Genomic DNA, 230,686 nt, shown 5'->3' with positions numbered 1-230,686 from the left:
ACAGCTCGGCGGCGATCTCGTAGCGGCCGGCCGCGGCTTCGATGCAGCCGAGGGTTTCCAGCGAGTCGAGCTGGCCGACGGTGTAGGTGATGTCGCGGGCAACCTCCAACGCGTCCAGCTCGAGCGAGCGGGCGCGATCGAGTTCGCCGGCCTGGTACGCCGAGATGCCGAGGTTCCCCTTGGCGATGACGTAACCGTGCCCGTCGTGGATGGCGTCCCAGCAGGCCAGCGCCTCTTCGAAGAGTTTCACCGCGTCGTCGGCGTGACCGATCATCCGCAGGCACAGGCCAAGGCAGTTGAGGCCGGCGCCGCGCAGTACCGGGAAATCCACCGTCCGGGTCCACACCTCCACCTCGTTGGCGCAGACAAGCGCTTGATAGACCTCGTCCAGCGCGAGATACGCCAGCGTCAGGCTTTGCAGCACCTGGATCGTGCCGCGGGCCTGGCCGGTACGCCGCATGATCGCGAGCGCCTGCAGGCCGAGTTCGCGAGCTTCGGCGAATCGGCCGAGCTTGCGGGTGACGATGGCCAGCGCGTTCAGGCCGGCGCCGTACTGCACCGAGTCGGCCGGAACGGCGGTGAGCGAGTCGCGCAGCCAGCCGGCCGCTTCCGCGAGCATGCCGCGATAACCCCAGTACCACGACAGCGGCGCGACGATCTCGTTGACCAGCGCGGGCTCGGCGCCGGTGGACAGACACCAATCGACCGCGCTGAGCAGGTTCGGTTCTTCGAGGTTGAGATGGCTGTACAAGTCTCGCTGCAGGTCATGGGTGAAATGCAGCCGCCCGTACTGTTCCCCGGCGGCCGCCACTTCGGTGCACCAGGCAACATGTCGCCGCCGGATGACATCCTCCTCGCCGACGGCCCGCAGCCGCTCGAGACCGTAATCGCGGATGCTCTGCAGTACGCCGTACCGCCCAGTGCTGTCGACGGTCAGCAGACTGCGATCCACCAGCTCGTTCAGCAGCCCGCCGACCTCTTCGACCGCCAGCCGATCGTCCGCGATGACCTTCTCGGCCGCCGCCAGCGTGCAGCCACCCGCGAACACCGACACCCGGCGCAACGCGATCCGGGCCTTGGGGGCCAGCAGTTCATGGCTCCAATCGAGTGCTGCCCGCAGACTGGAGTGTCGAGCACCGGAGTCCCGCAGACCGCGGATCAACAATCGCAGCCGATCGTCGATCCGGTCGGCCAACTGGTCGACCGACAGAATGCGAGTCAGCCCGGCGGCAAGCTCGATGGCGAGCGGGAACCGGTCGACGGCCGTGCAGATTGCGTCGACTCGTGAACTCGGCGGGAGCCCGCTGCGCGCGCAGAACAGTTCGACGGCGGCCTCGGCCGACAGCGGACCGACCCGGTGAACGTGTTCGCCGCCGATCCTCAGTGCTCGTTGCGAGGTGACCAGAACGGTCAGCCCGAGAGTGGCTGCCTGCAGGCCGTCGACGAGCACGGCGGTGTCCTCGATCAGGTGCTCGGCGTTGTCGACGACGAGCAACGCGCCAGGCAGTACTTCGATCGTGCTGGCGAGCGGATTGGGCCCGCCGCCGTCGGTACCGATCGCAGCGGCCAGCGCGGCCGGGAGATTGTCGCCGGGCTGGAGCGGGGCGAGATCGAGCCAGGCGACCGTCCGTCCTTCCCGGTGAGCGCTCTCTGCGATCTCGCGCGCCAGCCGGGTCTTGCCGACCCCCGGTCCGCCGCGCAGCGTGACCACCGACGGCCGGCTGACCAGGGCGCGCAGGCTGAGTTGCTCGTCCTGCCGGCCGACGAAACTCTTGGTCTGCGGTGGCAGCGAGGAGCGGATGGCCCGATCGGCCTGCTCGTGCAGCTTGGCCTCGAGCGCGAGCGTCTCCGGGCCGGGGTCGATCCCGAGTTGCTCGGCCAAGGTAGTGCGCAAGTGGGCCAGCCGGGCAGTTGCCTCGGCGCGCATCCCGCGGTTGGCGAGCGCCCGGGCGGACAAGCCGACCAGACGCTCGTGCAGCGGATGGAGGCTGACCAGGCGTTCGAGGTCCGGTCCGACATCCTTGCCCAAGGCAAGCCCTGCCTCGCCGTGGGCGATCTCGAGTTCCAGCTGGAGAGACTCCAGCCGGAGTTGTTCAGCGGCGACGAACGGGATCCCCCGCAGATCAGCCAGCGCCTCGCCCCGCCACTGTTCCAAGGCGACGGCGGCCGCGTCGAACACGGCTGCCTGGTCTCCGGCTCGACGAGCTGCGTCGATCGAGCCGACGGACTGCTCGACCAGGTCGAGGTCGACGGGTGCCGCGTCCAAGGAGAAGCCTGCCGGCGTACGCCGCAACGCCTGGCCGTCGTCGCCCAGGGCACCTCGAAGCCGCGAGGCCAGCACCCGCAACCGCGCGGTCGGCCGGGCGTTGCCGATGTCGCCCCACAGGTCGCGAATCAGGATCTCGTCGGCAACCGCCGCGCCCCGCCCCAACGCGAGCCGGACCGCCAGCGCCCGGGCCAGCGGTTGCTGAACTCTCAACAGTCCGGATCGCGTCGCGATCTCCACCGCCCCGAGCAGACGGACCCCCAGCAACGCTTCGCCGACCTGCTTCGTAGCCCTCACCCCCAGCAAGATCCTCCGACCCACTCAAATGTTGCCACGCTGCCCTTTAGGGAAGTTCGCAGGTTCCCTCCGTACGGCGCTGCAGCCCCTGCCCGAAGCGGCGCGGCGTCCCTAGCCTCGTGGCATGAGCGGCAATCTGGCCAAGGCGTACCTGGAACTGCACGAGGCGATGCCGAACAAGGGCGCCGGTGCGAGCCTCGGCGCGGCCAAGGGCCGGATCGCGTTCCAGTTCAATCCGAACGAGCTGACCGTCAAGAAGGCCGCGAAGTGGAACAGCGAGCCGGCCCGTGGGTCGAAGAAGGCCGCGCCGCCGGAGTTCCAGGGACCCGAGCCCGGCAAGCTCACGCTGGAGATGTTCTTCGACGCCACCGACACGATGGACGACAGCGTCGTGAAGGCGGTCAAGGCGCTGTTCGCGTGCTGCGTCCCCACCGATCAGAGCGTGGGCAAGAGCAAGCCGGTACCGCCGCTGGTGGTCTTCCACTGGGGTGCGCTCGACTTCTTCCCGAGTTTCATCACCTCCGTCAGCGCGAAGTACTCGCTGTTCACGCCGGAAGGTACGCCGGTCCGCGCGACCTGCACCGTCGACCTGCAGGAGATGCCGTCGCTGACGGCCAAGCAGAATCCGACGTCGGGCAGCCTGACCGCCCGGCGTACCCACGTGCTGCTCGAGGGCGAGACGCTCGCCGCGGTCGCCTACGCGGAGTACGGCGATCCGGCGATGTGGCGACCACTGGCCGAGGCCAACGACATCGACGACCCGCACCGCCTCACGCCGGGCCGGACGGTCCTGCTGCCGTCCGCCGAAGAACTGTTGGCCGGCTGAGATGGCCAACGCGAGCTTCTCCAGCACGCTGTCCGTCTCCGTCGACGGGGCAGCGCTTCCGGACGACCTGATCGCGCTGCTGGCCGGGGCCTGGGTGGACGACAACCTGCACCTGCCGGACCTGTTCAGCCTGCGTTTCCGCGATCCCGACCGGCTGGTGCTGGCGAAGTCCGGGATCACCATCGGCAGCAAGCTCAAGCTGTCCGTGCATGCCGCCCAGGAGAGCGCTCCCCAGGACCTGATGACCGGCGAGGTGACGGCTCTGGAGGTGGAGGTCGAGGGGACCGGCACCTTCACGATCGTCCGTGGGTACGACGCAGCGCACCGCCTGTTGCGTGGTACCCGGAGCGAGACCTACCAGCAGGTGACGTTCGACGACGTCGTCAAGAAGGTTGCCCAGCGCAATGGCCTGCCGCTCGGCCAGGTGGACTCGACCAACACCGTGCACGAGTTCCTCTGCCAGGCGAACCAGACCGACTGGGACTTTCTCCGCACGCTGGCCGATGCCGTCGGCTACCACCTCGGGGTCGAGGCCGGGAAGCTCCAGTTCACCAAGCCGACCAAGGCGGCCGGCGCTCCGGACGGTTCGGATGCGACCCAGGCGCAGGCGCTTGAGCTCGGTTCGGATCTGCTGCGGCTCCGGTCCGCGGTGACGGCGGCGGGTCAGGTGCCGTCGGTCGAAGTACGGGGCTGGGACGACACCCAGCAGCGGGCGGTGGTTGCGAAGGTGCCTGCGGCAACGACCAGCGCGCAGATCGGGTTGCGGCCGAGTGAGCTGGCCGACAAGTTCTCGGCGCCGCCGTGGGTCGTGACGCATGTGCCGCATCGGACCCAGGCGACGGCGGAGGCTGCGGCGAAGGCGTTGGCCGAGCGGGTCGCCGGTACGTTCGCCGAGCTCGAAGGGGTGTGCCGGGGCAACCCGCGGCTGCACGCCGGCGTACCGGTTGCTATCGGCAACCTTGGTGCTCCGTTCGACGGTAAGTACACGTTGAGTCGGGTGAGGCATGTGTTCGACGGCGACTACACGACGCACATCTCGGTCACCGGCCAGCAGGACCGGTCGATGCTCGGGCTGTCCGGATCCACCGGATCGCCTGCCAGGCAAGGGGTCGCGACGGCTGTCGTCACAGACGTGAACGACCCAAGGAAGACCGGGCAGGTGAAGGTCCAGCTGCCGTGGATGCGCGACGACTTCGGTACGTTCTGGGCGCGCGTCCTGCAAGCGGGCGCGGGTGCCGACCGTGGCTCGATGCTGCTGCCCGAGGTCGGTGACGAGGTACTGGTCGCCTTCGAGCAAGGCGACATCGGCGCGCCGTTCGTCCTCGGTGGCCTCTACAGCGCCAACCGCAAGCCGTACGCCGGTCAGGCCGCGAGCGTCGACAGCGGTACCGGCGCCGTCAACCGCCGCGCCTTCGTCGGCCGGACCGGGCACTCCCTCGAACTGCTCGAGAGCTCGCAGAAGAACGGGATCTGGCTGCACACCGGCGACGGCAAGCTCAGCGTCGCGATGGACGGTACGAACGCACCGGTGATCACCGTGCACAGCGACGGCAAGGTGGTCGTCGAGGCCAAGGACGGCGTCGACATCGACGCGGGCAGCGGCGGGGTCAGGATCACCGCCGGGCAGAAGATCGAGCTGACCGCGAAGACCGGCATCACGCTCGACGCCGGCACCGGCGACGTCCAGCTCAAGGGTGTCAACGTCGATCTGAAGGGCACCGCGCAGGCCACGGTGTCGGCCGCGAAGGTCAGCGTGGCGGGTCAGGCGAGTACCGAGATCAACGGCGGCGCGAGCCTCGCGATCCAGGCCGCCCTCGTGAAGATCAACTGAGGCGGGGGAGACAGGATGCCTGGACCAGCGGCCCGGGTCGGCGATGTGACGGCCCATGGTGGAGCACTCGGGCCACCCGGTGTACCGACCGTGCTGATCGGCGGGATGCCGGCGGCGACAGTCGGTACGCCGCACGTGTGCGCGATCCCGTTGCATCCGCCGTCGGCCGTGGTACCGCCGGGATCGATGACCGTGCTGATCGGTGGCCTGCCGGCCGCCCGGATGACGGACCTGACCGGGTGTGGGGCGCCGATCGCGATCGGTTGCATGACCGTCCTGATCGGCGGCTGACTGATGGCTGGAACTGAACGGAGGACGCGGTGAGTTCGGAGTTCGTCGGGGCCGGGTGGGCGTTTCCGTTGCGCACGGACGCGACCGGCCGGATCGCGCTGGTCCGGCAGGAACGCGAGATCGAGGAGAGCATCCGGCTCATCCTCGGCACGTCGCCGGGGGAGCGGCCGATGCGGCCGGAGTTCGGCTGCGGCATCCAGGAGCACATCTTCGCGCCGGCCGACGCGACCACGGCGGGCAAGATCATCGCCGACGTACGGATCGCGCTGGACCGCTGGGAGCCGCGGATCGACCTGCTCGACGTCCGGGTGCATTTCGACCGGATCGATGCGGGAGCGCTCTACATCGACCTGCACTACGCGATCAGCGGCAGCAACAGCCCGCGCAACCTGGTCTTCCCGTTCTACCTGATCCCCGAGCACGCCGAGCTGACGACCGGAGGAGCGGCATGACCCTGACCGCCCCGAACCTCGACGACCGCCGGTTCCAGCAACTGGTGGACGACGCCAAGCGGATGATCCAGCAGCGCTGTCCGGAGTGGACCGACCACAACGTCTCCGACCCGGGCGTCACGCTGGTCGAGGCGTTCGCGACGATGGTCGACCAGTTGATGTACCGGCTGAACCGGGTGCCTGAACGGCACTACCTGAAGTTCCTCGACCTGGTCGGGATCAAGCTCTTCGCGCCTGCGGCGGCCCGCGCCGACATCACCTTCTGGCTGTCGGCCGCGCAACCCGAGACGATCACCGTGCATGGCGGGACCGAGGTCGCGACGCTGCGCACCGAGCACGACGAGGCGACCGGCTTCAGCACTGTCGACGAGCTCGCGATCGTTGCCTGCTCACTGCTCAACGTTGCCACTAGCAACGGTAGTACGGCGGTTCTGGATCGGACCGTTGAGCTACAGGACGGCGTCGGCTTCGACTGCTTCGCCGCGCCGCCGGCCCCTGACAATGCCCTGTACGTCGGCCTGTCGGCAGCTGTCCCGTCCTGCGCAGTACTGCTCCGCGTCGACTGTGAGGTCGAAGGCATCGGCGTCGATCCGCTCGACCCGCCGCTGCGCTGGGAGGCGTGGAACGGTGAGGAGTGGATCGCGTGCGAGGTCGATCGCGACGGCACGGGTGGGCTCAACCGGCCGGGCGACATCGTGTTGCACGTCCCGGTCGGGCATGTGCAGTCGGTGCTTGCCCAGCAGCGAGCCGGCTGGCTGCGTTGCGTGCTGGTGGCGCCGGACACCGACCAGCCGTTCTACAGCGAGTCGCCGAAGATCCGTCATGTCGAGGCGTGCACGATCGGCGGTACGACGGTTGCTGAGCACGCCGAGCCGGTGCTGGCTGAGGAGTTGGGGCGTAGCGATGGGAGTGCGGGGCAGCGCTTCGAGTTGCAGCGGCGGCCGGTGACGCTGGCCCCGGAGCCAGAGGTGCTTCAGGTTGGTACGGACCTTGGCTGGGTCGAGTGGACCTTGGTGGACAGCTTCGCGGAGTCGATGGCGACCGACCAGCACTTTGCGTTGGACCGGCAGAACGGGCAGGTGTTGCTCGGGCCTGCTGTGCGTCAACCGGATGGGACTTTGCGGTCGTACGGGGCTGTGCCGCCGAAGGGGGCCGTACTGCGATTGGCCCGGTACCGCACCGGGGGCGGCGCCGCGGGCAATGTGGCTGCGCATGCGTTGCGGGTGTTGAAGACCTCGCTGCCGTTCGTCGGGGAGGTCGACAATCGGCGCGCGGCGACCGGGGGTGTGGACGGCGAGCAGGTGGCGGACGCGATGCTTCGAGGGCCGCTCTCTTTGCGTACTGCGTCGCGGGCCGTGACTGCTGAGGACTACGAGTTGCTGGCGCGGGAAGCCGCACCTTCGCTCGGGCGCGTGCACTGTGTGCCGGGGGACGAGAGCGAGCCGAATGTGGTGCGGCTTCTCGTCGTACCGAGGTTGTCGGTGGATCCGCAGGCGACCGTGGATTTCGGGGCGTTGCGGCCGTCGGACGAGGTGTTGCAGCGGTTGGCGGATCATCTCGAGCCGCGGCGGATGCTTGGGGCGCGGTTGGTGATCGAGCCGCCGTTCTATCGGGCGGTGACGGTGGTTGCGCGGTTGACGGCGGCTGCGGACGCGTCGGCGGAGCGGGTTCGGCCGGCCGCGCTGGAGGCGCTGTATCGGTTCATGCATCCGTTGCTGGGTGGGCCGCGCGGGGATGGGTGGCCGTTGGGACGGACTGTGCAGACGGGTGACATTCATGCTTGTCTGCAACGGGTCCGGGGGGTGGAGTCGGTCGAGGATGTGCGGCTTTATCTGGCTGATCCGGTGCTGGGGACGCGGAGCGATACGCCGGTCGATCGGGTCGAGTTGAGCCGGACCGAGCTGGTGTACTCGTTCGAGCACCAGATCATGGTGCGGAGGTAGAGATGCGTGGATTGATCGACGGGCTGGCGAATCCGCATCCGTTGCTGGAGATCTTGCCGGGGCTGTATGCCGAGGACGACTTGGCGGTGCGGCTGACCGGGGTGTTCGACGAGGCGCTGGCGCCGGTGGTGGCGACGCTGGACAACTTCGGCGCGTATCTCGATCCGGAGCTGGCGCCTGAGGACTTCGTGGAGTTGCTGGGTTCTTGGGTGGCGGCGTTCTCGGATCCGCGGATTCCGGTCGAGCGGCAACGGTTGCTGGTGGCGGCGACGACTGACCTGCACCGGAGTCGCGGGGCCGCGCATGCGTTGCGCGAGACGCTGCGGCTGGCGTGCGGGGTCGATGCCGAGATCACCGAGTCCGGCGGTACTGCGTGGTCCGCGCGAGCCGGCGCCGAGCCGCCTGGTGAGGCGCGGGCGCAACTCGTCGTACGGGTCCCTCTCGAAGCCGACGAAGCGGTAGTCCACCGAATCGTCGACGCATTACGGCCGGCGAACCTGCCGGCCCGGGTAGAAGTCCTGGAGGCCGACCGATGATCCTCTGCAACGACTGCGGCGAACAGAACCAGGAAGGCACAGTCTTCTGCGCCCGCTGCGGCGTCTTCCTCGAATGGGAAGGCGAACACGTCACCCCAGTCGCCGCGGCTGCCAAGCCTGCGGCCCTCGCCCCGCCACCTGTCGAGAACCCGCTACTTCCTCTTCCTGCACCCGATCCCGCCGCTTCGCGGCGGGATCGGGGAGGTGTGAGTGAGGCCGAGCCCCGAGAGGTTGGTGCAAGCGAGCCGGAGGCGGTGGTCTCGCGGCAGCCGCAGGCTGTCAGGCGGAAGATGGCTCGGCGGAGTAGGTCGCCGGTGATTGTGCCTACCGGGTCTCGGGTCTGTGGTGGGTGTGGGATGCCTAATGAGGCCAGTCGGCGGTTCTGTGCGAAGTGTGGGTTCAGTCTGATTGATGCTCAGGTGATCCGGAAGGCGCCTTGGTGGCGGCGGGTTACTGGGCGGGAAAGGGTCTATGCGGCTGGGACGAGGATTCGGCCGGGGACCGGGCGGCGGAAGTTTCGTGGGGCTACGCGGGTCGGGGTGGTACTGGCATTGCTTGCGGGTGGGGGTGTGCTGGCGGGGCCGCAGCGGGGGTTGGTGATGGACGGCGTGCATAAGGTGCAGGACCAGTTTGCTGAGCCGCTGCAGGTTCGGCCGATGGCTAGCAAGGCGAGTGGGGTTGCCGGGAAGCAGGAGGCTCAGCTCGCCTTCGACGGCGCCAGGAACACGTACTGGGGAGCGCCGCGCACCGGCAAGACCGCCAAGCCCGTCCCGTGGGTGACGGCCGGGTTCAGGTCGCCGATCAACCTGACCGCCTTCACCATCTACGCGGGCGTCGCGCCGGAGACACCGAAGTACGTCGCTGGCCCGCGGCCCGCCGAGATCGAGGTCACCGTGATCACCGGCGGCGAACCGGTCATCCAGCGCTTCACCTTGAAAGACGTACCGGCCAAGCAGGAGTTCAAGCTCAAGGTCGACGACGCCCGCGCCGTCCAGGTCGCTGTCGTCCGGACGATCGCCCCGACCCGCTCGACTCTCACCGCGATCGCCGAACTCGAGTTCTTCGCCCGCCGCTGAGGTACCCAGCACCAAGCGAGCCCCGGACCGACGCCGGTCCGGGGCTCGCAGTCTGTGCAGCAGTGGAACGCGGTACGCCGTACTGCTTGAGGCAGCAGTACGGCGTACCGCGGTCAGTTGGGCGCGGCGCTCGTCGGTGGAGTGGTCGGCGCCGGGGGCTTGTCGGTGAGGATGCCGCCGACCATCACCGCGTTCTCGCAGTCGGTCGCGCCCGGCGCCGGGCTGTCGCATTTGAGGCTGACGACGACCTTCTCGCCGGCCACCAGCACCGCGAGCGGCGAGATGTAGCGGTAGTCCTGGATGTTGCGGAAGTACTGCGGAGCGACCCCGCCGAGCGAGTTCTTGTCCTTGCGCAGGTCGAGCCAGCCGGTACTTCCCTGCGACTCGAAGTTGACGTCGGTGATCCGCAGCACCTTGTCCTTCGGCACCTCGAACGACTCCTCGACCGTCTTGCCCGGCTTCGCCTTCAACGGCCAGCGCTGCGAGAACGGCGTACCGACCATCGCGGCGGCCTGGGCGGCGAGCTCCTTCTCCCGGTCGGAGAGGTTCTTCTCCTGTTCGCTCTGCCCCTTCGCCGTGTTCTTGGCGGAGTTCTGAGCGGTGTTCGCGGCCTGCTGTGCCGCGCCGGCCTGCGTCTTGGCCTCGTCGACCTTCTGCTGCAGCTGCTTCAACGGTTTCTCGACCGCGTTCTCGGCGCTCGACTCGATCGCGGGCCGCAGGGCGACGAACCACAGCCCGACGAGCAGCGCGGCCGCGGCGAGTGCGCCGGCGATCGCTTTACCCGTCCAGGCAGGGAGGATCGGGTCCTGGACCATCATCCCGTCGACGCTGGTGAGAGCGGCCTTCGTCCCGTTCGGGCCGCCGGTGGTGACCTGGGTGACGACGACGCTGAACTGCCGCGTCTTCGACGTACCGCGCCAGATCCGGTCCAGCGGGCGGGCCTTGATCTTCGAGAACGCGGCCGTCCCCGGCGCGACCTCCACGGTGCTCGGCGAGAACCGGAACTCCATCACCGCGTCCGGGTCCTTGCCGGTCAGCTCGACGGTGACCGGACGGTTGCCGCGGTTGTCGACCGCGAGCGTGTGCCGCCCGATCCGGCTGCCGTGCGACGTCCGCGGAGTCAGCTCCGCAGTGATGTCGCTGAACGCCTGGACGTGCGCCACGGCCTCCGGTACGGCGGTGTCGGCCGGGTGCTCCTGCGGCTGGACCAGTACGCCGAACGCGACGTCGCCCGCCTCCACCACGGCCTCGCGCGGCACCGTGATGGTGATCGTCGCCGTACCCTCCGCGTCCGGGTAGAGGGAGAGCGTGGCGGGTTCGATCACGGCGTAGCCGGCCAGGTCCCCGACCGGGGTCAGGGTGTAGGCCTCCACGATCGACCCACGGTTGGCCACCTGGACCTGACACTGGGCCGGCGTACCGGGCACGATGACGAGTTCTTCGACATCCAGTCGCGCTGAAGTAGACACAGCATCAAGGATCGGGCGCTGTCCGTGATCGCACATCGAGCCGGAGTACAGCCGATCGGGCACCCCAGCTGCCCTTCAGTACCCGACCGTGAACCTGCTCTGCCGGTACCGCGGCCGCTCGACCTCGTCGACCAACGCCACGGCGAAGTCCTCCATCGAGAGGTGCGACGCCCCGTCGTCATCCACCAGCAACTCGTCGCGTCCCAGCCGATACTGCCCGGTCCGTACGCCGGGCTCAAGCATCGCCGGCGGACTCAGGTAGACCCAGTCGACGTCGTCGCTACCCCGAACCACCTCGAACTGCTCGTTGCAGGCCAGCGCGATCGGCCGGAACTCCGGCGGGAAGTCGGGGCCGTCGACAACGGTCGTCCCCGGGTCGCCCGGCAACGTCAGGCTTGCCGCACCCCCGACGACGGCCAACCGGACCGCAGTGCCGGCCAACCCGCCCACCAACCCCTTGGCGGCGATCGCCAACTCGTGTTCCCGGCCTGGGACGGGTCGGGTGGCACTGATCACGACATCCTGCCCCTGACTCAACCGGGCTACATCTGTCATGTCTGACGCATCCCCTTGCTCGAGCCGGAGGCTGCGGTCACGCGGCAGCGTCCTCAGGCGTTCCATGCTCCGGCCGACGGCTGTTACCTCGTGTCCCCGGGAGAGGGCTTCCTGTACTGCTCGGCTGCCTACTGCTCCGGTTGCTCCGAAGATGGTGATTCGCACGGTTGGTCCCTTTCAGTTGGGCGGTGATCAGGGCGGTCAGGACGATCAGGCCTCCTAGTAGTTGGAGGGGAGTCAGACGTTGGTCCACGACCAGCCAGCCGAGGGTGGTGGCGACCAGGGGGCTCAGCAGGCCCAGGAAGGTGACGTTGGTGGGGGAGAGGGCTCGGAGGCCCCGGAACCAGAGGGCGTAGGCGAGGGCCGAGCCGAAGAGAGCCAGGTAGGAGTAGCCGAGCAGGTTGGCTGCAGTGAAGGAGGTGGGGAACGCGCCTTCGACCAGCCAGGCAACCGGGAGCAGCAGGAGGCCGCCGGCTACCAGCTGCCAGCCGGTGGTGGCTAGTAGAGGTGCAGGGGAGACCCAACGCTTGCTGAGTACTACGCCAGTGGCCATCACTGCGGCCCCACCCAAGGCAGCGAGCACGCCCCAGGCGTCTAGGCGGGCGTCTGCGCGTAGTACCAGGAGACTCACGCCTGCTACTCCGGCTGTTGCCGTCAGGAGAGTCTTGCGGGTCAGGCGCTCGCCGAGCAGGCCAGTGGAGAGCAGCGCGACCAGTAGCGGCTGCAGCGCGCCAACGGTCGCCGCGACTCCACCGGGGAGCCGGTAGGCGCCGATGAAAAGCAGGGCGTTGAAGGCTCCGATGTTCAGTGCGCCGAGGACCAGTGCGCGCCACCACCAGATCCCTTGCGGCAGCCTTCGGGTGATCGCGACCAGCAGGAGCCCAGCCGGGAGTGCCCGGAGGAAGGCGGCGAGGAGCGGACGCTGCGGTGGCAGCAGTTCCGTTGTGACCAGGTACGTGGTTCCCCACAGCGCCGGCGCGATCGCCGTGGTGAGGATCAGGCTGACTCGATTGCTTAGCACTAAGACAATATATCTCACCGCTAAGCAACTTCGCCAGTGTTTTAGCTCACTGCTAAGAGATTTCCAGTACGCTGAACAGATGGCAGACCACGTCGACCAGGTGCTCGACCAGTGGCGCGAGCGGCGCCCGGATCTGGACGCGTCCCCGATGGCCGTGATGGGCCGGGTGAAGCGGCTGTCCCAGCTGATCGACGGCGAACTACGCCGCAACTTCGCCACCCACGACCTCGACCGGGCGTCCTTCGACGTGCTCGCCACCCTCCGCCGCAGCAACGCCGGGCACAGCCTCACCCCGGCCGGCCTGATGCGGTCCTCGATGGTCACCTCCGGCGCGATCACCCAGCGGCTCGACAAGCTGGAGGAGCGCGGCCTGGTCAAGCGCACCCCCAGCGAGACCGACGGCCGCGGCGTCCAGGTCGCCCTCACTCCGGCCGGACTCGAGCTGGTCGACAAAGTCCTGCCGACCCACATCGACACCGAGAACCGCCTGCTGGCCGGCCTGACCGCGGCCGAGCGCGAGACGCTCGCCGACACCCTGCGGAAGCTGCTCGAATCGCTCGGCGACACGACAGACTGAACCAATGGATGCCGAGAGCAACGATTCCCCGTACGCCGGAACGTTGCGCGCGGCTCTCGCCGACCTACTGGTCGAGCAGGGCGCGATCCACGACGAGCGGGTCGCGGCCGCGTTCCGGCTGGTCCCGCGGCACCTGTTCGTCCCCTTGGTGCCACTGGAGATCGCCTACACCGACGACGTCGTGCTGATGAAGCGCGACGAGACCGGTGTCGCCATCAGCTCGGTCTCCCAGCCGACCGTGGTCGCGCTGATGCTCGAGCAGGCCGACATCCGGCCCGGTCACCGGGTGCTCGAGATCGGCTCCGGCGGGTACAACGCGGCCCTGCTCGCCGAGCTCGTCGGGCCGACCGGTGAAGTCACCACGATCGACATCGACGAGGACGTGACCACCCGCGCGCGGGAGAGCCTGGACGCGGCCGGCTACCCGGACGTCCGGGTGCTGCGGACCGATGGCGAGTTCGGTGGACCGGAGAGCGCTCCCTATGACCGGATCATCGTCACCGTCACCGCGTGGGACATCGCGCCCGCCTGGGTGGAGCAGCTGGCGCCGGGCGGGCGGATCGTCGTACCGCTGAGGTTCCGGGCGCAGACGCGGTCGATCGCGTTCGATTTGCTTGAAGCCGGATCTCGATGGCGCAGTTTGGAGAGCCGGTCGATGATCATCTGCGGGTTCGTCAACATGCAGGGCGCGGGGGCGGCGTACGAGCGCTGGGTGCCGCTGCACGGCGAGTTGGTCAGCCTGAGCTTCGACGAGGACCAGGAGTCCGAGCCGGTGCCGCCCGAGTGGGTGCTGGACCAGCCGAAGGCGTCGGCGTGGTCGGGCGTACTGATGAACCGTGAGGAACCGCTCTCCGACCTCGACCTCTGGCTCGCGAGCACCCTCCCCGGGTACTGCGTCCTCAGCGCCGAGCCACGTGCCCTGAAGAAACACGTCGTCGCCCCGGTCCCACGCTGGGGAGCGTCTGCGATGGCCTCCAGCCACTCACTCGGCTACCTGACGTCGCGCCCCGCACCGGACACCGACTACGTAGAACTCGGCGCCCACGCCCACGGCCCGGCCGCGGAAGACTTCGCCCAGCTACTCGTCGACCAGATCCGTAGCTGGAACGAGCACCTCCGCGGCGGCAAGGGCCCGACCCTCCGAGTCGACCCGGCAAGCCCCCCACCCGACCGACTGCCGCCGGGCTTCCACCTCCGCAAGAAACACAACTACCTGACCCTCACCTGGCCGCCCGCCTAGCCTTACGTCCGAAGAAGTGGGGGCACGTGTCGCCCACTTCTTCGGACGTAAGGAATCAGTTGGGTGGGGTGGTGGGGCGGCCGGCGTTGCGGACGGTTTGCCAGAGCTCGTCCATGTCGGAGCGGTCGTCGGGTTCGGGCTTCTCGACCCAGCCGCTGGCCCAGACGTTCTCGTCCCGGTCCAGATCGAAGACCGACTCGGCGAACGCCGCCGAACCGACGTACCGGGTCTCTTCCTCGTCCCGCACCGGCCGATCGCTGTCCGAACCATCCGACGCGGCCGCGGCAGCCGGCTTGCCGGCCGGGGCGATCAGGCTGCGCGCGTACTTCTGTGCCTCGATGATGCCCAGATCCTGCTCGTCGCAGAGCAGCCGGATCGCCGGCACCTCGTTCCCCGACTTCATCAGCTCCCGCACCCGCCGCTCCAGCGGACTGCCCGGCGTCGGCACGGTCGCCTGCTGATGGGGCTGCTGGTAATAGGTCCGCGTCTCGCCCGGAGTGTGCAGCTGCCCGACGATCCGAGGGTCCTGGAAACCACCCGGCTGCGTGGTGAGCACGATCTGGCCGGGAGCCATCTGCTGCAGATACTCCTGCGGATTCAGCTGCTGCGCAGGCGCCGGCCACTGACCCGGCGCGGGCTGGTACTGACCGGGCGGAGCGTACTGAGCCGGCGGCGCGTACTGGGCCGGGGGAGCGCCTGGCGGGCGGCCGGCTTGCTGACCGGCTTGGAGCAACGACTGGAGCATGCCGGCGAGCTGGGCGCTGGTCTGGGCGCGGCCCGGTGGCTGGGCGGCCGGTAGCGGCTGACCCGACGCGGGCTGGGTGTACTGCCCTTGGACCACCGGTGGCTGGTTCGCCGCCTGCTGGGCCTGGATCTTCTCCATCAGCGCCTGGACGCGGGCGCTGGGCTGGCCGGACTTCTGCTGCTTCTTGGCCGCATTGCGCCCGAATCCGAAGATGATCATCAGGACCACGAAGATGATGAAGCCCGTCATCGGATGCCTCCAGGGCGCGGTCTGGGAACTGCGTGAAGGCCAGCGTAGAGCCCTCGGAGACCACGGGTCGGAACAACCCGGTGGTGACCGCTACAATCTTGCGTACCGCTGATCACTTCACATTGACATTTCAAAGGGGATTTCCCGCGTGGCATCGACGAACGACCTCAAGAACGGCATGGTGCTCAACCTGGATGGGCAGCTGTGGTCTGTCGTCTGGTTCCAGCACCACAAGCCCGGTAAGGGCGGCGCGGTGATGCGCACCAAGCTGAAGAACGTGCTGAGCGGCAAGGTCGTCGACAAGACCTTCAACGCCGACGTCAAGGTCGAGGTGGCCAACGTCGACAAGCGCGACATGACGTATCTGTACAACGACGGCGGCTCCTACGTCTTCATGGACAGCTCCACCTACGAGCAGGTCCACATCACCCCCGAGGTCGTCGGCGAGGCCTCGCACTTCCTGCTGGAGAACCAGGAGGCCATCGTCGCGGTGCACGAGGACCTCCCGCTGTACGTCGAGCTGCCGGCCTCGGTCGAGCTGACGGTGGAGTACACCGAGCCCGGCCTGCAGGGTGACCGCTCGACCGGTGGCACCAAGCCGGCCAAGCTGGAGACCGGCTACACGATCAACGTCCCGCTGTTCCTGACCACCGGTGAAAAGGTCAAGGTGGACACCCGGACCGGGGACTACCTCGGCCGCGTCACCTCCTGACACCCGAGAGTCTGGACAACAGAACATGTCTGCCCGTAGCAAGGCCCGCAAGCGCGCCCTCGACGTGCTCTACGAGTCGGAGGTCCGGGGGCTGCCCGTCGGCGGCACCCTGGCCGACCGGGTGGCTGACAACGACCCGCCGGTGAACGAGTTCACCGTGGCGCTGGTCGAAGGCGTCTCGGAGCACATCGAGGCGATCGACGAGCTGCTCAGCGCGCACTCGGTCGGCTGGACGCTGGACCGGATGCCGGCCGTCGACCGCAACATCCTGCGGATCGGCGCGTACGAACTGCTCTTCGACGAGCAGGTGCCGGACGTGGTGGCGGTCAGCGAGGCCGTCTCGATGGCCCGTGACCTGTCGACCGACGAGTCGCCGGCCTTCGTCAACGGGCTGCTGGCCCGGCTGTTGCAGCTCAAGCCCACGCTGGGCGTCTAGAAACACCTCTGCAGGGCCGTAGAAAGCACAACGGGCCCGGTACCGCCACGGTGCGGTGCCGGGCCTTCTCAGCGTCCCCGTTCGTCGGCTCGGGGGGAACGGCCCCGGCCTGGTGTAGCTACTCGTACTGAAAAAGCCTGTACTCCGGTACTACGTACTGCTGGTACTCGGTCGTGCAGTGGCCCGTCTCCGTGTGGAGAGGCGGGCAGGCGGCCGCGGGCAAGCTGCTACGAGCCCCGACCGTCTTGTCTCGCCGTCTACCGGACGCCGCTCAGGCGCCGGCTGCCTCGGACTCCTCGACGTCACCCTTCGCCTCCGGGTTCAGCACACCCCAGGAGATGAAACGCTCGGTCAGAGTCGTCGGCGACTCGTCGTAGATCACGGCGAGGGTGCGCATGTCGTCCTGACGGATCGACAGCACCTTGCCGTTGTAGTCCCCGCGCTGGGCCTGGATCGTGGCCGCGTACCGCGTGAGCGGACCGGCCTCGCTCGCGTCGAGGTGCTGCAGAGCCTCCAGATCCAGAATCAGCCGAGGCGGTGCAGCAGCCGCTGCGGCCGCGCTGGCGGATCCAGGAAGCAGCTCACGGATCGGCACGCCGTAGAAATCGGCGAGCTCCGCGAGCTTCTGGACGGTGACGGCCCGATCGCCACGCTCGTAAGAGCCGACGACGACCGCCTTCCAGCGACCCTTGGACTTCTCTTCCACGCCGTGCAGCGACAGACCTTGCTGCTGGCGGATGGCGCGCAACTTGCCGCCCAGTGTCTTCGCGTATTCGCTAGGCACGCTGGTTCTTCCCTCCGACTTTTGGTCGATTCTCGGGGCCCGGCTGTGAGGTCCACAGCTGGGCCATTTGATCAAACCCCCCACGGTTACACAGAGTAACAATATTCTGGTCGCGAGGCCAGCGTCAAGACGGCGTGTCACTTCCGATACCATGTCAAGTGGTCCGAACGTCCTTTAAAGACCCGTCCAGAGAGGCGGGAAAGGAGGAACGGTAGCGATGAGCCCTGCCTCGGTACCGCAGTCCGAGTCCGAAAGTGCACAAGTTTCTGCACCTCAGGACAAGGCTGTACCCCGCACAGTGCTGGATGCTTCCGATATTTCCCGGGCATTGACCCGGATCGCGCACGAGATCCTCGAGCGCAACAGGGGTGCCGACCCCGTCGTGCTGCTCGGCATTCCGACCCGCGGCGTGGGTCTGGCGACCCGCATCTCGGAGCGGATCGCGGCCGTCGAAGGGCGGAGCGTGCCGACGGGATCACTCGACGTGACGATGTACCGCGACGACATCGGCCTCAAACCGGCCCGCGCGCTCGAGCACACCGACATCCCGCCCGGCGGGATCGACGGCAAGGTCGTCGTACTGATCGACGACGTGCTGTTCTCCGGCCGCACCATCCGGGCCGCGCTGGACGCGATCGGCGACATCGGCCGGCCGAAGGCGGTCCAGCTGGCCGTCCTGGTCGACCGCGGCCATCGCGAGCTGCCGATCCGCGCTGACTACGTCGGCAAGAACCTGCCCACCTCGCTGGTCGAGCGGGTCACCGTCCACCTGACCGAGTACGACGGCACCGACGCCGTACTCATCGCCGACAAGACGCAGGCCGACAAGACGGGAGCGGTGGCGAAGTGAGGCATCTGCTGAGTGCTGGTGATCTGTCCAGCGATGAGGCCAACCTGATCCTCGACACCGCCGAGGAGATGCGGTCGCTGGCCGACCGGCCGATCAAGAAGCTGCCCGCCCTGCGCGGCCGCACGGTGGTGAACCTCTTCTTCGAGGACTCCACCCGGACCCGGATCTCGTTCGAGGCGGCCGCCAAGCGGCTGTCGGCCGATGTGATCAACTTCTCCGCCAAGGGCTCCAGCGTCAGCAAGGGCGAGAGCCTGAAGGACACCGCGCTGACCCTGCAGGCGATGGGCGCCGACGGCGTCGTCTGCCGGCACGGCTCGTCGGGCGCCCCGCACCTGCTGGCCACCTCGGGCTGGCTGAACGGCTCGGTGGTCAACGCCGGCGACGGCACCCACGAGCACCCGACCCAGGCCCTGCTGGACGCCTTCACGATGCGCCGCCACCTCGGCTCGCTCGACGGCCGCCGGATCACCATCGTCGGCGACGTCCTGCACAGCCGGGTCGCCCGGTCGAACGTGCTGCTGCTCTCGACGCTCGGCGCCGAGGTCACCGTGGTCGCGCCGCCGACGCTGCTCCCGGTCGACATGAGCACCTGGCCGTGCGCCACGTCGTACGACCTGGACGGCGCACTCGGCAAGAGCGACGCCGTGATGATGCTGCGCGTCCAGCGCGAGCGGATGGGCGACGCGTTCTTCCCCAGCGCCCGCGAGTACACCCGCCGGTACGGCCTGGACGTGCACCGGATGGCCCAGCTGCCCGACGAGGCGATCGTGCTGCACCCCGGCCCGATGAACCGCGGGATGGAGATCAGCGCCGAGGTCGCCGACTCGACCCGCTCGGTGATCGTCGAACAGGTCACGAACGGCGTGGCCGTCCGGATGGCCGTCCTTTATCTGCTGTTGTCAGGAAGCAACGAATCGTCAGAGGAGCAGACCGCATGACCGCGTACCTGATCACCGGAGCCAGCATCGTCGGCGGTGAGGTGGCGGATCTGCTGATCGACAACGGGGAGATCGTTGCTGTCGGCACCGGCCTCGAAGCGCCGGCCGAGGCCGAGACGATCGACGCCACCGGCCTGATCGCGCTCCCCGGTCTGGTCGACCTGCACACCCACCTGCGCGAGCCCGGCCGTGAGGACGCGGAGACGGTGCTCACCGGCACCCGGTCCGCGGCGCTCGGCGGCTTCACCGCCGTGTTCGCGATGGCCAACACCGATCCGGTCGCCGACACCGCCGGCGTCGTCGAGCAGGTCTGGCGCCTCGGCCGCGAAGCCGGGTACGCCGATGTCTACCCGATCGGCGCCGTCACGGTCGGCCGCCAGGGCACCCAACTGGCCGAGCTGGGCGCGATGGCCGACTCGGCCGCCCGCGTCCGGGTCTTCTCCGACGACGGCGACTGCGTCTGGGACGCGGCCCTGATGCGCCGCGCCCTCGAGTACGTGAAGGCTTTCGGCGGCACGATCGCCCAGCACGCGCAGGAGCCACGGCTGACCAAGGGCGCCCAGATGAACGAGGGCGCGCTGTCCGGCGTACTGGGTCTGACCGGCTGGCCGAGCGTGGCCGAGGAGTCGATCATCGCCCGCGACATCCTGCTCAACGCGCACGTCGGCTCGAAGCTGCACATCTGCCACCTGTCCACCAAGGGCTCGGTCGAGATCGTCCGGGCGGCCAAGCGGCGCGGCCTCGAGGTCACCGCCGAGGTGACGCCGCACCACCTGCTGCTCACCGAGGACCTGGCGGCGTCGTACAACCCGGTCTACAAGGTCAACCCGCCGCTGCGGACCAAGGCCGACGTCGAGGCGGTCCGCGAGGGCCTGGCCGACGGCACGATCGACATCGTCGCCACCGACCACGCGCCGCACCCGGTCGAGGACAAGGACTGCGAGTGGAGCGCGGCGGCGTTCGGTATGACCGGACTGGAGACCGCGCTGAGCGTCGTCCAGCACACGATGATCGACAGCAAGCTGCTCACCTGGGCCGACCTGGCCGACCGGATGAGCTACCGGCCGGCCGCGATCGGCCAGATCACCGAGCACGGGCAGCCGCTCGAGGTCGGCGCCCCCGCCAACCTCGTGCTGGTCGACCCGGCCGCGGAGCGGACCGTAGTACCGACCGAGACCGCGTCGCTGTCGCGGAACACGCCCTTCGCCGGGATGAAGCTGCCCGGCAAGGTGACTGCGACCTTCCTCAGAGGCGAGCCCACAGTGCTGGGCGGGAAGCTCACCAAGTGAAGACCGTTCTAGGCATCATCGGCACGCTGGCGATCATCGGCGTGGGCTGGTTCGGCATGTACCGCGGCTGGCGCAACCGCCGGCGGCGGCAGGCCGGCCTGGCCCCGCTGCCGGTCGTGCCGGACAGCAAGGTGAAGGGTGTCGAGGGCGTGTACGTCGCCACGACGACCGCCGGCGACTGGATGGACCGGATCGCCGTGCACGAACTCGGAGTCCGCAGTACCGCGGACCTGGCCGTCAGTGAGGCCGGCCTGATCTTCCACCGGCAGGGCGCGTCCGACGTGTTCATCCCGGTCGACCACCTGACCGGCGTCCGGACCGACCGCGGCATCGCGGGCAAGGTCACCGCCGAGGCCTCCGGGCTGGTCGTGGTCACCTGGACGCACGACGGCCACGAGCTCGACACCGGCTTCCGCCCCCGGCGCAAGGCCGACACCGCCCCGCTGACCGAATCCATCTCGACCCTGATCGGAGCCGAGTCATGAGCCAGGCTGCCACCCAGCCCACGCTGCACCAGGCGCAGCCCGCGCTGCTGGTCCTCGAGGACGGCCGCGCGTTCGCCGGCACGTCGTACGGGGCCACCGGCGAGACCTTCGGCGAGGCGGTGTTCACCACCGGGATGACCGGCTACCAGGAGACGCTGACCGACCCGTCGTACCACCGCCAGATCGTCACCCAGACCGCGCCGCACATCGGCAACACCGGCATCAACGACGAGGACGACGAGTCGCAGCGGATCTGGGTCGCCGGGTACGTCGTCCGCGACCCCGCCCGCGTCCCGTCCAACTGGCGCGCCACCCGCTCGCTCGACGACCAGCTCAAGGGCCAGGGCATCGTCGGCATCTCCGGCATCGACACCCGCGCCCTGACCCGCCACCTGCGCGAGCGCGGCGCGATGCGAGCCGGTATCTCCACCGAGATCCTGGACGCCGAGGTACTGCTGCAGAAGGTGCTCGAGCAGCCGCCGATGGCCGGTGCCGACCTGGCCGGTCAGGTGACCACCACCGAGGCGTACGTCGTACCGGCCGAAGGAACCCGCAGGTTCACCGTCGTCGCGCTCGACCTCGGGATCAAGTCGATGACGCCGAAGCGGATGGCCGAGCGCGGCATCGAGGTGCACGTGCTGCCGGCCGACGCGTCGCTCGAGGAGGTGCTGGCGGTCAACCCGGACGGCATCTTCATGAGCAACGGACCGGGCGACCCGGCGACCACCGAGCACCCGACCGAGCTGCTCAAGGAGCTGCTGCAGCGGGGCAAGCCGTACTTCGGGATTTGCTTCGGCAACCAGGTCTTCGGCCGGGCGCTCGGGCTGGGCACCTTCAAGCTCAAGTACGGGCACCGCGGCATCAACCAGCCGGTACTCGACCGGGCCACCGGCAAGGTCGAGATCACCGCGCAGAACCACGGCTTCGCGGTCGACGCGCCGCTCGACTCCACGGTCGAGACGCCGTACGGCACGGCCGAGGTCAGCCACGTCTCGCTCAACGACAACGTCGTCGAAGGGCTCAAGCTGACGGGCAAGGACGGGAAGCCACTGGCCTTCTCGGTCCAGTACCACCCGGAGGCGGCAGCAGGGCCGCATGACTCGGCCTACTTGTTCGATCGTTTTGTTGAGCTGATGGAGGGTCGTCGCTGATGCCACGCCGTACAGATATCGACTCGGTGCTGGTGATCGGCTCCGGCCCGATCGTGATCGGCCAGGCCTGCGAGTTCGACTACTCCGGGACCCAGGCCTGCCGGGTGCTGAAGGAGGAGGGCTTCCGGGTCATCCTGGTCAACTCCAACCCGGCCACGATCATGACGGATCCGGAGTTCGCCGACGCGACCTACGTCGAGCCGATCACGCCGGAGTTCGTCGAGAAGGTGATCGAGAAGGAGCGCCCGAACGTCCTGCTCGCCACCCTGGGCGGCCAGACCGCGCTGAACGCGGCCATCTCGCTGCACGAGAACGGGGTGCTGGACAAGTACGGCGTCGAGCTGATCGGCGCCTCCGTGGACGCGATCCAGCGCGGTGAGAACCGCGAGTCGTTCAAGCAGATCGTGGAGAAGCTGGGCGCCTCGACGGCGACCTCGCGGATCTGCCACTCGATCGACGACGTGCTCGGTGCCGCCGACGAGCTCGGCTACCCGCTGGTGGTCCGGCCGTCGTTCACGATGGGCGGCGTCGGTTCCGGGATGGCCTACGACGAGGCCGACCTGCGCCGGATCGCCGGCGCCGGCCTTTCCGCCAGCCCGACCACCGAGGTGCTGATCGAGGAGTCGATCGTCGGCTGGAAGGAGTACGAGCTGGAGGTGATGCGCGACAAGGCGGACAACGTCGTGATCATCTGCTCGATCGAGAACGTCGACCCGATGGGCGTGCACACCGGCGACTCGGTCACCGTCGCGCCGGCGATGACGCTGACCGATCGCGAGTACCAGACCATGCGGACCCTTGCCATCGGCATCATCCGCGAGGTCGGCGTCGACACCGGCGGCTGCAACATCCAGTTCGCGGTGAACCCGGCCGACGGCCGGCTGATCGTGATCGAGATGAACCCGCGGGTGTCCCGCTCGTCCGCGCTGGCCTCGAAGGCGACCGGCTTCCCGATCGCCAAGATCGCCGCCAAGGTCGCGATCGGCTACACCCTGGACGAGATCCCGAACGACATCACCAAGCAGACCCCGGCCAGCTTCGAGCCGACCCTGGACTACGTGGTCGTCAAGGTGCCGCGGTTCGCGTTCGAGAAGTTCCCGGCCGCGGACGCGACGCTGACCACGCACATGAAGAGCGTCGGCGAGGCGATGGCGATCGGGCGCAACTACACCGAGGCGCTGCAGAAGGCGCTGCGGTCGCTGGAGAAGCCCGAGGCCCGGTTCTCCTGGGCCGAGCCGCCGGCGTCCGAGCTGGAGCCGTTGCTGGAAGCAATCAAGACGCCGCACGACGGCCGGCTGCGCACGATCATGGACGCGATCCGGGCCGGCGCGACGCCGGAGCAGATCTTTGACGCGACCAAGATCGACCCGTGGTTCGTGGACCAGATGTACCTGATCCACGAGACCGCCGGCCAGGTCGCGGCTGCTCCGCGGCTGACGCCCGACATCATCAAGCTCGCCAAGCGGCACGGGTTCTCCGACCTGCAGCTGGCCGAGATCCGCGATCTGACCGAGGACGTCGTCCGCGGCGTCCGGCAGGCGCTCGGGATCCGGCCGGTCTACAAGACGGTCGACACCTGCGCGGCCGAGTTCGCGGCCGCCACGCCGTACCACTACTCGTCGTACGACGAGGAGAGCGAGGTCGCGCCGCGCGAGACGCCGGCCGTCCTCATCCTCGGCTCGGGGCCGAACCGGATCGGCCAGGGGATCGAGTTCGACTACTCCTGCGTGCACGCGTCGATGGCGCTGCGCGACGCCGGCTACTGCACGGTGATGGTCAACTGCAACCCCGAGACCGTCTCCACCGACTACGACACCTCCGACCGGCTGTACTTCGAGCCGCTCACCTGCGAGGACGTCCTGGAGATCGTGTACGCCGAGATGCAGGCCGGCCCGGTCGCCGGGGTCATCGTCCAGCTGGGTGGCCAGACGCCACTCGGCCTGGCCCAGCGGCTGAGCGACGCCGGCGTACCGATCGTCGGCACCTCGCCCGAGGCGATCCATCTGGCCGAGGAGCGCGGCGCGTTCGGCAAGGTGCTGTCCGACGCGAACCTGCCGGCGCCCAAGCACGGCACCGCGATGTCGTTCGGGGAAGCCCAGGAGATCGCCACCGAGATCGGCTTCCCGGTCCTGGTCCGGCCGTCGTACGTGCTCGGCGGCCGCGGCATGGAGATCGTGTACTCCGAGGCCGAGCTGACCGCCGCGCTCGAGCGGCTCAGTGGGGGAGCGCTGTCGGCCAACTGGGAGCACCCGGTACTGATCGACCGCTTCCTCGACGACGCGGTCGAGATCGACGTCGACGGGCTGTTCGACGGCGACGAGCTGTTCCTGGGCGGCGTGATGGAACACATCGAGGAGGCCGGGGTGCACTCGGGCGACTCGTCCTGCGCGCTGCCGCCGATCACGCTGGGCAGTGCGGACATCCAGAAGATCCGCGAGTCGACCGAGGCGATCGCCCGCGGCATCGGCGTACGGGGTCTGCTGAACATCCAGTTCGCGCTGGCCGGCGACGTGCTCTACGTGCTGGAGGCGAACCCGCGCGCGTCGCGGACGGTTCCGTTCGTGTCGAAGGCGACCGCGACGCCGCTGGCGAAGGCGGCCGCCCGGGTGATGCTCGGGGCAACAATCGCCGATCTGCGCGCCGAGGGCATGCTTCCGGCTGTGGGTGACGGTGGGACGCTGCCGGCGTCGACGCCGATCGCGGTGAAGGAAGCCGTGATGCCGTTCAACCGGTTCCGGACCATCGACGGCGCGTCCGTCGACACGGTGCTCGGGCCGGAGATGCGGTCGACCGGTGAGGTGATGGGGATCGACACCACCTTCGGTACTGCGTTCGCCAAGTCGCAGGCGGGTGCGTCGCAGCCGCTGCCGACGGCCGGCAAGGTGTTCGTGTCGGTCGCGAACCGGGACAAGCGGCACATGATCTTCCCGGTCAAGCGGCTGGCCGACCTCGGCTTCCAGATCTACGCCACCGAGGGCACCGCCGACGTACTGCGCCGCAACGGCGTCCAGGCCGTGACGGTCCGCAAGAGCAGCCAGGGTCCCGGCCCGAACGGTGAGCCGACGATCGTCCAGATGGTTCAGGACGGCGAGCTCAACCTGATCGTCAACACCCCGATCGGCATCACCAAGGACGGCTCCCCGCGCCTCGACGGCTACGAGATCCGCAGCGCCGCCGTCGCCCGCAACATCCCTTGCATCACCACGATCCAAGGGCTCGGGGCAGCGGTACAGGGCATCGAGGCACAGCAGGCAGGAGACATCGGCGTCCGCTCGCTGCAGGACTGGGCAAGCCGCATCCGCGGCGACCAGGAGGCGCCGGCTGGCGCCTCGCCAACGGGCCCGACGGGCTACGCCTCCGCGTCTTCCCTCGCCTCACCGCCGCAGGCGGCGAGTTGATGTACCGGCGGCTCGTCCGGCCTCTCCTCTACCGCTTGGGTAGGGGTGATGCCGAGGTTGCTCATGAGCAGACGCTTCACGGGATGCGGCGGTTGAGCCGCATCCCGGGGGCGGTGCCCGCACTCAACCGTTCGTACGGTGCTTTGCCGGCCGGCCTCGAGCGGACCGTCTTCGGCGTGCGCTTCCCCAGCCCAGTCGGGCTGGCGGCGGGGATGGACAAGAACGGGGTGGCGTTGCCTGCATGGCGCGCGCTCGGGTTCGGGTTCGTCGAGGTCGGGACGGTGACCGCGCAGCCGCAGCCGGGGAACGAGAAGCCCCGGCTGTTCCGGCTGGTCGAGAGCGAAGCGATCATCAACCGGATGGGCTTCAACAACGAGGGCTCCGAGCCACTCGCCCGCAGGCTGGCGGCGTACGGGGATCTCGGCTACCCACTCGGCATCAGCATCGGCAAGTCCAAGGTGACCCCACTGGAGGACGCGGTCGGCGACTACGTCACCTCACTCCAGCGCCTCTACCGGTACGGCGACTACTTCGCCGTCAACGTGAGCTCACCCAACACCCCCGGACTGCGCTCTCTCCAGGACTCCGGCCACCTCCGCGAACTGCTCACCGCCCTGCACACCGAGGCAAAGGCCCTGAGCACCGGCGGCCGCGACCCGAAGCCGATCCTGGTCAAGATCGCGCCCGACCTGACCGAGCAGGCGATCGACGAACTGCTGGGCGTCTGCACCGACGTCGGCGTCGCCGGCATCATCGCCACCAACACGACGATCGGCCGCGCCGGCCTCGCCCCCGCCGACGAGTGGCAGGCCGGGCAGACCGGCGGTCTCTCCGGCCGGCCCCTCACCGAGATCTCCGCCAAAACAGTCGCCCACATCAACGCCGAGACCGGGGGAGCCCTCCCCATCATCGGAGTAGGCGGCATCCTCGACCCCGACGATGCCGTCCGCCTCTTCGACGCGGGTGCCAGCCTGGTCCAGATCTACACCGGCCTGATCTACCGCGGCCCAGGCCTGGTACGCCGTACCAACCGCCGCCTTGCCCACAAGGGAACCGAATGAGAGAGCGAGAACGCCCCATGAGCAGCCAGCCCTTCGGAACCAGGTTGCGCGCGGCCATGAACGAACGCGGCCCGCTCTGCGTCGGCATCGACCCGCACTCGCACCTGCTCGACCAGTGGGGCCTGCCCGACACCGCCGAAGGCCTGGCCTCGTTCACCTACGGTGTCGTCGACGCGCTGGCCGACCGGGTCGCCGTCTTCAAGCCGCAGTCAGCGTTCTTCGAGCGGTTCGGCTCGGCCGGGATCTACGTGCTGGAGCAGGCGACCATCAAGCTCCGCGAGGCCGGCGCGCTGGTGATCATCGACGCCAAGCGCGGCGACATCGGCTCGACGATGGCCGGCTACGCAGCGGCGTACCTGGCAGAGAAGGGCCCGCTCGCCTGCGACGCGCTCACCGTCAGCCCGTACCTCGGCTTCGGCTCGCTGCAGCCGGCGATCGACGAGGCGCGCGAGGCCGGCGCTGGGCTGTTCGTGCTGGCGCTGACGTCCAACCCCGAGGGCCCGCAGTTCCAGTCAGCGCGCACGGTCGACGGACCGACCGTGGCCGGTGCCGTGCTCGACGGTCTGCGCGAGCTCAACGCCGACGCCGACGACCTGGGCTCGTTCGGCGCCGTCGTCGGCGCGACGATCAAGTCGACGGGGGAGGACCTCGACATCCGCGGCCCGCTGCTCGCCCCGGGGCTCGGCGCGCAGGGCGGGACGGCCGCGGGGCTGAAAGATGTCTTCGGTTCGGCGGTGCGCAACGTCGTACCGTCCAGCTCTCGTGAGATCCTCGGTGCCGGCCCGGACGCCGCTTCGCTGCGCGATGCCGCCGATCGCGCGAACGACGCGTTCCGGGCCGTGCTGGGTTACTGACACGTTGAACGAGAGTTGGGTCTGGAATGCGTAAGGGTGCTGCCCTGGTGGCGGTAGTGGTGTTGAGCGGCGCAACCTTGACGGCCTGTGCGGGTGGCGCCAACTACTGCAGCGAGCTGCAGAACTACGGCGAGGCGGTCAAGAACTTCAAGGATCTGAGCGATCCCGAGACCGTCGACAAGCTGAGCACCGAGGCGAAGAAGCTGTCGAAGTCGTCGCCGGCCGAGCTGAAGGACAGCTGGAAGGTGATGAGCCAGTACCTGGCCGACGTGAAGGACGCCGGCGGCGACAAGGCCAGGCTGGATCAGCTGGCCAAGGACAGCGGCCCGGAGCTGGTGACCGCCGGCGAGGCGATCGCGAAACAGGGCAAGGACACCTGCAACGTCACCATCTCGAGTTGAGGACGAACCAGCTGATGCGACGTATCGCCGTCACGACCGCAACGATCGCGATCGCGGCCACCGGGCTGACCGCCTGCACGGACGCGCAGGCCTACTGTGTCGACCTGGCGGGTTATGCAGCGTCGGCGACAAATGTCGATCCGGCCAAGCCGGCCGACTACGTGAAGATCCTCGACGACGCGAAGAAGCTCCGCGACAGCGCGCCGGACGAGGTCAAGGACGACTGGAAAGTGATCGTCGGCTTCGCCGAAAAAGCCCAGAAGGCCGGGAAGAACGAGGTCGAGCTGGCCCGGCTGGCCAAGCAGCTCGGGCCCGTGACGTCCGCCTACAAGGCGATCGCGACCCAGGCCAAGGACTCCTGCAAGGTCGACGTGCCCAAGCTCAACTGAGCCTGAGCAGTCCGTCGAGGAGCCGGGCCGCACACGGCCCGGAGTCGGCCGAAAGCGCACGGTCGGCTCGTATCCGAAACTGTCTTCCGGTGCTAGCCTCATCCTCGGGGGGACGACCGCGCTTCGAGCGGCGTCCTTAGGGTTGGATTCGCATCAGATGCCAGGGGGGCCTCGGTGTCAGTGTCAGGCTTGGTCAAGTCACGCGCCGTTCGGATCAGCGCCGCGCTCGCGGTAGTGGTTTCGGGCGGACTGTTCACGTTCACCACGCAGGCTCAGGCCGCGGGTGAAACTGTTGTGTCCCTGACGTTCAACGACGGGCTCATGTCGCAGTACCAGCACGCGCGGCCGGTACTGCTCGCCCACAACGTGCAAGGGACCTTCTATCTGTCCAGCAGAGTGGTGGAGGCGAACGCCCCGGGCTACATGGCCACCTGGCACGCCGACGCGCTCTACCGCGACGGCGACGAGATCGGTGGCGTGACGACGGACCACGTCGACCTCACCGATCCGGGCACCACACAGCAGTACAAGATCGACCAGGTCTGTGGCGACAAGCAACGACTCACCACCCTGGGGTACGACCCGCAGAGCTTCAGCTACCCGTTCGCCGCGGTGAACGCGAACGCGGAGAGCATCGTCCAGGGTTGTGGCTACCTGTCCGGCCGGACCGTCGGCGGCCTGGACGCGAACTCCGGCCCGTACGCCGAGCAGCTCCCGCCGGCTGATGCCTTCCGGCTCAGCACCGCCAACTTCGGCGGCGGTCAGCTCCAGCTCGCCGACCTGCAGAACGCGGTGAATGTTGCCGCTAGCAACGGTGGCGGCTGGCTGCCGATCGCGTTCAACAACGTCTGCGACTCGACCGCCTCGGACTACTCCAGCTGCATGGGCGGCTACCAGTCGCTCGACAAGGACGTGCTGTCGGCGTTCATCGACTGGCTGCAGAGCACCGACGCGCCGGCCGGTACGACGATCAAGCGGGTCCGCGACGTGATGGGTGCCGCCGCTCAGCCGCCGTTGCCGCCGCGGCCGACGGTGGTCTCGCTCACCTTCGACGACGGCGATCTCAGCCAGTACGGGACGCGGACGATGTTCGCGACCCACAACATGCACGGCACCTTCTACATCAACAGCGGTGCGGTGGACGCTGCAGAACCCGGCGCGATGACGTGGACCCAGATCCACGCGCTCCAGGCCGACGGACACGACATCGGCGGACACACGCTCGACCACGTCGACATGACCGCCGCGGACACCAGCTTCGACTACCGCTGGCACCAGGCCTGTGACGACCGGGCCCGGCTGCAGGCGCTGGGCTTCTCGCCGGCCAGCTTCGCCTACCCGTTCGCGGCCTTCAACGCGCAGGCCGTCAGCATCATCAAGGGCTGTGGCTACCAGTCCGGCCGCAGTGGCGGCAGCCTCCTGGTGGGTGGCCCGCTCTACAGCGAGTCGATCCCACCGTCCGAGCCCTTCAGCTTCAAGGCGCTCGGTACGACGTACGACGGTCCGATCACGCTGCAGTGGCTGCAGGACGCCGTCAACGGTCCGGCCGACCGGGCCGGCGGCTGGGTGCCGATGCTGTTCCACGACATCTGCTACGCGGGCAGCGCGAACTTCGACGCCTGCATGGCCGGCTACCGCCCGGTCTCCGACACGACGCTCAGCCAGTTCATGGACTGGTTGACCGCCAACGCGAGCCGCGGCATCTCGGTCAAGACCGTCGCCGACGTGATGGGTGGCGGGCAGACGATCCCGAACCCGATCGTCACCGCACCGACGGCCGGCCAGACGGTCAGTCCTGCCCCGACAGTGAGCGGCAGTGCGCAGGCGACCGGCGGCAACGTCACCGTCTCGGTCTACTCCGGCCCCTACAGCACCGGTACGCCCGTACTGACGGTCAACGTCGGCAACAACAGTGGTGCCTGGACAACGACGCTCCCCGGACCGCTTGCGAATGGCACCTACACCGTCCAGGCACAGCAGACCGGCAACGGCCTGACCGGCTTCAGCGCGCCGCGGACCTTCGTGGTCTCCGACACGGTCGACACGACGCCGCCGGCGATCGTGATCACCGCGCCGGTGAACAACTCGAGCGTCAATGTCACCACGCCCCGGATCAGCGGTACCGGCGGCACGGCGACGGGTGACGCGGCAACGACGACGCTGCGCATCTACAACGGCGCCACGGCGACCGGTACTCCGCGCCAGACGGTGAGTGCACCGATCACGGCCGGGGCGTGGGGAGTGACCCCTGCATCGCTTCCGCAGGGCATCTTCACGGCGCAGGCCACCCAGACCGACGCGGCCGGCAACGTCGGTACCAGCACGTCGACGTTCACGGTGGACACGACCAAGCCGGTGGTGCGGATCACCAGCCCGCTGAACAACGCCGCGATCACCGCCACGTCGTTCACGGCGTCCGGTACGACCGGGACACTCACCGGTGACAGCGCGACCGTCACTCTGAAGGTCTACGCGGGCAGCAACACGACCGGGGCGCTGGTCAAGACCCTGACCAGCACCGCGAGCGCAGGCGCCTGGTCAGCGGCCGTCACGGACCTGCCTGCCGGGCCGTACACGCTGAGCGCGTCCAGCACCGATGCGGCAGGCAACGTCGGCGTCAGCACCAACGTCGTCGTCCAGCTCCGCAGCGCCATGACGGTCACGTCGATCACCCCGAACGCCTTCGCCCAGGGGCTGACCGCACGGGCCGTCGCCATCAACGGCACCGGCTTCACCGCGGCGTCGGTACCGTCCTTCACCGGTGCCGGGGTGACGATGACGTCCTACGCGTTCGTCAGCGCGACCCGGATCAACGCCGTGATCGACACCGACGCGGCGGCGGCCGTTGGCAGGAGCAACGTCGTGGTCAGCCGGCCCGACACGTTCGCCGCGACCTGCACCAACTGCGTGACCGTGAACCTGGCCCCGAAGGTGACCGGCGCCTCGCCGAGCACGGTGTCCAGGGGACTGCTCAAGTCCTTCGCGATCAACGGCAGCGGGTTCACCTCGACCAGTCAGGTGACCTTCTCCGGCGGTTCGGGGATCAACGTGCTGCTGATCAGCCGCTCGGCGAACCAGATCAACATCACGACGTCCTCGATCACCGGCTCGGCGGGTGTCCGCAACATCACGGTGACGAACTCCGACGGCGGTACCTCGACCTGTGTGGGCTGCCTGACGATCACGTAGCGCGACAGCTCCACCCCGGTTCGGCGACGACGGTGTTCGGACTCAGGTCCGGATGCCGTCGTCGCGGCTTGGTGTGTTGTTTGCTGTCGGAGGGAGTGTTTGGCTAGGTTCACCTGCGAAGACACACAACGGGACAGGTGAGACGGTGCCACTTCCATCTTTGACCCCGGAGCAGCGCGCGGCTGCTCTGGACAAGGCTGCGGCCGCACGGCGCGAGCGTGCGGAGATCAAGAACCGGATCAGGCACTCGGGGGCGTCTCCTACGGAGGTGCTGCACGAGGGGCAGACCAACGACGTGATCGGCAAGATGCGGGTCAGCGCGCTGTTGCAGTGCGTGCCCGGCGTCGGCAAGGTGCGGGCCCAGCAGATCATGGAGCGGGCCGGCATCTCCGAGACCCGCCGGGTCCGCGGTCTGGGCACGAACCAGATCGCCGCGCTGATGCGCGAGTTCGCCGAGTGACGCCGATGATGCAGACTGAGCTGACCTCGACCGAGCTGACGTCGAGCGAGCTGGAGTCGAGTGAGCTGGAGACAGACGTGGCCACGGGGAACGGTTCCACCGACGGAGCCCGGGACGGCGCTCAGAGCGGCGTACAGGGCGCCCAGGACGTCGGCGGCGCCCGGCTGACCGTGCTGGCCGGCCCGACAGCTGTCGGCAAGGGCACGGTGGCAGCCGACATCCGGGAGCGCTTCCCGGAGATCTGGATCTCGGTCTCGGCGACCACCCGCAAGGCCCGGCCGGGCGAGGTGCACGGCGTGCACTACCTGTTCGTCTCCGACGAGGAGTTCGACCGGATGATCGCCGACGACGAGCTGCTCGAGTGGGCCGTGGTGCACAAGGCGGCCCGCTACGGGACGCCCCGGCAGCCGGTCCTGGACAAACTGGCCGAGGGCCGCCCGGCGCTGCTGGAGATCGATCTGCAGGGTGCCCGGCAGGTTCGCGAGACGATGCCGGAGGCGCATTTCGTCTTCCTGGCCCCGCCGAGCTGGGACGAACTGGTCCGCCGGCTGGTCGGCCGGGGGACCGAGACGGCGCAGGAGCGGGAGCGCCGCCTGGAGACCGCGACCCTCGAACTGGCCTCCGAGAAGGAGTTCGACGTGACGATCGTGAACGCGTCGGTTCGGGAAGCGGCCGATCAGTTGGTAAAGTTGATTCGATCACCCAACATCTCTGGAAAGAGCTGACATTTTGTCTGGCAACCAGCCCGTCGCCATCGGCATCACCTCCCCGCCGATCGACGACCTGCTCACCCACACCGACTCGAAGTACAAGCTGGTGCTGTACTCGGCCAAGCGGGCACGGCAGATCAACGCCTACTACTCCCAGCTCGGCGAAGGCCTGCTGGAGTACGTCGGACCGCTGGTCGAGACCCACGTCCAGGAGAAGCCGCTGTCGATCGCCATGCGCGAGATCAACGACGGCGTGCTGACCTGCACGGACATCGACCCCGAGGCCGAGGCGGAAGCCGCCGCTGCCGCCGCGGAGAAGTCCGAGTAATCACCCCTTTGAAATCGACACCGCGATGACGACCACAGGGCAGCGGCCGTCGGTGGTACTCGGCGTCGGTGGCGGGATCGCGGCGTACAAGGTCTGCGATCTGCTCCGCCGGCTGACCGAGTCCGGGCACAGTGTCCGGGTGGTGCCGACCGCGGCCGCCCTGGAGTTCGTCGGCGCCGCCACCTGGGCGGCGCTGTCGGGTCAGCCGGTGACGGCCGACCCGTTCGATGACGTTCACGAGGTCCCGCACGTCCGGATCGGCAAGGGCGCGGACCTCGTCGTCGTCGCGCCCGCGACCGCGAATCTGATCGCCAAGGCCGCCCATGGGCTGGCCGACGATCTGCTCACCAACACGCTCCTGACGGCCCGCTGCCCGATCCTGTTCGCGGCCGCGATGCACACCGAGATGTGGGAGCACCCGGCCACCCAGGCCAACGTCGCCACCCTGCGCTCGCGCGGTATCACCGTGCTGGACCCGGCCGTCGGCCGGCTGACCGGCGCCGATACCGGCCGTGGCCGGCTGCCCGAGCCGTCCGAGATCTTCGCCATCAGCCAGTTGATGCTGGCCGACGAGGCCGCGCGCGCTGCCGGCCAGTCGGTCGCCGATCTGACCGGCAAGCAGGTCCTGATCAGCGCCGGCGGCACCCGCGAGCACCTCGATCCAGTCCGGTACCTGGGCAACTCCTCGTCCGGCAAGCAGGGCTACGCGCTCGCCCGGATCGCGGCCGCCCGCGGTGCCAAGGTCACCCTGGTCGCCGCCAACTCCGAGCTGGCCGACCCGGCCGGCGTCGAGGTCATCCAGGTCACCAGCACCCGGGACCTGTACGACGAGATCACCGGCCGCGCCGGCGACGCCGACGCGATCGTGATGGCCGCCGCGCCGGCCGACTTCCGCCCGGCCGACGTCGCCGAGCACAAGATCAAGAAGACCGGTGACGGCTCGGTCCCGGCCGTCAGCCTGATCGAGAACCCGGACATCCTGGCCACCATCTCGCACGACCGCCGGCGCACCGACCAGGTGATCGTCGGATTCGCCGCCGAGACCGGGGACGCCGAGCACAGCGTGCTGGAGCTCGGCCGCGCCAAGCTGGAGCGCAAGGGCTGCGACCTGCTCGTCGTCAACGACGTCTCCGGCGGCAAGGTCTTCGGCAGCGACCTGAACGAGGCGGTCATCCTCGACCGCGACGGCGCCGCCCTGCCGGTCCCGTCGGGCAGCAAGGACGCCTTGGCCGGGGTCATCTGGAACCTCGTCGCCACTCACTGGCACTGACCTACTTAGGACAGAAGCTGACCGCTTCTCGTCCTAGCCTTCATGGCATGGAGCTGAGTTGGCAGGCGGTTGTTGCACGGCGTCTCGCTAGGCACTATCTGAGCGTGCCCGCGAAGGGTGGCCCGGCGGACGTAGTACGGGCGATGGCTGGGGCTCATGCGCAGGTGTTGGCGGCGGCTGAGATCTCTGTGGCGCTGCGGTTGGATGGTGGGACGCGCGAGGACGTTCAGCGGGCGCTGTGGGATGACCGGAGCCTGGTGAAGACGTTCGGACCGCGGGGGACCGTTCATCTGCTGCCGAGCGATGAGCTGGCCAGTTGGGTGAGTGCCCTCGCCGCTCTGCAGCCGCCGAAGTCGACGGCGCCGCTGGCGATGCGGATGACGCCGGAGCAGACCGCTGAGGTGATTGCGGCGATCGGGGACGCGCTGGCCGTTGACGAGTTGACTGTGGACGAGCTCAGCGATGAGGTCATCCGGCGGACCGGTCCATGGGCGGGGGATCTGGTGATGCCCGCGTTCCAGACGTTCTGGCCGCGGTGGCGGCAGGTGATCCCTGAGGCGGCCAACGCTGGGGTGCTTTGCTACGGGCCTAATCGCGGGCGCAACACGACGTACACGAATCCGCATCGGTTCGCGCCGTTCCAGCCGGTGAGTGCCGACAAGGCGCTCGGCGAGTTGTTGCGGCGGTTCCTCTGGTCCTACGGTCCGGCGACACCGCAGCACTTCGCTCGGTGGCTCAGCATCTCGCCGGTTGCCGCCGGCAAGGTGTTCACCGAGCGGGCGGACGAGTTGGAGGAGGTCGTGCTCGACGGTCAGCCTGCTTGGCTCGTGCGTGGTGACACCGACTTCAATAGCCCTGCGGCCCGTGGCATCCGGCTACTTCCGTACTTCGACGCCTACGGCGTTGGTAGCCATCCGCGCGAACTGCTCTTCCCCGGCAAGGCCTGGGATCGCGCTCTCGCCCGAGGCCAGGCCGGCAACTATCCGCTGCTGCTCGTCGACGGCATCGTCGCGGGTGTCTGGCACCAGCGCCGCAATGGCCGCAAACTCCACCTCACGGTCGAGCCCCTCCGTCCGCTCGAGCCGGCCCAGCTCCGCCGGCTCGACGAGGAGGCCGGCCGCCTCGGCACCATCGTCGGCGCCCAGCCGATGCTGACGATCGGCGAAGTCACGGTGGGCGCGCACGCCTGAGCCGGAATGGCTGTCGAGTAAGGCTCACCTTAGTTGCTATGGTTAGAAATACATCGCCTGATTTACGCGGGGATGTCCACGATGTGAGCGTAAGGTCTCATTAATCGGGCGATTCGCGGCCGCTTCCGGGTCCGCGGAACGATCTGCTGGCATACTTCCAGGGAACACCGCGTGAGGTGGTGTGCGGGCGGGGGACGATCTCCCTTGCCGGGTGGCAGACGAGGAAATCCAGGGAGAATCCGTGGCACGGCGCCTTTTCACGTCCGAGTCGGTGACTGAAGGTCACCCGGACAAGATCGCTGACCAGATCAGTGACTCGATTCTCGACGCACTGCTGGCCGAGGACCCGAAGAGCCGCGTCGCGGTGGAGACGCTGGTGACCACCGGGCTGGTGGTGGTGGCCGGCGAGGTCACGACGTCGGCGTACGTGGACATCCCCGGCATCGTCCGGAACCGGATCCTCGAGATCGGCTACGACTCCTCCCTGAAGGGCTTCGACGGCGCGTCCTGTGGCGTCACGGTCGCCATCGGCAGCCAGTCGCCGGACATCGCGCAGGGTGTCGACACGGCGTACGAGACGCGCTCGGACCTGTCCGAGGACGCGCTCGACCTGCAGGGCGCCGGCGACCAGGGGCTGATGTTCGGCTACGCGTCGAACGAGACGCCCGAGCTGATGCCGCTCCCGATCACCATCGCGCACCGGCTGTCCGCGCGGCTGTCCGAGGTCCGCAAGGACGGCACGATGGCGTACCTGCGGCCGGACGGCAAGACCCAGGTGACGATCGAGTACGACGGTGACAAGGCCGTCCGGGTGCACACCGTGGTGGTGTCCAGCCAGCACGCGGCCGACATCAGCCTGGACTCGATGCTGTCGCCGGACGTGAAGAAGCATGTCGTCGACCCGGTGCTCGAGCAGTTCGACATCGACTCGACCGACTACCGGCTGCTGGTCAACCCGACCGGCCGGTTCGAGATCGGCGGCCCGATGGGCGACGCCGGGCTGACCGGCCGCAAGATCATCATCGACACCTACGGCGGGATGGCCCGCCACGGTGGCGGCGCGTTCTCGGGCAAGGACCCGTCGAAGGTCGACCGCTCGGCGGCGTACGCGATGCGCTGGGTGGCGAAGAACATCGTCGCCGCCGGCCTGGCCGCGCGGGCCGAGTGCCAGGTCGCCTACGCGATCGGCAAGGCGGCGCCGGTCGGCTTCTACGTCGACACCTTCGGCACCGAGACGGTCCCGGTGGACAAGATCAGCGACGCGGTGCTCAAGGTCTTCGATCTGCGCCCGGCCGCGATCATCCGTGACCTCGACCTGCTCCGCCCGATCTACGCGCAGACGGCCCGCAACGGCCACTTCGGGCGTACCGGCGAAGCCTTCACCTGGGAGCGCACCGACCGCGTCGAAGCCCTGAAGGCAGCGGTCAACAAGTAGTCACCTCGCACACCAAGTAGTCACCTTGCACACGAAGTAGTCACCTCGCGCACCAAGCGGTCACCTTGAACACCAAACGGCGACCTTGAACAAGTTATTACCTGTTCAAGGTCGCCGTTCGGTGTTCAAGGTCGGCAGTTGTGGCGGGTTGTGCACAGGGGTGACGCGGGATGTCGGCCAGGCGGACTAGGCTTCGGCGGTGGCATCGAACGGGGACTCACCTGAGCAGCTGACGCTGCTTCGCGAGACCGTTCGGCGTTCGCGGACCAAGGAACCGGCCGGGATCACCACGTCGTTGCCGGTCGCCCGGATCGCGGTCGACATGCCGTTGCCGCATCTGGACCGGCCGTTCGACTACCTGGTTCCCGACGACCTCGCCGACGCTGCTCAGCCGGGTGCGCGGGTGAAGGTGCGGTTCGCGGGCAAGGACCTGGACGGGTTCGTGCTGGAGCGGCTCGAGTCGTCCGAGCACGAGGGCAAGCTGGCCCGGATCCGGAAGGTCGTCTCGCCGGAGCAGGTGCTCACCCCCGAGGTCGCCGATCTGTGTCGCGCAGTTGCCGACCGGTACGCCGGGGTGCTGGCGGACGTGACCCGCCTCGCGGTGCCGCCTCGCCATGCGAAGGTCGAGGCCGAGGTGCTGAAGTGCACCCAACCCGTCCGCCCGGTGACGTCCGGCTCGCGCTCGGAGTGGGCGCCGTACCCGCTGGCTTCGGGCTTCCTCGACGCGTTGACCCGGTCCGAAGGGCCGCGCGCGATCTGGACTGCTGTCGCCGGGGCTGATTGGGCGACCGCCTTTGCGCAGGCGGCGGCTGTCTGTGCCTCGTCAGGTCGTGGGGCGCTTCTGCTGGCGCCGGACGCCCGCGACCTCGAGCGACTGGAAGCCGCCTGTACTGCGGTGCTCGGCCCGGATGGGTTTGTCACGCTCTCTGCCGACCTCGGTCCGACCGCGCGGTACCGAGCGTTTCTTGCCGCGTTGCGCGGCGCGACCCGTGTAGTGATCGGCACGCGTGCTGCAGCCTTCGCGCCCGTTGCCGACCTGGGGCTCGTTGCGTTGTGGGACGACGGCGACGATTCGTACGCCGAACCGCGCGCGCCTTACCCGCATGCACGCGAGGTGTTGCTGCTGCGCGCGTACCGGCAGAAGTGTGCCGTGCTCCTTGGTGGGTTCGCGCGATCTGCCGAGGCTGCAGCGCTGATCGAGTCGGGCTGGGCTGTGGAGCTGATCGCCGACCGCAAGGTGGTCCGGGCCGCGGCGCCGTCCATCCACATTTCGGGCGAGTCCGACCACGACCTCAAGCGGGACCCGGCGGCCCGGGCAGCACGCCTTCCGCACCGGGCCTTCGAGATCGCGCGGGAAGGGTTGAAGACGGGGCCGGTGCTCGTCCAGGTCCCGCGAGCGGGATACCTGCCGAGCCTTGTCTGCCAGACGTGCCGGGCGCCGTCGCGCTGTTCCACTTGCGGCGGTTCGCTACGCCGTACCGGTGGATCGGGTCCGCCGAGCTGCAGCGTGTGCGGTCGTCCGGCGGCGGATCACCGCTGTCCCGAGTGCGGTGACACGCGGATGCGTGCCGCGATCGTCGGCGCCCGGCGTACTGCGGAGGAGCTGGGCCGGGCCTTCCCCGGAGTGCTCGTCCGGACGTCGGGTGGCGACAACATGCTCGACTCCGTCTCCGACGAGCCCGCCCTGATCGTCACCACCCCAGGCGCCGAGCCGGTCGCCGCGGGTGGCTACAGCGCGGCGTTGCTGCTCGACACGTGGCTGTTGCTGGCGCGACCAGATCTGCGTGCTCCTGAGGAGGCCGTACGGCGGTGGTTCAACGCGGCCGCATTGGTTCGGTCGGCGAGTGACGGCGGCATGGTGATCCTGGTGGGGGAGCCGTCGGCCGTGCCCCTGCAGGCGATCGTCCGCTGGAGCCCCGAGGGGTTCGCGCTGCGTGAGCTGGAGGAGCGCCGTACCGCGCGCCTGGCCCCAGCCGCCAAGCTGGCCGAGTTGACCGGACCGACGGATGCTGTCTCGGATCTCGTCGCCCGGGTGCAGCAGTTGGTGGACCCCCAAGCGGGCTTGGAGGTTCTCGGCCCGGTGGCGATCGACGACGAGACCTCGCGCGCTGTCGTCCGAACCCCACGAGCCTCCGGCCCACACCTGGCGCGGGCACTCAAGGAAGGCCAGGCAGCCCGAAGCACCAAGAAACTACTCGGCTCCGTCCGAGTCCAGGTCGACCCAGCAGCCTTCGGCTAGCAGCCACGGTCCGGCTCGGGCCAGCGGGTCCAGCCGGGTCAGCGGACGGACGGGTCAGCGGACAGCCGGGTCAGCGGACGGCCGGGGCTAGCCGGGTCAGCGGGCGCCCGGGCCAGCCGTACTAGCTGGGTCAGGCGGAGGCTAGGGCGGCGGGGCGGGAGGCGCTCAGCAGATGGTCGCCTAGGGAGGTGCGGTAGTAGAGGACTGCGCGGCCGTCGCGGCGGGAGTCGACTACGCCGGAGGCGCGGAGGATGCTCAGGTGGACGCTGAGGGTGGGGGCGGAGACGCCTAGCTGGTGGGCCAGGTGGGTGGTCGACATCGGTAGGTCGAGATGGCCGACGATGGCGGCTCTGGTTTTGCCGACCAGGTCGCCGAGGGGTGATTCGCTGGCGTCTTCCTGGTACTCCCATAGGCGGCCGAGGCCGCGGGGCGGGTAGGTGATGGTCGGCACGTGCGGCGCAGCGGTCACCGGGAGGGCGGCCGGCCAGGCGAAGACGCACGGTACGAGCAGCAGGCCCTGGCCGGGGAGTGGCTCGCCATCGCAGCAGTACGGGCGGTCGATCTCGATCCGGTCGCCGCGGAAGTTCACCGAGGGATGGAGATTGCGGAACACCCGCTCGACGCCACCGCTGGCCAGCTCCTCCAGCCGGAACGCGAGGTCGTCCTGCACCAGCGCCCGCATCCGCCGCCAGTCCGGCTCGATCGCGAGATGCCAGTACTCCTCGAGCGCCGACGTGATCCGGTCCAGCGCCTTGGCCGGCTTGGCGATCAGCTCCGGCAGCATCGGGTGCGGGGTGTCCTCGTGCAACTTCGTCAACTCGGCGACGACGAGCGGAAGGGGAGTGGCGGCGACCGCCGCGAGCCCTGACTCGAAGCTGGTCGACCGGCGCGGCGGGGCCGGCGTCATGAAGTCGGGGATGTAGCTGACCGGCGGAATGAGGGCCTTGAGCAACGACAGGTCGTACCCGGCCAGCACCGGCCGGACCTTGCGCAGCCACGGTCCGTGCACGCTGTTCGCCGTACTGTTGCTCAACGCCCGGATGCTCGTCACCGTCTCCCAGACCGGCGAGAACGCGAACCTGATCCGGCTCACGTCGTCGGTGCTGAGCCTGAGAGTGATCACTCCCGCACTCTAATCTCGGTGACCGCCGCGGTGAAAGGATTAGTCCTGGCCCTAATGTTCGACACTGCCGCCGGGCCCACCGAGAGTAGAGAACATGAACGACGCTCCGCGCCTGCCACGCGCTTTCTGGGCTCTGTGGGTCTGCCAGCTGGTCAACCGGCTCGGCAGTTTCGTGCAGCCCTTCCTGGTTCTGTACCTGACCCAGGACCGCCACCTCTCCGCCGGCACGGCGGGTGCGGTGGCGGCTGCGGTCGGTGCCGGATCCGTCGTCTCGCAGCTCGTCGGCGGCTGGCTCTCCGACCGATTCGGCCGCCGCCGCACGATGCTGATCGGCTTCTTCGGTACTGCGGCCGCGCTCATCCTGCTCGGCTCGGCGCGCTCGATGATGACGATCTGGGCGGCCGCCTTCGTGGTCGGCCTGATGGGAGACCTGTTCCGGCCGGCGGTTCAGGCGACCGTCGCCGACCTGTTGCAGCCAAGAGAGCGCGTCCGGGCGTACGGGCTGCTGTTCTGGGCGATCAACCTCGGCTTCTCGGTCTCGACGGTCAGCGCCGGCGTGCTCGCGAGCATCGGCTACAACTGGCTGTTCTGGATCAACGCCGGTACGTCGGTAGTCGCGGCGCTGGTGATCTGGCGGATGGTGCCGGAGACCCGGCCGGTCCTCGACGACGGCCCACGCCGTCCGTTGCTGCCGGTCGCGTTGCGGGACACCACCTTCCTGCTGATGATCCTGCTCCAGATCGGCTACGCGACGATCTACTTCCAGGGGTACTCGACGTTGCCGCTGGCGATGGCCGGGGACGGACTGCCGTCGTCGACGTACGGCCTGGTGATCGCGTTGAACGGTGTGGTGATCGTGCTGGTGCAGCCGTTCGTCAACCGTCGGCTGGCGGCGCTCGACCGGCCGAAGCTGCTGGCCGGCTCGATGCTGATCGTCGGGGCGGGCTTCGGGCTGGGCGCGATCGTGCACAGCTGGTGGGGGTACGGGCTGTCGGTGGTCGTGTGGACGATCGGGGAGATCGGGTTCGCGGCCGTGATCGGCGCGGTCTTCGCCGATCTCGCGCCGGTCGACCTGCGCGGCGGCTACATGGGGCTGGCCGGGAGCATGTCGTTCGGCCTGGGCAGTGTCATCGGTCCGTTGCTCGGTACGAACACCCTCGAACACGCAGGCCGGGTGACCGTCTGGGCCGGTTGCGCGGTGCTTGGCGGGATCCTGTTCGTCGGTCAGCTCGCGTTGGCGCCGGCTCTGCACGCGCGAGCAGCCGCGAACAACGCGGCCGAGGAAGGGCTCGTGCCCAGCGCCTAGCGCAGGCGGCGACCACGCGTTTCGTAGGGTGGCGGTATGAGTGAGCGGAGCATTGATGATGTGGTGTTCGATATCGGTGGGGTGTTGCTGGACTGGAACCCTGAGCACCTGTACCGCGAGCTGATCCCCGACGCCGGGCAGCGTGAGCACTTCCTGACCAAGGTCGCCACCCCCGAGTGGAACCTGCAGATGGACGCCGGCCGCAGCTGGGCCGAGGCGGTCGCCGAGCTGAGTTCGCTGCACCCGGAGCACGCGGAGTGGATCGAGGCGTACGACACCGGCTGGCTCAAGATGGTCGACGGCCTGATCGAGGACACCGCCGCCCTGCTCACCGAACTGCGGGCGCAGGGCATCCCGACGTACGCGCTGACGAACTTCTCGGCGGAGAAGTGGGAGATCGCCAAGCAGGCGTTCCCGATCCTGGCCGGCTTCACCGGTGAGGTCGTCTCGGGCACCGAGCAGACGATCAAGCCCGACGAGAAGATCTACCGCATCCTGCTCGAGCGCTACGACCTCGACCCGGCCCGCAGCTTCTACACCGACGACAAGGACTACAACATCGTCGCCGCCCGCGCGGTCGGCCTCGACGCCGAGGTCTTCACCGACGCCGCCACTCTCCGCCAACAGCTCAGAGAGCGCGGCCTGCCGGTCTAGGCGGTGGTCACCTGAAGAGCCTCGGTGTACTTCGAGCCCGCACCGAGGTGGGCGACCTCGAAGATGAGGTTGCCGTCCTGGCAGGTGGGCGGGGTGACGGCAGCGTCCGGGGGAGTGGCGTAGACGCGCTGCGGGCGGGCCAGCCCCGGCTGCCAGCGTTGCAGCTGGAAGCGCTCCACGCCCTCCGTGACCGTCCGTACCTCCCAGTGAATCCAGTTGCCACAAGCAACGATGGTGTCGGTGACGATCGGCCCGAGCGACCGGGCCGATCCGCCGGCCGTCTCCCGGACGTATGCGGTGCTCTGGTACTGATCCGGATCCGACGCGCCGATCTCCGACCAGACGGTTGCCCCGCGCAATGAAGCGCCGCTCCACTGGATGCAGTTCTTGGCCGCCACGACAGGTTTGGCCGTGCCACCGGCCAGCGGCGCAGTCAGCAGCCGCTTGCACCGCCGGGTCGTCTGCGGCGCGGTGATCTCGCTGAAGGTCACCGAGTCGGCCGACACGACCGGGTCCGCGACGTATCCCGGATCGGCCACGCAACTGACCGTGCGCGCCTTCAGTGACGCCAGCTCGGCGATCACCAGGCAGGACCTGCGCTTCGCGTCGGTACTGCTGTAGGCGAAGGTCCCACCGGCCGCCCCGATCTCCGGCTCGGAGATCCGGGGGAGCGCTTTGTGCGAGGCCAGATCGACGGACTTCCCAGTGCTCAGGTCGTACCGGTACGCCCGGATCTGCGGGTCCGGTCCGTCGTCGCGGATGTCCTCGATCAGCGCCCACCGGTCATCGATCACCACCGGCGACTGCGCGACGAAGCCAGTCGGCGGCACGTGCTTGACGACGATCCGCTTGCTCGCCCGGTCCGTCACGGTCGTGACGCCGGCGTCGTCGCTGCCGCGGGTGACCAGGTACTTCCGCTGCTGGGTGACAACATGCTGACCGTCGACAGGCTGCTGCAGAATCTTGGTCAATCGAGGTGGCCCGGCCGGCGTGGGCGGGATGCTCGGCGAGCTCGGCGTACTGTCCGGGCTCGACGGGGTCTGGGTGTTGCCCGGCGTACCGGTTGTGGTCGGGGGAGCGCTCTGCGGTTGGTCCGACGAGCAGGCGCTGACGAGCAGCGCCAGCCCGGCGAAGACCGCGACAGGGGCGAGTGTTCGACGCATCGCCTACAGGCCGATGTTCTGGAAGGTGTTGGCCAAGGTCGCGTTGAACATCGCCGAGGCGGGGATGTTCTTCGGCCCGTTGGTCGTATTGCCGCGGCTGTTGAAGCGGCGCTCGTTGAACACCTCGTAGATGGCGATCGTGCCCTTGTTGGCGTCGTAGCCGCGGCCGACCTGGTAGTGGCCGCTGTGGTTGAACGCCAGGTAGGGGAAGTACCGCTTCAGCAGCTGTACGTGCTCGATCACCGGCGCCGGCTTGGCGTCGCCGAGGTGGTTGCGGTGCACGTCGAAGAACTTCTGGGTGTTCCAGTGGCCGACGTTCTGGACGATGTACGTGCCCGCCGCGAGGTCCCAGTTCGTCTTCAGGTTGGTCTGCTTGACCATCGACGAGATCCCGGTGCCGGAGCTGGACGCGCCGAGGTCCTTGGCCCAGGACGACTGGGTGTCCTTCTGGTTGTCGTCGGCCCAGTCGATCGACTGGAAGGTCGCCGGGCCACACCAGTAGCCCTTGTCCTGCGAGGTGGCGTAGCCCTTCATGATGTACGACGAGGACGGCAGCTTCACCGGTACGGACACCGGCGGCTTCGGCTTCGGCTCACCGGGCGAACCGGGCGTCGTCGACACCGGCGGTGTCGGAGTCGGGGTAGGCGTCACGGTCGCCGCGGTCGTGGGGGCCGTGGTGTCATCCGTAGTACCGGCCGGTACGTCGAGTTCGCGCAGCGAGCGAGCCTTCGCGCGGCCTTCCCACGCCGCCTTCATCTCGTCGAGCTCCTCGTCCAGCCGGGCGTTGTCCGAGAGCGAGGACCGCTCGGTCACGAAATCGGCCGGCGACAACGCCCCGGTCGCGATGTCCTGCTCGGCGTCACCGTCCGCGCTCCGGCTGCCGATCGCGGGCTCGGGCGCGGAGGTCATCGCGCTGAGCTGCGCACCACTCGGCAGTTGGTCGACGAAGCCCAGTCCGAGGCAGTAGTTCTCGGTCTCGAGCTTGAAGCACCGCATCACCTGCTTGCTCCGGTCCGCGAGAGCGGTTGCCCGCAGCATCGACGACTCCGGCGCCGTGCGGATCACCTCCTGCACGACCTCGGTCCATGAGTTGGCCGTCGGCGGCTCGCTGACCGGGTCACCCGCCGGCCACCTGTCGTCCGGGGCGGTGGGAGCGGTCGGGTCGGGCTCAGGGTCGATCGTCGGAGTACTGGTCGGCTCCACGGTCGGAGTAGTCGTAGGGACCGTGGTCGGCGCCGCGCTGGGGCCGGTCGTGGGCGCTGCCATCCCTGAGTCCGGCTCGGCCGGCGTGTAGGCGGCGGCCAGTGGGGCTTGAGCTATCAGGGCGCCGAGCAGGATCAGTCCGGCTGCCCCCCGTGTGGCTGTGGGCATTGTGGTCTCCCGAGAGGCGTGTGACGGTTGTGACTGTAGGTACGCCTGAGACCACAGTACGTGCTTGTGGCAACAATGTGGAGGGGGGTGGTCGCTGTCAGCGACCGAGGGCGGCTTGCAGGGGGCAAGCGGGGCGACCACTAGACTTGTCCGGTCCCCCTTCGGTGAGTGCTGTGGAGTTTGCGTGTCGGTCCAACCCATCCGTCTGTTCGGCGATCCCGTCCTGATCACCAAGGCCGACCCTGTCGTCGACTTCGACGCAGAGCTGCGCCGGCTGGTCGCGGACCTGACCGACACCATGCAGGACGCTCCCGGCTCGGGCCTGGCCGCGCCGCAGATCGGCGTCGGTCTGCGCGTTTTCACGTACTTCGTCGAGGGCGAGCTCGGCCACCTGGTCAACCCGGAGCTGAGCCTGTCGGCCGAGGAGCAGTTCGGGCCCGAGGGCTGCCTGTCACTGCCCGGCCTGACCTTCGACTGCCGCCGCGCGATGGGCGTCGTCGCCCGAGGCTTCAACATGTACGGCGAGCCGGTGGTGATCGAGGGGTCCGACCTGCTCGCCCGCTGCATCCAGCACGAGACGGACCACCTGGACGGCGTACTGTTCGTCGACCGGCTGGACACGCTCACCCGGAAGGCCGCGATGAAGGCGATCCGCGAGGCCGAGTGGTCCGGGCTGTCCGGTCCGCCGCAGGTCAAGGTCTCCCCGCACCCCATGAACGGATTCGGCCTGTGAGAGTAGTTTTCGCCGGCACCCCCGAGGTGTCCGTCACCGCGCTCCGCGCGATCGTTGCCAGCAGCCACGAGCTGGTGGCCGTGGTCACCCGGCCGGACGCCACGGCGGGTCGAGGCCGCAAGCTGATCGCCTCGCCGGTCGCCCAGTACGCCGAGGAGCTCGGCATCGAGGTGCTCAAGCCGGTCAAGCCGAGCGACCCGGAGTTCCTCGCCAGGCTGGCCGAGATCGCGCCGGACTGCTGCCCGGTCGTCGCGTACGGCGGGTTGCTCCCGCAGGCCGCGCTCGACATCCCGCCGCACGGCTGGATCAACCTGCACTTCTCCGTACTACCGGCCTGGCGTGGCGCCGCGCCGGTGCAGCACTCGATCATCTCCGGCGACGACGTCACCGGCGCCAGCACCTTCCGGATCGTCAAGGCGCTCGACGCGGGGCCCGTGTACGGCGTACTGACTGAGCCGATCGGGCCGAAGGACACGTCCGGAGACCTGCTCGCCAGGCTTGCGGAGTCCGGCGCCAAGCTGCTCGTCGACACCCTCGACGGCATCGAGGCCGGCGCCCTGGTGGCCGTCGAGCAGCCGGCCGACGGCGTCACGCTGGCGCCGAAGATCAACGTCGAGGACGCCGAGCTGGACTTCACCGCGCCGGCGCAGCGCGTCGACCGGCTCGTGCGTGGGTGCAACCCGGCGCCGGGTGCGTGGACGACGTTCCGTGGCGAGCGGCTGAAGGTGCTCGACGTCGACCTGACCGCGGAAGACGACCTCAAGCCCGGCGAGCTGCGCGCGACCAAGTCGAGTGTCGAGGTCGGTACCGGCAGCAAGGTGCTGAAGCTCGCCACCGTCCAGCCGCAAGGCAAGAAGCCGATGGCCGCCGCCGACTGGGCCCGCGGCGTACGGATCACCGCCGAAGACCTCCTCGGTCCGGAATCGAAGGCAGAGTGAGCGACCGCAGTCCTCGCAACCGCGCACCGCAGCGCCGTCCCGACCGGGTCCGGCAGGTTGCCTACGAGGTGATCCGGCAGGTCACCTCGCAGGACGGCTATGCGAACCTCGCCCTCAACAAGGCCCTGCGCGACCAGAAGCTGAGCGGCCGCGACGCTGCCTTCTGCACGGAACTCGTGCACGGCACGCTGCGCTGGCAGGGCACGTATGACGCGATCCTCGCCGGCAACGTCTCCAGGCCACTCGCCGAGCTCGACCCCGAGCTGCTCGATCTGCTCCGCCTTGGCACGCACCAGCTGCTGCGGATGCGCGTCGACTCCTACGCAGCGGTCAACGAGATGGTCACCCTGACCCGCGCCGTGTCCGGCCAGAGTCGCAGTGGCTTGGTCAACGCGGTACTGCGCAAGGTCAGCCAGCGCACGTTCGACCAGTGGATCGTCGATGTCGCCCCACATTCCGACGACGACCTCTTCGGGTTCCTGTCGATCGCGAAGGCGCATCCCCGCTGGATCGTCGAGGCCTTCGCCGACGCGCTCCACACGGACGGCTATGAGCTGGACGAGCTGCTGGACGCCGACAACGAGCCACCACGGGTGACGCTGGTGGCACGGCCCGGCCTGGCCGAGGTGGACGACCTGATCGAGTCCGGAGCGACCAGAGCGCAGTACTCGCCCTATGCCGCCGTACTGCAAGGTGGAGGCGACCCCGGCAAGATCTCGGCCGTCTCTGCCGGGCGCGCTGGAGTGCAGGACGAAGGGTCGCAGTTGGTCGCCACTGCGCTCGCAATGGCGCCACTGGAGGGCAGGGATGCCAAGTGGCTCGACCTGTGCGCCGGACCGGGCGGTAAGGCCGCTTTGCTCGCGGCGATCGGTCGCCAGCGGGGCGCAGCGATCACAGCGGTAGAGCCGCTGCCGCACCGTGCGGAACTGGTTCGCTCCAACCTCCGTGCTGTGCCTGGAAACCACCAGGTGCTGGTCGGCGACGGCACCAAGCCGACCTGGCCGGAAGGCTCGTACGACCGGGTGCTGGCCGACGTGCCCTGCAGTGGGCTCGGTGCTCTGCGGCGACGCCCGGAGGCGCGCTGGCGTCGTACTCCGGAGGACGTGGCCGAGCTGCGTCCGCTGCAGGAGCAACTGCTCGACTCGGCGATCGCCTCTGTCCGCAAGGGCGGCGTGGTCGCGTATGTGACCTGCACCCCGCACCTGATGGAGACGCGGGAGGTTGTGGACGCAGTACTGGCGAAGCGCGGCGACGCCGTGCTGGAGGACGCCCGCGGGCTCCTGCCGGACGTACCGTCGCTGGGGGAGGGGCCGGACCTGCAGCTCTGGCCGCACATTCACGGCACCGACGCGATGTACCTGGCGCTCATCAGACGGACCTGATGTCAGGTGTGTGACGCCGAACGGTCATGATGGGGTAGTGACCGCAACCGAGATCCGCCCTGCCCGGAGTGTCCAGCAGCACCAGTTCATCGGGCTCACGGCGGCTTTCGGCATCGGGATGCTGTTCGCGATCCAGTCCCGGCTGAACGGCGAGCTCGGCCAGGTGCTCGGCGACGGCGTACCGGCCGCGCTGATCTCCTTCGGTAGCGGGCTCGTCGTCCTGCTGGCCGGCTGCGCGGTGATCCCGCCGATACGCCGGTCGGTGGGGAGGGTCTGGCGAACCATCAGGACGCCTGCTGATGGCGGCGGACTGCTCAGGTGGTGGCAGTGCATCGGTGGACTCGCCGGTGCGTTCCTGGTCGCCATCCAGTCGATCACGGTGTCGGTGATCGGCGTAGCAGTCTTCATAGTCGCCGTAGTGGCTGGGCAGGCCGTCAGTAGCTTGGTAGTGGACCGGCTGGGCTTCGGCCCGGCCGGACGCCAGGCCTATACGCCACTGCGGATAGTGGGTGCAGTGTTGGCGACGGCGGCCGTAGTACTGGCTGTGTCCGATCGGTTGCACCACCCGTCCGGTCTACTGCTCGCACTGCTCCCCGCACTGGGTGGGGTTTTCACTGCCGTGCAGCAAGCCATCAATGGCCGAGTGGCCCAAACTGCGTCCGGCGACGCCTCCGGAGCGATCGCGGCCGGGGTGATCAACTTCCTGGTCGGCTTCGCCGCGTTACTGGTCGTCTTCTTCGTCGACCTGCTGGTCCGCGGTACGCCGAACAGCCTGCCGTCCAACCCCTGGCTGTACCTCGGGGGCATGTGCGGCGTCATCTTCATCAGCGCGGCAGCCGCCGTCGTCCGGATCGTCGGCGTGTTCGTGCTCGGCCTCGGCACCATCGCCGGTCAGCTGATCGGCAGCCTCTTCATCGACCTGTTCGTGCCGGCCTCCGACCAGGAGGTCACCCTCCCCGTCGTCGCCGGAACCCTGCTCGCCCTCGTCGCGGTGATCGTCGCGGCCCTGCCCAACCTCAGGAAGAGCGCCTGATCAGCCGGACGTAGCCGTCGTAGGTGCGGCGGCCGACGACCTTCCAGAGCACCCGGACCGGTGCCGGGATCCGCTTCAGGAAGTCCCGCTCCTCCTCCGGCGAGCACTCCTCGAGGATCATGCCGAGGAACAGCAGCCGCTTGCGCTTGTCGTCGATCGACTTCGCGCCGCGCTCGCCCAGCCTGTTCCACTGCTCGGCGGTCAGGTACTGGCGGACCAGCGGCAGGATCTCCTGCTCCTCCTCGCCCATGTGCTCTTCGAGGATCACCGCTGCCTGCCTGACCGCGGTCGCGAGCGCGTCCCGATCGGCCTGGTTCGCCGTGGCCGCCCAGGCCGGGGCGAGCTTGTCGATCTGGTCGAGCGCGATGGACAGTGCGGCGTGCTGACCCTCCATCCGATGGATCAGGTCCGCCTCGAGCGACGCCTTCTCCAGCAGCGGCGGCCAGAGCAGGTCGTCCTCGCCCTCGTGGTGGTGATGCAGCGACGCCACGAGGTCGGTCAGGTGCTCGCCGACCAGCGCCGCGCGCTCGGTGTCGCCCACGGTCACGTGGCCGATCAGGTCGGGCAGTAGCCCGAACTCGCGCCGGAAGACGCGATGGACGATCACCATCTCGTGCGTGTCAGGTACTGCGGTCGTGCTCATGCTTTCCTCCCCGGTACGCCGGGCGCTCGCGCCGGAAGGTCTCCCCCCGACCGGCGCGGCCCAGCGTTTTCACGGTACCGGAGCGGGTTCCGGCTCAGCAGCGATTTTCGGCCGCTTGCGCGATCGGACCGTACTGACGACCCCTTGGGACACCGCGACCCCGGCCAGCACGATCACCGCGCCGACCGGCTGGTACCAGGTGAGGTGCTCGTCCAGCACGAGCACGCCGGCCACGATCGCGAAGATCGGCATGATGTACGTGACCATCGACGTCATACTCGCGCCGATCAGCCGGATCTGCCGCAGGTTCAGCACGAACGCTACTCCGCTGCCGAGCGCGCCGAGGGCGATCACGCTGCCGATCGCCTGGAGCGAGAGCGACGACGGCGCCGGCGGGGCGTGACCGGTCAGGATCGGGGCCGCGATCGCGAGCTGGACCGTCGAGCAGATCAGCAAAGTCGCCGACAGCGCGGTCCCGGACAGGTTGCTGCCGGCAATGAACCGCTTCTGGTACGGGATGGCGACGCCGTACGACACCGCGGCCGCCATGCAGAACAGCTGGCCGGTCAGGTCCGAGCCGCCGTGCAGCTGCCATGCGCCGAGCACCACCATCATGCCGGCGAAACCGATCAGCAGGCCGAGAACCCGTTGCAGCGTGAACCTCTCGGTCCGGAACACCCAGACGGCGATCGGCAGCACGACCAGCGGGGTGATCCCGTTCCAGATCCCCGCGAGCAACGACGGCACGCGCTGTTCGCCGTACCCGAACAAGGTCCAGGGAATGGCCGAGCCGATCGCCGCGGCGACGAAGTTGTGCGCCCAGACCCGCGGCGACCGGGGCAGCGCCTCACGCTTGACCGCCAGGATCGTGAGCAGCACCAGCGACCCGGCGATCACCCGCCCGAGCGCGAGGTACGCCGGATGCAGCTCGCGCACCCCGACCGAGATGAACAGGAAGCTGCAGCCCCAGATGGCGCCGAGCAACAACATGGTCGGCAACCAGGACCGGACGGGCGGCTTGTCAGGAGTCGAGAGGGTGCTCACTCCTGACATCCTGCATCATCCCACCGACAATTTCGCCTTCCTGCCCGCAATTGGGCAACCATGCGCAACCCCGCACAATCCGTCACCCTGCGGCCACCAGAGCCGAGCCCCGGCTGATAGGAGGCGACGACACTCGCCGGCCGGGTTTCGGTCGGTGGTTCGGGGCAGGATGGCGGCATGGCTTTCGATGTGGATGCTGTCCGCAAGCAGTTTCCGGCGTTGGGTGAGGGGGCCGCGCACTTCGACGGGCCCGGTGGGTCGCAGACGCCGCAGGTGGTGGCTGACGCGGTGGCGGCGACGATGGTGTCGGCGCTGGCCAACCGTGGGCAGGTGACTGCTGCCGAGCGCCGGGCTGACGCGATCGTGGTGGGCGCGCGGCAGGCGATGGCTGATCTGCTGGGGACCGATCCGGGCGGCATCGTCTTCGGCCGGAGCATGACGCAGCTGACCTACGACTTCGCGCGTACGCTCGCCAAGAACTGGGGGCCGGGGGACGAGGTGATCGTCACCCGCCTCGACCACGACGCGAACATCCGGCCGTGGGTGCAGGCGGCCGAGGCGGCCGGCGCGACGGTCAAGTGGCTCGAGTTCGATCCGGTGACCTCGGAGCTGGACGACATCGCGCCGCTGCTCTCGTCGCAGACCCGGCTGGCCGCGGTGACGGCGGCCTCCAACCTGATCGGCACCCGCCCGGACATCGAGGCGATCGCGACGCTCGTCCACGACGCCGGCGCGCTGGTGTACGTCGACGGCGTCCACCTGACCGCGCACTCGCCGATCGACGCGTCCTTCGCCGACTTCTACGCCTGTTCGCCGTACAAGTTCTTCGGCCCGCACTGCGGAGTGCTGTCGGCCGCGCCGGGCCTGCTCGAGGATCTCCACCCCGACAAGTTGCTGCCGGCAACTGACAACGTGCCGGAGCGGTTCGAGTTCGGCACCCTGCCGTACGAGTTGCTGGCCGGCACGACCGCCGCCGTCGACTTCATCGCGGGTCTCGGGGGAGTGGCGACCGGTGACCGCAGAGAGCGCTTACTGGGTTCGCTGGCCCTGGTGGAGGAACACGAGGACGCCCTGCGCGACGACCTCGAGAACCGGCTGACCGCGATCGACGGGATCACGTTCTACGGGCACGCGCAGCGGCGTACGCCGACGTTGTTGTTCTCCGTCGACGGCTGGGAGTCGCGTGCCGTCGCCGCCAAGCTGGCCGAGTCGGGCATCAATGCGCCGGCCGGATCCTTCTACGCGCTGGAGGCATCCCGCCGTCTCGGCCTCGGCGACACCGGCGCGGTCCGCGTCGGCCTGGCGCCGTACACGCATCAATCCGACGTTGACCGCCTGGTCGAAGCGATCGAAACCCTGGGGACCTGACATGCACCTCGCCCGCCGCCTGCTCCTCGCCGCACTCGCCCTCACCGCCATCGCAACCCCGGCATCCCTCGCCACCGCCGGCACGACAGGCGCCACCGGCACGACCGCGGCTTCTGATCCAGCGCGGGCCGAGCTGCGCGGAATCGTCGAGAACGTCGTCGGAGCAACCGGCAAGCGGTACGCCGCGAAGGACGATGCCGGCCACGTGATGGACACCGTCAAGATCATCCAGGACACCACCGGCGGCTACCTGGCCGTCTCGCACCACATGGCGAGCGACGGCCATTTCCGGGTCAACCTCGCCACCTCGACCGACCTCCTCACCTGGCACTGGGTCCGCGAACTCGCCGGCAGCAACACCGGCCCCGCTTCCCAACCGACCATCGCCCAGGCATCCAACGGCGGCTTCGTGATGGCGTGGGAGCAGGAGCAACCCGGCGGCGGCAACAACCACCTGGCCTTCCGGTACTTCGCCAACCGCGCCGACCTGCTGGCCGGCCGGGTGACCCGCTCCTTCGACGCGCCCCGCCGCCTCTCGACCTGCGCCGAGGGCACCCCGAACATCTACGGGATCACGCTCTCTCCGGACATCGACCACTCGACGATCGACCTCGGCGGCCACTACTGGTGGAACTGCGACCGCGACCGCCAGCAACGCGGCCGACTGACCAACTTCAACTCCTGGACGACGTCGGCCCAGCCGAACTTCGACAACGCGCTGCTGTACTGGAACGTCGGCGGCAACATCGGCGACCGCGACCAGGTCAGCTTCCGCGGCTACAGCTTCGGCCTGATCGAGGGCCAGTACACCAAGGGCGACTTCGGCTCCTGGCGCACCTTCGTCTACGACTACCAGACCGGCAACGCCGACCGTACGACGATCCGCACCGACGCCGGCAGCACCGCCTTCGCCAACCCGACCATCACCGCCCTCCGAGCCCCGAACGGCCAGCCGGCCCTGGTGATGACGCTCTTCATCCCGAGCGAAGGCGCCGGCGCCGGGGAGTCCGGCGAGCTGATCTATTACAAGACGTACTAAATCAACTCGATGGGGTAAATCTGGGTAAGCTCTTTCCCGTGAAAGAGCCGACCCAGGTCTTCATCCAGCCCACCCCCACGGACGACCTCCTCGCCGCGTCCCCAGCGGCTGGCCGCTGGGCGGTCGCTGGAGTAGAGGTCGCCTGGACGCCAGCTGGTTCGACTCCGCCCTCCACTGCCGCAGCCTCAGCCCTCCTCCCCGCCGCGCCCGCAGCCGCAGGCGGCGCGGTGCTGGTGACCGCCGCAGGCGGCATTTCGCGAGTAGCGCTGCGGTGGGATGAGCCGGTGTCGGCCGAGGCGCTCATCCTCGGGGATGCGTGGGAGCGGTCGTACGGGGATCTGCAGTGGCGCCACCTCCAGCCTGAGCGGTTCCTCCCCTGGTACTGGCTCGCTCATGATCAGAAGACCGGCAAGACCGAAGGCGCCGGCGTCGACGTGCACCCCGGCGCCTTCTGTTCCTGGACCGTCGACCAGACCGGCTTCACCCTCTGGCTCGACCTCCGCAACGGCGGCGGCCCGACCCACCTCGGCGGCCGCCAGCTGAAGGCAGCAACGGTCCGCCGCTTCGAAGACGCCGGTACGCCGTGGCGCACCCTCCATTCGGCCGTCGAAGCAATGAGTACGGCCATCACCCCACGAGACATCGGCCCCGTCGTCGGCGCCAACAACTGGTACTACGCCTACGGCGAAGGCTTCGACGAGAAGGCGGTACTGCAAGACGCCGCAACCGTCGTCGAACTGGCCGACGGCCACCCCGTCAAACCCTTCAGCGTCGTCGACGACGGCTGGAACCCCGGCGGCAACGGCTCGGGCGGCCCCTGGGAGAGCGGTATCTCCGGCCTCTTCGACGACCTGCCCCGAACAGCCCAAGCGATCAAAGACCTAGGCGCCCGGCCAGGCCTCTGGTTCCGCCCACTCCTCTCCCGTGAAGACGGTCCGTGGCGTCGCCAAGGCCAGTCCGACGGCTTCGGCCGGGCCCTCGACCCGACGTACCCGGAAGTCCTCGACCTCCTCCGAGCCGACCTCCGCCGCTTCAAGGACTGGGGCTTCGAGCTCGTCAAACACGATTTCAGCAGCTACGACCTGTTCGGCCGCTTCGGCCCGGCGATGGGCGCCCACCTCACCGACGACGGCTGGCAGTTCCACGACACCACCCGTACCACCGCCGAGATCATCCTCGACCTGTACGCCGAAATCCGCACCGCCGCCGACGACCTCGTCCTGATCGGCTGCAACACCGTCGGCCACCTGGCCGCCGGGCTCGTCGACGTGCAGCGCACCGGCGACGACACCTCCGGCCGCGACTGGGAGCGGACCCGCAAGATGGGCGTCAACTCACTCGCCTTCCGCCTGCCCCAGCACCGAAGGTTCTTCACCGTCGATGCTGACTGCGTGCCCTGTACGCCGCAGACCCCCTGGGAACTCAATCGCCAGTTCCTCGACCTCGTCGCCAGGTCGGGGAGCGCTCTGTTCGTCTCTGTCGACCCGGCAGCCAGGACGCCGCGGACAGACCGTGATCTTGGCGACGGTATACGGTTGGCGCTCAGTGGTGGCAACGCCGCGGATGGTGGGATCGAGCCGCTCGACTGGCTGGTGAACACCACGCCGACCGCCTGGCGGGCCGGCACCGGCACGGTTCGCTACGACTGGTCGCGCCCCTGGGGCGCGGACCCAGCCGCGGGCTGAAGCGTGGCGCAGGGGCCAGCGGTCCGCCGCCAGTGGGTGAGGGCCGGCGGAGCAGGGGTGTGGGGGGCAGGGGTGCGTGGGGCAGTGGAGACAGGGGGAGTGGTGAGCAGCGACCAGCCGCCGGCCGTAGTACGCCGGGGTACCAATCTCGATCGCGTGGGTGGCTTCAACGACACGGTGGTGCTGGATGCGATCCGGCGAGCCGACGAACGGCTGAGCCGGGTCGAGATCGCGGCCGCCACCGGACTGTCCGGGCAGGCCATCTCCAACATCACCCGCCGATTGCTCGACGCCGGCCTGGTCCGCGAGGCCGGCCGGCAGAAGAGCGCCGGCCTCGGCAAACCGCGCACCCTCCTCGAACTCGAGCCCACCGGCCAGTACGCCGTCGGTGTGCACCTCGACCCGGCCGTCGTCACCACGGTCGTGCTCGATCTGACCGGGCAGGTCGTCGCCCGCCGCCGAGCGGAGACACCGGCGTCCGACGATCCCGACGTACTCATTGCGGGAATCGCTGCCACAGTCGAGCAGGTCATCGCCGAAGCCGGCGCGCCGCGTGAACGCGTGGTCGGCGTCGGCATCGCCGCGCCCGGGCCGATCGACGTCGAGCGCGGCGTCGTGGTGAACCCGCCGAACCTGAGCGCCTGGCATCTGGTTCCGTTGCGCGACACCCTGCGCGTGCTGACCGGCCTGCCGGTCCTGCTGGACAAGGACGTCACCGCCGCGGCGTCTGCCGAGAAGTGGGCCGGCGGCCCGAACGGTCGTGGCAGTTTCGTCTTCTTCTACCTCGGTACCGGGGTAGGCGCCGGCCTGGTGATCGGCGACGAGGTGGTCCGCGGTTCGAGCAGCAACGTCGGCGAGATCGGCCACGTGATGGTCGATCCCGACGGCCCGGTGTGTTTCTGCGGACGCCGCGGCTGTGTCGGCGAGACCAGCCAGCCACGCTATCTCGTCCAGCAAGGGATCCACGCCGGAGTACTTGCCAAGGGCATCGATCTCGACGACCGGCACGCCGTCGACGTCGCCTTCGCCGAACTGTGCGACCAGGCTGCGGCGGATGCCGACCTGCCCGGCGGCAAGGTGGCGCGCGAGCTGATCGCCGCGCTGGCCGAGCGGATCGCCAAGGTGGTCGAGGACATCGCCAACCTGCTCGACCTGGAACGCGTCGTGTTCGGCGGCCCGCACTGGGACCAGCTCGCGCCCTTCTTCGACGAGGCCGTCCGGGCCGCGCTGGAAGAGCGCTTCCTGGTTCGCTCCGTCCATCCTTTCGCCGTCACCGGGACCGCGCTCGGCGCGGACGTCGGTGCGGTCGGCGCCGCCAGCCTGGTGCTCGACCACACGTTCTCTCCCAACCCCTCAGTGCTCCTGCTCGGACCCGCAGAGAGCGCTCCATCTGTCGTAGTCGGGTCCGCTGAAAGGTTGATGTCTTGATGACCGGTATCGATCCCGAGGTACTCGCCCGTGCCACCGAGAAGGTCCGCCAGGCGACCGGCGACCAGGTGATCGCGGACATGTTCCACCGGTCGATGGCGGAGAACCTGCCCGCCGTCGCGGAACGGCTGCCGGACGGTACGACGTTCGTGCTGACCGGTGACATCCCCGCGATGTGGTTGCGTGACTCCGCCGCCCAGCTGCGGCCCTACCTGGTGCTCTGCGCCGACGACCCGGCGCTGCAGGACGTGCTGATCGGCGTCCTGCACCGGCAGCTCGAGTACATCGCTCTCGACCCGTACGCGAACGCCTTCAACAAGACGGCGAACGGCGCCGGCCACACCACCGACGAGACCGAGATGTCGCCGTGGGTGTGGGAACGCAAGTACGAGATCGACTCGCTGTGTTACCCGATCGAGCTGGCCTACCGGCTGTGGCGGATCACCGGCCGCAAGGACGTCATCGACGACCGCTTCCGGGTGGCGGCGGTCGCGGCTCTCGAAGTACTGGAGACCGAGCGGGACCATGACGCCAAGTCGCCGTACCGGTTCCAGCGGCACGACGATCGGCCGAGCGACTCGCTCATCCGCGACGGTCTCGGGCAGCCGACTCAGCGGACCGGCATGTCATGGAGCGCTTTCCGGCCGAGTGACGACGCGACCGAGCACGGGTTCAACGTGCCCGGCAACATGTTCGCCTCGGTCGTCCTCGGTTACCTGGAGGCGATCGCGAGCGAGGTACTCGACGATGCCGCGCTCGGCGATCGCGCCAAGGAGCTCAAGGCCACCATCGACGACGGGATCGCGCAGTTCGGCACGGTCGACCACCCGACGCTCGGCCGGGTCTACGCCTACGAGGTGGACGGCACGGGGGAGCGGTTGCTGATGGACGACGCGAACATGCCAAGCCTGCTGTCGGCGCCGATGACGGGGTTCGCCGCGGCCGATGATCCGACGTACCTGGCGACCCGTTCGCTGCTGCTCAGCCCGGAGAACCCGTACTACTACAGCGGTACTCATGGTGCCGGGATCGGCAGCCCGCACACTCCGCCGGACCACATCTGGCCGATCGCGCTGGCCGTCCAGGGCCTGACCAGCACGTCGGCCGACGAGCGGCAGCAGCTGCTCGAACTGCTGCGCGACACCACTGGCGGGACCGGGCAGATGCACGAGTCCTTCCACACCGACGACCCGGCCAACTTCACCCGCGAGTGGTTCTCCTGGGCCAACGCGATGTTCTGCGAGCTGTGCCTCAGCCACGCGGGGCTCAAGCTCAGCTGACGTCCCGGCGCCGGGTGGTGACGACGGCCAGTACGACGAAGACGGCGGCGTAGCCGAGTACGGTCAGGAGAGCGCGATCTCCCGACACGGCATCCCGTACTCCGGGAGGCGCGTCCGCCGAACTCATCCCCGTCACGCTGAACACCAGCGCTCCGGCGTTGGTACCCGGCAGCGCGTCGGACAGGACGTGGAGATCGGGGAGCAGGCTGTTGACCACCCCGGCCAGCAGCGTCTCGATCCCGAGGATCCACACGACACCGAGCCCGATCGGCAGGGCAACGTTGCGGAAGGCAACGGCTAGTAACGCGCCGGCCAGGCACCAGGAACTGAGGACGAGCCAGCCGCCGCCCAGTCCTTTGAGCAGGGCGCCGGCGCTCGGCCAGTCCATCGGCGCGTTCTCGGCCGCGGCGATCCCGATACTGCACAGGGCGCAGGCGGCGAAGATGCCGAGCACCCAGACGGCCAGCATGGTCAGCAGGCCGAGCAGTTGACCGCCGAGCAGGGTGCCGCGGCCGGGGCGCTGGGTGAGGATGGTCTTCAGCGTTCCCCAGGTGTACTCGCCGCCGACCACGATCGCGCCGAGGACCAGAGCGAGCGCTCCCGCGAAGACCGGGAAGCCGCCGATCGTGTTGTCCATCACGCGCTCCGGCAGGACTCCGCGGAGTACCTCGGCGCGGGGGACGCCGTTGGTCTGCGGGTTGTCGTCGCCGGTCACATAGCCGAGGTAGGGCAGGAGGTACCCGAAGATCAGGCTCAGGACGAGGCCGGCTCCGAACAGCACCCAGACGGCGGATCGTTTGCGGAGCTTGAGCAGCTCGGCGCGATAACTACCCAGCATGGGTCTTCTCCTTGTCCGTGGTCGTGGTCAGCTCGAAGAAGACGTCCTCGAGAGCGCGTTCTGTGCTGTGCAGCTCGGAGACCGCGATCCCGGCGTCGACCAGCAGGCGGTTCACCTCAGCGGCGCGGTCGGGCGCGACCTTGACCCGCAGCGTTTCGTCGTACAGGTGGACAGCGGCGGCGCCGAGCGCCTCGATGAGGAGCGAGCGAGCGTTCTCTCGGGGTGTCGCCCGGATCACCAGCTCCTGCTCGGTCCGTAGCTCGTCGACGGTGTGCTCGGCGACCATCCGGCCTTCGCTGATGATGCCGACGCGGTCGCAGATCTGCTGTACCTCACCGAGCAGATGACTGGACAGCAGGACGGTCCGGCCGTCCGCGCCGAGCTCGCGGATGAGCCGGCGCATGTCGCGCATGCCGGCCGGGTCGAGACCGTTGGTCGGTTCGTCGAGGATGACCAGCTCGGGATCCTTGAGGAGAGCCGCGGCGACACCGAGTCGCTGCTTCATGCCGAGCGAGTACGTCGAGAAGCGGTCGCGGGCTCGGTCGGCCAGGTCGACGAGGGCGAGTACTTCGTCGATGCGGGGGCGGGGCACGTCGGCGTACTCGGCGAGAACGCGGAGATTGTCGAGCCCGGAAAGGTACGGATAGAAGGCGGGCGACTCGATCATCGAGCCGGTCCGGGCGAGCACCTGTGCCTGGCCGGGCGCGCCGCCGAGCACGCGGACCGTACCGCTCGTCGGACAGATCAGACCGGTCAGGATCCGCAGCGTGGTGGTCTTGCCGGCGCCGTTGGGCCCGAGAAAGCCATAGACCTCACCGGGCAGGACAGTCAGATCGACACCGTCGACAGCCAAGGTGTCGCCGTAGCGTTTGGTCAGGCCCGAGACCTCGACCAGCGGAGCAGCAGTTGCGTTCATGCCTAAGACAGTGCCGGTCAGGGCATGCTCGCCGCGTCGCCCACCGGGAGTGACCGCGGCTACCTCACGAGGAGTAGAGAACTACCTCGCGACAGTAGGTGTCGCCTTGATCCATTCGCGTTTGTCGAGCTCCCCGACGATGAACCGCGCCAGCTCCGCACGACTCACCTGCGAACCACCCTTGGGTGTCGCGGCATCCTGGACCCGATAGTCGCCGGCCGGTTCCTCATCGACCAGCCGCGTCGGCCGAACCAGCGTCCACTCGAGATTGCTCGCCCGTACGATCTCCTCCAGCCGCGCCATGTCGCCGTACTGCTCGCGCATCAGCGTCCGGGCGGCCAATCGGTACCAGAGCGGGAAACTCGGATCGTCGTGCCGTACTCCGGCGGAGGTGATCGCGATCAGTCGATCTACTCCGGCTGACTCCATCGCGGCCACCAGCGATCGCCCGCCCTCTGAGTACAGCCCAAGCGCTCGCCGACCCGGTGCACCCACCGCGCTCACCACCGCGTCCTGTTCCGCGACTGCCGCTTGCACGCTGGCCGCGTCGCGGATGTCGGCCGCGACCACCCGCACTCCGTCCAGCGTCACCTTCGCCGGATCGCGTACCGCCGCTGTCACCTCATGCCCGGCCGACCTGGCCTCCTCAACAATCTGCCGCCCGGTGCCACCACCGGCCCCGAAGACCGTCACCTTCGCCACCCTCACCACTCCTCATCACGAACACCGTTCGACCAACGAACAGTGTACGTCAGGTAGTGAGGGGTCAGCCGAGCCAGCCTGGACGGACGAGGCCGGTCTGGTAGGCCATGACCACGAGCTGGGCCCGGTCGCGGACGCCCAGTTTCACCATCGCGCGGCTGACGTGGGTCTTGGCGGTGGCCGGGCTGAGCACAAGCCGCTGGGCGATCTCGTCGTTGGAGAGGCCCTCTCCGACCAGAGCGACGATCTCCCGCTCGCGATCCGTCAGTACATCAAGCTCTTTGCTCGCATGCGGCTGCCGGCTCCTACTTGCAAACTCGGCAACCAGCCGCCGGGTCACGCCAGGGGAGAGCAAGGCATCGCCCCGGGCAACCACCCGAACAGCCTGCAGCAACTCAACCGGCTCAGTGTCCTTGACCAGGAACCCACTGGCCCCGACCCGAAGCGCCTCGAACACGTACTCGTCCAGGTCGAAGGTCGTCAGGATCACCACGTGGACCTCGGAGAGCGCTTCCTCGGCGCCGATCAACTTGGTCGCCTCGAGCCCGTCCATCCCCGGCATCCGGATATCCATCAACACGACGTCCGGCTTCTCCGCTTTGGCCAGCTCGAACGCCGCGGCCCCGTCGGCAACCTCGCCGACCACGGTGATGTCGTCCTCCGCATTCAGCAAAGACCGAAACCCCGCCCGCACCAACGCCTGATCATCAGCCAGCAACACCCGGATCATGCGCCCACGCTAGAGCATCCGCCGGTCAGGGCCGGTTTGGTCGACGAGGCGGTGTGGCTGCCGGCGGTTCAGGCGAGGCCGGCGTCGTGGGCGAGGAGGGCGATCTGGGTGCGGTTGCCGAGTTCGAGCTTGCCGAGGATGTGCGAGATGTGCGCCTTCACCGTCGCTACGCTCATGTACAGCTCGGTCGCGATGTCCGCGTTCGCCTTGCCCTGCGCGACCGCCAGCATCACGTCGTACTCCCGCGGCGACAACCGAGCGAACGCCTCCTGGGCCCGCGTATGCGCATCAGCCTGGGTAGCAGCCTGATCCATCAACCGCCGCGTGATGGCCGGCGACAGAATCGGATCACCCGCCGCCACCCGCCGCACCGCCTCGACGATCCGCGCCGGCGGCGTGTCCTTCAACAGAAACCCACTGGCCCCGGCGCGCAACGCGTGCAGCACGTTCTCATCGGTATCGAAGGTCGTCAGCACGATCACCTCCGGCGGGTTCTTCCGCGCCCGCAACCGCCGCGTCGCGACGATCCCGTCCACCCGCGGCATCCGCAGATCCATCAGCACCAGATCCGGAAAATGTGCATCGACCGCCCCCGGCACCTCGTCCCCATCAGCAGCCTGAGCGACCACCGAGATCCCGTTGGCCCCGTCCAGCATCATCTCCAAACTGGCCCGCACCAACGCATCGTCATCAACCACCAACACCCGAATCGTCTCGCTCACATCGGCCACCGTAGCGGGACTCACAGCGGCCACGGGAGTGACGCTTCCAGCCGGAAGCGGCCGTCGGGTGCGCGGCCGTGGTCAAGCGTTCCGCCTGCGAGGTGCACGCGCTCGGTCAGCCCGACCAGCCCGGTACCGCTCCCCGGCGCGAGCGGCACCCCGTTCCCGCTCGGGTTGCTGAGCTCGATCCGCAACGACTCACCAGGCTTACCGTCGACGACCAGCGTGACAGGATGCCCGGCCGCATGCTTGCGCGCGTTCGTCAGCCCTTCCTGCACCACCCGGTACGCCGTCCGCCCGGTTGCCGGTGGCAACGATTCTGCCGCGGCGACGGTTTCGGCGTACCGGATCTCCGTACCTGCATCCCGCGACTCAGCCACCAGCCCAGCAAGATCCCCGAACGTCGGCTGCGGTCGCCCACCCGGAAGCTCGTCGATCTCGCTGTCGCGCAGCACACTGATCACCTCGCGCAACTCTTCCAGCGCCTGATGCACCCCAGTCCGAATCACCCCGGCAGCCTTCGCAAGCTTCTCCGGCGAAGAATCCGGACGGTACTCGAGCGCCCCGGCATACGTAGCAAGCAACGACAGTCGATGCGCCAGCACGTCATGCATCTCGCGCGCCATCTTCGTCCGCTCCAACGTCCGCGCCTCAGCGACCCGCCGCCCTTGCTCGTTCTCAGCCCGGAGAGCGCGCTCTCGCAGCGAATTGAGCAATTGCCGGCGGGCCTGCATCCACTGTCCCCAGCCCAGCAGTGCGGCATGGACGGCGACGTCCAGCACGATGAACCAGCCCAGATCGAGCCCATTGATCGGCCGCCAGAGCTCTTGAACAAAGTGGCCGACAACACCGGCCGCAGCCACAAGCGCGGCCGTCTTTACCGGACGACGCTGCGCGACGGTCAACGTGCCGACCGTCGACGGCGGTGTCGCGGCGGGGGAGAGCATCGCCAACGCAGCCTGCGCCAGCGCCCCCTGCACCGGGTATCGCCCAAGCACCGGAATGAGGCCACAAGCAACAATCCCGACCACGACATCGAGAGCCAACCACCCCGGCTGCAGATCTCCCGCCTGCCGCCCGAAGATCGTCATCCCCGACAGCGCCCCGACAGCAGTCACCGCAATGACGTTGGCCCAGCGATCACGCCCGGACGCCGCGCAGATCTCCTCCATGCCGCCGACCATAAGCCGCCCCGCTCCGACCCACCACCGACCAAAGTAGATACCGCACCGACCACAGACCACCCCACCCCAGCCCCCAGACCGATGCCCCCACCCCACACCCCGGCCAATCCTTACGCCATGACCACAACCCAAAGCGCCACAACAGCCAGCCCTACCCGCGTCCCCGGCCGTAGCCGGCTTGCGGTCGCCGGAACCACCACCGTCGTCGCCGTCGCCTGGTGGGCCGTCCTCACCCAGGCCTTCAACCTCACCCTCGAGGCCAAACAAGGCAGCACCGTCCACATCGGCGCCCCCTCGGTCCTCATCGCCTCACTCGCGATGTCCCTGGCCGGCTGGGCCCTGCTCGCCATCCTCGAACACAACACCATCGCCGCCCGCAAAGCCTGGACGATCACCGCCACCATCGCCTGCGCCCTGTCCCTCACCAGCCCGCTCACAGCAGGCATCGGCACCGGCTCCAAACTCGGACTAGCCTCCCTCCACCTCCTGGTCGGTAGCCTGATCATCCTCGGCCTCCGCCGCACCGCCCTCTCCACAAAGGCCCGCTGCAACCCCACCGCCTGAGGACCCCGACATGACCACCTGGCCCGGCTACCAGCCCCTCAAACGCACTTTGCTGGCCACTCTCACCGGTCAGGTCCTGGAGATCGGTGCAGGTAAAGGCGCCAACCTCCCCCTCCTCCCACCCGCCATCGACTGGATCGGCCTAGAGCCCAACCCCCGAGCCCGTCGCACCCTTAGCCAAGCCGTCGCGGCAGCACCCGGCACCGGCGCCCGCCGGGTGCTCGACGCACACGCCGAGTCAATCCCGTTGCCCTCAGCAAGCATCGACGTGGTGCTCTCGACGGCAGTGCTGTGCTCGGTCGACAACGTGAGCGCGGTACTTGCCGAAATCCGGCGCGTACTACGCCCCGGCGGCCGCTTCGTCTTCCTCGAGCACGTCGCAGCCCCGCCAGGGAGCGCTCTGCGCCGGGTGCAACGGATGATCGCCCCGATCACCCGCGTGGTCGACCGCGGCTGCGACCCCGGCCGCGACCTCGCCCCCGAGATCGAAGCCGCCTTCGCCGGCGTCGACCTGACCCACTACACCGCCCCCGGCCTGCTCAAGATCCCCTTCATCGCCGGGACAGCACACCGCTAGCGAAGCTGAGCCGCCCGATAGAACCCCTCGATGTGCGCGGTGATGAGCGCCGCAGCCTCATCACCCGCGCCGGCCCGAATCGCCCCCACGATCGCCCGGTGCTCGGCCCGCAACCCCACCGCCGTCGCATCCCAGTCCGCCAGATTCGGTACGGCGGCCAGCACGTACCCGTGAATCGCAGTACGCAACGACGACATCACCGCCGCGATCAGCACGTTCCCCGCCAGCGCCGACAACGCCACATGAAACTCGGCATCAAGCAGATGGAACTCCTCCGGCGACAACCCCGGAGCATCCATCCGGTCCAGCAACTCCTCAGCCGCCACCAGATCCCCGGCGCCCGCATGATGTGCCGCCTCGCGAGCCGTCCACGACTCCAGCAGTACGCGCGTCTGCACGATGTCGCCCATCGGCAAGTGATTCGTCGCGAGGTGCAACCGCAGCAACGCGGTCAACGGCGACGCCGGCTCGGCGACGATGACGGCACCGGACTCAGGTCCCGAGCCGGTCGCAGTCCGGACGACCCCCATCGCCTCCAGCACCCGCACGGCCTCCCGCACCGACGGCCGGCTGATCCCGAGCTGCTCCGCCAGGGAGCGCTCTCCAGGCAGCCGCTCACCCAACCGCAGCCGCCCGGCCGCGAGATCGGCCTCGACCCGGTTCAGGACCAGCTCGTAGTTCTTCACCGGCGTACGCACGGTACGGAGCAGTTCGTCACAGACGGGAGTGTAGCCCTGTGGTCGGACCACAGACTATGCTGTGGTCCGACCACACCGTCCAGCTGTCGAGGGAAGCACCGATGACCGAACGCCAGATACCCCGCTGGTCCGAGCTCAAGCCGCTGCTGCGCGCCAAGCCGGTCACCCTGAACGCGACCGACCGCCGGCTGGAGAAGGCGCTCACGATCGCCGACCTGCGCGCGATCGCCAAGCGCCGGACGCCGCGCTCGGTCTTCGACTACACCGACGGTGCCGCGGAGGCCGAGATCAGCCTGAGCCGGGCCCGGCGGCTGTTCCGCGAGATGGAGTTGCAGCCGTCCATCCTGCGCAACGTCTCCGAGATCGATCTCGGGACGACGATTCTCGGCCGCCGCTCGGAGCTGCCGTTCGCGTTCGCGCCGACCGGCTTCACCCGGATGATGAACCACGAGGGCGAGAGCGCGGTGGTCAAGGTCGCCCAGGACGTCGGCATCCCGTACGCGCTGTCGACGATGGGCACGACCTCGATCGAGGACGTCGCCACGGCCGGTCCGGACGCGCGCAAGTGGTTCCAGCTGTACGTGTGGAAGGACCGCGCGGCCGGCGAGGACCTGGTGAAGCGGTCGGCCGCCGCCGGGTACGAAGCGCTGATGCTGACCGTCGACGTACCGGTCGCCGGCGCCCGCCTTCGCGACGTCCGCAACGGTTTCACCATCCCGCCGTCGCTGACGGTCAAGACGGTTCTCGACGCGTCGATGCACCCGGCCTGGTGGGCCAACCTGCTCACCACCCGCCCGCTCACCTTCGCCTCGCTGTCGAGCTGGGGCGGTACGGTCGCCGATCTGCTGAACCAGCTCTTCGACCCGACGATGACCATCGACGACCTGAACTGGCTCCGCTCGATCTGGGAGGGCCCGCTCATCATCAAGGGCATCCAGACCGTCGAAGACGCCCGCCGCGTGGTCGACGCCGGCGCCGACGCGATCGTCCTGTCCAACCACGGTGGCCGCCAGCTGGACCGGGCTCCCACGCCGCTCCGGATCCTCCCCGAGGTCCGCAAGGCCATCGGCACGGACGCCGAGATCTACCTGGACACCGGCATCATGAGCGGCGCCGACATCGTCGCCTCCCTGGCGCTGGGTGCCGACGCTTGCCTGGTCGGCCGTGCCTACCTCTACGGCCTGATGGCCGGTGGCGAGCGAGGAGTGGCCAAGGCCGCCCAGATCCTCACCACCGAGGTCCGCCGCACCATGGCCCTGCTGGGCGTCGACAAGGTCGCAGACCTCAACCCCGGCCACGTCCGCTTGCCCTGACAGCTTGTCGAAGGGTCGTCGTCAGATCGGGAGGTTGGCGACGATCCGGAGACCGCCGGTCGGCGTGCGACTGGCGGTCAGGGTGCCGCCCAGGGCGGTGGCTCGTTCGCGCATGCCGACGATGCCGTTGCCCTCGCGTGGCGGCCCCGTCAATGCGGAGCCATCGTCATCCACCTGCAGCACGAGCGTCTCCTCGCCGTACTGGATGCGCACGGTCGCAGCAGTCGCCTTCGCATGCCGTACGACGTTGGTGAGCGACTCCTGGATGATCCGGAAGGCCGCGCGATCCAGGCTGGTCGGGAGCGGGCGCGGGTCTCCGTGCACGATCGCGTGCACCTCGAGCCCGGCCATCGACGTACGGCTGATCAGGTGGTCGAGCCGGTCCAGCCCGGCGACCGGTTGACGTGGTGCTGACTCGTCTGACTGCCGCAGTACGCCGACAATCGACCGCAGCTCGACCAGTGCCTCCTTGCTGGCGTCCTTGATCGCCGCGAGCGCCGGCCCAGCCTGCTCCGGCTGTCGGTCAACCAGATGCAGCGCGGTGGACGCCTGCACGTTGATCAGCGAGATGTGATGCGCCACCACGTCATGCAGCTCCTGCGCGATCCGCAGCCGCTCCTCACCGGCCCGCCGCAGCTCCGCCTCACGCCTGGTCTTGTTGGCTGCCATCACCCGCTCGCGATGCCCACGGAACAACTCTGCCGTGAACCCCAGTACGACGAAGCAGGTGCCGACCAGGAGAACCTGGTAAATGCCTTGCCCGCTCAACCCGAGCACGAGTCGCCCGAGCACGTGCCCGGCATACAAGGTGACCAGCCCGATCCAGCCGGCCAGCCGATGCCCGGTCCTGATCACCGTGAAGACAGCGATCACAAAACTGAAGATGACCGGCCCGTACCCGTACTGCATCAGCATGTAGACGAGCGTCGAGCCGACCGTTGCCCACACCACCGGCACCGGATGACTGCGCAGCCAGTAGAGCGACACGGAGCCGATCATGACGAGCACCACCATGAGCCAGTCGCCGTGCCGCCGGCCGTCCTGGTTGTTGGACGCTCCGAAGGATCCGAACACCGCGATGATCGTGACGGCCGCAGGCAGCAGCACCCGCCTGAGGCGGCCGTCGGAGATCAGGTCGGTAGTGCTCACCCTAGGAACCGTAGAGGTCCGGCCGGTCCGGTGTCATCGTCGCCACGGAGTACTTCGCACTGCTCCGTCCGCAGTACCTCAGTACTTGACGTTGTAGATGCCTTCTTCGTAGCTCTTGCCGTAGTACCGCTTCAGCTCGTCCAGATCAGCGTCCTGACGATCCGTCGCCTTGGCGATCTCGGCGCGACTCGGCACGGCCTCCGGGTTCCAGCTCTCGGTCTTCCACAGCTTCGAGCGCAGGAACGCCTTCGAGCAGTGGTGGAAGATCTCCTCGATCTCGACCAGCAACGCGAGCTGCGGGCGGTTGCCCTTCACGATCATCTCGTCGAAGAACGGCGCTTCCTTGACGATCCGGGCCCGGCCGTTGATCCGCAGCGTCTCGCCGCGCCCCGGCAGCAGGTAGATCAGCCCGACGTGCGGGTTGGTGACGATGTTGAGGAAGCCGTCGATCCGCCGGTTGCCGGCCCGCTCCGGGATCGCGATCGTGCTGTCGTCCAGCACCTTGGTGAAGCCGGCCGGGTCGCCCTTGGGGGAGACGTCGCAGCTCCCGTCGGCGGCGGAGGTGGCGATCAGGCAGAACGGCGACGCGGCCAGCCACTCCTTGTCGAGCTCGTGGAGCTCCTTGCGTACCTTGTTCGCGGTGGCCTGCAATGGCGCCGGGACCACCTCGCGCAGCTCTTCCTGCGAGGTGATCTCGACCAGTCCGGGGATGTCCATCAGGCGGCCTGCTCCTCCTCCAGAGACGGCTCGGTCACCTGGCCGGCGGACCGTGTCCGTGCTGCCCATCGTACGGCGGGACCAGTTGCCACACTGGTCCCCAGGAACAGGGCGCCGACGATCATCCAGCCCACCGGACCCCAACCCAGGACCAGCGTGGTGAGGAGCGCCGGGCCGAGCATCCGGGCCACTGCGGGGCCAGTTCCGAAGAAGCCCTGGTACTGCCCCTGCTTGTCGTCGGGGGCCAGGCCGAAGCTGATCTCCCAGGCGCCAGAGGCCAGCTTCATCTCGCCCAGCGTCAGTAGCGCGGCAGCGATAGCCAGTACTGCGGCTGCGCCGGCGGGGGCCATCCCGATGGCGGAGAGGGCGAAGACCCCGCAGGCGGCCAGCATCGCGACACCGGCGAAGCGGACCGAGCGGGTCGCGGTACGGAGGTTGGTGACCGAGCGGGCGATCCGTACCTGGAAGAGCGTGACGCCCAGCGTGTTGATGATCAGCAGTGAGGCGACGACCCAGCCAGGAGCGTTGGTGCGCTCGACGATCCACAGCGGGGCGACCAGGCTGAGCAGCGGCATGAACATCAGCATCACCGCGTTGAGCAGGGCCAGTACGGCGTACGGGCGGTCGTGCAGTACTGCGAGGCGGGGTTCGCCGGCGACGCGGAGCTTGACGGGTTGGACTGCCGGGACCCGGTGGATCAGCGCGGCGGCGATCAGGAAGCTGGCCGCGTCGATGGCGAAGACCGTCAGGTACGCCGGTGCGGTGTCGAACCGTAGTGCTACGCCGCCGAAGGCCGCGCCCACTGCCAGACCGGCGTTGACCGTCGACTGCAGGAATGCGCGGATCCTCGTGCGCTCGGCCGGTTGGACCAGGCCGGCCAGTAGAGCCTGGCGAGCGGCGGTGAGTCCGGTCTGGCTGCTCGCGTAGGCGATGGCCGCGATCAGGAACAGCGGGAAGCTGCGGACGAAGAGGAACGAGCCGACCGAGACCGCGGTGGACAACGCCAGCAAGATGGCGATGCCGCGCGGACCCTTGCGGTCGGCGAGGTTGCCGAGCGGTACGCCGGTCAGGAATCCGACCAGCCAGGCGATCGTGAGGCCGAGCCCGACCTGCGCGGTGGACAGGCCGACGACGCGGGTGAAGAAGAGCGCGGAGGTGACGATGAACGCGCCGTCACCCACCGAGTTGGCCAGCTGCGCGAACGCGAGATTGCGGGCGGCGCCGGCCGGCGGCAGCAGCGAACCGGCCTTCTTCGTGATCCGGGTGGTGGTCATCTCGGTCTCCCTCAGCTCTTTGTTACCCCGAGCCTAAGATCCGACCGGCCCATCTGTGAGGTCCACTTCACCACAGATTCCATGGGCCAATTGAGCTGCTTGAAACTGGCCTGTGGACAACGGCGGATCGGCAAGGAAACGACGGCACCTTCTAGGTATGACCTTCAGCGACCTGCCCACCAACTGGCTCACCCGTCCGCTCACCGACCCGGTACTTGCCGCCAACGCCGTCGACCTCTTCGTCACCGCCGGAGAGCGCCGCCAAGGCGTCCTCGCCGCCCTGATCTGCGACGGCCGAGCCCGCTTCCGTACGTCGATCCTTCTCGACCTACCGCGAGACGCCCCACTCGCCTCACCCAAGTCCTGCATCAGGGCCCTGGCGCCACTCGTCCCGGTCCTCCAATGCCGCCCCGACGGCGCCCTGATCCTCGCCCTGGGCCGCCCCAAGCCCGACCCGCCCTCAGACCACGACTGGACCCAAGCCGCCCTCCAAACCTGCCAGGCAGCCTCAATCCGTCTACTGGCCTTCTACGTCGCCACCCCGACCGAACTCCACGCCGTCCCCTTGCCCACCCCACCCCCGCCGAGCCCGACGCGGCCCATCCGACCAAGGCCGCCCTGCCCACCACCGCTGTCGAGCAGACCGCTCGCCTCTGTCGGGCCTTCGGTCAGCGGACGCCTCGGGGGCGGAACTGGATGCTGATCCGCGGACCGATGTGCCCGGACGACTTGGGAATCGCATGTTCCCAGGTGCGCTGGCAACTGCCACCCATCACGATCAGATCCCCATGCCCCAACGGATAGCGAATCGTCGAACTCACCGGCCCGCTGTTACTCCCCGGCTTGGGCCGCAACGCAAGAACCCGAGGCTCACCCACCGAAAGGATCGCCACCATCGTGTCCTCACGACTCCCACGACCGATCTTGTCGCCATGCCAGGCGACGCTGTCGCGCCCATCGCGGTAGAAACACAAGCCGGCCGTCCGAAACGGCTCGCCGAGCTCCTCCGCGTAGTGCTCACTCAGGAGATCCCGCGCCTCATCGAGAATCGGCAACGGCAGATCCTCGTTCTCCCCGTAGAAGCAGAGCAAGCGAGGAACGTCGACGACCCGGTCGTACATCTGCCGCCGCTCGTCCCGCCAAGGCACGTCGGCAGCCAGCCGCTCGTACACCTGGTCCGCCCCGGTCAGCCACCGCGGCAGCACGTCGATCCACGCGCCCTGGCTCAGCTCCGTCCGCCGAATCCCGTCCAGCGATCCCAACGCGGGATCCTCGAACGCATCCAGCAAGGAGGCCTGAAGATCAGCACCCATGCCCCCACCATACCCGACATTCGAACAAATGTTCCCCTGGGCCAACCTGCTGATGCCCAGCCACCGGCGGCCGGCCGGTCGTTGATGCGGTCAGCTGATGCAGAACTCGTTGCCTTCGGGATCTTGGAGGACCAGGTAGTACTCGGGGTCGGCCGGGTTGTCGTCGCGGACGCGGTGTTTGACGGTGGCGCCGAGGGCGACCAGCTCGGCGGCTTTGGCGTCGATCAGTTCGATCCGGCGTTCCTGGCTGAGAGAGTCGTCGCGGGCGGTGGGGTAGAGGTCGAGGTGGAGCCGGTTCTTGCCGGCCTTCGCCTCGGGCACCTGCTGGAACCACAACGCCGGCCCGACCCCCGCCGGATCGAAAAGCCGATCGGTGAAGGCGTCCCGGCCACCGAGCCGCCCGCGATAGTGCGCCCACCACGTCGGCTCACCGTCGGCGACGCCGGGCGGTGCCGAAACCCAGCCGAGCGCTTGCTGCCAGAAAGTGGCCAGTCGTTCGGGGTCGTTCGCGTCGATCGTCAGCTGCCAGAAGACCATCAGCAGAAGTTAGCCGGTGGCCGGGCCAGCGGCGCTGACCATGCGGACCAGGCTGGCTATCACCTCGTCGGCGGTGGTGTGCCATTTGTCCGGAGCCAGGTAACCGGTCAGCTCCATCCCGGCGATGCCGTGCGCGCCGGCCAGCAGGAGCGCGCCGTAGTGATTGGCGTTCTCGTCGCCGACGACGGTGGCCACGACGTCGCGAAACTCGTCCTGGGATCGCCCAGCCGCACGGATCGCGTCGGCCGGATCGCCGGCGGGCGTGCTGCACATCAATTGGTACAGGTGTGGTTGATGCCGGGCAACGCTGATCAGGGCGACGAGGGCAGCGCGCAATTTCTCCGTCGCCGACAGCCCCGGATCGACGCGGACGGCGTGGACCTGGTCACCGACCCGCTCCCAGCCTTCGATGGCGACGGCGTTCATCAGGCTGTTCTTGTCCGGGAAATGCCGGTACGGCGCACCCCGGGTAACGCCCGCTCGAGCGCCCACCTCCCGCAAGGTGACGGCATCAGGCCCACCAGCGTCGAGCAACTCGGCCGCCGCATCAAGCAGATCACGACGAGTACTGGCGGCGGACTCCGCCCGGGTAGGCATCCACCCAGTCTACAGCTGACACCGTCATCTCAACCAATGTGATCACTCGAACGACAGCAAACGGACCGGCGGTGGTGTGGGACGGGGTAGTGGGGCGGGGGGATGGATCAGACTGCTGGTGACGGTTGGCCGGGGTTGTGGAGGGAACATGGCGCGGTTGGTGATTCGGAACTGTTCTGTGCTGGTGGTGCCGGCAGAAGGGGAGTGCCGGGTCGACGAGTATCAGGACATCGTCATCGAGGACGGCGTGATCGATGAGGTGATGCCGGCCGGGGCGTTGGCCCCGGCGGTGGATATCGAGGAGCTTGATGCGACCGGGCTGATCGCCGTACCGGGGTTGGTGAACTCGCATACGCACAGTCCGATGGTGATGATGCGGGGTGCGGCCGAGGATGTCTCGATCGACGACTGGTTCAATCGGAAGATCTGGCCGATGGAGATGAACCTGACGGCTGAGCGGGTGAAGGTCGGTGCGCGGCTGGCCTGTGCGGAGATGTTGCTGGCTGGGGTGACTACGTTTGTGGATCACTACTTTCATGCCGATCAGATCGCGGCTGCGGCGCTGGAGACCGGGATCCGGGCAGATCTTGCACCGACCTTCTTCTCCTCGACGGGCACGGACGGGCGCGAGGCGGCGTACGAGGCGGCTCGGCAGGTTCGTGCGCTTGGTGAGAGCGCCGCAAGAAACGGACTGCCGCGGATCACCGCAAGCCTTGGGCCGCACGCGACCTACACCGTCTCCGAAGAAGACCTGGTCCGTACTGCGGAAGTCGCGCAAGCCGAAGGTTTCCGCATCCACCTCCACGCCGCCGAGACAGCCGACCAGACCCAAGCGTCGATGGACCGCCTGGGCGCGACTCCCATCCAAGTACTCGACCGCACCAACGTCCTCGAGGCAGGCGCGCTCATCGCCCACGGCTGTGGCATCACCGATGCCGATCTCCCGATCCTGGCGAAGCACGCAGCCCGTACTACGGTCGCAGCCTGCCCCAAGGTCTACCTGAAGCTCGCAATGGGCACGACCACTCCCGTCAAGCAACTCTGGTCGGCCGGCATCAGCGTCGGCGTCGGCACCGACGGAGCAGCCGTGCACAACACCCTCGATGTCTGGGAATCCCTGCGACTGTTGGCGTTGACGCAGAAGCAACGTGAGCAGGACGCCGAGTGGATGACGATCTCGGACACCCTCCGCCTCGCCACCAGGGGCGGGGCGGCAGCAGCCGGTATGCCCGACGAGCTCGGCGCGATCGAGCCCGGCCGCCGCGCCGACATCGCACTCGTCGATCTGTCCGGCCCACACTGCCGGCCGCTGCACGATCCGAGAGCCGCGCTGGTCTATTCCGTCCGCGCCTCCGACGTCGTCACGGTAGTTGTCGACGGCAACATTGTCGTCAAGGACCGCAAGCTCGCCACCGCGGACCTCGACGAGATCCTCACCGACGCCAGCGACCTCGCCCACACCTTGGTCGACCTCTCCCGCGGCGGCGCCGTCCAGCACTACGCCCCCTGACAGAGGATGTCGAGTACGGCGATCGGAGTCCGACGTACCGGGTGCGGCGCTCGACAGACGGAGCGCAGGAGATGAACGAGGAGAGCCATGAAGTACATGTTGTTGATCCGGCCCGACGATGACTACTCCGGTGGTGTGCCTGCGGAGATGATCGCGGCCACCGAGGCGTGGGTGCGGGAGATGACCGAGCGCGGCGTACGCCGGGAAGGCGCGGCCCTCCGTCCGCCCGCGGAGTCGACCGGCGTGCGTCGGCAGGCCGGCAAGGTGGTCACCACCGACGGCCCGTTCGCCGAGTCGAAGGAGCAGATGGGTGGCTACGACCTGATCGACTGCCGCGACCTCGACGAAGCCATCGAGATCGCCTCCCAACACCCCGTCGCCGCGGCCGGCATGGTCGAGATCCGAGCCCTCACCGACGACTTCGCCGACTGAGCAACGGCAGACGCAGCGGCAGACGCAGCGGCAGACGCAGCGGGAATTACTGCGCGTTGCCGGGGGAGCGCTCTGCGGGGTTCTACGCTGAGAGCCCCGACCTGCCGAGGAGACTCCACGGATGACCGGTTCTGCCCCGACCTCTACCCTGACCGGCTGGACGAAGGCGCCGTTCACCGGCGCAGGGCTCACCTACGACTGCTACGAGAAGGGCGAAGGCCCCGGGGTCGTGCTGATCCCGGAGATCCCCGGCATCACCCCGCACGTGCTCGGCCTGGCGGATCACCTCGTCGACGAAGGCTTCACCGTCGTGATCCCGTCGCCCTTCGGCACACCCGGCAAGCCGGAGTCGATCGGCTACGTGCTCGGGACGGTTGCCCGCCTGTGCGTGTCGGCGGAGTTCCGTGCGTTCGCGGTCGACGCCAAGCGCCCGATCACGGCGTACCTGCGAGCAGTCGCCGCCGATCTCGCAGCCCGTACGCCGGGACGCGGCGTCGGCGTCATCGGCATGTGCTTCACCGGTGGATTCGCCCTCGCCACGGCAGTCGAGTCGAGCGTGCTGGCGTCGGTCCTGAGCCAGCCGGCCGCGCCGTTCCCGGTCACCGCGAGCCGCCGGCGTGACCCCGGCATGTCGCAGGAAGAACTGGCGCAGATCGTCGAGCGGACCAGAACGGACGGACTGTGCGCTCTCGGCCTGCGCTTCACCCGTGACCGCGCCGTACCGCCGGAGCGCTTCGCCACCCTCCGCGAGCAGCTCGGCGACGCCTTCGAGGTGATCGAACTCGACTCCGGACCCGGCAACCCCGGTGGCTTCGCGAAGGGCGCCCATGCCGTCCTCACCGCCGAGGTCCGTGAGACCCCCGGCAACCTCGCCCTCGCGGCCCGCACCCGAACGGTTCGGTTCCTTCACGACCAGATCGACGCGACCGGTCACGCGTAGTACCGGAAGTGTTAAGGGAGCGTATGGAATTCGCCCGCTGTGATTACGCCACCGAACCACCGGGAAGAGTGCAACCGAAGTTGAGGTTGGGGGTGGTTTCCGGTACCCGGAGGGGCCGAATCGTTGCTGTGCGCAAGGCGTGTTCAGCCCTGCGTGATGCTCGTCGATTTGCTCTGGCCGCACCCCCTTCCGGCATGGCACCATCGGCCACCGGGGGAGACACACATCAGGGGGCGAACGAATGGCGAAGGCCAAGCGTGCGAGTGACCGGAGCGCGAACGACATGGTGGTCGAAGGAGCAGGACGCACGGGCCAGAACGGCCGTGCCCCACTGCGCGTGCAGAACGGTCACACGCCCAACGGCAGCGCAACCGGCAACGCGACCGGCAGTGGGAGCGCACCCGATAACGGCACCGCCAACGGCCCGAACACGCCGCCGCCCGGCCGCCTGGTCCCGCCAGATCCGGTACCGGGCCAGCCCGCAAGTCCCGAGCCGGCCCGTCCGTCCGGCTTCGGCACGCCGGTCAAGGTCGACGAGATCGCCCTGGCCGCCATCGCCCTGTCCGAAGGCCTGATCGCGGCGACGCGCGGCCTCCCCGAATCAGTGGCGTCCCGCCAGCTCCGCCGCGATCTCGACCAGGCAGCCGACACCTTCCGTACGGTCGCCAGCGAACTCGAAACGACCGCAGGCAATCTGATCCGGCTCGCCGCGACCGAAGGCCAGACCTGCGAGGTCACCTGGGGCATGTGCGAGGACCACGGCCTGACCCTGATGGCCGTCGGCGAAGTGGTGACCTGCCACGTGCTCGGCTGCTACCGCGAGCAGCAGGCAGTCGTCGAGACCTGCACCCAGCCGGTCGCGTACCGGGTGGTCGACGTGGCCGGCCCTGCCCTTCTCACCTGCGCCGGCCACGCCATCGCTTGCCGTCTGCACCTCGATGGCGCGGTCATCACCCTCGCCACCGACAGCCTGGAACTCCTTTAGATCAAGAGATCCGGCAGGACGTCAACTGATCGTTCGCATTGGGGGACAGGGCAACGAAGTTCGCCGTGTCGGCCGTCCGGGTCCAGGTCTGTCCGGTGAAGTTGTCCTCGGCGTAGATCGTCACCGTCCAGCCGGCCGGCACCTTCACCGACGAGGCCCAGTTGTCCTGTACGCCGGCCGCCGCCAGCTGCGCCCGGGTGTAGTTGCCCTTGGCAAGCGCCTGTCCGGCCGTACCGCCGTAGTCAATGTGCTGGTAGAAGATCACGCCACCGCTGCCCTGGTTGGGCATCGGCTGGGTCGGCCGCGTCGCGGTCAGCGGGATCTGCCCCTTGAACATCCGCCCGCCGTCGTTGGTGAGCCGCAGGTAGTAGTCCGACGAGCACGCCGTGCCGTCCTCGTCGAGGGCGCGAATCCCTGACCCGTTGGGGATCCAGGCCTGCGTCTCGGCCGTCTTGGCGATCTGGTTGCCCTCGTTGTACTCGTCGAACATCGAGATGTACATGCCCTGCACGCCGACCCGGGTGAGGTTGTAGAACTGCCGCCACATCAGCTCGCCATGGGCGCGGTGCCCGGACTGCAGATCGCCCGGAATGACACAGGGCTGGTAGTCGATGCCGTGCGCGTTGCAGTCGGCCTGGTCCTGCTGGTTCACGTTGTTGTAGTAGTGATCCGCGCCGGCGACGTCCTGGATCCGTCCGACCATCCACGGCGAGATCATGTTGAACGCGTGGTACACCTCGAGATAGCCGGGCCGCGAGTCCTCGTTACCGGGCAGCCAGTGCGTCGGCACCCCGCCGATCACGTAGCAGCCCTGGCCCTTGAACCAGTTGATGACATCGAGACAAGCCGAAGCAGGGAAGGCCTTGTTGGCCTCGTTGAAGCCGAAGCCCCAGATGCAGACGACCGGCTTGCCGTTCTGCTTGGCGTACGCCGGCGACGACGTGTACGCCTTCATCTTGTTGGTCCAGTCGGTCTTCATCTCCGACTGCATGTTCGTCCAGTCGGTCGCGTCGTACATGATGTAGAACTTGCGCCCGTACTGCTCGGCTGCCTGCCGCACCTTGGCCGCCATCGCGTCCCGGGTCGGGCCTTCGCCGCCAGTGGGGTTGAAGCGTTGCAGGGCAGCCGTGTCGCAGCCGTTCTGCTGCATCCACTGGAAGTGCGTGTTGACGGTCTGCTGGTCGTACGACGAGAACAGCTTGGCCGGCTGGCCGTTGCCGAGATTCGCGTACGCCGTCTGGTACGTCGCCGTGTACTCACGGACGTCCGGCCAGCTGACGATCGTGGTGTTGGTCGGCGACGGCGGCTGACCGGCGTTGCGGCTGTAGTGCCACCAGCTGTTGATCGGGGCACCGTCGCCGATACAGGCGAACCAGCCCTGGTAGCCGACGGTGATCTTGCCGACCACGTCACCAGGTCCACTGGCGACCGGGGTCGCGGTGGTCGCGGAAGAGGGCAGAGCGGTGCCGATGGTGGTTCCGGCGGCTGCGGCGGTGGCTGCGGAAGCAGCCAGGAAAGTACGGCGTGTCAAAGGCATTGCAGGCTCCTGAAAGGGGGGCGGACAGGACTGCGGAGAGTGGCGCGAGCGTACAAACGAGCGCTTCAGTGCGCAAGACCGGATGCAAGATTTGAAGAACTACTTGCAATTTTCGGACTGACACAGAACTGACGTCCTGAAGAAACTTCGCCGCAACATCTTGACGCCCACCGCGCCTGTACTTAGTTTGTTGGCTCAACAGACAAAGTCTGTGAGCGGCGTCACAACAGCCGCGAAATTCTCCTGTCGGGGGAGAAGGGGTGGGACTCATGACGCTGTCCGAAAGCAGCCGGCCTGGCAGCGGTGTGGTCGCCGCCGATCACGTCTCGCTCCGGCGCAACAACCTGTCGGTCGTACTCCGGCACGTCCGTGCGGCGGGTTCTCGCTCCCGCGCCCGGATCGCCGCCGACACCGGACTGAACAAGGCCACCGTCAGCAGCCTGGTTGCCGAACTCGTCGATCGTGGCCTGCTCCGCGAGGGCCAGGCCGAGGCCGGCGCGCTCGGTCGCCCGGGTCAGCTCGTCGAGCTCGACGGCAGCGGCGTCTGTGGCGTCGGCGCCGAGATCAACGTCGACTACCTCGCCGTCACCGCCCTCGACCTGAGCGGCGAGACCGTCACCGAACGGCGCGTCCCGCTCGACGTCGCGCACCTCGACCCGGCCGCGACGCTGGACCAGCTCGCCGAGCTGATCCGCGAATCCGTGACAGCCGTCGTCGGCCGTGGCGGTCAGATCGCCGGCGTCACGCTGGCGGTGCCCGGCCTGGTCCAGAGTGCGACCGGACTGCTCAAGCTCGCCCCGAACCTCGGCTGGGCAGAGGTCCCCGTCGTCGACGAGATGCGCGAGCGCCTCGGCAGCCCGGCGTACCCGGTGCGGGTGGACAACGAGGCGAACCTTGCCGCGCTCGCGGCGTACTCGGAGATCAAGGCGGCGACCGAACCGGACGCCGACCAGGTGCAGGACATCGTGTTGCTGACCGGTGCGGTCGGTGTTGGTGGCGGCATGGTCACCGGTGGGCATCTGCTGCGCGGCGGTCACGGGTTCAGCGGCGAGGTCGGGCACATGCCCGTCGCGCCGGCCGGTGGCACCTGCGGCTGTGGCCGGACCGGCTGCTGGGAGACCGTCGTCGGCCTGACCGCTTTGCTGAACAAGGCAACTGATTCGGACGACCCGGTCCGCGACCCGTCGCTGGACGTCGAGCAGCGGCTGGCCGAGATCACCCAGCGCGCCGAGGGTGGCAGCGCCAGGACGCTCAAGGCGCTGGCCGATGTCGGCACCTGGCTGGGCGTCGGCGGGGCGATTCTCGTCAACATCCTGAACCCGGACGTACTCGTGCTCGGCGGGTACTTCGCCGTCCTCGGGCCGTGGCTGAAAGAGCCGCTGGAGAGTGCGATCCGCGACCGCGTGATCGCGCCGGAAGGCGGCGGTTGCCGCGTCGTCCAGTCCCAGCTCGGTTTCACCGCCGCCGTCCGCGGCGGCGCGCAGATCTCGCTCGACCAGGTCTTCCTCGACCCGACGCTCGTCGGGCGCGACACCGCAGGAGTAGCCCAATGACCGAGTACGACGTACCCGCAGCCGGCGAAGACCTGCTTCGGATGACCGGCATCGTCAAGGAGTTCCCCGGAGTGAGGGCCCTCGACGGCGTCGACCTCGACATCCGCCGGGGCGAGGTGCACTGCCTGCTCGGCCAGAACGGCGCCGGCAAGTCGACCCTGATCCGCGTCCTCACCGGCGCGCACAAACCGGACGCCGGCACGATCCACGTGAACGGCGAGCTCGTCTCGCTGCACACCCCGGCCGACTCGATGGCACTCGGCATCGCCGCCATCTACCAGGAACTCGACCTGGTCCCCGACCTCACCGTCGCCGAGAACGTCTTCCTCGGCCACGAACCCGCCCGCTTCGGCCTGACCCGCCGGCACGAGGCGAACACCAAGGCACGCGAGCTGCTCAAAGGCCTCGGCCACGGCGAGATCCCGCCCGGCCGGACCGTCGGCCTGCTGTCCGCGGCCGGCCAGCAGGTGGTGAGCATGGCGCGGGCACTCTCGCGCAAGGCCCGGCTGATCGTGATGGACGAGCCGTCCGCGGTGCTCGACTCCGAGGAGGTCGACAACCTCTTCCGGGTGATCCGCGACCTGACCTCGCAGGGCGTCGCGATCGTCTACATCTCGCACCGGCTCGAGGAGATCCGCGAGATCGGCGACCGGGTCACCGTGCTCAAGGACGGCGCCACCGTCGCGACCGGCCTCGACGCCCGGGAGACCCCGACCGCCGAGCTGATCCGGCTGATGACCGGCCGTTCGATCGAGTACGTCTTCCCGCCGCGCACCGAGGTCGTGAGCACCGCGCCGGTCGTGCTCGAGGTGGAGAACCTGTCCCGCCCCCGCGAGTTCGCCGGCATCGGCTTCTCGGTCCGGGCCGGCGAGATCCTCGGTCTGGCGGGCCTGGTCGGGTCGGGGCGTTCCGAAGTACTGGAGACCGTGTACGGCGCTCGCAAGGCGGCGACCGGTGTCGTCCGGGTGGACGGCAAGGTGCTCGGTGCGGGCAAGGTGCAGCAGGCCGTCAAGGCCGGCGTCGGACTCGCCCCCGAGGAGCGCAAGGGCCAGGCGCTGCTGCTCGATGAGGCCGTCTACAAGAACATCACCGTGTCGAGTCTGGGGCGCTTCGCCAGCGCCGGATTCCTCAGTGGTCACGCAGAGAAGCAGGCCGCCGAAGAGTTGACCAAGGCGCTGGACGTCCGGCCGGCGGCAGTGGACATTCCCGTCCGCAACCTGTCGGGCGGCAACCAGCAGAAGGTCGTCCTGGCTCGCTGGTTGATGAGGGACTGCCGGGTACTGCTGCTGGACGAGCCGACCCGGGGTGTGGACGTCGGGGCACGCTCCGAGATCTACGCGCTCGTCCGCAAGCTGGCGGCCAACGGGGTGGCGATCGTGCTGGTCTCCAGCGAGGTCGAGGAAGTGCTCGGTCTGGCCGACCGGGTGATCGTGATGCGGGAGGGGCGGGCCGTGCACACGGGCCCCGCGCAGGACATCGACGAACACCGGGTCCTCGACCTGGTGATGGAAGGAAGTGCCGTGTGATGAGTGAGGAAGTCGCACGACCGGAGGCAACCAAGCAAGACGCGCCGGCCCAGGGCCAGGCGATGGTCGAGGTCGACCCGACAGCGGTACGGAGCGGACGCGGCGGTGGTACGGCGACGAGCAGCGTCGTCGGCAATCTGCTGAAGAGCGGGGCCGGCCGCAACATCGGGCTGGTGATCGCGCTGGTGCTGCTCTGCATCGTCGGTGTCGCGACCGCGGGGGACCGGTTCGCGAGTACCGCCAACCTGCTGACGATCCTGCGGCTGGCCGCGGTGATCGGCGTGGTCAGCATCGGGATGACGTTCGTCATCACCGGCGGCGGCATCGACTTGTCGGTCGGCGCGATGGTGGCGCTGGCGAGTGTCTGGGCAACCACCCTGGCGACCCAGCAGATGGCCGCCGACTACGGCTGGATCTTCATGGTCAGCACCGCCCTCCTGGTCGGCGCGGCGTGTGGCCTGGTCAACGGGGTGCTGGTTGCCTACGGCAAGATAGTCCCGTTCATAGCGACCCTGGCGATGCTCGCCGGAGCCCGCGGACTGGCGGAGATCCTGTCCGACCGCAAGACCCAGATCATCAGCGTGAACTCGTTCGTCGACTTCTTCGGCGGCAACCTGATCGGCATCCCGGTGCTGGTCTGGATGTTCCTGCTCGTCGCCGCGGCCGGCTGGGTGCTGCTCAACCGGACCACCTTCGGCCGCCGGACCTTCGCGGTCGGTGGCAACGCCGAGGCCGCCCGCCTCGCCGGTATCAAGGTGCAGCGGCACACGGTCGCGCTCTACGTGCTGGCCGGTCTGTGCTGTGGCATCGCGGCCGTGATGCTGATGGCCCGGACCACGACCGGTAGCTCCACCCACGGTCAGCTCTACGAACTCGACGCCATCGCGGCGGTGGTGATCGGCGGCACGCTGCTGTCCGGTGGCCGCGGCACGATCGTCGGCACCGTGTTCGGCGTACTGATCTTCACCACCCTGAACAACGTCTTCACCCTGAACAACCTGAGTATCTCCGCCCAGTCGGTGGCGAAGGGCCTGATCATCGTGATCGCGGTCCTCCTCCAGCAACGCCTGGCCGCCCGCGCCACCGCGCCTTAGCTCCACAAAGCACCACAGAACCCCTGTAAGAGCAGCACCATCTTCTGGAGGACAAGATGTCTGTACGGACCGCCCGATTAGCAGTCACCGCCGGCCTGGTCGGGCTCAGCTCGATGGCACTGATCGCGTGTACGAGCAACACGCCCGAGGCCGAGAAGACCACCACGACCGGGACCCAGCAGGTCGCGGCCAAGGGCAACGACGAGCCCGGTAAGAAGGTCAAGATCGGCTTCTCCGCCCCGGCCGCCGACCACGGCTGGATGGGTGCGATCACCAAGGCCACCCAGGCCGAGGCGAAGAAGTACCCCGATGTCGACCTGCAGGTCGCCGAGGGCACCAACGACGTGAACCTGCAGATCAGCCAGGTGGAGACCTTCATCAACCAGAAGGTCGACGCGATCGTGCTGCTGCCGTTCGACGGCGCCGCGCTGACCGCGGTGGCCACGAAGGCGATGCAGGCCGGGATCACCGTGATCAACGTGGACCGCGAGTTCGACAGCTCGTTCGCCGCCCGGACCACGGTGCTCGGCGACAACCACGGCATGGGTGTCTCCGCCGGCACCTACATCTGCGAGCAGCTCAAGGGCAAGAAGGACGCCGTGGTCGCGGAGATCGCCGGCATCGACTCGCTGCCGCTGACCCAGGAACGCAGCAAGGGTTTCAAGGAAGCGCTCGCCGACTGCGGGCTGAAGGTCAACAACCGGGTCGCGGCCGAGTTCACCGTCGAGTCCGGTGAGAAGGCGGCCACCAACCTGCTGCAGGCGGCCCCGAAGATCGACGCGATCTGGAACCACGACGACGACCAGGGGGTCGGCGTGATGGCCGCGATCAAGAACTCCGGCCGCAAGGAGTTCTTCGTCGTCGGCGGCGCCGGCTCGGCGAACGTGATGCGGGACATCAAGTCCGGCAACTCGTTGCTGAAGGCCACCGTCATCTACCCGTCCACCCAGGGCGCGGACGGCATCCGGCTGGCTCGCCTGCTGGTCCAGAAGAAGGCACTCGGCGACCTGGTGGAGGTCGAGGTGCCGCGGGTGGTCCAGCTGTACGCGCCGGTCGTCACCAAGGACAACGTCGACCAGTACCTGCCGACCGCCTTCGAAAGCTGATTAGGAGCACCAAGAATGACGAACCTGGGCATCGGCCTGGTCGGGTACGCCTTCATGGGCGCTGCCCACTCACAGGCCTGGCGCAGCGCACCACGCTTCTTCGACCTGCCACTGCAGCCGGAGATGACGGTTCTGTGCGGCCGCAACGCGGAAGCACTGAACAAGGCCGCGACCAAGCTCGGCTGGAGCCAGACCGAGACGGACTGGCGCAAGCTGCTGACCCGAGACGACGTGCAGTTGATCGACGTCTGTACTCCGGGCGACAGCCACGCCGAGATCGCGATCGCCGCGCTGCAGGCGGGCAAGCACGTGCTCTGTGAGAAGCCGCTGGCCAACACCGTCGCGGAGGCCGAGCAGATGGCTGCCGCGGCTGCCGAGGCAGCGGCCAACGGGATCAGGTCGATGGTCGGGTTCACCTATCGCCGGGTTCCGGCCATCGGGCTGGCCCGCAAACTCGTTGCTGAGGGCAAGCTCGGTACGATCCGGCACGTGCGGGCGCAGTACCTGCAGGACTGGATCGCCGACCCTGAGGCGCCGTTGTCCTGGCGGCTCGACAAGGAGAAGGCCGGCTCAGGTGCGCTCGGCGACATCGGGGCGCACATCGTCGACCTGACGCAGTACATCACCGGCGACCTGATCACCGAGGTGAGCGGGCAGCTGGAGACCTTCGTCAAGGAGCGCCCGGTCGCGGCCGAGCACAGCGGACTGGCCGGAACCGCAGGCGTCGAGCGCGGCCCGGTCACCGTCGACGACGCCGCGATCTTCCTGGCCCGCTTCACCGAAGGCGCGCTCGGCGTCTTCGAGGCGACCAGGTTCGCGACCGGCCGGAAGAACGCGATCCGGATCGAGATCAATGGCAGCAACGGCAGTCTGGCCTTCGACTTCGAGGACCTCAACGAGCTGCACTTCTACGATGCGACCGAGCCGGCCGAGACTGCCGGCTTCCGCCGCATCCTGGTCACCGAGCCGGTGCACCCGTACGTCGCGGCCTGGTGGCCGCCGGGTCACCTGCTCGGTTACGAACACGGTTTCACTCACCAAGTGGTCGATCTGATCACCGCGATCGCCGAGGGCACCGACCCCGCGCCCTCGTTCGCGGACGGCCTGCAGGTCCAGCGTGTGCTGGCCGCGGTCGAGGACAGCTCGGCCTCCCGACAATGGCAGGAGATCCCCTCATGACCTCATATACCCCCTCCAAGGACGACAAGTTCTCGTTCGGCCTGTGGACCGTCGGCTGGGAGGGCGTGGACGTCTTCGGTACCGCCGTCCGCGCCCCGCTCGACCCGGTGCTCGCGGTCGAGAAGCTCGCCGAGCTAGGCGCCTCCGCGGTGTCCTTCCACGACGACGACCTGGTCCCCGACGACAGCACCCGCCAGCAGGTGCTCGAGCGGTTCACCAAGGCATTGGCCGATCACGACATGGTCGTCGAGATGGCCACCACCAACCTGTTCAGCCACCCGGTCTTCAAGGACGGCGGCCTCACCGCCAACGACCGCGACGTACGCCGGTACGCGCTGGCCAAGATCCTGCGCAACGTCGACCTCGCGGCCGAGCTCGGCGCGAAGACCTACGTGTTGTGGGGCGGCCGGGAAGGCGCCGAGTCCGGAGGCTCCAAGGACGTCCACGCCGCGCTGGACCGGTACAAGGAATCGATGGACCTGCTCACCAGCTATGTGCAGGAGCAGGGCTACGACATCCGGTTCGCCCTCGAGCCGAAGCCGAACGAGCCGCGCGGTGACATCTTGCTGCCGACGATCGGCCACGCGCTCGCCTTCATCAACGACCTGGAGCACCCTGACCTGGTCGGCATCAACCCCGAGGTCGGCCATGAGCAGATGGCCGGGCTCAACTACGCGCACGGCATCGCCCAGGCGCTGTGGCACGGCAAGCTCTACCACATCGACCTCAACGGCCAGCACGGTCCGCGCTTCGACCAGGACCTGCGTTTCGGCGCCGGCAACCTGCGCGAGGCCTTCTGGACGGTCGATGTCCTGCAGGGCACGGCCGGCGGACCTGGGTACGACGGTTATGTCCACTTCGACTACAAGCCGCCGCGTACCGAGGACCTCGAAGGCGTCTGGGAGACCGCACGCGGCTGCATGCGCAACTACCTGATCCTGCGGGAGAAGGTGCAGGCCTTCCGCGCCGACCCCGAGGTCGCCGCGGTGCTGGCCGAGGCGCGGATCACCGAGATCACCCAGCCGACCCTCGGTGAGGGCGAGTCGCTGGCCGAGTTGCGGAAGGCAACCTTCGATCCGGACGCGCTGGCTCGGCGTGGGCTCGGTTTCGAGAAGCTCGACCAGCTCGCGATGGATCATCTGCTCGGCGTTCGCTGAGAAGCGCAGGGCTGAGCACGGGGAAAGCAGTAGCTGAACTTCCGCAGTACCAGGGCCGAAAAATCCAGGGACCCGCCTTGGAACCAGATGGAGCGCGCGCCTTATCCGACCCATGAGGAGCACACCCATGATCCAGCTACGCAGGCACGGCACGCTTGTGCGTGCCCTCGTGCTCGCCCTGATCGCCGCGGTGGCGATCCCGTTGTCGGCGATCACCGCCCAGGCCCATCCGGGGCACGGCGACGACACCTTCAACGCGTTGATCTTCAGCAAGACGGCCGGGTTCCGGCACGACTCGATCCCGGCCGGGATCCAGGCGATCAAGGATCTCGCGACGGAGAACGGCTTCACCGTCACCGCGACCGAGGACGCGGCGATGTTCAACGACACCGAGCTGGCGAAGTACGAGGTCGTCATCTGGCTGTCGACCACCGGCGACGTGCTGAACGCGGACCAGCAGGCCGCCTTCGAGCGGTACATCCGCAACGGAGGCGGCTACGCGGGCATTCACGCGGCGTCGGACACGGAGTACGACTGGCCCTGGTACGGCAAGCTGGTCGGCGCGTACTTCGACAGCCACCCGGCCGGTACGCCGAACGCGACCGTGAAGGTGGAGGACCACGCGCACCCGTCGACGGCTGACGCTCCGACGCTGTGGCCTCGCACGGACGAGTGGTACAACTACCGGACCAATCCGCGCGACACCGTGCATGTGCTCGCCTCGCTCGACGAGACGTCGTACACCGGCGGCAACATGGGTGTCGAGCACCCGATCGTGTGGTGTCAGGACTACGACGGTGGTCGTGCCTGGTACACCGGCATGGGTCACACGATCGAGTCGTACGCCGACCCGACCTTCCGCAAGGAATTGCTCGGCGGCATCAAGACCGCGGCCGGCGTGCAGCCCGCGGACTGTGGCGCATCGCTGAGCAACAGCTACGAGAAGGTCACCCTCGACGACGACACCGCCAACCCGATGGAGCTGTCGATCGCCAAGGACGGCCGGGTCTTCTACATCGACCGCAACGGCGCCGTGAAGATCATCAAGACCGACGGCTCGGTGGTCACCGCGGGAACCCTCGACGTCTACACCGGACAAGAGTTCGGGTTGCTGGGCATCGCGCTCGACCCGGCCTTCGACCAGAACGGCTTCATCTATCTCTACAACTCACCGGCCGGCAGCGGGTCCTTCGACCAGGTCTCGCGCTACAAGGTCACCGGCGACTCGCTCGACATGTCGAGCGCCAAACAGGTGCTCCAGATCAACACGCAACGCAACGAGTGCTGCCATGCCGGTGGAGCGCTCGAGTTCGACGGCGACGGCAACCTCTACATCGCCACCGGTGACAACCGGAACCCGTTCGACTCCGACGGCTACTCGCCGATCGACGAGCGGGCCGGCCGGTCGGCCTGGGACTCCCAGGGCAGCGCGGCCAACAGCAACGCCCTGAACGGCAAGGTACTCAAGATCCACCCGGAGGCCGACGGCAGCTACACGATCCCGGCCGGCAACCTGTTCCCGGCCGGTACCGCGAAGACGCGGCCGGAGATCTACGCGATGGGCTTCCGGAACCCCTTCCGGATCGGCATCGACCCGACCACCAACCACCTCTTCGTCGCCGACTACGGCCCGGACGCCGGCCAGACCTCGCCGACCCGCGGTCCGGACGGCCGGGTGGAGTGGAACATCCTCGACAAGCCGGGCTTCTACGGCTGGCCGTACTGCGTGGGCAACAACACGCCGTACAACGACTTCGACTTCGCCACCAACACGTCGGGACCCGTCTTCAACTGCGCGGCCCCGGTCAACAACTCGCCGAACAACACGGGTATCGCTCAGTTGCCCGCTGCGATTCCGGCGACGATGTGGATGGGCAAGTCGACCACCGGCGTACCGGAGATCGGCGGCAGTGGCGCGCCGATGACGAGCGGCGCGTACAAGTTCGACCCGGACAGCGACTCGCCGCGCAAGTGGCCGAAGTACTTCGACGGCAAGGCCGTGTTCGCCGACTGGAACGACAGCCGGTTGTTCTCGGTCCAGCTGAAGGACGACCGCGCTGGTGTCGCGGACGTGTCGCGGATGCTGTCGAAGCTGAACTTCATCCGGCCGCACGCGTTGCAGTTCGGACCGGACGGCGCGCTCTATGTGATCGAGTGGGGTAGCGGGTTCGGCGGCAACAACGCCGACTCCGGCATCTACCGGATCGACTACGTGCAAGGCAACCGGGCGCCACTCGCTCAGTTCACGACGGACAAGACGTCCGGGCCGGTGCCGCTGACGGTCGCGTTCGACTCGACCGGGTCGCGTGATCCGGACGGCCAGGCGGTCACGCTCGCCTGGGACTTCGACGGCAACGGGACGACGGACAGCACCGAGGCCAAGCCGTCGTACACCTACACCACGGCCGGCGTCTTCACCGCCCGGTTGACGGTGACGGATCCGGACGGCCGGTCGGCGGTCTCCAACAAGACGATCACGGCGGGCAACACGGCGCCGACGATCACCGTGGAGGGGCCGGTCGACGGTGGGTTCTTCGACTTCGGCGACACGATCAAGTACAAGGTCACCGTCACCGATCCCGAAGACGGCACGATCGACTGCAACGACGTGATCACCCAGCCGGCCCTCGGGCATGACGAGCACGCCCACCCGTACGAGCAGTACCACGGCTGCACCGGGACCTTCCCGCTGCCGGGTGACGACGGGCACGTCGGGGCGAACATCTTCGGCATCGTGACGGTGACGTACACCGACAAGGGCGCGCCGGGCACCGGCCGGATCACGACCCAGAAGGTGGTCCAGCTCCAGCCGAAGACGCGTGAGGCGGAGTACTTCGACGAGACCGGCGGTCCGGGGTCCAGCGGTGGTGTGCAGACCGAGGACACCGGTGACGTCGCCGGTGGCGGCAAGAACATCGGCTTCATCGAAGACGGCGACTGGTGGGGCTGGAAGCCGACCAACCTGACCGGGATCAACCAGATCCAGTTGCGGGCGGCGTCTCCGGACGCGGGCGCGACGGTCCAGGTCCGGCAGGGCTCACCGACGGACGGCCCGATCGTCGCCACCATCGCGGTGACGCCGACGGGTGCCTGGCAGACCTACGGCAACTTCACCGCGGACGTGTCCGGGGCGTCGCTGACCAGCGGTCCGCTGTACTTCGTCAAGACGACGGGGCAGCTGAACGTCAACTGGGTGAAGTTCATCGGCAAGGGCGTCACCGAGAACCAGCGCCCGAGCGTGTCGATCGGCGCGTCCACCCTGCAGGGCAAGGCGCCGCTGAAGGTCGACTTCACGGCGACCGCGACCGACCCCGAAGGGGATCTGCCGCTGTCGTACGAGTGGAGCTTCGGTGACGGTTCGACCGGCACCGGCGCGACGATCAGCCACACCTACACGACCTCCGGCACCTTCGACGCGACCGTCACGGTGACGGACGCCAAGGGCGCGGCCGGTACGTCGCACGTACAGGTCAAGGTGGACGCGAGCGCTCCGCCGACCTGTCTGACCGGTCGCTCGGACGGCTTCGACGGCACCACCGTCGACACCGGCCGCTGGAACTCCATTGTCAGAGGCAACCAGGAACTAGCCGTGAGCAACGGCAACCTGCAGATCCCGCTGACGGCGACCGACATCTACGGCACCGGGAACACCGGTACGCCGAACATCGTGCTCCAGCCGTTGCCGGCCGGCGCGTGGCAGGCGACCGCCAAGATGACGTTGCCGGCCCGACGTGCCTACCAGCAGGCCGGGTTGATCATCTACGGAGACGACGACAACTACGCGAAGATGGTGCTGCAGGGCCGCAACACGAGCGGGCCTTCGGCGGCCGACCGGATCTTCCAGTTCATCCGCGAAGAAGCCGGTGCGCCGAACGAGGTGGCGGCATCGAACACGGCCAACCTGGGTGCGGCGTACCCGGACACGGTCTGGGTCCGGTTCACCAGCAACGGGCAGAACCTGCGGGCGTCGTACAGCGCTGACGGCGCGACGTTCGTGGACATGCCGGAGACCAAGCAGCTGGCCGGCATCAACAACCCGAAGATCGGGCTGTTCGGCCTGGCCAACCAGGCGGCCGCGCTGCCGATCACCGCGCAGTTCGACTACTTCACCATCACGCCGGACGACACCGCCGAGGTACCCACCCCGGACGACGCGTTCGACGGCTCCACCCTGAACGCCTGCCGCTGGACGGCGAGCGTGCGGCCGGACGCCTCGGCGTACCGGGTGACCGGTGGCAACCTCGAGATCGACACGAGCAAGGGCGACATCTACGGCGGGACCGCCACGAACCCGAAGAACCTGCTGCTGCAGCCGGCTCCCGACGGTGACTGGACGATCGAGACCAAGGTGGACGGGTCCGCGTTCAACGAGGCCTACCAGCAGGGCGGCCTGATGGTCTACGGCGACGACGCGAACTACGTGAAGTTCGACTTCCTGACCAGCAACGCCTCGGGCGGCACGGTGACCCGGGGGATCGAGCTGAGGAGCGAGGCCGGCAACGTCGTCCTCGATCCGCAACCGAACGCATCGCCGGCACCCACCCAGGGTGTCTGGTACCTGCGGCTGGCCAAGGCCGGTACGAAGTACACCGGTTCGTACAGCTCGGACGGACTGGAGTGGACGGCACTGCCGCCCGTCACCAACACCGCGCTGAGCTCGGCGAGCTTCGGGATCTACGCCTTCGGGGTCGACCAGGTCGCGTCGAAGACGGCGAAGTTCGACTACTTCAAGCTGGTCAAGGACAACGTCGCGCCGGAGGTCACCCTCTCGGTCAACCCGTCCACTCCGTCGGGAGACAACGGGTGGTGGAACGACGCGGTCGTCGCCACCGCGATGGCGACCGACAACCAGCCGGGCCAGCTGTACATCGAGCAGAAGGTCGATGACGGCGCCTGGGCCGAGTACACCCACGCGATCAACCTCACGGCCGATGGCACCCACACCGTCCAGGTGCGGGCCAGCGACACCGCGGGCAACGTGTCCGAGCCGAAGTCGGTGACGGTCAAGATCGACAAGACCGCTCCGGCGACGACGGTCACGGGCCTGGCGGCGGGTGCTGAGTTCGGGGTGTCGAAGCTGGCCACGATCGGGGCGACGGCGACCGACGCGCTCTCCGGTCTGGCGGGCGTGACGCTGACCATCGACGGGCAACCGTTGGCGGCCGGCGGCAAGATCGACGGCATGCTGCTCGGTCTGGGCGCGCACGAGGTGATCGCCCGGGCCACCGACAAGGCCGGCAACGTGTCGGTGACGAAGGTTCCGTTCACGGTGATCGCGACGTACGACGAGGCCATCGAGGTGGTCAAGCGGTACCGCGACGTCAGGACGCTGCCGTTGGACCCGACCGTGGTGATGAAGGTGCAGTTGCGGGCGGCCCAGCGTGAACACAGCAAGGGCCGGCTCGACGCCGCACGTACGGCGATGGACAACTACCTGGCGGAGGCGGCCCAGGTCGCCGACGTACCGGCCAGGACGCTGCTCGTCGCCATCGGCCAGGACCTCAAGCGGAGGATCTGACCCCATGCTCGTCGCCGTGTGGCACCGCACCCTGTCCGACGCGGAGAGGCGGACAGGAACTCTCACGACCCGGGGTGGTTCGGCCCCGTCCCGGGTCGCGGGGGAGCGGTGCCGCACGGTCGGCGGGGGACCGGCTCGTCCGGTTCCTGTCCCCGGCGCCGCGACCAGCGCTCCGGCCGCGGCGCCGCGGGACACCCCTCCAATATCCGTAGTGTTTTAAGGAGTTTGTGATGGCTCGACCGATCACCTTGTTCACCGGCCAGTGGGCCGACTTGCCGTTCGAAGAAGTGGCTCGGCTTGCCTCCGGGTGGGGCTACGAAGGACTCGAGATCGCCTGCTGGGGCGACCACCTGGACGTCCGCAAGGCGGCCGAGGACGACGGCTACGTCCGCAACCGGCTGGACATCCTGGAGAAGTACAACCTGAAGGTCTGGACGATCTCGAACCACCTGCTCGGCCAGGCGGTCTGCGACGACCCGATCGACCAGCGCCACCAGGCGATCCTGCCCGGACACATCTGGGGCGACGGCGATCCCGAGGGTGTCCGGCAGCGGGCGGCCGAGGAGATGGCCACTACCGCACGGGCGGCTCGCGCGCTGGGCGTCGACGTAGTGGTCGGCTTCACCGGGTCGTCGATCTGGAAGACCGTGGCGATGTTCCCGCCGGTGCCGCAGTCGATGGTCGACGCCGGCTACCGGGACTTCGCCGATCGCTGGAACCCGATCCTCGACGTGTTCGACGAGGTGGGCGTCAAGTTCGCGCACGAAGTACATCCGTCCGAGATCGCCTACGACTACTGGTCGACGACCGCGACCCTGGAAGCGATCGGCCACCGCGAAGCCTTCGGCCTCAACTGGGACCCGTCGCACTTCGTCTGGCAGGACCTCGACCCGGTCGGCTTCCTCTGGGACTTCAAGGACCGCATCTACCACGTCGACTGCAAGGACGCGAAGCGCCAGGTCGGCAACGGCCGCAACGGCCGAATGGGCTCCCACCTCGCTTGGGGCGACCCCCGCCGAGGCTGGGACTTCGTCTCCACCGGCCACGGCGACGTCCCCTGGGAAGCCTGCTTCCGCATGCTCAACACGATCGGGTACACCGGCCCCATCTCAGTCGAATGGGAAGACGCCGGCATGGACCGCCTCGTCGGCGCCGCCGAAGCCCTCCAGTTCGTGAAGTCCCTGGCCTTCGACCCACCGACCGCTTCTTTCGACGCTGCTTTCTCTTCCTGACCGAGCAGTACTGCGCGCCGTGGTTTGCGTCCTAGGCCACGGCGCGCAGTACTGTCCGCTACTTGCCGATCTTGACCGACAAGGTGGTGCTGTTGTTGGCAGCCACCGGATCAGCGGTGGTCGAACTGACTGCCGCTGACGTGGTGACCACGCCCTTGTTGCCCTTCACCAGCAGGTGGACGTTGAACGACCAAGCCGCTCCGGAGGCCAGAGACGTCGGCCGTTGGCAGGTCAGCGCCTGGCCCACCTTGCTGCAGCCGGCCGTGTCGAACACGTACACCGCCGCCTTGATGTCCGGCAGCCCGATCGTCACCTTCGGCGGCTGGGCGTCGGACGGACCGAGGTCGGTCACCGTCGCCGTGTAGATGATCGTCGCCGACGGCTTGTAGACGTCCTTGTCGGCCACCAGCGCCATCCGCAGATCGGCCGAGGTGCCGACCGTGGTCGAGGCCGACGCGGTGTTGTTGGCCGGTACCGGGTCGGAGGTCGGCGACGTCACCGTCGCGTTGTCCGAGATGGAGCCGGGCGGAGTACCGGACGACACCCGGGTCAGGATGACCACGGTGGTCGGGCCGCCGGCCGGGGCCATCGTGCCCAGCTCACACTCGACCTGCTTGGACGGCGGATCCACCGGAATCGTCACCAGCACACAGCTACCGGATCCTGTCGTCACCGTTGCGGAGGTGAAGTCGACCGCGCCCGGCAGTACGTCGACCAGCTTGACCCCGGTCGCCGTGGATGGTCCCGCATTGCTGACCCTGACCGTGTAGGTCAACGGCCGCCCGGCCAGTACCGGGTCCGGGCTGTCGGTCGAGGTGACCGACAGATCGGCCTGTGCTCCGACCTGGGTGGTGACGGTGTCGGTGTTGTTGCCCAGATCCGGATCAGCCGTCGCGGAGGACACACTCGCGTCGTTGTGCATCGCGCCGGTGAACGAGGAGTCGATCGTGGCGACGACCGTCATCGTCCGGTTGCCGCCGGCCGCGAGATTGCCCAGCGAGCAGGTGGTGGGCAGGGACGGGTTGCCTGGTACTCCCGCAGTACAGCTGCCGCCGGTGGCGGTGACGGAGACCACCGTGACCTGGGCCGGCAGCACGTCCCGGACGACCACGCCGGCCGCCGTGGACGGGCCCGCGTTGGAGATCGTGCTCGACCAGGTGATCTGGCCACCCGCGGTCGCCGTGGCCGGAGCGGTCTTGTCGATGCTCACGTCCGCCGAGCCGACCAGGTGCAGCGTGTCGGAGGCGGAGTTGTTGGAGCCGTTGGGATCGACCGTGCCACCGCTGACAGTCGCGGTGTCGGCGATGTCCTGCGCCTCGTTCGCACCCTCGCGCACCACGACACTGACCTGCTGACCCGAAGTGAGGTCGCCGAGCGTACAGGTGGCTTGGGCGTTGCCCGCCTGGTCGCCCGCGGGTGCGGTGCAGCCGGGCGAGGTGGTGGACAGCTGGAACGTCCCGCTCGACGTCACGGTGTCGGTCACCTTGACCGCCCGAGCGATGGCCGGACCGTTGTTCGTCACGGTGATGGTGCACGGGTACGACGTACCGGCGGCTGCCGGGCCGTCCGGCAGACAGTTCTTCGTCACCGCCAGGTCAGCGCGTCCGGTCGCCGAGGAGAAGGCGTCCAGAACCCCAGAACCGAAGGCGTTGTCAGGACCGGGGGCTGCCCGGTCGGTGGCATTGGCGTTGAGTACGGCGGTCAGCGCGGAGGGCGTCAGCGTGCCGGGTCCGCCGGCCGCGTCGAGTACCAGAGCGGCGACACCTGCCGAGCTCGGCGTGGCCGCCGAGGTTCCGAAGAACCTGCAGTCGCCCTGGGTCGTGGCCGGGCAACTTCCGGCGCCGAAGTTTCCGACGCCGCTGACCGAGACACCGTCACCCGCGGAGTAGGTCGGTGCGATCGCTGTCCGGCCACCGCCACCGGCCACACTCTGGTTGCTGCCGGGCGGACCGGATGCGGGACACGGGTACGAGGTCGAGCAGACCGTCGTACTGACCAGCGACACCGGGCCTTGACCGCTGAAGTTCTCCAGGCCGACGGTGGTCGGGTTCTGGTCCGCACCAGCGTTGACTGCGCCGGCCGAGGTGGCCAGATCGGTGTAGTTGCTGTCGGGGTTGAGCGATCCGGCGTTCCCGGTGGCGTCGACGGCGCCGGCGCCACGCCAGCGGAGGTCGATCGTGGGCGTGCCCTTGGCGCCGGTCGAGCCGGTCACGTTGACGGCCAGCTTGACGGTGGCGGCGGTGGTGGCGCTGGGGTTCGTCCAGGACGCTTGCTCGATCGTGTCACCACTACCGCCGCCCTGTGCGCCGGTGCTGGTGGCCAGGCAGTTCGTGCCGGCCGCGTTGAGGATGTACAGATCGAGGTTCGTGAAGCCGCCGGCGCCGGCGGTCGGGAAGATCGCCCGCGGCTCGCTCCATTGCAGCGTCGTGCCGATGGTCGCGCCGGCGCCGACCGTGACGTCGAAGGTGGTGTCCGCGCCGTTGAAGGCGACGGTGTTCGTCGGTGCCACGCCGCAGCCGGTGGGCGATCCGCCGTCCGGCCCGGTGCCGGTACCGGTCGCCAGGACCCGCGGAGCGTGCGTGCTGTTCAGATTTCCGGCCGACGAGCTGACCCAGACGCCCGAGGCGGCGAGGATCTCACCGTTCACCGCGGCGATGCCCTTCTGGAAGGCGGGCTCGCTGTCGAACGGGATGTCCTCGGTCAGGATGTCGATCCCGGCCGCGGCCAGCGCGTTCTGGGCCGCGACGTGGTTGGTCACGCCGCCACCGGTGGCGCGGAAGAACAGGTCGGCGCCGGGCGCCATGTCGTGCACGATCTCCAGCATCGAGGTGCCCTCGTCACCGGAACCGACGGCCTGTACGGTGACGCCGGCCGGAAGGTCCCCGAGCGCCTGGGCAGCGGCGAGGTTGCTGACACCGTCCGAGATGACACCGACGGAGATCCCGCCGCCGTCGAATCCGAGCGCCTGGGTGGCGTCCGCGCGGTGCAGCGCGACGCCTTCGCTGAGGAAGCTGCCCGCGTCGGGCGGCAGGCTCTCCGTCGGCCGGATCGCGGCGACCCAGCCGAGAGCCGCAACCTGGTCCACCCGGTCGTAGGGGACCAGGGCACGGAAGACACCAGCGTTGAGAAGTGCCTTCATTCGCTGGGGTTTGACCCACTGGTCGGAGCCGCTGAGGATGCGTACACCCAGCCGCTGTAGCTCCGCGCGTTCGTTGCCGCTCACCCGGCCCATCGCGTGGACCTCGAGGTCGAGGTTCGCGTCGGTGTCCACGGTCATCAGCGGGTCGCTGAGTTTCGCGCGCTGGCCGGCATCGAGCCGATGGGAGCCACCAGCGGCCTTGCCGACACTGGCGATCCGCTGACTGACGATCGACGGAATCTTCGAGGCGGGCGCGGCCGCCGTACCGCTCGGCGCGGCGGTCGCGGAGGGCTGAGCCAGCGCAGTGCCCGATCCGAGGATCATGAATGCGAAGAGCCCGGTCGCGGCTACTGCTCGTCGCGTCCGGGCATGACTGTAGTAGCTCATCAGTTTTTCCCCCTGTGTCTCCAGCCCCTGTGCTTCCCCAAGCACCTGTTCCCCGGGTCCCCCAGACTCAGATGTTTTCGACGGTGCTCGCACTCCCCAGGGCTGTCAAGGCCTGGTACGGCGTCAAGGCAACCAATTGCCTCTTCGGGCAGTTGCCCGCCGTACCCTGCGGCGCCGGTCCCTTTCCCCAGTCGCCGGCACCGCAGGGAGTTTCGGGGTTAGACGGTCGGGATGGTTGGGCGGCCGGGGAGGCGGTAGTTGTCGCCGAGGACCTGGCCGCGGTCGGGCTTGTAGAGGTCGAAGCCCTTGCCGTTGCACTGCAGGCCACCGTTGATGCAGTGGCTCACCAGGGCAGCCAGCGTGGGCGGGTCCCACGCGTTGAAGAAGTCGTAGTGCCAGGTGTAGCCCCGACCGCTGGCGAACCTGGTTCCGGCCATGTCACCACTGGCCTCGAACGAGATCTTGAACTCGAGCATCGGTACGGCGACCGGATGGTCGGCCGGGCAGACCAGGTTGACCGGGTAGGCCATGTGGCTCTTGTGGTCGGCCGAGTCCAGGTTCACGCCGTCCCAGCAGCTCGGGGCCTGGTACCGGACGTTGACCTGGGTGCCGGGGGTGCAGTACGCCGGAATGTCCCAGCTCTTCGAGATGTCGCCGCACTCGAAGCCCTCGACCGCGCCGGGGGAGTTCTTGAACTGGTCCAGCGTGGCGCTCGGGCTGCCGACGACGAACCGGATCCCCGGCGGGAACGGACGGACGTCCTGGTACCGCAGGATGCCCGACTTGTAGTAGATGGTCTGCCGCCAGGTCTGCGGCACCGGGTCGTTGTTGCGGAACATCGTCGGCCACCAGTACGCCGACAGGTCGTCGGGGTTGAGGCAGGTGGTCTGACCCGCGCCGGCGGCCTGGAGGCTGTTGAGGGTGGTGGCCGCGTTCGTCGTGGTGTTGCCGACGAAGCTGTGCTCGTGGGACGCGCCCGGCATGTTCGGGAACACGATCGGGTCGTTGGTGGCGCGGTGGTGCACGTTGCAGTTGACCTGGAACTCGTGGTGGGTGACCAGATCGTCGGCCTGGGCCTCGGAAGCGGCCACGGCGGCGAGCGCCGAGGCGATCAGGACGGCGGCGATGCCGCCTGCGGACAGGGCTGTTTTCCTTCTGGTGAACACGGATCTCCTCCTGGTCGGGGGATTCCGCGGGGGCGGTAGTTCAGGCAACCCGCGGTGGGACATCGCGGGAGAGCGCTCTCTGAGACAGCCTCTGCCGGGGTTGTCCAGCTGTCAAGTGCTTGTTGGTTCCGGAACCGCCTGAGCGTGACGAGCCGTTGACAACGCGGTAACACGGGCGCAACTATCAGACCGCGAGAGAGCGCTCTCTGACACCACCCGCCCCGCTCTCGCACCCCAGCGAAGGAGTACCCGAATGGACTTCGCGACCCGCCGCGTGCGGCTGCAGCCCTCCCGGCGCAGCCATCGCGGCCGATCGGCGATCGCCGCCACCGTCGCAGCAGCCGTCGTGCTGCTCGGCAACGTCGTACTACTGGCTCAACCCGCGCAAGCGGCCACCCTGCTGTCCCAAGGGCGCCCGGTGACGGCCTCGTCATCGGAAGGCGCCGGTACGCCGGCCACCGCCGCAGTGGACGGCGACCTGAACAGCAGATGGTCCAGCGTCTGGCAGGACAACCAGTGGCTCCAGGTCGACCTCGGCGCCACCGCGAGCATCAGCCAGGTCGTACTGCGCTGGGAAGCGGCCTACGCGAAGGAGTACCGGATCGAGGTCTCCGGCAACGGCCAGGACTGGAACCCGATCTACAGCACGGTCGCCGGCCCCGGCGGCAACGAGACCCTCAACGTCAACGGCAGCGGCCGGTACGTCCGGATGTACGGCGTCAAGCGCGCCAACGGCTACGGCATGTCCCTGTACGAGTTCCAGGTGCTCGGTACCGGCGGGGACAACGGTCCGCCGCAAGGCACTGGCACCGTCCATGTCTCTGGTAGTCAAGGGAACTGGCAGCTGGTCGTCAACAACGCGCCCTGGCAGGTCAAGGGCCTGACCTGGGGTCCGCCCGCCTCGGAGGCCGGCGCCCGACTGCCTGCGCTGAAGGCGATCGGCGTCAACACCGTGCGTACCTGGGGGACCGACGCCTCCTCCAAGCCGCTCTTCGACGCGGCAGCCGCGAACGGCATGCGAGTCATCGCCGGCTACTGGCTCCAACCTGGTGGTGGACCCGGCAGCGGCGGTTGCGTCAACTACGTGACGGACGGGACGTACAAGGCGAACATGCTCGCCGAGATCCGCCGCTGGACGACGGAGTACAAGGACAACCAGGGCGTGCTGATGTGGAACGTCGGCAACGAGTCCGTGCTCGGCATGCAGAACTGCTTCTCCGGTACGGAGCTGGAGAACCAGCGGATCGCGTATGCGCGCTTCGTGAACGAGGCGACGCAGGCGATCCACGCGATCGACCCCAACCACCCGGTCACCTCGACCGACGCGTGGACGGGTGCCTGGCCGTACTTCAAGCAGTACACGCCTGACCTGGATCTGCTCGCGGTCAACTCGTACGGGCACATCTGCCAGGTCAAGCAGGACTGGATCAACGGCGGCTACAACAAGCCGTACATCGTGACCGAGGCCGGGCCCGCTGGTGAGTGGGAGGTGCCGAACGACGCGAACGGCGTACCGAACGAGCCCACTGACATCCAGAAGCGTGACGGGTATCTGCAGGCGTGGAACTGCATCACCGGGCACACCGGGGTCGCGCTGGGCGCCACCCTGTTCCACTATGGGGTTGAGAACGACTTCGGCGCCGTGTGGTTCAACCTGACGCCTGGTGGGGAGAAGCGGCTCTCGTACTACGCCGTGCGGCAGGCCTTCGGCGGTGCCGGTGGTGGCAACACGGCTCCGGTGATCAGCAACATGACGCTGAGCCGTACGACGGACGTCCCGGCCGGCGGCACGATCTCGGTGACCGTGAACGTGTCCGACCCTGACGGGGACGCGCTGACGCACGAGTTCAAGGTCGGCGGCAAGTACATCGACGGCAGCGGCGCTCTGGTCGGTACGCCGTTCAGCGGGAACGGGCCGTTCACCGTCACGGTGCCCGAGCGGCTCGGGGTGTGGAAGCTGTACGACTATGTCCGCGACGGCAAGGGCAACGTCGGGATCGAGACGAGGTCCTTCCGGGTGGTCGCTCCGCCGGTCCAGGGCACGAACATCGCGCGGGGCAAGCCGGCGACGGCTTCGTCGTACCAGCAGGTCGGGAACGGCGCGCCGTACCCGCCGTCGAACGTGACGGACGGGAACAACACGACCCGCTGGGCGAGTGACTGGTCGGATCCGCAGTGGGTGCAGGTGGATCTCGGGTCGGTGCAGTCTTTCGACCGGATCCAGCTGATCTGGGAGGCGAGCTTCGCCCGGGCGTACCGGATCGAGGCCTCCGACGACGGCAACAACTGGCGTCAGGTCTATGCGACCGGTGACGGCAACGGCGATGTCGACAGCATCGCCTCCGGTGGGTCCGGGCGGTATGTCCGGATGACCGGGACCCAGCGTGGTACCGGCTGGGGCTACTCGTTGTTCGAGTTCGGGATCTATCGCAACTGACCGATTGGCTCGGGTACGGCGGCCTGTGGGCAGCGGGCCGCCGTACCTGTGGATATCTCGATGAGGGGGAGAGCTTGACGCAGCTACGATCCGGTGCCATGAACAGCAATCGGCCGACTCTGGAAGACGTCGCCAAGGCGGCAGGCGTCTCCCGTGCCACCGCGTCGCGGGTGATCAACGGCGTGCTGACCGTCGATCCCGCGATGCAGTCGAAGGTCGAGGCGGCGGTGCGGACCACCGGGTACGTCCCGAACACAGCGGCCCGGTCGCTGGTCACCCGGAAGGCAGGCGCGATCGCCCTGGTGATCTCCGGCTCGGACGGCTCGGCCGAACAGGTCCTGGGCGACCCGTTCTTCGGCCGGATCACGTCTGGGGTGGTGAAGAGTTTGCTGCCGCAGAAGGTCCACCCGACGCTGGTACTTGCCGACTCGGACGCGGCTCGCGCGGACGCGGTCGCCTACGTCCGCCAGGGCAAGGCCGATGGCGCCCTGCTCGTCTCCACCCACTCCGACGACACCCTGCCCGGCCTGTTCGTCGACGCCGGCATCCCAGCCGTCCTCTTCGCTCGCCCCGGCCGCGACGTACCGATCAGCTACGTCGACCTGGCCCACGAACGCGGCGCCGCACTGGCCGCCGACCACCTGGTCGCCCGTGGCTGCCGCCGAGTAGCCACCATCGCCGGTCCCAGCGACGTCCCCGCCGCGCAAGACCGCCTCACCGGCTTCCGCCACGCCATGGCCCGGCACGGCCAGGCGTACGTCCCCGTTGCCAAAGGCAACTTCACCCGCGAAAGCGGCGAACAGGCAATGCTGGAACTCCTGGCAGCCCACCCCGACCTCGACGGAATCTTCGCCGCCAACGACCTGATGGCTACTGGCGCACTGAAGATCCTCCAGTCCCACCACCGCTCCGTCCCCGCCGACGTAGCAGTAGTCGGCTTCGACGACAGCGAACCAGCCCACTCCACCCGCCCCCAACTGACCACAGTCGCCCAACCAGTAGAAGAAATGGCCGCCGAAATGGCCCGAATCCTCCTGACCCACATCGAAGACCCAACCCTCCCGCCGACCTCCGTGATCTTCGACCCCCACCTCGTCCCCCGAGAATCAGCCTGAGTGCTCTCAGAGTTGGGCGCTGGCGGTGATGTGAGCTGGTTGGTTCTGCCACCAGGCGGCGGCGGCTCGGACGGGGGGCGGGGTGGTGGGGTCGGTTTTCAGGCGGCGGAGGGGGGATTGGTTTCCGGTGACGCCGGCGCTGTAGGCGAGGCCGCGGAGGGCGGCGACGCTGGTCTTGCTTCTGGTGCGGCGCCAGTCGGCCAGGTGTTTGCTGATGGCGCTGTCCCACCAGGAGTTCGGTGGGAGACCGGCCAGGTGGCCGAGGGCGTAAGCGGCAGCGGAGACCGTCGGTCCGGGCAGGCCATCGGCCAGCACGATTCGTTCGATCAGCCCGCGTTCCGGGCGGCCGCCCATCATGCGGAGCGCGGACAGCAGCGTGCCGGACCGCTCAGGGTCGCCCGTGAGCGTACGGCCGCGCCTGAGTTCCGCCGACAGGGCTCGGGCGATCCCCGCGCGATAAGGACTGGCGGCGATCAGCATGGAGACTTCGAGCCGGGCCTCCTCCGACGGGTCGAACAGCAACTCCTCGACCAGCTGCGGAAACACGTCATCGGTAAAGCTCTCAGGAGCAGTCGGCAGGGCCGCCGCGGACGCATGCGCGACGCGCTGAGCCGCCAGCGAAACAGGTTCGCGGATGCCGTACTGCCGACCGCCGTAGCCGATCGCGACCGGCCCGGCCAGCGTCCACAACGCCTGCAGGATGTCTTCCGCCATCAACCCGAGCGGGCCACCGGCGGCAGCGATCTCGCGCAGCGTCCGGGTAGCTTGATGGCGTTGATCGGGGTTGAGCTGCTTCAGGGTGGCGGCCTCGAAGAGTGCGGACAAGGTGCCCCACAGCGCGCGATCATCGGTCGGATTCGCCAACTGGCGCAGGAGGACGGAGATGGAGTCGCGGTGATTGCTGTGCCCCAGCGCGGCCACGGTCGAGATCATCACCTGGTTGTTGCGATCGGCCGCTGCGACCGCGCAGGCGTCGATCAGTTCGCCCTGCGCGGCTGGATGAGCAAGAAGCCGGTTCACCGCTTCGTACCGCTGAAGCCATGACTGCCCACAGGCGACGAGCATCTCTGCGAGCAGGCGTTGGGCGATCTCCCGCCAGGTGCGGCCAGGCAGGTACGCCGCCGGCCGCGTCGCCAGCAGTTCGGTGAAGCCGTCCCAGTCGGAGCCACTCATCACGGCCGGGCCGCAGACGCGATCGAGGTAGGCGTCCAGCCGCCGATCGAGGGTGCGGGGTTCGACGCGATGGTCCCGGGTCAGTGCGGGCGCGGACTCGATCACCGGCCGGTTCGCCCGGATCTCGTAGTCGAAGGCGGCGACCAGGCGGCCGGGGGAGAGCTCCAGTAACTCCTCGTACCGCCGAACGGCCGAGTGTGGGATCGCCGAGCCGCCGGTTTCCCACCGGTAGATGGTCGACGGGTTGATCGATCGCGGATCCCGGCCACTCGGCCAGGCAGCGGCGAACTTGGTCCGTACGGTGAACTCCTGCTGCGTACCCAGCAAGCGATTGACCCGCAGAAGCCAGGCAAGCCGATGACGCAGCGTCAGTCGCGGAGTCGGCGCAGATCCAGCGGATCGGTCGCTCGGCATAGAGGCCCCCCTCGTAAACCAGCCTAAGGACTAGCACGTCCCATAACGTTCTGCAACGGCCTGTGCGCAACCAGCCGCCCACGCACAACCACCCCAGCCGACCTGCCGCCCCCTTCACCCTGGAGACCCGGGGGGAGGCAAGGCAGGTCCCCCGACGACCTGCCTTGCCGGGGCGTTCATGAGCAGAGAGATGGGGTTGGGAATGGATGTAGTGGTTGGCTTTCTCGTTGCCTGGGCGGCGGGAAAGGCGCGGCGGGTGGCGAAGATCGTCGACGGGTTGACCGACGACGCGCTGGACGCGGCGGGCGAACGGGTCTGGAAGGTGGTGGCACCCAAGTTGGGTGTCGATCCGTCGATCCAGCGACTCACTGCCGAGGCGCGCGACGCGGGCGAGGCGACGCCGGGCGCCCGCGCGGACGCAGTACGGGCGTTGCAGGCGGCAGCTGCTGCCGACCCGCACTTCGCGGCCGAGTTGGCAGCCGCGTTGCCGGCGGCGGAGCGCTCTGCGAGCACGCCGTCGAACTCCGGCGTCATCGCGACGGGTAACACGGTCGGCCGGAACCTGAAGATCGACAACAGCAGTACGTTCGTCAACAAGGTCCGGCAGAACCCGTTCTACGCCATCCTCGCGCTGGCGGTGCTCGCCCTGGTCGTCTGGGGACTCTCGTCGGCGTTCGGCGGACCTGCCCAGGCTGACGCGAGCACGGTCGTCGGCAACTGGACCGCGTCCGACGGTACCGGCAGCAAATCCTTCAGCGCGGACGGCCAGTGCGACGGCGTCTTCTACGACCAGGGCAAGCCGCTCGACATCGGCGGACCGATGTCCTGCGTCCTGTCCGAGAAACCGGACAGCAACGGCCTCTACACCCTGCGGGTGACCCAGAGCATGAACAAGGCCACCTACAAACTCCGCTTCGACTCCAAGGACCACGCCACGGTCTTCGACTCCGCCGGCCGGAAACTCTACGAACTCGAACGCTTCTGATCGTTGGTGAGGGCGGCGGATTGGGCTTGGAGCCAGGGGAGGGATGCTTGGTGGGACCAGCGGTTTACCTCGGTGGCTAGGGCTTTGGAGGCGGCTGGGTTGCCTTCGTCGCGGGCTAGTACTGCTAGGAGGGTCTGCTGGGCGAGGGTGCCGAGGAGGTGGCCGATCTTCTGGCGGAGTTCGGTTGAGCGCTCCCAGTGGATTCGGGCCAACGGGAGGTCGCCGGCGGTGTGGGCGTGGTCGCCCAGGTGACGGAGGGCCAGGGAGATCAGGAGGTCGTCGGCGGAGCGCTCGCCCAGGTCGAGTGCGGTGGTGTAGGCGGCGAAGGCGGCCTCGGGTTGTTCCAGGAGGTTGTCGGCGATGACGCCTGCATAGAAGTGGGCGTGGCCGGAGCGGCTGCCGGCGGGAGCGGTTTTGGCGAGGTGAGCGGCTCGCTCCGCGAGGTCGGCGCCGGAGTCGCGGTCAGCAGCCAAGAGAGCTACGCCGTACTCCTTCCGCAGCTGCAGGAACGCGAAATCCCAAGCAATAAAGGCATCCGGCGTCTCGGAGAGCGCTTCCGCCAGTACTACGAGACGCGGGCCGGCGTTGTCGGTCTGCTGAGCGAAGTCCTGGTCGACCGCCACCTCGGCCAAGGCGGCCGCGAGCGCGAGGCGTTCCTCGCCGGTGTCCGCTCGAGCGGCCGCGAGGAGTTGGGTGGCGTCGTCCCAGCGTCCTGCTCGCATCAGGCAGAGACCGGACCGGATGAGCGGAGAGAGCGCGATCTGTGTCATGCGACGGAGAGTATTTCGACATCGAAAGGTTTGACAACAAAGCTTCAGTCGCTGAATCATTCGGCTGGTGAAGGACTCGATCGACACGCACGTGGAGTTGTGGAGCCGAGAGCTCCCGGACATGGACCTCCGAGTGGAGGGGATCGCCACCCGGTTGCAGGCGCTCGGGCGCTACCTCGACCGCCGGCGCGACGCAGTACTGGCTGGGCACGGCCTGCAGTGGTGGGGCTTCAAGACGCTCCACATGCTGCGCCGCGGCGGAGCGCCGTACCAATCGACGCCCGGACGACTGGCCACCCAGCTCGGCCTGTCCCCGGCCGCGATGACGAACCGGCTGGATGCGCTCGAGCGGATGACGTACGTCGCCCGCCATCACGACCGCGACGACCGCCGCAAGGTCGTCGCCACCCTCACCGACTCCGGGCTCAAGATCTGGCAACAGGCCCTCGGTGACATCACCCAGGTCGAGGTCGACCTGGTCAACCAGCTGTCCCCGGCCGACCAAGATCAGTTGACCGGCTTGCTCCGGATTCTCGTTCTCACAACTGAGCAGCAAGAAAATGTATAGATCCACGCGACGGCTCCGACCTGTGTTGTGAAGGCACCCGAACAGGGAGCCCGGAGCAGGAGCGTGAAGAGATGGAAGCGTTGAGTCTGGTCGTGAACAGCAAGATCATCGCCGACGATGTGCGGTGTTCTACGAGCGGGTATGACGAAGTACGGCGTACTGCGGAGGAAGCGCTGCGGGTCCGCCCGGTTCGCCGTCGACTGTGGAGTGCGGTTTGGCGCAATGTGTCCACGCGTGGACCTCGTCTCGTGGCACAGTCCTCGGGTGACTGAAGGAATCAACGCTGAACTCAAGACAGACCGGGCCGCGAAGCTGCTGGCGGCGTACGACGACCAGCTGCGCGGCGGCGCCGAGTCGGCCGACGTACCGACGAGCACGGACGGACCCGTCATCCGGGTCGAGTACCCGAACCGCGGATTCGTCAGCTACCGCTCTCTCGCCGGGCTCGACGGCGCCGAGCTGGATGCACTGATCGCTCGCCAGCGCGAGTACTTCGCAGCGAAGGGCCAGCCCGTCGAGTGGAAGACCCGCGGGCACGACCTGCCGGCCGACCTGACCGAGCGACTGACCGCGGCGGGGTTCGTGCCGGAGGAGCGCGAGACCGTCGTCATCGCCGAGAGCGCCGACATCGTCGCGCGACTGTCGGGTCGTGACACGGTCGACGGCGTGACGATTCGGCATACCGAGGACAAGGCCGACTTCGAGCGGATCGCCGCGATGGAGTCGACCGTCTGGGACCAGGACTGGTCCTGGCTCACCGACGACCTGGTACGCCGGCACGCCACCGGACTGACCGACATCTTCGTAGCGGAAGCGGACACGACCGGCGAGGTCGTCTCGGCAGCCTGGGCGGTCTACAAGAAGAACACCGACTTCACCGGTCTCTGGGGCGGCTCGACGCTCGCCGAGTGGCGGGGCAGGGGCATCTACAAGGCACTCGTCGCCGTCCGCGCCGCCCGGGCGGTCGAACTCGGCTACCGCTACCTCCAGGTCGACGCCTCCGACGACAGCTCCCCGATCCTCCAGCGACTCGGATTCCTCGCGGTCACCACCACGACTCCGTACGTCTATACCGCGAAGAACTGATACACAGGAGGGATGCACCAACTTCGCGCATTGGGCATCTCCGCCGAGGCCGAGGCGATCTACCTCGATCTGATGACGCGTGGTGCGTTGAGTGTCGAGGAGCTCACCCCGGGTGGCGATTGCGCGGCGGTGGAAGGGCCGTTGGGGGAGCTGGCCGCGATCGGGCTGATCGAGCGGGCCGATGGCAAGGTGTTGCCGCAACCGCCGCACCTCGCGATGGAGGCGCTGGCGCAGCGGCGTACGAGAGAGGCGGATCTCGCACGAGAGAGCGCTGCCTTGCTCTCCGATCTGTGGACCGCGGGGATCGGGCAGCAGACGTACGTCGAGTTGCTGCCGTCTGCCGAGACTGCGCGGGCCATGCTCAACCACGTGCAGGTCGACGTCCAGCAGCAGGTCCGGGCGATGACCGTGGGCAATCTCGCGTCGCCGGATCATCAGATCGTCGACGGGCTCTTCGATGCGCTCGGGCGCGGAGTCTCGTACGAGGTGATCTACGGGACGCGGGTGCTACAGGATCCGGCCGCGCTCCGGATGGTCCAGTTGTGCGTCGACGCGGGCGAGCAGGCGCGGGTGTTTCCGCAGGTGCCGCTCAATCTGACCATCGTCGACGACCGCTGGGCGCTGCTCTCGGCGCGGACCACGGCCGGCGAGATCACGAGTACCGCGGCGATGGTCGTGCATCACTCGCCGTTCCTGACCGGTCTGGTCGGGGTGTTCGACGCGTTCTGGCGGATGGCCGTGCCGATCACCAGCGGGACCGACACGAGCGACGCGGTCGGAGCGCCGTCGCTGGAGACGAAACGGTTGCTCACGTATCTGAGCGCCGGTCTCACCGACGAGTCGATCGCTCGCGAGTTCGGCGTCAGCGAGAGAACCATCGCTCGCCGGATCAGCCGGCTCCAGGAGACGCTGGGAGCACAGACCCGGTTCCAGCTCGGCGTACAGGCGTCGCGCCAGAAACTTCTCTAGCCCGGAAACCTGTCTGGACCAGAACCCTGTCGAGAACGCGGGATCGGTTCCGACGTAGCTGCTGAGCGACCCCGGTACGGGGACGGACGACAAGGAGTGGGACCGATGAAGTACATGCTGCTGATGCACTCGAACAAGCAGGGCTGGGACGACATGCCGAAGACCTGGTCGCAGGACGACCTCAAGGTGATGGTCGAGTACATGCACGAGCTGAACCGGGAGCTGCAGGCAGCCGGCGAACTGGTCGAGGCGCGCGGGCTCGAAGGTCCGGACAAGATGCGGACCTATCAGGCGCAGCCGGACGGCGAGCCGATCATCACCGACGGTCCCTTCAGCGAGACGAAGGAGGTGCTGGCGGGCTACTGGGTCGTCGACGTCGCCACCGACGAGCGCCTGCTGGAGATCGTCGATCGCATCTCAGTCTGCCCCGGCCCGGGCGGCCTACCGGTCTACCAGGCAGTCGAGATCCACCCCGAGGGCGTCGCCCCGGCGTGACCGGCGCCGCCCGCACCCCGGGCTGACCGAGCGGCAGCGGAGTTGGCCCAGAGGCAGCGGAGTTGCCGAAGGTCAGCGGAGTCTGGCGACGACCAGGTCGGCGACGGCGGCCATGCCGGCCGCCGTCGGGTGGTAGGGGACACCCCTGCCCGGGCCGAAGCGAAAGCCGGTGGTCCACGGCTCCGCCGATCCCACCGCATGTGAGCGCCCGGCCGCCGACGCCTCGACGAGGTCGGCGCCGGTCGCCTCCGCGGCGGTCGCGAACGCACCAGCCAGCCCGTCCGCCATCATCACGATGCTCGGCAACTGCTCTTCATTCAGCGGTACGTCGAGACGCGCCCGCGTACCCGGTCCGACCACGGTCAGGTAGTCGACCAGCACGACGCGACTCCGGGGAGCGCGTTCCCGGACCGTGTTGACGATCTCGGTGAGCGACGCGGCGACCGCGGCGTACTCGCCCGGCTCCTTGAGGTAGCTGACCCGCGCCCGGATCCGGTTGGCCACCCGCCGGCCGAGCAGGGTCGCCGGCTTGGCCAGCGTGTTCATCATGCTGCCCCGGATGAAGGTACCGATGTACTCCAGATCATTGCCTCCGGCCGTGATCGTGACGAGTGCCGTATCGGGGCCGACGGCATCGATCTGCGGCGGCGCCTCGTCCTGCCGTTCGCGCAGGATGTGCGCCGTCGTCGCGCCGGAGTAGGTGACGTCGGTCAGCTCCAGACCCAGCGCCTCGGCCACCAGCTGCGGGTAGTTCCGGCCGGAACGCCCAGCAGCTTTGTCCACGATCGGCTTGATTCCGGGGCCGGCGGCGAACGAACTGCCCAAAGCGACATAGCGACTGCCAGCGGTGATCACGCGCCGACGATACCTGGCACGATGAATTGTCACAGCCTGTCCGGCTGTGCTGTCACTGTTGTGACCAACCCCTGCGAAGAAAGGAAACACACCCATGCGTGGAGCCACTCGGGGAATCCGCCGGACCGCGCTGGCCGGCATCGCCGCGGCCGGCCTGGCCCTGGTGCCCGCCGTCGCGGACGCCACCCCCGGCTCGGGCGTGACCGGCAAGATCATCAGCCAGACCACGGTCGGCGACACCGACTACATCCTGCGTGAGGTCACCATTCAGCCCGGCGGCAAGACGGGCTGGCACTTCCACGACGGCACGCTGTACGCCTTCGTTGCCCAGGGCACGCTCACTCACCCGGACGCGTCCTGCGAGCCGACCGTCTACAAGACCGGCGCCGCCTTCGTCGAACCCAGCGGTGCGGACCACACCCACATCGGCCTGAACCTCGGCAAGAAGCCCGTCGTCCTGGAGGTCCTGTACGTCCTCCCGCACGGCGCTCCGCTCTCCGAAGACGCCCCCAACCCGGGCTGCGACTTCTAGCTAGGTGACCCGGAAGGGCGGGCGATCCCTGCCCTTCCGGGACCTTTCGCGATCCGCCCGGGCAGTTGTCGAACCGGCCGCTCCACGTCGTACCGCCGGACCATCCGCCGCCTGACCACCTCTTGAAATTCCATCCAGCGAACCCAGTGGCCCGGTCCCGCTGCTGCGACGGGATTGTCCACCGGCATACTCCTCCGGGTGAATGACGAGTTCGGGGTTGGCGGGATCAGAGAGCGCGTGCTGGCTGCGTGGGCGGCGGCACCGGTTCGGTTCAGGGAGGATACCAACGCCGAGGAGGATCTGGCGCTCGGCGGATACCTCGATCGAGTAGTGGTCGAGCTCGCCCAGAACGCGGCGGATGCGGCGGCCCGGGCGGGTGTGCCGGGGCGAGTTCAGTTCTCTCTGAGTGCTGGGACGCTGGTCGTTTCCAACACCGGTACGCCGTTGAGCGCCGAAGGTGTCGAGTCGCTGGCGACCCTGCGCGCGTCGGCCAAGAGGGACGACTCGGACAGCGCTGTCGGGCGGTTCGGAGTCGGCTTCTCGGCCGTCCTGGCGGTGACCGACGAGCCGGTGATCCTGTCGCGCACCGGCGGCGTCCGTTTCTCCCGCGCCGACACCGCGGCCGCCGTCGCCGCGACCGGTGAGCCCGGATTGGCGACCGAGGTCCGCCGGCGCGATGGTCAAGTGCCCGTACTGCGGCTGCCGTTCGAAGCGGAAGGCGAACCGCCCGCGGGCTACGACACCGCCGTAATCCTCCCGCTCCGCGACGAAGCAGCGATCGAACTCGTACGCCGCCTGCTCGGCGAAGCCGACGATGCCCTGCTGCTCGCCTTGCCCGGCCTGGAGCGGATCGAACTCGACATCGAAGGGTCGGTCCGCGTCCTCACCGACGCCGAGTCCCGCTGGCACGTCCAGCGAGCATCCGGTGTCCTCAGTGACGAGGACAGAGAGCGCTTACTCGCGGACCGCCCCACCGAGGAACGCTCCCGTCCGTACTGGTCAGTCCTCTGGGCGCTGCCGAGGGAGGCTGCTGAACTACCTGGTGTCGTGCATGCGCCGACCCCGACGGATGAAGCGCTCTCTCTTCCTGCGTTGCTGTTGGCAACCTTTCCGCTGGACCCCTCGCGACGGCACGTTGCCGCCGGTCCGTTGACCGACCGCCTCGTGGCGGAGGCAGCGACGGCCTACGCGGAACTCCTCCGCGCCCGCGCCGAGGACGGAGCGAACGTCCTCCCGCTGGTCCCGATCGGCCTCGCCGCCGGAGCGCTGGACCGCGCTGTCCGGGAGGCGATCCTCAAGGCTCTGCCCGGTACGCCGCTCGTCCGCGCCGTCGAGGACGGCACCTTGCTGCAACCTCGCGAAGCCGTCGTCGTCGAGGGCTCGGACGATGCCTTCAATGTCGTGCTCGCGCCGATCGTGCCCGGCCTGATCGCCGCACCGCGTCAGGACCGGACCGCGCTCGACGCCCTCGGTGTTCGTCGGCTCGACCTCGCCGATCTCATCGACCAGCTCGGCTCGGCTGCTGCGACGGAGTCTCCGGCGTGGTGGCACAACGTCTATGGAGCGCTCTCGGCGATGGTCACCGAGCCGTTGCTCCGCGAGTCCCTCGGCACCCTTCCCGTCCCACTGGCCGACGGTCGATTGGTCCGCGGAGTCCGCGGCCTGCTCCTGCCCGGCAACGAGCTGACGGCCGACGTACTGGCGATCTTCGGCGAGTACGGCGTACGCGTCGTGCACCCCGAGGCAGTGCACCCGTCGCTGGAACGCCTCGGAGCGCTCCCCATGTCGCCGCGCGCCCTGCTGGAGGACAACGCCGTCCGAGCCGCCGTCGAACACGCCGCCGAAGCCGATGACCCCGACGTCATCGCCGAGGCCGTGCTCACCGTCGTCGCGGCAGACGTCTCGCAGGCCGAGGGCCTGTGGTGGCTGTCCGACCTCGTACTACGAGACGCCACCGGCGAGCTGGTCCCCGCCAACGCGCTCGTCGTCGCCGGCTCCGACGCAGCCGCAGTACTCGACGACGAAGAGGTCGCACCGATCGACAACGCGCTCGTCGAGCGTTTCGGACTGCCCGCGTTGCAGGCGATCGGCGTCTTGAGTTCGCTCGGGACCGTCTCGGCCGCCGACGTCACGCTCGACGAGCTGCCCGAGGCGCTGGCCGATCTCGACGGGATCGAGGACTGGGCCGACGACGTGGCGCCGGACGGCTCGCGATTCGGGGCGACTGTGGGGGAGTTGCTCGCGGTACGCGACCTGGACTGGATCGTCGACGATGCCTGGCCGCGCGTGCTCGAACTCTTCGGCTCGTCGCCCGACCTTCGCCGCGCACTGGTCGAGACGGTGCGTGTCGTCGGACCGGACGATCGCCCGCATGGCGCGTTGTCCTACCCGGCCTGGTGGATCAGAGAGCGCGTTCTGCTCGAAGACGGCGAGCCATTGGCGGGCCGGGCAGATCCGGCCGCCGACCCGATCCTCGCGAGCTTCCTCGATGCCGCACCTGAGTGGACGGCTCGGCTGGACCCAGAGGTGCGGACCGCGGTCGGTCTGGTCCGCGTGGTCAGTGACCTGGATGCAGCCGGCGTCGAGCTGTTGCTGGACCGGCTCGCGGATCCCGGGCGTGAGGTCGAAGAGAGCGCGATCTTGCGGCTGTGGAGTCAGCTTGGCCTTCATGAGGCCTATCCGGGGGAGACGCCGGACGACGTTCGCGTACTGGACGGCAGCGGGGTCACCACCGTGATGAACGCCGGTGACGCGGTCGTCGCCGATGCGCCGATGTGGTTGCAGCGTGGGGATCTGGGCGGTTTCGTGGTCGCTTCCGGAGCTGCCGCGGATGGGTTGAGCGATCTGCTCGACGTACCGATGGCCGGCGAGGTCGCTGACGGCAAGATCGACAGCGAAGGGACCGAGGCCGACGTACCGGACCTCGTGCGCGAGCTCGTCCCCGAAGCGCCGGACACCTGGTGGGAACACGAGGAGCTGACCGTCGACGGCGTCGACGTCTCCTGGTGGGTCGACGAGGACAAGAGCCCGCACGCCGCCACCTTCGACGGCCTGGCCAAAGCCCTCGCCTGGTCCTCCGGCCGCTGGGACCAACGCCACGTCATCCGAGCAGTCCTCTCCGAACCGGACCGCTCCAGCGAACTCCGCCTCGACGCAACCTTCGACTAGTGGATCAACAGATCAGTCAGGGCGGGATTGTCGATCTCCGCGCTCAGCAAGCGCGCCGAAGCTGCCGCCGACGAGTCGCCGAGTCGGGCCTGGTGCAGCTTGGCGCGCACCATCAGCTCTCGCATATCGCAGCGTGCCGCCAGGGCAGCCAGTTGCGCCACCAACGGCCGGGCACGCTCGGCATCGTCGCGCGCCAACGCCGTCGTACAGGCTGCATCGAGCACATGGCCATGGACCCATTGATAGCGATCAGGTTCGCGTGCCGCCCGGCTCGCCGCCTGCGTGAGCCACTCGGTCGCCCCTGCATGATCGCCACGATCGGCGCTCAGTAGCCCGAGTCCGCGCCCCGCCATCCCTTCCCAGCAAGGGTCGTTGAGCTGGCACCCGAGCACCCACGCCTGCTCGAACCCATCGGCGGCTGCGTCGAGATCACCGGCGTACAGGTCGAGTTCGGCGTTGAGCGCCTGCGGCCAAGGCAGGAAGGCGATCCAGCGTTCCTGCCGGACCAGGTCGAGCGACTCCTGCACGATCGAAGCGGCCTGGCTGTACTCCGCGCGCAGCAGCCGCGCCCGGCCCATGATCGACAACGACCAAGCCTGCTGCCGCCGATCCCCACACCGCGCGGCCGTTTCGACCGACTCTCCCAAATGCGCGAAGGCGGCCGGATAGTCGCCCTGATCCGACGAGTTCATTCCCAGTACGCCGAGAATCGCCGCGTGCTCCTCATCGGTCTCAGCCAGCCGCTGTGCGCGAGCCAGCCAACTGCGAGCCGTCTGCCGCCGACCAGCCTGTACCTCGACGAATCCGAGCTGTCGATGAGCGAGCACCGACGTACTCCGGTCACCCGCTTGCTCGGCGACCAGGATCGCCTCGTGCAAGACGATCGCGCCTTCCTCGTCGTGGCCGCGGATGGCGTGCACGAGAGCGCCGCCGAGTGCCGCGAGAGCGCGACCTCGCAAGGCGTCGTCGCGACAGTGTTCAGCCTCAGAGACCGCTCTCCGAAGACACTGGATACCGGCGTCGACCGCTCCTGCCGCAATCGCCGCCCGACCCGCCTCCAACTGGCTCGCCGCTGCCGCCCGTCCGCCCAGAGCCGGACCAGCGATCCGGCCGGGCCCGACCTCGGACGCCTCTCGCAATGCGGCGGACGCTTCCAATCCGAGCTCACGCCGGAGAAGGTCTTCGCAGACGGCGATCTGCCGGAGTGCGGCCGTCCGGTTCCCCGAGATTGCGAGGCTGCGCACCAGGAGTTCGTGGTTGCCCTGCTCCAGCGGATTCAGTGCCACAGCTTTTGACGCATAGGCGATGGCGTCACTCGCTCGGCCGCCGGCCACCAGTGACACAGCGGTCTCCCGGAGTCGTCCCTCGATCGCAGCAGAGAGCCGGTGCCGCTCGACCAGCAACCAGGACTCGAACTCCGGGCAGGAAGGAAGCTCCACCCCATCAAGCAGCTCACCATTGAAGTCCAGCAACGGCGCCGGATCCGCCGAGTCCTCAGTGACCACAAGGACATCCGCAGATGTGTCCAGTCCGAGCGTCAGCACCAGCGGATCGCCAGTGATGACGTCACCGCCGCCCAGTGCTCGCCGCAGCTCCGCCAACGACCAGCGCAAGGCGCCGAGCGGGTCGTCCGCGTCAGCGAACAGCAGCTCCGCCAACCGCTTGCGGCTCGGCGGCCGGTCGGCGAGTAGGAGGTAGGCAAGCAGAGCCCAGGTCTTCCGCCCGCGCGGTGGACGCACAACGCCACCGGCCTGCTCGATCGCAGGCGCCCCCAGCAACCTGATCTTGCTCATACAGCCAAACCCCCTCCCCGAACCTCAGTGTGGCGCACCGCCCGCCCCCGGGCGAGTGCCCAGCCGATGCGCCACAAGAGTCACCTCAGCGCCTGATGCCGACTGCTTCCAGGTACTCCGCGTAGGCCGCGACCGTGCCGTCCTCGGCCTGGTTGAACTTGCGCGCCACCTCGGCCAGGTCAGCCGCGAAGGCTGCCAGGTCGGCTTCGGACAGCGTCCCGGCCAGCTTGGTGATCGGGCCGTAGTACAGCCGGAACCACTCCGAGAAGTGCTCAGGCGAGTGATACCGGAACACGAACGACCGCTTGGTCAGCCCGGCCCACTCGACCCGATCCCCGAACAGCCCGTTCAGGTACTCCTCGTCACCCCACAGCGTCGCCGGCTTGACTCCGGCCGGCGGCGGCGCCCACTTGCCGACCGTACGGAACAGATCCCCGATCATCCCCGTCGGCGTCCAGCTGGCCAGCGCGATCTTGCCGCCCGGCTTCGTCACCCGGCACAGCTCGTCCGCTGCCCGCTGATGATCCGGCGCGAACATCACCCCAACCGTGCTCCCTACCAGGTCGAACGTCGAGTCCGGCACCGGCAGCTCCTCCGCGTCACCCTCCAGGAAGATCACCGGCAGGTGCTCGGCCTCCGCCCGCTCCCGCCCCTGCTCGAGCAGGTTCACCGCGTAGTCGACCCCCGTCGCGTCAGCGAACCGCCGGGCCGCCGCGAGCGCCACATTCCCTTGCCCACAAGCGACATCGAGAACCGTCTGACCGGCCCGCACGTCCGCCGCCTCGACGAGCAGCTCGGCGATGATCTGCAGCGTGTTGCCGACCCGGGGATAGTCCCCGGTCTCCCAGCCAGCCCGCTGCTTGGCCTTGATCGCCCCGAAATCAACCGCCGTCCCCGAAACTTCCGTACTCATCCACAGCTCCTCAGAAAAAACGAAACCGCGCCCCCCAGCGACGCCACCGCCCTTCGCGGTGTCCTCCGATCACACCAACTCACCGTGTGACGGCCCGTGTGAAGCCCCCGGTGACCCTGAGGCAAAGGACGATCACAAAAACTGTCCGGCGCTCCTGGTACTTATTTCCCTGCCAGCCTCCGGACCGGGGGACGGCGCGATCGGGGAGGGGTCTGGGGATGAACGACACCGGTGGGGGCACCGTGGCCGAGCCGGCCATGCGGGTGCCTGGCAAATGGCTGGCCGCGCTTCGCGAGCTGCTTGCCGGGCTGGACGGCGGTTCCGGACGCATCGCGGTTCCGGTCGAGGAGTACCTCCTGACCGGCTCACCGGAGTCGGCGGTCGACCTGGTCGTGGCCGAACCCGGGGCAGGGCAGATTCTCTACGTCCAGGGCATGCCTTTCTCGAGCGCGACGCTGATGGGCGCCGATCATCCGCTGGTGGCTCACGCGGCCGCCTTGCCTCTGGAGGTGCTCTATCGCTGGGCGCTGCTCGCCTACGCCCTCCTGTGGCCTGGCGCCCCGCGTCCGTTCGACCTCGAGGTAGCGGGTGCGACCCAGGTGGCGGAGTCCCTGCTGATCCACCTGACCCACCTGAACGGTGGATCGGAGACGTCTGTGACGGCCGCTCTGCCGGTCGACCACGAGCTGATGGAGGGGATGCTGGCGGCCGGGGGAGCGCCGCCCGCACAGCTGCTGGCCGATGCGTTCCACCCGTCCAGTACGAGGCTCAGCCGATTCAGTGTCCGCGCCCTCGAGGGGTATCCGGCGGCGATCGGCCGGTACCCCGAGGTGGTGCATGCCGCATTGACCGCCGATGACGTCGAGCAGCAGGTGGTCGCGCTCAAGATGCTGGAGCCGCTCGATGCTGACGTACTGCGGCCCTTCGCGGCGGAGCTGGCCGGGTTGGCCACGGCACCTCTCCAGCAGTTGCGCAACCATGCCAGGAAGCCGTTCGCCAGGGTCGCCGGGGCCGACTTGCTCAAGCCGTTGGTGACCGAGGGCGATCCGGCTCGGCGGTTCCGCGCCCTCGAACAGCTCTGGTCGGTCGGCGACACCGAAGCCCGCGAATGGGCCTTGGCCCAGGCGGCCGGCGATCGCTCGGCCCGGGTCCGGGGGCTGGTCGAGCGGTGGGAAACGGAGACAGCCGACGCGGAGTCCGCTGACCAGGAGTACCAGCGGTCGGTCAAGGCATCCGAGCGTCCGGTGATCGACTGGGCCGTGCCGGTCACCGACAAGCTGATGACAGCGCTGCGGGAGTTCTGGCATCAGGTGCAGGCTGATCCGGACGAGTTGGACGAGCTGGTCCGGGCCTTCGAGGCAGGGACACCGCCGGCCAGGATCCGCCGGGGCGCCGCGAGTAGAGGCGCAAGGCCGCAGGTCATCATCGAGTGGGATCTGCTGGCCGGCTCGCTGTTCGCCGAGCTGGGTCCGGCCGGACTCACCATCCTGGCCCATCATTTCGGCCTGCTGGTCGATGATCGGCCGTGGCTGCCGCTGCGAGCCGCCCCGCTGTACGAGGAGAGCCACCGTCGGACCGGCCGCCCGACCTTGCTCGAGGTGTCGACGATGCTCGACGAGATCGGCTTCGACGGTCCGGAGCTGGTGTTCGCTCAGTACCGGCTGGCCAAGCGGTGGGGAGAGCCGATGGGCGTGACCTGGCCGGACGAGAGTGTTGCGCCCTTCGTCCTGGCCAACCTGGATCTGGTCCTCACCGGGGTACCGATCGTTCACTCCTATCTGGACAAACGCGATCCTCTGCTGGCGTACCAGGCGTTGGGGACGTTGTCGCCGATGCCGCCCGTCGTGGTCGACAAGCTGTTCGCGCTGGCCGTAGGAAGCCGCACGACCGATCACGAGCCGGCCCAGCAGGCTCTGGCCAAGATGCCCGGCCTGAGCGACCGGATCGTGGCCGCGCTGAAAGACGGCAAGGCGGACGTTCGCAGCGCGGCGGCGCAGTGGTTGGGGCGGGTGGGGGATCCGGCAGTCGTGCCTGCTCTCGAGGCTGCCCTGCAGCGGGAGAGACACGACGTCACCAAAGGCGCTCTGCTGGACGCGATGCAGGTTCTTGGCCAGCCGATCGAGAAGTACTTCGGACACGCGGCGATCGTCGAGCAGGCGCTCGCCGCCAAGGCACTGCCGAAAAGCCTCGACTGGCTGCGCTGGGACGCGTTGCCGACCGTGCGGTGGGCCGATTCCGGCGATCCGGTCCCCGTCGAGGTGATCAAGTGGCTGGTCGGGCAAGGAGTGAAGGCGAAATCGCCGGAGCCGAACGTCATGCTGCGCAAGTACTGCGCGCTGTTCGGCGTGACCGACCGGGAGGCGCTCGGCCTGCGGTTGTTCGAGGCCTGGATCGCCGAGGACCTGGCTCCGAACTCGCCGGAGCGAGCGCTCGAACTGGCCGAGGAAGCCGCTCGGTACGCGATGTCCTACCAAGGTGGGACGAGCCTGCCCGAGCTGACCGCGGAGTACCTACCGCACTACCAGCGTCAGCCGGGTGGTTCCGCGGTCGGGACGAAGGGGCTGCTAGCCGTGGTGGCGGCGTGTGGCGGAGAGCAGCTGGCCGGCCTGGCCGGAGCGTACCTCAAGCAGTGGTACGGCCAGCGGGCCGCGCAGGGCAAGGCGTTGATCGCCATGCTCGGCTGGATCGACGAGCCGAACGCGACGCAGCTGATGTTGTCGATCGGTTCGCGGTTCCGGACCAAGAGCTTCCAGGAGGAGGCGGCCAAGCAGGCCCAGGCGCTGGCCGAGCGCAAGGGCTGGTCGGTCGGGGAGCTGGCCGACCGGACGATCCCGGCCGCCGGGTTCGAGGACGACGGGGTGATCGAGCTCAGCTACGGCGAGCGGGTCTTCACCGCGGTACTGCGGCCTGACCTCACGATCGAGCTGCGATCACCCGAGGGCAAGAAGATCAGCTCGCTGCCGGCGGCGCGACAGTCCGAGGACGAGGAACTGGTCAAGGCGGCCAAGAAAGCACTGACCCAGGCCCGTAAGGAGCTGAAGGCGATCGTCCAGCTCCAGGGACAGCGCCTGTACGAAGCGCTGTGCACCCAGCGCACCTGGCCGGCCGACGACTGGCAGCGCTATCTCAACGGACATCCGGTCGTCCGGTACCTGACCCAGCGACTCGCCTGGGTGGCGACGGCCGGCGAGCTGGTCACCGTCTTCCGGCCGCTCGACGACGGCACGCTGACCGACGTCGACGACAACGCGGTCGACCTCCCGGCGGATGCGGTCATCGCGATCGCGCACGACAGCTTGCTGGACCAAGGCACGGTCAAGGCCTGGCAGGATCACCTGGCCGACTACGAGGTGGTGCCGCTGTTCCAGCAGTTCGGCAAGGGGGTCTACGTGCTGCCCGAGGAGTTGTCGGCGCAGGCGGAGGTGACGGACTTCCGGGGCCATCTGCTGACGGCTTTCGCCCTGCGGGCCAAGGCCGGCAAGCTCGGCTACGCGCGCGGGCAGGGGCAGGACGGCGCCACGTTCTGGGACTACGAGAAGCGGTTCCCGACGCTCGGACTGACCGCGATCGTCGGGTTCACCGGTAACCAGTTGCCGGAGCGGGACAAGACGGTGGCGTTGACGACGCTGTCGTTCCGGCAGGCCGGGGAGGGCGGATCGCAGTCGACGCCGCGGCTGGCCGACGTACCAGCGGTGTTGTTGTCGGAGGCATACAACGACCTGCGGCTGATGGCTGCGGCCGGGACCGGGTTCGATCCGGCCTGAGAGAAGACGATCGGGGAGGCTGGGGAATGAGTATGATCGGTCGGCTGCTGGGCCGTCAGGGGGATGATGCCGGCGCTGGAGTGACGGCGCAGTGGCGCGGGGCGTTGAAGGTGGTGCTGAAGCGTCTCGACGCTGGTCCGGCCGGCATCTCCGGCGCAGCTGAGAGCTACGTGCTGACCGGGGAGCCGCAGTCCGCTCTGGCGATGGTGATCGGCAGTGCCGAGGCACCTGCGGCATTCCGCCTCTGGAGCACTCGCACACAGGTGAGTGTTGAGGACGTCGACCGGCAGGTCTGGCAAGGGCTGAGAACACTGCCACCCGAGGTGCTGGTTCGCTGGGCACGGCTGATGGAGGGGGTGCAGCGGGCAGGCAACTCCAACTACTTCGCGTTCCACGCCATCGGTGGCGCGCCCCTCGCGGAGGCTCTGCTGGGATACCTGATCAGCATCGGCGGCGGCGCATCACACGCGGTTCTCGAATCCCTGCCCTTCGACCACGTGGCGGTCGAGGCAATGCTGGAGGCGGCGGGCGCGGACCCGTCGGATCTGTTGGTGGCTGCCTTCGGCCACAGTGCTCCGTGGGGCGGGAGCAGCAACAGAGACAAGGTACGACTCCTGGCCGGCTTCGGCCCCGCAGTCAACCGGCACGCCGAGTCACTACGCCCGTTCCTGGGCACTCGTGACCTCGAGCGGCAGTTGGTGGCCTTGGAGATGCTGGCGGAGGTCGGCGCGGACGACCTGCTGGTATTCAGCACAGAACTGGCGGAGCTGGCGACCTCGAGCAGTAGCCAACTCCGAGCCAAGGCCGCGCCGCTCCTGGGCAGGGTCGACGCGGTCGAGCCGTTGAAGCGCATCGCGACCGCAGGAAAACCGGACGAACGTCTGCGCGCTCTGCAGTTGCTGTGGCCTGATGCGGACCCTGCGTTGCGTGCACGGCTGCGCGAGCTGGCTGCGGCAGACCGGGCGCCCAAGGTGAGCGCGCTCCTGGATGAGTGGGGCCGGTCCAGCGCTGCTGAGGAGCAGCCGGTTGCGGCCATCGAGAAGCCGGTGATCGACTGGGCCGTGCCGTTGAGCGACGAACTGGCCGCGTCGCTCCAGGAGCAGTGGAAACTGGTGCGGAGCTGGCAGCCAGGGCACAACCAGGACAGGTCGGAGCTGCCGTCCGCCGTGGACTTGACCTCGCTGTTCGACGAGCTGCGGTCCGGCGAACGACCGACCCTCTCCCAGCCGCGGACAACGCGGTCAGGCGACCTCTTGTGGCACTCGATGCAGCATGGTGAGGGTTTCGCCTTCTCCAAGCTGGGGCCGGCCGGCGCCACCATCATGCTGAATCACTTCGGCGTCCTGCTCGACCACAGCCGATCCCTCAGCGGCCTGGCCGCCAGGGTCTACAACAGCCTCTACTCGAGGACCGGCAAGCCGAGCCTGCTGGAGGTATCGACGATCCTGGACGAGCTCGGCCTCGACGGACCGAAGCTGGTCTTCGAGAGCTACTGCAGCTCGTGGGACGGTGAGCTCGGGCGATCCTGGGCGGCCGAGGACGTCGCTCCCTTCGTCCGGTCCAACCTGAAGCTCGTCACCGACGTGATCTGCGAGCCGACCAGGTGGAACCACGACGAGGAAGCGCCGTACCGAGCGCTGGCCACGCTGCCGGAGCTGCCGCCGGCCGTTGTCGACGCGCTCGTCGCTGTTGCGCTGGGCAGCCGCAAGACCGCCCGCGAACCAGCTCAGCAGGCGCTGGCCGCAGTGCCCGGCATCAGCGAACGAGCAGCGGCCGGCCTCAAGGACGGCAAGGCAGAGATCCGGGTGGCTGCCGCGCAGTGGCTGGCCCGGCTGGCGGATCGGACGGCGGTGCCGGCGCTGGAGGCCGCGGTGCGGCGGGAGAAGAACGACGTGCCGAAAGGCGCCCTGCTGGACGCGCTGGAGAGCTTCGGGTTCGCGGTGGAGAAGTACCTCAGCCGTGAGGCGATGGCGAAGGACGCCGCGGCGACGTTGGGCAAGGGAACTCCGAAGGAGCTCACCTGGCTTCCGTGGGATTCGGTACCGGCGGTGCGCTGGGCGGACACCGGCGAGACAGTTCCGGGCGACATCCTGCGCTGGTTCGTGATCCTGGCGGTGAAGGCCAGGTCACCTGAGCCCAACGTGATCCTGCGCAAGTACTGTTCGATGCTCGATCCGGTGGACCGCGAGGTCTTCGGTCAGTATCTGCTGGAGGCGTGGCTGGCCGAGGACGTCCGGACCGCCACGCCTGAAGAGGCTCACGCGCTGGCGCTGCGGGATGCCGCCGGCCTGCATCGCCATATGACCCAGTACCCGCAGGCGTATTCGGGGCACCCGATGAACGGCATGACCCTCGAAGAGCTGGCTGAGGAGTACTACCTGGCCGGGCATCTGGGCAGACCGGCCGGGTCCGTGGCAGGCGCGAAGGGACTACTGGCACTGATCGCGGTGTGCGCGCGGGAGCGGGCCGCCGAGCCGGTGGCTCGCTATCTGAAGGAGTGGTACGGCCAGCGGGCCGCGCAGGGCAAGGCGTTGATCGCCATGCTCGGCTGGATCGATCATCCCAGCGCGACCCAGTTGATGCTGTCGATCGGTTCGCGGTTCCGGACCAAGAGCTTCCAGGAGGAGGCGGCCAAGCAGGCCCAGGCGCTGGCCGAGCGCAAGGGCTGGTCCTTGAACGAACTGGCTGACCGGACCATCCCGACGGCCGGTTTCGGCGATGACGGGGTGATCGAGCTCAGCTACGGCGAGCGGGTCTTCACCGCGGTACTGCGACCCGACGTCACCGTCGAGCTGCGCTCGCCGGAGGGCAAGAAGATCGCTTCGCTGCCGGCTGCGCGGCAATCGGAGGACCCGGAGACGGTCAAGGCGGCCAAGAAGTCCTTGACCCTGACGAAGAAGGAACTGAAGGCGATCGTTCAGCTGCAGAGCCAGCGGTTGTACGAAGCGCTCTGCACGGAACGGACCTGGCCGCTGGACGACTGGCAGACCTACCTCAATCTGCACCCGGTCGTCCGGTACCTGACCGGGCGGCTCGCGTGGGTGGCGATCGCCGACGGTGAGGTGACCGTGTTCCGGCCGTTGGACGACGGGACACTCACTGATGTCGACGACAACGAGGTCGAACCGCCCGCGGACGCGGTGATCGCGATCGCGCACGACAGTCTGCTGGACCCCGGTGTCGTCAAGGCCTGGCAGCAGCACCTCGTCGACTACGAGGTCAGCTCGTTGTTCCAGCAGTTCGGCAAGGGGACGTTCGTCTTGCCGGCGAAGGCCTCGACCGAGTTCGCCGTACCGGACTTCGAGGGCCATCTGCTCGAGTCGTTCGCCTTGCGAGGAAGAGCCGGGAAGCTCGGTTACACCCGCGGCGAGGCACAGGACGCCGGCTGGTTCTACGAGTACGAGAAGCGATTCCCGACTCTCGGGCTGACCACGGTCGTCAGCTTCACCGGCAACACCCTGCCGGAGGAGAACCGGACGGTCGCGCTGGAGTCGCTCAGCTTCACCCGGGCGGTACCGGATGGTCCGCCCGTGCGGCTGCCGCTGGGGCAGGTACCGGCCGTGTTGCTGTCCGAGGCATACAACGACCTGCGGCTGATGGCGTCGGACGGGACCGGCTTCGACCCCGACTGGAAGAAGAAGAGTGAGTACTGATGGACGCTGATCGCATCCTCCGCGCGCCGGCCGAGCTGGTGTACGCCGACGAGCTCGGCCGGCTCGCCGCGGCCGACAGACATCCGAGGCCGGCCGGATGGCGGCTGTCGCCCCGGGCCGTGCGGAGCTTCGTCCTGGGCGCCGAGGAGGCCGGCGTCCGGAAGAAGTTCTACGGCGACGACGCACTGGTCGACCGTTGTGTGGTCACATTGATGAGCAACCGCGGCCTGCTTCTGGTCGGCGAGCCCGGTACGGCGAAGTCGATGCTGTCGGAACTGCTCGCGGCGGCGATCGGCGGGAGCTCGACCTGCACCGTGCAAGGGACCTCGGGAACGACCGAGGATCAGATCACCTACTCGTGGAACTACGCGCTGCTACTCGCCGAAGGGCCCTCGCAGCGGGCTCTCGTCAAGGGGCCGATGTATCAGGCGATCGAGCAGGGGCTGGTCTGCCGGTTCGAGGAGGTCACCCGAGTGCAGCCGGAGATCCAGGACGTGCTGATCGGGTTGCTGTCGGACAAGGTGCTGCAGGTGCCGGAGCTGGCCGGTGACGAGGCGACGGTGTTCGCCGGCCACGGCTTCAACGTGCTGGCGACCGCGAACCTGCGTGATCGCGGCGTGCACGAGATGTCGAGTGCGCTGAAGCGCCGGTTCAACTTCGAGACGGTGCGGCCGATCTCGGACCGGCGGCTCGAGGCACGCCTGATCAAGGAGCAGACAGCGGCGTTGCTGGAGCGGTCCGGGGTCCAGACCCGGATGAAGGAGGACGTCGTCGAGCTGCTGGTGACGGCATTCCATGATCTGCGCGACGGAGTGACGGCGGAGGGCACCGTGGTCGAGCGGACCAGCGCGGTGATGTCCTCGGCCGAGGCGGTCGCGGTCGGCTATGCGGCCACGCTCGACGCGCACTACTTCGACGGCGGTGAGGTCGGCGGCGGCCACATCGCGCGCCAACTGATCGGAACGGTCCTGAAGGACAACCCGGACGACGGCAAGAAGCTCCGCCACTACTTCGACGTCGTCGTCAAGGAGCGCTCGCGCCACAACCCCCACTGGCGGCAGGTCCTGGGCGCCCGCCAAGAGCTGGACCGCTGACCGATCGATGAGCAACGCGAAGGCGACGGAGTTGCTGACTGCAGCGGGGGGGCCGGGTTTGGCGCGGGCAAGTGAGTTGCTGACTTCCGCAGGCGTGCGGGGGTTGGCAGGCGCGTTGGTGACGGACGATTTGGTGGTGCTGCCGGTGCGGCATCACAGTCCGGCCTGCGCGTTGGTGGTGCGGCGGGTACTGGCGGAGCAGCGGCCAAGTGTCGTGCTGGTGGAGGGGCCGCGGGCCTTCGACGAGTTGGTGCCGTTGCTCACCCATGCCGACGCGAGGATGCCGTTGGCTGTTTACAGTTACGCGCGCCGAGAGGCTGGACAGGAGCAGGACAGATGGGCCGGGTACTACCCGTTCTGCGACTATTCACCGGAGCTGGTCGCGCTCAGAGGGGCTGTGGAACAAGGGATTCCGGCCCGGTTCATCGACCTCGATCTGGCCGAACAAAGACTCGCTGAGCACCGAGCGGCCGAGCGGCCAGGTGATGAGCGGCAGCCTGAGTCGTTGCTCGACGAGCGGTACTACCGGCACAGCGCGGCGCTCCGGTTGCTGGGGGAGCGGCTGGGATGCCGCGATGACGAGGATCTCTGGGAGCTGCTGTTCGAGGCGGACGCCGGCACCACGAGCACGATCGAACACGTCGAGCGGATGGCGGCCTACTGCTCGTTGGCCCGGACGGACAGTTCGGCGGCCGAGCTGGCGGCCGACGGTACGACGGCGCGTGAAGCGGAGATGGTCTGGCACATCGGGGCGGCCCTGGCCGAGCGCAAACCCGGCGACGGCCCGGTCCTCGTTGTGCTGGGTGGGTTCCACGCGGTCGCCGTACCGGAGTTGCTCGAAGCTCCACCACCGCGACCGGAGTTCCCGGCCAAGGGCATCACCGCGGACGCCGCTCTCATCCGGTACTCGTTCCAGCGCCTCGAGCGTCTCAACGGATACGCCGCCGGCATGACCTCGCCGGCCTGGCATCAGCATCTGTGGGAGCGACTCACCGACGATCAGACCGACGACGAAGACCCGCGGACGGCTGCCCTGCTCACCGCCCTCCTCGACATCTCCCGCGATCTGCGAGTCGACCAGAAGCTCTCGCTCTCGGTCGCCTCGGTGGGAGCCGCATTCGAGCAAGCACTGCGGCTCGCCGAGTTGCGCGACCATCCAGCTCCACTGCGCAGCGACCTTCTGGACGCCGTCACCAGCTGCTTCGTCAAAGGCGACGCCGATGTCGAGGGTCTACGCATCACCGCTGCCTGCAACCGCACGCTCACCGGCGACGCGATCGGCACCCTCCCACCAGGCACTGGTACGCCACCCCTGGTCAACGACACCTTCGAGCGACTGCACCGGCAACGACTCAAGGTCGACTCGTCCATTCGCCAGACCACCAGCCTGGACATCTACCGCAGCGCGGCCCACCGCCGGACCAGCCGCCTCCTGCACGGTCTGAACCTGCTGAACGTCCCCTTCGCCACCAAGACGGCAGGCCCGGACTTCGTTCGCGGCGCGGGTCTCGGCCGCCTCCACGAGCGCTGGGACTACAGCTGGTCCCCACTGACCGAAGGCGCACTGGTCGAAGCCTCGGTTTTCGGCTCGACCCTCCCGGCGGCCGTGCTGGCGAAGTTCTCCGGCATCCTCGCGGACCATCGCGAATCCAGCCGGCGATCCGACGCCACCGCCGCGGTCGTCCTGCTCTCACACGCTTGTGTTCTCGGCCTTCACACCCTGACCCCCAGCGCCCTCGACCTGGTCCACACGACCATCGTCGAAGACGCGTCCTTCACCAACACGGCCACCGCGACGGCCCGTCTCGCCCTGCTCTGGGAAGCCCGTGAACCACTCGAAGCCCGCTTCATCGACGACCTGCCCGCGCTGCTGCGGACGGCGTACCGGCGGGTCATCTATCTCGGCCGCGAGCTGCAAGGCGGTCAGGCGGCCGAGGCGACCGAGATCGTGAAAGCCCTTGTCCAGTTGAGAGAACTCCTCGGCTCCGGTCTGGGCGCCGATCTTGACGCGGACCTCTACTGGGATCTCGTCGACCGCCTCCAGCATGAGTACGGCGTACCACTCGTCCGCGGCGCAGCGACCGGCCTGCTGTACTCCGCCGGCCGCATCGGGTCGGCACAACTGGTCGAGCAAGTCTCCGGACATCTGGCCGGCGGTGTCGCCCCGGCCGATGCGGTTGGCTTCCTCACCGGACTCCTCTCCACTGCGCGCGAAGCAGCCTGGCAAGAAGACGAGTTGCTGGCCGGCCTCGATCGCAGGCTGGCCGACTGGGACCTGCGGACGTTCGTCGCGCATCTCCCGGAGCTCCGCCTCGCCTTCGCCGAGCTGACCCCGATGGAGACCGACCGGGTCGCTTCGGCCGTCGCGCTCCTGCACGGTCGCGCCGATCTCGGCCCGATGATCAAGCGCGATGTCAGCGACCACGAGGTCCAGCGAAACCTGGAGGTCGCTGCCCAGGTGGCCATGTTGCTTGCCGGTGACGGCCTGGCCGCCTGGAGCCAAACATGAACCAGGTAGAGCGCTGGCGCCTCGTCCTCGGCCGGTACGCCGACCAGCGATTGGGCTCACCCAGAGGCGGAAGCAGCGAAGAACGGATGGACGCTGCGCTGGAGTATCTGTACGGCCGGGAGTACAGCGGCCGTGGCGTGCGTCCCGGGGACGGGGAGACCGGCGGCTCCGCGGATCGCTCCGGCGGCCTGGGCGACTCGCTCCCGACCCTCGTCGACTGGCTTGGTGAGGTCCGGGAGCTGTTCCCGCGCGAGACCGCCGAGCGGGTCGAGCAGCACGCCCTCGACCGCTACGGCCTGACCGAGCTGGTCACCGATCCGCGCGCGCTCGAACGGCTCGAACCCAACGAGCAACTCCTGAAGACCCTGCTCGCTCTGAAGGGGATGCTCAATCCCGACGTGCTGGTGATCGCCCGCCGGATCATCCAGCAGGTCGTCGACGAGCTGCGCCGCAGGCTCGAGGCCGAGGTGCGTCCTGCTCTGTCCGGCCGGCGCAGCCTGCACCGGCACTCGCCGATGAAGCTCGCCGCGAACTTCGATGCCGTCGGCACCATTCGCCGCAACCTGAAGAACTGCGATCCGGAGACCGGGAAGCTGATCCTCGAGCGGGTGCTGTTCTTCGAGCGCAACACCCGGCGGCTCCCGTGGGACATCATCGTCTGCGTCGACCAGAGCGCCAGCATGGCCGGATCGGTGATCCACAGCGCCGTGATGGCCGGAATCCTGTCCGGTCTGCCCGCGTTCCGGATCCGGCTGGTCGTCTTCGACACCGACATCGTCGACCTCACCGAGTACGCCGACGACCCGGTCGAGGTGCTGATGAGCGTGCAGCTCGGTGGCGGCACGGACATCGCCAAAGCCGTCCAGTACTGCGCCCAGCTGGTGGAGAACCCGGCCCGGACCGTGCTCGTGCTCGTCACCGACTTCTTCGAAGGCGGCTCGCCGTCGGACCTGGTCCGGACGGTCGAAGAGCTGGCCGGGGCGCGAGTCACCATGCTCGGCCTGGCCGCGCTCGACGGCGACGCGCACCCGTCGTACGACCGGGCACTGGCGCAGCGCCTCGCCCAGCACGACATGAAGATCGCCGCGCTCACCCCGGCCGAGCTGGCGAACTGGCTGGTGGAGGTGACCTCGTGAGCCTGAAGAGCGACCTGATCGCTCAACTCCGCCGGTTCGACGACGATGCCTGGGCAGCGCTTGCCAACCGGGGACTGCTCCGGCGGGCAGGCAAAGACCTCACCGCCTGCGTACCGGAGATCGTCGCGGATTCCCCGGCAGGACTGGAGATCCGGGTCGGATCAGCGCTGGTCCGTTTCGACGAACGTGGCCCGGCCTCGGCAACATGTGACTGCCCTAGCGGGCGCATCTGTCAGCACATCATCGCCGGCGGACTCTGGCTGGCCTCAACAGCCGACAGCTCGCCCGATGACGGCCTGGAGCAGGAGCTCCTGGCCATCACCGTCGAGCAGTTGACGGAGTACGCCGGCAAGGCGGGCTATCGCTGGGCCCTGCGGTACGTCGATGAGATCGAGTCCGCCGTCCGGGTGGAGCTCGGGCGCCAGGTGATCCTGACGCTGTCGAGCCCGCGAGTCACCTACCGCTACGTGGGCGGCGGGCCGGCCGGTCTCATGCCCGACACCGAGCTCGCGGCGCCGGAGAGGTTCCAGGTCGCTGTCGTGCTCGCGTATCAACGACTCGCGGGAGTAGGTCCACCGCCGGCCCCACGAGACGAACAGGCCCGTTCGTCACACCAGTTGACCGACAGCCGGGCGCGGTTGCGATCGGCGGCCACGCAACTGCTGACGGACACGGTCCGGCTCGGCATCGCGCACTCGTCGGCTTCGATCCATCAGCGGTACGAAACACTTGCTGTGTGGGCGCAGGGCGCGGAGTACCACCGGTTGGCGCGAGCACTGAGCAGGATCGCCGATCACGTGGAACTGCTGCTCGACCGATCCGCCCGCGCCGACGAGCACCGCCTGCTCGACGAGGCCGCGCTCGCGTATGCATTGGTGTGCGCGATGGAAGGATCGGAGCAGCCGCGGCTCATGGGTCAGGCGCGGGGCCGCTATGACTCGGTCCGCCGGATGGACCTGCTGGGGCTCGGAGCCTATCCATGGCGTGCCGCGTCTGGCTATCACGGGCTGACCGCGCTGTTCTGGTGGCCGGCCGAGAACCGTTTCGTGGCCTGGACCGACGCGCGGCCGGAGTCGATGCCAGGTTTCGAACCGCGCGGCCGGTACCAGGGTGTGGCGAACTGGGACGGGATGGCCTCGCCGGCCGACGCCACCGGCGCCGAGGTGCGGCTCAGCGACGCGAAGCTCAGCTCGTCGGGACGGCTGTCGGGCGCGGAGGGGACCCGGGCAGCCGTCGTACCGCTGACCGGCGAGGCGCTGGCTGCCGCTTTGCCGGTGGTGACGCGATGGGCCGACCTCGCCCGCCAACCCCGGAGCCTGCTCGACGTACCGGCGCCGTTGGAAGACTGGTTCGTACTACGCCCCGCCGTCTTCCAGCGGCCGCGCTTCGACCCGAACTCGCAGTCGCTGTCCTGGGGAATCCTCGACGAGCAAGGCGAAACGCTCACTCTCGTCCTGCCCTACACCGCCGAGAACGCGCACGCGATCAGCCGGATCGAGGCACTCACCGACGAGGACCTCGGCCCGGAAACCCTGCTGTCGGCCCAACTGCGACCGGCCCGCAACGGCCTGTCCGGCGAGCCGATGAGCCTGATCCACCCCGGCCGATCCGCTGGTATTGCGGTCGATCCACTTCACTTCGGTGTCGCGCCTGCGCAGCAGCCGGCCGGTCGCAAGGTGAGGCCGCCGGCGGACGACGTACCGGTGGAATGGTTGCCGCCCGTTCTCGAAGAGCTGCGCGGATGGCTGGTCAGGCGAGCGGAGCGGGGGACCGGTGCTGGAGCCGGGAGCGCCGTGCTCGCCGAGCTGGCGAGCCGGCACCGGGCGGCCCGGGAGGCCGGCTTCGCCATCTTCCCGGACCCGGCCACCGGCGACGCGACCGGTGCCGACCCGGCGGTGGCGATTCTGCGGTCCTGCTATCTGGTCCAGCAGGTGACGCAGATGCTGAATCAGCACAGCGCTTTCGTTGTCAGAGGTTGATATATCTACTGATCAGCGCATTCGGGTCGTCCGCTGTCGGCCACACGCAAAGTCTTGCCAACGTTGTCAACGCTACTTATAGTCCGAGAAACGTTTCCAACCGTCACAACCGCCCTGAGGCAAGTGAAACGGAGGTGGCTTCCGTCACATCGGTCCGGCCTGGGTGCCGGGTGAGGAGAGTCCGGTCAGGACTCGGATCGAAGGGAACCATCTCGTGAACGAAGCGCCGCGCCCGCAGTTCGAAGACGTCGCCGATGTCGTCCGCCACCAGCTGAGCCGACGATCCGTGATGGGAGGGGGAGCGGCGGCACTGGCCACGTTCCTGGCTGCCTGTTCCGGCGGCGGTGGCTCGTACTCCGACAAGCCCGCCGGCAACAAGCCCGCCGCGACCAAGTCGATCCAGATCGGCAAGGCGAACATCCCGGTCCCACGGGACCAGTCGGTGATCGTCGGCCAGGTCGAGTACACCGTGTTCGACAGCTTCAACGGGATGATCCCCAACGGGTCACCGGGCGGCGCCGGCGTCGAGCTGGCCACCGAGCCGTTGTTCTTCCTCAGTTTCGCCACCGGCAAGCTCACGCCGTGGCTGGCCACGGAGTACAAGTACAACGACGACCACACCGAGCTGACGCTGAAGTTCGATCCCAAGGCGCACTGGAACGACGGCCAGCCGCTGGGCGCCAACGACTTCAAGTTCACCGTGATGCTGCTGAAGGACCGTCCCGATCTGTTCGGCGGCGGTGGTGAGCTGAAGGAGTTCGTGAAGAGCGTCGAGGTCCCCGACGCCCACACCGCGGTGGTCAAGCTGCTCAAGCCGACACCGCGGCTGCACTACAACTTCATCGCGGCGATCGCCGGCGCGCCGGTCAACCTGATGCCCGAGCACATCTGGAAGTCGCAGGACCCGACCAAGTTCAAGGACAATCCGCCGGTCCGCTCCGGCCCGTACAAGCTGAAGCAGGCGATCCGGAACCAGAAGATGTTCGTCTGGGAGAAGGACCCGAACTACTGGAACAAGGACAAGCTCGACGTGAAGCCGCAGTACGCGATCTTCCAGAGCATGTCGAAGCAGGGCGACCAGGCGTCGCTGGCGTTCGAGCGGGTCGAGTTCGACGTCGGCTCGATCGACGCCCAGCACGCCAAACAGCTCGCCAACTCCGGCTACCCGAACCTGCTGACGACGCAGTTCCACGACCCGAACCCACGGGTGCTGTGGCTGAACTGCGACCCGGTCCGCGGCGTGATGGCCGAGGAGAAGATGCGCTGGGCGATCAACTACTGCCTGGACCGGGACAAGATCGGCAAGTCGGTCTGGCAGGTCGAGGTTCCGGCCGCGGTCTACCCGTGGGCCGACTATCCGACCAACGACAAGTGGAAGAACGACGAGCTGGCGAACAAGTACAAGTTCGAGTACAGCCTGGAGAAGGCGACCGCGCTGCTGGACGAGGTCTGCCCGAAGAACTCGGCCGGCAAGCGGACGTACAAGGGCAAAGAGGTCAACCTGGAGATCATCACGCCGGCCCAGGTCGACAAGGACGAGTACGCGATCGCCAACGTGCTGAAGACCGACCTGGCCAAGGTCGGCGTGCCGTGCACCCTGCGCAGCCTGTCCGGCAGCGTGCACGACGAGAAGTTCCAGCGCGGCGAGTACGACATCGACTCCAGTTGGGCGGGGTTCGCGATCGATCCCGAGCAGCTCTACACCGACTGGGAGAGCACTGACGCGCAACCGGTCGGCAAGAACGCGGCCGGCAAGAACAAGATGCGGTTCCGCGATCCGGCCTTCGACGAGATCTCCAAGAAGCTGGCCGGGATGGATCCGGACAGCGAGGAGGCGAAGCCGCTGCTCGCGCAGGCGCTGGAGATCTACTTCCAGAAGCTCCCGCTGCTGCCGGTGATCCAGACCGGCTACCCGCAGTTCTTCAACACCGCGTTCTGGACCGACTGGCCGACCGACGACAACCTGTACGAGGTGCCGCTGAACTGGTGGCCGCACTTCACCTTCGTGCTCGCCAAGATCAAGGCCACTGGGCAGAAAGGGCCGGCGTGACCGCTGAGGCGCCGCCGGTGGTCGTCGTGGACAAGCCCAGGGAATCCGCGGCCCGGACCGGGCCGCGGGCGTGGCTGTCCCGGCACCCGCTGGCGGCGTACGCGCTGCGCCGCTTCGGGCTCTACCTGATCGAGCTGTGGGGAGCGCTCACGATCGCGTTCTTCTTCTTCCGGATGATGCCCGGCGACCCGATCAACACGCTGATCCAGAGTCTGCAGCAGAACTACATCTACAACGCGCAGGCCAGCGCCGAGATCATCGCCCGGTACCAGCACGAGTTCGGCCTCGACGGGAACATCTTCTCCCAGTACCTGAAGTACATGGAGAAGCTGATCCTGCACGGCGATCTCGGCCCGTCCCTGATCAACTACCCGACGCCCGCCCAGGACGTGATCCTCCGATCGTTGCCCTGGACAATCGGTCTGCTCGGCATCTCCGCCGTACTGTCCTGGCTGATCGGCATCGTGGTCGGCGCGATCGCCGGCTGGCGGCGCGGCAAGGCCGGCTCGGCGATCATCACCAACCTGTCGATCGCGCTGGCCCATGTCCCGTTCTTCTTCGTCGCACTGATCCTGGTCTACGTCTTCGCCTACACCCTTGGCTGGCTGCCGGCGCGCTCGGCGTACGACTCCAACATCAATCCCGGCTTCTCCCTCGACTTCATCGGCAGCGTGCTCAAGTACGGGTTCTTGCCGGGTCTGTCGATCGTCGGGATCGGCGCGATGGGCTGGATCCTGTCCACCCGGATGCTGATGGTTCCGGTACTGGGCGAGGACTACCTCGTGTACGCCGAAGCGAAGGGCCTCAAGCCCTGGCGGATCCTCACCCGGTACGCCCTGCGCAACTGCTACCTGCCCCAGGTGACCGCCTTCGGTATCTCCCTGGGCTTCATCTTCAACGGCAACGTCCTGGTCGAACAGCTCTTCAACTACCCGGGCCTCGGCACCACTCTGGTGACCGCCATCCAGCAACTCGACTTCAACACCATCCTCGGCGTCACGGACATGGCGATCTTCTCCGTCCTGACCGCCGTGCTCCTGCTCGACCTCCTCCTCCCGCTGCTTGATCCGCGCGTCAAGTATTGGAAATAAAGATGAGAATCCTGCACGCGGTACTGCGAACCGTCCGCAACAGCCGGCGGCTGGCGATCGGCCTGGTGATCATCGCCGCGATGGCGTTGCTGGCGATCCTGAGCCCGCTGATCGTGAACGCGATCGGTGGCGGCAAGGACCCGGTCGAGGTGGCGGCCTACGAGAAGTGGCTGGTGCCATCGGGGGAGCACGTTCTCGGGACCGACCAGTTCGGCCGGGACGTGCTGGCGATGGTGATGAAGGCGTTGTCGGTGTCGCTGCAGATCGGCGCGATCGCCGGGGTGATCTCGACGGTCGTCGGGGTGATCGTGGCGTTCGTGGCCGGCTACAAGGGTGGCTGGATCGACAACATTCTCTCGACGTTCACCGGGATCCTGCTGGTGATCCCGACGTTCCCGCTGCTGATCGCGCTCTCGGCGTACGCGAAGAACGTGAGTCTGTTCCAGGTCGGGGTGATGATCTCGATCTTCTCCTGGCCGTTCGCGGCCAAGACCATCCGCTCCCAGGTGCTGAGCCTGCGTTCTCGTCCGTACGTCGATCTGGCCCGGGTCAGCAAGGCGAGAGATCTCGAGATCATCGGCACCGAGCTGCTGCCGAACCTGCTCCCGTTCATCGGGGTCGGCTTCGCCTCGTCGGCGCTCGGCGCGATCTTCGGGCTGGTCGGGCTGGAGGTGATCGGGCTCGGGCCCGGCGGCGTGATCGATCTCGGCCAGATCATCTTCAACGCGATCAACACCGGCGCGCTGACGCTCGGCGCCTGGCCGATGTTCGTGGTGCCGATCGTCTTGCTGACGCTGCTGTTCGCGGCGCTGAACATGATCAACATCGGCCTCGAAGAGGTCTACAACCCACGGCTGAGAGGAGTGGCCGGTGAGTGAGGAGACCGTACTGGAGGTGAAAGGCCTCGAGGTCGTCTACTCGACCAACCGCGGCGACGTGAAGGCCGTGCAGGACCTCGACCTGTCGGTCCGGCGCGGCGAGATCCTCGGGATCGCGGGGGAGTCCGGCAGCGGCAAGTCGACCCTTGCGGTCGCCCTGCTGCGACTGCTCAAACCACCGGGCAAGGTGACGGCCGGCTCGGCGATCTTCCACCGCAAGGGCGGCTCGCCGGTCGACCTGATGAAGGTCGAAGGCGAGGAGCTCCGGGTACTGCGCTGGAGCGCGCTCTCCTATCTGCCACAGGGCTCGCAGAGCTCGCTCAACCCGGTCATGCGCGTCGAGGACCAGTTCAAGGACGTCATCCTCGAGCACGCGCCCGGCCGCAAGGAAGGACTCACCGAGCTGATCGGCCGCCTGCTCGAGCAGGTCGGGCTGGAGCCACGGGTCGCCCGGATGTACCCGCACGAACTGTCCGGCGGAATGAAGCAGCGCGTGCTGATGGCGATCTGCGTCGCCCTCGAACCCGACCTGGTGATCGCCGACGAACCGACCACCGCGCTGGACGTGACGATCCAGCGGGTGATCCTGCAGAGCCTCGCCGACCTGCGCCGCGACTTCGGCGTGACGCTGATGGTGATCTCGCACGACATGGGAGTCCACGCCCAGCTGGTCGACCGGGTCGCGGTGATGTACGAAGGCCGGCTGGTCGAGGTCGGCGGCGTCCACCAGGTCTTCAAGGACCCGCAGCACGAGTACACCCGGCAGCTGATCGAGTCGATCCCGCGGCTCGGACGGAGGGCGTCATGACGACCGACAAGGTGATCGAGCTGCGCGGCGTACAGCAGCGGTTCCATGCGCGCGGTACGCCGGACGGCTACCTGACCGCGGTCGCGGACGCGAGCTTCCGGCTCGACGCGCACCCGCCGCAGGTGGTCAGCCTGGTCGGCCAGAGCGGCAGCGGGAAGAGCACGATCGCCCGCAACATCCTCGGCCTGCAGAGGCCGACCGACGGCACGATCACGTACGGCGGCAAGGACATCTTCAAGCTCAGCCGCAGCGAGTACGACGACTACCGCCGCAACGTGCAACCCGTGTTCCAGGATCCGTACTCGATCTTCAACCCGTTCTACCGGGTCGACCGGGTGCTCTGGAAAGCGGTGAAGAAGTTCTCCCTCGCCACGACCCGCGAAGCCGGCCTCGCCCTGATCGAGGAGTCGCTCCGTGCGGTCAGCCTCGACCCCGACCGGGTGCTGGGCCGCTACCCGCACCAGCTCTCCGGCGGTCAGCGGCAACGGATCATGCTGGCCCGCATCCACATGCTCCGCCCGGCCTTCGTGATCGCCGACGAGCCGGTCTCCATGCTCGACGCCCAGATCCGCAAGATGTTCCTGGACATCCTGCTCGACTTCCAGCGCGCCCACGGCATGACGACGCTGTTCATCACCCACGACCTCTCCACCGTGTACTACCTGGGCGGCCAGGTGATGGTCATCAACAAGGGCGAGATCGTCGAGCGCGGCCCGGTCACCGAGGTCATGCACACCCCGACCCACCCCTACACCCGCCTCCTGCTCGACTCCATCCCGCAACCCGACCCCGACGCCCGCTGGACCACCCGCATCACCGTCGACGAGTCCACCGCCACCCCACCCACCGACACCGCCACCGAGGCCACCCCGATCATCTAGCTGTCCGAGCCCACCACTTGCGGGCCGGGGCAAGTGGAGCGTTTGTTTGATGTCAGGACAAATGGTGGTATCGATTCCATAACCGTTCATGGCGAGAGGTTGCCGATGGCATCGGGGGCGGTTGCTTCAGGCAAGCGGATCGGGGGGAAACGATGTTTCCTCGGGGTGTGGAGGCGATTGTTTCGGGGTTTTGGAAGGTTTGGAAAAACTTGCAGGTGTGCTCATCTTGACGGGTGCGGTGAGGGCTCGGTTACCGTTTGTCACGTAGCGGTCGAGACGGTGGGGACACAGGGCGAACTGGGCGCCGGCAGTCTGTGGTCCGACTGGAGCTCCTTGGTGGGCTGTCGGCCGAGCCGACGCAGCGCCGAGTTCTTTCGGCGCTGAGCTGAATCCAACAATCCATCGAACGGGTGCGTTGTGCGCACCTGTGCCCGAGCCTGCGCCGGTCCACCCGCCGGCAGGTTTCCCCTGCCCGAAAACCGGGCCACAACGAACCGCGAACGAATGGTGGTGGGTAGTGTGACTTTGACCGAGCCGGCCTCGTCGGACGTCAATGCCAATGGGCAGAAGTCCCAGCTGAGCCTGGGGACCGCGGCAGCGCGCAACCTGGCGACGACGACCAAGTCCGAGCCGCAGATGCAGGGCATCACCTCGCGTTGGCTGCTGAAGCTGCTGCCCTGGGTCGAGGCCAAGGGTGGTGCCTACCGGGTGAACCGGCGGCTCAGCTACGCCGTCGGCGACGGCCGGGTCACCTTCACGACCAACGGCGCCGAGGTCCGGGTGATCCCGCAGGAGCTGTGCGAGCTCGCGCTACTGCGCAGCTACGACGACGTCGAGGTACTGTCCGCGCTCGCGGATCGCTTTGTGCAGCAGGAGTTCCAGCCCGGCGACGTGATCGTCGAGCGCGGCCGCCCGGCCGACCAGATCTGCCTGATCGCGCACGGCAAGGTGAACAAGATCGGCGTCGGCCAGTACGGCGACGAAGCGGTGCTGGAGACGCTGATCGATGGCGACCACTTCACCTACCGAGCGATCCTGGAGTCGGACGACTTCTGGGAATTCACCATCAAGGCGATCACCCCGTGCACGCTGCTCACCCTCACGCAGGACGCCTTCGAGGAACTCGTCGGCCAGGCCGACAGCCTGCGCCAGCACATCGAGCAGTTCCGCAACAGCCCCGAGCGCGCCAAGAACGAGTTCGGTGAGGCGGCGATCGAGATGGCGGCCGGCCACGCGGGCGAGGCCGACCTGCCCGGTACGTACGTCGACTACGAGACGACTCCGCGCGAGTACGAGCTGAGCGTCGCCCAGACCGTCCTGCGGGTGCACACCCGGGTCGCGGATCTCTACAACCATCCGATGGACCAGACCGAGCAGCAGTTGCGGCTGACCATCGAGGCGCTGCGTGAGCGGCAAGAGCACGAGATGATCAACAACCGCGACTTCGGCCTGCTGCACAACGCGGACCTGAGCATGCGGATCCCGACCCGCAGCGGCCCGCCGACGCCGGGCGACCTGGACGAGCTGCTCAGCCTGGTCTGGAAGGAGCCGGCCTTCTTCCTGGCGCACCCACGCTCGATCGCCGCGTTCGGCCGGGAGTGCACCAAGGCCGGCATCTACCCGGACAGCATCGACGTCGGCGGTCACCGGCTGCCCGCCTGGCGCGGCGTACCGATCTTCCCGTGCAACAAGCTCGGGATCAGCGACACCAGGACCAGCTCGATCATGTTGATGCGCACGGGGGAGGACAGCCAAGGCGTCATCGGCCTGCACCAGACCGGTCTGCCGGACGAGTACGAGCCGGGGCTGTCCGTGCGCTTCATGAACATCACCGAGAAGGCGATCATCAACTACCTGGTCAGCGCCTACTACTCCACGGCCGTTCTGGTCCCCGACGCGCTCGGCATCCTCGAGGGCGTCGAGATCGGCCGGGAAGGCTGAACCATGGCGCAGCCCTACCAGCTGCCCGACTTCTATGTGCCCTACCCGGCCAGGATCAATCCACACCTGGAGGGAGCCCGGGCGCACAGCAAGGCCTGGGCCTACGAGTTCGACATGATCGACGTTCCGCAAGCAGGCAAGGCGATCTGGGACGAGCGCGACTTCGACTCGCACGACTACGCGTTGCTGTGCGCGTACACCCATCCCGACGCGACCGGTCCGGCGCTGGACCTGGTGACGGACTGGTACGTCTGGGTCTTCTACTTCGACGACCACTTCCTCGAGCTCTACAAGAAGACCCAGGACATGGCCGGCGCGAAGGCCTATCTCGACCGGCTGCCGTTGTTCATGCCGGTGGAGGGCCCGATCACGCAGACCCCGGAGAACCCCGTGGAACGCGGGCTGGTCGACCTGTGGAACCGCACGGTCCCGTCGATGTCACCGGGCTGGCGGCAACGATTCATCGGTACTACGGAAGCCCTGCTGGCCGAGTCGCTCTGGGAACTCACCAACATCAGCGCCGGCCGCGTCGCCAACCCGATCGAGTACGTCGAGATGCGTCGCAAGGTCGGCGGGGCGCCGTGGTCGGCCAACCTGGTCGAGTACGCCAGCAATGCCGAAGTACCGGTCGAGATCGCCGGGACCCGGGCGATGCAGGTGCTCAGCGACACGTTCTCCGACGCGGTCCATCTGCGCAACGACCTCTTCTCCTACCAGCGCGAGGTGGAGACGGAGGGCGAGGTCAACAACGGCGTCCTCGTCGTGGAGCGCTTCCTCGGCTGCAGTCCGCAAGAGGCGGCCGAGGTCGTCAACGACATCCTCACCTCGCGGCTGCACCAGTTCGAGAACACCGCGGTGGCGGAGATCCCGCCGCTGCTGGCCGAGAACCTAGTTGGTCCGCAGGGCCAACTCGACGTACTGAACTACGTGAAAGGCCTGCAGGACTGGCAGTCCGGCGGTCATGAATGGCATCTGCGATCCAGTCGGTACATGAACAACGGCGGCAAGGCAGCACTAGGCGGTCCGACGGGAATTGGCACGTCAGCCGCACGCATCCTTCAGTCGCTCGTTGCGACCGCGCCGTACCGGATCAGAAGCCACACCTTCACCCCGTTTCAGCCGGTGGGGCCGACGCCGCTACCGGGCTTCTATATGCCGTACTCCGCCAAGCGCAGCCCGCACCTGGACGAGTCGAGGGCCCATCTCCGCGAGTGGGCTGCGGAGATGGGCCTGCTCGACGGCGCCGTCTGGGACGCCGACTACCTCGAGGCGAACGACCTCCCGTTGTGCGCGGCGGGAATCCATCCTGACGCGTCGGCGGAGGCGCTGAACCTTTCCTCGGACTGGCTGGCCTGGGGGACGTACGCCGACGACTACTACCCGATCGTCTTCGGGCGGACCCGCGATCTGGCCGGCGCGAAGGCGACGACCAAACGATTGTCCGACCTGATGCCGATCGAAGGCGCGGCCGCGACGGCTCCGGTGACACCGCTGGAACGGAGCCTCGCCGATCTCTGGGTCCGGACGGCCGGCCCGATGACTGTCGATCATCGGCGGGACTTCAAGGCAGCCGTCGACACGATGACCCAGAGCTGGCTGTGGGAGCTGGCGAACCAGGCCCAGAACCGGATCCCGGACCCGGTCGACTACATCGAGATGCGCCGCCGGACCTTCGGCTCGGATCTCACCATGAGCCTGTGCCGGATCGGTCACGGGCGGACGGTACCGCCGGAGATCTACCGGTCCCGGCCGATCCGGGCGATGGAGAACGCCGCCGCCGATTACGCCTGCCTGCTGAACGACGTCTTCTCGTACCAGAAGGAGATCCAGTTCGAGGGCGAGTTCCACAACGCAGTCATGGTCGTGCAGAACTTCCTCGGCTGCGACCGGGACAAGGCGCTCGGCCTGGTCAACGACCTGATGACGGCCAGGATGCAGCAGTTCGAGCAGCTGGTGGCGGTCGATCTGCCGACGCTGTTCACCGACTTCGGGCTGGACGAGAAGGTCCAGCGCACGCTGCTCGGGTACGCCGAGGAGCTGCAGAACTGGATGTCCGGAATTCTCGTCTGGCATGCCGGCGTCGATCGCTACCAGGAGCCGACGCTGCTGGCCAGGGCCGGCGAACCGGTCAAGAAACTCCGGCTTCTCGGCGGTGCCACCGGTTTCGGTACCTCCGCGGCTCGACTCCCCAGACCACGGCACCTCGTTGGTGCGAGCAGAATGGACGGTGTCTCGTGACGGCGATCGATCAGGACAAGCCGCAGCTGAGTCTTGGGACCGAGGCCGCCAGGCAACTGGCGACCACCACCAAGTCGGCGCCGCAGATGCAGGGCATCTCGCCCCGGTGGCTGCTCAAGATGCTGCCCTGGGTGGAGACGCAGGGCGGCGCCTACCGGGTCAACCGCCGGACCAGCTTCGCGGTCGGCGACGGACGGCTGAGCTTCTCGGCCACCGGTGCCGACATCCGGGTGATCCCGGCCGAGCTCACCGAGTTGCCGCCGCTGCGGGACTTCGCCGACGAGGATGTGCTGACCGCGCTGGCGGGCCGGTTCTACCAGGTCGAGTATCAGCCGGGCGATGTGATCGCGGAGTTCGGCAGCCGGGTGGACGACGTCGTACTGATTGCCCACGGCAAGGTCGGCAAGGTCGGGATCGGTGAGTACGGCGACGGTACCGACCTCGGAACCGTTGCCGACGGCGACTATCTCGGTGAGGGGCTGCTGACCGAGCCGCCGGAGAATCTCTGGGAGTACACCGCGAAGGCGTTGACCCAGTGCACGGTACTGAAGCTTCATCGCAACGACTTCAACAACCTGGTCGAGCAGTCCGAGTCGCTCCGGCAGCATCTCGACGAAGTCCGGCAGCGGCCGAAGCGGGCACAGAACAAGAACGGTGAGGCCGCGATCGAGCTTGCCTCCGGGCACGCCGGCGAGGACGATCTGCCCGGCACGTTCGTGGACTACGACCCAGCTCCGCGGGAGTACGAACTCTCCGTCGCGCAGACGATCCTGCGGGTGCAGACGAGGGTCGCGGACCTCTACAACAACCCGATGAACCAGACCGAGCAGCAGCTTCGGCTGACCATCGAGGCGTTGCGGGAGCGGCAGGAGTCCGAGCTGATCAACAACCGCGACTTCGGCCTGCTGCACAACGCCGACTTCCAGCAGTGCATCTACACCCGGACCGGTCCGCCGACGCCCGACGACTTCGACGAGCTGCTCACCCGGCGACGGAAGCCGCGACTGCTGCTGGCTCATCCGCGGGCGATCGCGGCGTTCGATCGCGAGTGCACGAAACGGCACGTCATGCCCGAGACCGTCGAGGTCGACGGCAAGCGGGCGCAGGCGTGGCGCGGCGTACCGCTGCTGCCCTGCAACAAGATCCCGATCTCCAGCACGAACACCACCTCGGTACTGGTTCTGCGCACCGGGCTCGACGACGAAGGTGTCATCGGCCTGCGGCAGACCGGGCTGCCCGACGAGGTCGAGCCCGGCCTGAACGCCCGCTTCATGGGGATCAGCGAGAAGGCCATCAGCTCGTACCTGGTCAGCACCTACTACTCGGTGGCTGTGCTCGTCCCGGACGCGCTCGGCGTTCTGGAAAACGTCGAACTCGGTGGATGAGGAGCATGTCATGTCCACTCTCCAGCACGCGAGCCAAGCCGCGGGTGCCGGCCGGTCTGCCCAGCAACTCCTGGCCTGGAGCCGCGATCAGGTCGAGCCCGCACTTCGCGCCGCGGTCGGAAGCATGCCGCTGGCAACTCAGCGGATCACCAACTACCACTTCGGCTGGGAGGACGAGGAGGGAGCTCCAGCCAACGCTGACGGCGGCAAGGCACTCCGCCCCGCGCTGGTACTCCTGGCTTCTCAGGCCGTTGGCGGTACTGCGGAAGCTGCGGTTCCAGCTGCGGTAGCGGTCGAGCTGGTCCACAACTTCTCACTGCTGCACGACGATGTGATGGACTGCGACCTGACCCGGCGGCACCGGGCGACGGCCTGGTCGGTGTTCGGGCTCGGGCCGGCGATCCTCGCTGGTGACGCGTTGCTCAGCCTGGCGTTCGACGTACTGGTGGACAGCGGCAACTCGCGTGCGGACGAAGCGGCCCGGATGCTGGGTGCTGCGGTTCAGGAGCTGGTCGATGGGCAGCTGTCGGACTCGCACTTCGAGACTCGCGATGACGTGGTGCTGTCGGAGTGCGTGCGGATGGCTCAGCTCAAGACGGGTGCGCTGCTCGGGTGTTCGACGGCCCTCGGCGCGCTCTTCGGTGGCGGTCGGACGGAGCAGGTCGATCACCTGCGGTTGTACGGAGAGGATCTCGGGCTCGCGTATCAGTACGTCGATGACCTGTTGGGGATCTGGGGGGACCCCAAGGTCACGGGCAAGCCGGTGCATTCGGATCTGCGCCGGCGGAAGAAGTCGCTGCCTGCGATCGCGGCGCTGACCTCGGAGACCGAGGCCGGTCGGGAGTTGGCGGTTCTGTACCACCGCAAGAACGAACTGTCCGACGACGAGCTGGCGCGCGCGGCGGACCTGATCGAGGCAACCGGAGCACGGGAGCAGAGCCAGCTCCAGGCCGACGCTCTGCTGACCGACTCGTTGGGCGAACTGGCCTCGGCTCGGGCACTCGAGCCGGCTGCCGGTGAGCTGGAACAACTGGCCAGATTGGCCACGCGCCGCGATCGCTGACCTTGCCCTACAGCCGTGGTCTTTTCGAAGGGGGGAATCGTGACGACACGCACCATCCTGCTGGCTTCGCCGCGCTCGTTCTGCGCCGGTGTCGAGCGGGCCATCGAAGTGGTCGAGCAGTTGCTCGACCGGCGCAGTCATCCGGTCTACGTGCGCAAGCAGATCGTGCACAACACCCACGTCGTCGCTGAACTGGAGAGCCGGGGCGCGGTCTTCGTCGACGAGCTGGACGCCGTACCGGACGGCGCGACCGTCGTCTTCTCGGCCCATGGAGTGTCCCCGGCGGTCCGCAGTGAGGCGGACCGTCGGGGGCTTGATGTCATCGATGCGACCTGCCCGTTGGTCACGAAGGTGCATGCCGAAGCACGCCGGTACGCCGCTCGTGGGGACACGGTGATCCTGATTGGTCATGCGGGGCACGAAGAGGTCGAGGGGACGATGGGGGAGGCGCTCGACCGGACAGTGCTGGTCGAGACGGTCGAGGACGTTGCCCGGCTGGAGGTGGAGGATCCTTCGCGGGTCTCCTACCTGACCCAGACGACGCTGGCGGTGGACGAGACGACGGCGATCCTGGATGCCTTGCGCAACAAGTTCCGGGGTCTCAAGGGACCCGCGGAGGCCGACATCTGCTATGCGACGACGAATCGGCAGGAGGCGCTGGCCGCGATCGCGGAGGAGTCGGACCTGGTGCTGGTGGTCGGGTCCACCAATTCGTCCAATTCGCGCCGGCTGGTGGAGCTGGCGCACAAGCACGGCACCCCGGCGTACCTGATCGACGACGCGTCGGGAGTCGAAGTCGACTGGCTCGCCGGGGTGCGCGTCATCGGACTCACCGCCGGCGCCTCCGCACCACCACGCCTCGTCGCCGGCGTCATCGACTGGCTCCGCGAGTTCGGCCCGGTCGAGGTCGTCGAACGAGAAATCACCCAGGAAACAATCCACTTCACCCTCCCGTCCACGGTGAGGAACTCATGACCGCCGTCGACCCCGCTGCTGATCCGGCGGCGCGGCGGGTCACGGCGGCGCCGCTCGGGCGGGCCGGCTCGGTAGTCACGCTCGGCATGCCGAGCATGCCGGGCGCGGCAATCGCCGCGCCGGGCTCGCCACCCGCCGCGCAGCGGCGCGCTTCGCGCGCGCTGGCTGTTGGCAGCGTTGCGGTTGGCGGCGGCGCACCCGTCTCGGTGCAGTCGATGACTACGACGCCGACCTCCGATGTCGAGGCGACGTTGCGGCAGATTGCCGAGTTGACGGCGGCGGGGTGTCAGATCGTTCGGGTGGCGGTGCCTTCGCAGGACGATGCGGATGCGTTGCCGGAGATTGCTGCCAAGTCGGGGATTCCGGTGGTGGCGGACATTCATTTCCAGCCTGGGTACGTGTTCGCGGCGATCGACGCGGGGTGTGCGGCGGTACGGGTGAATCCGGGCAACATCCGCAAGTTCGACGACCAGGTGCGGGAGATCGCACAGGCGGCGTCGGCGGCGGGGGTGCCGATCCGGATCGGGGTCAATGCGGGGTCGCTGGACCAGCGGCTGCTGGCGAAGTACGGGAAAGCTACTCCGGCAGCGCTGGTGGAGTCGGCGTTGTGGGAGTGCTCGCTGTTCGAGGAGCACGGGTTCACCGACCTGAAGATCTCGGTGAAGCACCACGATCCGCGGGTGATGGTCGCCGCCTATCGCGAGCTGGCGGGCAAATGTGACTACCCGTTGCACCTCGGAGTGACCGAGGCAGGACCGCTGTTCCAGGGGACGATCAAGTCCGCCGTGGCGTTCGGCGTACTGCTGGCGGAAGGAATCGGCGACACGATCCGGGTCTCGCTGTCGGCGCCGCCGGTCGAAGAGGTGAAGGTCGGCATCGGCATCCTCGAGTCGCTCGGCTTGCGACCGCGCCGGCTGGAGATCGTCTCCTGCCCGTCCTGCGGTCGCGCGCAGGTGGACGTCTACAAGCTGGCCGAGCAGGTGACGGCCGCGTTCGAAGGCTTCCCGGTACCGCTCCGGGTGGCCGTGATGGGCTGCGTCGTCAACGGACCCGGCGAGGCGCGGGAAGCAGATCTCGGGGTGTCGTCGGGCAACGGCAAGGGCCAGATCTTCGTGAAGGGGGAGATCGTCCGGACCGTCCCGGAGAGCCAGATCGTCGAGGCGCTGCTCGAGGAGGCGATGAGCCACGAGTGGCCGGTACGCAGTGAGGACGACGCATGAGTCTTTTGGTGAGCGGTCTGTTCTGGGTGGTCGGGACGATGGTGGTGACCGCCGTGCTGGCGATCGTCCTGCGCCGGGCCCGGCAACGGGAGGGACGCGAGGCGAACAACGAGGTGGCCGGCCAGGTCTTCACGGTCGTCGGTGGGGTGAACGTGGTGATCGCGGCGTTCGTGCTGATCTCGTTGTTCGACGCGACGGACAAGGCGCAGGACACGACGTACCAGGAAGCGAACGCGCTCGTCGCGGTGCAGTGGGCGAGTGAGTCGCTCGCTCCGGCGGATCGGGCCAAGGTCCAGCAACTGACTCATTCGTACGCGACCGTCGTGTCCGAGCAGGAGTGGCCGGACATGCAGGCGGGCCGGCCGGTCAGCGCCGAGGGGTGGACGGTGCTGACCAACCTGCAGACGATCGTCGAGCAAGCGAAGACGACGACCGAGCGGCAGGAGAACAGCCGGGTCGACGCGGCGGCACAGGTCTGGAACGTCTACCAGGCAAGGCAGGTGCGGCTGAACTCGGCGGGCAGCGGGGTCAGCTCGGTCGTCTGGTTCGCGATCATGGTCGGCAGCGTGATGTCGGTCGCGCTGATGTTCATGTTCGGCGGGCCGGGGCTGTACTCGTACGCGATCATCGTGTCGATGCTGTCCGGCGCGATCGGGCTGCTGCTGTTCGCGATCTACCAGCTGCAGAACCCGTTCAGCGGTGGCGCGAGTGTGGGGCCGGACGCGTTCATCTCCGCCCTGGCCAGGCTGAGTCACGGCGGATGACGATGGTCCGTCCCTTGATTGCCCCGCTCGCCGGCGTACGCCCCGTACTGCGTGCGTCGGCGGGCGTGGGTGCCTTCGTCCTCGCTTGCCTGACCACCGTGCTGGTAGCGGGATCGTCGGAGGCTGCGGCCGATTGCTCGATGCTGCAGTTCCAGACGCCGGGGTACGCCGCTTTGTCGCGGCTGGCGTTGGTGGAGTTGCCGTCTGGTCGGAGTACCGACCTCGGGCGGCTCGACTACCAGATCAACGCGGCCGGGTACTCGAAAGGACAGGACCTGGTCTACGGGATCGTGACCCGGGACAAGTCGGGGTGGTTGCGTCGACGGCCGCACCTGGTGACCGTCGATCGCCGCGGCGCCGTCACCGATCTCGGTCAGGTGAGGGTCGGTGTCGGTGGGGTCGCCGACCCGACTGCCGGGGCGGTGGCGGGGTCGCGGCTGTACCTGCGCGACGGGCATCGGCTGTACACGATGGACATCGATCCGGGGAGTCCGTCGTTCAGGTCGGTGGTCCGGGTGGTGCATCTGTCGTCGGTGCTGCCGGCGTTGTCGGTGGACGACTTCGCGGTGAATCCTTCGGATGGGTTGCTTTACGGGATCTCGACGTCCGGGCCGAAGGCTCGGGTGGTGAGTCTGGATCCTGAGCGGGGGAAGGTGAAGGTCGTCGCTACCGTGCGGGGGATTCCGGGGCGGGATTCGTACAGCTCGGTGGTCATGTCGGGTGGGGTTCTGTACGCCGTGCGCACGGGGTACGGGTTTCGCAGTCAGCTCTATCGCGTAGGGCTGGACGGGGCTTCGAGCGTGCTTGCTTCTTTGCCTGCCGCTGTCGGGTCTGATGCCGCTGGGTGTCTGTACGCCGCACCTCCGCCGCCTCCTCTGCCATCGCCTACTCCGACGCCGCGGCCTACGCCTACGCCTACTCCTAAGCCCAGTCCGAGTCCCACTCCCACACCTACGCCTACTCCCACGCCTAGACCTACGCCGCCTCCCGCTCCGCCTCCTGTGGTGCGGCCTACGCCGACTCCGAAACCCACACCCACGCCTACTCCGACGCCTGCCCCGGTGGCTGATCTGCCGCCTCCGCCTCCGCCCACCCCTACTTCAACGCCCACGCCGACGCCTCGGCCGATTCGGCCGACTCCTTCGGAGATCACCATCGCTCCGCAGAAGGCGGCCACTCCACCTCCGTCCGACCGCACGGTCCAGGTCCTCCGCCGCTGGTCCCTGGCCACGCTGCTGGTCGTTCTGACTGGCGGCGCCACCATGGCCGCCCAACGCCGAATGCACCGGTGAGCTCGTGAAGCTGGTGGGGAGGGAGCACGAGCTCCGTGCCTTGCGTACTGCGGTGCGTGCCGTTCCGGGGCTGGTGTTGGTGGTCGGGGAGGCCGGCGTCGGGAAGAGCCGGTTGGTCGCGGAGGTACAGGGATCCCATCCGGCTCGGTGGCTGATGGGACAGTGCCGGCCGGTGGAGGAGCAGGTCCCGTTGGCTCCGGTGATCGAGGCGATGGGGGAGCCGGTACTGCGCTCCGGTACGCGGCACGCGGTCTTCAGTTCGGTGGTGGAGCAGTTGTCGGGGGGTGGGCCGACGGTTCTGGTGGTTGAGGATCTGCAGTGGGCGGATCCGGGGACGCTGCAGTTGTTGCGGTTTCTCGCGGGGCGGTTGCCGCGGGAGTTCGTGCTGATCGGTACTTATCGTCCGGAGGATGCCTTGCAGGCGGCCGAGATCACGGCTTTGGCTGGTTGCGTTCCGGTGGGGGCGCGGGCGAGCGAAGTACGGGTCGGTCCGTTGTCGGCGGCCGGCGTACAAGGGCTGGCTGCCGAGGTGCTCGGGGTGAAGTCGTTGCCGTTGGCATTGATCGAGGAACTGGTCAAGCGGACTGGTGGGCTGCCGTTCGTCGTCGAGGAGTTGCTTCGGGGTGAGACGTTGGGCAAGGGCGATGCGTTGATCCAGGCCTTGGCTTCGAAGCCGGCGCCGGTTGCGTTGCGGGCGTCGCTGACCATCCGGCTGCAGCAGGTTCCGGACTTCTGCCGGTCGGTGATCCGCGCGGCCGCGGTGCTCGATGCGCCTGTGTCGGAGGCGATCCTGGGCGTTGTTGCTGAGGTCTCCGGCTATCAGCTGACGTCGGCGATGGATACCGGTCTTGCGCGTGGGCTGCTCGGTGAACCGAAGCCCGGCTTGTACGACCTGCGCCACGCGCTCGCTCGGCGGGCGATCTACGAGACGATCCCGCCGGACGAAGTACGGCGTCTGCATCGGCGGGCTGCCGGTGCGCTGGCTGGTCTCGAGCCGCCGGATCATGCTGAGATCGCCTCGCACTCTCGGCTTGGTGGGTCTCTTGGTGACTGGATGATTCATTCCGAACTCGCTGCGGAGCATGCCGCGGGTCGGGGCGATCATGCTGCGGCTGTTGGCCAGCTGATGGAGATGCTTGGGAGTGAGGCGCTGACTTGGGCGGACCGTGCACGGTTGGCGGTCAAGCTCGGGCAGGCTGCGTCGCCTACCGGGGAGCTCTCGGCTGCTGTTGCTGTGATGAGGGGGGTACTGGATTCTTCCACTGTGGCTAGCGCTGGTCGTGGACGGTTGCGGTTGGCGCTGGGGTTGTTGCTGCAGGAGCAGGCGGGCTCGGTTTGTGCTGGGCGGCGGGAGCTGGCGGCGGCGGTCAGCGAGCTTGGTTCTGATCCGGAGTCGGCTGCTTGGGCGCTGTCGGCGTTGGCGGTGCCGACTGCGGGTCCTGAGGCTGTGGGGGAGCAGCGTGGCTGGTTGGAGCGTGCGTTGCTGTTGGTCGGCGAGTATTCGGAGGGGGAGGCGCAACTCGCAGTACGGCGGAATCAAGCTCGCTTTCATTTGGCACTCGGCGAGCTCGACGAGGCCTCAGGTGTCGAGGTCGCGAGCCTGTTGGCGTGGTTGGGGCACGACCGACGCAGTACGGCGTTGCTCGACCGCGCCGCGGAAACCGAAACCCCCTTCACCAGAACAGCAATCGCCGCCATCCGGGCCCGTCTCGACTTCGCCGCCGGCAACTGGACCGGCCTCGCCGACCGCGTGGCCCGGGCTCGCTCGGAAACAACGAACCTGCCCTTCGTCCGTGCCGAGCTGGACCTGGTCGACGGCCGTCTCCATCTAGCCCAAGGCGACCTCGCCGGCGGCAGACAGCTACTCGAGTCAGTCGTCGCTGCAACCGCTCACGGCGGCCCCTGGCCCCTACATGCGGCTGCCCTCGCGGCCCTCCACCGCCATACCGGCGTCCCGTTGGAGGACTGCATCGCCGTCGTAGTCCGCAAGGACGGCTGGTCCTGGGCCGCCGACCTGATGACCTGCGCCCCCACCCATGACCTGGTAGCGAAGTTCGCCGCCGGCATGAACGACCGCGACGCCCCGGCCGCAACCGCCGCCGCTACCTTCGTCCGCGCCGTCTCGGAACAATCAGCAGACCTCTTCACCACCGCCGCCGACCAATACCGCGCAATCGGCCGCCACTACGACGAATGCATCGCCCTGGAAGCCCGCGGCCTCCTTCTCCTAGCTCACGACCAGCCCGCCGACCTGATCTCCGTAGCAAACCTGTACGAAGCCATGAGCGCGAGAGCCGACGCCCGCCGCTGCCGAGAAGCCCTCCGCAACGCAGGCGTCCCCATCACCCCCAAACGAGGCCGCCGAGGCTACGGCAACGCCCTCTCCCCAAGAGAGCTGGAGGTAGCCCGCCTAGCAGCCGAAGGCCTGAGCAACACCCGCATAGCCGCCACCCTCACCCTCTCGGTAAGCACGGTCGAAGACCACCTCTCCCACGCCATGAGAAAACTAGAAATCCACTCCCGCCACGACCTAGCCCCCCACCTAACCCACTAACCAAGTACAGCCTCGTGGCCCTACGCGCCACCTCGGCCAGGCTGGATGCTGACGCGCCAACCCCTGCAACCCAAGCGCGGCTGCTTCCCGCACAACCGCCCGCGGGTACAGCCTCGTGGCGCTGGGCACCACCTCGGCCTCGACCAGATGCTGACAGCACCGACCCCGCCGATCCACAGCAACCCATCGGTCGGCCTTGCCCACCCTCGCGGGCCAGCTAGCACAAGCCTCGTGGCGCTCTACGCGCCACCCCGGCCTCAGGTTGATGCTGATGGCGCCGACTCCGCTGAAGCACTGCAACCCATCGGTCGGCGTTGCCCACCCTCGCGGATCAGCTAGTACAAGCCTCGTGGCGCTCTACGCGCCACCTCGGCTTCAGCTTGATGCTGATGGCACCTGCTCCGCCGAAGCACTGCAACCTAGGGGCGGCTTCTCGTCTGCACCACGCCGCCCGCGTGTACAGCCTCGTGGCGCTGGGCGCCACCTCGGCCTCGACCAGATGCTGACGGCACCGACCCCGCCGATCCACAGCAACCCATCGGTCGGCCTTGCCCACCCTCGCGGGCCAGCTAGCACAAGCCTCGTGGCGCTCTACGCGCCACCTCGGCCTCGGCCAGATGCTGACGGCACCGACCCAGCCGATCCACAGCGACCCATCGGTCGGCGTTGCCCACGCCCGCCTGCGAGTTGGCCTCGTGGCGCTATGTCTCATCGGCCTCGGCCGATACCAACGGCGTCGCCTCCTTCGATCCTCCAGGTGCACCCTGAGCGCTCACCCCGCATCTGCTGCATGCACCGCCCGCCTGCGCACCACCTCGTGAAGCTACACGCAACCTCGGCCGGGGCCGAAGCCGACGTAGCTCGGGCGGATGCTCAGGCGCCGGACCGGCGGCCATGCGGGTCACGCCGGAGTAGTGGTCCTGGGCAGCGCAGGGCAGCGCAATCACTCGCAAGACAGGTGCGGCGGAACTGCGGCATCTCGGATCCGCCAGCCGGGGCAGTCACCCACGCACCCGACAGCCTGGCACCGGTGAGGCATGATGCCGGCACGACCAATGCCAGCCGAGTCGCTCACCCCACACGGCCAGCCGCAGACGGGTTCGGGTGGGCTCAAGGCGCTGGGACGCAACGCGAGTACGGGTGGGGCCATGCGCCGACCCGACCAATGCAAGACGGGTCGCTCACCCCACACGGCTGGCCCGCCCGACGGGTTCGGGTGGGCTCAAGACGCTGGTGCGCAACGCGAGGACAGGTGGGCCGATGCGTCGCCCGAACTGACGCCAGACGGGTCGGTCAGCTCCATGCGGCCGGCAGCCATCAGTTTGGGCGGGCTCAAAACGGTGGGACGCAACGCGAGTACGGGTGGGCCGATGCGCCATCCCCACCGACGCCATCCGAGTCGCTCACCCCACGCGATCGACCGGATGTGGTTCGGGCGGACTCAAGACGGTGGGACGCAACGCGAGTACGGATGGGGGAATGCGCCGGCCGACCAATGCCAGACGAGTCCCTCGCTCCACCCGCTTGGTCGCGCGTGGTTCGGGTGGGCTCAAAACGCCCGTACGCAACGCGAGTACGGGTGGGCCGATGCGCCAGCCCCACCAACGCCATCCGAGTCGCTCACCCCACACGGCCAGCCGCCAACGGGTTTGGGGGGCTCAAGGCGGTGGGACGAGACGCGAGTACGGGTGGGGGAAGGCGCCGGTAGGGTCCTGCCCCGGAGTGGACCGGGGCAGGACCGTCCAACGAGGGTTATGCGGTGATGATGGCGGGATCGCTGACGCCCGCTTCGCCGGTTTCTACGTAGCCTGCGAAGCGCCGCAGGAAGGCGGTCTCAGTGTCGGCTAGGACCGATACGTCGTACCACTGCTTGCTGTGGTGGATGTTGAGTTTGTACTGGGAGGTGCGCCCCTTGAGGACCTTCAAGCGCTTGGGGCGGCCGTCGTACGAGTTGGTCAGGGTGAAGATGACGTCGGCGGCGGAGGAGTTGGTGAGGGTGAAGTCGAGGTCGCCGGTGGTGCCGTTGTGGCGGGCGGTGACCTCCAGGCCGGTGTCGGGCTTGCTCTTGAATGTGCGGAGGAAGCCGTTCGGGCCGTGCACCGTCAAGTCGGTGACGCCACCGGAGTACACGGTGTTCCAGGTGTCGGCGATCGTCTTACCGGCCTCGGTGGTGTAGGTCCACGGGCCGTCCGTCCGGTTCGCGGACGTGATCAGGAACTGGGCACCCGCATCGTTGCCAGAGGCAAGCGTCAGCTGGTACTTCCCGGCAACCGCGGCGCCGTCGACGTACGGTGCATAAGGCAACGGCCTGGTACGCCGTGCGCCGGCCTCCTGCACCGGCATGGTGCCGACCGCCGGGGGCTTCGGCACGTAGCTCGGGTGGACGTCACGGTCCGGCGGCTCGTACGCCGACGTGTCGGGCAACGTGCCTGGGTTGTTGTCCGTCTTGGCGAAATCGAAGGCCGAGGTGAGGTCGCCGCAGATCGCCCGCCGCCAGGGCGAGATGTTCGGCTCGTGGACGCCGAACCGGCGCTCCATGAAGCGGATGATCGACGTGTGGTCGAAGACCTCTGAGCAGGTGAAGCCGCCGGTGCTCCACGGTGAGACGACGAGCATCGGGACCCGCTGGCCGAGTCCGTACGCACCAGCGGCGTACCCGTTGCCGCCGGCGTACAGGTCGGGCTTGACGTCAACGGTCGACAGGCCCTGCGACGCGGACATCGGCGGGTACGGCGGGACCTCGTGGTCGAAGAAGCCGTCGTTCTCGTCGTACGTGATGAACAGCGCGGTCTTGCTCCACACCTCGGGGTTGGAGGTGAGCGCCTCGAGGATCTGCGAGACGTACCAGGCGCCGTAGTTGGCGGGCCAGTTCGGGTGCTCGGTGAACGCCTCGGGTGCGGCGATCCAGGAGATCTGCGGGAGCTGGTCCTTCTGGACGTCGTCACGCAGCTGGGCGAAGAAGCTCTCGCCGGCCTTGGCGTTCGTACCGGTGCGGGCCTTGTCGTAGAGCGGGTCGCCCGGCGCCGCGTTGCGGTAGTTGTTGAAGTAGAGCAGCGAGTTGTCGCCGTAGTTACCGCGGTACGGGTCGTCGATCCAGCCCCAGCCACCGGCCGCGTCGAGGCCGTCGCCGATGTCCTGGTAGATCTTCCACGAGACGCCGGCCTGCTCGAGGCGCTCCGGGTACGTCTTCCAGCCGTAGCCCAGCTCGTCGTTGCCGAGGACCGGGCCGCCGCCGGTGCCGTCGTTGCCGACGTAACCGGTCCACATGTAGTACCGGTTCGGGTCGGTGGCGCCGATGAACGAGCAGTGGTACGAGTCGCAGATGGTGAACTTGTCCGCCAGCGCGTAGTGGAACGGGATGTCCTCGCGGGTCAGGTACGCCATCGTGGTCGATGTCTTCGCCGGGATCCACTGGTCGTACTTGCCGTTGTTGAACGCCCGATGGCCGCCCGCCCAGTCGTGGTTCAGGTCCTGGATGAACTGCAGTCCCAGGTTGTCGGCGTCCGGCCGGAACGGCAGGATCTCCTTCGCGCCGCTCTGCTGGTGGAAGACCGACTTGCCGCTCGGCAGCGTGACGGGCCGCGGGTCACCGAAGCCGCGGACGCCCTTCAGCGACCCGAAGTAGTGGTCGAAGGAACGGTTCTCCTGCATCAGGACGACGATGTGCTCGACATCCTCGATGCTGCCGGTCCGGCGGTTGGCCGGGATCGCGGCGGCCTGCTCGATACTGCTCGACATCGCCGCGAGCGCGGCGGTGCCACCGGCGAGCTGCATGAACCGGCGGCGGTTCAGATCTGGCATGACGGATCTCCTCATCGGGCGGGACGGATGGAGCGTTCAGCACCAGCACTGCATCGGAGGCACCCTAACTGGAACTTCAGGTGGACGGAACATGAAGTTTGTTGTTCATTTCCAACCGACTGCAAGCTGTAACGGACGGAGTTAACGTTTGAGCAGCGTCTGGTACGTCGCCTACGGCAGCAACCTCGCACTGAACCGGTTCCGCTGTTACGTCGCCGGCGGACGCCCGGCCGGCGGCGCGCGCGACTATCTCGGCTGCCGCGATCCGAGCGAGCCGGCCGCCATCCTCAGCCTCCAGATCCCCGGCGGCCTGGTCTTCTCCGGCGAGTCGACGGTATGGACCGGAGGCAGTGCCTTCTACGACCCGTACGCCGATACGCGAGTTGCCGCCCGTGCGTACCTGATCACCACCGACCAGTTCGCCGACGTCGTCGCCCAGGAGATGCGCCGCCCACCCGGCGGCCCCTTCGCCCTGGCTCTGAGCGCAGTCGCCCAGACGGTCGAGACCGCGCACGCGATGGGCCCCGGCCGCTACGAAACGATCACCCGCGTCGGGGTACGCGACGGACTACCGATGCTGACGATGACACATGGCGAGGCGGGGGCGCTCGTGCCGGCGGCGCCCAGTGCGGCGTATCTGCGATGGATCGCCGCCGGGTTGCATGAGGCGCATGGTTGGGATGTGGGCCGGGTCGTTGCCTATCTCGGCGGTGCAGTCGGCGTGCGAGGTCAGTGGAGTCGGGACGAGCTGATCGCGGTCGTGGGGGAGTAGCTCACGCGTCTCATATCGTATGAAAGCCATATGATACGGTTTAGATATTAGACCGATGGAGAGGTGAGGGCGATGCGGATCACGGTGTTCGGGGCTACTGGGCGGATCGGGGCTGCGGTGGTTGAGCAGGGGCTCGAGGCGGGGCACAAGGTGGTGGCGGTGGTGCGGGAGTCGGCGCGGTATGACGTGCGGCATCCGGCGCTCGAGGTGGTGAAGGTGTCGGGGGTGACGGTGGCCGCTGAGTTGGTTGGGGCGGTTGACGGGGCTGAGGCGGTGGTGTCGGGGATCGGGCCGCGGGGGCGGAAGGACGGGCCGGTGACCTCGACGTCGACGCGGGCGATCGCCCAGGCGATGTGGGAGACCGGAGTACGCCGGTACGTCGGGGTCAGTGCGGCTCCGGTCGGGCCGATTCCGCCCGGCGACAGCTTGCTCAACCGGGCGTTCATTCATCCGTTCTTCGGATGGTTGCTCAAGGAGACGTACGCCGACCTGGCCTTGATGGAGGCGGAACTCGCGGCGACCGGCATCGAGTGGACCGTCGTGCGCCCGCCGAAGCTGGTCAGCAAGCCGGTCACCGGGGTCTATCGGACGGCGCTGGATGCCAACATTCCGCGCGGCCTGTCGATCTCCCGCGAAGACACCGCCCATTACATGCTCGCTGCCCTCGCCAAGCCGGAAACGATCGGCCACGCGGTCGGCATCGCGTACTGATGAGGTTCGTCAAGTTCGCCAACCTCTGGTTCGCCGGCCTCTTCGCCGGCTTCCTGCTGACGGTGCTCGTCCTGGAGCAGTCGCTGCGCCGCTTCGACGCGCACGTCTACACCCAGGTGCGCCAGGTCGAGCTCGTCCGGCTCGACACCCTGGCCAGCGTGACGTTGCTCCCGGCAATCATCACGACCGTCGCGCTGGTACTACGATCCCGCCGCGCGCCGGCGATCGCCGCACTCGTGCTCCTGCTCGGCGTCTTCGCGCTGACCCTCGTCGTCAACCTCCCGATCAACCACGACCAGACCGGCTGGTCCGTCCAGAATCCACCGGCGGACTGGGCTGAGGTCCGGGATCGGTGGCAGCTCGCGCACCTGGCCCGCACGGTCGCCGCGATCGGCGCGTTCGGTTTGCTGATCGGCGTACCGGGGAGATCGACTGCGTAAGGTGTTGTTCGAGATTCGTACAACACGAGGGGCAGATCTTATGAATCCGGTAACAGCCCACGACGCGCGGCGGCGGCGCCGGCTGGCGGCCGAGATCAAGGACTCGTTGCGCGAGCTGAGCAACCAGCTCAGCCTGCTCAACCATCAGGTCGGCACGCATCTGGAGTTGAAGGACGTCGACCTGGACTGCCTCGAACTCATCACCAGGCACGGCCCGATGAGCCCGAGCGCCGTCGCTCGCCGGGCCGGCCTGCACCCGGCGACGATGACCGGCATCCTCGACCGCCTGCAGAAGGGCGGCTGGATCACCCGCGAGCGCGACCCCGACGCCACCGACCGCCGCGCCGTCGAGGTCCGCGCGCTCCGCGAGCGTAGTACCGAGGTCTTCAAGCTCTACTCGGGTATGAACACGAAGATGGACAACCTCCTGGCCGACTACTCAGCCGCCGACCTGGAGCTGATCTCCGACTTCCTCCAACGCACCACCACCGCCGGCCAGACCGCGACCACCAAACTCGCCGAGGCCTGACCGAGCCCACCAGTGGTAGGCGACTACTTGGCGATCGCCAGGCAGGTGGTGGTGGACTTCTTCGTCGGGTCGGATTCCGAGGCGGCGGTGAAGGTGATGCTGGCTACCGGCGATGCCTTGGCGGCTGCCTTGGCCTGGACCGGGATCTTGATGGTGGAGCCGGTTTTGGCGGTGGCGAGGGCGTTCGGGAGGGAGAGGGTCCAGCCCTTGCCGGTGATCTTGGCGGACAGGCGGTAGACGTCGTTGTCGAGGTACTTCGCAACGTCCTCGGGGTGGGTGCCTTGCGGCGGGGCCGTCTTGCCGGTGTTGGTGAGGGGGAAGACGCAGGTGCTGACACCGGACTGGCCGGGAAGGCCGACCGTCGGCAGTACCCGTACGCCGCGCTTCTGCGGGCCGGCGCCGTCGAGGGAGCGGATCGCGACCGTGTAGGACAGCTCGCCCTTGGCGTTGCGGTGCACGTTGGTGATGTAGAAGTGCAGCCGGTTCGCCTGGTCGACGTACTCGTACTCGCTGCCCGAGTTGGTGCCGGCGTGGAAGAGCGCGTCGGACAGCTGACGGTAGTCGCCGATCGTGATCGGGACCTTGGTGCCGTCGGGCAGCACGTAGTCGGTCATGTTGATGTCCTGCGGGTTGGCGTCGATGACCCACTCGAACGGCGCCGCATCGGCGTTCTTGGTCTTCGTCAGCAGGACGCCCGAGTCGGGCGTGAACGAGTCGGTGCCGACCCGGTCGACGACCTCGATCGTGTAGTTGTTGTACCCGCCGCCGTCGCACATCGGGTTGGTGCTGACGTCGCACTTGGGGGAGAGGTCGCCGGTGCCGAGCGCGATGTTGATGCCGGACAGGTCGGTCGCGCCCGGCTGGATCGCGCGGGCGGTGACGTCGGCGACCACCAGGCCGGACTGTGCGAGGGCCTCGCGCGACAGCCGGAGTACGTTCTGCTCATCGACCATCTGCAGCTTGATCTTGTTGCGCAGCATGTGTTGCGCGCCCATCGACGCGCCGCCGGTGGCCGGGATCATCCAGCGGCTGTGGGGACCGCCGGGGCCGTTGAAGGTGCCGCGGCTGAGCATCTCCCACGGGCCGGAGTAGTCACGCCGTGCCGGTACGCCGAACGGGTTGTTGTAGTTGTCGCCGATCCCGAGGATGTGGCTGAGCTCGTGGGCGAAGACGGACATCCCGGAGCTCTCGGCCTGCGTCGTCGAGCCGCCGCCCGCGTTGGGCCACAGCGTCGAGCCGGACGCCCAGGAGGTCCACGGGACGTACCGGGTCAGTGACCAGTTCGGCAGCAACGGGTCCGGCGGGCCGAAGTCGTCGGTGACGTCTTCCTTGGTCGGGAACTTCATCGACCCGAACTCCTGCCAGGTGGACGACTCGTCCTGGCCGGCGCTGAGGTAGTACACGAAGTCGAACCCGGCCGGTACTTCGGCGCCCTGGTCGGCGACCCATGCCGCGCGGGCGTCGGTCCGCAGGTTCTTGTTGCAGGTGTCGCCGGCGGGGCAGGCGGTGCCGTCCTGGAACTCCATGCCGTACTCGTACGACTTGCCAGGCAGCCGGTACGCGCCGAAGGAGGTCAGATCGACGCCGTACCGGCCGCCTGAATCCTCCATCCAGTACTCGTGGATGGTGTGACCGTGGTTGAGCGCGCCGGGCTTGTTGAGGAAGTCGCGGTAGAAGTCGGCGACCTGGTCGCGCGGAATGCCGTTGGCCTCGGCGCTCGGGTTGCCGAACGGCGTCGACGCCTTCGGCTGGGTGATCACGAACGGCTGGTTCGAGTAGTCGACCAGCACGAGCGCGCCCTTGAACGTCCGGACCGAGCCCTTCTTGCTCGGGTCGGCCCAGTCCGTACCGGGCGGCAACTTGTAGTCGGCCCAGGTCATGTGGTCCGGGTTGACCCAGTTCTGCGGATCGATCGCCTCCCCGAAGCCGGGCTGGGCGACGCGCTTGGCCGCGAACTCCGACTCCTGCCACGGCTGCTGCTGCGGCCAGTGGTCGAACTGCCAGGGATTGACGGGATCCGGCTTCTCAGCGGCCGGTACTGCGGCCGCGGCGACAGATCCGGCGCCGGGCCGGGCGGCCGGCGTACCGGGTGCCGCGAACGCGAGGCCGGGAATCGAGACGGCGGCCAGCAGAGCGGTCGCGCGCAGGGCAAGCCGAAGCTTTCGTTGCTCAGACACGGGCGGAGTCCGATCGACGAAGGAAACATGCGGAGCTTCATCCTGCCTCATGCCGGCGCGCTCGTCCCAGCCGGTTTTCCCTTGATCTCGCGGAAAACCGCGGCCTGTGGGTGGGCGGCCGGAACCCGTTCGCCAGTGCATGCCAAACGTGAGTGGCAAACGCTTGCTCTGCGCGTGTCGGCAGCGGCTGCGGGGGTTGTGCGTGCGTGGCCGTCCGGGCCGGTCCCGCGAGGGTGAGACGCATGTATACAGTATGCGCCGAACCCGCTAGCCTGGCGGGGCTCAGTGTTGTCGAGGGCGGAGGGCGTTCGATGTATTCAGTGACTGATCCGGCGACGGGTGTGTTGGTCGAAGAGGTGCCGAACTCGACTGCTGAGGAGGTGGAGGCGGCGGTTGCCCGGGTGCACTCGGGGTATCAGGCCTGGCGGCAGCGCAGTGTGGTGGAGCGGGCTGCGGTGGTCAAGCGGGCGGCGGAGTTGTTCGCAGAGCGGGCTGATGAACTGGCCGCGATCATGACGCTGGAGATGGGGAAGCGGATCAACGAGGGGCGTGGTGAGGTCGGCATCGTCGTCGACATCTTCAACTACTACGCCGACCACGCGGTGGAGCTGCTGGCCGATGAGCCGGTGGCGATCAAGGGCGGGCGGGCCGTGATCACCAAGAACCCGATCGGGCCGTTGCTGGGGATCATGCCGTGGAACTTCCCGTGCTACCAGGTGGCTCGGTTCGTCGCGCCCAACCTCGTGCTGGGCAACACGATCCTGCTCAAGCACGCGTCGATCTGCCCGCGGTCGGCGGCAGCGATCGAGACGGTACTACGGGACGCCGGCGTACCGGATGACGTCTACGTCAACACGTTCGCCTCCTCCCGGCAGATCCCGGCGATCCTGGCCGACCCGCGGATCCAGGGCGTCTCGCTCACCGGCAGCGAGCAAGCCGGCATCTCCGTCGCGGCCGACGCGGGCAAGCACCTCAAGAAGACCGTGCTCGAACTGGGCGGCTCCGACCCGCTGATCGTGCTCGACTCCGCCGACCTCGACGAGACGGTCAAGGCGACCGCGACCGCCCGGATGCGCAACTGCGGCCAGTCCTGCAACGCGCCCAAACGGATGATCGTGCTCGCCGACCTGTACGACGAGTTCGTCGACAAACTCACCAAGCGGGTGGCCGACTTCTACCTCCCCGGCGACCCGTCCGACCCCGAGACCAAGCTGCCCCCGCTGGCCTCGATCGCCGCGGCCGACGAGGTCGCCGAGCAGATCGAGCGTGCGGTCCGGCAGGGCGCCACCCTCCGCACCGGCGGTCAGCGGATCGAACCCGGCGCGTACCTCGAGGCGACCGTGCTGACCGACGTCACGCCGGAGATGGACGCGTACTACGAGGAGATCTTCGGGCCGGTCGTGCTGGTCTTCAAGGCCGAGACCGAAGAGGAGGCGATCGTGATCGCCAACGACTCGCCGTTCGGTCTCGGCGCCAGCGTGTGGGGCACCGACGCTGACCGCAACCGTCGCGTCGCCGATCAGATCGAGGCCGGCATGGTCTATCTGAACAGTGCTGGTGGGTCGCAGGCCGATCTGCCGTTCGGTGGGATCAAGCGCTCCGGGATGGGCCGGGAGCTTGGGCCGGCCGGAATCGAAGAGTTCATGAACAAGAAGTCCATCCGCCTTTAGGAGCTACGGTTTCGGTAGGAGCTACGGTTTCGGCCAGAGGACCATCTGGGTGCAGCGGAAGGTCGCGATCTTGCGGCCGGTGTCCTCGTTGGTGACGTCCGCGTCCCACACCTGGGTGGTCCGGCCGCGATGGACCGGGCGGGCCTCGCACAGTACGGCGCCCTCGCGGGCGGTGCCGAGGAAGTTGCTCTTCAGCTCGATCGTCGTGAATCCGGTCGAGCCCTCGGGCAGGTTGATGATCGTGCCGTAGCCGCAGAGCGTGTCGGCGATGCTGACGACGGTGCCGGCGTGGAGATAGCCGTTCGGCGCGAGCAGTTCGGGGCGTACCGGCGTACGGGCCTGCAGGAGCTCCGGCGTCACCGAGGTGAAGTCGATGCCGATCAGCCCGGGCAACGCCCCGACACCGAGCTTGTTGAGGTCCTCAGGCGTGTACTTGGTCATGGCCGCCCAGTATGCCAGCGGCGGTCAGAGGCCGGCGGCGGTCAGCCGATCGCGTCGAGCAGAGCCTTGCTGAAGGCCGGCAGGTCGTCCGGGTTGCGGCTGGTGATCAGGTTGCCGTCGGTGGCGACCGTCTCGTCGACCCAGGTGGCGCCGGCGTTGCGCAGATCGGTCTGCAGGCTCGGCCAGGACGTCACCGTCTTGCCGCGGACGACGCCTGCCTCGATCAGCGTCCAGGGTGCGTGGCAGATGGCCGCCACCGGCTTGCCCGAGTCGACGAAAGCCTTGACGAACCCGACCGCGGCCTCATCCGTGCGGAGTGCATCAGGGTTGGCGACGCCGCCGGGGAGGACGAGAGCAGCGAAGTCGTCGACCGATGCGTCACCGACAGCTTGGTCGACCGGCAACTTCTCGCTCGCGGTGAGATGGTCGAAGGTCTGGACGTCGCCGGTCTTGGGGCTGAGCAGCACCGGCTGGTGACCGGCGTCGGCGACGGCCTTCCACGGCTCGGTGAGCTCCACTCGCTCGATGCCCTCGGCGGCGACCAGGAATGCGATCTTCTTGTCAGTCATAGCGCCCCAGTACCCGGGCTTCGGTCAGCTACACGGACCTCGCCTAGGGTTGCGCCGGTGAGCATCGTGAAGGCATCGCACGTCGTCTGGGACTGGAACGGCACCTTGTTGCACGACAACGAGGTGGTGCTCGCGGCGGTCAACGACGTGTGCGCCGAGTTCGGGCGGGCGCCGTTGCGGTGGGAGGAGTGGCAGCAGTTCTACTCGCGTCCGGTGCGCGCCTGCTACGAGCGGGTGCTGGATCAGCCGCTGAATGACGAGGACTGGGCGCGCGTCGATCGGCTGTACCACGACAAGTACGACCTGTTGCTCCACACGAGCGTGCTGGCACCCGGCGTACCGGACGAACTGACCGCCTGGCGTGAGACCGGCCGCACGCAATCCTTGCTGTCGATGTGGTTCCACAGTCAGTTGGTCCCCACCATCGCCGGCCACGGTCTCACCGACCTCTTCCAGCGAGTAGACGGCCTCCCCGGCACCCTCGGCGGCGAGTCCAAAACCGACCACCTCATCCGCCACCTCGAAGCCCAAAATCTCAACCCCGCCGACGTAGTCCTGATCGGCGACGTAGTAGACGACGCCCACGCAGCCCAAGCAGTTGGCGCCCCCTGCATCCTGGTAGCCAGCGGCGCCATGACCCGCCAGGCCCTGGAGTCGACCGGCGCCCTAGTCACCAACACAATCCCCGAAGCCATGCAGCACGTAGTGCCGGCCTGAGCTACCAGTGCGGTCCAGCTGACTGGCCAAGGCTCTCGGTGACCCACTGCTTCGGACCCCGTACGCCGTCGAGCACGCCGTCCTCCAGCCACTCCTCGCCGTTCGCGGTCCGATGCACGCCGCGGTGGGACCCGTGCAGAACACAGGGCCTCGACTGGCGGGTGCGTTCCGGGCAGGCGACGTACGCGAGTCGGCTGAGTGCCTGGGCGAATCCACGTCGTTCGGCGTCGGTCGCCTCGAGTCTGGTCACCAGGAGCTGCAGTCGCTCCGGGTCTGGTTCACGGGTGCCGTTGAACCAGTGGTTGAGGGTCGTCCTCGGGATGTCGGTCAGCGCCTCGACCTTGCGGATCGAGTCGAGGCCGGCCCGGCTGACCAGCGCGGAGATGACCGCGCCGAGCTCGTCGAGTGTCGTCACCGACTCGAGCGCCGCGAGGAGCGGGTCGGGCTTGCTGATGGCCTGGAGGCCGGCTTGCCAATCCCGTTCGACCATTTCCCAGTACCACTGCCGGTCCTCACCGGCGGGGTGCGTCCGGCGCAGCTCCTGCTCGACGCTGCGGACCGTGCACCACAATTCCCACCAGGCGTAGAGCACATCGCCGCCCACGCCGCAGCCGTCGAGGTAGCCGCGGACGCGCGGCCACCTCGGCAGGTGCTCGGTCGAGGTTGTCCGGACGACATGTGAGTGCGCGAACCCCTGGACCCGAGCCAGTTGGCGGACAGTCAGGCCGGAATCGACGCGGACCTCCTTGAGCAGCCGGGCGAACTTCGGCAGAAGTGACTTGCCAGACATCAGATGCCCCTGGCGGCGGCGACGGCCTTGCGGGTGAGGGCCCCGCTGACGGTGGCCGCCGCGGTGACGAGTGCGACGACCGAGCTGACGACTGCCGGGACCGCCATGCCGCGCACGAGCAGCAGGGCGGCGATGCCGAGGGCCGACAGGAACAGCACGATCCAGAGGACCAGCACGATCAGGACAGGGACCGCGGCACGGCGGCCGCGCGGACGGCGTACAGGCTGGGGGCTTCTTGACATCACGTTCTCCCGGAGGTTTGCACGAGGCAAATGCACGTGCATTTGCACGCGCCGACATGACGAAGTTACCCAGCGCGAGGCCTCGGGGTAAACCGCGTGACGGCGCGTCCTGGTGCCGGTTTTCACCCCCGTGGTGCCAGTTGCGGAACGGCCGGCGCGCTGACCTGCGAAGACATTCCCCAACCTGTCCCAAGCGTCCCGCGACCGCCCACGGGATACTCCCAAATGGCCTTCCCAGCCCCGCCTTCTTGGTCTTGCGGTACGACGGAACGGGCCGCGAGCGGGGTGCTCGCGGCCCGTTCGTGCTGTGAGGGGTCAGCTGATGTCGTCGTCCTGGCCGTCGAGGGCGTCGAGGCGGTCCTTGGCCTGGTCGGTGCCCTGGTCGATCTTGTCGCCGTACTTGCCGCCGGTCTTCTCGTCGACGGCGTCGCCGGCCTTGTCGAGGCCGTCGCTGATCTTGTCGCCGTGGTCGTCGACCGCGCCGGTCAGCTTGTCCTTCATGTTGTCGAAGACACCCATGTCGCTCTCGTCCCTTTCGTCGGAGTCGAGCGCCTCGCGGTTCGCCCCCTCCGCAGGGCGGTCAGCCGCGTCCGAGACGCTCCGTACACCGGCCAGGTGCCCTTCGCCGCCGTTGCCAAACGCAACCGTTTGAAACGGTTCCGTGATGACGCGTCAACCTTTACCGCAGGGTGAAAAGTTACCAACAACCACGCTGAGTTGTAGATATCCCACTCCCAGCGACGTATAAGGGTGCCGAAAGGTTCGAACCGCCCCTTGGACCTAGGAGGAAGAAAATGGCTGGATTGCAAGGCGAAGTGTCATGGTTCTGCTGCGGCAACGCATGGGGACCCTGCGGAACGGCCGGGCACGGCGCCTGCGGCACCTGTAACTCGGGGAGCTCGCAGCACGCCTGGACCAACACCTCGGACGCCTGCTACTCGATCACCCGTCCCGACCGCTGCGGGATCACCGGCGTCTCCCGCCGGACCTGCGGCTTCCGGCACCAGACCACCAACCTGTGTACCGGCGCCCGCGTCACCACCAGCATCGCCGACTGCGGACCGCAGACCGACCTGTTCTGCGGCGAGCGGGCCTGCTGCGGCGGTACCTGCGCATCGAACCGGGTCATCGACCTGACCCCCGCGGCGTTCAGCGCCATCGCGAGTCTGAACTCCGGGCTCATTCCGTGCCAGGTAGACGCAGGCTGAGGGGGACTGACCGATGACGAACACGATGGATCGACGCACCCTGCTCAGCGGCGCCGTACTGGGCACCGCGACCCTGGTCGGCGCGACCGCCATGGGCTCCCTCGCCCCTGAGACCGCCTTCGCCGCCCGCGCCCAGAACGCCGAACCGGGCGCGCCCGACCCGAACTTCGCCGAGGGCCGGGTCACCGCCCGCGACGGCAGCATGATCCTGGTCTCCGGCTCCGACGGCCGGTTCCACCGGCTCCGGCTGACCGGCGGTACCAGTGTCTGGAAACTCCGCCCGACCACGCTCGACCAGGTCAAGGTCGGCGACGGCCTGTACGCCCGGGGGGTGGCGATGCCCGACGGTACGATCGCCGCCGAGTCGGTCTGGGTGAACATCGTGAACCTCAACGTGCACGTCACCGGGATCGCACTCAACGCCCTGCACCTGGACCACAAGGGCTCGAAGATCATCGGTCACGTCGTGCCGGGCACCAGCGCGGCCGTCTACAACGGCGCCCCCGCGGTGGCCGACATGTCGAAGGTGAAGGTCGGCAAGCACATCCAGGTGATCGGCGCCTGGCGGCCGGACACCAACGAGATCGACGTCGCCACCGTCTACGCGGCGACGGCGTAGGGAGGCCGCCGATGATGGGACAGGTGGCGGCCCTCCAGGCGCTCGTGATCAGCGCGCTGCTGGTGTGGTCGTCGTACGGGAAGCTCGTCGGGCCACTGGTCGGTGCCAGGGCACGGCGGACGGCTCTGAAGCGGTTCGTCGGCGAGGATCGGGCCGAGCCGGCGTTCCGTGCGGTCGGCGCGGTCGAGTTGCTGCTCGCCGCGTCGCTGCTGCTTCCGCCGGTGTGGAAGGTGGAGAGCCTGGCCGCGATCGCTTTGTCAGTAGGCTTCCTCGGCTATCTGACGTACACCCGGATCGCGGCTCCGGATTCGTCGTGCGGTTGCGCGGGGTCCGCGATGGCGCCCGTGACGTGGCGATCCTTCGGCAGGGCGGGGTTGCTGTTGGTTGCCGCGGCGGGGGCGTCGATGGCGGACACCGGCTGGGCGATGTCGTTGCCGGGAGCAACTGCCATCGCGGTGGTGGCGGTCGAGGTGATGCTGTTCGTCGCCCTGTCGGCCGAGCTCGACCGGTACTGGTTGCTGCCGTTGCGTCGGCTCAAGGTCAGGCTCACGCATCCGTTGGCGAACACGGCCTCGTACGGCGTACCGCTGGCAACCTCGGAGCACCAGTTGCTGCGCAGTAGTGCTTATCGGGCCGTGAATGCGCTGCTGCGATCCGGAATCCGCGACCACTGGGACGAAGGGGACTGGCGCTTCATCAGCTACACGGCGTCGTACGACGATCGCGAGGCGACGGCCGTCTTCGCGGTACCGCGCCTGCGCTACGAGCCGGACGAGGTCCGGGTGGCGATCGTCGACGACGAGTCGGGTGAGACGCTCTACCGGCCGACGCTGTTGCCAGTGCCGGCCTGAAATCGCTGAACCTGTTGGGCCGGTACGCCGGTACGCCGGCGCCGGCCCAACAGGTCAGTCGAGTCAGCCGTAGACGCGGTCCGGCGTGATCAGTACGGCGGTACGCCGCTGCTCGGCCATCACCCGGTCGTACTCGTCCCAGTCGTCATGGGTGCCACCCGCGGCGGTGAAGATGTCGCGCAGCAACACTCGCAGCGACTCGGCGTCGAGCCACGGCTGCGGGTCGTCCGGCCCGGCCAGCTGGGCCTTGCCCTCGACGGTGCCCCATTTCCAGCCCTTGCGGAACGTGACCGACAACTGCGGGCGCACCCGAAGATTGGCCAGCTTCACCTTGCCGTAGGTGACGAAGGCGAGCACCGGTTCGCCGGTCGACGGGTGGTCGAGGACGCCGGCGTTCACCAGCGAGGACTGGATGGTCTGGTCGGCGCGCAGGGTCGAGACCACCGCGAGTCCCTGGTCCTCACTCGCCAGCGCCACCACTTCAGCCAAGGTCGTCATATCGCCCAGCTTCTCAGACGCTGCTGATCAGACGCTGCGAAGGACCGAGACGACGATGCCGAGGATGGTCGCGTTGTCGCCGTCGATCACCTCGTACGCCGGGTTGCGCGGCTCCAGGTACACGTGGCCGTTGCGACGCCGGTACACCTTGACGGTCGCCTCCTCGTCGATCATCGCCGCGACGATCTGACCCGAGTGCGCCTCGGACTGCTGCCGGATCACCACCATGTCGCCGTCGCAGATCGCGGCGTCGATCATCGAGTCGCCGCGGACCCGCAGGGCGAAGATCGTGCCGCGGCCGGTCAGCTCGCGGGGCAGCATGAGCGAGTCGTCGAGGTGCTCGATCGCGGAGATCGGCGTACCGGCCGCGATGTCGCCGACGACGGGGACGGAGACCGAGTCGTCCGTCGCGGCCGGCGCCTGGCTGTCCTGCAGGAACATCCGGACGTCGATCGGCCGCGACATCGACTGGCTGCGGCTGAGGAAGCCCTTCTCCTCCAGGCTGGTCAGGTGCCGGGAGACGGTCGAGGACGAGCGGAGGCCGACGGCTTCACCGATCTGCCGGGTGCTCGGCGAGTACCCGTGCTTGACCACCCAGTCCCGGATCGCCACCAGGATCTTCTGCTGCCGCTCGGGGAGGCCGGCCGCGTTCAACTGCTCGAAGGGGTCAAGGTCGTCGTAGGTCACCGGGCGGATTCTATGGCGTCGGTTCGGGGTGGCCGGGGTGCGACCCGCGTGCAGGGCTATTCGAAGGAGATGCAAAGGGAGGAAGGGAGCCGAATGCGTGGTTAGCGTGAAGAAATGCTGACCACGCAACCGCCACTGCGCCGACGCCTGACCATTGCCGCTGCGACAGCGGTACTCGCCTTGACTTTTACTGCCTTGACGTCGGTAGGTACTGCTTCGGCAGCTCCGCCGAGTCAGCCGGGACATGCTCCGAAGCTTGCGCCCGGCGCCGAGAAGTTGCAGACAGCGCCGAAGCCGGCTCTCGGTTTCCGCACAGCTGTTGACGGACCCGCGGATCTGACCGGGGACGGGAAGTTCGATCTGTTGACCAAGCGGGGTGCGGAGGTCGCCGTGCATCCGGGGTCGGGGACGTTGAACAACGCGGCGACCTTCGGGGCGCCGGTGACGGTGAAGACCGGGATGTCGGACCGCCGTTGGATCGGGCGCGGCGATCTGGACGCCGACGGCGACGAGGACCTGCTGAGCATCTCCACCGCCGGCACGCTCTACATCGCGCCGCACACCGGCACGTTCAACGGGACGGCGACCTTCGGCACGGAGTACCAGTTCGGCACCGGCTGGCAGGTGGCTGACCTGGTCGTCATCTCCGACTTCGTCGGCAGCGACCCGAACAATCCGCTGGAGCTCGACGGCCGCGCGGACATCCTGTTCCGCAGTACGGGTGACAACGCGCTGCACCTGTACGTGAACGACGGCATGGTGAACGGCAAGCCGACGTTCAGCTATCGCGGCAAGGTGTTCAACGACTACCAGGTGGTGCGGCAGCTCGACATGGCCGACCTGACCGCGGACGGCGTACCGGACTTCTTCACCGCGATGACCGACGGCAGCATCTGGCTGTTCGACATGTTCGCCGACCAGGACTCGAGCGGGAACTGGGTCGGCAAGTGGTACACCCTGGTCAACGCCCCGAACGCCAACTCGGTCAGCGCGAGCGTGGTCGCCGACGTCGACAACGACACCTACCCGGACTGGATCGCGCAGTTCCCGGCGAGCGGCGAGCTGCACGCGATCGGCAACAGCGGCAACTGGGACCCGGCCCACCCGGAGACGGTGTTCGAGCTGCCCGAGCACGTCGTCGGCACCGGCTGGAACGTGTACGACACGACGACCTAGCGAGCCAGCAACCGGGCGAACCCGGCCAGCACCCGCCGGCCGGGTCCGTCCGCCACCTCCTCGAGCGCAGCCTCGGCCGCTTCCAAAGAGCTTGCGCTGGTACTACGAAGCGCCGCCTCCTCCAGCCGCGTGCTCATCTTCGCCCGGCGCGCATCGTCGAGCCCGATCTCCAACCGCGTCGGGTGCCCGGCCAGGCCGCGCAGGTCCTCACTGAGCACGAACAGCTCACCGCAGTACCGCCCGAACCGGCGGATAGCACGAACCTGCTCGTCACTCGCCCCACCCACCTCGGCGCCGATCCGCGCCGGGAACTCGAACATCGCCGCGAACAACTCCAACGGCGACGCCGCATCGGTCCACACCCGGGCGCGGACGCTGCTCAACTCACCGAGCCAGTCCGAGAACGCCCAGCTGTACTGCGGTTCGTGCCGCGCGACCAGCTCAGCCGCCCGCGCCATCAGGAAGTCGGCGGCGAGGACCGAGGTCGCGGTCTGCCAGTCCACGCCGCGGTCGAGCGGCGTGGTCGAGAGCGGACCGACGAGAGCCAGCGAACCGAGTACTGCGAGTTCGACGGCTGCGGCCAACTCGGCTCGGCGGAGATCGGGTGGGCGACCCGCCGACATGAGGGCGCCGGCGAACAGGAGTGCTGGGCGGGCGTCGGAGGGCCGGTTGCGGTGTTCGGCGGCGATGAGGGAGGCGATGAACGGCCATTCGCCCCGGACGGCGCCGACGGCGATGTCGCTTGCGGCAGCGAGGAACGGGGCGACAGTCAGCTCGTCGGTGGGGCGGAGGTCGATGCGTTCGTGCCCGGCCAGGCCCGCGATCCCGTCGGGCATCAGGACGGCGCGACGCCCTTTGGCGAAGAACGAGCTGCCGCTGCCCGCGGTGTCGGCGAGTACGCGCCAGGCGAGGTGATAGCGCCTGGCGGCGTGGCGGGCGGTCTCGAAGTACCCGACGAAGCTGCTACGGAGAGCGGCCTTGTACGCCGCCGCGGCCGCCTCGGCGTCGTCGGAATCGGCGATCGCTTCGGCCGCCAGCAGACCGCTGCGGAGGGCGTGGCCGATGCCCTCGCCGGTGAACGGGTTGACCAGACCGGCCGCGTCGCCGACGTACAGGCGATGGCCGTCGGCGGCCGATTCGGGGGCGAAGGCGCTGCTTGCGCCGGAGATCGTGGCCGGTCCGTCCGGTAGGGCTCCGGCGAAGGCTGGGTCGAGGTCGGCCAGCTCGTCGAGGGCTCTGGTGAGTAGTTGCTCGGCGTCTGGGGGAGCGCTGCCGGCCAGCCTGGTGACGCTGATCGTGGTGCCGACGACGCGGACGACCAGGGGTGGTCCGTGGGGGTCGGCGGCGTCGGGTGGCGACAGGTGGAGGCGAGCTGATGTGGGTGGGAGGTTGTAGCTGCGGCTGACGACGAAGCCGGTGCCTGCCGCGCCGGCGGGTTTGGCGCCGGTGGCAACTACTTGGTGGCTGGCGGCGAGGTCAGGTGCGGTGGGGCGATGATCGACGCCGTGGGCGATGGCGGTGGCGAGCAGGCGGTTGGTGAGGTCGCGGTAGGAGATGGCGGTGAGGTCTGAGTCGTCGTAGATGACGAGGTGCGGGCGGGTGCCGAACGAGACGTCGAGTCGGTTGATCGGGGTGCCGGCGGCTAGGAGGTCCGGGACTAGATCGGCGACCAGGTTGGCGGCGTACCGACTGACCAGCAGAGTGTGGGTGGCGGTGGGTGGTGGGCCGACGAGGATCGTGCGCAGACCGCGGCGGGCGAGCTCGGCAGCGGCGACGGCACCGGCCGGGCCGGCGCCGAGGACCACGACCGGCAAGGAGTTCATGGCGCAACCGGCGCGGAGTTCATGGCGCACCAGCCGTGCGGTTGGCGAACTCGGTCAACGCGTTGAGGGCCGGCGCGGGAAGTTCGTCGCGGAGGTTGTCGAGGACGGTCAGCGCGGCGGCGAGTTCGGTACGGGCGACCTCGTGGGCGGCTACGAGGCCGCCGGATTCCGCTATCAGGTCGCTGATTCGAGGGAGATCGGTGACGGCGAGATCGGGGGAGAGGAGCAGATCGCGCAGCTGGGTGGCAGCGGGTTCTCGGCCGCGGAGGGCGCACAACGTGGGGAGGCCGAAGAGACCGAGGAGATGATCTGTTCCGGCAGGCTTTCCGGTTCCGTTCGCGTGCAGGTCAAGGCAGTCGTCGAGGACTTGAAAGGCGATGCCGTAGCGGGCGCCGAACTCGGCCAGGCCGGCGGTGACCAACCCCGGCAGCCCGCTCGCCGTGGCACCGAGGACGCAGCTCAACTGGAACAGCGCGCCCGTCTTGCACCGGGTCAGTTCGAGATAGTCCTCAGTCGGTACGCCGGGATCGAACCCCCGCTCGATATCCAGCAACTCGCCGTACGACAACTCCCCAACCGTCCGGCTGACGGCCGTCGCGATGGCCGCCCCGAGGTCCGCGGCCTCCAGCCCGACAGCGGCAAAGCAGGCCGTCCCCGCCAACACCGCGAGCTCCTGACCACCTTGACGATGAGCCGCCGGCACCCCGCGCCGCGTCGCCGCCCGATCGATCACGTCGTCGTGCACCAACGTTGCTATATGCAACAACTCCACCAGCGCACCGAACCGCACCAATGCCGGTCGGCGAGGATCCCCGGCCGACGCGGTCAGCCACACCAGCTCCGACCGCAGCAGCTTCCCCGGATTGGCCAGCAACGGACGTACCAGCGATGCGAACACCTCGTCGAGGCTGTCGACCAACTCGCCGAGGGCAGCCAGCACCGCGTCGCGATAGGTGCTGCCAGCAACGACTCGGGTCACCGCGGGCGGTACGGCGTACCGGAGGCCGGTGGCCTGGACTGGATCGTCGGGACCTTCGCCATGATGTCCCAGATCCGGTTGTAGCGCGCCGGGTCGTCCATGAACGCCATCACGCCGGTGTAGTCGAGGCCGAGCGTGCCACGCAGTTCGTCGTACAGGGAGTTGGCCGCGGTCTGCTCGTCGGTCCGCATCCAGGTCTTCAGCGAGACCGTCATGAAGGCGGCGTCGTCGAGGTTCTCCTGACTGACGACGAGGCCGGAGCCGTTCGGGTCGTCGATGTTGTTGACGACGAGCTCGCGGTACTTGTCGTACAGCGCGGCGGCGCTCTGCTTCTCGGTCGGCGATGCCTCCTTGTTCGCCAGCCGGTCCAGGATCACGTCGCCGTTGTAGTAGAACAGCGTGGTCAGGTAGTTGCCGATGCTGGTGAAGCCGAGGTGGTCCTCGCGGATCCGCTTGGCCAGTTCGTGGTCCTCCTGGCTGTCCAGCGGCAGGTCGTAGACCCCGGCGGCCGCGTCCATGAACTCGCACTTGTCGGCGTTGATGTCGATCGGCATCTTCGTCGTACCGGAGCCACCCATGTAGACGACCGAGCCCGAGTCGCCCGGCCAGCCCAGCCGGGTGGACATGATCAGGTCGTTGAACCAGAAGAACTTGGTGTCCCCGGCGGCGTTCACCTCCATCGCGACCGGGATGGTCCAGCTGACGCTCTTGATCGTGGACGAGCTGTACCCGGTCCGCCAGCCGACCTTCTCGATCGGCGCGCCGATGTCGTCGATACTGGCGAACCAGACCGCGTCCGGATCGAGCAGCTCGAACTCGAGCTGCTCGATCGTGTTGCTCATCTTGGTGATGAAGGCGGTCGCGTTGAACGGGTCGGCGGCGAAGAACATCCCGACCGCGGGGTGGTCCACGGTCGCCCCAGGCATCAAGGGGTCGACCGTGTTGCCGCTGTAGGCCTCGTCGCTCTGATCGGTCAGCTCGGCCAGCGCGCCGTCGACCTGGTTCTTCGCGGTCGGGCCGAGCTTGTACTTGACGAACCGCTTGAGCAGCGCGACCGCGTCGCCGGCACCGCCGGAGACCGGCTGGATGATCTTGTCGGCCTCGACGCCCGGGTTGGTGGCCGCCTGCTCCAGCGAGAAGCCGGTGTTGAACTGCACCAGCACGTGGTTGTTCGACAGGATGCAGATCTTGCCGTCGCGGCTGTCCCGGACGATCAGGCCGAGGGTGCCGGTACTCCCGTGGGAGTTGACGTTGCCCACCCCGACTCCGCCGACCAGCGGCCGGGCCCGTTTGGTGTCGTAGACCGGGGTCGGCGGATGGAAGACCGGCCGATCGACCTCGGCGCGCAGCCGCTGCGACTGCAGGGTGCCGGCGCCGTAGAAGGGTCCGGCCTGGCTGACGTCGACGCGGTAGCTCCTGCCGTCGATGTCCACTCGCCTGGGCAGCAGTTTGTTGAGCTGGACGTGCGCCTCGGGGCGCTTCTTGGTGACGGCGACGAGCACGGCCGGCTCGTCGGACTCCACCCCGTTGACCTCGGCGAAACCGATGCCGGCGCCGTTGAACTGACGCTGGCCGCCGTGCGCCTGCAGCACCCGCCGCTTGACCTCGGTGAGCCCGCGCAGGTGCTCGCGCTCCATCCGCATCAGCGCTTCTTCCCGTCGTGCATCCGCCGGGCGATGTCGAGCCACAGATTCGCCGGGTACGCCGAGTCCGCGGCGAAGTGATCGGTCAGGCTCGCCACGGACGCGGCGACCGCTGCTTCGAGCGCTTGGCGTTGGGACGCGTCGGCGTCGGAGACGACTGCGCCGACAGCCCGGGCGAATCGCTCGCCGGCGATGCCGCTGGGCAGCTTGGCGTCGTGCAGCAACTGGGCACCGTGGTTGACCTGGGCCCGACGGATTGCGTTGAGTCTCGCCAGCACTTTGGTCACGCGTTGGTCGCTGACCCGCTTGCCGGCCGATGCGGTCTCGCCGAAGGCCGGGAAGTCGACGGGGAACTTGGTCACGGCGCGAGCCACCTCGACGAGCACGGCGCGCTGGGCCGGGGTGGTGGTCGCGGTCGTATTTGCGTTGGTCCCGGCGGCGCCGGTTGGGTTGGCTTGAGGGGCTGCTGTCGCCGGCAGGGCCGTAGTACCGGCTGCGACTGCTACGCCGGCACCTCGCAGTACGGTCCGCCTTGTCAGGTCGGTCATCGGCCTCACCCCGTCGTCGTCACCCGTGCCCGCAGCAGGTTTCTAACACGGGCGTGACAGCGCTCGCGACGGTTTCGATCCCGGTGAAAAGGCCGCGCCCGGTCAGCGATCCGATGCGCTACCGGACTCCAGCGGGCTCGGCAGGCATTCCGCGATGCAGCCGTGAGGTGGCGCGGGGGCGATTCTCGGCGCGACGCCGGCCGCTCTGGAGACAAAGGCGGCGGCCACCGCGGCGGCGGCGAAACACAATGCCGCCGCAGCGAACATCGCCGGGCGGTAACCGGACGAGATCGTGTCCTTGAGGCTGAGTCCGGCGCCACCGGCCAGGGTGGGAATCAGTGCGATCGCGGCGACACCGCCGATCCGCGCGACCGTGTTGTTGATCGCTGACGCCTCACCGAGATCGGCATTGTCCACGGCGGCCAGGACGGCGGCAGTCAGGGGAGTCACGGCTATACCGAGGCCGACTCCCTCCAACAGAATCCCGGGGAGGACGCCGCCCAGGTAGGTCGATCCAGGGCCGAGACTGGTGAGGTACACGAAGCCGAGGCCGACCAGCGCGGTTCCGATCGCCATCATCCAGCGGGGACCGGCGCGGGCGACGAGTGCGCCGCTCAGCGGTGAGATCAGCAGGAAGACGACGGTGGACGGGATGAGGGCGGCGCCTGCCGCGGTGGCGGTGTAGTCCAACTGCAGCTCGAGTTGCAGGTACAGGATGTAGCCCGCGCCGCCGAGAGCCGCATAGAAGAGGAACGTACTGAGATTGATCGCGTCGAACTGGCGCGACTTGAACAGCCGGAGCCGGATGACCGGCGCCCGGCGCCGCGACTCGAGCGGGAAGAGGGCGGCCACGCAGACGAGTCCGATCACGCCGGCCGGTACCACCGCGGGACGCGACCAGCCGTGGGCCGAGCCTTCGGTCAGCGCGTAGATGATGCCGCCGAAGCCGACCGCGGTCAGCACCGCGCCCACCAGGTCGAGCCGTCCAGTCGCGTTCTCGTCGAGGCTCTCCTTGACGTGGCGTAGTACCAGCAAGGCGGCGATCCCCAGGGGCAGGTTGAGCAGGAAGAGCCATTGCCAGGACGCGTGGTCGACCAGCCAGCCACCGGCGTACGGGCCGATGGCCATCCCGAGGGTCGCCAGGCCGGCCCACAGGCCGATGCCGCGCGCCCGGTCCTCCGGTCGCAGGGTCGCGTTGAGCAGGGCCAGGCTGCTCGGTACGGTCAACGCGCCGCCCACTCCTTGCAGGATCCTCGCCGCGATCAGCAGGCCGACCGAGTTGGCGAGCGCGCAGAGTACCGAGGCGGCCAGGGTGAGGATCAGCCCCGCGACGAGCAGCCGGCGACGGCCGTACCGGTCGGACAGGCCGCCCGCGACGAGCAACAGCGCGGCGACCGTGACCAGGTAGCCGGTCACCACCCACTGGAGCGCCCCGACGCCGGCGTGTAGGTCGGCACCGATCGCGGGGATCGCGACGCTCACCACCGAGGCATCCAGGAATCCGATGGTCGAGGCCAGGATGGTCGCGCTGACCACCGCCACCCCCGCCGTGCTTCGCAGCTCCGCAGACGCCACGACACCACCTCCTGCCCGTCCGCCCCACTGTGCTCCCTCACACCGCCCGGACGCCACTGTCACAGGCTGGGGAGCTGCCCTGTCTTAGCTGCTGAACCGGTCGGCAACGGGTGCCGACGGCTGAGAAGGAGGAATGCCCGATGAAGATCGTCGTGGTCGGCGGCACTGGACTGATCGGCTCGAAAGTCGTCGCGAAGCTGGGAGAGCACGGTCACGAGGCCGTCGCCGCCTCGCCCGCGTCGGGGGTCAACACGCTCACCGGAGAGGGCCTCGAGCAGGTGCTCAAGGGCGCGGACGTGGTGATCGACGTCTCCAACTCGCCGAGCTTCGAGGAGGCTGCGGCGACCGAGTTCTTCAAGACCTCCAACAGCAACCTGCTGGCCGCTGAGAAGGAGGCCGGGGTGGGACATCACGTCGCGCTCTCGGTCGTCGGCACCGAGCGGCTGGCGAAGGCCGACAACAACCCGCAGTCGACCAGCGGGTACTTTCGGGCGAAGCTGCTGCAGGAGAACCTCATCCAGCAGTCCGGCATCCCGTACTCGATCGTGCACGCGACCCAGTTCTACGAGTTCGCCGCGGCGATCGCGGACACCGGGACCGAGGGCGACACGGTGCGGATGCCGGGCGCGCTGATCCAGCCGATCGCGGCCGACGACGTCGCGAAGACGGTCGCGCGGGCCGCTGTCACGCCGGCGACCAACGCGATCACCGAGGTCGGCGGGCCGGAGCAGTACGAGATGGACGAGTTCATCCGGATCGCGCTGACCACGCGGAAGGATCCGCGGACGGTGGTACAGGACCCGAACGCGACGTACTTCGGGATCGCTGTCGACGAGCGTTCGCTGGTACCGGAGGGTGACGCCCTGCTCGGTGACATCCACTTCGGCGACTGGCTCGCCTCCCAGGCCGCAGAAGGGAAGTGACTTCTTCATGACCGAGATGCAGACGGACGAAGGTGTTTTGCAGGACAAGGGTGTGCCGGGCTCGGGCGCCTGGCAGTCGGCGCTCACCATGCTGCAGTCGACCAACCCGCCGCACATTTCTGAGCAGGCCGAGGTGATGACGGCGATCCTCGAGTACCCGCCGGGTGATCCGGGTGCGCCGCCGCATCGGCACTCCGGGCCTGCCTTCGGCTACATGCTGGAGGGGGAGATGTGGTTCGAGCTCGAGGGTGAGGCGCCGCGGGTGATCAAGGCCGGCGAGGCGTTCTGGGAGCCGGGCGGGGATGTCATTCACTACCGGGACGGCAACAACCGGTCGGACATTCCGAGCAAGTTCGTGGTCACCATGATCGGCGTACCGGGGCAGCCGATGTTCGTCGTCGTCGATGACGAGGAGCTCGAGGCGCGTAAGGACCGGCGGGTGCCGGCATCGTCATGAGTACACCGGACGAGGAGTTCCTGGACGAGCTCGAGGTCGAGGTGGACGTCGAGCTGACTGCTGAGGAATCGGCACGGCCACCTGCGGACGAGCCGGTCGGTAGCTGGCAGTTCGACCCGACCGACATCGATCGGGAAGAGGCGAGTCTGCGGAGTCTGCGGGGTGCGATCGAGGCGCTGGAAGGTGGCGGGATCCCACCGGCCAGGGGCTGACTCGTTAGCCTGGGGTGTTGAGTTTCTGGTCGAGCGGGAGGAACTTCTCAGTGGGCGTGTCAGTGCGGTTCCGGGTCCGGATGCGGGCCCGGCCGATCGACGAGCCGCACCGGGTGTCGAGCCCGCTCGAACTGCTCTTCGACCTCACCTTCGTGGTCGCGATCGCGGCGGTCGTGGCCCAGCTCGCGCACGGCATCGAGGAAGGGCACACCCACGACGCGGTCGTACCCTTCCTGCAGGTGTTCTTCGCGATCTGGTGGGCGTGGATGAACTTCACCTGGTTCGCCTCGTCGTACGACACCGACGACGTGGTCTACCGGCTGACCACGATGGTGCAGATGGCCGGTGCGCTGGTCCTCGCTGCCGGCGTACCGGCCGCTGCGTCGCACTCGGACTACAAGTGGATCACCCTGGGCTACCTGATCATGCGGCTCGGGTTGGTGAGCCAGTGGATCCGGGCCGGCGTCGAGGATCCTTCGTGTCGTAGTACGGCATTTCGGTATGCGGCCGGGATCGCGCTGTTGCAGGTGTTCTGGATCGCCCGGTTGTTCCTGGTCGACGGCGTCAGCGCGTGGACGTTCCTCCTGCTTGTCGTCCTCGAACTGCTGGTCCCGGTCTGGGCCGAGCGCGCCGCCAAGACCAGCTGGCATCCGCATCACATCGCCGAACGGTACGGCCTGTTCGTCATCATCGTCCTCGGCGAAAGCGTGCTGGCGGCAACCACCGCGGTCCAGGATGCGGTCGAATCGGAACACGTAAGCCTGACCCTGATCGCCGTAGCCCTCTGTGGCCTGGTCCTGATCTTCGCCGTCTGGTGGCTCTACTTCCTCCACCCAGCAGGCGAAGGCCTGGCCGACCGCCGCCACAAGTCCTACCAATGGGGCTATGTCCACTACGGCATCTTCTGCGCCCTGGCTGCCCTGGGCGCCGGCCTGGAAGTAAGCGTCGCCCAAGCAGGCCACCACCTGGAGGCTTCAGAAACAACAGTCGCCTACACGGTAGCCATCCCAGTAGCCGTCTTCTTGATCCTCCTCCACACCGTCCACTCCCTGATAAGCCCCAACCACATAACCCGCCGCTTCGCCGTAGCCTTCACCGTCCTAACCATCCTCCTCATCCCCCTGGCAACCCCCACCCTCACAGTCACCGGCGCAGTAGCAACCATCACCGCCCTGGTAGTCCTACTAACCGCAGCCACCATCACCTGGCCCGCCACAACCACAACCACCTAAGAAGCAAAGAACAAAGAACAAAGAACAAAGAACAAAGAACAAAGAACAAAGAACAAAGAACAAAGAACAAAGAACAAAGAACAAAGAACAAAGAACAAAGAACAAAGAACAAAGAACAAAGAAATTATGAGTAGTGGTTTAGCCGGGCGGTCAAGTGGCAGTCTGTACCAATCTCGGCTCCGGACCGCTGCCGCCCTCGACTCCGCCACCTCCTAGCTGAGAAGATCCGCGTTCCGTGCCCAGAACTTCAGGAGCCGACGATGGACGACGAGATTCAGCTGATCAGCGACGGTGACGGGCTGGCCGTCATCGGGGATCCGGCGGCTGTCGAACGCTTCCTCGTCTCTGAAGGGTTGCCGTCGAAGGACCTCGGGCTGCACAGACTCGGGCCAGTCCTCAGTACCGGAGCCGCAGCCGCGCAGGCAGGTTCTGAGATCGCCGCCAACTCGGGCCGCTGGGTCAAGCTGACGAAGGACTCCGCGCATCTTGTCGGCAAGCACGGGCTCAGAGGTAGTTCGAAGACGGGTCTCAGCACTGGCGTGCTGAAGGGGAACCACGGTCAGATCAAAGGCTTCGTCGAGTTCGTGAGGGGTCCGGGCGCGCTTCTGACGAATCCGGCCATGCTGGCCGGTGCTGCCGGGATCATGGCGCAGCTCGCGATGCAGCAGGCCATGGACGAGATCACCGACTATCTCGCCACGATCGACGAGAAGGTCGACGATGTACTTCGCGCGCAGAAGGACGCTGTCCTGGCGGACATGATCGGCGTGGACTTCGTGATCGACGAGGCGATGACGATTCGGGAGCACGTGGGCCGGGTTTCCGAGGTCACCTGGTCGAAGATGCAGGCCACGACGATGACGATCGCCCGCACCCAGGCGTACGTGTTGCGCCAACTCGATGCGCTCGCGGGAAAGATGGAGCGCGAGCCGAAGCTCGGTGAGCTCGCCAAGACGGTCAAGGACGCCGAACCCAAGGTTCAGGAATGGCTTGCCGTTCTGGCCCGCTGCTTCAAGCTGCAGGACGCGATCGCCGTCCTCGAACTCGACCGGGTGCTGGATGCGTCACCGGATGAGCTGGACCGGCATCGCTTGGCGCTGAAGGTCGCCCGTAACAACCGGTTGGCGCTCATCTCGCAGAGCACCGAGCGCTTGATGGCCCGTATGGACGCGGCCGCCGGCACCGCCAACGCGAAGGTGCTGCTGCATCCGGGCACCTCTCGGGATGTGGTGCGCTCGAGCAACCAGGTGACGAATGCCGTCGTTGACTTCCAGGGGAGGCTCGGGATCGAGAACGGCAGACAGTCGTTGGAGGCGAGACGGTGGACGGATGCGGCCACCGAGGTGCGAGACAAGGCGCTCGACGCGGGAGCAGACGGCCTCGACGCCGCCAGGCGGCTCGGCAATGAGACTTTGGGCCGGTCCATGTCCGCGACAGGCAAGCTCTCCGGCCGGATCACCGACCGAGCGCGCCGTCTGCGCAGGGGTGACGAAGCGGCCGACGAGGAAGACTGAGTCAGGCCGACGGTCAGCACGCGGCTGTCCGTAGTCGGTGGACCTGTTGCAATTCTTGTCGATCGGGTGCCGCAAATCGCTTGGTCACGAACTGCGGATGGAACGTAGGTTCGTCGGGTGAGGCTTGAGATTCCAGATCAGATCCGAAGGACGGTGCTGGCTGACGGTGACGTGGCCTGGCTGGATGAGGTGGCGGGGGTGGTTGAGGCGTTGGCTCGGGAGTGGGGGCTGGTGGTTGGGACCAGCTTCGCTGGTGGGCATGCTGCGTTGGTTGTTGCGGTGAGGCTGGTTGACGGAACTCCGGCTGTTCTCAAGATTGGTGTGCCTGGTCGGGATGTTGGGGTGGAGGCCTTGGCTTTGCGGCTGGCGGGCGGGGAGGGGTGCGCCAGGTTGTTGAGGGAGGATCTGGGGCGGCAGGCGCTTTTGCTGGAGCGGCTGGGGGCTCCGATGTTTGACGTGGTTGCGGACCCTGTGCGGCGGATTGAATTGTTGTGTGAGGTGGCGGTTCGGGGGTGGCGGCCGGTTGGGGCGGGTGTTGGGTTGCCGAGTGGGGCGGAGTTGGCGGAGCGGTATGCCGCGCGGTTGCCGGGGTTGTGGGACGAGGCGGGGCGGCCGTGTTCGATGGCGGCCGTGGCGGATGCGCTGGAGTGCATGGAGCGGCGGCGGGTGGCTCATGATGATCGGACCGCGGTCCTGGTTCACGGGGATGTTCATGAGATGAACGCGCTGCAGGCCAGTGATGGCAGCTACAAGCTCATCGATCCGACCGGGTGGCGGGCTGAGCCGGCGTGTGATCTGGGGACGATTGTGCGGTCCAACCCGGGCCTTGGGGATGATCTTCACCAGCGGACCGAGCGGTTGGCTGCTCGTACGGGCGTGGACGCCACCGCGATCTGGGAATGGGGGACCATTCACCGGGTCTTCAGCGGCGTCTACGCCTGCAGTATCGGGTTTCAGCCTTTCGGCGAGCAGTTGCTGGCCGAGGCGGATCGGTTAGTGGGGGCGGGAGATTCCTAGGCCGCTGCGGGCTTCCCGGCCGTACTTGGCTACCTCGGCGGTCAGGTCCAGGCGGGAGACGCCGGCCTTGTTGCGGTCGGCGTCGGTGAGGAGGTCCGCGGGGATGATCCAGACGATCTCGAACTCGAGGCCGTCGGGGTCCTTGCCGTAGAGGGACTTCGTGGTGCCGTGGTCGGACTGGCCGACGAGGGCGCCCGCAGCGGTAAGGGCCTTTTCGAGGTCCTCCAGGTCGCCGAGAGTGTCGACCTCCCAGGCGAGGTGGTAGAGGCCGACTGTCGACTTGCCGGCGCCCGACGGGCCTGCCTCGGAGCCGAGCTGGAAGAGGCCCAGGTCGTGGTCGTTGGTCGAGTCGGGGGCCCGGAGGAAGGCGGCGCCCTGGTAGGCGTCGCCGCCCTCGGTGTAGCCGAAGCCGAGGACATCACGGTAGAAGGCGACACTCGCGGTGACGTCACGGACGTACAGGACAGCGTGGTTCAGCCGGAAGATCGCCATCTACCCATGGTAGTTGAGGACTCAACCGATGGGTAGGTCAGTGGCGCGCTTTCGCCTTCGCGGCCTTGGCTTCCTTGACCCGCTCGGCTTCGGCCTGTACGTCCGCCTGGATCTCGCGTTCGCGCTGGAGCCACTCGGGGTTCTCGGCGCGGAGGTCCTCGATCTCGGCGGTGGTGAGGGGCTCGGTGTAGCCGGCCCGGGCCAGGCCGGAGATGGAGACGGCGAGGCGGGCGGCGACGACCGGGCGGGGGTGCGGGCCGTTGTTGCGGAGGTCCTGCAGCCACTGCGGCGGGTCGGTCTGCAGGGCGTGCAGCTCGTCGCGGGTGATCAGGCCTTCCTGGAACTCCGCGGGGGTGGCTTCGAGGTACACACCGAGCTTCTTGGCCGCCGTTGCGGGTTTCATGGTCTGGCTGGTCTTCGGCGACGTCATGGGGTCAGGGTATCGAGAGATAGCCTGGGCCGGTGACAGCACCGACGTTCAGGCTCGCGTATGTCCCCGGCGTGACCCCGACCAAGTGGGTGCGGATCTGGAACGAGCGGCTGCCCAGGGTCGCGCTCGAGCTCGTCGGCGTACCGGCGGCCGAGGCGGCAGACCTCGTACGGTCCGGAGGTGCCGAGGCCGCGTTGTTGCGGTTGCCCATCGATCGGGACGGGTTGCATGCGATCCCGCTCTACACGGAGACGACGGTCGTCGTCGTGCCGAAGGATCATCTGGTGACGGCGGCGGAGGAGGTCACGGCGGCGGATCTGGCCGATGACGTCGTACTCCGTCCGCTCGACGACACCCTCGACTGGGAACAGTTGCCCGGTCACCCTTTCGCCGAGCGGCCGCAAACGACTGCGCTGGCGATCGAGCTGGTCGCCGCGGGAGTCGGTCTCCTGGTCGTGCCGCAATCGCTGGCCAGGCTCCATCACCGCAAGGACCTCACGTACCGGCCGATCACCGACGCGCCGGAGTCCCAGGTCGTGCTGAGCTGGCCCGAGGGTGAGCCGTCCGACCTGATGGAACAACTCATCGGCATCATCCGCGGCCGCACCGTCAACAGCTCCCGCCAGCCGGTGGCGGCGCCGAAGGTCAAAGCCACCGACAAGGCCAAGGCCAAGGCGAAGGCGAAGAAGTCCGCCCCCAGGACTCCTCAGCGGACCCAGCGAGGCAACCGCAAGCGCTGACACGCTGCTTCCGCAGCTAATCTTGACTCATTCCAGAAAACGCGGAAGACTCCGGAGGGTGGCGACGACGGAGTTCGAGCACCAACTGCGTGGGGCCGCGCTGCGCGTGACCAAGCCCCGGGTGGCTGTGCTGGCCGCCGTCCGGGAGAACCCACACGCTGACACGGACACGATCATCCAGTCGGTGCGCAGCGAGCTGGATGTTTCTCATCAGGCTGTCTACGACGTGCTCCGGGCGCTGACCACCGCAGGGTTGCTGCGGCGGATTCAGCCGACCGGGTCGGTGGCCCGGTACGAGGGGCGCGTCGGGGACAACCACCACCATGTCGTCTGCCGGTCCTGCGGAGCGATCGAAGACGTCGACTGCGCGCACGGCTCGGCCCCTTGTCTGACGGCGTCGGACGATCACGGGTACGTGATCGACGAGGCCGAGGTCGTCTATTGGGGTCTGTGCCCCAACTGCTCCATCAGTTCCACCACGTCCAGAACCCCTTGATCCCGGAAGGTTTGCCGTGTCTGAACACCCGAACGCCGAAGTCGGCGAGATGAACGACGAGAGCGGAGCCAAGTGCCCCGTAGATCACGGGCAGCTGAAGCACCCGACCGAGGGCGGCACCAACAGTGAGTGGTGGCCGAACCAGCTGAACCTGAAGATCCTGCGCAAGCACCCGGCCGTCGCGAATCCGATGGGCGAGGAGTTCGACTACGCCGCCGCTTTCGCGACCGTGGACCTGGACGAGCTCGCGGCGGACGTCGACGCGGTGCTGACCGACTCGCAGGACTGGTGGCCGGCCGACTTCGGGCACTACGGCCCGTTCATGATCCGGATGGCCTGGCACAGCGCCGGTACGTACCGGGTCAGCGACGGCCGTGGTGGCGCGGGCGCCGGCATGCAGCGGTTCGCGCCGCTGAACAGCTGGCCGGACAACGGCAACCTGGACAAGGCCCGCCGGCTGCTCTGGCCGGTGAAGAAGAAGTGGGGCGCCAAGGTCTCCTGGGCCGACCTGATGATCTTCACCGGCAACCGCGCGCTGGAGACGATGGGCTTCAAGACCTTCGGTTTCGCCGGCGGCCGCGCCGACGTGTGGGAGCCGGACGAGGACGTCTACTGGGGCCCCGAGGCCACCTGGCTCGGCGACGAGCGCTACACCGGTGACCGCGAGCTCGAGAAGCCGCTCGCCGCGGTGCAGATGGGCCTCATCTACGTGAACCCCGAAGGCCCGAACGGGAACCCGGACCCGCTGGGCTCGGCCCGCGACATCCGTGAGACGTTCGGCCGGATGGCGATGAACGACGAGGAGACCGTCGCGCTGATCGCCGGTGGGCACACCTTCGGCAAGACCCACGGTGCGGCCGACCCGGAGAAGTACGTCGGGTCCGAGCCCGAGGGCGCGCCGCTGGAGGAGCAGGGCCTGGGCTGGAAGCAGAGCTTCGGCACCGGCAAGGGCCGCGACGCGATCACCAGCGGTCTCGAGGTCACCTGGACCTCGACCCCGGCCCAGTGGAGCATGGGCTTCCTGGAGAACCTGTTCAAGTACGAGTGGGAGCCCGACCTGAGCCCGGCCGGGGCGAACCAGTGGAAGGCGAAGGACGGCGCCGGGGCGAACACCATCCCGGACCCGGAGGACGGCACGCTGAACCGGGCGCCCACGATGCTGACCGCCGACCTGGCGCTGCGCTTCGACCCGATCTACGAGCCGATCGCGCGCGACTTCCTGGCCAACCCGGACAAGTTCGCGGACGCCTTCGCCCGCGCCTGGTTCAAGCTGACCCACCGCGACATGGGCCCGATCCAGCGCTACCTCGGCCCGCTCGTGCCGCAGGAAGAGCTGATCTGGCAGGACCGCGTCCCGGCCGTCGACCACGAGCTGGTCAACGCGGACGACATCTCCGCCCTCAAGGCGCAGATCCTCGGCTCGGAGCTCTCGGTCGGCCAGCTGGTGAGCACCACCTGGTCGGCGGCGGCTTCGTTCCGCGGCAGTGACAAGCGCGGTGGCGCGAACGGCGCCCGGATCCGGCTCCAGCCGCAGGTCGGCTGGGAGGTCAACGAGCCGGACCAGCTGGCGCAGGTCCTGCGCGTGCTGGAAGGCATCCAGGAGACCTTCAACGCGACCGGCAAGAAGGTCTCGCTGGCCGACCTGATCGTGCTCGGTGGTGTCGCGGCGGTCGAGACGGCCGCCAAGTCCGCCGGGTACGACGTCGAGGTGCCCTTCACCCCGGGCCGTACGGACGCGTCGCAGGAGCAGACCGAGGTCGACTCCTTCGCCGCGATGGAGCCGACCGCGGACGGTTTCCGCAACTACCTCGGCAAGGGCAACCGGCTGCCGGCCGAGTACCTGCTGATCGACCGGGCCAACCTGCTGACCCTGAGCGCGCCGGAGATGACCGTCCTGGTCGGCGGCCTGCGCGTCCTGGGCACCAACTTCGGCCAGACGTCGCTCGGTGTGCTCACCGACCGGCCGGGTCAGCTGACCAACGACTTCTTCGCGAACCTGCTCGACATGGGGGTCACGTGGAAGCCTGCCGCGGGCGATGACGGGACGTACGAGGCCCGTACCGCCGACGGCGAGGTCAAGTGGACCGGCAGCCGCGTCGACCTGCTGTTCGGCTCGAACTCCGAGCTGCGCGCGCTGGCCGAGGTGTATGCCAGCGACGACGCGCAGGAGAAGTTCGTGAAGGACTTCGTGGCCGCTTTCGTCAAGGTGACGAACCTGGATCGCTACGACATCAGCTGATTCAGTGTCACAGGAACAGCCCGGGCCTGCTGGCCCGGGCTGTTTCCATGAGTTCGCACCCCGACTCGACGGTAGGGGTTGAAGCCTGGGAATGTGTGCACTGACAGGTTTCCCGACGACAGGAGTACTGCCCGGTGTTCAGCCGTATCGCCATCGTCAACCGGGGAGAAGCCGCCATGCGGCTGATCAACGCGGTCCGCGAGCTCAACGCCGAGACCGGAAGCCTGATCGAGACGGTGGCGTTGTACACCGACGCCGAGCGTACGGCGACCTTCGTGCGCGAGGCAGATCTCACCTACCCGCTCGGTCCGGCGGCCGACCGGCCGTACCTGGACCACGCCAAGCTCGAGCGCGCGCTGGTCGAGTCGGGCGCTGACGCCGCCTGGGTCGGCTGGGGCTTCGTCGCCGAGGACCCGGCGTTCGCGGACCTGTGCGAGCGGATCGGGGTGACCTTCATCGGGCCGAGCGCCGAGGCGATGCGCAAGCTCGGCGACAAGATCGGCTCCAAGCTGATCGCCGAGGAGGTCGGCGTACCGGTCGCGCCGTGGAGCCGGGGTGCGGTCGAGTCGCTCGACGCGGCGATCGCGTCGGCGAACGAGGTCGGCTACCCGGTGATGCTGAAGGCAACCGCCGGCGGTGGCGGCCGGGGCATCCGGATGATCCGCGACGACGAGGAGATGCGCGAGGCGTACCAGCGCACCAGCGACGAGGCGCTGCGGGCGTTCGGCAGCGGGGTCGTGTTCCTGGAGAGCCTCGTGACGGGGGCGCGGCATGTCGAAGTACAGGTCATCGCCGATGGGCAGGGGACTGCCTGGGCTCTCGGTGTGCGGGACTGCTCGGTGCAGCGGCGCAACCAGAAGGTGATCGAGGAGTCCGCGTCGCCGGTGATGACGCCGGAGCAGAACCTCGAGCTCAAGCAGTCGGCCGAGCGGCTGGCGCTTGCCGTCGGCTACAAGGGCGCGGGCACGGTCGAGTTCCTGTACCAGCCCGCCGACAAGCTTTTCGCCTTCCTGGAGGTCAACACCCGGCTCCAGGTCGAGCACCCGATCACCGAGCTGACCACCGAGGTCGACCTGGTGAAGGCGCAGATCCACGTTGCGTCGGGCAACAAGCTGGAGGGCCCGCAGCCGGCTGAGCACGGGCACGCCGTCGAGGCCCGGCTGAACGCCGAGGACCCGGATCGCGACTTCGCGCCGTCGCCCGGGCGGATCGCCCGGCTGCGGCTGCCGTCCGGCCCGGGTATCCGGGTCGACACCGGCGTCAGCGAGGGCGACGAGATCCCGGCCGACTTCGACTCGATGATCGCCAAGATCATCGCCTTCGGGCGGACGCGGGACGAGGCGCTCGGGCGGTTGCGGCGTGCGGTCGGCGACACCACGGTCGTGCTGGAGGGTGGCGCGACCAACAAGAGCTTCGTTCTCGATCTGCTCGACCAGCCCGAGGTGATCGACGGCAGCGCCGACACGGGCTGGATCGACCGGGTTCGTGGTGAGGGACGACTGGTCTCGAGCCGGCACTCCGGGGTCGCGCTCATCGCGGCCGCGATCGAGGCGTACGAGGAAGCCGAGCGGGTCGAGCGGCAGCGGTTGCTGGAGACGGCGCGCGGCGGTCGGCCTCAGGTGCAGCACGAGGTCGGTCGGGCCATCGCGCTGAAGCTGCGCGGAGCGGCGTACCAGGTGTCTGTGGCCCGGATCGGCCCGCATCGGTATCGCGCGGGCGTCGGCTCCAACGGTGACCTGCAGTACCTCGACGTCGAGATCGAGCGGCTGGACGCGTACGACGCGCGCATCGTCGTCGCCGGTCGCCGGTTCCGGCTGGTCACCGCGACGCATGGGCCTGTGCACCTGGTCGAGGTCGACGGGGTCACGCACCGGGTCAGCCGCGATGAGGGTGGCGTCATGCGCGCTCCCGCTCCGGCGCTCGTGGTGGCGACTCCGGTCGCGGCCGGCGCGGAGGTCGAGGCGGGCGCTCCGGTGCTGGTGCTGGAGAGCATGAAGATGGAGACGGTGCTCTACGCGCCGTTCAAGGCGATCGTGCGCGAGCTGCCGGTCTCGGCGGGCAGCCAGGTCGAGACCGGTACGCCGCTGGTCCGCCTCGAACTCGTCGGGGACGCCGACGCAAAGGTCGAGGACGCGGCCGGCGCCGATCTCGAGTTGCCCGAACCGCAGACGCGGCCGACGGCAGCCGAGCGGGCGACGCGGAGGTTGGACGATCTGCGCAGCATGCTGCTCGGATTCGACATCGACCCGCGCGACGAGGGCAGGACGCTCGCGGAGTACCTGGAGGCTCGCGCCGAGCTGGCCGAGGCACCGGTGGCGGACGAGATCGGCGTACTGCGGCTGTTCGCGGACTTCGCTGAATTGAGCCGCAACCGGCCGGTCGGCGAGGACCTGAACACCGAGCTCCGGGTGCACAGCCCGAAGGAGCACTTCCACACCTACCTGCAGACGCTGGACACCGAGCGGGCCGGGCTGCCGGCCGAGTTCGTCGACCGGCTTGCCCGGGTGCTGTGCTGGTACGGCGTCAAGGACCTGGACCGCACTGAGGAACTGACCGACGCGGTCTTCCGGATCTTCCTGGCGCAGCAGCGCACGTCTCCCGACGTACTGCTGGTGACCGCGCTCTTGCAGCAGTGGCTGGCCGGCCCGCTGCCCGCGTCGCCGCTGGACACCGAGGCGAACGCGGTCCTCGACCACCTGGTGCTCGCGACCCAGCTGCGCTTCCCGGTGATCGGTGACCTCGCGCGCAGCGTGCGGTTCCGCTGGTTCGATCAGCCGCTGGTCGACCAGGCTCGCGCCGAGGTCTTGTCGGTCGTCGGTGACGAGCTGGCCGCGCTGGCTCTCGACCCGGCGGCGTCCGACTACGCCGAGCGGATCGAGGCGTTGGCGACGATCCCCGAGCAGATCGTCATGTTCCTCGCCAAGCGGCTGACGAACGGTGCCAATGGCAACGAACCGATGCTGGAGGTGCTGGTCCGCCGGCACTACCTCGAGCACGAGCTGCACGATCTGCGCAACGCGAGCGTCAACGGCCGCGCCTTCACGACGGCCGACTACACGCTGGACGAGCGGCCGACGCACCTGGTCAGCACGGTCGGTACGGTCGCCGAGCTGGCCGATGTCGAGAGCGGCCTGGTCCACGACCTGACCGCCGAGATCGCCGTACGCCCGGCCGGGCACGAGGCGGTCGCCGACCTGTACCTGTCCTGGCCCGACACCCCGGAGAACCAGCAGGAGGCTTCCGACCGGCTGTGCGAGATCGTCGCCGGCCTGCCGTTCACCCAGCAGGTCCGCCGGGTCGCCATCGCGGTTGCACCGGGTGGCGGGCGCGAGGTCTGGTACTTCACCTACCGCCCGTCCTCGGAAGGAATCGTCGAGGACGACAACGTCCGCGGCGTGCACCCGATGGTCGGCCGCCGGCTCAACCTGTGGCGGCTGCGCGACTTCCGGATCACCCGGCTGGAAGCGCCCGAGGACGTCCTGCTCTACCACTGTGTTGCCCGTGACAACGAAGCCGACGAGCGGCTGGTCGCGCTGGCTCAGGTGCGCCAGTTCGCCGTCGTACGCGACGAGAACGGCAAGGTCACCTCGCTCCCGCACGTCGAGCGAGCGATCGCGAACTGCCTCGAAGGCATCCGCCGCGCCCGTACCGCGCGCGGCGCGGCCGGAGCCCGTCTGGAGATGAACCACGTCTGGGTGACGGTCTGGCCGGTCATCGACGGTCAGGTCGCCGAGCTCACTGCTTTGCAGCGCAACATCGCGCCGCTGACGTCGGGCGCGGGGATCGAAGAGGTCGTCGTCACCGGTCGCGTGATCGGGTCGAACGGGCAGCCTTTCCCGGTTGTCGGCCGGTTCTATTACCAGCCGGGCGCTGGTGTCGTGACGGCTGTCGAGCGGCCCGCGACCGAGCCGTTGAAGCCGTTGGACGGTTACGCGCAGAAGGTCCAGCGGGCACGTCGGCGCAACACGGTCTACCCGTACGAGGTCGCCGGCATGGTCGTCGGCGCGGGTGGCACCTTCGTCGAGCACGACCTCGACGACTCGGGTGCGCTGGTACCGGTTCAGCGGCCGCGCGGGCTCAACAAGGCCGGCCTGATCGTCGGTGTGGTCAGTACGCCGACCCGCCGGCACTCCGAAGGCGTCACGCGGGTCGTCTTGAGTGGCGACCCGACCAAGGCGCTCGGGGCCGTCGCCGAGGCGGAGTGCGCGCGGATCATCGGGGCGCTCGACCTGGCAGAGAAGCTCGGCGTACCGGTCGAGTGGTTCGCGGTGTCGGCGGGTGCGCGGATCTCGATGGACTCCGGCACCGAGAACATGGACTGGGTCGCGAAGGCGCTGAAGCGGATCGTCGAGTTCACCCAGGCCGGCGGCGAGATCAATGTGGTGGTCGCGGGTATCAACGTCGGCGCGCAGCCGTACTGGAACGCCGAAGCGACGATGCTGATGCACACCAAGGGCATCCTGGTGATGACGCCGGACAGCGCGATGGTGCTGACCGGCAAGCAGACGCTGGACTTCGCCGGTGGTGTTTCGGCGGAGGACAACTTCGGCATCGGCGGGTACGACCGGGTGATGGGGCCGAACGGGCAGGCGCAGTACTGGGCGCCCGATCTGGCCGGGGCGCGGGACATCCTGATGGCGCATTACGACCACACGTACGTCGTACCGGGGGAGAGCGGGCCGCGTCGCGCTGCCAGCTCTGACCCGCACGACCGTGATGTGACGGTGTTCCCGCATGATCCGGCCGATGGCGGGTTCAGCACGGTGGGGGAGATCTTCTCCGACGCGACGAACCCGGATCGGAAGAAGGCGTTCGACATCCGCACGTTGATGCGGGCGGTGTCGGACCAGGACCACCCGATGCTGGAGCGCTGGGCGGGTATGGCCGACGCGGAGACCGCCGTCGTCGTCGACACCCGGCTTGGTGGCGTGTCGGTGTGTCTGCTCGGGATCGAGTCGAAGCCGGTGCCGCGGCGGGGGTTCCCGCCCACCGATGGGCCGGACACGTACAACGGCGGCACGCTGTTCCCGCGGTCGTCGAAGAAAGCGGCGCGGGCGATCAATGTTGCCAGTGGCAACCGTCCGCTGGTGGTGCTGGCGAACCTGTCCGGGTTCGACGGGTCGCCGGAGTCGATGCGGAACCTGCAGCTGGAGTACGGCGCCGAGATCGGTCGCGCGATCGTGAACTTCCAGGGGCCGATCGTGTTCTGCGTCGTCTCCCGGTATCACGGTGGGGCGTTCGTGGTCTTCTCGAAGACGCTGAATCCGCGGATGACGGTGCTGGCCGTCGAGGGGTCGTTCGCCTCGGTGATCGGTGGGGCGCCGGCGGCTGCTGTCGTCTTCTCCGGTGAGGTGAACAACCGCACGTCGGCCGACCCGCGGGTGACCGAGGTGTCGGCTCGCCTTGCCGAGTCGGAGGGTGCCGAGCGCGCCGCGCTGACCAACGAGCTGGCCGATGTCCGCTCGACGGTCCGCGCCGAGAAGCTCGGCGAGGTGGCTGCCGAATTCGACCGAGTCCACAGCATCCACCGCGCCGTAGCCGTCGGCTCGGTAGACGCCGTCATCACCCCGGAGGAGTTGCGCCCGCAACTCATCGCCGCCCTGGAGGCGGGGCTGTCCTTGAGCTAGCAAGGGTGCTGTGGTTGGCGGGTGCTGTGCCGTGAGGGATTGTGGTTCGCAGCTATCGGGATCCCGCGGAGGGGTCTGAGCCGATGGGGCACCCCGGTAAGGCGGCTCGTGTCGCGGGGTGCTGCTGACAAGGCTGGTCGGGTCGGGGTTGGGGCGGGTTTTGGCCCTGATCGGGGTTATTTTCCTCCCCGGTCGCTGGAGAATCCTCCCCAACCCCCGATCGGGGCGACTTTGTGCACGACGTGAGCAGATTCGTCGCCGAGAAATGCCCAGGTGGTGCACAAAGTGCCTCAGGCCACTGCTTTCGGGGGTTGGCTGGCAGGTTTGGCTGTCGCTGGCGTGATGCTTCAGGCCACCGGTACGAAAACCTGCCACTGGCAGGGCAAACAGGGCCGAAACCCCGATGCCGCCCACTCGTCGGGGCCGGCCGTGCTCGTCGCGGGCCGGATGACGGGTCGGCCGGGCGTTGGGGGCTGGTCGTTCCATTGTGGCCGGTCTTGTCAGCGGCTCCGGGATAGCTGCGTCTTTCCCTGGTCGCGGTGCTGGGTGTCAAGAGTCGAACTTGTTCGACCCCGCAGGGGCGCGAAGCGCTCTTGACGCCCAGTGCCTCGACTAGGACACTTTCGCAGCCCGGCGACGCGATCCACAGTCCCTCACCATGCGCCAACCCCGAATCCACGGAGCCAACCGCCACCCAGATTGCTCAATCGTTGGCAGAGTGGGGCGGCGTTGCCAATGCGATCGTGAGGTCCAGGACGACTTGGGGGTCGTCCAGGCGGGGGCCGTAGAGGTCGCGGATCTGGCCCATGCGGTAGCGGACGGTTTGCGGGTGGATGTGGAGGGCCGCGGCGACCTCGTCGCGGCGGCCCAGATGCAGCAGCCACTCGCGGAGAGTCTCGGTGAGCCGCTCGGCGGTGGCCGGCCGGAGCTCCGCGAAGGGTGCGAGCACTTGGCGACGAAGGTCTTCGAGAGCTGCGGGGTCGGAGGTGACCACGAAGGTGGTCAGATGCCGCTCGGTGTCGACCGGGGCATCGGGTTCGGCGGTCAGTTGTAGTTGCCGCGCTCGGAGTGCTCGCAGGTACGACGTACGGACGGCTGCCCAAGGTTGGGGTGGGCCGACCCAGGCTTGGTAGCCGCGGAGGTTGCGGAGCAGGACCAGCCGAGAGGACCCGTCGGCATCGGGAACGAGCAGCACCGCCAGCTCCGCGGCGTCGGCATCGCTGGGCTCGCCGAGCTCGTCAGGGCGGCCGGGCTGCCCGGCCCGGCCAGAGCGATCCGGCTGGCCGAGGGGGCTCTGTTCGGCCAGCTCGGTGAGGTCGACTTCGGGGCGCAGAGTGCGGGGGTCCAGGGCACCCAGCATGCTGCGGACCTGGGCGCTGGGGAGGATCACCGCCGTCAGGGTGCGGGGTGGTTCCCAGTCGGCTCGGTCGGCTCGGGCGGTGAGTTGTTCGGGGGAGTCGCCGTGCAGGAGACCGAGGGCCAGGTCTTGGAGGTAGCGTTCTCGGACTCGGCCGGTGGTGGCCAGTTCGTCTGTGTGGCCGGAGACGCTGGCGGCGGAGAGTTCGTCGATGTAGGCGAAGACGAGTTCGGCGAATTTGGCGAGGGTGTCGGCGGGGAGGCCTGCTTCGACGGCTGTGCGGGAGAGTTCGCGCCAGGAGACTCGGGCGCCTACGCGGTAGGCGGCCAGGAGGGCGTCCATGGTGCGGCCACTGCGCGCCTCGCCTCGGCCTAGTACGTAGGCGCCTTCGAGCGCGGGCGCGAGCGGCGTACCGGGGTCGCCACTGCTCGCCAGGCGTAGGAACCCGCCTAGGGCCAGCTGGACGGCGCCTTCGATCTTGGCGCCCATCGGGCCGGCCAGGGCGTTGGTGTAGGCGGGGACCTCGACGATGATCGCGGTCACGGTCAGCCCGGCGATGTCCGGCAGGCGGGAGCGCAGCAGCTCGACCGCCGCCTCACCCAGCTCGAGCTCGGCGGCCCCGCGAGCCGTCCGGCTGGCGTGCTCCGGCGCCTGGTGCTGCGCGGGACCTGGCGGCTGCTGAGCGGGGGCCGGCTGCTGGGCCGGATCGACGTCGACCATTCTTTGTTCCCTCCGAACAAAATCGAAGAACAGATTCACCGCTCCTGGTCATGAAACTACACCTCGCGTCGAGGATGCTGGAGTGTATGACCACGTATGCGTCCGACGCCGAGGCCCCGGCCACCCTCCGGGGGCGGCTGCGTGACCGGCTCTGGAAGGTCGCCGCGGCTGCAACCCATCCGCTCGACCCTTCCGAGTATCTCGACATGTTCCGCCCGCTGCGGGCCGGCGCCGACCTGCGCGCCCGCGTCATCGAGGTCCGTCCCGAGACCGCCGACGCGGTCACCGTCGTACTGCGTCCCGGCGCCGCCTGGCGCGGCCACCAGCCGGGCCAGTATGTCCGCATCGGCCTTGAGGTCGACGGGATCCGCCTCTGGCGCTCCTACTCGCTGACCTCCGCGCCGGGGAGTGACCTCCTCACCATCACCGCGAAGTCGGTCCCGGACGGCCTCGTCAGCGCCCACCTCGCGCAGGAGCTGCGTCCCGGCCAGCTGGTCCACCTCGACCAGGCCGTCGGCGACTTCGTACTTCCCGAGCGCGCGCCTCGCAAGGTTCTCTTCGTCACCGGCGGCAGCGGCATCACGCCCGTCATGGGCATGCTCCGCTCCGGCCTCGACCGGCTCGATGACGTCGTCCTCGTGCATTCCGAGTCCTGCCCCGAGAACGTCATCTTCGGCGACGAGTTGCGGGCCTGGGCCGACGCCGGCCACTTGCGGTTGGTCGAGCAGCACACCGACACGCACGGCCGGCTCGACGTGGCGGCGCTTGCGGACGTAGTACCGGATCTGGCCGAGCGGGAGACCTGGGCTTGTGGGCCCGCTGGTCTTCTCGATGCGCTCGAGGAGCAGTGGGCTTCGCTCGAACTGGGCGGCCTGCACACCGAGCGGTTCCGTACTGCGCTCGCCGAGCCCGGCGAGGGTGGGACCGTCCACTTCACCGGGACCGGCACCACGATCGAGCTCGACGGCACCACCCCGATCCTCGACGCGGGCGAGCAGAACGGCGTACTGATGCCGTCCGGCTGCCGGATGGGGATCTGCTTCTCCTGTGTCCTGCCCCTGCGCTCCGGCTCGGTGCGCGACCTTCGCTCCGGCGACGTGACCACTGCCGCGCCCGGCGACGGCGTCCTGATCCAGACCTGCATCTCGGCCGCGGCCGGCGCGTGCGACATCGACTGTTGAGGAAGACGACTCATATGACTGTTCTGCAGAAGAAGGCCGACAACCCGATCGCCCACCTGACGGCGGACGACATCGAGGAGATCGGCCGGCGGCTCGACGAGATCCGGGCCGAGGTGATCGAGGCGCGCGGCGCGTCCGACGCGGCGTACATCCGCAAGGTCATCAACGTGCAGCGCAAGCTGGAGCTGGGCAGCCGGGCGGTCCTGCTGGCGTCGCTGTTCCCGCCGGCCTGGCTGATCGGTACCGCGGGCCTGTCGGTGGCCAAGATCCTGGAGAACATGGAGATCGGCCACAACATCATGCACGGTCAGTGGGACTGGATGCGTGACCCGAAGATCCACTCGACCAAGTGGGAGTGGGACCACGCGTCGCCGTCGGAGCAGTGGAAGCACTCGCACAACGAGCTGCACCACACGTACACGAACGTGGTCGGCAAGGACAACGACCTCGGTTACGGCATCATGCGGGTCGACGAGGACCAGAAGTGGTACCCGGCGTACCTGGCCCAGCCGCTGTGGAACTTCGTCAACGCGATGTTCTTCGAGTACGGCATCGCGGCGTACGACCTGGAGCTGGGCAAGAACCTGGCGACCAAGAAGCGTCGGCAGAATCCGGACTTCAAGGCGCGCACCAAGCAGGTGTTCAAGAAGATCCGTGGGCAGATGACGAAGGACTACGTCGTCCACCCGCTGCTGTCCGGGCCGTCGGCGCTGCACACGCTGGCCGCGAACTTCACCGCCAACGTGGTGCGCAACATCTGGGCGCACTCGGTGATCATGTGCGGTCACTTCCCCGAGGGCGTGCAGACGTTCGAGAAGAAGTCGATCGAGGGGGAGACGCGGGGTGAGTGGTACCTGCGTCAGATGCTCGGCTCGGCGAACATCTCCGGCGGGCGGGCGATGCACATCATGACCGGCAACCTCTCGTACCAGATCGAGCACCACCTGTTCCCGGATCTGCCGAGCAACCGGTACCAGGAGATCGCGCCGAAGGTGCAGCAGCTGTTCCGCGACTACGGTCTCGCGTACACGACCGGCCCGCTGCCGAAGCAGGTCGCGTCGGCGTGGGCGAAGGTGTTCCGGCTGTCGCTGCCGAACGACTTCGCGGCGAAGCTGTCGGCAGCCGCGCGCTTCCGCCTGCAGGGCCCTGCGAACGGTCAACTCACCGCCTGAGCCGCGACGGCCGTCACCTCACCGCCTGAGGCGTGACGGCCGTCGGATCAGCCGGCGGCCGCGACGGCGAGCAGGAACCAGCCCGTGTGCGGGATCCACTGCTCGGCCCATCGCCAGGAGTCGCCTTCGGGGGCGTCCTCGGGTAGGAACGCGACATCATCTTCGTCGCTCCAGCCCGAGGTGACCCCGTTGACGATCCCACCCGGCAGGTTGGGAAAGTCGGACGAGTAGTCCGCGTTGTTCCGCCCCCGCCCTTGCACCATCGAACTGTCGAACGGATTCCTGCCGGTGATCCACGCCAGCTGATCGTCCGCGAACCGCCTCAGCCGCGCGCGATCCTCGTCGCTGACCCCGTCGAGCCGCGCACAGCTGCTGGCAGCCGCCGACAACGACGCAATCGCCGCATTCTCCCCCTGCCACCAGTACCCGGTCTCATTGGCATGCGGAAAGAAGAAGCTCTCCCGAGGTACGCCGCCAAGCGGCTGCGTAAGCGCCCGCGGATACCCGAACGGATTGGCGACGGACGCCGTCCGGTCCAGCGTGTCGAGCATCGCCCGCAGCGCGGTCGCCCGTGCAGGCGCCGCTTCAGGTGCGTCGTGCAGAACCTCGGCGAACCGGAGCAAGGCAAGGATCGGCAAACCAGGCTCCGCAGCATGAAAGAACGGGCGCCCACCTTCATCACCCCGAAACCACCCGGGTCCACCGCCCCGCAGGCCGCGCCCGCCCGCACCCAACCCGACGGTGGGGCCACCGGACGCGGCACCCGCGCCCGCGCCATGCGCGCCCGCACCCGCGTCCCGTGCGCCACGCGCGCCCGCACCCGCGTCTCGTGCGCCATGCACGCCCGCATCCAGCCCGACGGTGGGCGGGCCGTCCGCGCCCTCGTTCTGCGCGCCATGCGCGCCAGCTCCTTCACCTGGCGCGGCCGCGCCGCGCACGTAGCGGGCGATCAGCGCGCTGGCGCGCCGGCGAGCGGCCGCCCGCGACGCCCCCGGGACGGGACCGCTCCCGCCGCCGGCCTCTGGCCGGAGGGGACTGCTGTCGTTCCCGGCGTCTGGCCGGAGGGGACTGCTGTCGTTGCCGGCGTCTGGCCGGATGGGATTGACCGTCTCGGCTTGGGGCTGGGGGTGGGGGAGGGCTTCTGCTCTTGCTAGTTCGGTGGCGGCTAGGAGGGCGGCGTAGTCGTCGATGATTGATTCGGTGTGGTCGAAGAGGTAGTCGCGGTTGTGGGTTTCTAGGTGGGTGAAGGCGGCGCGGGCTGCAGCTAGGTAGTCGGAGCGGGGGAAGTCGCCGTCGGTGTTGGTGGTGGAGGCTCGGGCCAGGGCGGCTATGGCTAGGCCGGCGCCTTGGCGGTAGGCGGCTTGGTAGCGGGTGGTGCGGACTGAGTTCTGGAGCGGGGCGGTGATGAAGCGTTCTTCTAGGCGTTTGGTGAGAGCGTCGAAGATGCCGGTGTAGAAGGTGCCGGTGGGGGAACGGAAGCGGGTGAGGAAGTCTGCGCCCCAGAGTGCCTCATCGCGCAGCCGGGCTCCGAGGACCGGGGTGAGGGAAGGGGTGTGGGCGGCGAGTTCGTCGCGGGCGGCGAGCATGGCCCAGGCGCAGAGGGGGATCTGCTGCGGGCTCATGGTCGAGGTGTAGGTGAGGTGGGACAGGAACTTGCTGGTGTCCCCGCTGGCGTCCAGCCATCCACCTCGCGCATCGACCGTTGCGCCGGATGGGTCGTCCCAGAACTGCGCGGCCCGGTCCTTGCGGTCGATTTCGCCGCTGGAGCGCATGGCCTTGAAGTAGGCCAGTACGTCCGACATCGTCTGTCGTTGCAGGCGTTCCGGCGCTACGACGAAGGGCTCCGACCGCACGTCCAGTCCCTCGGCGACGACCCGCACGGAATAGGTGCCGGGGGCAAGTACTCCGGGGAGCGGGATCCGCGAGTACGGACCACCGGTCCACCCCGGAACGTGCTCGACGGGACCTGGCCGGAGTACCGAGATTCCGTCCGGTCCGTGGAGCTCGGCGCTGAACGGAAGGTCGGGGAGAACGGCGACGACAGCCTTGGTTGCCGAGGTCCCGTAACCGAGGTGGGCGACCAGTACGCAAGGGGTCTGGGAGTCTTTTGCCTGCACCCGAATCATCCAACAGCACATTGACCCCCGCTGATAACTTCGGCCGAAAGAGCCGACCACGAGCGAGGGAAACAGATGCCGGGGACACTGGGGGAGCAATCGGCGGTACGGGTGTGGGAGCAGGACGGGGTCCGGCTGACGTTCGTCGTCGACGGTGCGATGGGGCTGATCCCGCAGGAGTTCTTCCCGGAGATCCCGGAGTCGTACTGGGCGGCGCATCCAGAGGCCCTCGACGAGCAGGGCCTGGTCGCGATGTCCGCCGGCGGCTTGCTGGTCGAGCGCGACGGCCGGGCGATCCTGCTCGACGTCGGCCTCGGCGACTACCAGGGCCCGATTCCGATCGGCGACAGCATCATCGGCTACGCCAACAGCGGCAGCCTCCCCGAAGTACTGAAGAGCGCCGGCCTCTCACCCGACGAGATCGAGGCCGTCGCCTTCACCCACCTGCACGTCGACCACACCGGCTGGGCGTTCACCGCGGGCGACAAACCAGCCAAGTACTTCCCAACAGCTCGGTACTTGATCGCAGACTCCGAATGGGCCCCGCACGGCCGCGGCGAACTCATCCCAGGCGCCCCCACCCGCTCCGCGGTGATCGAACCGCTCATCCCCGACCACACCGAGATCGCCGACGGCGAGGAGATCTTCCCCGGCGTCCACGCCCTCCTGACCCCCGGCCACAGCCCCGGCCACACCGCGTACGTCATCACAGCCGGTGACACCCGCGTGATCGCGTTCGGCGACGGCTTCCACATCCCCGCCCAGATCACCAACCCGACCTGGCCGTCCCGCCCAGACGTAGACGCCGCCGCAGTCCTAGCTGCCCGCACCACCCTCCTGACCGAACTAACCAAACCCAACACAATCGCCTTCGCCTGCCACTTCGGCGACCAACCCTTCGGTCAAGTCCTCACCACCCCTGCCGGCACCGCCACCTGGCACCCAATCCCCTCAACACCCCTCGCCCCACCCCCAAGACTCCTACCAACCCGCCCGTAGCAGGCCCGTACCTTGTCCTGAGCGCAGATTCAGGCTGGGAACATGCCTGTGGCTGACCGGTGAGCTGGTGTCGACTACTCTTGGGTTTATGCGTTCAGCCAGGGGAGGCGTACGCGGTGGTACTCAGGCCTTGGTCAAGCTGATCGGCGTGAGTGTTCTCGCGGGTGCGCTGTCGGCTGGGCTGGTGATTCCGTTCGCGGGGTTCGCGGGCAGCAGCACGGCCACGGTTGCCGGTTCGGTGAAGGATCTGCCGGTCGAGCTGACGACGGCTCCGCTGGCGACCCGGAGCCGGATTCTGGCGGCGGACGGCAGCCTGGTGGCGACCCTGTACGAGCAGAACCGGGTGCCGGTGACGCTGGACAAGGTCAGCCCGATCATGCAGAAGGCGATCGTCGCGATCGAGGACGACCGGTTCTACGAGCACGGCGCGCTCGATGCCAAGGGCACTCTGCGGGCGCTGGTCCGCAACCAGTCCGAGGGCAGCGTCCAGCAGGGTGGATCGAGCATCACCCAGCAGTTCGTGAAGCTGACCCTGGTCGAGAAGGCGAAGACCCAGGCGCAGCGCGAGCAGGCGACCGCGGTCACCTACGAGCGCAAGCTGGCCGAGCTGCGGTACGCGATCGCGGTCGAGGAGGAGTACTCCAAGGACCAGATCCTGGAGAAGTACCTGAACCTGGTGAACTTCGGCGACGGCACCTACGGCATCCAGGCGGCCGCGCAGCACTACTTCCACGTGGCGGCCAAGGATCTCAACCTGGCGCAGTCCGCGATGCTCGCCGGGCTGGTGAAGAACCCGACCGGGTACGACCCGACCAACAACCTCAAGCGGTCCCGGGAACGGCGTGACGTCGTACTGCGCCGGATGGCCGAGCTGAACGTGATCACCGCCCAGCAGGCCGCCGCGGCGATCAAGACGCCGATCGACCTGAGCAAGATGCACAAGGTCAAGAACGGCTGCGCCAACTCGCCGTACCCGTTCTTCTGCGAGTACGCCGTGTCCAAGCTGCTGCAGAACCCGGCGCTGGGCAAGACCCGGGACGAGCGGGAACACTTCCTCAAGACGGGCGGGCTGACGATCCGCACCTCGATCGACCCGAGGATCCAGGCCGCCGCCCAGGCCTCGATCGCCCAGCACACGAAGCGGTCCGACTCCGCCATCGCGGCGATCACCATCGTCCAGCCCGGCACCGGGCTGGTGAAGGCGATGGTGCAGAGCCGGCCGTACGGGGCCGGGCGGAACCAGACGGCGTACAACTACAACGTCGAGAAGTCGTACGCCGGTGGCTACGGCGGGTTCCAGAACGGCTCGACGATGAAGGCCTTCACGATCGCGGCGGCGCTGTCCAAGGGCCTGCCGATGAGCTACAAGATCAACTCGCCGAAGCAGATCGACCTCAGCGGCAAGAAATTCACCACCTGCAAGGGCACCACCGAGGACCCGGACTACACGCCGCAGAACTCCACCAAGAGCGGCTACCTGAGCATGGTCGAGGCGGCCCGGGCCTCCACCAACACCTACTTCCTGCAGCTGTCCCAGCGCACCGGGTTGTGTGCGCCGGCCACCATCGCGGCCAAGCTCGGGATGTACAACGCGCAGACCCTCGGCCCGCTGGACCAGGTGGTCTCGTTCACCCTCGGCGTCGGCTACACGACGCCGCTGATGCTCTCGAACGCCTACGCGACCTTCGCCGCCCGCGGCAAGTTCTGCGCTCCGCTGATCGTCACCTCGGTGGTGAACAAGGCGGGCCGGCCGATCAAGACGCCGGGCATCACGTGCCGGCAGGCCCTTCAGCCAGGCGTGGCCGACGGGGTCAACCGGGTGCTGAGCGCAGTGATGGAGCCGGGCGGCACCGGCGGCAAGCTGAACTTCGGCAACTGGGATCTGGCCGGCAAGACCGGAACGATCCAGGAGAACAAGGCGGTCTGGTTCGCCGGCTACGCGCCGAACCTGGCCGGCGCCGCGGTGGTCGCCGATGCGACGCTGCCGTACACGAACCTGATGTACGGCCACACTCTCGACGGCGAGGACATCTCCGACCCGACCGGTTCCGGTACCGCCGGACCGCTGTGGAAGACGGCGATGCAGAACGCGCTGCAGGGCATGCCGCTGCTCCGCTTCACGGCCCCCAGCGACCGGTTGGTCAATGGCACCCCGGAGCAGCAGAAGGCGCAGGCGGCGCTGGACAAGAAGTACGAAGAGGCGAAGAAGGCCAAGGAAGACAAGAACAAGCCGAAGCCGCCGAAACCGCCCACCAAGCCCCCGGTGACGCCGCCGACGCCACCGGTGAAACCGCCGGTGATGCCGCCGCCTCCCACCAAACCGGCGGTGCACCGATGACCGCGGAGCTGGTCGCCCGGGCGAAGGCCGATCTGGCCGTCCACCTCGGGATCGACGAGTCCGAGGTGACCGTGGTCAGCTCCGAGCAGGTGACCTGGCCCGACGGGAGCCTTGGTTGCCCCCAGCCCGGAAGGTTCTACACGCAGGCTGTGGTCCAGGGGACCCTGACCGTGCTCGAGGCAGCTGGCACCCAGTACAAGTACCACTCGGGCGGCGGACAACCGCCGTTCCTCTGCACGTCCTGACCGGGCAGCTGGTCGGACACCGGCTACGGTGACTACGAGCGTGATGCTCGTACCACGTCACCGACCGGAAGGCGAGCGATGTTGGGGTTGCCGGGGCAGATCAGTGTCTGCCTGTTCGATCTCGATGGGGTGCTGACCGATACCGCGGCGGTGCACGCGGCGGCGTGGAAGGAGATGTTCGACGACTTCCTGCGCGCCCACGCCGAGCAGGCGGGCATACCGTTCGTCCCGTTCGACGCTCATGCCGAGTACGACGCGCACGTCGACGGCAAGCCGCGCGCTGACGGCGTCCGCGACTTCCTGACCTCGCGCGGCATCACGCTGCCCGAGGGCGACCCGGACGACCCGCCGGGCAAGCAGACGATCAACGGGCTCGGCAACCAGAAGAACGTCGCCGTCCTGCGCCGCATCCACGACGACGGCGTCCAGGTGTTCGAAGGCTCGCGGCGCTATCTCGAAGCCGCCAAGGAGGCAGGCCTTCGCCGCGTGGTGGTGTCGTCGAGCGCGAACACCCAGCAGGTGCTCGAGGTCACCGGCCTCGCACCACTGGTGGAGCACCGGATCGACGGGGTGACCATCCGCGAGAAGGGTCTGCGCGGCAAACCTGCCCCGGACACCTTCCTGGCCGGCGCGAAGTGGTGCGGGGTCGAGCCGTCGCAGGCTGTCGTCTTCGAGGACGCGCTGGCCGGAGTACAGGCCGGCCGGGCTGGTGCGTTCGGCTATGTGGTCGGGGTGGATCGGGTCGGTCAGGCCGACCAGTTGAAGGTGCACGGCGCGGACATCGTGGTGAAGGATCTCGCCGAGTTGCTGGACGGTGCCGAGCCGGAAGGACAGAAGCGATGATCGACCGCGGACCCCACCCGATCGAGCCCTGGCAGCTGCGCGAGACCGAGCTGCCGATGGACAAGCTCGCCCAGGCGGAGTCGCTGTTCGCGCTCTCCAACGGGCACATCGGCCTGCGCGGCAACCTCGACGAGGGCGAGCCGTACGCGATCCCCGGTACCTACCTGAACTCCTTCTACGAGCAGCGCCCGCTCCCGTACGCCGAAGCCGGCTACGGCTACCCCGAATCGGGCCAGACCCTCGTCGACGTCACCAACGGCAAACTGATCCGGCTCCTCGTCGACGACTCGCCCCTCGACGTCCGGTACGGCGAACTGCACTCGCACGAGCGCCGTCTCGACTTCCGCACCGGCATCCTCACCCGCGAACTCGACTGGACCTCACCGGCCGGCAAGCGGATCAAGGTGACCTCGCGGCGACTGGTGTCGCTGACCCAGCGTGCGGTCGCGGCGATCGAGTACGTCGTCGAGGCCGTCGACCAACCGGTCCGCTTCGTCGTCCAGTCGGAGCTGGTCGCGAACGAGACCCAGCCCAAGCTGTCCAACGACCCCCGAGTCTCGGCCGTCCTGGAGAGCCCACTGCAAGCGGTCTCGCAGGACAGTGACGACGAGGAAGTGATCCTGGTCCACCGGACCCGGTCCAGCGGCCAGCTGATGGCCGCCGGCATGACCCACACGGTCGAGTGCCCGGCCCGTACCGAGGTGGATGTCGACGTCCGCGCCGACTGGGGCCGGACCACGGTCGTGGCCGAGTTGCAGCCGGGGGAGTCCATCCGGGTGGTGAAGTTCCTCGCCTACGGCTGGTCGAGTCTGCGGTCGGAGACTGCGATCACCGACCAGGTGTCGGCGGCACTGGTGGGCGCGAAGTTCTCCGGCTGGGAGGGCTTGGTCGCCCAGCAGCGCGTCTTCCTGGACGATTTCTGGGATGCGGCCGATGTCGAGGTCGAGGGCAATCCGGAGCTGCAACAGGCGGTCCGGTTCGCCTTGTTCCACGTCCTGCAGTCCGGCGCGCGGGCCGAGCGGCGGGCCATCCCGTCGAAGGGCCTGACCGGTGCCGGGTACGACGGCCACACCTTCTGGGACACCGAAGGCTTCGTTCTGCCGGTACTGATCTTCACCATGCCTGACGCGGCAGCCGACGCGTTGCGCTGGCGGCACAGCACCCTGCGGATGGCGAAGGAGCGCGCCGAGGTGCTCGGGCTGCGCGGCGCCGCCTTCCCGTGGCGCACGATCCGCGGCCAGGAGTGTTCGAGCTACTGGCCGGCCGGTACCGCGGCTTTCCACCTCAACGCCGACATCGCCGCGGCAGTAGACAGCTATCACCTCGCCACCGGTGACGACACCTTCATCAAGGACTGCGGCCTGGAGCTGCTCGTCGAGACCGCCCGGCTCTGGATGTCACTCGGCCACCACGACCGGCACGGCAACTGGCACCTGCCCGGCGTCACCGGCCCGGACGAGTACAGCGCCGTTGCCGATGACAACGTCTTCACCAACCTGATGGCCGCGCGCAACCTCCGGATCGCGGCGTCCTTCGTCACCCGCTTTCCCGACGACGCCCGCCGGCTCGGCGTGGACACGGAGGAAGAGGCAGCCTGGCGAGACGCTGCGGCCGCCGTCTACATCCCGTACGACGAAGAGCTCGGCGTTCACCCGCAGTCGGAGGGCTTCACCGACTACGCGATGTGGGACTTCGAGGCGTACAAGGACAAGTACCCGCTGCTCCTTCATGCGCCGTACTTCGAGCTGTACCGCAAGCAGGTCGTCAAGCAGGCGGACCTGACACTGGCGATGTTCTGGTGTGGAGACGAATTCACGCCGGAACAGAAGGCGCGCAACGTCGACTACTACGAGCGGATCACCGTCCGGGACTCGTCGCTGTCGGCCTGCGTGCAGGCGGTGACGGCAGCGGAGGTCGGCCATCTCGACCTCGCCTACGACTACGCCTACGAGGCCGCTCTGATCGACTTGCTCGACCTGCACCACAACTCCGGCGACGGCCTGCACATGGCGTCGCTCGCCGGTGCTTGGACCGCACTCGTCGCGGGCTTCGGTGGCCTGCGGGCGCGTGCGGGCGGGCTGTCCTTCCAGCCGGTACTTCCGACTGGGCTGAACAAGCTGGCCTTCACGGTTCGCTGGCAGGGTGTCCGGTTGCGGGTGCAGATCGGCCAGGAGGAGGTCACCTACGACGTCCATGACGGCCCGGACGCGAGTATCGCGATTCTCCATGAGGGGCAGGAGATCCAGGTGGCTGCCGGCAAGCCGGTGACCCGCGCGGTCCATCCACGCAAGCCGTTGCTGCCCCGGCCGACGCAGCCGCTCGGGCGCGAGCCGCTGTCAGCCCTGGGCAACACGACCTCCACTCGCCACTGACCAACTCGCCGGGGCCGGCCCCGGCGGACCTGCACAAAACCTTCACGAGTCGTCCGCTGTTTCCGACCGGGTGGACTTCTAGTCTCAAGGCATGTCAGTCAGTGCAGGGGCGAAGATCCTCGTGGTCGAGGACGAGCCGGTGATCAACCAGGCGGTCACCGACCGGTTGCGAGGCCAGGGCTACGAGGTCGTCCAGGCCTGGGACGGGCCTGGCGCGGTCCAGCAGTTCACTGCGACGGCGCCGGATCTGGTGTTGCTGGATGTGATGCTGCCGGGGTTCGACGGGCATGAGGTGTGCCGGCGGATCCAGGCGGCGCGGCCGGTGCCGGTGCTGATGCTGACCGCTCGGGACGACGAGGCGGACATCCTGGTGGGGCTTGGCGTCGGTGCTGACGACTATCTGACCAAACCGTTCCGGATGCGGGAGTTGGTGGCTCGCGTCGGGGCTCTGCTGCGGCGGGTCGATCGGGCGGCGGAGTTGGCTGCGCGGCCGACGACCGCTGACCTGGGCGACCTGCGCGTCGATGCGGCGGCCCGGCGGGTTTGGGTCGCGGCGACCGAAGTACATCTGACGCCCACCGAGTTCGATCTGTTGCTCTGCTTGGCCGCCAGTCCTGGCGTCGTACTGACCAGAGAGAACCTGTACGCCGAAGTCTGGGGCTGGCCGGGTGCCTCAGGGACTCGCACGGTCGACAGTCACGTGAAGGCGCTGCGGTCCAAGATCGGCGCTGATCGGGTCCGTACCGTGCATGGCGTCGGCTACGCGTTGGAGCCGGGCGCATGAGCTCGCCGATCCTCAATCAGGTCACGTCGGTCAAGGTCAAGCTCGGGCTGCTCGTCGCGGTCAGCGTGACGGTGGCGTCGATCCTGGCGGCGACCGGCGCGGTCGGCGGCGTGCCCTTCTGGCTCACCGTGCCGGTGACGGTCGCGCTCGCGCTGGGCATCACCCAGTTGCTGGCCGTCGGAATGACGTCGCCGCTGCGGGAGATGACGGCAGCGGCTCGGGGGATGGCGCGCGGCGACTACTCCGCTCGGGTCACGGCGACGTCGAGCGATGAAGTGGGGGAGTTGGCCCGGGCGTTCAACCGGATGGCCGAGGATCTGGCTGCCGTCGATCGTCAGCGGCGCGAGCTGGTGGCCAATGTGAGTCACGAGCTCCGTACTCCGCTGGCGGCGTTGTGCGCGGTCCTCGAGAACCTCGTCGATGGGGTGGCCGAGCCGGATCCCGTTGCGCTTCGTACTGCGCTCGACCAGGCCGAGAGGCTGGCGGCGCTCGCCTCCGACCTGCTCGACCTTGCCCGGGTCGACGCAGGGAAGGCCAAGTTGTCGACCACCGAGGTGGAGGTGCGTTCGCTGCTGGAGCAGGCGGTGGCCGAGGCGAAGGTGTCCGGTCGTGAGGTCCGGTACGAGGTCGAGGTCACGCCGACCTGGCTCACGGTGCCGGCCGATCTGTCTCGGCTGCATCAACTGGTCGCGAACCTGCTCGACAACGCGTCCCGGCACAGTCCGGCCGGGGGAGTCGTCCGGCTGGTGGCGCTCGCGACCGCCGACGGCTGGCGGCTCGAAGTCACCGACGAGGGCCCGGGGATCCCCGTCGCCGATCGCGACCGCGTGTTCGAACGCTTCGGCACCCTCGCCGAGACCGAGGGCGGCGGTGGTACCGGCCTCGGTCTAGCCATCGCCCGGTGGGTCACCGACCTCCACGGCGGCACCATCCACTTCGTCGAACCAGAACCCGGCGCCCCCGGCGCCCGAGCCCGCGTCGACCTCCCACTGAAGCCACAAGACCAACCTCAGATCTCAGCCAAGGCCGAGGAGCCAGTCATGTCCCAACCGGTCGTCACTCCTACACCTCCTGTACCTCCGGGGACTGAGTCTCCGATGGATGCGTTGTTCGGGAGGTTCTGGCCTGATGCGCGGGTGCCCGGCAACGTGCGGGCCGTGCTCTACAGCCTTGCGGCGGGCCTGCTGGCCGGGATCATCTTGCCGTTTCGTGACATGGGTATCGGCTATGCGATCGTCATCCTCGCCGCGGGCGGTGTGATCCTGACCTTCAGCGTGAACCGGCGCTCGCGCTTCACCCAGGCCTGCGCGGCGCTGTGTGTGCTCCTCTCACTCACGACCGTCGTCCGCGACGCCGAATGGATCGCGGTCCTGTCCATCCTCGCCAGCGGCGTGCTCTGCCTGGTCGGGCTCGTCAACGGCCGGAGCGTGCCCGCGTTCGTCCTGGCCGGCATCTCGTTGCCCCTCGCCGGGCTCCGCGGCCTGCCGTGGCTCGGCCGTTCCCTGCAAGCCGTCACCAGCGTCCGGAAGAGCGCGGCGGCGGTTCGTACGATCATCTGGTCCGTCCTGGGTGTCCTCGTCTTCGGCCTGCTGTTCGCCTCCGCCGACGCGCTCTTCAAGAAGTGGGCCGGCGCGGTCGTCCCCGACCTGAACCTCGATTCCTTCGTCCTGCGCGCCTTCCTCACCGTCTTCATCGGCGGCATCGTGCTGGCCGCGACGTACCTCGGCCTGAACCCGCCCAACGTCGAGACCGGCAACGGCCCGGTACGCCCGGTAGCCCGCCGTTACGAGTGGCTGGCCCCGGTACTGCTCGTGGACGCCGTCTTCCTCGTCTTCCTGATCGCCCAGGCGACGGCCAGCTTCGGCGGGCACGAGTACGTCGAACGCATCACCGGCCTCACCTACGCGGAGTACGTGCACCAAGGCTTCGGCCAACTCACCGTCGCCACCGCCCTCACCCTGCTGGTGGTCTGGGCAGCAGCCCGCAAAGCACCCCGTACTACGCCCGCCGACGTGCTCTGGTTGCGGGGCTCCCTCGGCCTACTCTGCTTGCTGACCTTGGTCGTAGTCGCCTCCGCGCTCTACCGCATGCACCTCTACCAAGAGGCCTACGGCTTCACCCAGCTGCGCTTGCTGGTGGACGTCTTCGAAGGCTGGCTCGGCCTGCTGGTGGTCGGCGTCATCGTCACCGGCATCACCCTCAAGGCAACCTGGCTACCCCGGGCGGCCATCCTCAGCGGCGCGACCCTGCTGCTCGGCCTGGCCGCGATCAACCCCGACGCCTGGATCGCGCAACACAACGTCGACCGCTACACCGCCACCGGCAAGGTCGACTGGATCTTCCTGCAAGGCCTGTCCGACGACGCAGTACCGGTCCTCGCCAAACTCCCGGCCAAGGACGCCGACTGCGCGCTCAAAGACCATGACGCCGCCGACGACGACTGGCTGGAGTTCAACTTCGGCCGGCACCGCGCCAAGCCCCTCCTCAACTCCCACCCAGACCGGAACGCCGCAGTCTGCTCGACCACCACGCCTGGCTGAGCCGCGGCCTCCCGCGCGGCTGCCTGAGGGACTTTCGTCGGCGGGTCCGAGACCGAAGATGCGTCACGGCCGGGCCTGCCGATGCTTCACTCATCGTCATGGGACGGGTGGCGCGGGTGGTGAAGTCGCCTGCCCTGGCCATTCTCCTGATCGCACCGTTCTTCGGCGAGACCTTCTCAACCGCCACCGCGCCCCTCGACCTGTTGCTGCCGTGGCGGCTGCCGATCGTGGCCGGCCTGTACGGCTGCGGAGCGCTGATCTGCCGGGAGATCGCCCGCCGACACCGGTTCGGACTGCTCGGACTGTGTCTGCTCGGAGCCGCGTACGGGGTCTACGAGGAAGGCCTGATCGACCGCTTCTGGTTCGACCCGACGTTCTGGACCGAGACGAAGGTCGGCGACTACAGCGAGGTCTGGCACACCAACCTGCTGCTGGCGACGCACCTGACCGCCTTCCACACCGCGATCAGCATCTGCGCCTCGATCCTGGTCGTCGAGCGCCTGTTCCCCTCGCACCGGGACCGCGCCTGGGCCGGCCGCCGCGGCCTACCGGTCGCCGCCGTCGCGTTCCTCATCCTCGTCCCACTCGGCTCGGCGGACTTCTACGTCCCTCCGATCCCGGTGCTGATCGCCGCCGGAGCCCTCTGCGCCCTGCTTGTGGTCTGCGCCTTCCTGGTACCGCGCAGACCGTCCAGCGCTGAGGCGGCCCGGCGACGCGGCCTGGCGTGGATCGCTTTCTTCGCCGCCGGGGCCCACTTCGTCCTGGTCTACGCGATCCCGTCGACGAACCTGCCCTGGCCCATCGGCATCCTCATCTCCCTGCTCCCGATCGCCATCGCGATTCTTCTGGTCCGCCGGTACGCGAGCGGTGGACTCCACGGCCGCGACGCCAACCGCGTCCTCACCGGCATGATCGCCTTCTTCCTCCTGCTCGACGTCGTGATCGGACTCGGCGGCCGCTACGACCTCAGCCTCGGCGCGATCGCAACGGCCTTCGCTCTGCGTCGGCTGCACACCAGCAGCCCCGCGAGCTGAGCCGCTGTCACACACGGAACGGCTGCCCTGTCTTTAGTGCTGACCTGTTGTCCGGATCAGACGGGAGCATGCCGTGACGGTGGCGGCGATGGTTGCCGAGTTCGACGATGTCGCGGGGTGGACCGCCGACGCGGTCGAGCAGCTCGGCATCCGGTACGCGATCCCGGCCGCCTGCCGGGGCAGCGCCAGTCCCGCGGCACTGGCCTGGCTGGCGGAGGCATGCGAGTTGTCGCCCGGCACCAGGTTGCTGGACGTCGGGGCAGGCGCCGGTGGGCCGGCTGCTTGGGCCGCTGAGCGGTTCGGCGTACGGCCGATCCTGTTGGAGCCGATGCAGGCCGCTGGTCGGGCTGCATCGCGGTTGTTCGGGTTGCCGGTACTGACCGCCGACGGGACGCGGATCCCGCTTCGGACGGGCTCGGTCGATGCCGGTTGGTGTTTGGGAGTGCTGTGCACGGTCGAGGACAAGGCCGCTCTACTCAGCGAGATCCATCGGGTACTGACGCCAGGCGCCTCGCTCGGGCTGCTGGTGGTCGTTGCCGAAGGTCCGCAAATCCTGCGGGTCCCGGACGGCAACCACTTCCCGACCCAGGACGAACTCGCTGAGCTGCTGGAGCACACCGGATTCACGCTGCTCGAGCAGACCAGCCGGCCCGAATCCGCGCCGCTGTCCTGGTCCCGGCGGGTCGAGCAGGTCAACGCGGTCATCGCCGCCCGCCACCGCTCGGCCGCCGCCTATGCACTCGCGGCCCGGCAGGGCGAACGGCTCACCCGGCTGTTCGCCAGTGATCAAGTCTCGATGCAGCTGATCCACGCGGTCAGCTGCCCGATTTCGAAGTGAGAGTTTCCATGAACCATGTTTCCGCAGGAGCCCGGATCGACACGCTCGAAAGCCTTCGCCGGCACTTGCAGTGGGCGGTGGAGCTGGAGCACGCGACGCTACCGCCGTACATGACCGCTCTGTACTCGCTCGACGAGGACAAGAACCCTGATGCGGTACAGGTGGTGAGCAGCGTCTTCGTGGAAGAGATGATCCACCTCGCGCTCGCGGCGAACCTGCTCAACGCGGTCGGCGGACAGCCCCGGATGGACAAGCGCGAGATGCTGCCTCGCCATCCCCGGCGGCTGCCGCACGCGGCTCCGGGGCTGGAGTTGTCGCTGGTCCCGTTCGGGCCGGAGGCGATCGAGATGTTCCTCCGGCTGGAGTTGCCGGAGCCGCCCGGTGAGGTGGCCGAGGGGGACCACTACGAGACGATCGGGCAGTTCTACGACGCGGTCGAGCAGGGCTTGCGCGAGCTGTGCGAGCAGTACGGCGAGGAGAAGGTCTTCACCGGCGATCCGGCCCGGCAGCTCACCGCCGACCACTTCGGGCACAGCGCCGGCGCGCTGAACGCAGTCACCGATCTCGCGTCGGCACTGGCCGCGCTGGAGGAGATCGTCGAGCAGGGCGAGGGCACCTCCCGCGGGGAGGTCTGGGACGGCGACCACGACATCTTCCACCGCGATCGGGACGAGGTCGCGCACTACTACCGGTTCCAGGAGCTCAAGCTCGGCCGCCGGTATCAGCGCGGTGACACTCCGGAATCCGGGCCGACGGGCGAGCCGGTCACGGTCGACTACAGCGGCGTACAGCCCGTACGCCCCAACTCACGACTGGCCGACCACGGGCTGGACAGCCCCGTCCGCCAGGCCCAGGAAGAGTTCAACGGGTTGTACTGCAACTTGCTTCAGCTCCTGGAGCAGGCTGCGAACGGCGAGCCGTCGCTGCTCCGGACGGCCATCGGCCTGATGTACCAGCTCAAGGGCAAGGCCAAGGCACTGATGGCGATGCCCGACCTCGAGGGCTACACCGCCGGGCCGACTTTCGAGTACGTCGAACCGGAACTCCGCGACTGACCGGGTTGCGCTGTCACATTTCGGGGGGCTATCTGGTCTTATCTAGTGAGAGACCTAGAGAGTCGAGGACATCGTGCGGACGATCCTGGTGGTTGGTGGCGGGTACGCCGGCTTCTACACGGCCTGGCGGCTGGAGAAGAAGTTGCGGCGGGGCGAGGCGCAGATCGTGCTGGTCGACCCCCGGCCGTACATGACGTACCAACCGTTCCTGCCCGAGGTGGTGGCCGGGTCGATCGAGGCCCGGCACGCGGCAGTGTCGCTGCGGCGGCACCTCAAGAAGACCAGGATCCTGGCCGGGACCGTCACGGCGATCTGCCATCGGCACAAGACGGTGACCGTCCGGCCGTCGCTCGGACCCGACGTGGAGCTGGGCTACGACATCATCGTGGTCACCGCCGGCGCGGTGACCCGCAAGCTGGCGATCCCGGGCGTGGCCGAGCAGGCGATCGGCATGAAGCACGTCGAGGAAGCGGTCGCGATCCGCGACCGGCTGCTCACTGCCTTCGATCAGGCCGCGGCCCTCGAGCCCGGCCCGCTCCGCAAGCGGCTGCTCACCACGACCTTCGTCGGCGGCGGCTTCTCCGGTGTCGAGGGCTTCGGTGAGCTGTTGTCGCTGGCGACGTCGCTGCTGAAGTCCTACCCGCAACTGGACGCGCGCGAGCTGCAGTTCCACCTGATCGAGGCGCAGGGCCGGATCCTCCCCGAGGTCACCGACGAGCCTGGTGAATGGGTGGTGCGGTCGCTGGAGAAGCGCGGCGCTCACGTCCACCTGAACAGCCAGGTGCTCTCGGCGACCGACGGCCACGTCGTACTGTCCACCGGCGAGGAGTACGACACCGAGCTGATGGTGTGGACGGCCGGCAACGCCGCGAACCCGATGGTTCGCAGCCACACCGATCTGCCGATCGACAAGCGAGGACTGCTGAGCGTGCGCGCCGACCTGCGCGTCGGGACGAAGGACGAGGTGATCCCCGACGCGTGGGGTGCCGGTGACGACGCCGCGGTTCCAGACCTGGCGTCCGAGATCCCCGGCGCGCTGACGGTGCCGAACGCGCAACACGCGGTCCGGCAGGGCAAGCTGCTGGCCAAGAACATCATCGCCGTACTCCGCGGCCGCGAGCCCAAGAACTACGTCCACCACAGCCTCGGCTCGGTCGCGACGCTCGGGCTCTATCGCGGAATCTTCCAGTACCGCCGGCTCGTCATCAAGGGCCTGCCCGCCTGGCTGATGCATCGCGGCTACCACGTCCTGGCCGTCCCGACCTGGGAGCGCAAGATCCGGGTGCTGTCGATCTGGATCACCGGGTTCTTCTTCGGCCGGGACATCGTCTCGCTCGCCTCGGTCCAGCACCCGCGCGACGCCTTCCTGGCCGAGGACCTGCCGGGTAAGCCGGCTGATCGGAGTACGGCGAAGACTGCTCAGGCGGGCTGAGTCATCTGGTTCTCAGCCGGGTTGTCGCGAGGAGGTCGAAGCGGCCGTCGGTGACGGCGGTCGCGGGGATCATCGCGAACGGTTGCTCGCCGAGCAGTGGCGTGTGGAGTGGGACGAAGCCTTGGTCCAGCAGGGCCACGTGGAAGTCGGCGGTCACGATGCCGCGCGCGTCGATGACTCCGGTCGCGTGGCCCGGCCCGACCGACCGGCCACTCAGCGGACCGAAAGCGGCTCGCCCAGGACGTGGTCGTTGGGTGAGTCTGAGCGCCCCCGGTACGAGGTTGTCCACATAGTCGTACTCCGCGTCCGCCACGGACGTGCTGAGGTACTCGAGTGCATCCGCCCAAGCGGCCAGCAGCACTCCCCGCCGGGCGGCCCGCACGTCGGACGGCACGGACGTGCCGAGGTCGTACAGCTCGGCCAGCACCCGCTGCGACCAGCGTGGATCGGGCTCGCCCGGTATCGGCACCGAGAACACCAGAGACCGGAACAACGGGACGAGGTTCTGCGACGGGTCGAGCGCCGCCGCCCGGTGCAGCGTGTTGATCGGGTCGTCGGTGATGTCGAGCCCGCCGAAGAGACCGCGGTAGGCCTCGCGGCTGTCCCTCGCCAGTTTCGCGTGCCCGGTCAGCACGTGGGGTTCGTAGGTCCAGCCGGCCAGCTCGTCGATGTCCCGGAACCGGAGGAAGTCGGCACCGGCGGCCTCGGCGTACCGGCGGAGTGTTCGGATGCCGTCGGCGAAGGGAGCGGCTGGATGGGGGCGGTAGTGCTCGCCGTCGTTGATCAGGTGGAAGTCCTCGACGCCCGGCGGGTAGACGGCCCGGAGGGTCGTGACCAGCTCGACGATCCGGACGATCATCGCGAGCTCGGTCAGATCGGGCAGCGGGCCGGCAGCCTTCAGTCGGTTGTGCCAGTGTTTGACGGCGAACAGAAGCTTGCTCAGGCGCAGCGGCTGCCGGCGTTCGACGGTGACCGCGAGGTCGCGGCAGATGTCCGCCGGGCGGTAGTTCGCCCGCGAGCCGGCCCGGAACGGTCGCCGCTGGAGCACCTCGTAGATCCGCTCGAGTGGATCTGTTGTCGTCCGGAGGACCTTCTCGGCGTGGGCGGCGGCGGCCTTGTGTGCCTCGCTGACGAGCCGGCCGATGAGGTCGTCGGTCTCCTGGGCGGAGAGGTGGATGCCGTGGCGGGCGGCGAGCGGGGCCGGGCGGAGGTCGCCGAGGCGGAGCGCTGACAGGGTCGTCTGGTGTGAGGTCGCGGGTTCGTCGCCCCAGTTGTGCGGAGCGCGGTCGAGGCTCTGGCCGTGCAACTCGGCGACGCTCCGGCCGGGTGACTCCTCGCCTACGAGGCGTCCGCCGAGGTGGAAGAGTTCTGCTTCGAAGCGGGCCCAGCCGGGCGGTCGCGCTCCGACATAGCGGACGATCGAAGCGGGAAGCTCGGCGCCTCGCCGTCGAGCCGCCTGCTGGTTGCTGACGAGTTCGGCGACGGCGTCGGTGGCTTGCTGGTCGGTGGCTGGTGCTGAGTGGGCATGGTCGGCCCAGCGCTTGTCGGCGCCGAGCAGCTTGGCGACCTCGGGTTGCAGGAAGCGCAGCTCGGCCCGGATCACCTCGGAGACGTCCGTTCCGAACAGGTCGGCGAGCAACTCGACCGCGGTCGGTCCGTTGGTGGTCAGCCTGCCCGGCCAGGTGACCAGCACCCTTCCGGTGGGTCGCCTCTCGTCGTCGACTTCGAAGTAGTTCAACGGCGACCCAGCGTCGACCAGCAGCAGCCCGTACTTGTCCAGCCCTCGCCGGAACACCCGCAACAACGGCCGCACGAAGTACTCGACCGGGTCGAGGGGGCTCGGTTCGGTGGGTAGTTGCTGGAGGGGGATGGTGGTGGTGCCGGGCGGGGCGGCGTACAGGCGGAGGATCGGGTCGGTGGCCAGGAGGCGGCAGAGGTCCATGGTCAGTCCGTGGGGCGGCGGCCGATCAGGACCTGGGTCCAGATCGGTTCGACGAAATGCTCGCCGGGTTGGGCCGCCAGCAGGGCCTCGCGCAGTTCGGTGCGGAAGCCGTCGATCCGGTCGCCGAGCGCGGTCGGGGTGAGATCGGGAACGGTCATCAGCAGGCCGATCAGCTCGTCGACCGTGTGCGTGCGCTGCCAGTGCAGTTCGTAGCTGTCGACGGAGGCGAACGCGGAGGCCTCGAGGACGGCCCGGTTCTCGCCACGCTGCAATGTGTACGTGCTCTGGTTGTCCGAGGTATCGCCGCGCCAGCGTCGCCGGGACGGTGCCCAGCGCTCCCGTGTCGTGTAGGCGGCCTCAGCCCACGCAGGCCTGTTGGGGGTGTCCCGAGCGAGGCCGCTCATGCTGCCGGTGATGATCACGACCGCGCCACCCGGATTGATCAGCTTGTCCAAGGCCGCCAGGGTCGCCGGCCGATCCATCCAGTGGAAGGACGCCGCCATCAGCGCGAGGTCGAACGGCCCGACCCCCAACCCGGCCAGGTCTTCCGAGCTGCCTTCGCGCCAGTCGATGCCGTCGACACCCTTCTCGACGGCCAGCGCGTGGCCCGCGGCAAGCATCTCGCGATCGGGATCGACCGCGGTCACCGAGGCGACGTGTTCGGTCAGCCCGAACGTCGCCATCCCCGGTCCGCAACCGAGATCGAGGGCGGACTGCCGGCCGTCCAGACCGAGCCGGCCGGCCAGCTCGGTGAAGATCGGAGCCGGGTACTCGCTGCGGTAGCGGACGTAGTACTCGGCCGCACCCGCGAACAACGGCGGCAAGTGGTTGCTCAAGGCATCGATCCTCACTGTCGTGCTCCCCAGACCGGCCACGCTAGCCGCGGCGGCGGTCAACCGCTGCACCTTTCAGGCCTGCTCGAAAGGTGCAGCGGCCTGGCCTTCCGGCGACGTAGCCTGCGGCCGAGCAGCCCGCGAGTCGAGGAGACAGATGCAGCCCGCCCCGATCACCATCGGCACCCGGATCGCGCAACTGGCCGCCGAGCACCCGGACCGGACGGCGGTCGTCAGCGTCCCGCCCAGAGGCGAGCGCGCCTCCCTGACCTGGGCCGAGCTTCGCCGTGACACCGACTGTGCCGCCAATGCCCTGGCGGCGCTGGGTGTCACGGCGAACAGCACCGTCGCCATCGCGCTACCGGCGGGACTGGACCACGTCCGCGCGACGCTCGGCGCCTGGCAGCTGGGCGCGCTGGTGATCCCGATCGACTCCGCCGCTTCCGGGCGTGAGCTGGCGGCGTTCCGGGCGGCGATCGGCGAGCACGTCCTGATCGACTCGCTCGACTGGTACGGCGATGACCCCACCCCGCGCGAGCCCGTCGGCTCACCACGCTCGGCGTCCCTCACCGGCGGTACGACGGGGCAGCCGCGGGTGATCGTCCGATCGAGGCCGTGGGTGTATGACGAGGGCAACTACCTGTCGGCCAGCGACATCTCGCACGGGGTGCGTGAGGGGCAGGTCCAGCTGGTCGTGTTGCCGATGTACCACGCGGGATTCGGTGCGCTCTACCAAGGACTCGCGCTCGGCCATCTGGTGGTGATCATGGAGCGCTTCGTCGGTTCGTTGTGGCCTCGGCTGGTGGCTGAGTACGGCGTGCAGCATGTGCGGATCGTTCCGGCGTACCTGCGGATGCTGCTCGACGTACCGGGGCTTGCCGATCACGATCTGTCGAGCATCGAGTCGCTGTATCACGGTGCTGGGCCTTGTCCGGAGCATGTCAAGCGGCGGTGGATCGAGTTGCTCGGGCCGGAGCGGGTGTACGAGGACTACGGGAGCCAGGAGCGGATCGGGGCGGTCGCGATCCGGGGTGACAAGTGGCTCGAGCATCCGGGGAGTGTCGGGCGGCCCGCCGAGGGGGCGATTCGGTTGCTCGACGAGTCGGGTGAACCGGTCGGGGCAGGGGAGATCGGCGAGATCTACTTCCGGGGGGCGCGGCAGCCGGAGTACGTCGGAAGCGGCCCTCGGCTGGCCGAGCGGGACGGTTATCTGTCCATCGGCGATCTGGGCCGGCTTGACGCGGACGGCTATCTGTACCTGGTCGATCGGCGGTCCAGCGTGCTCAATGTCGGCGGGCAGAACGTGTACCCGGCCGAGATCGAGGAGGTGCTGGCCGGTCATCCAGCGGTCGCCGACGTCGCCGTCACCGGGGTGCCGCACGAGTATCTGGGGCAGAGCGTTCATGCGCTCGTCGTACCGGGTGCGCCGGTCTCGGTGAGCGAACTGGAGGACTTCTGCAGGGCGAATCTGACGGCCGGCAAGGTGCCGCTGTCCTTCGCGCTGGTCGACGAGTTGCCTCGGCGGACCAGCGGGAAACTCCGCCGCGATCAACTGACGGGACTTCAGCGATGAGCACTCAGGAGATCGATCTGGCGGCTTCGGCCTTTTGGCGGTTGCCTGATGTGGAGCGGGACGCGGTGTTCGCAGTACTGCGCTCGGAGCCTGCGCCTCGGTACTTCGCCGGCGGCAGCAAGGTCGAGTGGGGGCTGCCGAGTGGGCAAGGGTTCCACGCCTTGGTCAGCCATGCGGATGTTGTGGAGGCGACTCGGCGGCCGGAGGACTTCCAGTCCGGGCAGGGCGCTGTCAGCGTGATGGATCTGCCGGTGGAGTTCAACGAGGGGTTCAGTTCGCTGCTCAGCATGGATGGTGAACGGCATCGGCGGGTTCGGCGGATCGTCACTCGTGCGTTCGCGCCTCGCACGCTGGCCAAGTTGTCGGGCACGATCGACAAGGTTGCGGCTGAGTTGGTGACCGCGGCGGTGCGACGGGGTGAGGGCGACTTCGTGGCTGAGGTCGCGGCGCCGCTGCCGTTGCGGATCATCTGCTCGATGACGGGGGTGCCGCCGTCGGAGTACGAGTTCGTCTTCAGCCGGTCCAGCCGGATTCTGGGGGCGTTCGATCCGGAGTACGCCGCTGGGCAGCCGGATGTCGCGACGAACATCCTTACTGCGGGCGCGGATCTGATCCAGCTGATCGACGACCTGGTGAAGCAGCGGGAGACGGATCCGCGCGACGATCTGGCGACCACGCTGATCCAGGCCGAGATCGACGGTGAACGGTTGACCCGGGCGGAGGTGGCGTCGTTCTTCATCCTGCTGCTGGTTGCCGGGAACGAGACGACTCGGCACGCGATCAGCAACGGACTCCTGCTGCTGCAGGACAACCCGGACCAGCGCGACGTGCTGCTCGCCGACTACGACCGGTATGGCGGGACGGCGGCTGAGGAGATCGTGCGGCTCACCTCGCCGACTGTTTGGATGCGCCGGACGGTGAGCCGCGACTGCTCACTCAACGGCAGTCGGTACGCCGAGGGGGATCGGCTGCTGCTGTTCTACTGGTCGGCCAACCGGGACGAGAAGGTGTTTGCCGATCCCAGCCGGTTCGACGTGACGCGCGATCCGAATCCTCATGTCGGATATGGCGCGGGTGGACCGCATCACTGTCTCGGCGCGTTCCTGGCTCGGATCGAGTTGACCGCGGTGTTCCGCGAGTTGCTTCGGCAGGCGCCTGGACTGCAGTTGGCCGGTGAGCCGGAGCGGCTGGCGTCGAGTTTCGTCAATGGCTACAAGCGGATCGGCTACCGGGTCTGACCGGCCGTTGCGATCAGTGCTGCGAACTCTGCTGTGCTCGGGTCTTCGAAGAGTTCGTAGACCTCTAGCTGGACGCCGAACTCGGTCTCGACGCGGGCGAGAATACGGAAGGCGGCCAGCGAGTTGCCACCGGCCTCGAAGAAGGTCGTCGCCGGCTCGCACTCGACGCCCAGCACCTCCGACCAGATCCGCCGCACCTGCTCCTGCTCCGGCTTCCGCTTCGGGTCCTGGTCGCGGTCCTGGTCCCGCTCGTCGTCCTGGTCGAGGGCCTGGTTGGTCATCGGGGGGCTCCGTTCGGGGTTTGGAGTGAGCGGGCGTAGCTGCCGACGAGGCGGTCGAGGACGTCGTCGGAGACGGTCGGCGGGTCGTCGATGCCGAGCGCGGGCAGGTTGTCGCGGCGGAACTTGATCGATCGCGAGATGTACTTGCCGGTGTAGGTCATCCGGGCCTCCAGTACGCGTTCGAGCTGATTGAGTGGGGCGGCGGCCACCTCGTCCTGCGGGCCGATCCGCAGGTCCACGGGGAGGTGCGCGCTGATCATCTCGGCGACCTTCGCGGCGGTCACCGAGACGCTGTCGACCAGGTGGATGATCGGCTGATCGAGTTGGCTGAGGTCGCGGTTCGCGAGCTCGGTCATCCAGCGAACGCAGGCATCGACCGGTACGAGGTGCAGTTCGGCCGTCGGGTCGCCGACTACCCGGAGGCTTTCGTCGGGGCGTCGGCGGGTGATGGTGTGGATGGCGCGGATGTAGTCGTAGAGACCGTAGTCGGTGGCGGCGCGACCGGTCCGCGAATCACCGACGATCTGGCCGAGGCGGAGTACGGCGCCGGGCGTATCGGCGTACAGGAGCTCTGCTTCGCGCTTCGTGTACTCGTAGTAGTTCCGGAACTCGTGCGGCTCGGCGGAAGGATGCCAGACCTCCGGCACTTCATCGCTGACGACCCCGCAACTGTAGGCAGAGCTCACCTGGAAGAACCGCGACCCAGCCGGCGCGTACTTGTGAAACACAGCCAGCGCCGTCCGAGTGCCGTCAACGTTGACCTGCTGAAGCTCCTCATGATTCCCCGGCCGGAAGGTAATCGCCGCTGCCAGATGCCAGTAGTCACACGGCTCGGCGAACAACTCCTCCAACGCTGCCTGGGCCAGCCCGAGGTCCGGCCTGTCCAGCGACCAGTCCAGCACCTCCAGGCCAGGGAGGTTGGCCGGGGCGGCCTGGCTGACGAGCTCGGAGCCAGTCGTGGCGATGCTGGTCGTGCCGAGCTGGGGCGAGGCGAGGTCGGTGTCCGCGATTGCGGCGGTGGAGATTCGGTGGCGGACGGCGTCGGGTGGTTGTCTGGCGAGGGCGGTGACGTGGTTGCCGTTGGCAAGCAGTCGGTGGATCAGGTTGGTGCCGACGAAGCCGGTGCTGCCGTCGACGATCTGGCGGCGGCCCGGTGGAGTCGTCGAGCGTGCAGCGCCGGCCACATCTGCGGCTTCGGGTCGCTGATCTTGTTGCGGGTGGGTGCTCATCCGCAGTACCGGTGCCAGAGTTCGCGGCGGCGGGCCTTGCCGCTGGAGGTGCGGAGGACGAGGCCGCGGGGGCCTGTCTCGATTCGGATGTCGGCTCCGCCGGTTTCGCGGGTGAGGATTGCTTCGGCTGCTGCTTGCTGATCGTCGGTGAGGGGTTGCTCGCAGACCAGTACGGCGGTCTCGCGGCCGGCGGCGATGCCTAGGGCGACTGCGATTCGTCCGGCCGGGATTCCGGTTTCGGCGACCAGGCGGGCTTCGAGTTCCTCGGCGAACAGGTGGCGGCCGCGGACCTTCAGGCTGTCGCCGGTGCGGCCGACGACAACCAGCTGTCCGGCGTACAGGAAACCTGCGTCACCCGTCCTGAGCTGGGTCCCGGCCAGACGGGTGGCCGAGGTCGAGCCGCCGAGGTGGGCCTGGGTGCTGACCGAGGGGCCGGAGACGGCGACTTCGCCGAGGTGCCCGGGCGGTAAGGGCCGACCCTCGTCATCCAGTACTTCGAGCAGCAGGCTGGGATGTGGTTGCCCGCAGCATGTAACCCAGCCCGGACCGGCGGGGACGGCTCCCAGCGGTTGTTCGTCGAGGACCGAGACGAGCTGGCCGGGCACCATCGTCGACCAGTCGGGGCGGATCGCCAGCGGGGTTTCGCCCTGCGTACCGGTCACGGCCAGCGTCGCCTCCGCCAGACCGTAGGCGGGGCGGAAGGTCCCCGGCTGGAACCCTTGCGGCTCAAGCAACGTGGCGAATCGCTGGAGCACAAGCGGATCCACCCGCTCCGCACCAACGATCGCTACGCGCCAGCCGCTGAAGTCCAACCCGTCCAGCGCTTCCGGCCGTACCCGGTTGAGCGTGTAAGCGAAACCAAACGTCGGCGACACCGCCACGGCGGCCCCGTCCGCGCCAAGACAACGCAACCAGCGCAACGGATCCCGGATGAACTGATCAGGCCGCATGGTCCGCAACGGACTCTGATTGACAATCGGCGTCAACAGACACCCGATCAACCCCATGTCGTGATGCAAAGGCAGCCAGCTAACCGTCAACTCATCCCGCCCCAGCGCCAGCCACCGCCGAATCATCCCGATGTTCGCACCCAGATTCCCCACAGTCAGCCGCACCCCACGCGGGCGCCCCGAAGACCCAGACGTGAACTGCAGAAGGGCGATCGCCTCCGGGTCGAACTGGTGCGGTGTGGAGGCGGGGATGGGGTCGGGGTCTTGGGGAGTGGCGTGTGGGGTGGAGTTGCCGTCTTGTGGGGCGGGACCGGGGGTGAGGGCGGTGACTTTGCAGGGGAGGGCTGCTTTGGCTACTGCGGCTGTTAGGTGGTCGGCGATGGTGGGGTCGGCGATTACCAGGCGTGGGTTGGCGAGGGTGAGGAGGTGGGCGGCGTGGTCGATGTAGTTGTCGAGGGAGCCGAGAGCCAGCGGGGGAGCGAGTGGCGACGGTACGGCGCCGGCCGCGAGTACGCCGAAGAAGGCTGCGACGAAGTCGTCCACGCCGGCCAGCGTCAGCGACACCACATCACCTGGCTCGACGCCCTGTTCCCGGAGCCACGCAGCTGTGCCCAAGGCGTCGGCCGCCAGCTCGGCGTACGACGCTGAGGCCCACTCTCCATCGTCGCGGAGCCAGGAGATGCCTGCATCTGACCGCGGCGAGGAAAGCCACCCGAGCAACGCATGGGCATCGCCGAGCTCAGCGTTGGTTTCTGGGGGGAGTCTGGTGGTGATGAAGGTGGTCAGGTCGGCTACTGAGGTCAGGCCGATCAGGTCGGCTTCGTCGAAGGGTTCCAGGCCGAACTCGATCTGGAGGCTGACGAGTAGTTCCATCAGGTGGAGGGAGTCGAAGCCTAGGTCTTCCACCAGGCGGGCGGGGGCCGTCGGGGTGGTGGGGCCGGCGGGGGCGTGGTCGGCTACTAGCTCGGCGACGCGGGCCGCGATGGGCATGCGAACTCCTTCGGTCCGGGGGCAATGCGGTTCAGTCCGGGGATAGCGCGTCGCGACCCTACGCACGGGAGCGGTTCATCGGGGGACCCTCTGCGTCCTGATGGAATCGTCTTGACAGGGGCGGGGGATTTTGGTTTCGTCCGGGGCTGATGGGGACTCGGGAGGGCTTGTGATGCGGGTACCGTTGTCGTTCCCGCAGCACCTGCTGCGATTTTTCGATGTGCTGCATCCGGGGCAGGCGACCGGGCCGGCGTTCGTGATCAGCGCGGCGTACCGGGTGAGCGGGTCCGTCGATGAGGAGTTGCTGCGGGCATCGGTCACCGAGCTGATCGGCCGGCACGACGCACTGCGCGCCACCCTGCACGGCGGCGACGGCATGCCCTGGCAGGAGATCCACGAGCCCGGCGTGGGCCGGTTCGAGTCCATCGACCTCACCGAGCGCGGTGGAGACGTCGGCGGCGACCCCGACGACTTCCTCGACAGCCTGGACACCCGCGACCATCCGGGCGACCGATCACCGCTGCTCTGGGTGTACTACGCGAAGGTCGCCCCCGCGGACGGCGTACTGGCGCTCGTCGCCCATCACTCCGCAGCCGATGCATGGTCGATGGATCTACTCGTCCGCGACCTCGCCACCTGCTACGCGGCCCGCATCGAAGGTCGTCTGCCGCAACCCGTTGCTGCCAGCACCTATGCGGAGTTCGCTGTCGACGACCAGGCGCGGCGTGACAGCCCGCGCGCTGCAAGGGCACTCGACTACTGGTCGGCCAAGCTCGCCGAGGTCGACGTCACCTCATTGCCCTCCGATCGGCCGAGGGAGCCGAAGGACGACGGCATCCGCGGCCAACTCCGGTTCGACATCGACCCAGCGCTCGCGGAGCGACTCGCGGAGACGGCGCGCCGGGCGAGGTGCTCGCCGTTCATGGTCCACCTGACGGCGTACCTGCTCACCCTGCGCGAGCTGACCGGCGCCACCGACCTCACCGTCCCGACCCTGACCGCCGGCCGCGGCCGGCCCGAGCTCGACCAGACGGTCGGCTTCTTCCTCAACGCGCTCCTGCTCCGCACAGACCTCAGTACGGCGAAGGACCCCGGAGAAGCACTCGCCGAGGTACGCCGCACCTGTCTGGATGCCTACCGCAACGAACTTCCCATCCTGCGGCTGCTGGAAGAAGTACCGGACGCCGGCCTGCTGCTGGCTGACGAGTCCTTCGTCCTGATGCCGTTCCAGCACATCCCGCTTGGCCGACGGCAGCCCCGAGCATTCGGCCCGGCGGCGACCTACGAGTCCTTCGACCGCCGCCCCGGCTCCCGCCCACACGGCGTGGCAGTGCCGCTGGATGGTCTGTGGACCATCGACGAGCGCCCAGGCGGCCTGCTCACCGCGAAGATCTCCTACACCCCGGCCATGTTCGACGCCTCCACCCTGGAATCCCACGTGGACGCGTACCTGAACCAACTGCACAAGCTGGCCTGGACATGAAACGGCCGGCAGCGCGCAACCGCGCACTGCCGGCCGATCAGCAGCTCGGTCTCAGCCGAGGTAGTCGCGCCACGGGCCGGTGATGGCCAGCGTGATACCAGGCGTCTGGATGTTGACGAAGAGCACCTTGCCGTCCTCGGAGAAGGTCGGGCCGGTGAACTCGGAGTCGTTGAGCATGTTGCGGGCGATCGCGTACGTCGGGCCGCCGGGGACCGAGCTGAGCACGTGGCTGCTGGCCAGACCGTCCTCGGCCAGGATCAGCGAACCCCACGGGGTGACGGTCACGTTGTCGGGCGCGTCGAAGTTGAAGTCGTCGTACTTCGCCGCGGCGCCCTTGTCGGCGGCCGGGTTGGCCGGGAAGTAGGTGACCAGCTGGATGGTCTGGTGCTTGTAGTTGTAGAACCAGATCATCCCCTCGTGCGGGACGCCGTCGGCCGGGATGTCGGTGGTGCCCATCTTGGCGAACGAGTTGACCACGTAGACGCCGTCGTGGGTGCCGTAGACGCCCTCGAACTTCTTGCCGCGGGTGACCTGGCCGTCGGTGAACTGCTTGCGGGCCGAGACCGAGACGGCGTCGCGGTCCGGTACCGGCACCCAGGCGACCCGGAACGGGCGCAGCAGCTGCGCCGAGGTCAGGTACGCGACGTCCGGGATCGGCTTGCCGTCGTCGTTCAGGATCGCCATCGCCTCGAGGGTGCCGAAGTTGACGTCCTGCAGGTCCTGCCAGCTCTCCTTGCCGAGCCGGTAGCCGGCCGGGGCGGTCCAGCGGTAGAAGGATCCGTTCGGGCCGGAGGCGTCCTCGGACAGGTACACGTGCTGCTTGTCCCGGTCGACCGCGACCGCCTCGTGGGCGAACCGGCCGAGCGCCTTCAGCGGCACCGGGTGCGCGGTCTTGCCGTCGCCCCAGACCTCGAAGACGTAGCCGTGGTCCTTCAGCCGGGTGGTGCCGTTGGCCTTGTTCTCGGTCTCCTCGCAGGTCCACCAGGTGCCCCACGGCGTCGGGCCGCCGGCGCAGTTGGTGAGGGTGCCGGAGATGCCGACCCACTCGCCGTGGTTGGTGCCGTCGCGGTCGACCGAGATGACGGTGCAGCCGCCGGCCGAGCCGACGCCGGAGTCGTAGACGGTACCGGCGATCTGCGGTACGCCGAGCGGGTCGTTGCCGCTGATCTCGTGGTTCTGGATCAGCGTGTACTGCTTGGTGCCGTTGCCGAAGACCGCCGTGCCGTCGTGCAGCGTCGGAGTCTTGTGGCCGCTCTTCAGCGTGGTCTCGCCGGCGTGCGTGACGACGGTGTACTTGAAGCCCGGGGGCAGCGCGAGCAGACCCTTGGGGTCGTCCATCAGCGGCGGGAACGGGCGGTTGGTCGGGAACGGCCGCGAGCCGCCTTCAGCGGGCTCGGGGGTCGCCTCGGCGAGCGAGGGGACGGCGCCGACGGCGGCGAAGCCGACACCCGTGGCGCCGACGGCGGCACCCCGGAGGACAGAACGACGATCGAGAGACATTGCGTTGCTCCTTGGATCCTGGACGTGACCCCGATCCTCACTGCCGCAGGCGAACAGAAGCTGAACAACTCTGGGCGAATTGTTCTTGTCACCCGCTGGATTCAGCGGCCGACGGAGCGTCGCCGAACGAGTCGCGGCCGGTCCGGCGGAGGCATCCAGGTGGCCAGTAGCTCCCGGTGGGAGGGGAGCGGATGCAGGCGCCGTACGTCGATCTGCCGGACCAGCTCACGCCGCAACCGGAGCATCGGCAGCGCGAGCCTGACCTGCTGGATCGCCATTGCCGGGGTCTGACTCCGGGTCCGGAGGGTGAACTCCACGTCGCCGTGCACGAAGCAGAGGTCGGCGCGCAGCCGCATCGGCCAGGGCAGCCGGCGCCCGGCGTAGCGGATCTCGTGGAGCTCGGACGCCGACGCGGGCCAGCCCATCCGCACCTGGATCCGCACGACGTACCACCCCATACTGCCGATGATGCGCCTCCGGAATCCGCCCCGCCAGGTTCTGGCCCGTGCGATGACCAGGGGGTCGTACTGGTGCGAGAGTGGGGGCTGGAGCGCGAGGGTGTAGTCACCAGTCCTACTCAGGAGGAAGAGAGTCATGAGCGATCTGAAGCTCGAAGCGGTTGTCATCCCGGTCACCGACGTGGACCGGGCGAAGACGTTCTACGGCGATCTCGGCTGGCGGCTCGACGCCGACTTCGCGTTCGACAACGGCTTCCGGGTCGTGCAGTTCACGTCGCCGGGGTCGCCGGCGTCCGTCCAGTTCGGGTCGAAGATCACCTCGGCGCCGGCCGGTTCGGCCCAGGGGCTCTACCTGGTCGTCTCCGACATCGAGGCCGCTCGCGAGGAGCTGCTGGCCAAGGGAGCCAAGGTCAGCGAGGTTTTCCACAGCGTCGCGCCGGGTGCCCAGTTCGCCGCCGACGGCGAGGGGCGCGAGAGTGGCCGGGCCGAGGACGGGGCCAGCTACGGCTCGTTCGCGACCTTCAGCGATCCCGACGGCAACACCTGGCTTCTGCAGGAGATCACGAAGCGCCTGCCCGGGCGGATCGACTCCGGCGAGACCACCTACGCCTCGGTGCAGGACGTCCAGGACGCCCTGATCCGGGCGGCGACCGCGCACGGCGAACACGAGAAGCGCACCGGCGAACACGATGAGCAGTGGCCTGCCTGGTACGCCGCGTACATGGTCGCCGAACAGTCCGGCGCCGACCTGCCCGAGTAACCGTCCACAGGCAGTGGCGAGGTGGCCGCCAGGCCGCCTCGCCGCCGGTATGGTTCGAGTATGGCGACAATTCGCTTCACCCAGAGCACCACCGCGACACCTGAGCAATTCATCGCCGGCCTGACCGACTTCGGCCCGGGGCGTGGGGACCTGTTCGGCAACAGCACCGACGGCTACCTGAAGGTGCACAGCCAGAGCCCCGGCCATGCCGACGTCACCGAGGGCTCGAACGGTATCTGGGAGCGGCTGTCCTACGACTGGACCGACCCGCACCACATCGTGCTGAAGACGACCGAGTCCAACCTGTGGGGCCCGGGCTCCGGTCACGAGTACACGCTGACCGAGCGGCCCGACGGCAAGACCGACATCGCGGTCGTCGTCGACCGGGTCGGGATGGGCGTCAAGGGCAAGCTGCTGGGCGCGCTGCTGACCGTCGGCGGCCGGCGGATCCTCGGCAAGGCGTTCGAGAAGACGCTCCGGGCGATCGAACGCAGGGGCTGACTCCGACTGGAGGGGTGGTCATGTTCGCAGGGATGCACATGCCGTCGTTCGACCGGGCCTCGGCCTGGCTGAACACCGCGCCACTGGCCCTGGACCGGCTGCGCGGCCAGGTGGTGCTGGTGGATTTCTGGACCCTGACCTGTATCAACTGGCTGCGCACCGAGCCGTACGTCCGGGCCTGGTCGCGCGCCTACCGCGACGACGGGCTGGTCGTCGTCGGGGTGCACACGCCGGAGTTCGGCTTCGAGCACGAGCTGGACCGGGTCCGGCTGGCGGTCGCCGAGCGGGAGATCGACTATCCCGTTGCCCTCGACAACGACTACGGGATCTGGACAGCGTTCGCCAACCACTACTGGCCGGCCCTGTACTTCGTGGATCGCGACGGCAAGATCCGCGATCATCACTTCGGCGAAGGCAGGTACGAGCAGTCCGAGCGCGTGATCCAGCAACTGCTCGGGATCGAGCGTGAGCTGGTCTCGCCGTCGGTCGTGGGTGTCGGCGTCGAGGCGGAGGCCGACTGGGCCAGTCTGCGTACTCCGGAGACCTACCTCGGGTACACGCGTGGTGGGCCGATCGAGGGGCTGGCCGGCGACTGGAGGGTTGAGCGGGAGTACGTCGTACTGGACAAGGCGGGTGGCAGCATCGCCTTCCCCTTCCGTGCCAGGGATGCGCATCTGGTGTTGTCGTCGCGGCGGAGTGAGCCGATTCCGTTCCGGGTGCTGCTCGACGGGCAGCCGCCGGGCGCGTCCCACGGGATCGACGTCGATGCTGAGGGCAACGGGTTGCTCGAGGCCGGCCGGATGTACCAGCTGATCCGGCAGGACGGGCCGGTCTGGGACCGTACGGTGGAGATCACCTTTCTCGAAGCCGGCGCGGAGGCCTACGTCTTCACATTTGGTTAAACGAGTTGCTGGCCGCCGTCGATGTCGTAGGTGGCCCCGGTCAGGGCGGTGTTGGTCATCAGGTGGACGGCCAGGGTGGCGATGTCCTCCGGGCCGACCACCCGGCCGATCGGCAGCGTCGATCGGAGCTGCTCGCGCCGGGCGTCGAGCTGATCGCCGAGCAGTGTCGCCGACAGGGGAGTGTCGACGAAGCCGGCCGCGATCAGGTTGACCCGGATCGGGGCGAGTTCGACGGCGAGATTCCTGGTCAGGGCGGGTCCCGCGGCGGTCAGCGCGCCGATGACGGACATCCCGGGTGCGCTCTTGCGGCCGCCGGTGCCACCCATGAAGAGCAGGGTGCCGCCGGGGCGCACCTTGCCGATCGCCAGCTTGCTGATCAGGATCGGGAGCAGCAGGTGCGACTCGAGGTCCTCGCGGGCCTTGTCGAGGTCGAGCTCCGGCAGCGGAGCGTAGTACGGGCCTGGGCCGGTGACGAGGACGTGGTCGATCGGGGTCGGCAGGCCTTGGAAGAAGCTCGTCAGCTGGGCGAAGTCGGTGGCGTCGAAGGCAGCGGTCTCCGCGCCCAGCTCCTGTCCGGCCGCTTCGAGCCGCTCGGCGTTGCGGGCGGTGATGATCACCTTGGCGCCCTTGGCCCGCGCCAGCCGGGCGGTCTCCAGCCCGATCCCCAGGCTGCCGCCGATCACCACGACGGTCTGGCCGTCCAGTTCGCTCATCATTACTCCGTTCGCTGCGGGTCGAGTGCGGGCGTCACCATCTCCTTCATGGAGTTGCCACAATAGGCGCCTCCACGAGGATCCACCCGTTGCCGTCCGGGTCACTGAACTCCGCACAGGCGCACCACCGGCGAACTCGCCGACGGGCAGAGCCTGGTACTGGCGATCCGGTGCCGGCAGCGGTCGTTCGCATCCGTGGAAGGCTCTGGTGCGTCAGGCAGGGGAGCGGGCGAGCGCGCCGCGGAGCTGCCGCCGGGAGGTGATGCCGAGCTTGGAGTAGGCCTTGCGCAGGTGCCACTCGACAGTCCGGTGGCTGATGAACAGCTGCGCAGCGATCTCCGGGTTCGTCAGGCCGTCCTGGGCCAGGCCGGCGATCTGGGCCTCCTGCGCGGTGAGGTCGTTGGCCGTCTCGGGTGAGCGCTTGCGGACGGTCTCACCCGTGGCGAGCAGCTCGTGCCGGGCACGCTCGGCGAATCCTCCGAGTCCCATCTCGATCAGCAGGTCGTGGGCTGCCCGGAGTTGCTCGCGGGCATCGACGCGACGACCCTCGCGGCGTAGCCATTCGCCGTACAGGAGGTGGGCGCGGGCGATCTCGACGCGCAGGCTGGTCCGGTTGAGCCGGTCGAGCGATTCGCGGTACGCCGCCTCGTCCGACGTCAGCAATGCGCGGACACGGCTCTCGATCCCGAGCCCCCAGTCGGTCGGGAGGGCGCTGGTCCGTTCGGTCAGCCACGCGAGAGCGGCCTCGACCAGCTTGGTGTCACCGGTCCTCGACGCTGCCTCGGCGAGCTCGCTCACCACCAGTACGCCGTACCCGACGACATCCTGCTCGAACACCTGGCGGGCCGCCTCCAGCGCAACGTCGTACCGCCCGAGGCCGTTGTGCAGCACCGCCCTCCCGTACGTCGCGAACGCCGTCATCCGACCCTGGTCGCGGGCTGTCGCCTGGCGGATGGTCGTGTCGATCAGGTGGGTCGCCGTCGCCTCGTTGCCCCGGAACGCTTCGAGCATGAGGTTGCCGTAGGCCACTCGCGGGTTGCCCGAGGCGGCCGCGATCCGACGGTCCTCCTCGAGCAGCCCGGCCACGACGGACAGCTCGCCGGTCAGGCACAGGAGGTTGGCCCGGAAGTTGAGCGCGAACTGCAGTTGCACCAGCGCGCCCGACTCGCGAGCCAGCCGGTCCTGCCGGAGGGCGAGTTCGAGCGCCGCGCCGAAGTCCCAGACCTCGAGCGCGATCGTGCCGCCCGCGCGGTTCCCGGCCAGCCAGAGCCAGCTGCTGACCTCGTCGGCGCCGATCTCAGTCTGCAGAGCATGGGCGAGTGCCTTGGCGAGCACCGGTGCGGCCGCTGGATATCCACGGGTGAAGCGCAAGGCGAGCGCGTCGAGCAGGAGGTCGACCGGCCGCTCCGATCCAGTGGCAGCCGGTACTGCGTTCGCCGTCTCCATCAGGATGGCCGGGGCCTCAGATCCGGTGGACCACATCGCGGCCGACAACGCCTCGAGATAGGTCTCGCGCGATTGGCCGGGGTCGAGCGGTTCGAGCTGCTTGGCCGCGTCGAGCAAGTGCCGGGCAGCGTCGCCGGCGTGCCCTTGGTCGAAGGCGATCTCTCCCCGCAGGCGTTCGATCTCGGCGGCCCGGAGTGGGTCCGGTGGTCCCGAGGCAGCGCTTCCGAGCAGGGTGAGCGCGCTGCGCAGCGCGCCCGAACTGCGCATCACTCCGGCTGCTGCCAGGGCTCGTCGGGCGCGCTGGGCGGGCTCGGGTGTCAACGCCGCCGAGCGTTCAAGGAAGGCGGCGGCCGCGACGAGACCACCGCAGCCGGCGGCCCGGTGAGCAGAGTTCTCGAGCTCGGCCGCGACGTCTTCGTCGGGTCGCGCCGTCGCCTGGGCGCGGTGCCAGGCCCGCCGATCCGGATCGACCGCCGGGTCGGTCACCTCGGCCAAGGCCCGATGCACGGCCTGCCGATCCTGCGGTGAGGCCATCCGGTACGCCGCCGAGCGCACCAGCGGATGCCGGAACCGGACGTGCTGGCCGAAGCTGATCAGCCCGGACTCGATCGCGGCCGCTGCCGGGTCAGCGCCGAGACCGAGCTGCTCGGCCGCGCGCCAGAGCAGGGTCGCGTCGCCGAGCGGTTCGGCGGCGGCGGTGAGGAGGAGCAGCCGGGTGTCGGCGGGGAGCGGTTCGAGTCGTCGCGCGAAGCCCTCTTCGATCCGGCCGGCCAGACCTCCCGAGGTGAATCCGTCGGTGAGTTCCGCGGTGGTCCAGGCGAGTGGCAGTTCGAGCAGGGCGAGCGGGTTGCCACGGGTCTCGGCGACGATCCGGTCGCGGACGCGCTGGTCGGCGAGCCCGGGCAGTACCGAATCGAGCAGCGCCCGCGCGTCGTCGCCGTCGAGGCCGCGGATCTCCAGCTCGGGGAGGCCGGTCAGTTCGTGCTCCTCGCCGTCGCGGACGGAGAAGACCAGCACCACCGACTCGGCCTCCAGCCGCCTGGCGACGAAGGCGAGTACCTGCGCGGACACCCGGTCCAGCCACTGGGCGTCATCGACGACGCACACCACGGGGTGTTGCTGGTCGGCCGCGTCGCTGAGCAGATTCAAGACGGCCAGGCCGACCAGGAACCGGTCCGGCGCCGATCCGTTCACCAGGCCGAACGCAGTACCGAGGGCGTCGCGTTGAGGCGGCGGCAGGTGGTCGAGCCGGCCCAGGAACGGCTGGCAGAGCTGTTGCAGTCCGGCGTACGCGAGCTCCATCTCGGACTCGACGCCCGCGGCCCGAGCGACCTGGCATCGCTTGCCGCGGGCGACGAACGCGTCGAGCAGGGCCGACTTGCCGACACCGGCTTCGCCGCGGAGTACCAGTACGCCGGCCCGGCCGGCCCGCGCGGCGTCGATCACGCCGTCGAGTACGGCGTTCTCCTGCCGGCGTCCGCGCAGCTCACGATCTCCGATGGCCACGGGGCCAGGCTTGCATCCGGGTGGCCCGGGCGCAATCGTCGCCAGCTCGTGCGGTCGTGCGGTCGTGCGGTCGTGCGGTCGTGCGGTCGTGCCTAGTGGATGCGGGCGATGACGAGGTTGGGGTCCTGCTGGGTGAGGTAGGCGGCGCTGAGTACGTAGGCCGTGTTTCCCCGTACTGCGACCGAGGTCGGGTTCTGGAGACCGTCGGCGCCGGTGAGCAGCGTCTTGCGGGTGCCGTCGGGGCGGATCAGGACGAGGGTGCCGGCCGAGTCGATCGTCGCCACGAGGTCGTCGCCGTGACCGGTGAACTCGAAGTCGTCGATACCGGGCAGGCCGGTCGCGCGGGTCTGGAGCTGGCCGGCCCGCTGGTGGTGATCGATGGGGATCCGCAGGACCGTGCCTTTGTCGAGATTGGTGACCCAGACGGCGCCGTCTCGGAGCTTGACGCCGTTGACACCCAGGAAGCCGGTGCTGGCCAGTTCTGGTGCGGTCGACCAGGCCTTGGGCGTGCCGCCGGTCTTCGGGACTTGCCAGATCGTGCCGAGGACTGAGTCGGCGATGTAGAGGGTGCCGGTGCGCTTGTCGAGTGCGAGGCCGTTGGGGAGGCCGGTGGCTGGGAGGGGTGCGATGCGTTCGGGTTTGCCGCCGGGGCGGAGGCGGTAGAGGCCGGTCAGGTCCGTCGTACCGGTGGCGTAGAGGAAGTACAAGGTGCCGTTGGTGTCGCGGACGATGCCGGAGGTGAGGGGGAAGCCGAGGACGGGGGTGTGGTTGGCGCCGTCGGCGGGAGCGGGGAGGGTGGCGAGGATGCGGGTGGTGCCGTCGGGGTCGATTCGGGCGATCTGGCGGCCGACGGCGAAGGTGACGTAGAGGACGCCGCCGGGGGCTAGCGCGACGTTTTCGGGCGTCTGGCCGGCTGCGAGGTCGAAGTGCACTGCGATGCGGGCAGCGGTCGCGCGGGAGGCGACGGCGGCGGCCGAGAGGCTGGGAGACGACGGGCCGGCCGCTGCTGCGCCGACGGCGGTCGATTGGAGGCCGACTGCGGCGAGGCTTGCGGCTAGTGCGACGGCTGAGAGCGCCTTGATTCTGGACATGGGTATCCCTTGTTTTGTTGGGTTTTGGGTGTTGTCAGGTGGGTTGGTAAGTCTTGGTGGGCGCGGTCGCCTGGGCGAGCAGGTTCAGCGCGGTCTGGGACGGCGAGCCGGGCTCGGCGGTGGCGACGACGATGTACTGGTCCGGTCGCGAGGGGCTCTGCAGCGTCTGCTGGGTGACCGTCAGGCTGCCGACCAGCGGGTGGTTCATCGCATAGGCCGCGACGTCGCAGGGCTGGATGCGGTGGTCACCCCAGAGGGAGGCGAACTCGGGGCTGTTGACGGTCAACTCGCCGATCAGGTTGAGCAGCAGGGGATCGTCGGAGTTCCGGCCGACCGCGATTCGCAGGTTGCCGACCACGGCGCGGGCCTTGCTCAGCCAGTCGGGGTAGAGCTCGCGCAGATGCGCGTCCAGGAACACCAGCCTTGCCATGTTGGGCCGGGTCGACGGTTGCCGGGGTGCGTCGGGCAGTAGGTGGCCGGCGTACAGGGCATGTCCGAGCTGGTTCCAGGCCAGTACGTCGGTACTGCGCCCGAGCACGATCGTCGGCGCGTCGTTCAGGGCATCCAGGAGAGCAGTCGTCGCGTCGGTGACGCGCTCGGGGGCGGGCCGGCGGGTGGAGGGGCGACGCTGTTTGGCGTCGGCGAGGAGGCGGAGGTGGGTTCGCTCGGACTCGGTCAGGCAGAGGGCCTGGGCGATGGCGTCGAGGATCTCGGGCGACGCTCGGTGGGACTGTCCCTGCTCGAGGCGGGTGTAGTACGGGGCGCTGATTCCCGCGAGGAGCGCTACCTCCTCGCGGCGCAGACCGGGTACGCGGCGCTTGTCGAGGTAGGTCTTGAGGCCTACGTCTTCGGGGAGCAGTCGCGCTCGCCTTGCCTTCAGGAACTCGCCGAGCTCCCCGCTTCCGTTCATGTCTCCGAGTATGCGTCGGGGCCGTAATGCCAGCCTGACCCGCTGAAGGTCAGGCAGTGGTGTGACCCAGGTCATAGGCTTAGCTGGATTGCAAATCGATATTCAGGTGTTGAGGATCAGCATGACCACACTCGAACTACCTGTCGTGACCGCGCGGGAACCGCGGACGTTGAGCCGGAAGGCCAGTTTCTGGACCGCGGCGGCTGTCGCGGGGCTGAGCCTCTGGACGAGCGCGGCGCCGACCACGACGTACCCGCTCTACGCTCGAACCTGGCATCTGACGCCGACCGCTACGACGGCGATCTTCGCGGTCTATCCGATCGTGCTCGTGGTGTTCCTGCTGGTGTTCGGGCAGCTGTCCGACTACATCGGGCGGCGGACGACGATGCTCTACGGGCTGGCTGCGATGCTCGGTGGGGTGCTGCTGTTCGCGGTGGCCCCGTCGGTCGGTTGGGTTTATGCCGGGCGGGCGCTGATGGGGGTGGGCGTCGGGTTGGCGCTGGCGCCGGCGACGGCTGCCGCGGTCGAGTTCAGTGCTCGCGGGAAGGCTGCGCGGGCCTCGTCTGTGACGACTGCGGCGACGACGGTCGGGTTGTCGTTGGCGACGATTGTTGGTGGCGGGCTGATCCAGTACGGTCCGGCGCCGCGGCATCTGGACTTCTGGGTGTTGGTGGCGGTGATCGCTGCGGTGTTCCCGTTCGTGTGGGCGATGCCGCGGCACACCAAGGACGAGAGCCAGGGCCGGTGGCGCCCGCGCCCGATCAGGGTGCCCAAGGGGATCCGGCTCCTGTACGCCGCTGCTGCGCTCGCGGTGACGACGTCGTTCGCGTTCGGCACGGTGTTCCTTGCCTTGGGCGCCCAATTGGCTCGTGACCTGATCGGGTCGACCAACATCTTCGTGACCGGGCTGGTGCTCGCGATCCTGTCGGCGACTGGTGGGGTGACGGCGATCTTGACTCGTGGCTTCCCGGCAGGACGGCAGGTTCTCGTCGGTACGGGCTTCGTTGCTGCGGCGCTGACGTTGCTGGAGGTCTCGGCGCAGACGCATTCGCTGCTGCTGTTCATCGTGACCAGCCTGCTCGGCGGAGTCAGCTATGGCCTGCTGTTCTCTGGTGGACTGGGGCTCGTCGCCACCCATGCACCGGCCCACCACCGAGGCGGTACCGTCTCTGCGGTCTACTTGGTGGCCTACGTCGGTCAAGGCGCGGTGGCGTTGTCGCTGGGCGCCATCGCTACCGCCTCCGGGCTCAGCACGGCATTGCTCCTTGGCGTCCTGGCAATCGGCGTGCTTACGGTCCTGGCTTTCGGAGTGGCGGGGCTGCTAGCAGTACGGGGTAATTTGGAAGCGGAGGCCCGATGAAGACTGAAACAGCTCGACCGACCTGCTCGATCGCCCGCACCCTGGAGGTCATCGGCGACCGCTGGTCCTTCCTGATCCTCCGCGAGGCTCACCGAGGCAACACCCGCTTCGCCGAGTTCAAAGAAATCCTCGGCATCGCCCCGAACATCCTCACCGCCAGGTTGCACACCCTGGTGGAAGCCGGCGTCCTCGAGAAGCACGACTACCGCGCCGAAGGCGAACGCACCCGCTCCTCCTACCACCTCACCCAGGCCGGCAAGGACCTCAAGCTGACCCTCGCCGCCCTCCAGCAATGGGGCGACATCTACGAACCCCGCGAAGAAGGCCCCACAGTCCTCCGCCGCAACACCCAAACAGGCGAACTCGTCTCAGTAGCCTTCATTGACACCACCGGCCAAGCCGTCCCCGACGAAAACGTAACCTTCGAACCAGTCCCCGGCGGCCCCGCCGACCACCTGATCTGGCGCTGACCCCACACAGGCAAGACACCCTGGCCGGCCAATGGGTGCCTTGGGCAACAATCAAACAGCGAAGAGCAACAGCGAAGAGCAACAGCGAAGAGCAACGGCGAAGAGCAACGGCGAAGAGCAACGGCGAAGAGCAACGGCGAAGAGCAACGGCGAAGAGCAACGGCGAAGAGCAACGGCGAAGAGCAACGGCGAAGAGCAACGGCCCGTCCCGGCTGCTGCTGTGGTTCACGCTGTGCCGGGCTCCCAGTTGCGAAGAACTACATAGAGACCGGCTTCCGTTGTGGTTTAGGCAGTGCCGGGAGCGACGGTCGTGGGGCGAAGACCTACAGGCAAGACCTACAGGCAAGAACTACAGGCAAGAACTACAGGCCAACCCGGTTGTCGCGGTGGTTCACTCGGTGCAGGGACGAAGGTCGGTTGCTGGGGTTGCAAGGGCGTCAAAGTGAGAGGCGGCGTTGAGTCGGCTGCTGTCGAACTCGAGTGGCGTAGCCGCCGGCGCGAACGCCGAACGAGCCCAGCGCTTCAAACAACCTACAGGTACTTGGTCGATGTGAAGTGGTGAGGAATTCACCTTGTGGATAAGGGCTTTCCAGCCCGAAACTGTCCCCGGACTCGTCTAACGTTGTGGCCATGGACGACCGGGCGGTGGAGACGATGAGCGGCGACGAGCTGCTGTCCGACTCCGACGTCATCGAGACCGCGATCGAAGAACTGCTGGCCCGCCGCCACCAGGTCATCCGCCGCCTGGACGAAATCAAGTACGCCGAAGAGATCGGCGCCCACGACACCGCCCGGCTGCTCGAGAAACGCTACCGCCTCGACCCCACCGAAGCCCGCCGCCGCGTCCGCCTCGCCCTCGCACTCCCGAACTACCCGACCGTGGCCGCCGCCCTCCCTGCCCCCGGCAACGACCTGCCCGACAACGCCGTGGCGCTGTCGTCGGCGCAGGCCGACGCGATCGTGTCCGCGCTGGAGAAACTCCCCAAACGCGCCAACATCCCCGTCGAAGAACTCGACGCCGCCGCCGACGCGATGGTCCAGGCCGCCCGGCACATGAACCCTAGCGACCTGCGCAGCCTGGGCGAACAGGTCCGCAACATCCTCGACACCGACGGCCCCGAACCCCGCGAAGCCGCCGCCAGAGCCCGCGAAGAAGTCTGGGTCAAGAAAGCCGACGACGGCGTCAAGTTCGGCGGCTACCTCGCCGGCGAGAACGCCGAAAAACTCCAGACCGTCCTCCAGGCCGGCGCGAAACCCCACAAGACCGACGACGGCGAACAAGACCCCCGCTCCCGCGGCAAACGCCAAGCCGACGCCCTCATCGACACCCTCGACATCGCCCTGGCATCCGGTGACCTGCCCACCCGGGGCGGGATCAAGCCGCACATCGCCGTCACGATCAACCTCAACGACCTGCTCGAGGCGGGCCGCCACGCCACCGGTGACCTCACCTACGGCGACGGCCTGTCCGCCGCCGGGATCCGCCGGCTGGCGTGCGATGCCGGGATCATCCCGATCGTGTTGGGCTCGGACAGCCAGCCGCTGGATGTCGGACGCGAGTTCCGCTACGTCACCAACGGTTTGCGCAACGCGTTGAACCAGCGCGACAAAGGCTGCGTCATCTGCCACGCCCCACCCATCTACTGCGACGCCCACCACCTCATCAGCTGGCAAGACGGCGGAGTCACCAGCCTCACCAACCTCG

The 230,686-nt window shown here is 68.3% G+C and carries 189 protein-coding genes (1 of these 189 cut by a window edge); 128 read left to right on the top strand and 61 right to left on the bottom strand.

Annotation, left to right across the window (positions count from 1 at the left end):
- Positions 1-2,563, bottom strand: partial view of an ATP-binding protein gene (locus ABD768_RS30065; protein ID WP_344846274.1) — the 5' portion only. Its footprint begins 188 nt before the window's first position; the window shows 2,563 of its 2,751 coding nt (coding positions 1-2,563); it begins with the start codon at positions 2,561-2,563; the stop codon falls past the left edge of the window.
- A gap of 124 nt (positions 2,564-2,687) precedes the next feature.
- On the opposite strand from ABD768_RS30065, the gene ABD768_RS30060 reads away from it, so the two are divergent.
- The 7 genes from ABD768_RS30060 to ABD768_RS30030 all read left to right on the top strand — a co-directional run bounded on the left by ABD768_RS30060 (position 2,688) and on the right by ABD768_RS30030 (position 9,518).
- On the top strand, positions 2,688-3,389 hold the full coding sequence (locus ABD768_RS30060; protein WP_344846272.1) for a CIS tube protein: 702 nt from the start codon (positions 2,688-2,690) through the stop codon (positions 3,387-3,389).
- 1 nt (position 3,390) lies between these two features.
- The gene (locus ABD768_RS30055) at positions 3,391-5,220 is read left to right on the top strand and encodes a VgrG-related protein (RefSeq protein ID WP_344846270.1); all 1,830 of its coding nucleotides are present in this window, start codon (positions 3,391-3,393) and stop codon (positions 5,218-5,220) included.
- A gap of 15 nt (positions 5,221-5,235) precedes the next feature.
- Positions 5,236-5,511 (top strand): PAAR domain-containing protein, encoded by a 276-nt coding sequence (locus ABD768_RS30050; RefSeq protein WP_343965857.1) that lies wholly within the window; start codon positions 5,236-5,238, stop codon positions 5,509-5,511.
- Positions 5,512-5,540: 29 nt separating this feature from the next.
- A complete protein-coding gene (locus ABD768_RS30045; RefSeq protein ID WP_343965855.1) occupies positions 5,541-5,963 on the top strand; it encodes a GPW/gp25 family protein in 423 nt (140 codons plus the stop codon).
- Positions 5,960-7,906, top strand: a complete 1,947-nt coding sequence (locus tag ABD768_RS30040; RefSeq protein ID WP_344846268.1) for a putative baseplate assembly protein — start codon at positions 5,960-5,962, stop codon at positions 7,904-7,906. The genes ABD768_RS30045 and ABD768_RS30040 overlap by 4 nt, the downstream gene beginning before the upstream one ends.
- A gap of 2 nt (positions 7,907-7,908) precedes the next feature.
- Positions 7,909-8,442 carry a phage tail protein gene (locus ABD768_RS30035; RefSeq protein ID WP_344846266.1) on the top strand — a complete coding sequence of 178 codons (534 nt, stop codon included), beginning with the start codon at positions 7,909-7,911 and terminating at the stop codon, positions 8,440-8,442.
- Between the two features lie 656 nt (positions 8,443-9,098).
- Positions 9,099-9,518, top strand: coding sequence for an NADase-type glycan-binding domain-containing protein (locus ABD768_RS30030; RefSeq protein ID WP_344846264.1), 420 nt, complete (start codon positions 9,099-9,101; stop codon positions 9,516-9,518).
- 113 nt (positions 9,519-9,631) lie between these two features.
- Here the strand turns inward: ABD768_RS30030 and ABD768_RS30025 are convergent, their stop codons facing one another.
- From ABD768_RS30025 to ABD768_RS30015, 3 genes are all read right to left on the bottom strand, one after another.
- Positions 9,632-10,987, bottom strand: a complete 1,356-nt coding sequence (locus ABD768_RS30025; protein WP_344846263.1) for a COG1470 family protein — start codon at positions 10,985-10,987, stop codon at positions 9,632-9,634.
- A 75-nt stretch (positions 10,988-11,062) separates the two neighbouring features.
- Entirely contained in the window at positions 11,063-11,695 is a 633-nt protein-coding gene (locus ABD768_RS30020; RefSeq protein ID WP_344846371.1) for an NAD(P)-dependent oxidoreductase, read from the bottom strand.
- Positions 11,580-12,563, bottom strand: a complete 984-nt coding sequence (locus tag ABD768_RS30015; RefSeq protein WP_344846261.1) for an EamA family transporter — start codon at positions 12,561-12,563, stop codon at positions 11,580-11,582. The genes ABD768_RS30020 and ABD768_RS30015 overlap by 116 nt, the downstream gene beginning before the upstream one ends.
- Positions 12,564-12,642: 79 nt before the next feature.
- On the opposite strand from ABD768_RS30015, the gene ABD768_RS30010 reads away from it, so the two are divergent.
- Together ABD768_RS30010 and fxlM are read left to right on the top strand one after the other, a co-directional pair.
- Positions 12,643-13,140: a MarR family winged helix-turn-helix transcriptional regulator gene (locus ABD768_RS30010; protein WP_344846259.1), complete on the top strand. Its 498-nt coding sequence runs from the start codon at positions 12,643-12,645 to the stop codon at positions 13,138-13,140.
- A gap of 4 nt (positions 13,141-13,144) precedes the next feature.
- Positions 13,145-14,380 carry a methyltransferase, FxLD system gene (fxlM, locus tag ABD768_RS30005; protein ID WP_344846257.1) on the top strand — a complete coding sequence of 412 codons (1,236 nt, stop codon included), beginning with the start codon at positions 13,145-13,147 and terminating at the stop codon, positions 14,378-14,380.
- Between the two features lie 55 nt (positions 14,381-14,435).
- On the opposite strand, the gene ABD768_RS30000 is transcribed toward fxlM, so the two are convergent.
- The gene (locus tag ABD768_RS30000; RefSeq protein WP_344846255.1) at positions 14,436-15,374 is read right to left on the bottom strand and encodes a hypothetical protein; all 939 of its coding nucleotides are present in this window, start codon (positions 15,372-15,374) and stop codon (positions 14,436-14,438) included.
- A 148-nt stretch (positions 15,375-15,522) separates the two neighbouring features.
- Between ABD768_RS30000 and efp the strand changes: the two genes are divergently transcribed.
- On the top strand, positions 15,523-16,086 hold the full coding sequence (gene efp / locus ABD768_RS29995; protein WP_020390670.1) for an elongation factor P: 564 nt from the start codon (positions 15,523-15,525) through the stop codon (positions 16,084-16,086).
- A gap of 25 nt (positions 16,087-16,111) precedes the next feature.
- Entirely contained in the window at positions 16,112-16,522 is a 411-nt protein-coding gene (gene nusB, locus ABD768_RS29990; RefSeq protein WP_343965837.1) for a transcription antitermination factor NusB, read from the top strand.
- A gap of 271 nt (positions 16,523-16,793) precedes the next feature.
- Here the strand turns inward: nusB and bldD are convergent, their stop codons facing one another.
- Positions 16,794-17,306, bottom strand: coding sequence for a transcriptional regulator BldD (gene bldD / locus ABD768_RS29985; RefSeq protein ID WP_026163359.1), 513 nt, complete (start codon positions 17,304-17,306; stop codon positions 16,794-16,796).
- A 217-nt stretch (positions 17,307-17,523) separates the two neighbouring features.
- On the opposite strand from bldD, the gene pyrR reads away from it, so the two are divergent.
- The 18 genes from pyrR to ABD768_RS29895 all read left to right on the top strand — a co-directional run bounded on the left by pyrR (position 17,524) and on the right by ABD768_RS29895 (position 38,943).
- Complete coding sequence (gene pyrR / locus ABD768_RS29980) at positions 17,524-18,156, top strand: bifunctional pyr operon transcriptional regulator/uracil phosphoribosyltransferase PyrR (RefSeq protein WP_343965834.1); 633 nt, start codon at positions 17,524-17,526, stop codon at positions 18,154-18,156.
- Complete coding sequence (locus ABD768_RS29975) at positions 18,153-19,094, top strand: aspartate carbamoyltransferase catalytic subunit (protein WP_343965831.1); 942 nt, start codon at positions 18,153-18,155, stop codon at positions 19,092-19,094. Before pyrR ends, ABD768_RS29975 begins: the two co-directional genes overlap by 4 nt.
- Positions 19,091-20,383: a dihydroorotase gene (locus ABD768_RS29970; protein ID WP_343965828.1), complete on the top strand. Its 1,293-nt coding sequence runs from the start codon at positions 19,091-19,093 to the stop codon at positions 20,381-20,383. The genes ABD768_RS29975 and ABD768_RS29970 overlap by 4 nt, the downstream gene beginning before the upstream one ends.
- Entirely contained in the window at positions 20,380-20,868 is a 489-nt protein-coding gene (locus ABD768_RS29965) for a PH-like domain-containing protein (protein WP_344846251.1), read from the top strand. The genes ABD768_RS29970 and ABD768_RS29965 overlap by 4 nt, the downstream gene beginning before the upstream one ends.
- The gene (gene carA / locus ABD768_RS29960; protein WP_344846249.1) at positions 20,865-22,019 is read left to right on the top strand and encodes a glutamine-hydrolyzing carbamoyl-phosphate synthase small subunit; all 1,155 of its coding nucleotides are present in this window, start codon (positions 20,865-20,867) and stop codon (positions 22,017-22,019) included. Before ABD768_RS29965 ends, carA begins: the two co-directional genes overlap by 4 nt.
- The gene (gene carB / locus ABD768_RS29955) at positions 22,019-25,417 is read left to right on the top strand and encodes a carbamoyl-phosphate synthase large subunit (protein ID WP_344846248.1); all 3,399 of its coding nucleotides are present in this window, start codon (positions 22,019-22,021) and stop codon (positions 25,415-25,417) included. Before carA ends, carB begins: the two co-directional genes overlap by 1 nt.
- Positions 25,417-26,478: a quinone-dependent dihydroorotate dehydrogenase gene (locus ABD768_RS29950; protein WP_344846246.1), complete on the top strand. Its 1,062-nt coding sequence runs from the start codon at positions 25,417-25,419 to the stop codon at positions 26,476-26,478. Before carB ends, ABD768_RS29950 begins: the two co-directional genes overlap by 1 nt.
- Positions 26,479-26,495: 17 nt before the next feature.
- Positions 26,496-27,332: an orotidine-5'-phosphate decarboxylase gene (gene pyrF / locus ABD768_RS29945; RefSeq protein WP_344846244.1), complete on the top strand. Its 837-nt coding sequence runs from the start codon at positions 26,496-26,498 to the stop codon at positions 27,330-27,332.
- A 47-nt stretch (positions 27,333-27,379) separates the two neighbouring features.
- Positions 27,380-27,733 carry a hypothetical protein gene (locus ABD768_RS29940; protein ID WP_343965816.1) on the top strand — a complete coding sequence of 118 codons (354 nt, stop codon included), beginning with the start codon at positions 27,380-27,382 and terminating at the stop codon, positions 27,731-27,733.
- Positions 27,730-28,122: a hypothetical protein gene (locus ABD768_RS29935; protein ID WP_343965814.1), complete on the top strand. Its 393-nt coding sequence runs from the start codon at positions 27,730-27,732 to the stop codon at positions 28,120-28,122. Before ABD768_RS29940 ends, ABD768_RS29935 begins: the two co-directional genes overlap by 4 nt.
- Positions 28,123-28,296: 174 nt before the next feature.
- On the top strand, positions 28,297-31,311 hold the full coding sequence (locus ABD768_RS29930; RefSeq protein WP_344846242.1) for a polysaccharide deacetylase family protein: 3,015 nt from the start codon (positions 28,297-28,299) through the stop codon (positions 31,309-31,311).
- A gap of 145 nt (positions 31,312-31,456) precedes the next feature.
- A complete protein-coding gene (mihF, locus tag ABD768_RS29925) occupies positions 31,457-31,771 on the top strand; it encodes an integration host factor, actinobacterial type (protein ID WP_026163363.1) in 315 nt (104 codons plus the stop codon).
- A gap of 5 nt (positions 31,772-31,776) precedes the next feature.
- A complete protein-coding gene (gene gmk, locus ABD768_RS29920) occupies positions 31,777-32,496 on the top strand; it encodes a guanylate kinase (protein ID WP_425552054.1) in 720 nt (239 codons plus the stop codon).
- 4 nt (positions 32,497-32,500) lie between these two features.
- Entirely contained in the window at positions 32,501-32,809 is a 309-nt protein-coding gene (rpoZ, locus tag ABD768_RS29915) for a DNA-directed RNA polymerase subunit omega (protein ID WP_328325165.1), read from the top strand.
- A 25-nt stretch (positions 32,810-32,834) separates the two neighbouring features.
- On the top strand, positions 32,835-34,079 hold the full coding sequence (coaBC, locus tag ABD768_RS29910; protein ID WP_344846239.1) for a bifunctional phosphopantothenoylcysteine decarboxylase/phosphopantothenate--cysteine ligase CoaBC: 1,245 nt from the start codon (positions 32,835-32,837) through the stop codon (positions 34,077-34,079).
- A gap of 47 nt (positions 34,080-34,126) precedes the next feature.
- Entirely contained in the window at positions 34,127-35,269 is a 1,143-nt protein-coding gene (locus ABD768_RS29905; protein WP_344846237.1) for a winged helix DNA-binding domain-containing protein, read from the top strand.
- Positions 35,270-35,510: 241 nt separating this feature from the next.
- The gene (metK, locus tag ABD768_RS29900) at positions 35,511-36,704 is read left to right on the top strand and encodes a methionine adenosyltransferase (protein WP_344846235.1); all 1,194 of its coding nucleotides are present in this window, start codon (positions 35,511-35,513) and stop codon (positions 36,702-36,704) included.
- Positions 36,705-36,903: 199 nt separating this feature from the next.
- Positions 36,904-38,943, top strand: a complete 2,040-nt coding sequence (locus ABD768_RS29895) for a primosomal protein N' (RefSeq protein ID WP_344846233.1) — start codon at positions 36,904-36,906, stop codon at positions 38,941-38,943.
- 130 nt (positions 38,944-39,073) lie between these two features.
- Here ABD768_RS29895 and ABD768_RS29890 read toward each other — a convergent pair whose 3' ends face one another.
- Entirely contained in the window at positions 39,074-40,066 is a 993-nt protein-coding gene (locus ABD768_RS29890; RefSeq protein ID WP_344846231.1) for an ArsR/SmtB family transcription factor, read from the bottom strand.
- A gap of 94 nt (positions 40,067-40,160) precedes the next feature.
- On the opposite strand from ABD768_RS29890, the gene ABD768_RS29885 reads away from it, so the two are divergent.
- Both ABD768_RS29885 and ABD768_RS29880 read left to right on the top strand, forming a co-directional pair.
- Positions 40,161-41,372 (top strand): MDR family MFS transporter, encoded by a 1,212-nt coding sequence (locus ABD768_RS29885; RefSeq protein ID WP_344846229.1) that lies wholly within the window; start codon positions 40,161-40,163, stop codon positions 41,370-41,372.
- 36 nt (positions 41,373-41,408) lie between these two features.
- Positions 41,409-42,026 (top strand): HAD family hydrolase, encoded by a 618-nt coding sequence (locus ABD768_RS29880; protein WP_343965793.1) that lies wholly within the window; start codon positions 41,409-41,411, stop codon positions 42,024-42,026.
- Here ABD768_RS29880 and ABD768_RS29875 read toward each other — a convergent pair.
- Both ABD768_RS29875 and ABD768_RS29870 read right to left on the bottom strand, forming a co-directional pair.
- Positions 42,023-43,189 carry a hypothetical protein gene (locus tag ABD768_RS29875; RefSeq protein WP_343965791.1) on the bottom strand — a complete coding sequence of 389 codons (1,167 nt, stop codon included), beginning with the start codon at positions 43,187-43,189 and terminating at the stop codon, positions 42,023-42,025. The genes ABD768_RS29880 and ABD768_RS29875 overlap by 4 nt on opposite strands.
- Positions 43,190-43,192: 3 nt before the next feature.
- Positions 43,193-44,560: a C39 family peptidase gene (locus ABD768_RS29870; protein WP_344846227.1), complete on the bottom strand. Its 1,368-nt coding sequence runs from the start codon at positions 44,558-44,560 to the stop codon at positions 43,193-43,195.
- Between the two features lie 184 nt (positions 44,561-44,744).
- Here ABD768_RS29870 and def point away from each other — a divergent pair, with 184 nt between their 5' ends.
- The 4 genes from def to ABD768_RS29850 are packed head-to-tail and all read left to right on the top strand — an operon-like array spanning position 44,745 to position 48,646.
- Entirely contained in the window at positions 44,745-45,293 is a 549-nt protein-coding gene (def, locus tag ABD768_RS29865) for a peptide deformylase (RefSeq protein ID WP_343965786.1), read from the top strand.
- Positions 45,290-46,231, top strand: coding sequence for a methionyl-tRNA formyltransferase (gene fmt, locus ABD768_RS29860; protein ID WP_344846224.1), 942 nt, complete (start codon positions 45,290-45,292; stop codon positions 46,229-46,231). The genes def and fmt overlap by 4 nt, the downstream gene beginning before the upstream one ends.
- Entirely contained in the window at positions 46,228-47,613 is a 1,386-nt protein-coding gene (locus ABD768_RS29855; protein WP_343965782.1) for an RsmB/NOP family class I SAM-dependent RNA methyltransferase, read from the top strand. Before fmt ends, ABD768_RS29855 begins: the two co-directional genes overlap by 4 nt.
- A 37-nt stretch (positions 47,614-47,650) precedes the next feature.
- Entirely contained in the window at positions 47,651-48,646 is a 996-nt protein-coding gene (locus ABD768_RS29850) for a DMT family transporter (RefSeq protein WP_343965780.1), read from the top strand.
- Here ABD768_RS29850 and ABD768_RS29845 read toward each other — a convergent pair.
- Positions 48,630-49,289, bottom strand: a complete 660-nt coding sequence (locus ABD768_RS29845) for a hemerythrin domain-containing protein (protein WP_344846221.1) — start codon at positions 49,287-49,289, stop codon at positions 48,630-48,632. The genes ABD768_RS29850 and ABD768_RS29845 overlap by 17 nt on opposite strands.
- Before the next feature lie 69 nt (positions 49,290-49,358).
- Positions 49,359-50,342 carry a DMT family transporter gene (locus ABD768_RS29840; protein ID WP_425558459.1) on the bottom strand — a complete coding sequence of 328 codons (984 nt, stop codon included), beginning with the start codon at positions 50,340-50,342 and terminating at the stop codon, positions 49,359-49,361.
- Between the two features lie 168 nt (positions 50,343-50,510).
- Here ABD768_RS29840 and ABD768_RS29835 point away from each other — a divergent pair, with 168 nt between their 5' ends.
- The 5 genes from ABD768_RS29835 to ABD768_RS29815 all read left to right on the top strand — a co-directional run bounded on the left by ABD768_RS29835 (position 50,511) and on the right by ABD768_RS29815 (position 57,133).
- Positions 50,511-51,701 (top strand): cysteine desulfurase-like protein, encoded by a 1,191-nt coding sequence (locus tag ABD768_RS29835; RefSeq protein WP_344846217.1) that lies wholly within the window; start codon positions 50,511-50,513, stop codon positions 51,699-51,701.
- 1 nt (position 51,702) lies between these two features.
- The gene (locus ABD768_RS29830; protein WP_344846215.1) at positions 51,703-52,740 is read left to right on the top strand and encodes a hypothetical protein; all 1,038 of its coding nucleotides are present in this window, start codon (positions 51,703-51,705) and stop codon (positions 52,738-52,740) included.
- A 38-nt stretch (positions 52,741-52,778) separates the two neighbouring features.
- Positions 52,779-54,425, top strand: coding sequence for an alpha-amylase family protein (locus tag ABD768_RS29825; protein ID WP_344846213.1), 1,647 nt, complete (start codon positions 52,779-52,781; stop codon positions 54,423-54,425).
- Between the two features lie 102 nt (positions 54,426-54,527).
- The gene (locus ABD768_RS29820; protein ID WP_344846211.1) at positions 54,528-55,853 is read left to right on the top strand and encodes an ROK family transcriptional regulator; all 1,326 of its coding nucleotides are present in this window, start codon (positions 54,528-54,530) and stop codon (positions 55,851-55,853) included.
- Positions 55,853-57,133 carry a glycoside hydrolase family 125 protein gene (locus tag ABD768_RS29815; RefSeq protein WP_344846209.1) on the top strand — a complete coding sequence of 427 codons (1,281 nt, stop codon included), beginning with the start codon at positions 55,853-55,855 and terminating at the stop codon, positions 57,131-57,133. Before ABD768_RS29820 ends, ABD768_RS29815 begins: the two co-directional genes overlap by 1 nt.
- Here the strand turns inward: ABD768_RS29815 and ABD768_RS29810 are convergent.
- From ABD768_RS29810 to ABD768_RS29785, 6 genes are all read right to left on the bottom strand, one after another.
- Complete coding sequence (locus ABD768_RS29810) at positions 57,126-57,971, bottom strand: ABC transporter permease (RefSeq protein WP_344846207.1); 846 nt, start codon at positions 57,969-57,971, stop codon at positions 57,126-57,128. The genes ABD768_RS29815 and ABD768_RS29810 overlap by 8 nt on opposite strands.
- The gene (locus ABD768_RS29805; RefSeq protein WP_344846205.1) at positions 57,961-58,887 is read right to left on the bottom strand and encodes an ABC transporter ATP-binding protein; all 927 of its coding nucleotides are present in this window, start codon (positions 58,885-58,887) and stop codon (positions 57,961-57,963) included. The genes ABD768_RS29810 and ABD768_RS29805 overlap by 11 nt, the downstream gene beginning before the upstream one ends.
- An 81-nt stretch (positions 58,888-58,968) precedes the next feature.
- The gene (locus ABD768_RS29800) at positions 58,969-59,589 is read right to left on the bottom strand and encodes an NAD(P)-dependent oxidoreductase (protein WP_344846203.1); all 621 of its coding nucleotides are present in this window, start codon (positions 59,587-59,589) and stop codon (positions 58,969-58,971) included.
- Positions 59,590-59,653: 64 nt separating this feature from the next.
- Complete coding sequence (locus ABD768_RS29795; protein WP_344846201.1) at positions 59,654-60,319, bottom strand: response regulator; 666 nt, start codon at positions 60,317-60,319, stop codon at positions 59,654-59,656.
- Positions 60,320-60,387: 68 nt separating this feature from the next.
- On the bottom strand, positions 60,388-60,978 hold the full coding sequence (locus ABD768_RS29790; RefSeq protein ID WP_425552064.1) for a response regulator: 591 nt from the start codon (positions 60,976-60,978) through the stop codon (positions 60,388-60,390).
- Positions 60,979-61,061: 83 nt separating this feature from the next.
- Positions 61,062-62,213: a sensor histidine kinase gene (locus ABD768_RS29785; protein ID WP_344846199.1), complete on the bottom strand. Its 1,152-nt coding sequence runs from the start codon at positions 62,211-62,213 to the stop codon at positions 61,062-61,064.
- Positions 62,214-62,342: 129 nt separating this feature from the next.
- On the opposite strand from ABD768_RS29785, the gene ABD768_RS29780 reads away from it, so the two are divergent.
- A complete protein-coding gene (locus ABD768_RS29780; protein ID WP_344846197.1) occupies positions 62,343-62,789 on the top strand; it encodes a DUF6069 family protein in 447 nt (148 codons plus the stop codon).
- Positions 62,790-62,799: 10 nt separating this feature from the next.
- Positions 62,800-63,366 carry a class I SAM-dependent methyltransferase gene (locus ABD768_RS29775; RefSeq protein WP_344846195.1) on the top strand — a complete coding sequence of 189 codons (567 nt, stop codon included), beginning with the start codon at positions 62,800-62,802 and terminating at the stop codon, positions 63,364-63,366.
- Here the strand turns inward: ABD768_RS29775 and ABD768_RS29770 are convergent.
- On the bottom strand, positions 63,363-64,052 hold the full coding sequence (locus ABD768_RS29770) for a FadR/GntR family transcriptional regulator (RefSeq protein ID WP_343965745.1): 690 nt from the start codon (positions 64,050-64,052) through the stop codon (positions 63,363-63,365). The two genes, ABD768_RS29775 and ABD768_RS29770, sit on opposite strands and share 4 nt — an antisense overlap.
- Before the next feature lie 113 nt (positions 64,053-64,165).
- Here ABD768_RS29770 and ABD768_RS29765 point away from each other — a divergent pair, with 113 nt between their 5' ends.
- Positions 64,166-65,377, top strand: a complete 1,212-nt coding sequence (locus tag ABD768_RS29765) for an alpha-hydroxy acid oxidase (protein ID WP_343965743.1) — start codon at positions 64,166-64,168, stop codon at positions 65,375-65,377.
- Between the two features lie 21 nt (positions 65,378-65,398).
- Here ABD768_RS29765 and ABD768_RS29760 read toward each other — a convergent pair whose 3' ends face one another.
- From ABD768_RS29760 to ABD768_RS29750, 3 genes are all read right to left on the bottom strand, one after another.
- On the bottom strand, positions 65,399-66,526 hold the full coding sequence (locus tag ABD768_RS29760; RefSeq protein WP_344846192.1) for a sensor histidine kinase: 1,128 nt from the start codon (positions 66,524-66,526) through the stop codon (positions 65,399-65,401).
- Between the two features lie 78 nt (positions 66,527-66,604).
- Positions 66,605-67,243: a pyridoxamine 5'-phosphate oxidase family protein gene (locus ABD768_RS29755; RefSeq protein WP_343965738.1), complete on the bottom strand. Its 639-nt coding sequence runs from the start codon at positions 67,241-67,243 to the stop codon at positions 66,605-66,607.
- Positions 67,243-68,517: an MFS transporter gene (locus ABD768_RS29750; protein WP_344846190.1), complete on the bottom strand. Its 1,275-nt coding sequence runs from the start codon at positions 68,515-68,517 to the stop codon at positions 67,243-67,245. Before ABD768_RS29750 ends, ABD768_RS29755 begins: the two co-directional genes overlap by 1 nt.
- A gap of 157 nt (positions 68,518-68,674) precedes the next feature.
- Between ABD768_RS29750 and ABD768_RS29745 the strand changes: the two genes are divergently transcribed.
- The gene (locus ABD768_RS29745) at positions 68,675-69,220 is read left to right on the top strand and encodes a hypothetical protein (RefSeq protein ID WP_344846188.1); all 546 of its coding nucleotides are present in this window, start codon (positions 68,675-68,677) and stop codon (positions 69,218-69,220) included.
- Here ABD768_RS29745 and ABD768_RS29740 read toward each other — a convergent pair.
- From ABD768_RS29740 to ABD768_RS29730, 3 genes are all read right to left on the bottom strand, one after another.
- Positions 69,186-69,830, bottom strand: a complete 645-nt coding sequence (locus ABD768_RS29740) for an alpha-ketoglutarate-dependent dioxygenase AlkB (RefSeq protein WP_343965732.1) — start codon at positions 69,828-69,830, stop codon at positions 69,186-69,188. The two genes, ABD768_RS29745 and ABD768_RS29740, sit on opposite strands and share 35 nt — an antisense overlap.
- 90 nt (positions 69,831-69,920) lie before the next feature.
- Positions 69,921-70,367, bottom strand: a complete 447-nt coding sequence (locus ABD768_RS29735) for a VOC family protein (RefSeq protein ID WP_344846186.1) — start codon at positions 70,365-70,367, stop codon at positions 69,921-69,923.
- A gap of 9 nt (positions 70,368-70,376) precedes the next feature.
- Positions 70,377-70,964 carry a TetR/AcrR family transcriptional regulator gene (locus tag ABD768_RS29730; RefSeq protein ID WP_343965729.1) on the bottom strand — a complete coding sequence of 196 codons (588 nt, stop codon included), beginning with the start codon at positions 70,962-70,964 and terminating at the stop codon, positions 70,377-70,379.
- A gap of 187 nt (positions 70,965-71,151) precedes the next feature.
- On the opposite strand from ABD768_RS29730, the gene ABD768_RS29725 reads away from it, so the two are divergent.
- The 4 genes from ABD768_RS29725 (at position 71,152) to ABD768_RS29710 (ending at position 74,831) form a co-directional block, all read left to right on the top strand.
- The gene (locus ABD768_RS29725; protein ID WP_344846184.1) at positions 71,152-72,474 is read left to right on the top strand and encodes an amidohydrolase; all 1,323 of its coding nucleotides are present in this window, start codon (positions 71,152-71,154) and stop codon (positions 72,472-72,474) included.
- Positions 72,475-72,561: 87 nt separating this feature from the next.
- Positions 72,562-72,906, top strand: coding sequence for a YciI family protein (locus ABD768_RS29720; RefSeq protein ID WP_343965724.1), 345 nt, complete (start codon positions 72,562-72,564; stop codon positions 72,904-72,906).
- Between the two features lie 121 nt (positions 72,907-73,027).
- Positions 73,028-73,846 (top strand): dienelactone hydrolase family protein, encoded by an 819-nt coding sequence (locus ABD768_RS29715; protein ID WP_344846182.1) that lies wholly within the window; start codon positions 73,028-73,030, stop codon positions 73,844-73,846.
- Positions 73,847-74,087: 241 nt separating this feature from the next.
- Positions 74,088-74,831 (top strand): hypothetical protein, encoded by a 744-nt coding sequence (locus ABD768_RS29710; RefSeq protein ID WP_343965720.1) that lies wholly within the window; start codon positions 74,088-74,090, stop codon positions 74,829-74,831.
- 1 nt (position 74,832) lies between these two features.
- Here the strand turns inward: ABD768_RS29710 and ABD768_RS29705 are convergent, their stop codons facing one another.
- Positions 74,833-76,368, bottom strand: a complete 1,536-nt coding sequence (locus ABD768_RS29705; RefSeq protein WP_343965718.1) for a glycoside hydrolase family 99 protein — start codon at positions 76,366-76,368, stop codon at positions 74,833-74,835.
- A gap of 269 nt (positions 76,369-76,637) precedes the next feature.
- Between ABD768_RS29705 and ABD768_RS29700 the strand changes: the two genes are divergently transcribed.
- The 8 genes from ABD768_RS29700 to ABD768_RS29665 all read left to right on the top strand — a co-directional run bounded on the left by ABD768_RS29700 (position 76,638) and on the right by ABD768_RS29665 (position 90,733).
- Positions 76,638-77,921 carry an ROK family protein gene (locus ABD768_RS29700; protein ID WP_344846179.1) on the top strand — a complete coding sequence of 428 codons (1,284 nt, stop codon included), beginning with the start codon at positions 76,638-76,640 and terminating at the stop codon, positions 77,919-77,921.
- Positions 77,918-79,447, top strand: coding sequence for a sugar ABC transporter ATP-binding protein (locus ABD768_RS29695; protein WP_344846177.1), 1,530 nt, complete (start codon positions 77,918-77,920; stop codon positions 79,445-79,447). Before ABD768_RS29700 ends, ABD768_RS29695 begins: the two co-directional genes overlap by 4 nt.
- Entirely contained in the window at positions 79,447-80,541 is a 1,095-nt protein-coding gene (locus tag ABD768_RS29690; protein WP_343965712.1) for an ABC transporter permease, read from the top strand. Before ABD768_RS29695 ends, ABD768_RS29690 begins: the two co-directional genes overlap by 1 nt.
- A gap of 56 nt (positions 80,542-80,597) precedes the next feature.
- On the top strand, positions 80,598-81,647 hold the full coding sequence (locus tag ABD768_RS29685; RefSeq protein WP_343965710.1) for a substrate-binding domain-containing protein: 1,050 nt from the start codon (positions 80,598-80,600) through the stop codon (positions 81,645-81,647).
- 15 nt (positions 81,648-81,662) lie between these two features.
- Positions 81,663-82,826 carry a Gfo/Idh/MocA family protein gene (locus tag ABD768_RS29680; RefSeq protein ID WP_344846174.1) on the top strand — a complete coding sequence of 388 codons (1,164 nt, stop codon included), beginning with the start codon at positions 81,663-81,665 and terminating at the stop codon, positions 82,824-82,826.
- On the top strand, positions 82,823-83,983 hold the full coding sequence (gene xylA / locus ABD768_RS29675) for a xylose isomerase (RefSeq protein WP_344846172.1): 1,161 nt from the start codon (positions 82,823-82,825) through the stop codon (positions 83,981-83,983). The genes ABD768_RS29680 and xylA overlap by 4 nt, the downstream gene beginning before the upstream one ends.
- Before the next feature lie 127 nt (positions 83,984-84,110).
- A complete protein-coding gene (locus ABD768_RS29670; protein ID WP_344846170.1) occupies positions 84,111-89,501 on the top strand; it encodes a ThuA domain-containing protein in 5,391 nt (1,796 codons plus the stop codon).
- Positions 89,502-89,731: 230 nt separating this feature from the next.
- A complete protein-coding gene (locus ABD768_RS29665) occupies positions 89,732-90,733 on the top strand; it encodes a sugar phosphate isomerase/epimerase family protein (protein WP_344846167.1) in 1,002 nt (333 codons plus the stop codon).
- Between the two features lie 58 nt (positions 90,734-90,791).
- Here ABD768_RS29665 and ABD768_RS29660 read toward each other — a convergent pair whose 3' ends face one another.
- Together ABD768_RS29660 and ABD768_RS29655 are read right to left on the bottom strand one after the other, a co-directional pair.
- The gene (locus ABD768_RS29660; RefSeq protein WP_344846165.1) at positions 90,792-94,259 is read right to left on the bottom strand and encodes a hypothetical protein; all 3,468 of its coding nucleotides are present in this window, start codon (positions 94,257-94,259) and stop codon (positions 90,792-90,794) included.
- A gap of 218 nt (positions 94,260-94,477) precedes the next feature.
- Entirely contained in the window at positions 94,478-95,425 is a 948-nt protein-coding gene (locus ABD768_RS29655; RefSeq protein WP_344846163.1) for a DUF1996 domain-containing protein, read from the bottom strand.
- A gap of 253 nt (positions 95,426-95,678) precedes the next feature.
- On the opposite strand from ABD768_RS29655, the gene ABD768_RS29650 reads away from it, so the two are divergent.
- Positions 95,679-97,862: a discoidin domain-containing protein gene (locus ABD768_RS29650; protein ID WP_344846160.1), complete on the top strand. Its 2,184-nt coding sequence runs from the start codon at positions 95,679-95,681 to the stop codon at positions 97,860-97,862.
- A gap of 98 nt (positions 97,863-97,960) precedes the next feature.
- Positions 97,961-98,977 (top strand): LacI family DNA-binding transcriptional regulator, encoded by a 1,017-nt coding sequence (locus ABD768_RS29645; RefSeq protein ID WP_344846157.1) that lies wholly within the window; start codon positions 97,961-97,963, stop codon positions 98,975-98,977.
- Between the two features lie 6 nt (positions 98,978-98,983).
- On the opposite strand, the gene ABD768_RS29640 is transcribed toward ABD768_RS29645, so the two are convergent.
- Positions 98,984-100,564 (bottom strand): hypothetical protein, encoded by a 1,581-nt coding sequence (locus tag ABD768_RS29640; RefSeq protein ID WP_344846154.1) that lies wholly within the window; start codon positions 100,562-100,564, stop codon positions 98,984-98,986.
- Positions 100,565-100,766: 202 nt separating this feature from the next.
- On the opposite strand from ABD768_RS29640, the gene ABD768_RS29635 reads away from it, so the two are divergent.
- The gene (locus ABD768_RS29635) at positions 100,767-101,549 is read left to right on the top strand and encodes a hypothetical protein (protein WP_344846152.1); all 783 of its coding nucleotides are present in this window, start codon (positions 100,767-100,769) and stop codon (positions 101,547-101,549) included.
- Here the strand turns inward: ABD768_RS29635 and ABD768_RS29630 are convergent.
- Positions 101,528-102,319, bottom strand: coding sequence for a hypothetical protein (locus ABD768_RS29630; protein ID WP_344846150.1), 792 nt, complete (start codon positions 102,317-102,319; stop codon positions 101,528-101,530). The genes ABD768_RS29635 and ABD768_RS29630 overlap by 22 nt on opposite strands.
- Before the next feature lie 67 nt (positions 102,320-102,386).
- Here ABD768_RS29630 and ABD768_RS29625 point away from each other — a divergent pair, with 67 nt between their 5' ends.
- From ABD768_RS29625 to ABD768_RS29605, 5 genes are all read left to right on the top strand, one after another.
- Entirely contained in the window at positions 102,387-102,887 is a 501-nt protein-coding gene (locus ABD768_RS29625) for a MarR family winged helix-turn-helix transcriptional regulator (protein WP_344846147.1), read from the top strand.
- 71 nt (positions 102,888-102,958) lie between these two features.
- Entirely contained in the window at positions 102,959-103,159 is a 201-nt protein-coding gene (locus tag ABD768_RS29620; RefSeq protein ID WP_344846144.1) for a hypothetical protein, read from the top strand.
- On the top strand, positions 103,152-103,973 hold the full coding sequence (locus tag ABD768_RS29615; RefSeq protein ID WP_344846141.1) for a GNAT family N-acetyltransferase: 822 nt from the start codon (positions 103,152-103,154) through the stop codon (positions 103,971-103,973). Before ABD768_RS29620 ends, ABD768_RS29615 begins: the two co-directional genes overlap by 8 nt.
- Positions 103,974-103,985: 12 nt before the next feature.
- Positions 103,986-104,942, top strand: coding sequence for a LuxR C-terminal-related transcriptional regulator (locus ABD768_RS29610; RefSeq protein ID WP_344846138.1), 957 nt, complete (start codon positions 103,986-103,988; stop codon positions 104,940-104,942).
- 105 nt (positions 104,943-105,047) lie between these two features.
- Positions 105,048-105,437: a YciI family protein gene (locus tag ABD768_RS29605; protein WP_344846135.1), complete on the top strand. Its 390-nt coding sequence runs from the start codon at positions 105,048-105,050 to the stop codon at positions 105,435-105,437.
- A gap of 72 nt (positions 105,438-105,509) precedes the next feature.
- On the opposite strand, the gene ABD768_RS29600 is transcribed toward ABD768_RS29605, so the two are convergent.
- Entirely contained in the window at positions 105,510-106,292 is a 783-nt protein-coding gene (locus tag ABD768_RS29600; RefSeq protein WP_344846133.1) for an SGNH/GDSL hydrolase family protein, read from the bottom strand.
- Between the two features lie 94 nt (positions 106,293-106,386).
- Between ABD768_RS29600 and ABD768_RS29595 the strand changes: the two genes are divergently transcribed.
- Together ABD768_RS29595 and ABD768_RS29590 are read left to right on the top strand one after the other, a co-directional pair.
- Positions 106,387-106,824: a cupin domain-containing protein gene (locus tag ABD768_RS29595; protein ID WP_344846129.1), complete on the top strand. Its 438-nt coding sequence runs from the start codon at positions 106,387-106,389 to the stop codon at positions 106,822-106,824.
- 198 nt (positions 106,825-107,022) lie between these two features.
- The gene (locus ABD768_RS29590) at positions 107,023-109,992 is read left to right on the top strand and encodes a sacsin N-terminal ATP-binding-like domain-containing protein (RefSeq protein ID WP_344846127.1); all 2,970 of its coding nucleotides are present in this window, start codon (positions 107,023-107,025) and stop codon (positions 109,990-109,992) included.
- Here the strand turns inward: ABD768_RS29590 and ABD768_RS29585 are convergent.
- Together ABD768_RS29585 and ABD768_RS29580 are read right to left on the bottom strand one after the other, a co-directional pair.
- Positions 109,989-111,785 carry an AfsR/SARP family transcriptional regulator gene (locus tag ABD768_RS29585; RefSeq protein ID WP_344846125.1) on the bottom strand — a complete coding sequence of 599 codons (1,797 nt, stop codon included), beginning with the start codon at positions 111,783-111,785 and terminating at the stop codon, positions 109,989-109,991. The genes ABD768_RS29590 and ABD768_RS29585 overlap by 4 nt on opposite strands.
- Positions 111,786-111,870: 85 nt before the next feature.
- A complete protein-coding gene (locus ABD768_RS29580; RefSeq protein WP_344846122.1) occupies positions 111,871-112,698 on the bottom strand; it encodes a class I SAM-dependent methyltransferase in 828 nt (275 codons plus the stop codon).
- 218 nt (positions 112,699-112,916) lie between these two features.
- Between ABD768_RS29580 and ABD768_RS29575 the strand changes: the two genes are divergently transcribed.
- The 20 genes from ABD768_RS29575 (at position 112,917) to ABD768_RS29480 (ending at position 145,973) form a co-directional block, all read left to right on the top strand.
- Entirely contained in the window at positions 112,917-116,462 is a 3,546-nt protein-coding gene (locus ABD768_RS29575) for a DUF4132 domain-containing protein (protein WP_344846120.1), read from the top strand.
- A gap of 26 nt (positions 116,463-116,488) precedes the next feature.
- Complete coding sequence (locus ABD768_RS29570) at positions 116,489-120,115, top strand: DUF4132 domain-containing protein (protein WP_344846118.1); 3,627 nt, start codon at positions 116,489-116,491, stop codon at positions 120,113-120,115.
- A complete protein-coding gene (locus tag ABD768_RS29565) occupies positions 120,115-121,209 on the top strand; it encodes an ATP-binding protein (protein WP_343965664.1) in 1,095 nt (364 codons plus the stop codon). Before ABD768_RS29570 ends, ABD768_RS29565 begins: the two co-directional genes overlap by 1 nt.
- Positions 121,210-121,327: 118 nt before the next feature.
- A complete protein-coding gene (locus tag ABD768_RS29560; protein WP_344846116.1) occupies positions 121,328-123,718 on the top strand; it encodes a DUF5682 family protein in 2,391 nt (796 codons plus the stop codon).
- The gene (locus tag ABD768_RS29555) at positions 123,715-124,854 is read left to right on the top strand and encodes a VWA domain-containing protein (RefSeq protein WP_344846113.1); all 1,140 of its coding nucleotides are present in this window, start codon (positions 123,715-123,717) and stop codon (positions 124,852-124,854) included. The genes ABD768_RS29560 and ABD768_RS29555 overlap by 4 nt, the downstream gene beginning before the upstream one ends.
- Positions 124,851-126,833: a hypothetical protein gene (locus ABD768_RS29550; RefSeq protein WP_344846111.1), complete on the top strand. Its 1,983-nt coding sequence runs from the start codon at positions 124,851-124,853 to the stop codon at positions 126,831-126,833. The genes ABD768_RS29555 and ABD768_RS29550 overlap by 4 nt, the downstream gene beginning before the upstream one ends.
- A gap of 214 nt (positions 126,834-127,047) precedes the next feature.
- The gene (locus tag ABD768_RS29545; RefSeq protein WP_344846108.1) at positions 127,048-128,883 is read left to right on the top strand and encodes an ABC transporter substrate-binding protein; all 1,836 of its coding nucleotides are present in this window, start codon (positions 127,048-127,050) and stop codon (positions 128,881-128,883) included.
- Positions 128,880-129,974, top strand: coding sequence for an ABC transporter permease (locus ABD768_RS29540; RefSeq protein WP_344846106.1), 1,095 nt, complete (start codon positions 128,880-128,882; stop codon positions 129,972-129,974). Before ABD768_RS29545 ends, ABD768_RS29540 begins: the two co-directional genes overlap by 4 nt.
- A gap of 2 nt (positions 129,975-129,976) precedes the next feature.
- Positions 129,977-130,852, top strand: coding sequence for an ABC transporter permease (locus ABD768_RS29535; protein WP_344846103.1), 876 nt, complete (start codon positions 129,977-129,979; stop codon positions 130,850-130,852).
- Positions 130,845-131,660: an ABC transporter ATP-binding protein gene (locus ABD768_RS29530; RefSeq protein WP_343965650.1), complete on the top strand. Its 816-nt coding sequence runs from the start codon at positions 130,845-130,847 to the stop codon at positions 131,658-131,660. The genes ABD768_RS29535 and ABD768_RS29530 overlap by 8 nt, the downstream gene beginning before the upstream one ends.
- A complete protein-coding gene (locus ABD768_RS29525) occupies positions 131,657-132,541 on the top strand; it encodes an ABC transporter ATP-binding protein (protein WP_344846099.1) in 885 nt (294 codons plus the stop codon). Before ABD768_RS29530 ends, ABD768_RS29525 begins: the two co-directional genes overlap by 4 nt.
- 519 nt (positions 132,542-133,060) lie before the next feature.
- Positions 133,061-134,482: a family 2B encapsulin nanocompartment shell protein gene (locus ABD768_RS29520; protein WP_344846096.1), complete on the top strand. Its 1,422-nt coding sequence runs from the start codon at positions 133,061-133,063 to the stop codon at positions 134,480-134,482.
- Between the two features lie 3 nt (positions 134,483-134,485).
- Positions 134,486-136,720, top strand: a complete 2,235-nt coding sequence (locus tag ABD768_RS29515; protein ID WP_344846093.1) for a terpene synthase family protein — start codon at positions 134,486-134,488, stop codon at positions 136,718-136,720.
- A complete protein-coding gene (locus ABD768_RS29510) occupies positions 136,717-138,105 on the top strand; it encodes a family 2B encapsulin nanocompartment shell protein (protein ID WP_344846091.1) in 1,389 nt (462 codons plus the stop codon). The genes ABD768_RS29515 and ABD768_RS29510 overlap by 4 nt, the downstream gene beginning before the upstream one ends.
- A 10-nt stretch (positions 138,106-138,115) precedes the next feature.
- The gene (locus tag ABD768_RS29505) at positions 138,116-139,168 is read left to right on the top strand and encodes a family 2 encapsulin nanocompartment cargo protein polyprenyl transferase (protein WP_344846089.1); all 1,053 of its coding nucleotides are present in this window, start codon (positions 138,116-138,118) and stop codon (positions 139,166-139,168) included.
- A 39-nt stretch (positions 139,169-139,207) separates the two neighbouring features.
- Complete coding sequence (gene ispH, locus ABD768_RS29500) at positions 139,208-140,143, top strand: 4-hydroxy-3-methylbut-2-enyl diphosphate reductase (protein WP_344846087.1); 936 nt, start codon at positions 139,208-139,210, stop codon at positions 140,141-140,143.
- 86 nt (positions 140,144-140,229) lie between these two features.
- On the top strand, positions 140,230-141,363 hold the full coding sequence (gene ispG, locus ABD768_RS29495) for a flavodoxin-dependent (E)-4-hydroxy-3-methylbut-2-enyl-diphosphate synthase (protein ID WP_425558460.1): 1,134 nt from the start codon (positions 140,230-140,232) through the stop codon (positions 141,361-141,363).
- Positions 141,360-142,127 carry a bestrophin-like domain gene (locus ABD768_RS29490; RefSeq protein WP_344846085.1) on the top strand — a complete coding sequence of 256 codons (768 nt, stop codon included), beginning with the start codon at positions 141,360-141,362 and terminating at the stop codon, positions 142,125-142,127. Before ispG ends, ABD768_RS29490 begins: the two co-directional genes overlap by 4 nt.
- Positions 142,124-143,419, top strand: a complete 1,296-nt coding sequence (locus ABD768_RS29485) for a DUF6923 family protein (protein WP_344846083.1) — start codon at positions 142,124-142,126, stop codon at positions 143,417-143,419. Before ABD768_RS29490 ends, ABD768_RS29485 begins: the two co-directional genes overlap by 4 nt.
- Before the next feature lie 4 nt (positions 143,420-143,423).
- Positions 143,424-145,973, top strand: coding sequence for an ATP-binding protein (locus tag ABD768_RS29480; protein ID WP_344846081.1), 2,550 nt, complete (start codon positions 143,424-143,426; stop codon positions 145,971-145,973).
- A gap of 1,752 nt (positions 145,974-147,725) precedes the next feature.
- On the opposite strand, the gene ABD768_RS29475 is transcribed toward ABD768_RS29480, so the two are convergent.
- Entirely contained in the window at positions 147,726-149,774 is a 2,049-nt protein-coding gene (locus ABD768_RS29475; RefSeq protein ID WP_344846078.1) for a phosphocholine-specific phospholipase C, read from the bottom strand.
- 148 nt (positions 149,775-149,922) lie between these two features.
- Here ABD768_RS29475 and ABD768_RS29470 point away from each other — a divergent pair, with 148 nt between their 5' ends.
- The 4 genes from ABD768_RS29470 to ABD768_RS29455 all read left to right on the top strand — a co-directional run bounded on the left by ABD768_RS29470 (position 149,923) and on the right by ABD768_RS29455 (position 152,226).
- Complete coding sequence (locus tag ABD768_RS29470) at positions 149,923-150,546, top strand: histone deacetylase (RefSeq protein ID WP_344846075.1); 624 nt, start codon at positions 149,923-149,925, stop codon at positions 150,544-150,546.
- A gap of 72 nt (positions 150,547-150,618) precedes the next feature.
- Entirely contained in the window at positions 150,619-151,257 is a 639-nt protein-coding gene (locus ABD768_RS29465; protein WP_344846072.1) for an NAD(P)-dependent oxidoreductase, read from the top strand.
- Positions 151,257-151,697, top strand: a complete 441-nt coding sequence (locus ABD768_RS29460; protein WP_344846069.1) for an anthrone oxygenase family protein — start codon at positions 151,257-151,259, stop codon at positions 151,695-151,697. Before ABD768_RS29465 ends, ABD768_RS29460 begins: the two co-directional genes overlap by 1 nt.
- A gap of 40 nt (positions 151,698-151,737) precedes the next feature.
- Positions 151,738-152,226, top strand: a complete 489-nt coding sequence (locus ABD768_RS29455) for a MarR family winged helix-turn-helix transcriptional regulator (RefSeq protein ID WP_343965620.1) — start codon at positions 151,738-151,740, stop codon at positions 152,224-152,226.
- Between the two features lie 23 nt (positions 152,227-152,249).
- Here ABD768_RS29455 and ABD768_RS29450 read toward each other — a convergent pair whose 3' ends face one another.
- Positions 152,250-154,403, bottom strand: a complete 2,154-nt coding sequence (locus ABD768_RS29450; protein WP_344846066.1) for a M6 family metalloprotease domain-containing protein — start codon at positions 154,401-154,403, stop codon at positions 152,250-152,252.
- A gap of 311 nt (positions 154,404-154,714) precedes the next feature.
- On the opposite strand from ABD768_RS29450, the gene ABD768_RS29445 reads away from it, so the two are divergent.
- Positions 154,715-156,073 (top strand): NAD-dependent succinate-semialdehyde dehydrogenase, encoded by a 1,359-nt coding sequence (locus ABD768_RS29445; RefSeq protein ID WP_344846063.1) that lies wholly within the window; start codon positions 154,715-154,717, stop codon positions 156,071-156,073.
- A gap of 21 nt (positions 156,074-156,094) precedes the next feature.
- Here ABD768_RS29445 and ABD768_RS29440 read toward each other — a convergent pair whose 3' ends face one another.
- Complete coding sequence (locus ABD768_RS29440) at positions 156,095-156,514, bottom strand: PaaI family thioesterase (RefSeq protein WP_343965614.1); 420 nt, start codon at positions 156,512-156,514, stop codon at positions 156,095-156,097.
- A gap of 41 nt (positions 156,515-156,555) precedes the next feature.
- Positions 156,556-157,083, bottom strand: a complete 528-nt coding sequence (locus tag ABD768_RS29435) for a type 1 glutamine amidotransferase domain-containing protein (RefSeq protein WP_344846060.1) — start codon at positions 157,081-157,083, stop codon at positions 156,556-156,558.
- Positions 157,084-157,140: 57 nt separating this feature from the next.
- Here ABD768_RS29435 and ABD768_RS29430 point away from each other — a divergent pair, with 57 nt between their 5' ends.
- The gene (locus tag ABD768_RS29430; RefSeq protein ID WP_344846058.1) at positions 157,141-157,800 is read left to right on the top strand and encodes an HAD family hydrolase; all 660 of its coding nucleotides are present in this window, start codon (positions 157,141-157,143) and stop codon (positions 157,798-157,800) included.
- A 1-nt stretch (position 157,801) separates the two neighbouring features.
- On the opposite strand, the gene ABD768_RS29425 is transcribed toward ABD768_RS29430, so the two are convergent.
- From ABD768_RS29425 to ABD768_RS29415, 3 genes are all read right to left on the bottom strand, one after another.
- On the bottom strand, positions 157,802-158,590 hold the full coding sequence (locus tag ABD768_RS29425; RefSeq protein ID WP_344846055.1) for a helix-turn-helix domain-containing protein: 789 nt from the start codon (positions 158,588-158,590) through the stop codon (positions 157,802-157,804).
- Entirely contained in the window at positions 158,590-158,832 is a 243-nt protein-coding gene (locus tag ABD768_RS29420) for a hypothetical protein (RefSeq protein WP_344846052.1), read from the bottom strand. Before ABD768_RS29420 ends, ABD768_RS29425 begins: the two co-directional genes overlap by 1 nt.
- Positions 158,833-159,147: 315 nt before the next feature.
- Positions 159,148-159,351, bottom strand: a complete 204-nt coding sequence (locus ABD768_RS29415) for an antitoxin (protein WP_343965604.1) — start codon at positions 159,349-159,351, stop codon at positions 159,148-159,150.
- 275 nt (positions 159,352-159,626) lie between these two features.
- On the opposite strand from ABD768_RS29415, the gene ABD768_RS29410 reads away from it, so the two are divergent.
- The 3 genes from ABD768_RS29410 to ABD768_RS29400 are packed head-to-tail and all read left to right on the top strand — an operon-like array spanning position 159,627 to position 161,510.
- On the top strand, positions 159,627-160,040 hold the full coding sequence (locus ABD768_RS29410; RefSeq protein WP_343965602.1) for an RlpA-like double-psi beta-barrel domain-containing protein: 414 nt from the start codon (positions 159,627-159,629) through the stop codon (positions 160,038-160,040).
- A 13-nt stretch (positions 160,041-160,053) separates the two neighbouring features.
- On the top strand, positions 160,054-160,659 hold the full coding sequence (locus ABD768_RS29405) for a cell wall protein (protein WP_344846048.1): 606 nt from the start codon (positions 160,054-160,056) through the stop codon (positions 160,657-160,659).
- 11 nt (positions 160,660-160,670) lie between these two features.
- Positions 160,671-161,510 carry a MauE/DoxX family redox-associated membrane protein gene (locus ABD768_RS29400; RefSeq protein ID WP_344846045.1) on the top strand — a complete coding sequence of 280 codons (840 nt, stop codon included), beginning with the start codon at positions 160,671-160,673 and terminating at the stop codon, positions 161,508-161,510.
- A gap of 63 nt (positions 161,511-161,573) precedes the next feature.
- Here the strand turns inward: ABD768_RS29400 and ABD768_RS29395 are convergent, their stop codons facing one another.
- The gene (locus ABD768_RS29395; protein ID WP_343965595.1) at positions 161,574-162,008 is read right to left on the bottom strand and encodes a TIGR03618 family F420-dependent PPOX class oxidoreductase; all 435 of its coding nucleotides are present in this window, start codon (positions 162,006-162,008) and stop codon (positions 161,574-161,576) included.
- A gap of 27 nt (positions 162,009-162,035) precedes the next feature.
- A complete protein-coding gene (lexA, locus tag ABD768_RS29390) occupies positions 162,036-162,695 on the bottom strand; it encodes a transcriptional repressor LexA (RefSeq protein WP_343965593.1) in 660 nt (219 codons plus the stop codon).
- A gap of 114 nt (positions 162,696-162,809) precedes the next feature.
- Here lexA and ABD768_RS29385 point away from each other — a divergent pair, with 114 nt between their 5' ends.
- Complete coding sequence (locus ABD768_RS29385; RefSeq protein ID WP_344846042.1) at positions 162,810-163,871, top strand: FG-GAP repeat domain-containing protein; 1,062 nt, start codon at positions 162,810-162,812, stop codon at positions 163,869-163,871.
- Here ABD768_RS29385 and ABD768_RS29380 read toward each other — a convergent pair.
- The 5 genes from ABD768_RS29380 to ABD768_RS29360 form a co-directional block, all read right to left on the bottom strand.
- Positions 163,868-165,694, bottom strand: coding sequence for a hypothetical protein (locus ABD768_RS29380; RefSeq protein ID WP_344846374.1), 1,827 nt, complete (start codon positions 165,692-165,694; stop codon positions 163,868-163,870). The two genes, ABD768_RS29385 and ABD768_RS29380, sit on opposite strands and share 4 nt — an antisense overlap.
- A 19-nt stretch (positions 165,695-165,713) precedes the next feature.
- Positions 165,714-166,673: a polyprenyl synthetase family protein gene (locus tag ABD768_RS29375; RefSeq protein ID WP_344846039.1), complete on the bottom strand. Its 960-nt coding sequence runs from the start codon at positions 166,671-166,673 to the stop codon at positions 165,714-165,716.
- On the bottom strand, positions 166,670-168,316 hold the full coding sequence (locus tag ABD768_RS29370) for a hypothetical protein (protein WP_344846036.1): 1,647 nt from the start codon (positions 168,314-168,316) through the stop codon (positions 166,670-166,672). Before ABD768_RS29370 ends, ABD768_RS29375 begins: the two co-directional genes overlap by 4 nt.
- Positions 168,316-168,864: a hypothetical protein gene (locus tag ABD768_RS29365; RefSeq protein WP_344846033.1), complete on the bottom strand. Its 549-nt coding sequence runs from the start codon at positions 168,862-168,864 to the stop codon at positions 168,316-168,318. Before ABD768_RS29365 ends, ABD768_RS29370 begins: the two co-directional genes overlap by 1 nt.
- Before the next feature lie 102 nt (positions 168,865-168,966).
- Positions 168,967-170,439, bottom strand: a complete 1,473-nt coding sequence (locus ABD768_RS29360) for a DHA2 family efflux MFS transporter permease subunit (protein ID WP_344846030.1) — start codon at positions 170,437-170,439, stop codon at positions 168,967-168,969.
- Between the two features lie 140 nt (positions 170,440-170,579).
- Here ABD768_RS29360 and ABD768_RS29355 point away from each other — a divergent pair, with 140 nt between their 5' ends.
- The 6 genes from ABD768_RS29355 to ABD768_RS29330 all read left to right on the top strand — a co-directional run bounded on the left by ABD768_RS29355 (position 170,580) and on the right by ABD768_RS29330 (position 175,794).
- The gene (locus tag ABD768_RS29355; protein ID WP_344846028.1) at positions 170,580-171,362 is read left to right on the top strand and encodes an SDR family oxidoreductase; all 783 of its coding nucleotides are present in this window, start codon (positions 170,580-170,582) and stop codon (positions 171,360-171,362) included.
- A gap of 7 nt (positions 171,363-171,369) precedes the next feature.
- On the top strand, positions 171,370-171,819 hold the full coding sequence (locus tag ABD768_RS29350) for a cupin domain-containing protein (RefSeq protein WP_343965577.1): 450 nt from the start codon (positions 171,370-171,372) through the stop codon (positions 171,817-171,819).
- Positions 171,816-172,031, top strand: coding sequence for a hypothetical protein (locus tag ABD768_RS29345; RefSeq protein ID WP_343965575.1), 216 nt, complete (start codon positions 171,816-171,818; stop codon positions 172,029-172,031). Before ABD768_RS29350 ends, ABD768_RS29345 begins: the two co-directional genes overlap by 4 nt.
- A 50-nt stretch (positions 172,032-172,081) precedes the next feature.
- Positions 172,082-173,263 (top strand): low temperature requirement protein A, encoded by a 1,182-nt coding sequence (locus tag ABD768_RS29340; RefSeq protein ID WP_343965573.1) that lies wholly within the window; start codon positions 172,082-172,084, stop codon positions 173,261-173,263.
- Between the two features lie 260 nt (positions 173,264-173,523).
- Positions 173,524-174,777: a hypothetical protein gene (locus ABD768_RS29335; RefSeq protein WP_344846024.1), complete on the top strand. Its 1,254-nt coding sequence runs from the start codon at positions 173,524-173,526 to the stop codon at positions 174,775-174,777.
- Positions 174,778-174,894: 117 nt separating this feature from the next.
- Complete coding sequence (locus ABD768_RS29330; protein WP_344846021.1) at positions 174,895-175,794, top strand: aminoglycoside phosphotransferase family protein; 900 nt, start codon at positions 174,895-174,897, stop codon at positions 175,792-175,794.
- Here the strand turns inward: ABD768_RS29330 and ABD768_RS29325 are convergent.
- Both ABD768_RS29325 and ABD768_RS29320 read right to left on the bottom strand, forming a co-directional pair.
- Positions 175,771-176,286, bottom strand: a complete 516-nt coding sequence (locus ABD768_RS29325; protein WP_343965567.1) for a VOC family protein — start codon at positions 176,284-176,286, stop codon at positions 175,771-175,773. The genes ABD768_RS29330 and ABD768_RS29325 overlap by 24 nt on opposite strands.
- 37 nt (positions 176,287-176,323) lie before the next feature.
- Positions 176,324-176,716, bottom strand: a complete 393-nt coding sequence (locus ABD768_RS29320) for a DUF5997 family protein (RefSeq protein ID WP_344846018.1) — start codon at positions 176,714-176,716, stop codon at positions 176,324-176,326.
- Positions 176,717-176,748: 32 nt separating this feature from the next.
- Between ABD768_RS29320 and ABD768_RS29315 the strand changes: the two genes are divergently transcribed.
- From ABD768_RS29315 to ABD768_RS29300, 4 genes are all read left to right on the top strand, one after another.
- Positions 176,749-177,456, top strand: coding sequence for a LysR family transcriptional regulator substrate-binding protein (locus tag ABD768_RS29315; protein ID WP_343965563.1), 708 nt, complete (start codon positions 176,749-176,751; stop codon positions 177,454-177,456).
- Between the two features lie 58 nt (positions 177,457-177,514).
- Positions 177,515-177,952, top strand: a complete 438-nt coding sequence (locus ABD768_RS29310) for a Fur family transcriptional regulator (protein WP_344846015.1) — start codon at positions 177,515-177,517, stop codon at positions 177,950-177,952.
- Positions 177,953-178,001: 49 nt separating this feature from the next.
- Positions 178,002-180,191, top strand: coding sequence for a catalase/peroxidase HPI (katG, locus tag ABD768_RS29305; RefSeq protein WP_344846367.1), 2,190 nt, complete (start codon positions 178,002-178,004; stop codon positions 180,189-180,191).
- Between the two features lie 134 nt (positions 180,192-180,325).
- A complete protein-coding gene (locus ABD768_RS29300) occupies positions 180,326-185,818 on the top strand; it encodes an ATP-binding protein (RefSeq protein ID WP_343965558.1) in 5,493 nt (1,830 codons plus the stop codon).
- Positions 185,819-186,521: 703 nt separating this feature from the next.
- Here the strand turns inward: ABD768_RS29300 and ABD768_RS29295 are convergent.
- Positions 186,522-187,895, bottom strand: a complete 1,374-nt coding sequence (locus tag ABD768_RS29295) for a PucR family transcriptional regulator (RefSeq protein ID WP_344846013.1) — start codon at positions 187,893-187,895, stop codon at positions 186,522-186,524.
- Positions 187,896-187,981: 86 nt separating this feature from the next.
- Between ABD768_RS29295 and ABD768_RS29290 the strand changes: the two genes are divergently transcribed.
- Both ABD768_RS29290 and ABD768_RS29285 read left to right on the top strand, forming a co-directional pair.
- Entirely contained in the window at positions 187,982-189,076 is a 1,095-nt protein-coding gene (locus tag ABD768_RS29290) for a ferredoxin reductase (protein ID WP_344846010.1), read from the top strand.
- Between the two features lie 14 nt (positions 189,077-189,090).
- Complete coding sequence (locus tag ABD768_RS29285) at positions 189,091-190,248, top strand: fatty acid desaturase family protein (RefSeq protein ID WP_343965552.1); 1,158 nt, start codon at positions 189,091-189,093, stop codon at positions 190,246-190,248.
- 47 nt (positions 190,249-190,295) lie between these two features.
- Here the strand turns inward: ABD768_RS29285 and ABD768_RS29280 are convergent, their stop codons facing one another.
- Positions 190,296-192,365, bottom strand: a complete 2,070-nt coding sequence (locus ABD768_RS29280; RefSeq protein WP_344846006.1) for a glycoside hydrolase family 9 protein — start codon at positions 192,363-192,365, stop codon at positions 190,296-190,298.
- A 75-nt stretch (positions 192,366-192,440) separates the two neighbouring features.
- Here ABD768_RS29280 and ABD768_RS29275 point away from each other — a divergent pair, with 75 nt between their 5' ends.
- The 11 genes from ABD768_RS29275 to ABD768_RS29225 all read left to right on the top strand — a co-directional run bounded on the left by ABD768_RS29275 (position 192,441) and on the right by ABD768_RS29225 (position 206,845).
- The gene (locus ABD768_RS29275; RefSeq protein WP_344846003.1) at positions 192,441-193,364 is read left to right on the top strand and encodes an MBL fold metallo-hydrolase; all 924 of its coding nucleotides are present in this window, start codon (positions 192,441-192,443) and stop codon (positions 193,362-193,364) included.
- An 88-nt stretch (positions 193,365-193,452) separates the two neighbouring features.
- Positions 193,453-195,702, top strand: a complete 2,250-nt coding sequence (locus ABD768_RS29270; RefSeq protein ID WP_343965546.1) for a transglycosylase domain-containing protein — start codon at positions 193,453-193,455, stop codon at positions 195,700-195,702.
- Positions 195,699-195,947: a hypothetical protein gene (locus ABD768_RS29265; RefSeq protein ID WP_344846000.1), complete on the top strand. Its 249-nt coding sequence runs from the start codon at positions 195,699-195,701 to the stop codon at positions 195,945-195,947. Before ABD768_RS29270 ends, ABD768_RS29265 begins: the two co-directional genes overlap by 4 nt.
- Before the next feature lie 78 nt (positions 195,948-196,025).
- A complete protein-coding gene (locus ABD768_RS29260) occupies positions 196,026-196,790 on the top strand; it encodes an HAD family hydrolase (RefSeq protein WP_343965543.1) in 765 nt (254 codons plus the stop codon).
- Complete coding sequence (locus tag ABD768_RS29255) at positions 196,787-199,162, top strand: glycoside hydrolase family 65 protein (protein WP_343965540.1); 2,376 nt, start codon at positions 196,787-196,789, stop codon at positions 199,160-199,162. The genes ABD768_RS29260 and ABD768_RS29255 overlap by 4 nt, the downstream gene beginning before the upstream one ends.
- A gap of 91 nt (positions 199,163-199,253) precedes the next feature.
- On the top strand, positions 199,254-199,946 hold the full coding sequence (locus ABD768_RS29250) for a response regulator transcription factor (protein WP_344845995.1): 693 nt from the start codon (positions 199,254-199,256) through the stop codon (positions 199,944-199,946).
- A complete protein-coding gene (locus tag ABD768_RS29245; RefSeq protein ID WP_344845992.1) occupies positions 199,943-202,486 on the top strand; it encodes a DUF4153 domain-containing protein in 2,544 nt (847 codons plus the stop codon). The genes ABD768_RS29250 and ABD768_RS29245 overlap by 4 nt, the downstream gene beginning before the upstream one ends.
- A gap of 98 nt (positions 202,487-202,584) precedes the next feature.
- Positions 202,585-203,520 (top strand): hypothetical protein, encoded by a 936-nt coding sequence (locus ABD768_RS29240; RefSeq protein WP_344845989.1) that lies wholly within the window; start codon positions 202,585-202,587, stop codon positions 203,518-203,520.
- A 73-nt stretch (positions 203,521-203,593) separates the two neighbouring features.
- Positions 203,594-204,358 (top strand): class I SAM-dependent methyltransferase, encoded by a 765-nt coding sequence (locus ABD768_RS29235; protein ID WP_344845987.1) that lies wholly within the window; start codon positions 203,594-203,596, stop codon positions 204,356-204,358.
- Positions 204,359-204,366: 8 nt separating this feature from the next.
- A complete protein-coding gene (locus tag ABD768_RS29230; protein ID WP_343965529.1) occupies positions 204,367-205,413 on the top strand; it encodes a ferritin-like domain-containing protein in 1,047 nt (348 codons plus the stop codon).
- A gap of 73 nt (positions 205,414-205,486) precedes the next feature.
- Positions 205,487-206,845, top strand: coding sequence for an NAD(P)/FAD-dependent oxidoreductase (locus tag ABD768_RS29225; RefSeq protein WP_343965528.1), 1,359 nt, complete (start codon positions 205,487-205,489; stop codon positions 206,843-206,845).
- 1 nt (position 206,846) lies between these two features.
- Here the strand turns inward: ABD768_RS29225 and ABD768_RS29220 are convergent, their stop codons facing one another.
- Positions 206,847-208,787, bottom strand: a complete 1,941-nt coding sequence (locus ABD768_RS29220) for a hypothetical protein (RefSeq protein WP_344845983.1) — start codon at positions 208,785-208,787, stop codon at positions 206,847-206,849.
- 2 nt (positions 208,788-208,789) lie between these two features.
- Positions 208,790-209,638 carry a class I SAM-dependent methyltransferase gene (locus ABD768_RS29215; protein ID WP_344845981.1) on the bottom strand — a complete coding sequence of 283 codons (849 nt, stop codon included), beginning with the start codon at positions 209,636-209,638 and terminating at the stop codon, positions 208,790-208,792.
- Positions 209,639-209,777: 139 nt separating this feature from the next.
- Here ABD768_RS29215 and ABD768_RS29210 point away from each other — a divergent pair, with 139 nt between their 5' ends.
- Both ABD768_RS29210 and ABD768_RS29205 read left to right on the top strand, forming a co-directional pair.
- Entirely contained in the window at positions 209,778-211,193 is a 1,416-nt protein-coding gene (locus ABD768_RS29210) for a class I adenylate-forming enzyme family protein (RefSeq protein WP_344845978.1), read from the top strand.
- The gene (locus ABD768_RS29205) at positions 211,190-212,431 is read left to right on the top strand and encodes a cytochrome P450 (RefSeq protein WP_344845975.1); all 1,242 of its coding nucleotides are present in this window, start codon (positions 211,190-211,192) and stop codon (positions 212,429-212,431) included. The genes ABD768_RS29210 and ABD768_RS29205 overlap by 4 nt, the downstream gene beginning before the upstream one ends.
- Here ABD768_RS29205 and ABD768_RS29200 read toward each other — a convergent pair.
- From ABD768_RS29200 to ABD768_RS29190, 3 genes are read right to left on the bottom strand one after another with little or no spacing between them, the layout of a single operon-like run.
- A complete protein-coding gene (locus tag ABD768_RS29200) occupies positions 212,419-212,712 on the bottom strand; it encodes an acyl carrier protein (protein ID WP_344845972.1) in 294 nt (97 codons plus the stop codon). The genes ABD768_RS29205 and ABD768_RS29200 overlap by 13 nt on opposite strands.
- Positions 212,709-213,941 (bottom strand): SDR family oxidoreductase, encoded by a 1,233-nt coding sequence (locus ABD768_RS29195; RefSeq protein ID WP_344845969.1) that lies wholly within the window; start codon positions 213,939-213,941, stop codon positions 212,709-212,711. The genes ABD768_RS29200 and ABD768_RS29195 overlap by 4 nt, the downstream gene beginning before the upstream one ends.
- A complete protein-coding gene (locus ABD768_RS29190) occupies positions 213,938-215,881 on the bottom strand; it encodes an AMP-binding protein (protein WP_344845966.1) in 1,944 nt (647 codons plus the stop codon). The genes ABD768_RS29195 and ABD768_RS29190 overlap by 4 nt, the downstream gene beginning before the upstream one ends.
- Before the next feature lie 172 nt (positions 215,882-216,053).
- On the opposite strand from ABD768_RS29190, the gene ABD768_RS29185 reads away from it, so the two are divergent.
- Positions 216,054-217,364, top strand: coding sequence for a condensation domain-containing protein (locus ABD768_RS29185; protein ID WP_344845963.1), 1,311 nt, complete (start codon positions 216,054-216,056; stop codon positions 217,362-217,364).
- A gap of 51 nt (positions 217,365-217,415) precedes the next feature.
- On the opposite strand, the gene ABD768_RS29180 is transcribed toward ABD768_RS29185, so the two are convergent.
- Both ABD768_RS29180 and ABD768_RS29175 read right to left on the bottom strand, forming a co-directional pair.
- The gene (locus ABD768_RS29180; RefSeq protein ID WP_344845961.1) at positions 217,416-218,864 is read right to left on the bottom strand and encodes an alkaline phosphatase PhoX; all 1,449 of its coding nucleotides are present in this window, start codon (positions 218,862-218,864) and stop codon (positions 217,416-217,418) included.
- A 101-nt stretch (positions 218,865-218,965) separates the two neighbouring features.
- Positions 218,966-219,322: a hypothetical protein gene (locus ABD768_RS29175; protein WP_343965506.1), complete on the bottom strand. Its 357-nt coding sequence runs from the start codon at positions 219,320-219,322 to the stop codon at positions 218,966-218,968.
- A 136-nt stretch (positions 219,323-219,458) separates the two neighbouring features.
- Here ABD768_RS29175 and ABD768_RS29170 point away from each other — a divergent pair, with 136 nt between their 5' ends.
- The 3 genes from ABD768_RS29170 to ABD768_RS29160 are packed head-to-tail and all read left to right on the top strand — an operon-like array spanning position 219,459 to position 221,485.
- On the top strand, positions 219,459-220,082 hold the full coding sequence (locus ABD768_RS29170; RefSeq protein WP_343965504.1) for a VOC family protein: 624 nt from the start codon (positions 219,459-219,461) through the stop codon (positions 220,080-220,082).
- A 60-nt stretch (positions 220,083-220,142) separates the two neighbouring features.
- Complete coding sequence (locus ABD768_RS29165; RefSeq protein ID WP_344845958.1) at positions 220,143-220,583, top strand: hypothetical protein; 441 nt, start codon at positions 220,143-220,145, stop codon at positions 220,581-220,583.
- A 20-nt stretch (positions 220,584-220,603) separates the two neighbouring features.
- Positions 220,604-221,485, top strand: coding sequence for a redoxin family protein (locus tag ABD768_RS29160; RefSeq protein WP_344845955.1), 882 nt, complete (start codon positions 220,604-220,606; stop codon positions 221,483-221,485).
- Here the strand turns inward: ABD768_RS29160 and ABD768_RS29155 are convergent.
- From ABD768_RS29155 to ABD768_RS29140, 4 genes are all read right to left on the bottom strand, one after another.
- Positions 221,482-222,198 (bottom strand): SDR family oxidoreductase, encoded by a 717-nt coding sequence (locus tag ABD768_RS29155; protein WP_344845952.1) that lies wholly within the window; start codon positions 222,196-222,198, stop codon positions 221,482-221,484. The two genes, ABD768_RS29160 and ABD768_RS29155, sit on opposite strands and share 4 nt — an antisense overlap.
- A gap of 213 nt (positions 222,199-222,411) precedes the next feature.
- Positions 222,412-225,150: a helix-turn-helix transcriptional regulator gene (locus ABD768_RS29150; protein ID WP_344845950.1), complete on the bottom strand. Its 2,739-nt coding sequence runs from the start codon at positions 225,148-225,150 to the stop codon at positions 222,412-222,414.
- A 92-nt stretch (positions 225,151-225,242) separates the two neighbouring features.
- A complete protein-coding gene (locus ABD768_RS29145) occupies positions 225,243-226,241 on the bottom strand; it encodes a hypothetical protein (RefSeq protein ID WP_344845947.1) in 999 nt (332 codons plus the stop codon).
- Between the two features lie 34 nt (positions 226,242-226,275).
- The gene (locus ABD768_RS29140; RefSeq protein ID WP_344845944.1) at positions 226,276-227,151 is read right to left on the bottom strand and encodes a helix-turn-helix transcriptional regulator; all 876 of its coding nucleotides are present in this window, start codon (positions 227,149-227,151) and stop codon (positions 226,276-226,278) included.
- 121 nt (positions 227,152-227,272) lie between these two features.
- Here ABD768_RS29140 and ABD768_RS29135 point away from each other — a divergent pair, with 121 nt between their 5' ends.
- From ABD768_RS29135 to ABD768_RS29125, 3 genes are all read left to right on the top strand, one after another.
- The gene (locus tag ABD768_RS29135; protein ID WP_344845941.1) at positions 227,273-228,511 is read left to right on the top strand and encodes an MFS transporter; all 1,239 of its coding nucleotides are present in this window, start codon (positions 227,273-227,275) and stop codon (positions 228,509-228,511) included.
- Positions 228,508-228,981, top strand: a complete 474-nt coding sequence (locus ABD768_RS29130) for a winged helix-turn-helix transcriptional regulator (protein ID WP_344845939.1) — start codon at positions 228,508-228,510, stop codon at positions 228,979-228,981. Before ABD768_RS29135 ends, ABD768_RS29130 begins: the two co-directional genes overlap by 4 nt.
- 630 nt (positions 228,982-229,611) lie before the next feature.
- Positions 229,612-230,686 (top strand): HNH endonuclease signature motif containing protein (locus tag ABD768_RS29125; protein ID WP_344845937.1); only part of this gene is annotated, 1,075 nt, incomplete at its 3' end.

The sequence above is a fragment of the Kribbella ginsengisoli genome, assembly GCF_039537185.1.
Lineage (GTDB): Bacteria > Actinomycetota > Actinomycetes > Propionibacteriales > Kribbellaceae > Kribbella > Kribbella koreensis.
This window is presented reverse-complemented; position numbering and strand designations above follow the sequence as displayed.

Bases quoted from the DNA above. Each gene is read 5' to 3' on its own strand.
- ABD768_RS30060 (WP_344846272.1), top strand. From the start codon at position 2,688: ATGAGCGGCAATCTGGCCAAGGCGTACCTGGAACTGCACGAGGCGATG.
- ABD768_RS30050 (WP_343965857.1), top strand. From the start codon at position 5,236: ATGCCTGGACCAGCGGCCCGGGTCGGCGATGTGACGGCCCATGGTGGA.
- ABD768_RS29810 (WP_344846207.1), bottom strand. From the start codon at position 57,971: ATGCTGGGTAGTTATCGCGCCGAGCTGCTCAAGCTCCGCAAACGATCC.
- ABD768_RS29785 (WP_344846199.1), bottom strand. From the start codon at position 62,213: ATGGAGGAGATCTGCGCGGCGTCCGGGCGTGATCGCTGGGCCAACGTC.
- ABD768_RS29640 (WP_344846154.1), bottom strand. From the start codon at position 100,564: ATGCCGAGCGACCGATCCGCTGGATCTGCGCCGACTCCGCGACTGACG.
- ABD768_RS29180 (WP_344845961.1), bottom strand. From the start codon at position 218,864: ATGTCTCTCGATCGTCGTTCTGTCCTCCGGGGTGCCGCCGTCGGCGCC.
- carB (WP_344846248.1), top strand. From the start codon at position 22,019: ATGCCACGCCGTACAGATATCGACTCGGTGCTGGTGATCGGCTCCGGC.
- fxlM (WP_344846257.1), top strand. From the start codon at position 13,145: ATGGATGCCGAGAGCAACGATTCCCCGTACGCCGGAACGTTGCGCGCG.
- ABD768_RS29135 (WP_344845941.1), top strand. From the start codon at position 227,273: ATGACCACACTCGAACTACCTGTCGTGACCGCGCGGGAACCGCGGACG.
- ABD768_RS29950 (WP_344846246.1), top strand. From the start codon at position 25,417: ATGTACCGGCGGCTCGTCCGGCCTCTCCTCTACCGCTTGGGTAGGGGT.
- ABD768_RS29400 (WP_344846045.1), top strand. From the start codon at position 160,671: ATGATGGGACAGGTGGCGGCCCTCCAGGCGCTCGTGATCAGCGCGCTG.
- ABD768_RS29660 (WP_344846165.1), bottom strand. From the start codon at position 94,259: ATGAGCTACTACAGTCATGCCCGGACGCGACGAGCAGTAGCCGCGACC.
- ABD768_RS29200 (WP_344845972.1), bottom strand. From the start codon at position 212,712: ATGACCAACCAGGCCCTCGACCAGGACGACGAGCGGGACCAGGACCGC.
- ABD768_RS29190 (WP_344845966.1), bottom strand. From the start codon at position 215,881: ATGCCCATCGCGGCCCGCGTCGCCGAGCTAGTAGCCGACCACGCCCCC.
- ABD768_RS29325 (WP_343965567.1), bottom strand. From the start codon at position 176,286: ATGGCGATCTTCCGGCTGAACCACGCTGTCCTGTACGTCCGTGACGTC.
- ABD768_RS29595 (WP_344846129.1), top strand. From the start codon at position 106,387: ATGCGTGGAGCCACTCGGGGAATCCGCCGGACCGCGCTGGCCGGCATC.
- pyrF (WP_344846244.1), top strand. From the start codon at position 26,496: ATGAGCAGCCAGCCCTTCGGAACCAGGTTGCGCGCGGCCATGAACGAA.
- ABD768_RS29905 (WP_344846237.1), top strand. From the start codon at position 34,127: ATGGAGCTGAGTTGGCAGGCGGTTGTTGCACGGCGTCTCGCTAGGCAC.
- ABD768_RS30000 (WP_344846255.1), bottom strand. From the start codon at position 15,374: ATGACGGGCTTCATCATCTTCGTGGTCCTGATGATCATCTTCGGATTC.
- ABD768_RS29210 (WP_344845978.1), top strand. From the start codon at position 209,778: ATGCAGCCCGCCCCGATCACCATCGGCACCCGGATCGCGCAACTGGCC.
- coaBC (WP_344846239.1), top strand. From the start codon at position 32,835: ATGACGACCACAGGGCAGCGGCCGTCGGTGGTACTCGGCGTCGGTGGC.
- xylA (WP_344846172.1), top strand. From the start codon at position 82,823: ATGACCTCATATACCCCCTCCAAGGACGACAAGTTCTCGTTCGGCCTG.
- ABD768_RS29880 (WP_343965793.1), top strand. From the start codon at position 41,409: ATGAGTGAGCGGAGCATTGATGATGTGGTGTTCGATATCGGTGGGGTG.
- ABD768_RS29720 (WP_343965724.1), top strand. From the start codon at position 72,562: ATGAAGTACATGTTGTTGATCCGGCCCGACGATGACTACTCCGGTGGT.
- ABD768_RS29970 (WP_343965828.1), top strand. From the start codon at position 19,091: ATGACCGCGTACCTGATCACCGGAGCCAGCATCGTCGGCGGTGAGGTG.
- ABD768_RS29370 (WP_344846036.1), bottom strand. From the start codon at position 168,316: ATGCGGATGGAGCGCGAGCACCTGCGCGGGCTCACCGAGGTCAAGCGG.
- ABD768_RS29335 (WP_344846024.1), top strand. From the start codon at position 173,524: ATGGACGACGAGATTCAGCTGATCAGCGACGGTGACGGGCTGGCCGTC.
- ABD768_RS29505 (WP_344846089.1), top strand. From the start codon at position 138,116: ATGTCCACTCTCCAGCACGCGAGCCAAGCCGCGGGTGCCGGCCGGTCT.
- ABD768_RS29345 (WP_343965575.1), top strand. From the start codon at position 171,816: ATGAGTACACCGGACGAGGAGTTCCTGGACGAGCTCGAGGTCGAGGTG.
- ABD768_RS29570 (WP_344846118.1), top strand. From the start codon at position 116,489: ATGAGTATGATCGGTCGGCTGCTGGGCCGTCAGGGGGATGATGCCGGC.
- ABD768_RS29195 (WP_344845969.1), bottom strand. From the start codon at position 213,941: ATGAGCACCCACCCGCAACAAGATCAGCGACCCGAAGCCGCAGATGTG.
- ABD768_RS29670 (WP_344846170.1), top strand. From the start codon at position 84,111: ATGATCCAGCTACGCAGGCACGGCACGCTTGTGCGTGCCCTCGTGCTC.
- ABD768_RS29290 (WP_344846010.1), top strand. From the start codon at position 187,982: ATGACCACGTATGCGTCCGACGCCGAGGCCCCGGCCACCCTCCGGGGG.
- ABD768_RS29240 (WP_344845989.1), top strand. From the start codon at position 202,585: ATGGGACGGGTGGCGCGGGTGGTGAAGTCGCCTGCCCTGGCCATTCTC.
- ABD768_RS29355 (WP_344846028.1), top strand. From the start codon at position 170,580: ATGAAGATCGTCGTGGTCGGCGGCACTGGACTGATCGGCTCGAAAGTC.
- ABD768_RS30040 (WP_344846268.1), top strand. From the start codon at position 5,960: ATGACCCTGACCGCCCCGAACCTCGACGACCGCCGGTTCCAGCAACTG.
- ABD768_RS29230 (WP_343965529.1), top strand. From the start codon at position 204,367: ATGAACCATGTTTCCGCAGGAGCCCGGATCGACACGCTCGAAAGCCTT.
- ABD768_RS29420 (WP_344846052.1), bottom strand. From the start codon at position 158,832: ATGTCAAGAAGCCCCCAGCCTGTACGCCGTCCGCGCGGCCGCCGTGCC.
- ABD768_RS29765 (WP_343965743.1), top strand. From the start codon at position 64,166: ATGACCGAACGCCAGATACCCCGCTGGTCCGAGCTCAAGCCGCTGCTG.
- ABD768_RS29465 (WP_344846072.1), top strand. From the start codon at position 150,619: ATGCGGATCACGGTGTTCGGGGCTACTGGGCGGATCGGGGCTGCGGTG.
- ABD768_RS29870 (WP_344846227.1), bottom strand. From the start codon at position 44,560: ATGCCCACAGCCACACGGGGGGCAGCCGGACTGATCCTGCTCGGCGCC.
- ABD768_RS29515 (WP_344846093.1), top strand. From the start codon at position 134,486: ATGGCGCAGCCCTACCAGCTGCCCGACTTCTATGTGCCCTACCCGGCC.
- ABD768_RS29410 (WP_343965602.1), top strand. From the start codon at position 159,627: ATGGCTGGATTGCAAGGCGAAGTGTCATGGTTCTGCTGCGGCAACGCA.
- ABD768_RS29270 (WP_343965546.1), top strand. From the start codon at position 193,453: ATGCGTTCAGCCAGGGGAGGCGTACGCGGTGGTACTCAGGCCTTGGTC.
- ABD768_RS29575 (WP_344846120.1), top strand. From the start codon at position 112,917: ATGAACGACACCGGTGGGGGCACCGTGGCCGAGCCGGCCATGCGGGTG.
- ABD768_RS29580 (WP_344846122.1), bottom strand. From the start codon at position 112,698: ATGAGTACGGAAGTTTCGGGGACGGCGGTTGATTTCGGGGCGATCAAG.
- ABD768_RS29555 (WP_344846113.1), top strand. From the start codon at position 123,715: ATGAACCAGGTAGAGCGCTGGCGCCTCGTCCTCGGCCGGTACGCCGAC.
- ABD768_RS29245 (WP_344845992.1), top strand. From the start codon at position 199,943: ATGAGCTCGCCGATCCTCAATCAGGTCACGTCGGTCAAGGTCAAGCTC.
- ABD768_RS29730 (WP_343965729.1), bottom strand. From the start codon at position 70,964: ATGCCTACCCGGGCGGAGTCCGCCGCCAGTACTCGTCGTGATCTGCTT.
- ABD768_RS29680 (WP_344846174.1), top strand. From the start codon at position 81,663: ATGACGAACCTGGGCATCGGCCTGGTCGGGTACGCCTTCATGGGCGCT.
- ABD768_RS29275 (WP_344846003.1), top strand. From the start codon at position 192,441: ATGCCGGGGACACTGGGGGAGCAATCGGCGGTACGGGTGTGGGAGCAG.
- ABD768_RS30055 (WP_344846270.1), top strand. From the start codon at position 3,391: ATGGCCAACGCGAGCTTCTCCAGCACGCTGTCCGTCTCCGTCGACGGG.
- ABD768_RS29780 (WP_344846197.1), top strand. From the start codon at position 62,343: ATGACCACAACCCAAAGCGCCACAACAGCCAGCCCTACCCGCGTCCCC.
- ABD768_RS29185 (WP_344845963.1), top strand. From the start codon at position 216,054: ATGCGGGTACCGTTGTCGTTCCCGCAGCACCTGCTGCGATTTTTCGAT.
- ABD768_RS29740 (WP_343965732.1), bottom strand. From the start codon at position 69,830: ATGGGTGCTGATCTTCAGGCCTCCTTGCTGGATGCGTTCGAGGATCCC.
- ABD768_RS29875 (WP_343965791.1), bottom strand. From the start codon at position 43,189: ATGCGTCGAACACTCGCCCCTGTCGCGGTCTTCGCCGGGCTGGCGCTG.
- ABD768_RS29710 (WP_343965720.1), top strand. From the start codon at position 74,088: ATGGCGAAGGCCAAGCGTGCGAGTGACCGGAGCGCGAACGACATGGTG.
- ABD768_RS29635 (WP_344846152.1), top strand. From the start codon at position 100,767: ATGGATGTAGTGGTTGGCTTTCTCGTTGCCTGGGCGGCGGGAAAGGCG.
- ABD768_RS29175 (WP_343965506.1), bottom strand. From the start codon at position 219,322: ATGGGGTGGTACGTCGTGCGGATCCAGGTGCGGATGGGCTGGCCCGCG.
- ABD768_RS29475 (WP_344846078.1), bottom strand. From the start codon at position 149,774: ATGCCAGATCTGAACCGCCGCCGGTTCATGCAGCTCGCCGGTGGCACC.
- ABD768_RS30030 (WP_344846264.1), top strand. From the start codon at position 9,099: ATGGCTAGCAAGGCGAGTGGGGTTGCCGGGAAGCAGGAGGCTCAGCTC.
- ABD768_RS30035 (WP_344846266.1), top strand. From the start codon at position 7,909: ATGCGTGGATTGATCGACGGGCTGGCGAATCCGCATCCGTTGCTGGAG.
- ABD768_RS30010 (WP_344846259.1), top strand. From the start codon at position 12,643: ATGGCAGACCACGTCGACCAGGTGCTCGACCAGTGGCGCGAGCGGCGC.
- ABD768_RS29460 (WP_344846069.1), top strand. From the start codon at position 151,257: ATGAGGTTCGTCAAGTTCGCCAACCTCTGGTTCGCCGGCCTCTTCGCC.
- ABD768_RS29130 (WP_344845939.1), top strand. From the start codon at position 228,508: ATGAAGACTGAAACAGCTCGACCGACCTGCTCGATCGCCCGCACCCTG.
- ABD768_RS29265 (WP_344846000.1), top strand. From the start codon at position 195,699: ATGACCGCGGAGCTGGTCGCCCGGGCGAAGGCCGATCTGGCCGTCCAC.
- ABD768_RS29735 (WP_344846186.1), bottom strand. From the start codon at position 70,367: ATGGTCTTCTGGCAGCTGACGATCGACGCGAACGACCCCGAACGACTG.
- ABD768_RS29165 (WP_344845958.1), top strand. From the start codon at position 220,143: ATGGCGACAATTCGCTTCACCCAGAGCACCACCGCGACACCTGAGCAA.
- ABD768_RS29715 (WP_344846182.1), top strand. From the start codon at position 73,028: ATGACCGGTTCTGCCCCGACCTCTACCCTGACCGGCTGGACGAAGGCG.
- ABD768_RS29350 (WP_343965577.1), top strand. From the start codon at position 171,370: ATGACCGAGATGCAGACGGACGAAGGTGTTTTGCAGGACAAGGGTGTG.
- ABD768_RS29490 (WP_344846085.1), top strand. From the start codon at position 141,360: ATGAGTCTTTTGGTGAGCGGTCTGTTCTGGGTGGTCGGGACGATGGTG.
- ABD768_RS29160 (WP_344845955.1), top strand. From the start codon at position 220,604: ATGTTCGCAGGGATGCACATGCCGTCGTTCGACCGGGCCTCGGCCTGG.
- ABD768_RS29645 (WP_344846157.1), top strand. From the start codon at position 97,961: ATGAACAGCAATCGGCCGACTCTGGAAGACGTCGCCAAGGCGGCAGGC.
- ABD768_RS29255 (WP_343965540.1), top strand. From the start codon at position 196,787: ATGATCGACCGCGGACCCCACCCGATCGAGCCCTGGCAGCTGCGCGAG.
- ABD768_RS29320 (WP_344846018.1), bottom strand. From the start codon at position 176,716: ATGACGTCGCCGAAGACCAGCCAGACCATGAAACCCGCAACGGCGGCC.
- ABD768_RS29795 (WP_344846201.1), bottom strand. From the start codon at position 60,319: ATGATCCGGGTGTTGCTGGCTGATGATCAGGCGTTGGTGCGGGCGGGG.
- ABD768_RS29455 (WP_343965620.1), top strand. From the start codon at position 151,738: ATGAATCCGGTAACAGCCCACGACGCGCGGCGGCGGCGCCGGCTGGCG.
- ABD768_RS29610 (WP_344846138.1), top strand. From the start codon at position 103,986: ATGCACCAACTTCGCGCATTGGGCATCTCCGCCGAGGCCGAGGCGATC.
- ABD768_RS29525 (WP_344846099.1), top strand. From the start codon at position 131,657: ATGACGACCGACAAGGTGATCGAGCTGCGCGGCGTACAGCAGCGGTTC.
- ABD768_RS29415 (WP_343965604.1), bottom strand. From the start codon at position 159,351: ATGGGTGTCTTCGACAACATGAAGGACAAGCTGACCGGCGCGGTCGAC.
- ABD768_RS29695 (WP_344846177.1), top strand. From the start codon at position 77,918: ATGACCGAGTACGACGTACCCGCAGCCGGCGAAGACCTGCTTCGGATG.
- ABD768_RS29425 (WP_344846055.1), bottom strand. From the start codon at position 158,590: ATGTCTGGCAAGTCACTTCTGCCGAAGTTCGCCCGGCTGCTCAAGGAG.
- ABD768_RS29650 (WP_344846160.1), top strand. From the start codon at position 95,679: ATGGACTTCGCGACCCGCCGCGTGCGGCTGCAGCCCTCCCGGCGCAGC.
- ABD768_RS29885 (WP_344846229.1), top strand. From the start codon at position 40,161: ATGAACGACGCTCCGCGCCTGCCACGCGCTTTCTGGGCTCTGTGGGTC.
- ABD768_RS29755 (WP_343965738.1), bottom strand. From the start codon at position 67,243: ATGGACATCCCCGGACTGGTCGAGATCACCTCGCAGGAAGAGCTGCGC.
- ABD768_RS29535 (WP_344846103.1), top strand. From the start codon at position 129,977: ATGAGAATCCTGCACGCGGTACTGCGAACCGTCCGCAACAGCCGGCGG.
- ABD768_RS29155 (WP_344845952.1), bottom strand. From the start codon at position 222,198: ATGAGCGAACTGGACGGCCAGACCGTCGTGGTGATCGGCGGCAGCCTG.
- ABD768_RS29485 (WP_344846083.1), top strand. From the start codon at position 142,124: ATGACGATGGTCCGTCCCTTGATTGCCCCGCTCGCCGGCGTACGCCCC.
- ispG (WP_425558460.1), top strand. From the start codon at position 140,230: ATGCCGAGCATGCCGGGCGCGGCAATCGCCGCGCCGGGCTCGCCACCC.
- ABD768_RS29405 (WP_344846048.1), top strand. From the start codon at position 160,054: ATGACGAACACGATGGATCGACGCACCCTGCTCAGCGGCGCCGTACTG.
- ABD768_RS29775 (WP_344846195.1), top strand. From the start codon at position 62,800: ATGACCACCTGGCCCGGCTACCAGCCCCTCAAACGCACTTTGCTGGCC.
- ABD768_RS29170 (WP_343965504.1), top strand. From the start codon at position 219,459: ATGAGCGATCTGAAGCTCGAAGCGGTTGTCATCCCGGTCACCGACGTG.
- ABD768_RS29605 (WP_344846135.1), top strand. From the start codon at position 105,048: ATGAAGTACATGCTGCTGATGCACTCGAACAAGCAGGGCTGGGACGAC.
- ABD768_RS29220 (WP_344845983.1), bottom strand. From the start codon at position 208,787: ATGGACCTCTGCCGCCTCCTGGCCACCGACCCGATCCTCCGCCTGTAC.
- ABD768_RS29140 (WP_344845944.1), bottom strand. From the start codon at position 227,151: ATGAACGGAAGCGGGGAGCTCGGCGAGTTCCTGAAGGCAAGGCGAGCG.
- pyrR (WP_343965834.1), top strand. From the start codon at position 17,524: ATGAGCCCTGCCTCGGTACCGCAGTCCGAGTCCGAAAGTGCACAAGTT.
- ABD768_RS29620 (WP_344846144.1), top strand. From the start codon at position 102,959: ATGGAAGCGTTGAGTCTGGTCGTGAACAGCAAGATCATCGCCGACGAT.
- ABD768_RS29805 (WP_344846205.1), bottom strand. From the start codon at position 58,887: ATGAACGCAACTGCTGCTCCGCTGGTCGAGGTCTCGGGCCTGACCAAA.
- ABD768_RS29790 (WP_425552064.1), bottom strand. From the start codon at position 60,978: ATGATGCTGGACGGGGCCAACGGGATCTCGGTGGTCGCTCAGGCTGCT.
- ABD768_RS29445 (WP_344846063.1), top strand. From the start codon at position 154,715: ATGTATTCAGTGACTGATCCGGCGACGGGTGTGTTGGTCGAAGAGGTG.
- ABD768_RS29260 (WP_343965543.1), top strand. From the start codon at position 196,026: ATGTTGGGGTTGCCGGGGCAGATCAGTGTCTGCCTGTTCGATCTCGAT.
- ABD768_RS29815 (WP_344846209.1), top strand. From the start codon at position 55,853: ATGACCGGTATCGATCCCGAGGTACTCGCCCGTGCCACCGAGAAGGTC.
- ABD768_RS29395 (WP_343965595.1), bottom strand. From the start codon at position 162,008: ATGACGACCTTGGCTGAAGTGGTGGCGCTGGCGAGTGAGGACCAGGGA.
- ABD768_RS29835 (WP_344846217.1), top strand. From the start codon at position 50,511: ATGGCTTTCGATGTGGATGCTGTCCGCAAGCAGTTTCCGGCGTTGGGT.
- ABD768_RS29250 (WP_344845995.1), top strand. From the start codon at position 199,254: ATGTCAGTCAGTGCAGGGGCGAAGATCCTCGTGGTCGAGGACGAGCCG.
- nusB (WP_343965837.1), top strand. From the start codon at position 16,112: ATGTCTGCCCGTAGCAAGGCCCGCAAGCGCGCCCTCGACGTGCTCTAC.
- ABD768_RS29845 (WP_344846221.1), bottom strand. From the start codon at position 49,289: ATGAGCACGACCGCAGTACCTGACACGCACGAGATGGTGATCGTCCAT.
- katG (WP_344846367.1), top strand. From the start codon at position 178,002: ATGAACGACGAGAGCGGAGCCAAGTGCCCCGTAGATCACGGGCAGCTG.
- ABD768_RS29665 (WP_344846167.1), top strand. From the start codon at position 89,732: ATGGCTCGACCGATCACCTTGTTCACCGGCCAGTGGGCCGACTTGCCG.
- ABD768_RS29700 (WP_344846179.1), top strand. From the start codon at position 76,638: ATGACGCTGTCCGAAAGCAGCCGGCCTGGCAGCGGTGTGGTCGCCGCC.
- ABD768_RS29585 (WP_344846125.1), bottom strand. From the start codon at position 111,785: ATGAGCAAGATCAGGTTGCTGGGGGCGCCTGCGATCGAGCAGGCCGGT.
- ABD768_RS29295 (WP_344846013.1), bottom strand. From the start codon at position 187,895: ATGGTCGACGTCGATCCGGCCCAGCAGCCGGCCCCCGCTCAGCAGCCG.
- ABD768_RS29435 (WP_344846060.1), bottom strand. From the start codon at position 157,083: ATGACTGACAAGAAGATCGCATTCCTGGTCGCCGCCGAGGGCATCGAG.
- ABD768_RS29385 (WP_344846042.1), top strand. From the start codon at position 162,810: ATGCTGACCACGCAACCGCCACTGCGCCGACGCCTGACCATTGCCGCT.
- ABD768_RS29840 (WP_425558459.1), bottom strand. From the start codon at position 50,342: ATGTCAGGAGTGAGCACCCTCTCGACTCCTGACAAGCCGCCCGTCCGG.
- ABD768_RS29745 (WP_344846188.1), top strand. From the start codon at position 68,675: ATGACCTTCAGCGACCTGCCCACCAACTGGCTCACCCGTCCGCTCACC.
- ABD768_RS29440 (WP_343965614.1), bottom strand. From the start codon at position 156,514: ATGACCAAGTACACGCCTGAGGACCTCAACAAGCTCGGTGTCGGGGCG.
- ABD768_RS29685 (WP_343965710.1), top strand. From the start codon at position 80,598: ATGTCTGTACGGACCGCCCGATTAGCAGTCACCGCCGGCCTGGTCGGG.
- ABD768_RS29565 (WP_343965664.1), top strand. From the start codon at position 120,115: ATGGACGCTGATCGCATCCTCCGCGCGCCGGCCGAGCTGGTGTACGCC.
- carA (WP_344846249.1), top strand. From the start codon at position 20,865: ATGAGCCAGGCTGCCACCCAGCCCACGCTGCACCAGGCGCAGCCCGCG.
- ABD768_RS29630 (WP_344846150.1), bottom strand. From the start codon at position 102,319: ATGACACAGATCGCGCTCTCTCCGCTCATCCGGTCCGGTCTCTGCCTG.
- ABD768_RS29380 (WP_344846374.1), bottom strand. From the start codon at position 165,694: ATGAACTCCTTGCCGGTCGTGGTCCTCGGCGCCGGCCCGGCCGGTGCC.
- gmk (WP_425552054.1), top strand. From the start codon at position 31,777: ATGATGCAGACTGAGCTGACCTCGACCGAGCTGACGTCGAGCGAGCTG.
- ABD768_RS29690 (WP_343965712.1), top strand. From the start codon at position 79,447: ATGAGTGAGGAAGTCGCACGACCGGAGGCAACCAAGCAAGACGCGCCG.
- ABD768_RS29145 (WP_344845947.1), bottom strand. From the start codon at position 226,241: ATGTCCAGAATCAAGGCGCTCTCAGCCGTCGCACTAGCCGCAAGCCTC.
- ABD768_RS29365 (WP_344846033.1), bottom strand. From the start codon at position 168,864: ATGACCGACCTGACAAGGCGGACCGTACTGCGAGGTGCCGGCGTAGCA.
- ABD768_RS29705 (WP_343965718.1), bottom strand. From the start codon at position 76,368: ATGCCTTTGACACGCCGTACTTTCCTGGCTGCTTCCGCAGCCACCGCC.
- ABD768_RS29830 (WP_344846215.1), top strand. From the start codon at position 51,703: ATGCACCTCGCCCGCCGCCTGCTCCTCGCCGCACTCGCCCTCACCGCC.
- ABD768_RS29205 (WP_344845975.1), top strand. From the start codon at position 211,190: ATGAGCACTCAGGAGATCGATCTGGCGGCTTCGGCCTTTTGGCGGTTG.
- ABD768_RS29750 (WP_344846190.1), bottom strand. From the start codon at position 68,517: ATGACCACCACCCGGATCACGAAGAAGGCCGGTTCGCTGCTGCCGCCG.
- ABD768_RS29285 (WP_343965552.1), top strand. From the start codon at position 189,091: ATGACTGTTCTGCAGAAGAAGGCCGACAACCCGATCGCCCACCTGACG.